Raw genomic sequence first — 230,686 nt, 5'->3', positions numbered from 1 at the left:
GCGTACAGCAGCGGCGCGGCAAGCTTCATCGACGTACTGCACGCCGATGAAACGCTCCTGCAGGCCGCGGACTCGAGAGCGCAAGCCCAAACGGAATCGGCTCGCGCGGCGATTGCGACGTTCAAGGCGCTCGGCGGCGGATGGAACCCGGAACTGCCCGAGGCGCACGCGTCTGCCGCGAGCGACGAAAACAAGATAGCGGCGGGGGATCGCTGACCGCTTTTTGGAGGCGGCTGGCGTCAACCGCCGACCGGCCACACGCTGCGCCTGTTGACGCTGCCTTCGGCCTGGAACGAGTTCATCTCGTCGTCGACGGGAGGCGCCTCGTGCCTCGGGTCGCTCGCCCGACTGAAGAGGCAGAATCAGAAAGGAGATGATCCGGGCAACCGGAGTCGCACATGACTTTTCCTCCGGCTTCGTGAGGCGCGACATCTAAGCAGACGATGTCGCGTTTCGCGGCAGAATCCGTGGGACCAGATCACCAGTTCTGTTATTGCACGGCTATCGGACCTCACGCGTGCCGTCGCGCGCGTAGCGCCCTCCAACTCGCGCTTGTTGAAGCCTTCAGGCGCGTCGCTCCTCGACGCATACTCGAAAAAGGAATTGAAAAACGCGGGACCGATCGATCGCCCGCACGCAGGTTGAATTGCCGTCTGGCTCCAGCTTCCAGGCGGGCTAAAGCGTCTCCTCATACCGGCAATTGACGAGCAGTTCCGCGACGCTCGCGGTGTTCGGCAGTTCGATCGTATTGACCACGAGCAGCGCCAGATCCTGCGGTTGCGTCATCGCCTCGGGCGCAAGATCGGCGATACCCGACGCCATATCGGTATTCACGAAGCCGGGACACACGGCCGTTGCGCGCACGCCGTCGTCCCAACCCGCGCGGCGCACCGCGTGCGTCAACGCGACCATCGCGTGCTTCGACATCTGGTAGCCGACGTTCAGGTTCTTGACGCGCTTGCCCGACAACGACGCAAGCTGTACGAAGCGCCCACGTCCCGAACGCCGCAGATGCGGCAACGCGGCCTGCACAAGACGAAAGGGTGCGTGCACGTTGATGTCGAATGTCTCCGCGAGCAGCGCATCGTCGCCGTTGTCGAAGTCGATCATCTTGCAGATGCCGGCATTGCTGACGAGCACGTCGAGCCGGCCGTATCGATGGATCGTCGCATCCACCCAGTTGCGTGCCGCCTGCGGGTCACGCGCTTCATAGGCGTGAATGAATGTATCGGCCATGCCTTCGAACGCGCGCGGCTCGCGCATGCCAAGCGAAAGCGCATAGCCTCGCCGCGCCAGTTCGTTTGCAATCTCGCTGCCGATACCGCGCGAAGCGCCTGACACCATCGCTACCTTTTGCATGCTCGAATCCTTGCGAAGCGTCTCGTTCATGCGTGCGCATCAAAAGCCCGCATCGATCGTGATTTTCGAACCATCGCTGAAGCGGATCAGCCTGAACGCGTGCGTATCGACGAGCGGTTTGTCGTTGTGCACGATATCTGCCATCAGCCTGCCCGCGCCCGGCCCGATACCGAAGCCATGCCCCGAAAAACCCGTGCCGATGAATAGTCCCGGCACCTTCGCGACCTCCGAGATGACGGGAATCGCATCCGGCGTGACGTCGATATAGCCGGCCCAACGCTGCGCGATACGCGCGCCGGCCAGTTGCGGAAACACGGCGACGAACGCCTGCAAACCCTTGTCGACATACGGAACGACAGGATCGGGATCGAGCGTGCGGATGGATTCGAACACCGTCGGCGCGTCCAGCGACCAGCGGCGCGGACGTTTCAGTTCGTCGAAGAAGCGCTTGCCGACGCTGATCTGCAATGCGCCCATCTGGCTTTTCAGCGCCTCGATGTATTTGAAGAACAGCCGGAACGAATCGGGCGTGAGGTCCGCATGGGTGCGCAGCCCATAGGCGACCGTATAGCCGCCGTCCAGACGCTTTCGAAACGCGAACTCCTCATTGTTGGCGCTGCACGTCGGGCCGCCTTCCAGCGGCTCGGTACGCAGCACCGAGGCACGCGTGAGCAGTTGCGGCAGATCGACGCCGAGATTGCCGCAGAAATAGCGCGTCCATGCGCCGCCCGCGACAACGGCGGCATCGCAGCGGATCGTGCCGTGCTCGGTGACGACAGCGCTGACGCGTCCGCGGCTCGTTTCGATGCCGCGCACCGCACAGGGCGTGAGGATGCTGACACCGCGCTTTCTCAGCGCGTTCGCGATGGCGGGCGCGGCCTTTTGCGGTTCGGCGCGCGCGTCGCCAGGCGTGAATATGCCGCCTTTGAACGAACGCGTCGCGCCCGGCAACAACGCGGCGATGTCGCGGGTATCGACCTCGCGCGTATCGAACGCATCGCCGCCAATCTCGCGCGCACGCCGCAGCCAGTCGCGATGACGTTCCAGCGTTGCGTCATCGTTCGATACGTAGAGAATGCCGCACTCGTTGAAGCCGGTTTGTATGCCGAGCTTCTCGTCGAGCGTGCGCCAGATCTTCAGGCTTTCGATGCTCAGCAGCAATTCGCGCGGATCGCGCCGCGTGACGCGCACCCAACCCCAGTTGCGGCTCGACTGCTCGCCGGCGATGTGGCCTTTCTCGCACAACGCGACGCTCAATCCCTTTTCGCTCAGCGCGAGCGCCGTGGACACGCCCATGATGCCGCCGCCTATCACGACGACGTCGGCGCGTTCCGGCAGCTTGATATCGTCGGCGACGATGTCGACTTTCGGTCCCATGTTCTGATTAATGTGTGTGAGGGTTCGTTATCAGTAGCGATGTTCAGCGGCGGGCGCCTGCGATTGCAACGCCTCTTCGCGGCGCAGGCTGCGCAGTACGCGCGCGGATCGACGGCCGCGACGCGCGCCGGGATTGCTGAAGCGATTGGTCCAACGGTCGATGTGATTGATCGCATGCGTGAGCGGCACGGTGATCAGCAGATACACGAAACCCGCTGCCACCAGCGGCGACAGGTTGGCCGTATTGACGGCTGCGTTCTGGCCGATCGTGAACAGATCACGCTGCGACGTCAGCAGACCCAGGAAATACACGAGGCTCGAGTCCTTGACGATGGCGATGAACTGGTTGGCGAGCGCGGGCAGAATGCGTCGCACGCCTTGCGGCACGATGACGTGACGCATGCCGCTCCAGTACGTCATGCCGAGCGCCTGGCACGCGTACATCTGGCCGCGCCCCACGCTCTGGATGCCAGAGCGGAAAATCTCCGCGATATACGCCGACGAGATCAGCGCGAGCGCGACGATTGCGAGTGGATACGGATTCGGCCCGAACAGCGACAGCCCGATGGGCGCGAGGCCCTGGCCGACCACGAGAATCACCAGCGCGGCGGGCAGGCCGCGAAACACATCGATGAATACCTGGGCAGGCCAGGTCAGCCAGCGCGTATTCGACACGGTCATCAGTGCCAGCACCATGCCCGCCAGAATGCCGAGCACCGTGGAAAACAGCGACAGGATCAGCGTGTTCACGAGGCCCGTGCCAAGCAGGCCAGGCAGCGAATCGAGCAAAAGCGGCCAGTCGAGAAAGTTTTGCAAGAAGGCATCCATCTGCGCTCTCCTGAAGCGTGTCCGACGTTGAAAAGCGACCGCACTCTCCCGCGCGCCCGTTGCTTACAGCGTTGGCGTGAAGGGTTGCCTACTTCATCGCGTACGGCGGAAGATCGGTAGGCTTCGGATAACCCGGATGGAACTGCAGATATAACTTCATCCACGTGCCGTCGGCAACGAGTTCGCCGATCGTCTTGTTGAGCGCAGCTTCGAGCTTCGTGTTGCCCTTGCGCACGGGAAAGCCGGCGGGCAGATTGACGGCGGAGATATCGAGCTTGTCGGCGATATTCGCTTGCGGATACTTGCTTTGCAGACCTTCGACGAGCGTCTTGTCGACGAAATAGCCGTCGATGTACTTGTTGCGCAATGCAAGGAACCCCGCGTTCAGGTTAGGGAAGCGCACGATCTGTGCGCCGGGCAGATAGCTGGCCGAGTAAGTGTCTTCGATCGTGCCTTGCACGACGCCGATGCGCTTGTCTTTCACGGAAGCTACATCCGCGCTGATCGTGCTGCCCGGCAGCGTGGCGACGGAAAGCAGGCCCGTCAGATAGCCGTCGGAGAAATCCACCATCTTCAGGCGGTCCTTCGTGATCGAGATCGAGCCCGCTGCGAGATCGATCTGCTGGTTCGCGACGCTCGGCAACAGGCCGGCGAAATCCTGCGCGCGAAAATCGGCGGAGAGCCCGAGCTTCGCGGCAATCGCGCGAATCAGTTCGACGTCGAAGCCTGTCATCTTGCCGTTGTCGACGTACGAATACGGTTTGTTGTTCGCATCGACGCCCGCAACGATCTTGCCTGGCGTCAGCGTGCCGACATCTTCGGCATGAGCCGCCGTTGCAGCGACGAGGCACAGCGATGTGGCGACAGCAAAGCTACGTGCAAATTGAAGGAATCGCATCTGACACTCCCCAGGTAGAAACCTCGATAAACGAAACTCGCGCGCGACTTGGTACGACTCGCAAGCCGGCTAGTGAAGAATGCGCGACAGAAATTCTCTTGCGCGCTCGGAGCACGGCCTGTCGAAAAACGCTTCCCGCGTGTCGTCTTCGACGATCGCACCGCGGTCCATGAACAGGATGCGGTCGGCCACGCGCTTCGCAAAACCCATTTCGTGCGTGACGCACAGCATCGTCATGCCGTCCTGCGCAAGCGTGCTCATCACGTCGAGCACTTCGTTGACCATTTCGGGGTCGAGCGCCGAAGTCGGTTCGTCGAACAGCATCGCAACCGGATCCATCGACAGCGCGCGTGCGATCGCCACACGCTGCTGCTGGCCGCCCGAGAGTTGCGACGGATACTTGTCCTCATGCTCGCCAAGACCGACGCGTCGCAGCAAGGCGCGCGCCTTGTCGGCCGCTTCGTCGCGGCTGCGGCCCAGCACGTTCCGTTGCGCGAGCATCAGATTGCGTTGCACGGTGAGATGGGGAAACAGTTCGAAGTGCTGGAACACCATGCCGACTTTCGCACGCAACCGGCTAAGATTCGCCACTTTGGCCGTGACGTCCATGCCGTTCACGACAATCTGTCCGCTTTGCACGGGCTCGAGCCCGTTGACGGTTTTGATCAGCGTCGACTTGCCGGAGCCCGATGGTCCGCAGATCACTACGACTTCACCGCGCGAAATGGTTGCCGAACAATCGGACAGCACCCGATGGCCGCCATACCATTTCGAGACCTTGTGCAATTCGATCATCGTGTTCCTCCCAATCCATCAAACAGGGGTTGCCCGTGCCGTACGCTCACGACAACGCGTTGCGCACCCGGCCGCGCCACATGTCGTCGGCCTTGTAGAGCGCCGTGCCGAGCGGCACGGCAAGTCGGCTCACCATGCCAGCGCCATTCAGTGGGAACGTGCCTTCGCCGAAAGCGCCCGCATCGCGCTCGATGTCGAGCATGTGTTTCGCGATGCGATGTCCCAGATAACTCATCAGCGCGACGCCGTTGCCGTTGCAGCCGAGCGCGTAGTGGATGCCGTCGTGTGCGCCGACGTGCGCGAGCTTGTCGTGTGTCATCGCGACATAGCCTTTCCATGCGTGTGTGATCCGCATGTCGCGCAACGCGGGCCATAGCTGCACCAGCTTCGCGTAAAGCCGTCGCGCGGCTTCGCGTTCGTTCAGTTCACGAATAGAGGGGCGCGAGCCGAAGATCATGCGCGTGCCATCGGGCGATGGGCGCGTATAGAACAGATTGCGCTTCGAATCGCTGATCATGCGGCGGCCGGGATTGAGCGCATCCATCAGGCCTTCGGGCAGCGTTTCGGTGGCGATCTGATAGCTCGCAACGGGCAGCACGCGCCGCGCAAAGAATGGCAGCAGCGCGCCCGTGTAGCCGTTGGTCGCCACCAGTACGCGCCGTGCCTCCAGCGTGCCTCGCACGGTATGCACGCGAAACTGCGCGCCGTCCCTTTCGATGCGCTGCACCGCCGCATGCGAATGCAGTGTCGCGCCGCGCCGCCGTGCGAGGTCGCGGAGCGCGCGATGATATTTCGCGGTGTGCAGCCCACCATATTCGTCGACGAGAATGCCGCCGTAGTAGTAGTCCGAACCGATGATTGCGCGTTGCGCATCGCGTTCGATCACATGCACGGTCACACCCGTCTTGTCGTGCAGCAGTTGGCCCTGGCGGCGCAAGACGTTGAAATGCGCAGGCGTGTACGCGCCGAAAAAGCGGCCTGTGATGTTCAGATCGGCGTCGAGCGATTCATCCGCGACGAGCCGCTTCAGATAATCGAAGCTCGCCATCGATTCCTGCATCAACCGCGTGAGCCGGTCGGCGGACACGCCGCGAATCGCGTTGGTCAACGCAAGTTTCTGTCCGCTCGACACCATGCCGCCGCTGCGCGTGCTGCCGCCTGCGCCGATTTCGGCCGCATCCAGCACGGCGACGCGTGCGCCATGAAGCGCCGCTTCAGCCGCCGCCGACAGTCCGCAATAACCGCTGCCTACGATCGCGACATCGACGTTCGCCGGCAAGGGCGCGGCCGACGTTTCGGGCGGCGCGGCTTCCCACCAGTAAGGCGTGCAGCTGAACGTCTGGTGAAACAGCAAGGCATCGGGGCGCATGGATGAAGATCTGTAAGCTCGACGTGAGGCCAGTCTAGGTCGCTGCAAATCATCCGGTCAAATAGCGACAAAAACGTCTTCTATTCATTTCTGATATGGCAAGCTGTCGCCTTGTGCATGCTGCGTCGCATCGGAGAGTGCATGAATCTCAGGCAAATTGAAGCGTTTCGGCTCGTCATGCTGCGTGGCTCGATGACGGCGGCAGCGGAAGAACTCGGCACGTCGCAACCGAGCATCAGCAGGCTGATTGGAGAACTGGAGGCCTCGACGGGATTGACGCTGTTCGTGCGCAACGGCGGGCGCATCCGCGCGACAGATGCGGGCAGTGCCTTCTATCGCGAGGTGGATCGCAGCTTCGTCGGGCTCGAAAAACTCGGGCATTCGGCTCGTGAGATCCGTCAGCTCGGCAGCGGGCGCTTACGTATCGTCGCGGCACCCGTGCTGGCGCTGTCGTTCCTGCCGACGGTGATCGAGCGTTTCCTCGAGGTGTATCCGCACGTAGCGGTGTCGCTGGAAATGCGCAGCGAAGGCACGATCCAGCGCTGGGTGTCGTCGGGACATTGCGACGTGGGCTTTGCGACGGCGACGCCCGATGCGTTCGGCGTGACGAGCGCCGAACTGTATCGTCTGCCTGGGCTATGCGCGTTGCCGGCGCGTCATCCGCTAGCGGCGCGGGAACGTATTCAGGCCGCGGACCTGCGCGGCGAACGGCTGATCCTGCCGTCCTATGCAGACGATACCCGCACGCCGCTCGATCGCGCGTTGCGGCCCGCAGGAGCCGATCAGGTGCCTGCCGTCGAAACGCCGTACGGCGCGACAATCTGCGCGCTGGTCTCGCGCGGCGTGGGCGTCGGCATCGTCAATCCGTTGGCGGCGCTCGAAGCGGACCGTCGGCGTATCGTGTTTCGTCCATTCGTGCCGGAGATTCTTTTTCGCGGCTTCATTCTGTGTCCGCAATTGCAGCAGGCCAATCCCGTCGTCGAGAATTTTCTGCAGCTCGTCCACACCACGATGAAGCGCGAAATGGCCACGCTGGGCGTGAAGGCTGGCTGAACACGTCCACGTTGCCCTGTTTTTCAGTACCGTTCGAATACCGCCTGCAACGTCGCTACGCCGTCAGTTTGCGTCAGTGCGAGCGTGAGAGCGTGTAGGCACTATTCGTAAGGTTTGCGCAATGGACCAGCATCAGTACGGAGAAGGCTAAAAGGTGGGCTGCCCCGGAGGGGTGATCCGGTCCAATGTTCCCGGTCGGACGAAAGCGGCGTCGATCATCATATGGAGACCATCCGTTTTTCGCCAATGTCGACTCGCAGATGCGCAGCCACCGGATGAATGTTTTGGCATTGTCCATTGCCGGATCGCCGCCATCGGGTTGGCTTCCGCTTCAGCAGGAATATGTCACGCTAATTTGGACCGCGTTCGCTTGGGTCGCGCTGGGGGAAATTTGAACGCATGGAGAGTGGGCATGCAGACGAATTCGAAGAAAGCTGAACAGGTCGGCCTGCCGGCGACCTCACGGCTGAGCCGGTCGTACGGCAAGGCTGATTTTGCCGACGCATTCTCGGTGGACTTGCCGGCGACGGCCTGCAACGACGCAGAGTCTCTCGCTCGACACATCTTTGGCGGGCAACCCGGGTGGATCGCGATTCTGCAGGGAGTTCGTGACGTTGCCGTATGGCCATTCGGACTTAAAAAAACGGTCGATCTGAAAATCGCGAAGGACGACCGGCTAAGCATTTTCCGCGTGTTCGAACGGCATAAAGACGAGATCATTCTGGGCGAGGACGACAGGCATCTTGATTTCCGTGTGTCGGTTCTCGTGCAGCCCGCATCTGAGGACCGCCCCCAGCGCCTGATAGTCACTACGCTTGTCTTCTACAATCGTCTGCTGGGCCGTGCCTATCTTGGCCTTATCGCTCCTTTCCATCGCCTCGTCGTGCGAGCCTCGCTCGACCGGGCACAGCAACTCGGATGGCCCGGCCGGTAGCGACGATTCATTAACCCGCCTTCCAGCGGGCCGTAGATCGCCAGACCTCAAAGTGGGGGGTTCCTGAGAGCAGTCAGGACCAGAGGTAGCTGTCCATTCGCGAAGAAGCCACCCCATCGCGGGAGTCACGCCATGAAAGACCCCGCTGCCGATCACGGCAGCCCAGATGGTCCAGTTCGCGTCGAACAGGCCGCTCATCGCGCACTCGGCACGTTCACAGCGGTTCAGGGGTAGCAGTACGAATCGGACGAACAGTTACCGCCCTCCAGCCGGATCTGGTGCGGCCGGTGCGACTTCGGCCACTTGAGCACGAAGCGGTCGTCGAGCGAAAGGGCGATATCCGTGACGAGAGGCGGCACGGCCGCAAAACTCTTGAGCATGGGCGGAAGCCATTCAGGGTCGGCGGGCTCGGCGGGAATCTCGATGATCTTGCGCGCCGCCCAGCGATCGCCGTCCAGATACCACTGCCAGATCGATGCAGAGAGGTCCTTCAAACTGATGACGGAGTTCACGAAGCCATAGGGCCGCGTGGGGTTGTGCGCGGGACGCAGTTCGCACACAAGCTGGTTTTCCGCGCCGAAATCGAGCACCGGCTTGTGCTGCCGCGTATGCAGATCCCAGAAATGCAGGCGGTGGCCGTACTGGCCGTCGAGCAGCACCTCGGGAACAAGACCGTTTTCGACGCCCGCCTTCAGACGCGCCCCTTCCACGGCACGAGGCGCCGCTCCAGCGCCCGCATTCCAAGATCGAAGAGCCACGCAATGGCGCCGATCAGCACGATGCCCATCACCACCACGTCCGTGCGCAGGAAGCTCGACGCATTGAGCACCATCTGGCCGAGGCCCGCCGTGGCCGCCACCATTTCTGCGGCGACCAGCGTGGTCCAGCCGAAGCCTGCCGCAATGCGCAGGCCGGTCAGTATCTCCGGCAGCGCCGCGGGCAACACGACGTGGCGCACGATCTGCGCGAAGCTGCCGCCCAGCGAGTACGCCGCACCGATCTGCTCGGCCGTCGCGCTGCGCACGCCGGCGCGCGCGGCCAATGCGATCGGCGCGAAGCAGGCGAGATAGATGACGATGATCTTGGCCGTCTCGTCGATACCGAACCAGATCACCACGAGCGGCAGATAAGCGAGCGGCGGCAGCGGCCGGTAGAACTCCAGCGGCGGATCGAGCAGCCCGCGCGCGACGCGGCTCACGCCCATCAAGATGCCGATGGGCACGGCCGTGACCGCGGCAAGCGCGAACGCGCCGAACACGCGCACCGTGCTCCACGCGAGATGCGTCGAGAGCGGCAGGCCGCCTTGAATGCGGCCGTGCCACGCGTCCGCAAAAGCGCGCAGTACGGCTTCGGGCGTGGGCAGAAAGAGAGGCGGCAGCCAGCCGAGATGAGTGGCGAGCCACCATGCGAGCGCGAGTGTTGCAACGGAGGCAGCGCTCAACGCCAGCGTCGGACCTTCGCCGGGCAAACGCCATGCGGTCGAGCGTCGCCGTGCGGGCCGCAAGCGCCAGAAGTTCGCCGCGCGCCGCGCCGGCACGGCGCGGTCCCGCACGTGCTCGGCATGCGCCCAACCTGCCTGCCCGTGCGTCGCGAGCGTCACGTCGCCCGCGCGTTCGTTCGAAGCACTCACCACGCGCCCTCCTCCTGCTTCACGCCGGCATGCAGTTCGCGCACCAGCCGCTCGCGCCACGCGATGAATTCGGCCGACGACTTCACCGCCCGCGCATCGCGCGTTTCCAGATAGCGGCGTGCGAACGGAAGCGTGTAGCTGTGCGCGATACGCCCGGGCCCCGCCGTCATCACGACGAGGCGCGTTGCGAGAAAGAGCGCTTCTTCGACGCTGTGCGTGATGAAGAACACCGTCTTGTGCGTGCGGTCCCAGACGTCGAGCACCAGTTCCTGCATCGACTCGCGCGTCATGGCGTCGAGCGCGCCCATGGGCTCGTCCATCAACAGCACGCGCGGATTGCTTGCAAGCGCGCGCGCAATGCCCACGCGCTGCTGCATCCCGCCCGAGAGCGTATAGACGCGGGCATGGGCCTGTCGCTCGAGTCCGACGAGCGCGAGCATCTCGCGCGCCCTGCGTTCGCGTTCCGCCTTCGGCACGCCCTGAAAACGCAGGCCCAACGCCACGTTGTCGAGTACGTCGAGCCACGGCATCAGCGCGTATTTCTGGAACACCACGCCGCGATCCGCGCCGGGCCCGTTCACCGGCTGGCCGTCGATCAGCACCTCGCCCTCGGTCGGCGTAACGAAGCCCGCGATGCAGTTGAGCAGCGTGGTCTTCCCGCACCCCGACGCGCCCAGTGCCACGACGAATTCGCCGGCCTCGATACGCAGATCGACGTTCGCCAGCGCCATCGCCCCCTCGCCTTTGCGCGGGTCGCCATAGGCCACGGCGAGGCCGCGAATCTCCAGCATGCTCACGGTGTGCTCCATGAAGACGCGTTCAATGCGCCACCGCCCGTTGCACGAACTGCGGATCGACGCCGATCGAGTAATCGGGCAACACGTTCTGGATAGTGCCTTGCGTCTTCAGGAATGCCGCCGTCGCGGCCAGCGACTTCGCCGCACCCGACTGTGCGCCGCCGCCCAGCCACGCATTCGAAGCCTGCTCCGCGGGCGACGGAAACGCGTAGAGCGCAAGGCTTGCGGGCACTTCGTCGGCATTGGCGCCCGACTCCTTCGCCACCGCGGCAACCTGCGGCGAGGCCGCATCCCACGTGTTGCGATGGGCGCGATAGTTCTCGTCCGCGGCGGCCAGTACCTTCACGAAACGCGTCATGAATTCGGCGTTGCCCTTCGCGAAGCGCCGGTCGACGACGAAGCCGTCGAAGGTCGCCTTGCCCGTGGACTGCGCCACCTGGCCCGACGTAATCAGCACCTTGCCGCTCTTCTTCACCTTGGCGAGCACCGGGTCCCAGATGTACGTGGCGTCGATGTCGCCGCGCTCCCACGCCGCGGCCACTTCGGGCGGACGCAGGTTGACGATCTTCACGTCGGCGGGATTCACGCCTGCGTTTTGCAGCGCGACCAGCGTATGGAAGTGCGAGGTCGAAACGAACGGCACGCCGATCTTCTTGCCCTTCAACTGCGCGAGACTCGTTACGCCCGAGCCGTTGCGCACCACCAGCGCTTCGGCGTCGTTGATGTTGTCGAGAATCCAGAAGAGCGAAATGTCCACGCCTTGCGAGAGGCCCGCCGCAACCGGACTCGAACCCGCCTCGCCCAGTTGCACGGAGCCCGACGCGAGCGCGCGAATCACGTCGGCACCGCTCGCGAGCTTGCGGTACGTGACCTTGTAGCCGGTCGCCTTCTCCACTTCGCCGGTGGCCTGTGCATAGCGCCACGGCACCACCATGTCCTGGTAGGCAATCACCACTTCGCGCGTGTCGGCTTGCGCCGCGGTACTCAGGAAAGCCGGCAAGACAACCAGCGAAGCGAGCGCACCCGCACGCAGCAGGGCACGGACAATACGGTTCATCAATTCACTCCGGAAAATAGGTACAGGCGTGCAGGCCGTCGATTATGGACGGCTGCACGCGCAGTGCTTCTAACTTATTGTCAGTTGCTAATCAGCCCGCGAGGCGCCGCTCGCGGTGCCTCGTCAGGAAGCCGAGGCCGCACGCACGTCGAACGCGCCCCCGGTCTGAACGCCGCCGGATGTCGTCACGGGCTTCTTGCCCGGCAGCAGCGGAAACACGAGTTCTGCGAAACGCCAGGCTTCTTCCAGATGCGGATAGCCGGAGAGCACGAAACGCGTCGCGCCGAGCGCCGCATATTCTTCGAGCCGTGCGGCCACGGTAGCGGGGTCGCCCACCAGCGCGGTGCCTGCGCCGCCGCGCACGAGGCCCACGCCCGCCCACAGGTTCGGGCTGATCTCCAGCCGGTCGCGGCGCCCGCCGTGCAGTTGTGCCATGCGCCGCTGGCCCACCGAATCCATGCGCGCGAAATTCTGCTGCGCGCGCTGGATGTCTTCGTCGCTCAGCTTGCTGATGAGTGCGTCGGCTGCGGCCCATGCTTCCTCGTTCGTCTCTCTCACGATCACGTGCAGCCGCACGCCGAAGCGCACTTCCCTTCCGTGTCGCGCAGCACGTGCGCGCACGTCCGCAAACTTCTGCGCCACGGCGTGAGGCGGCTCGCCCCAGGTCAGGTAGGTATCGACGTGTTCCGCGGCAATCTCGTGCGCAGCCGGCGACGAGCCGCCAAAGAAGAGCGGCGGACGCGACTGCTCCGCGAGCGAGAGGTGATTCTTCGCCTTCTCCACGCGGATGTATTTGCCCTCGAAATCCACCTGCTCGCCCGCGAACAGCCGTCGCCACACCGTGAGGAATTCGTCCGCGTGGGCATAGCGTTCGTCGTGGTCCAGAAAGATGCCGTCCGCGGCAAGCTCCGTCGCGTCGCCGCCGGGCACGACATTGAGCAGCAGACGTCCGCCCAGCGCCTCGTCGAGCGTGGCGGCCTGCCGCGCGGAAGCCGTGACGTTGCCGAGCGAAGTGCGCAACGCGACGAGCAGCTTGATGCGCCGCGTGACGGGCGCAAGGCTCGCCGCCGTCACCCATGGATCGAGGCAACTGCTGCCGGTTGGAATCAGCAGGCCGTCGTAGCCGAGTTCCTCGGCGGCCACTGCGATCTGCCGCATGTAGGCGTTCGAAGGCGCGCGCCCCGAATCCGATTGACCCAGATAGCGCGTGTCGCCTGACGTCGGCAAAAACCAGAATATGTCGAGACTCATGAGGGGCTCCCCGAAAGAGGTTGGGCGCCTCCCACACGAGGAGGCGGTTCGGAGGCCATTAGATCAGCGGCAGGTAATGCGCCCTACTAACGATGTGGAAAATGCATATTCCGTGGGGCACGTGGGGCCGTCATACGGGGCTCGGCGGCCTCGTGCGGCGTATCGTCGCGCACTGACGGCCCGTTGCGTTCGTCGTCTTGTCGCGAACGGCGCCGTCAGTCGCGTCCTGCCTTGCCGATCCACGCCGCTGTCGCCGCGTCGCTCGCGCGGAACGCGGGGAACCTGGCACCCAGTTCGGCAATGGTATGGATGTCGTTCTTCACGAGGTCGTCGCGTGTGATCAAGGTCGGCTTCACCACGATGCGATGGCCGGGGTCCTCGCCTGCGACCAGCAGCGCCGCGGCCCGCACCGACACGGCGCCCACCACGGCCGGGTTGGTGGCGGCGGTGGCCACCCACGGGCTGTTCGGCGCGCGGATCGCTTCGATGTCCGCCGTCGAGATGTCGGCGCTGTAGATGCGCAGCTTGGTGCCGAGACTGGCTTCGTCGGCGGCCAGCTTCGCGCCGCGTGCGAACTCGTCGTAAGGTGCGAACACGACGCGAATCTCCGGATGCGCCCGATAGGCCGCGGCCGCCTGGTTCGCGACCGACTGCGCGATCGGGTTGTCCACCGTGCCCCAACGCGCCTTTTCCTGCACGCCGGGATGCGCGCTCTTGAACGCGCGCCATACGGCATCCCGCCGGTCGAGCGGCGCGAAGCCCGCCACGTACACGTAGCCCGCGGAAAACGTCGCGCCATTGTCCCTTACGGCCTGGTCGAGCAGCAGCGTGGCCAGATCGTGGTCGCTCTGTTCGATCTGCGGCACCTTCGGGTTGGCCAGATCGACATCGAACGCGACGACCTTGATGCCCTTGTCGAGCGCGCGCTGCACCACGTCCTTGAGCGATTCTGGCAAGCCATGATTCACGATGATCGCCGACACGCCGAGACTGATGGCCTGCTGGATCTGCTCGCGTTGCTCCGCCGCGTCCTGGCGCCCTTCGTAAATGCGCAGATCGATACCGAGCGCCTTCGCCTGCTTTTGCGCGCCCGCTTCATACGCCTGGAAGAAATCGCCCGTCGAGAGATAGTTGACGAGCGCGATCTTCACGCCGCCCTTGTCGAACGGCGGCGGTGCCCCGGGAATGCCGGCGGCACGCGCGCCGGGGGTCCATCCGAGTGCCGCGGCCACCACCATCAACCCTGCTGCCGCACGCCATGTCTTGCGCACCACGCGCTCACCAAACCCGCTTGCCATGATCGGAACCCCCTTGTTGTTCGTCGTATTTCGTTCGATCCATTCGACTGCTCAGACCACGGGCGCCACCGGCGCCGAGCGATAGCGGGCCCCCGGATGCGGCTCGGCGAGGCGTGCGCCGCCGCCGTGCAGCTTCTCGCGCAACGTGCCGCGCGCATATTCGGTCTTGTAGGCGCCGCGGCGCTGCAACTCGGGTACGACGAGTTCGACGAAGTCGCTAAACGTCTCGTGTGTGAGGGCATAGGCCAGGTTGAAACCGTCCACGTCGGTTTCCTCCACCCACGATTGCAGTTCGTCTGCCACCTGCGCCGGGTCGCCCACCGTAAGCGGCCCGAGGCCGCCAATGCCGCCCCACTTCGCGATCTCGCGCACGGTCCACACGCGCGTGGGGTCCGCGCTCGACAGCGCTTCCACCGCCGACTGCACGGCGTTGCTCTCCACGTAGCGCAGCGGCTCGTCGAGGTCGTACTTCGAGAGATCGATGCCGGTCCATCCCGACATCAGCGCAAGCGCCCCTTCGTCGCTCGCATAGCGGCGATAGTCGGCATGCTTCGCATGCGCCTCGGCTTCGGTGCGGCCTGTAATCACGGTATGGAGGTTGAAGATCAGCACGTCGTGCGGATCGCGCCCGAAGCGCTTCACGCGCTCGCGAATGTCTGCGACGAATTCCTTGAGCACCACGCGCGACGGCGCCGCAATGAAGATGCATTCGGCGTGCTGCGCGGCGAAGTCTTTGCCGCGCTTCGACGCGCCAGCCTGATAGAGCACCGGCGTACGCTGCGGCGAGGGCTCGCACAGATGAATGCCCGGCACGTCGAAAAAACGCCCGCGATGCGCGATGGGATGGACCTTCGAGGGCTCCGTAAATACGTGCCGCGCGGCATCGCGCACCACGGCATCGTCATCCCAGGAAGACTCCCAGAGCTTGTAGCAGACCTCGAGGTATTCGTCGGCCAGCGCATAGCGTTCGTCGTGATTCGCCTGCGACGGCAGACCGACATTGCGCGCCGCGCTGTCGAGGTACGACGTGACGATGTTCCAGCCTACGCGTCCGTTGGTGAGGTGGTCGAGCGTGGACATGCGACGCGCGAACGGATACGGGTGTTCGTACGAGAGCGAACACGTCACGCCGAAGCCGAGATGCTGCGTGACGTGTGCCATCGCGGAGACAAGCAGGATGGGGTCGTTCACCGGCACCTGCGTGGCCTGGCGAATCGCAGCCTCGCCGCTGCCCTGATAGACGTCGTAGAGGCCCAGCACGTCGGCAATGAAAAGGCCATCGAACAGGCCGCGTTCGAGCAGTTGCGCAAGCTCTGTCCAGTAGCCGAGTTCGCGGTAGCGCCACGAAGCGTCGCGCGGATGCGCCCAGAGGCCGGGCGACTGATGCCCGATGCAGTTCATGTCGAAGGCGTTAAGGCGAATCTGTCTGGTCATGTCTTGTCCATGCACGCGGATGCGACGGCTCGCATCAATTCCATGGATGCCGTGCGGGCTTCACGCCGTTGAGGTAGTAGTTGCCGACGAGGTGGTATTTCCAGCGCACCGGATCGTGCAGCGTGTGCGTGCGCGCGTTGCGCCAGTGGCGATCGAGGTTGTGCTCTTCGAGCGTGGATTGCGTGCCGGCCAGTTCGAACAGCTTTTCGCTCGCGAGCAGCGCGATTTCGGTGGTAAGCACTTTGGCCTCGCCAACCGCAACCGAGGCACGCGCGACGTCGTCTTCCGTCGTGACGGGTTGCGCCGCGATCTCGTCGAGCGTGCGCGCGGCGCGGTCGAGCAGCGCGTCGGCTGCATGCAGATCGATATGGAGCCGGCCGACCTCGCGCACTGTCAACGGGTCTTCGCTCGCGCGCTCTACGTTGCTGTCGATCCACGGGCGCGAGCGTTCGCGCACGAAGCGCAGCGTGTCGGCAAGCGCGGCGTGCGCTATGCCCGCATCGATGGCGGCCTGAATGATCTGCGAGAGCGGACCGTTCAGCGTCGGCTCGTCCGACACGCGATGCGCGGGAAACACGTGCGACGCCGGCACGCGTACGTTATCGAGCACCACCGTGCCGCTTGCGGTGGTGCGCTGACCGAAGCCCGACCAGTCGTCGATCACCGTGAGGCCCGGCGTGCCCTTCGGGATATACGCAAGCCATCCCTTGCGGTCCTCGTCGAGCCCCAGCACGGGCACGTAGTGCGCGAACAGCGCGCCGGTCGAATAAAACTTCGTGCCGTTCACGACGTAATCGCCGTCGTCGCCGTTCCTGTCGCGCGTCACGCGCGTCTTCAGGTCGAGCACGTTTTTCGTGCCCTTTTCGGAGAAACCGTTGCCGAAGCGCTTGCCCCTGAGAATGTCCCCGAAGAAGTGGCGCTTCTGTTCATCGGTACCCGTGAGTGCAATCACGTCGACAAGGCCGAAATGATTCTGCGGCAGCTGCCCCAGCGACGGATCCGCCGCTGCAACGATCTTCACAACCTCGACCAGCGTCTGGTACGCCGCCCCGGCGCCGCCGTACGCTTTCGGTACCGTAATGGCCCACAGGCCCGACTGCGAGAACCATTCGATTTCCTCATGCGGCAAGCGCCGCTCGCGGTCCCGTTGCGCGGCCTCTTGCGCAAGACGCTCCGCAAGCGCGTGCGCAACGGCGAGCGCTTCCTCGTCGCTGCCGATCACGTGTGCGCCGTTTGCCGCTTCAGTCCCGGTGCCCACGCGCAAGAACTTCGTTTCGTCGATCGTTACCATTCGCCGGCTCCGCTGCAATGAGTATCGGCAGAATTTATCAGCGCGCCGCTCGTGGCCCAAACGAAGGTTTGGAACATCGTTATTCCTTCGGATGACCCATGATCGTTTTCGCCGCAGCCGATTTGCAAATCGTCGGAGTTTGCATATCGATAGCGTCAATCGTTGGTTTCAATCGCGGCATATCGTTGCGTAGAGTCGGTCCGGATTGCGCATTCCTTTTCTGCGGCCCTTCACTCTCGCATCCGACATCACGACATGATCCACCGCACACTGCCCTCGCCCCATTCCCGTTCTTCTTCGCGCCGCACACGTGGCGCCCTCGTGCCACTTGTGCGTCTCGTCACCGCCGCCGCGCTGAGCTTGATGGTCATCGCACTACCCGCCCATTCCGAGGGCAACGCAAGCGCCGCGAGCAACGACAGCGCGATACCGTCGCTCAAAGGCAAGCGCATCGGCATCACTGCAATCGGCACGGACCACTACTGGGATCTGAAGGCCTACCAGGGCGCGATCGACGAGGTGAAACGGCTGGGCGGCACGCCCATCGCGCTCGACGCCGGCCGCAACGACAACCGCCAGATTGCGCAGATTCAGACGCTGATCGCGCAAAAGCCCGACGCCATCATCGAGCAACTGGGCACCGCTTCGGTGCTGGAGCCGTGGCTGCAGAAAATCCGCCAGGCCAACATACCGCTCTTCACGATCGACACCGCGTCGCCCGCCAGCCTGAACGACACCACCTCGGACAACTTCTTCATCGGCGAGCAACTCGCGCTGAAGCTCGTCAACGACATCCACGGCGAAGGCAACATCCTCGTGTTCAACGGCTTCTACGGCGTTCCGGTTTGCGCGATCCGCTACGACCAGTTGAAAGCGGTGCTCAAGTACTACCCGAAGGTCCACATCATCGAGCCCGAGTTGCGCGACGTGATTCCGAATACGGTACAGAGCGCGTATGCGCAGGTCAGCCAGTTGCTCACGAAATACCCCAAGGGGCAAATTGCGGCGATCTGGGCCGCGTGGGACGTGCCGCAGGTGGGCGCCACGCAGGCCGTGGACGCTGCGCATCGCAACGAGATCAAAACCTACGCGGTGGACGGCAGCCCCGACGTCGTTTCGCTCGTGAAAGACCCGAAGTCGAGCGCGGCGGCCGTCGTCGCGCAGCAGCCCGCACTGATCGGCAAGACCGCGGTGGACAACGTCGCGCGCTACCTTGCCGGCGATCGCAGCCTGCCGCCGTACACCTACGTGCCGTCCATTCTCGTCACGAAGGACAACGCCGCGCAGTTGCAGCAGGCGCTCGGCCAGATTGCCGCGAAATGAACGCCGCGAAAGCGAGCGCCGCAGAATGGGCACTGCGGTGAGCACGCCGAAGGACACGCCCGCTCATGCGCCCGCCCTCGCGCTGCGCGGCATCGTCAAGCACTTCGACGGCGTACCGGCGCTGCGCGGCGCATCGCTCGACGCGGCCCCGGGCACCGTGCATGGCCTGATCGGCCAGAACGGTGCGGGCAAGTCGACGCTCATCAAGATCCTTGCGGGCATCCACACGGCAGACGCCGGCACCGTCACCGTGCACGGCGAGCCGCAGCCCCCCGGCGTTGCCCCCAGGGGCATCGCATTCATTCACCAGGAGCGCCTGCTGCCGCCCACCTCGACCGTGGCCGAAGCGCTCGCGCTCGGTCACGAGCCCGCGTTCGGCCCACGCGGCGCGGGCGTGCTGCGCGTGCTCGATACGCGCCGGCTGAAACGGCAGGCACGCGAGGCATTGCATACGCACTTCGGCATCGACCTGCATCCCGACCGCCTGATTGGCGAGCTCACCGTAGCCGAGCAGCAGATCGTGCAGATCACGCGGGCACTCGCGGGCGAGCCGCGCGTGCTCGTATTCGACGAACCCACTGCGGCACTCGTGGCACGCGAAGTGGACCGTCTTCTGCACACCATCGACACGCTGCGCGCGAGCGGCCTCACCATCCTCTACGTATCGCATTATCTGGACGAAATTGCGTCGATCTGCGATACGGTCAGCGTGCTGCGCGACGGCATCGACGTCGCCCACGTCGATGCGCGTACGACGCCCACGGAATCGCTCGTCGAGGCGATGATCGGCGCGCAGCAGATCGCACCGGCGGCAGTCTCGGCGCGTACGCCGGGCGACGTCGCGCTCGACGTGCGCGGGCTCGGCGCGCCCGGCCGTTTCGAAGACGTGTCGTTCGAGGTGCGGCGCGGGCAGATCGTCGGCGTGACGGGGTTGCTCGGCTCGGGCGGCAAAGCGGTGCTGCGCGCGCTATTCGGCCTCGAGCGCGGCACGACGGGCACCGTGAGCGTGGCGGGACGCACCGTGCGACTACGCCGCCCACCCGACGCGGTACGCAGCGGCATCGCGTTCGTGCCCGAAGACAGGCGCGCGCACGGCGTGGCGGGCTCGCTCTCCGTGCGCGAAAACACGACACTCGCCAGCCTCTCGCGCATCAGCCGCTTCGGGCTGCTCGCGAGACAGCGCGAAACGCAGCTCGTGCAACGACTCATCGCCGCGCTCGCCATCCGCACGCGCAGCGCGGAAACGCCGGTACGGCAGCTATCCGGCGGCAACCAGCAGAAGGTGGCGCTGGCACGCTGGCTCAGCCGCGAATCGACGGTCTATCTGCTCGACGAACCGACGGTCGGCGTCGACGTGGGCGCGAAGGCGGAAATCTACCGGCTGCTCGACGAACTCGTGCGCAACGGCGCCTGCGTACTGCTGTTTTCGAGCGACCTGATCGAACTTGTGGGCGTGACCGATCGCATCCTCGTCATGAAGCGCGGCCGCATCGTGCAGGAACTCGTCTCGCACGAAACGGACACGCAAACCGTGCTCGCCTGGGCGAGCGGTGCGCGCGAGACGGCCATGCAGGAACGGGAGGCGGCATGAACGTCCCGTCGTCCCCTACCCGTTCGCTGGCCGACGGGCGCACGTTGCCCGGCATCGGCCCCGGACGGGCACATCGCCTTCGCGCGAGGCTGCGTGACCCGCAGTTCTGGCTGCGCGGCAGCGCGCTGCTCGCGTTCGCCATCGTGGTTACGGCATTCGCGCTCACGTCGCCGCTGTTTCTCACGGTTGCCAATCTCGCCAACGTGTTGCAGCAGTCGGTGGTGATCGGGCTGCTCGGCTTCGGTCTCACGATCGTGTTGATTGCAGGCGGCCCGGACCCGATTCGCGGCGGGCTCGACCTTTCGGTCGCGGCCAACCTCGGATTGTGCGCAGCCGTCTTCGCCGTCACGCAGCGCGACGGGTATCCGGCCCTGCTGTCGATCGCGTTGACGCTCGCCACAGGCGCGACGGCGGGCGCGTTGAACGCGGTCGCCGTCATCGCGCTACGCATCGTTCCGCTGCTTGCGACGCTGACCACGATGAACATCGCGGCGGGCTTCGAACTCGTACTGACGCAGAACACGCCGGTCCAGGCAAACGGCGCTCTGCTTGCATACCTGCTGCGCGACGGACCCTTCGGCGTGCCGCATCTCGCCTACGCACTGCTGCTTGCCTGCGCGGCATTCACGGTACTCGTTCACGAAACGCCGTTCGGCTTGCGTCTTGCGGCCGTGGGCGCCCATCGCGACGCTGCACGGGCGGCCGGCATCCACGGCGCGCGTTATGTCGCCGCCAGCTACGTGCTGTGCGGTATCGCTGCGGCGCTGGCCGCGCTCGCGTCGGCGGCGCTTTTGAGCGGCAGTTCGCCCGGCGCCGGCGACAACCTGCTCGCAGTCGTGGCCGCTGCGTTGCTCGGCGTGGTGTTCTCGCGCCGGCTCGTGCCCACCATTCCGGGCACGCTCTGCGCGGTGCTGTTCATCGGCGTGATCGTCAACGGGTTCCAGCTCGACAACCTGTCGAGCTATTACGTCAACGGTGTGGAAGGCGTACTGATCCTGTTCGTCGTTGCGACGACGGCAATCGTGCGCCGCCGACATGGCAGGAGCAGTGCATATGATTGAGCGCCTCTCGCTCGCGTCGCGGCTCACTGGCCTGCGGCGCTTCGCGCTCGTTGGGGCGCTCGTCGTCGTGATTGCCTTTTTTGCCGTGTTCGCACCGGGCTTTGCGCGTGTGGGCAACCTCGCGGACGTGCTGCTGAACAACTTCGCGCTGCTCGCCATCGCGGCGCTCGGCATGACGCTCGCGGTCTCGCTGGGCGCGGTCGATCTGTCGCTCGGCACATCGATCGACGTAGCCAGCCTCGTTTTCGTGTTGCTGTGTGCGCACCACGTCGATCTGTTTGCCGCGGCGCTCGGCGGCCTGGCCGCTGCGCTCGCGACCGGCGCTTTGAACGCCGTGCTGGTCGCGCGCATCGGCATCGCGCCGTTCCTCGCCACGCTCGGTACGCTGTTCATCGGGCAGACCGTTCAGCAACTGGCAACGGACGGCGGACAGCCGGTCTATCTGCTCAACGTGGCCCTGCCGCCGCTCTTCGGCGCGCTCGCGCACGGCAGCATCGCGGGCGTACCGGTGCCGCTGGGCATCGTCGTCGTGCTGGCCCTCGCGTTGCATGTTGCGCTCGCGCATTCCGTGTTCGGCCGCCAGCTCGCTGCGCTCGGCGCGCAGCCTGGTGTAGCGCGTCACGCGGGTCTGCCGGTACCGGCCATCGTGAGTGCGGCGTTCGTTGCGAGCGCGTTGCTCTATGGCGTGGTCGGCCTGCTCCTGTCTTCGACGGTGAAGGCGTACGTGCCGCTCGCGGGCAATGGCTATCTGATGAACGCCATTGGCGCCACGTTCATCGGCACCACGCTCTCCACGACGCATCGCCCGAGCGTGGCGAGCACGTTGTTGGGCGTGTTGCTGCTGAGCCTCGTGGCGAACGGGCTGCTCTTGATCGGCTGGAACTTCTACTGGCAACAGGTGGCCACCGGCGCCGTGATTCTTGCCGTGCTGGCGATCAGCTTTGCGCAACGAGGCGCGCGGTACGCATGAAGTGCAAACGCGACGGGGCGCTGCTTACTGCGTCCCTTGCGCCGCTTGCGCACCTTGCGCCCGTCATGCATGCGCGTCGTCGCGCTTGCCCACACCGAACGTGAACGCCAGCGCGCCGACGAGCAAGGCGCCCTTGATGAAGTCCTGCATGTAGTACGGCGCATTGAGCATGGTGAGTCCGTTGAGCAGCACGCCGACGAACACGGCGCCGATCACCGTGCCGAACACATTCGGCCGCTTCGCGGCGCCCACTGCATAACCCACAAGCGCGGCCGCGACGGCATCGAGCAGCAGCGAGTGCCCGGCGCTCACGTCACCGCGCCCCACGCGGGCCGCAATCAGCACGCCGCCCAGCGCCGCGATGGCCCCCGATGCCACATAGGCCGCCACGCGGTAGCGGGCGGTGGGCGCACCGGCGAGCCGGGCCGCGGTCTCGTTGCCGCCGATCGCGTAAAGCACGCGGCCCCAGCGAGTCGTCTCCATCACCACGCAGGCGAACACCGTCAACACCGCGAGCACGATCACGGGCAGCGGCACGACGTCGAGCACACGCAAGCGGCCGAGCGCGAGAAACGCGGCCGGAAACACCCCGCTCGTTTCGGTGCCGTCCGGCAAGATCGTGCCGGTCGAAAGCGAACGTCCGCCGGTCGGAATGAGTTGCAGCCCCGCGAGCAGAAACAGCGTGCCGAGTGTGGCGAGCTGATCCGGCACGCGCAGCCGCGTAATCAACAGCGCATTGAACAGCCCCGCCGCCATACCGAGCGCAATACAGGCCGCCACTGCCCACCACGCGCTACCGTGCCAGACGACGAGCACGTAGCTCGCGGCCATCTGCGCCGACGCCGCGATGCTGCCCACCGACAGATCGAAGCCGCCCACGGCCAGCGTGATCGTGACGCCGATGCCGAGCAGGGCGGTGATCGAAATCGCCTGCAGAATGCTGAAGAGATTGTCGACGTTGAGAAATGCGGGTTGTGCAATCGCGAACACGACGACAAGCGCCGCGAGTGCGAACAGCATGCCGCTTTTTTCGAGCTGTCTGCGCCATGTCTGCATGCGCGACACGTGCGCGATGGCAGCGGACGGCGGGGTCGTCGGGGCAGTAGCGGCAGGGTCGCTGGCAGGCAAAGGGGTCTTCATGGGCTCACAGAGCGTGGACAGGAACTGAGGGCTCGGCGTGCACGACAGGCGAGCCGCGATCGAAATGCACGATGCGGTCGGCCACCTGAAGCGCTTCATCGAGGTCGCTGACGAACACAAGCGTCGCGCGCGAGGCAGCTTCGCCGCGCAGCAGACGAACGATGTCGGCACGCGCGCCGGCATCGATACCCTGGAACGGTTCGTCGAGCAGCAGCAGACGCGCGGGCTCGGCATGCCAGCGCGCAAGCGCGACCTTCTGCTGATTGCCGCCGGACAGGCGCGAGGGACGGTCGTCCGCGCCACGACAGCGAATGCCGAAACGTTCGATCGCCTCCACGGCCGCCTGCCGCTCGCGCCGTGCGCGTACGAAGCCGTTGAGAAACCAGCGCGACATGAACGGAAAGCCGATCGTGCCGGCGATCGTGGCAAACGGAACGCTGTCGGGAAAGAGCGTGGTGCGGCGCCGATCTTCGCCGAGCATGAAAACGCCTGCGCGGATGGCCTGCGCAGGCGAACGCGGCTGCCAGCGCAGGCCGTCGAGCGTCATCTCGCCGTCGCTCGCACGCGCTGCACCGAACAGCATGCGCGCAAGGCGCGACTTGCCACTGCCAACCGGTCCGACGACGGCGACGATCTCCCCGCGTCGTACGTCGAGATCGAACGGCGCACTCGCGGGCGTGAGACGCAGACTGCGCAGGCTCAATACCGTGCGCGTGTCGGTGCTGTCGGGCGTCTCGTACGTTTCATGCAAGCGTTGCAGCGGCCGCCCGAGCATCGTTTCGAGTGCCGCGCGAAAGTCGATGGGGCCTCGCGCGTCGCCTACGACGCGACCATCGCGCAGCACCACCACGCGATCGGCGATACGCCGCAGGTCGCGTTCGCGATGCGAGACGAGCAGCGTCGCGACGCCCTCGTCACGCAGCCGTGCGATCAGCTCGAACAGGCGATCCGCTTCCGCAGCGGAAAGACTCGCGGTCGGCTCGTCGAGAATCAGCAACGCAGGATGCGTCGCCATTGCGCGCGCGATCGTCACCTGCTGCTGGGCCGCAAGCGGCAGTGTTCCGAGCGGCGCATCGAGATCGACGGCGAGCCCGATACGCGCGGCCCGGCGCGCGGCCTCGGCACGCCGGACGCGCGCGGGCACATACCAGGCGGACGAGCCGCCGCAAAGCCGGTCGAGCAGCAGATTGTCCGCGACCGGCAGGTTCGGCACGACCGCATCCGCGATGGACTGATGCACGGTGGCGACGCCGCGCCGCGCCGCATCCTGCGGCGACGACGGATCAAACGGTGTGCCACGCAGTGCAAGCGTGCCGCGATCCGGCAGATAGACACCGCTGAGAATCTTGACGAGCGTCGACTTGCCCGCACCGTTCGCGCCCATCAAAGCGACGACTTCGCCGGCGCCGATAGAAACATCGACGTGGTCCAACGCGATGCTGGCGCCGAAGCGCTTGCCTATACCGAGGACTTGCAGAACGGGAGATGGCATCACGCGGCGCGAAGGGCGGACAAAAGAGAACATCGTGGCACTGCAGCTGCGGGCGCAGGCTGCGGCGATATCCGCGCACACTATCGTGCTTCGCGGCCGGCGGACAACGAACGAATGCTTATAAAGATGTGATGGGCGGTGCGGTGCAGGCGCCGTCAAGACGCTTGCTCGCGGCCGGGAAAAATGAAAAAAAGCCCCCGACGGTCTATCGACCATGAATTGCCCACAAAGGTTGGGTCGGGGTTCAACTTCTGGGGGCAGTTCGTTTCGGCGGCTTTGGTGTGCTGATCTGCAAGAATAAAGTCCGTCACGCAGCCTTTTCGAAGGCGAAGATGGGCGCAGGGGGCACTGTGCGGCTCCATCGAGCTGATGGATGGACAGAGGTGTGCATGATAGCGACTTCGAAATGACCCGCCCCCTCTTCTACGGGTGCGCGCGATTCCTGATGTACGGAAGTGCCGACTTTTTTGTGTGTCGACAGGACACAACCCCCACCCGCAGTAGTGCCATTGCCAATATCGTCATTTTACGATATACAATTCGTCCCGTAGCGATGCTAATTTCGTGTGTCACCGGTACGCTCTTCATGAGTTCAAGAAAACCCGCAGCAGCAGCCATCGATATCGACGCCGTTCTGAAGGCGCTCGCCAATCCCGTTCGGCGGGAGATTCTGGGCTGGCTGCGCGATCCGTATGCGCATTTCGCGGATCAGGAATTGCCGCTCGATCACGGCGTATGCGCCGGCAAGATCGACGCCCGTTGCGGCCTGTCGCAATCCACGGTGTCGGCCCATCTCGCTGCCTTGCAGCGCGCGGGGCTCGTGACGTCGAAACGCGTGGGCCAATGGGTGTTCTTCAAGCGCAATGACGCGGTTATCAAGGCCTTTATCGAACGCATGAATACGGAACTCTGAACGCACGCGCACGCATCGCCGCGTGGCCTGCATGGCGGCGCCGTATCGCCGGGGGCCTCTCGTCGCACTCGTTATCAAGCTCGTCACCGCGCCAAACACTGCGCTAATCCCCTAATCACTTTACCCAGCCGCGGGCCGCGTGCCCGCCTCCACAGGTGAACACAACATGGCAACTCTTTTCGACCCGATCCAGATTGGCGATCTCACCCTGCCCAACCGCATCATCATGGCGCCGCTCACGCGTCAGCGTGCGGGCGAAGAACGCGTGCCGAACGCGCTCATGGCGCGGTACTACGCCGAGCGCGCAACGGCAGGCCTCATCATCAGCGAGGCCACGTCCGTCACGCCGCAAGGCCTGGGTTATGCGGATACGCCGGGCATCTGGTCGCAGGAACAGGTGGAAGGCTGGAAGCTCGTGACCGAAGCCGTGCATGCCGCCGGCGGCAAGATCTTCCTGCAGCTGTGGCACGTGGGCCGCGTCTCGGATCCGATCTTCCTCAACGGCGAATTGCCCGTTGCACCGAGCGCGATCGCGCCGCAAGGTCACGTCAGCCTCGTGCGCCCCATCCGCGAATACGTGACGCCGCGAGCACTCTCGCTCGACGAGATTCCGGGCATCGTGGCCGCCTATCGCAAGGGCGCGGAAAACGCCAGGGCCGCAGGCTTCGACGGTGTCGAAGTGCACGGGGCCAACGGCTATCTGCTGGACCAGTTCCTGCAAGACAGCACGAACCACCGCACGGACGCCTATGGCGGCTCGATCGAAAACCGCGCGCGACTGCTGCTCGAAGTCACGGACGCATGCATCGACGTCTGGGGTGCCTCGCGCGTGGGCGTGCACCTTGCGCCGCGTGGCGACAGCCATACGATGGGCGATTCGAATCCGCCGGCAACGTTCGGTTATGTGGCGCGTGAACTGGGTAAGCGCAAGATCGCCTTCATCTGCGCCCGCGAATCGTTGGGTGACAACCGGCTCGGCCCCATGCTCAAGGAAGCGTTCGGCGGCCCGTACATCGCCAACGAGAAATTCACGAAGGAAACCGCGCAACAGGTGCTCGACGCGGGCGAGGCCGATGCCGTGGCATGGGGTCAACTCTTCATCGCGAACCCGGATCTGCCGCGACGCTTTGCCCAGAACGCCCCGCTCAATGCGCCGAATCCGGCGACCTACTACGCGCGCGGCGAGACGGGCTACACGGATTACCCGTCGCTGGACGAACAGGCGGCATAAGCGCAGCGCGGCCGCACTATCGTGCGGATCCGTCTGGATGTGAAGGCTGTTGTTGTGGAAGAAAGGCGTGGCTCGATGTATTCGGGCCACGCTTCTTTTCGCACGTTGCGTGGTGAACCGCCGTTTGCACGGCCCGCCGCAGGCAGCTGTGACGGGCCTGTGCGCGGCAGCGCGGTGAAAACGGCGCTCTTCGGTTACAATGTGGATTCAAGTTGCTTCGAACAGCACATAACAAGACATGTGCGGTTCGTTGTGAATGTCCCCTTGAACGATCGTGCAGTGAGGCCGGCAGCAGCCTCTCAAAACTGTACGTCCTGACTTCCATTGGCCCGGCATTAAGGGCCACCGCGGCTTCCCATTCCCTCGCGCACGCGCTTCGCCGCCTGGACGGGCGGCGCCCGTGAGATCCATTCCGGACGCTGGGCACCAGCAGACCGCAGGCTTTCCATTCCCGCGCGAGCGCTTGTTGTACAACGCTCGTGGCTTCTTCCCCGTGCGGCATCTCGACCGGTGCCGCGCCCATTGACCAGGAACCTTGAATGGCTAAAGAAGAATTGCTTGAACTCGACGGTATCGTTGACGAAGTGCTGCCGGACAGCCGCTACCGCGTCACGCTGGACAATGGCGTCGTGGTGGGCGCCTACGCATCGGGCCGTATGCGCAAGAACCACATCCGCATTCTTGCGGGCGACCGCGTCACGCTGGAACTGTCGGTGTATGACCTGACGAAAGGCCGGATCAATTTCCGGCACAAAGACGAGCGCAGCGGCGGCACAGCGCAACGCGCAGCCTTTCGCCGCCGCTGAGACGCGAAGGCACGAGAGCGCCGGCTGCAACCTCGTCTGCGCGCGTGATGCAGCGTAGACGCCGGCGGTCGATGCTCTTCTCCCGCTTCGCGACCGCCGCGATAGCTCCAGAATTTCCGCTGTACAAATCGGGCAATGGGCGTAGCATGAGGCGGTCGATTGCCCCTCGTCCGTTCCCGGCGCCCCGCCCGTCTCCTGTCGAATGGGAATCGGCCACGCGCCTTCCTTGCGGGCCGAACAAACCGGCCGATCGTGTGAACACTGAATCCGGCCGCTCACACACCCTCCCCTCCGCCGCGTGGTGATGCGGCCTCAAAGGTATCCCATGACAACAGGTTTGCGTCTTTATCGCGGTCTGGAAATTTATCCGCTGGTCTATCCGCATCGCGCAACCGAGCCCGGGTTGGGGCATAACTACGACGAAGGGTTCGACGCTGCTGTACGAATCCAGGAACCAGGAAGCTCGAACGGGATATCGCGCAGCCGCGTATTCAGGCTGTCGAGCGCAACGCCCTTCCGGAACGCCGGCGACGCGAGGCGTGCATCGACCGCGTACGCGGAACACCTCATCGATACCTGCCCTCTGAACACGAACGTTCTCGATCTGCAGGCGTGAACAGGGGCCAGGGGCGATCTTCGCACCCGCGGCCGCGACCGCGGCAGTCAGGCAAGGAAAGCACATGCACTTCAATTCGACGCGATTCACCATTGACCCCACACCACGTCGGGCCGACGGCGAATACATCGCGCACGCCCGCATCAGCACTAGCCGCGCGGACGGTAGCGCATGCGACATTCATACGAGCGGCGATCTGGCGGGGTTCGACGTACGCGAAGACGCTGTTGCGTACGCAAAAATCTGGGCACAGGAGTGGCTGGACGCGCGTTTCGGCTAAGCGACGCGCGATCGGCGATCTGTGTGTCGACAGCGAGGCGTCAGCCGCGCGTATCGATCCAGTCGCGCGCCCATCGGTCAGAGTAGCCGATGGCGTCTTCTTCGGAACTGAAATATCCGATCGAATAAAACTCGTAAACCGCTGATCCGGAATGGACGTCGGACCGCGAGAGCAATACGTTTGAGGAAAAACAGCCGTCAGGCAAACAGTGCGCAGACGGCGAAACCGCATAACCGCGGTATTGTCTGGTGGAAGAAATTTGCATTATTGGTGATGAAATTAAACATGGGTGTGCGACCGCGCCTTTCCGTAAAGGAACGCAGATCTATTCAGATCGGAGAACCAGCCTTGGGGGATGCAACCTGAGGTGTATTCCCCGCCGAAAAACGGTCGAGGAATACGATGAGAAAGCGTTCGCGGCGAGTGCGGCGAACGCTCGAAAGACTTACAGCGGCTTGATGTTGGACGCCTGAAGGCCCTTCGGGCCACGCTTCGTTTCGAAGCTGACCTTCTGGTTTTCAGCCAACGTCTTGAAACCGTCGCCGGAGATTTCCGAGAAATGCGCAAACAGGTCGGGGCCGCCTTCATCCGGCGTGATGAAACCAAAACCCTTACCTTCGTTAAACCATTTGACCGTACCGGTATTCATGATGAATCCCTCAAAAAATAAATTGATCATTCCCGTGCCACGGGGCAGCGGGGAAGCACCAAGAGGGAGAAAGAGGAAAACGAACTCCGCGCAAATGGCGGACAAGAGACGACACCAATTGAACTTCCTGAATACTTCAGCGGCGTACGATACGCGGATCGCGCAACCGGGTCAACTCATTTCACGTCGCCAAACGTAACAGCACGAAAGATGCGGAATTGCCGGTAATTTGAGCAGGAAATAGCGTTACACACTCAGGCATCATGCGTATAGTGCGCTTCAGCAGCAGCGCCGCACTCCGCACTGCATTCGATCGGAATCCGAATCGTATCCCTCGGCTCGGGTGAATATCGTGCGGCCGGGGAGCAAAAACGCCGGGCACAGGAGGCGCCGTACAGACAGTGGCCTCCCGTCGAATGTCGTTCAATGTCGATGGCGCAATGCATTGCCGCCGCGGATGCCCAGATGATTCACCACGCCAACTCATATCCAGGAAAGAATTGACTACCGTAACCCCCAAGCTGAACGAGCCCGTAGAGGTTGCACTGCGTCGCTTCCGACGTTCCATCGAGAACACGGGTCTTCTCAAGGAATTGCGCGCCAGAATGGCCTATGAAACGCCCACGGCGAAGCGCAAACGGAAGAAGGACGCGGCGGTCGCCCGGCTGCGAAAACAGATCAAGCGATCGTTGCCGCCAAAGAAACTGTACTGAGTAGAAGTTAATCGTAGACAGGCGAACGCGGCGCTGCGGCGCGCTAAACGTCGCCAGCCGCCCCTCGCCGTCAACACCTTGCCGGCCGCCCCATCACAACAATAACGGCGAAACGCCCACGCGCGGGCTGTATTACCATTTCGCCACGGCCTCGAAGCGGACCTCCACGTCCGCTCGCCTTCAGGCACCGAGGCCACCCCGCAACCACGCGGCCACCGCAGGCAGCGTCCGGCATGGAGACACGTCAATGACACTCTCAGGTCTGTCCGTATTCGCACTCGCGCTGATCGTGGCCGCCGGCTCGCCCGGCCCCAGCATCGCTGCGCTCGTCGCACGCGTGCTCACCAATGGCGTGCGCGACGTGTTGCCCTTTCTGGCCGCCATGTGGATTGGCGAAGCGCTGTGGCTGACCTGCGCGGTGACGGGGCTCGCCGTGCTCGCCCATACGTTCGCCCTTGCATTCATGGCCGTGAAATTCGCGGGCGTCGCCTATCTGCTCTATCTCGCGTGGAAGATGTGGCACGCGCCCGCCGACGTGCGCGAAAGCGCGCTGCCGCGTGGCCAGTCGCCATGGCGCATGTTCGTGGCGGGACTCATGGTGACGCTTGGCAATCCGAAGATCATGGTCTTCTATCTCGCGCTGCTGCCCACCATCGTGGACCTCTCACGCGTGGGCACGGTAGCGTGGCTCGAACTGACGGCAACCATGCTGATCGTCCTGATAATGGTGGACTTCGGGTGGACCGTGGTGGCGGCTCGCGCGCGCAAGTTGCTGACGAACCGCCGCGCCGTGAAGATCGCCAACCGCGTGAGCGCGACGATGATGGCGGGCGCAGCCGCCGCCATCGCCACCCGATAGCTGTCGCACTACCCTGCACGCGTGCGTTCAAGCTTCGCACGCTGCGCCTGAGCGCGCTCGCGCGGGTCTTGCTGCGCTCTCACGAAGCGCTGTCCGCCTTTGCGCCGATATTCGCAAGTTGCGCGCGCAAGAACTCCAGAAACAACTGCACCACCTTGGGCAGCGTGCGTCCCACGAGCGTCTGCAGTTCGATGCTGCGCGCGTCCATGCCGCGATCGCTGATGCGTACGAGCGCCATCTCGCCCCGCACCTGTCGCGAGCGGACGGTGACTTCGCCTGAGATCGAGACCGCGTCCGAGGCCAGCGCAAAGTTGTGCAGCGACACGATGTAGTTGCTGACCATCACGGGTTCGATAGCGAGCCGCTGCTGGCTCGACACCACGTCGAAGAGCTGGCGGATGGTCGTGCTCGTGTCCGGCAACGCCAGCGGCCACGCGCAAAGCTGCGCGAGCGACACCTGCGGAAAACGCGCGAGCGGATGGTCGCGCCGCATGACGGCCATCACTGGCGCAGGCTCGCGGTGCTCGATCTTGATGTCGCTTTGCGGGGTGCGGCTGAACGTAACGCCGATGTCGGTCTCGCCCTCGCGCACGCGCCGCGAGACTGTGGCGGGCGCGCACACAGCCGTGTGAAAGACGATGCCCGGATACTTCTTGCGAAACTCGGCAATGGTCTGCGGCAGAAACTCGATGGCGAATCCTTCCGACGTCGCGACCCGCACCTGTCCGCGCCGCAACCCCTGCAATGCGTCGATGTCCTGAACGAGCCGGTCCGCCTCCAGTGCTGTGCGCAACGCGTAGACCGCGAGCATTTCGCCGGCCGCGCTTGCCACCATGCCGCGCGAGCGTCGCTCGAAGAGCGGCGTGCCCAGTACGTCCTCGAGATGTGCGATCTGCCGGCTGATCGCGGAACCGGCAACGTTCAGGCGAGTGGAAGCCTCGCTGATCGAGCCGGCCCGCACGACTTCGAGAAAGTAACGAAGCGCCGTTTCCTGAAGGTGGTGATGTTTCATCGTGTCCCTTTTGCCGGTGGCTCGCTTGTGCTTCGAACGCGGTCGCCGCTGGGCAATACGCTGCCGTGCCCTGCCGTGCCATTTCGGCAACGCAGATTTATTGTTTCCATAATAGTCGCAACAAAATTCACCGATTAGTCTTGGTGCACGGTCGTATGACGCGCCGGCACACCGGTGGGTCATTGCAACGCTTTGGACATTCACCGCGTTCACAGGAGTCTCGCCATGACCCGTCGTACCCGGGCGTTCGCACTCGCCGCCGGCGCATGTCTCTCGCTGTCTCTTGCGCTCTTTGCGCCTGTTAGTGCGTACGCCGGCAAGGCGAACGACACGCTCGTCTACGCGTCCGACAGCGAACCCGAGAACATCTCGCCGTATCACAACAACCTGCGCGAAGGCGTAATCGTCGCGCACATGGTGTGGGACACGCTGATCTACCGCGACCCCACCACGGGCGCCTACAAGCCCGAACTCGCTACGACGTGGAAGTGGGAGTCGCCCACCTCGCTCGTGCTCGACCTGCGCCACGACGTGAACTTTCAGAACGGCGACCACTTCACCGCGGACGACGTCGTGTTCACCTTCAACTACGTCGTCTCGCCCGACTCGAAGGTCGTGACGCGGCAAAACACCGACTGGATCAAGAACGCAGAGAAGATCAGCGACTATCAGGTGCGCGTCAACCTGAAGGCGCCCTTCCCGGCCGCGCTCGAATATCTTTCGGGCCCCACGCCCATCTATCCGGCCGCGTACTTCAAGAAGGTCGGGCTCGAAGGGTTCAGCAAGGCGCCTGTCGGCACGGGTCCTTATCGCATTACCGCAGTCACGCCCGGTGTCGGCGTAACGATGGTCAAGAATCCGAACTATTTCAAAAACAGCCCGCTCGGCGCACCGAAAATCGGCACGATCAAGTTCGTCGTGATTCCCGATCCGGAAACGCGCTCGGCGCAACTCATGACAGGCGCGGTGGACTGGATCTGGCGCGTGCCCGCGGACCAGGCCGACTCGCTGAAGTCGATGCCCAATCTCACGGTGGTGGGCGGCGAGACGATGCGCGTCGGCTACCTCTCCATGGATGCGCAAGGCACTTCCGCATCCAATTCGCCGTTCAAGGACGTGCGCGTGCGCCAGGCCGTGAACTACGCCATCGATCGTGCCTCGCTCACCCGGAACCTGGTTCGCGGCGGTAGTCAGCCCGTCTACTCCGCCTGCTTTCGCACCCAGTTCGGCTGTGACACGACAGGCGTCGTGAAATACGAGTACAACCCGGCCAAGGCGCGCGAGCTGCTCAAGGCTGCGGGCTATCCGAACGGCTTCGATACCGACCTCTACGCGTATCGCGAACGCGAGTATGCCGAAGCGATGATCGGCGATCTGCGCAAGGTGGGCATCAACGCGCGGCTTCACTACCTGCAATACGCGGCGCTGCGCACGGCGCAACGCGCGGGCAAGACGCCCATGACGTTCCAGGCCTGGGGCTCGTTCTCGGTGAACGACGTCTCCGCGTTCACGAGCGTCTACTTCAAGGGCGGCCCAGACGACAGCGCCAAAGACCCGACCGTGGAGAAGTGGCTCGATACCGCGGACTCCTCGAACGATGCGGGCATCCGCAAGGTCAATTACTCGAAGGCGCTCACACGCATCAGCGAACAGGCCTACTGGGCGCCGCTCTTCTCGTATTCGACCAACTACGCGTTCACCTCGTCGCTTAACTTCAAGGCGTACCCGGACGAGTTGCCGCGTTTCTACGAAGCCTCCTGGAAGTAGGCGCACGACCACAAGCCGCAGCGACTACCCATTCGTCACTCACTGGTCCAGCCATGTTCGCCTACACGCTTCGCCGCCTCGCGCTCGCCATCGCGGTCGCGCTGACTGTGTCGATCATCAGCTTCGCGCTGCTGCACCTGTCCGGCGATCTCGCCACGGCCATCGCCGGACCGGAAGCCACCGCCGCGCAGGTGGAAACGCTGCGCCACCAGTTCGGACTGGACCGCCCCGTCACCTCGCAGTATCTGGACTGGCTCTGGCACGCGGTTCATCTGGATTTCGGGCGTTCGTTCTTCTTCCAGTCGTCGGTGGTCGATCTGGTTGCGGAACGGCTGCCCGTCACGCTGAAACTGGGCGGCATCGCACTTGCCATCGCGGTACTCGTCGCGATTCCGCTCGGTGTGGCTGCCGCGCTGTATCGGGACACCTGGGTGGACCGCCTCGCACTTTTCGTCGCGGTGATCGGCCAGGCGATGCCGAGCTTCTGGTTCGGCCTCACGCTGATCCTCGTCTTCGCGGTGGGACTCAAGTGGCTGCCGGTGGCGGGCAACAGCAGCTGGCAGCATTTCGTACTCCCGGCCATTGCGCTGGGCTACTACGCCACGCCAGCCATGATGCGGCTCACGCGCACCGGCATGCTCGACGTGCTCGGCGCCGACTACATCCGCACCGCGCGCGCCAAAGGTCTCACGCCGGCACGCGTCGTGATCCGCCATGCGCTACGCAACGCGCTGATTCCCGTGGTCGCGCTCGCCGCCGTCGAACTCGGCTTCATGCTGGGCGGGTCCGTGGTGATCGAATCGGTGTTCTCGCTGCAAGGGCTCGGCCAGCTGGCCTGGGACGCCATTTCGCGCAATGACTTTCCCGTCGTTCAGGCAGTCGTACTGATCATCGCGATGTTCTACATCGGCCTCACGTTTCTTGCCGATATCGCCAACGCCGCGCTCGACCCTCGCCTTCGTACGCGCTAGGAGCCGCCCATGTCATCGCCTCCGCCGCACTATCCCGCGCTCACCCTCGCCTTGCCGCCGCGCCGGCATGTTCTGCGGCGCGTATTCGGCCGCGCACTCGATCATCGCAGTCTCGTGGTCGGTGCGGTGCTGCTTGCGCTCATCGTCATCGCCGCGACGCTGGCGCCGGTCCTCGCGCCACACGACCCCTATGCCCAGGATCTTGCAAGCCGGCTCCTGCCGCCCGTCTGGAATCCGCGCGGCAGCTGGCTCCACGTGCTCGGCACCGACAAGCTGGGCCGCGACTATCTGAGCCGGCTGCTCTACGGCGCCCGCGTGTCGCTTGTGATCGGCGTATGCGCGGCGTCGCTTTCCGCGCTGATCGGCACCACGCTCGGCGTGCTGGCGGGTTACTTCGGCGGACGCGTCGACGCGGTGATCAGCTACCTCATCACCACGCGGCTCGCCATGCCGGTGGTGCTCGTGGCGCTCGCCATGTCGTCGCTGATCGGCGGGTCGCTGAAGACGGTGATCCTGCTGCTGGGCCTGTTGCTGTGGGACCGCTTCGCGGTGGTATCCCGCTCCGTGGCACAGCAGTTGCGCGACGCCGAGTTCATCGCGGCCGCCCGCGCCGTGGGCGCCTCCACGCCGTACATTCTGCTGCGCGAATTGCTGCCGAACATCGCGGGTGCGTTGATCGTCGTGGCGACGCTCGAAATGGCTCACGCCATCCTGCTCGAAGCCACGCTCTCGTTCCTCGGTCTCGGCGTGCCGCCGCCCATGCCCTCGTGGGGGCTCATGATTTCAGAAGGCAAGACGTATATGTTCTTCCAGCCCTGGGTGATCCTTATTCCCGGCGCGGCGCTGGCGCTCACCGTGCTCGCCATCAACCTGGTGGGCGACGGCATGCGCGATCTCACCACGCCCGACGGCCGCTAGACGATCACTCAACAAGGAGCGAGCCATGAGCCTGTTGCTCGACGTCGAAAACCTGCGGGTCGATCTGCCCACACCGAACGGCACGCTGCACGCCGTGCGCGGCATCGACTTTCAAATTGCGCACGGCGAGACGCTTTGCATCGTGGGCGAATCGGGTTGCGGTAAATCGATGACGTCGCTCGCGCTGATGGGTTTGCTGCCGCGCCGCGCAACGCGGCACGCTACACGTCTCGCCTTCGACGGCACCAACCTGCTCGCGCTCGGCGACCGTGCCATGGGCCGTCTGCGCGGCAACCGCATTGCGATGATTTTTCAGGAGCCCATGACGTCGCTGAACCCGTCGTACACGCTCGGCAACCAGCTGTGCGAAGCGTTGCAGCAACACCGCAAGGTGACGCACCGGGCGGCACGCGATCGCGCGGTCTACCTGCTCGAGCGAACAGGCGTGACGAATGCTGCTGAGCGGCTCGGCCAGTATCCGCATCAGCTGTCGGGTGGCCTGCGCCAGCGCGTGCTGATCGCCATGGCGTTGATGTGCGAGCCCGACCTGATCGTGGCCGACGAACCCACCACCGCGCTCGACGTCACGATTCAGGCGCAAATCCTGCACATGCTGCGCGAGTTGCAGCAGGAAATGGGCGCGGCCGTGCTGTTCATTACGCACGACCTCGGTGTGGTCTCGCGCATCGCGGATCGCGTCGCCGTGATGTACGCGGGGCAGATCGTCGAAACAGCCTCTGCGCCGCATCTCTTCGCGCAGCCCAGCCATCCCTATACGCGCGGGCTCCTCAACTGCATTCCGGTGCGCGGCAAGACGCGGCCCGGCAGCAAGCTCGAAGCCATTCCGGGCGTCGTGCCGTCGCTCGTGGGCGAGTTCTCGGGCTGCGCATTCCGCAACCGCTGTTCGCTGGCACACGATGCATGCCTGCAAACGCCCGCACTTGCCGAAGTGGACGCCCGGCATCTTTCCCGTTGTGTGCTCTCCACCGGCGCGACTGCCGAGGTGACGTCATGAACGCCATTGCGCATTCGTTGCCTGCCATCCCGGCTCAAGCCGAGCTGCCGCCGCGCATGGGCGGGGTCAACACGGCGACCGCCCAGACCCGCGACATCGCGCTCGAACTCTGCGCACTCACCCGCACGTTCGAACTGGACCGTGGGCTCTTTCGCAAGCCGCGTCCATTGAAGGCCGTGGACGACGTCTCGCTGCGGCTCTATCGCGGCGAAACACTCGGCCTCGTCGGCGAATCAGGTTGCGGCAAGAGCACGCTCGCGAAGATGCTGCTGGGTCTCGTCACCCCCACCTCGGGCAGCATTCTCGTGGACGGCCGCCAGATCGATCCGCGTGGCGCGCGACAGTTGGCGCAGCGAATCCAGCCCGTTTTTCAGGATCCCTACTCGTGCCTGAACCCACGAAAAACGGTGGCGCAGATCGTCGGGTTGCCGCTGTGGCTGCACAAACGCGGCACTGCCGCAGAGCAGGCCGCCGAAGTCAAACGCATGCTCGACCTCGTCGGCATGCCGGAGCGCACGCACGGGCAATATCCGAATCAGCTTTCGGGCGGCCAGCGGCAGCGCGTGGCGATTGCCCGCGCGCTGATCCTGCGGCCCGCCATCCTGATCTGCGACGAACCGACGTCGGCGCTCGACGTCTCCGTGCAGGCGCAAATTCTCAATCTGCTGCTCGATCTGAAAGCGGAGTTCGGGCTCAGCTATCTGTTCATCAGCCACGACCTCGGCGTGGTGGAGCATCTCGCGGACCGCGTCGCCGTGATGTATCGCGGCAGCATCGTCGAGCAGAACCGTTGCGAGCAGATTTTCTCGAACCCCGAGCATCCCTACACACAGACGCTGCTTTCCTCGGTCTTGACGCCCGCGCCGGGGCTCGGCCTGCCCGGCCCCGACGCGCTTCATGCATCGCCCCCATCTGGAGACTGACACGATGAGCCGTAGCCGCGCCATCGACATGGCCACTTCCTACTTCGACGACGGCCGCTTCATGCACGTGCTCGACGAGCGCGTCGCCATGCGCACCGAGAGCCAGTTGCCCGACTCGCAGCCCGCGCTCTATGCGTATCTGCGCGAGCACATGGTGCCCGCGCTCGCGGCGCTCGGCTTCACGTCGCGCATCGTCGACAACCCCGTGCCCGGCAAGAGCCCGTTCCTGCTCGCTGAGCGCATCGAAGATCCGGCAGCGCTCACTGTGCTGACCTACGGGCACGGCGACGTGGTACCCGGACACGACGCGCAGTGGCGCGAAGGACTCGCGCCCTGGCGCGTCGTCGTGGACGGCGACCGCTGGTACGGGCGCGGCACCGCCGACAACAAGGGCCAGCACACCATCAACCTCGCGGCGCTCGAACAGGTGATCGAAGCGCGCGGCGGACGCCTCGGCTACAACGTGAAGGCGATCATCGAGATGGGCGAGGAAACCGGCTCGCCCGGCCTCGCCGAGGTGTGCGCGCAGCACCGCGAAGCGCTCGGCGCCGACGTCTTCATCGCCTCGGACGGCCCGCGCGTGGCGGCCACGCGCCCCACGCTCTTTCTCGGCTCGCGCGGCAACTTCAACTTCACGCTGCAAATCAAGCTGCGCGAGGGCGCGCATCATTCGGGCAATTGGGGCGGCCTGCTGCGCAGCCCCGGCATTCGCCTCGCCAACGCGCTCTCTACGATGGTCGATGCGCACGGCCGCATTCTCGTGAAAGGGCTCCTGCCCGAGACACTGCCGGAAAGCGTGCGCGAGGCGCTGCACTCCATCGAAGTGGGCGGCGGCCCCAACGATCCCGAGATCGATCCCGCCTGGGGCGAGCCGGACCTCACGCCCGTGGAACGCGTGTTCGCGTGGAATGCGCTGGAAATACTGGCGTTTCGTACCGGCAATCCCGATGCGCCCGTGAACGCGATTCCAGGCCACGCCGTCGCGCATTGCCAGTTGCGCTACGTCGTGGGCACGGACACGGAGAACCTCGTGCGTCACCTTCGCGAGCATCTGGACGCCTACGGCTTCACTGACATCGAAGTGAGCGAACGCGGCACGCGCATGGCGGCAACGCGGCTGGATCCCGACGATCCCTGGGTGCGCTGGTGCCTCGCGTCGATACAGCACACCACCGGCGAAACGCCGGCGCTGTTGCCGAACCTGGGCGGGTCGCTACCCAACGACGTTTTCGCGCACATTCTCGGCTTGCCCACGCTGTGGGTACCGCACTCGTACGCGGCCTGTTCCCAGCACGCGCCGAACGAGCATCTGCTTGGCAGCATCGCGCGCCAGTCGCTGCAGATCATGGCGGGATTGTTCTGGGACCTCGCCGAAGAAGGACCGGCCATTCGAGAACAGAAGCGCGCGGTGTGAGCCGCGCGGCCGCGTGCACACCGCGTTTCATCCGCAAAACGAAAGGCCCGAGAGCAGTGAAACGAGCGCGGCGGGTGTGAGGTAGCCCGCGAAGCACCACGCAATGAAGACCGCGAAGGCAGCGAGGCCGATTATCGCCAGCGCCGCGGGGCCGCTCGGCACGATGCGCGCGGCTACTTTCATCACGCCGCCGGCACAAGAGGCCGCGCGCGTTGCGCGACGCGTGCGTCGTCGATGGGCAGGTGCAGCATGCCGGCCACCACGCCCAGCGCCGCGGCGCCATACCAGAGCAGATCGTACGAGTGCGTCGCGTCATACACCACGCCGCCCAGCCACACGCCGAAGAAGCTGCCCAGCTGGTGGCCCAGAAAAACAAAGCCGAATAGCGTCGTGATGTACCTCACGCCGAACACCTGCGAGACGATGCCGTTCGTAAGCGGCACCGTGCCGAGCCAGATCAGTCCCATGACGAACGAGAACACATAGAGGCTCACAGGCGTGAGCGGCAGCAGGACGAACAGCAGCATCGTGGCCGCGCGCACGAAGTAGATCGCACTGAGCAGATATTTGCGGCGCAGGAAGCCGCCTGCGTATCCGCACAGGAACGTGCCGGCGGTATTGGCGAGCGCGATGATGGCAAGCGCCGTGCTCGCATGACGCGCGGTGAGACCGTGATCGAGCAGATACGCCGGCATGTGCGAAGCGATGAAGGCGAGTTGGAAGCCGCACGCGAAGAAGCCGACGTTGAGAAGCCAGTAGCCGCGATGCGTAAGCGCCTCGCGCACGGCGGCCGCGATGGTTTGCGCCGCCACGCCAGCGGTCGTTCCATCGGCATTCGCGTTGTGAGCGGCAACGGGGCGGTCGCGCAGGAACACCGCGAGCGGCGCCGTGGTGAGCATGACGATCGCGAGCACGACCGTCGCATTGCGCCAGCCGATGCCCGTCAGCATGTCCTGGGCAAGCGGCACCATGCAAAACTGACCGAGGCCGCCAATCGTGCCGGCCACGCCAAGTGCCCAGCCGCGACGGTCCGCGGGAAAAAGCCGGCTCAGGGCGCCGTACACCGCACCGAACGCGCAGCCCGACAGCGCCACGCCCACCAGCAGACCCGTGCCGAGGGTATAGAAGCCGGCCGTCGCGGAATGCGCCATCACAACCAGTCCCACGGCATAGAGCACGGCGCCTGCGGCAATCACACGCGCCGAACCGAAGCGGTCGGCCACCATGCCGGTGAGAGGCTGCGACACGCCCCAAAGCAGGTTCTGCAGCGCCAGCGCGAAGCCGAAGACTTCGCGCGGCCAGCCATGGTCCAGTGTCACAGGCATCAGGAAAAGGCCCTGCACGTTGCGCACGCCGAGGGCGGCGCCCATGACAATGCCGCCCGCCAGCACGAGCAGCCAGCGCCGCCGCCAGGCGGCTTCGGGTTCGATCACGGTGGTCTCCTTCAGGGTTCGTTCAAGCGTCCTTACGCGTTCGCGTGTTGGCGCATTAGAGCCCTGGAAGCCCCACGTCTCAATCGATTCTTTGGCATGCGTCGCATGCGCCGAACGCATGCGAACCGGGCAAACCCGGGCGCAGGTTTACAGCCCCGACGTGCCAGAGGCCTCGCCAGACTCCGCTTCGCTCACGATCCACGCTGCGACGGCGCGCACGTCGTCGCGCGGATGCTCGTCGGCCTGATGGAGCCAGTAGCCGTAGTCGGTGGAGCGCCCGTTCGTGTCCGGGCCAATCGCGGCGAGGCGGCCTTCGGCGAGCAACGGCCTCACGAGCGGCACGCGGCCCAGCGCGATGCCCTGCCCCGCGAGCGCGGCTTGAATGACCTGATCGTATTGGTTGAATCGCACGATGCTGCGAACCGGCGCGTCGGCCAGTCCGATGGAAACCAGGTGGTCGCGCCATTGCAGGAATGGCCGGCGCGCACCGTCGAATTCGAGCAGCACGTGCTGCTCGAGCGTGTCGGCATCGAGCTGCGTCACCGCGAGCGACGGGTGCGCCACGGGCACGATCGCTTCCTCGAAAAGACGTTGCGCGCTCGCCGGCGCCCTCGCCGCCGGCGCGTAACGAATGCCGAGATCGACGCCCTCTGCCTGGAGATCGAGCGGTTTGTCCGTGGCGGCGAAGCGCACGTCGATGCCGGGAAGGCGCTGCTGCAGGCGCCCGAGCCGCGGCAACAGCCAGAGCGACGCCACGCCGATGCTCGCCGTGATGGTGACGGGGCGCCGCTGCTTCGACTGGCTCAGCAGTTCGAAGACGTCCTGGAGTTGCTGCACGGCGCTGTCCGCCGCGCGAAAGAGCCGCTCGCCTTCGGGCGTGAACGAAACCGTTCGATGACCGCGCTTGAGCAACGCGACGCCCAGCATCTGCTCGAGCGCCTGCACCTGGCGGCTCACAGCCGATTGCGTGAGGCAAAGATCCTGTGCCGCGAGCGTGATGCTCATGCGCCGGCCGACCGCAACGAAGCCGCGGACCGGATCAAGGGAAGCCAGCCGAACGAGGGGAAGTGCCATGCGTGAACCTCATGCGAACGATGCGACGAGGTTGGTCGACGACGGCGTATGAGTCAAGCCCCGACGCTCCGTTTAGCGAGGTTGCACTCCCCGGAGCAAGACGAGATGAAGCGCGAATTCGGTATGCCCGGTCATTCCCGATTTCGACCCCTAATTTACATTAAGTTACACTTAATTGCTTTAATCGTACAAATAAAAGCAGAAAACGCAAAAGGGACGTTATTTCTCCGCCGCACAAAAAAGTGCCAGGTAAAAAAGAACACGCATCAATATTTTTGTCTTTTCATATCAATCGCTTATCAAGCCTTTCAAACAGCGCCAAGCAACTTGTACCGAAGAAATAACATTTCGCGAAGCCACCTGATCCGAGACTTCTATTACTAATTTTATTTGATTTATTAACACGGTAATAAATGGAAAGAGGATGACCCTATACTGCGCGCCTTCGGTAATTTCTCGACAGGCGCGGAAAGTGGGTAAGACGACAGAGACAGCACATTCGGTAGAACACGCAGTGGGAAGCGCGACGCTTCCGGTAGTCCCGGCCATTCCGGGTTTCGCCATCGACGGCAACCGGCCGGCCACGCGCCGCCGCTTCCTCGCCGGGCTCTTTGCCGGCGCCGGCAGCCTCGCGCTGGCCGCATGCGGGGGCGGCAGCGGAACGTCGTCGGGCAGCAGTGCTGCGGCCACCAACGCCTCGATGTCCCAGCGTATCGCGGCTGCCACGCCGAGCGAATCGTCGTCGGGCACCACGGTGCCGCCCGCGGCCTCGATCATCGACGGCAACGGTGTGGCCTGGACGCTCTCGAACGGCGCCGTGCTGCGCGCCGGCGCCAACACCGGTTGCCCGGTGTCGGCCACCGTGGTGCTCTATTACAACCGCACGATCTACGCAGCCAATGCTTCGGGCGCGTGGTACATCAACGTCAACAACGTCTGGAAAGCGTCGAACGATCCGCGCGAATCCGCCTCGGGCACCGTCGTGCCGACAAACGCCGCCTCGATCACGGACGGCAACGGCGTGAGCTGGACCTGGAGCGGCGGCGCGGTGCTGCGCGCCGGCGTGAACACGGGCTGCCCGGTACTCGCCTCGTGGATTCTGTACTGGAACCACACCATCTACGCCTGGGACGCCTCGGGCCTCTGGTACGTGAACCGCAACAGCGCGTGGGTCGCCTCCTACGATCCGCGCGAATCCGCCTCGGGCTCGACCGTTCCGCCGCAGCGTGAAATCACGGACGGCAACAGCATGCCCTGGACCCTCGCCAACGGCGCGGTGCTGCGCAACGGCGCGAATACCGGGTGCCCCGTTGCGGCGTCGCTGCTGCTGTACTGGAATCACACCATCTACGCCGCCGACGCGAGCGGCCACTGGTACATCACCCAGAACAACGTCTGGAATGCGACCACGGACCCGCGCAATGCCTCGACCGTCGCGGCTGCCGCCGTGGCTCCCGGGCCGATCTTCTTCGGCATGAACGGCCACGTCGCGTGGACCTCGGGCGTGTATGCATCGATGACCGCCGCGCAGCAGGTGTCCATCCTCAAGGACCTGGGCGTGACCAACTATCGCGCGGACGTCGCGGACGCGGGCATGGCACAAACGGTGGCCAACGCGCTGAACGGTGCGTTCAAAGGCAGCGGCATCTCGATCCTGCCGTGCATCAACCCGATGAACTACAGCCTCACCGCGTCGGAGAGCACGGCATACAGCTACGGCTACCAGCTCGCGCAATCCATTGCGCAGGTGTTGAAGGGGCTTGTCAGCTACATCGAGTGCGGCAACGAACTCGACGCCACGGGCCTCATCAGCAACGGCGCGGGCAACTCGCCGTCCAACTACAACCCGTCGTACTGGCCGGCGTTCCGCGGCATCATTCGCGGCATGATCGACGGCGTGAAGTCTGTGGACCCGAACATCAAGTGCGGCGTGAACGTGGGCGTGCCGCTCGCCTACACCGCGCTGCAGATGCTGTGGAATGGCCAGACGCCCAACGGCACCACCACGCCGACCTCGGGCGCCACGCCCGTGCGCTGGGACATCACGATGTACCACTGGTACGAAACCTCGGGCGACATCGTGCGCGCGGGCTCGCAGGGCCTCACGAACGTGCTGCAGATCCTGCAGACCTCGTTCGGCGTGCCGATCTGGATCACGGAATGGGGCTACTACACGGGCGACACGTCGACCAACCAGGCGGCCTACGTGACCAACACGCTGCAGGAGTACTACTCGCTGCGCACCACGTACAACCTGCAGTGCGTGATGATGTACGAGCTTATCGACATGGGCGGCGGCGACGACTTCGGCGTGCTGCTGTCGGACGGCGTGACGAAGAAGTCGTCGTACGCGGCGTACAAGAACTTCACGGCAGCCAACGCGGTTTGACCTGATTCAATGTGACTTGACGCGCCTGCCTGTTGCCGCTGGAGCGCCAGCACAGGGGGCTGGTAGTCCGGTAGTGCGGTAGCCGCCGCATATTCGTTTCGGTTTTACGCGGTTGATCAGGCGCGGTCCGCGATTCATCGGCGGCCCCATGGGTGACTCGATTCGCGCCCGCGCTCTGCTTCGGGGCGAGGTTGACCCTCGCTCCCCTCGCTCTCATCTCTCCTGCCTCTCCCTCTCCTCCCGCCGGCTACCGCTTTCCGTGCGCCTCGGCCGGGCATGAGCGGCCGGTTTGTTCTCGCCACCGCAAAATGGCGGGAATAACCGCCGCGAATCCTGTGTTCACAGTTGCATGAGCGCCCGTTGAACCGCGCTTCATGCCCGACGCCACGCCACCCGCGCAGGCGTCACACAGGAAAACCTGAAAACGCGACGCGGGAATAAAGCCCGCTTCGCCTGTGTTCTCCCGAGTACCGCAACACAGACTCTGGTCACCCCATCCATTACTTAAGGATACCGAAATGAAAACGCGTTCACTCATCGCCCTTGCCGTTGCCCTCTTCGCGACCGCCGGTGTCGCAACGACCGCGTCCGCGGCGGAAAAGACGCGCGCGGAAGTACGTACGGAACTGGTCCAGGCCGAGCAAAACGGCCTGCGCTTCGTCACCGACGCCTCGTACCCCGACGTCGCGCCGATCTATCAGCAACAGGTCGCGCAGGCGAACAGCCATGGCCATGCGGATGCCGCGAGCAGCATGGGCGGCACGGTATCGGGATCGAGCGCCGCAGGCCTGCCCGACACGTTCATGAAAGCGAAGACGCCGATGTCTTCGTGTGTGGGTCCGGTCAGCTTCTGCCAGCTCTACTTTGGAAGCTGAGCGGACCAATGTGTGCGACAGCGCTGCAACGCGAGCGGCGGCCGGCCGCGCCTTATGCCGGCACGCCGCGCCGCACGCGGCAACGCAAACCGCTGTGCGCCGCGTTGAACCGCATCCCGAACCCGCCTGTTACGACGACGCCAGCGTCGCCGCTCTCGTCTCGCGCCAGCGCGCGAACGTCATGACGCCGGGCTCCACCGCCGCGGCATCCAGCCGTGTCCAGCCGTAAAAAGCGCCTTCCCAGTCGGCAATGGCCGTGGGCGCGACAAAGCGCGGCTCGGCAAGCCCTGGCCGATACGCCTGCGATGGCCAGAACACGGGCATGCGCCGGCGCGCCTCCATGGCTTCGCGCAACGCTTGAGGACCGCCTTCGTCCGTGACGACTTCACACTGGAACTGCCATTCGGCCGCGTCCCAGGCCAGAAAGACGCTCGGCGCGCCCTCAGCGTCGAACATCAGCACGGCGTTCTGATCCGGCCGCCAGTAATACTCGACAACGCCCTCGCGCGCGGCGATCTCGTTCAGCGCGGCCTGCGTGCGCGCATCGCGATAGGCTGCGCCGACGTCGTGCACGCTGATGTACCCGCGCTGCGCGCAGTGCTTGCGCTTCGCCTGCCCGATGGCCGACGTGAGCTTGCGCGACATGCCGGCGTCGGACTTCTTCAGGTAGAAGTCGATCAGACCGTCGTTGAATGCATCCACGGCTCGCGGCTCGTCCGCCGTACCAGTAAGCAGCACCTTGGCGCACGCCATGCCGGAAAGTGCCGACAGCAGCTCGATGCCGTCCATGCCCGGCATCTGGTAATCCACCACGATGGCCGCGATCTCTTCGAAGCGCCCTTCGTTATGCAGCGCGTCCTGGCCGAACGCGTTGCCCCCTTTCTTTTCGAACTCGGAATAGGCGGCTCCCGAGAACCGTTCCTGCGGCACGTCATGCGCACGTGAGGAAAGGAAGTCCAGCGCCGCCGCAGGGTCGGTGAAAAAGCGGTTCAGGTGCCGGTCGGCGAAGATGCCCTGCAACGCATGCAGGAAGTCGGTGCTGTCGTCCACGAAGACGACAGACGTGGGATAGAACAACGGTTGTCTGGTGAAGAAATTCATGCATGCCCCGGTTGACGTGAATGCCCGTGCGGCGTGCCTGTGAGCGCATGCAGAACCGCACGCATTGCCCCCGCCGGACGGACGTCACGGGACGCGCAGGCCGGCGATCGTTGTTTTAGTACGCCGTTGCCGCCCAATGACGGATAAACCGCCACGATTATCCGGCGGCATCCTCGCCCGGCGCAACTCCCCGTTTGGCCGAGGTGTGGGCCATGCCGCGTTCGACGCTGCTCCCGCTCCGTTCGCGCCGCCCTCAAAAATTTTGACGGAGCTTTCGGAAGCCAGAATGGGGCGTTCCTCCCTATGGAAGGAACGCGCGGCTGCCGCCTGCAGCCTTTCGTTTCAGGAGTTTCCCCATGCTGGTTCGAGACACGATTCCCCCGGCCCTCACGCGCGGTATCGCGATGCTTTCGCCGGAAATGATGGAGTCCGGTCCCTGCAAGACCTTCCATCACGTTATCGACATCTACCTCAAGGACTCGAATGCCTTCCAGAACACCTACTTCGCACGCTATTTCGAGTGGCAAGGCGTGTGCCGCGAGCGCTGGTTCCACGAGTGCGTGCACAACAACCTGCTCGCCGCGGGCGGCGCATTTGTCACCAAGCGCGCGCACCAGGAATACGTCGAAGAGACGTTCCCGTTCCAGCGGGTGGACTGCTACCTCAACACGTTCCAGGTGCGGCAGTGCTCGGCGTATCTGCTGTTTCGCTTCTGCGTGGACGGACGCCCCGTCTCGCTCGGCTATCAGCAGATTCTTTTCTCGGACACGAACAAGCGGATCCGGCGGTTCCCCGCGGGCATCATCGAACGCGTCAAGGAATATGAGCTGATCCTGCCGCCGCTCGCGAACTGAGCGGACCACCCGCCATCGCCTGCCCAAGCCCGCTACGGGCTTCAAGGCATCACGGCATCACGGCGTGACGGCACAAGGGCATGAGGACGCGAGGCTGTGAAGGCAGGCGGGCATGAAGTCCTGAAGCCGGCCTAGCCGGCATACCCCTGCCCCGTGCCCCAGCGCCGAGACCGTCCCGGCGGATCGTGCAGCGCGCGGTCCGCCGAGGACCCGGGCTCGGGCAGCCGCAGCGTGAACGTGGTGTGCTCGCCGGGCACCGATTCGCACTCGATGTCGCCGCCGAACACCTCGCAGACGCGCCGGCAGAACGCGAGCCCCATGCCAGCCCCGTTGCCGTGACCCTTGGTGGAGAAGAACGGGTCGAAGATATGCGGCAGCACCTCGGGGGCGATGCCCGGCCCCGTGTCGCTGAAGCGCAGCACGCAATAGCCGCCCTCGAGCACGGCGCTGATCTCGATCTTGCCCTTGCCCGCATGCTGGATCGCATGCAAGGCATTCTTGAGCAGATTGAAGATCACGAAAATGATCAGCGAATCCGAACCGGAAAAACGCAGCGACGGATCGATGGGCGCCACCAGGACGCGCTCGCGGTCCGAGGCCGCAAACGGAAAGCGGTCGAGCGCGGCCTGGATGCACTCGTGAATGGCATGCGGCACGAAGCTGCGGCGGTCCAGCCGGTCGAGCGTGAACGAGGCAAGCGACATCTCCACGACCGTGCTCGTGCTGTCCACCTGACGCTGGATCGCCGAGGCGAGCGTGGGCAGCCGCTCCGACTGCCCCGGGTACAGCCCGTTCACGAGCAACTGGTGCTGCACCGCGAGCTGGTAGCCGCGCAGCAGTTCGGGCAAGGCGGTGCCGAGTTCCTCGGCGTGCATGCCGATGGCGGCAAGCGGCGTCGCCACCTCGTGAGCGACGGTGGCCGCAATCAGATACGGCCGCATCAACCCGTGCCGCACGATGGTGACGGCCAGAATGCCGAGGCTTACCGCGATGAACAACACCCCTGGCGGATAGAACGGCCAGCCGTAGTTGACGGCGTAATCGACGGCGGCAATCGAATAGAAACCCAGACTCACGAGGCTCAGGTCGAGCAGCCGCTGCCGCGCGCGCGCCCGCGACTGGCTGCGCGCCGAAATCAGCAGCCATGCACTGCGCATGGCAAGCAGCACCGTCTGCACGACGTGCACGGGATGCAGGCGCCCCGCGCGCGGGTAATCGCCGAAGAAAAACGTGCCGTAGCCCGAGATCACCTCGTCGGTGACCAGCAGCAGGATGGCGAGCACCACCGAAACGCCGTACGACGCGACGAGAAGCGGCTGCTCCCCACGCCGCGCCGCTACTTCCGTCACGAAGTGGTAGTACGTGGTGGGCAGGAACAGGATGAAGAAGTAACCACACTTGACGAGTACGCCGGCCACTTCGGGGTTCGACGTCTGGAACAGGAACGCCCACGTGCCCTGCCAGGCGAACGTGGTCAGGCACATCAATGCAAATGGCACCGAGAGGCGCGTCACGCCTTCAGTGAGCAGCACATAAAGCCCAAACCCCAGAAATAGAGCGGATACGAACGCAGGCAGGATGGAATACATGTGTACCGTCGCGTTTTGCTTCTCGTAGGTGACGCAGTTTTGATGCCGGTGCGCCCGCGTGCTGGCGGCAATGATCTGGCCCAGGACATCCGCCCGCAGCATGCTGGAAACATGAACGACCGGTTCTGGCGCAGGCCATTGTAAGTGAGCCGCGCGCCCGCCGTCGCGCCTTTTTGTGGTGTTCGGCGGCCTTTTGTGCAGAGGCGGCATGCGGCTTGCTCGCCTTGTCCCTATCATGAATCCGTCATTTCCCCCGCGACGCGAGAACGCCCGCGTGCGGCCGCCCGAGGTGCCCGGCCTGCGCACGCTGACCTCGATGGTGGCGGGCGTCATCGCGATCTGCGCGCTCTACTTCGGTCGCGCCGTGCTCATGCCCATCACGCTGGCCGTGCTGCTGAGCTTCCTGCTGGCGCCCTTCGCCACGGCGCTCAAGCGGGTGGGCTTTCGCCACGTTCCGTCGGTGATCGCCGCGGTGCTCGTGGCGCTCTCGGTGATCGCCGCGACGGGCGTACTGATCGGCGCCCAGGTGGCGCAGCTTGCCGGCGACCTGCCCCGCTATCAGGCGGCGTTCGAACACAAGGCGCAAGTGCTGCACGAAGAGACGATTGGCCGCGCGGACGCGTTGCTGCGCCGCGCCTCCGGGGCGCTCAATCACGTCGCGCCGCCGCGCGGCGACGAAGCGAACCGCGAGCGCTCGGCGAGTCCTTCAGACCGCCCGCCGATGCCCGTGGAAGTCCACGAACCCACGCCTTCGCCGCTCCAGCTGATGCAGCGCTTCGCCTCGCCGGTGGTGAGTCCGCTGGAGACGGCCGGCATCGTCGCCGTGGTGGCGATCTTCATTCTGTTGCAGCGGGAAGACCTGCGCGACCGGCTGATCCGCCTGTTCGGCGCACGCGACCTGCATCGCACGACCACCGCCATGGACGAAGCCGCTCGCCGTCTGAGCCGCTATTTCCTCGCGCAGGTGGCGATCAACACGGGCGTGGGCGCGCTGGCGTGCATCGGCCTCGCGATCATCGGCGTGCCGGGCGCGCTGCTGTTCGGCGTGGTAACGGCGCTTGCGCGCTTCCTGCCTTACGTGGGCGCATGGATCGCGGGATTGCTCGCGGTGCTGCTGGCCGCGGCCATCGGGCCCGGATGGTGGATGGCCGCGTGGACGGCGATTCTCTTCGTGACGGTGGAACTCGCCGCCGGGCAGTTCGTCGAGCCGCTGCTCTACGGCAACAGCACGGGACTCTCGCCGTTTGCCGTGATCGTTTCCGCGCTGTTCTGGAGCTGGATCTGGGGGCCTGTGGGGCTCGTTCTGTCCACACCGCTCACGCTTTGCCTCGTCACGCTGGGGCGACACGTGGAGCGTGTGGAATTTCTCGACGTGCTGTTCGGCGACCACCCCGTGCTCACGCCCGGCGAAAACCTCTATCACCGTTTGCTGGCCGGCGACGCCGCCGACGCCCTCGCCCAGGCCGATACGGTGCTCGCGGGCCGGCCGCTGGAAGCGTGGTACGACGAGGTGCTGCTGGATTGCCTGCGGCTGGCTTACGACGACGTCGAGCGCGGCGTCGTGCCGCCTGAGCAGATCACGCGCGTGCGCCGCACGGCGTTCGCGGTGATGGACGGGCTGGGGTCGAATGCGGCCGGCACCGGGGACGCAGTCAGCGATGCGGCCGGGATGGCGGCCTCTGCGTCGGCTTCGGCCTCCTTGTCCGAACACGGTGAGCGCCGAAAAGGCCGGCAGGCGCGGCCGGGCAGTGCTGCGCGCGGCGCGCCGATGAATGACCGCACGTGCAGGCCGGTGCTCTGCGTTCGCGGCCGCGGCGAGTACGACGGCATCGTGGCCGCCGCCACGGCCCAGCTCTTGAACCGGCGCGGCGTCGAAGCCACCGTGACGGGCTCGGACCGCTTCTCCCGCACGCGCATGGACGACGCCCGGCCGCCTCGCGACACCGTGATCTGTATCGCGACGCTGCACGCGCGCGAAGCCCCGCCCTGGCTGCGCAATCTCATACGGCGATTGCAGCCGCGCGCGACGAATCTGGTACTCGGCATCGCATTGCCGAACGACACCGAAGGCGTACCCGATGTGTCCGATCTCGCGCCATCGGCCCGCGAGAACGATGCCTCCGCTCACGACGAGCTGCCACGCCCCGCCGCTTCGTTCGCCGCGCTGACCGAGGCGTGCGTGGACGCCGCGCGCGGCGCGTCCGGCGGTCTTCAGCCCGAATATCGCGCCCGAAACGACCACACCGAATTGACGACGAAGCCGGACAGCAGCACCACGCCGGTCGCCACGCACTGCGCGAGCAGGTAATAGACGTGCAGGCGCTCGACGAGTGCGTGCATCACCCACGCATTGACCGCCATGCCGGCCGCCGCAACCACGAAAAAACGCGGCGCCGCGTGTGCGTGCTTCGCGCTGCTTTGAAACGTGATGCGGTAATTGAGGAGGTAGTTGACCACCGCTCCCGCCGCCGCACCGGCTGTGGAAGCGATGACGGCACTCGCGGCATGCGTCGCGGTGAGCGCCACGAGCAGCGCGTACTGCACGGCGGTCCCCATGAGGCCCATCAGCGCGTAGCGCGCAAAGCGCAGTACGCGGGCTTTGAAGCGGCGCTTCCCGCCATCGTCGATGGGATGGCGGGCGGACTCGTCGCGCACGGCCCTTTCCTGTGTGCTCATTGGGTGGGTCCGTTGCCGGTGTTGCCCACCTTGCCTGCATTGCCCACATTGCCTGCGCTCCCCGACATCGTCGCGCTGCGCGTGTTCCAGGCGTAGACAGCAATGCAAGGCGGCGGCTTCACGCCATGCAGCGGCACCACGTTGCAGGTAGATTCCACGCGACGCACGGGCGCCGGCACCTGGTCCATCAGCAACGGCATGAAGCGCGCGTCCGGCGACGCCGAAACGAGTACGACCGGCTTGCCCGCGCGAATATCGTTGACCACCTCTTGCACGTCGCGCCGCGCGATGCCGAGCTTCTCGATCATCTCTTCGTTCTCGATGCCCGTCACCGCGGGGTCGTGCCACTTGACCAGTTGGCGCAGCGGCGGCCCGTAATAGGCAAGCAGCACCGCCGACGTATAAGGCGCGAGCACAACTTCGTCGGCCTGCATCAGCTCGGTGCGCGTGTCGCCGAACACGGTGCGCAGCGGTGCCTTCGCGCCGTCGGCGAGCGCGATCTGCCAGTAGAGGCCCACACCGAATGCGATGAGCGTGGCCACACGTGCCGCGAGGCGCAGCTTAGACGGCACCACGACGGCCCAGGCCAGCGCCACCGAGAGCGGCAGCGTGATCCAGCACAGAATGCGCGGCAACAGAATGGGCTGCTTGATGCTCGCGACAGTCGCAAGCACGACGAACAGCATGGGGATGGCGACCAGCACCGCCATCGCGCGCCGCGGCATGCGCGTGGTCCTTAGCGTCACGGCAAGGACCGCAAGCAACAGCGCAGCCACTTCGATGCCGGGAAAACGCATTCTCGCGATAGGGCCTGCCACGAGCCCGCTCGCCACCACGAGCAGATCTCGAAACGACAGCGGTGGAATCCACGAGAGCCCGGTGCCGTGTCGTCCGATGGAAAGCATCGCCATGAGAAGCGGCAGCCACAGCATGCCGACGACGACGTTCGCCGCCAGCCAGCGAACGATCGCGCTCACGCGGGCGTGTTGCGTGGCGCGCGCTTCCCTATCCGTCGCAGCGGCCCGTGGCAGCGCGCCGAACGCAAGTGACACGAGTACCACCACGTTGCACGCGGCCACCACGAGCGTGAACGTCGCGTGACTGTAGAGCGAGATCACGGCGCCTGCCGCGTAGAGCAGCAAGTCGCCGTTACGCTGTTGTCGCAGATATCGCGCAATGCCCAGCAACATCATGCCCGCGGGAATCAGCGTGAACATATACACGCGCGCTTCCTGAGAGAAATACACGGCCATGGGCGAGACGGCGAACAGCGCGGCCGCGGCGAGCGCAATCGACGTGCGCCCGAACAGCTCGCGCGCCACCGCATAGACGAGCGGCAAGGCCACGAGCGATGCCACCACCGAAAGCGAACGCAACGCCGCTTCGCTGTGCCCGAACAACGTCATCCACGGTTCGAGCATGAAGTAGTAGAGCGGCGGCGTGGGTTCGAGCGTGAGCCCCGTGGTGACGAGAAATTTCGCGCCGAACAGGTCGTAGTAGTAGCGCGAAAAAAGTTCGTCGTTCCACAACGGCAGATAGTCGAGGTGGTACACGCGAAGCATCACCGCGAGCCCGAAGATGGCGAGCGCGATGGGTACGAAAAGCGTATCGGCGGCGGAGCGCTGTACGCGCGACGTGCGCGCGGTGTCCTGCGCGGTGGTCTCATAGGCTGCAGGGTCGGGTGCCGTGCCCGGGTTCGTCGTGTTCATCGATGGGGTCCCTGTGCGCGCGAGGCGCGATCCATGGTCTGCCGACGACTGGCGAGAAGATTGCCGCAAGCATGTGCAGAGGTCACCGTAAAGGCGCGCCACCCGGGCGTATGTGTGCTTTCGCACCGAAGGCCCGGCGCACGAGGCGCACGGTTATACGCAATTCGCGGTGCCCGCCATGCGCGCCGATCATCCGAACCTGCAGCCCGAACTTCCAGGTAGAACCATGCTCCTCTCGTTGGTGGTGCCCTTTTACAACGAAGAAGATACCGTCGACCATCTGTTCGCGCGCGTCGTGCCCGTGCTCGCCTCGCTCGAAGGACTCGACTACGAGATTGTCTGCGTGGACGACGGCAGCCGCGACGCCACGCTCGCCAAACTGCAGACCGTGCGGCGCCGCTACGGCAAAGTCAAGCTGGTCGAGCTGTCGCGCAATTTCGGCAAGGAGTCCGCACTGACGGCAGGCCTCGACGAGTCGAACGGCGACGTCATCGTTCCCTTCGATGCCGATCTGCAAGACCCGCCCGAAGTGATTCCACGGCTCGTCGAAAAATGGCGGCAAGGCTATGACGTGGTGCTCGCGCAACGCGTGGATCGCAATACGGACACCTTCGCGAAGCGCAAGACGGCGGCGATGTTCTATCGCGTGCACAACGCACTCGCGCCGCAGCACATACCGGAAAACGTGGGCGACTTCCGGCTCTTCACGCGTGAAGTGCTGGAAGCGCTCAAGCTCCTGCCCGAGCGGCAGCGCTTCATGAAGGGGCTCTTCGCGTGGGTCGGATTTCGCTCCACGGTGGTCGAGTACGTGCGCGATGCGCGCGTGGCGGGCCGCACCAAGTTTTCGGGATGGAAGCTGTGGAATTTCGCGCTGGAAGGCTTCACGAGTTTCAGCACGCTGCCGCTGCGCGTGTGGACCTACGTGGGCTCCACGGTGGCGGCATTCGCGGTGCTGTACGGCGCGTTCATCGTCGTGCGCACGCTGTTCAAGGGCAACGCGGTGCCGGGCTATGCGTCGCTTGCGAGCATCATCCTGTTTCTCGGCGGCATTCAGCTCATCGGCATCGGCGTAATCGGCGAGTATCTGGGCCGCGTGTACTTCGAGACCAAGCACCGCCCCATCTATCTCGTGCGCAGGCGCTACGATCCGATCGAAGTGCTCGCCCAGCAGAGCTACGCGACGACGCCCGAAACAGCCGGCGCGTCCGCACGCTGGGCCGGCAAGCCGCGGCCCGCGACCACCTGAGCGGCAGGGAACGGCAAATCAGCAGGTGAGCCGGATGGCGGTCTGTTTTACGCTTCGTTCCCGCTTCATTTCCGCTTCATTTCCGTTCCATTCCCGCTTCACGCGCCGCACAAACCAACGGGCGGCTCGCGCGACGGCGGATCGACCTCCGGCAAACGGTCCGGGTCGGGCGGAAGATCCGCGTCGTCATCGTCGCCGGGCGGCGGCATACGATCCGGATCGATTTCAGGCAACGGGTCGGGCGGCGGCTTGCGGCCGGGACCGGAGGGCGGCGGTACGCGCGTATGCGCCGCGATGGCGTGCGCGCCTCGCCACTGCACCCACGAAGCGAAACGGAAAAGCGAGCCGGGACGCCGGTTCGCGTGGAAAGGGGATATGGGTTGTGCTGGCTCCATGCCCAAAGACGAGCAACGCCCGTACCCGCACGCGCCCGGCGGCATGGGCGAATGCGGTTAGACTGTTCGTCATGAACAAGTGCCGTTACTGCGGAAAGATCCGTGACGAATGGGACTGCCACGGATACGAGTGCCGGAGGGCCATTGCAAAGGCGCTGCGGCGGCAGCGCTCGGGCCTGCCTATGGTGCCCGACGTGATCCGTAACGAGATTCCTGCGGGCGCCAGCACCGGCGAGGTGATCGTCCAGCTCTCGCGTCAGCGGCTGCGCGCAAGGCGCGGCAACGAAGAACGACGCGAGCGCAAAGCCATCGAAGACGGCGACGACGAGTGAGCGGCACGCGCCCCACTCCGGCCATTCAAGCCTGGCCGCCGCGCAGGGTTTGCAGCAGATCGGCGAACGGCATGGGCCGTCCAATCGCGTAGCCCTGCGCGTAGTCGATACCGATCTCGTTGAGCACGCCCAGAATGGCCGGCGACTCGACGAACTCCGCGATGGTCCGCGCACCGAGCTTGCCGCTGATCTCGTGAATCGACTCCACGATCGCGCGGTCCACATTGCTGTTCACGATGTCGCGTACGAAGTGGCCGTCGATCTTGATGTAGTCCACCGGGAACTGCTTCAGGTATCCGAACGAACTTACGCCCGCGCCGAAGTCGTCCAGCATGACCGAGCAACCCCGCGAGCGCAGGAACTCGATCAACTCCATCGCCTGCTTGAGATTGGTGACGAAGGCGGTCTCCGTCACTTCGAAGCAGAGCCGCTCGGGCGGCAGCGCCGACCCATCCAGCAGATCCTGCATGAACGAAACCATGGACGGGTCGCTCAGCGAATTCGCCGACAGATTGATGGAGAGCATCACGTTAGGCAGATCCGCCACCGTGGGCCCGATGTCGCGAATCACCGCACCGATTACCCACTGGTCGATGTCGACCATCAGGTTGTTGCGTTCGGCGGCCGGAATGAAGGCGCCCGGCATCACCAGTTGCCCCGCCTCGTCCACCATGCGCACCAGCACTTCGACGTGGGGCCGCGCATCGCCCGATGCCGGCAGGGCGCGAATCTCCTGCCCATAGAGCCGAAAGCGGTTCGCCTTCACCGCCGACTTGATGCTCGACGCGATGCGCAGCGCCGAATGCTGGCGCGCTGCGTCGCCCACGCCGGGCGTGTAGGTGAAGATGAGGTTGCGCCCCGCAGCCTTCGCAGACGAACGCGCGATGCCCGCCTCGCTCATCAGGTCGCTGACCGAACGTGTGCGGTCCGCGAATTCGGTCAGCCCGAAGCTCGCGCCCAGATCGTAGACGTGGTCGCCCCAGGCGAATTCCAGCGCGCGAATTTCCTGCAGCAGCCGTGCGCAGATCTTTTGCGCCTGATGCAGGCGGCAGTCGTAGAGCAAGACGCCGAACTCGTCGGCTCCGAGGCGCGCGAGCTGATCGGTATCGCGCAGTTCGTGGACGAGCAGCCGCGACACCTGGCGCAACAGCGTATCGCCCGCAAGGCTGCCGTCGGCTTCGTTGATCATGCCGAAGCCGTGCAGATCGATCATGCAGAGCGTGTGCACACGACCATGGTCCACATGCTGATGCAGCGCCTGGTCGAGCCGTGCCTCGAACGCGGCGCGATTCGGCAGGCCGGTGAGCCGATCGTGCATCTCGGCTCGTACGAGTTCGCGATGAAAGCGCCGATGCTTCGTGCGGTCCGAGTACACGACGAGTGCTTCGCCGTGACGCCCCGTTGTGTCGGGCATCGCGAACACGGACACGTCGACGTCGTAGCTCTTGCCGTGACGGCTCACCAGCATGCTGTTGAATTCGCGCCGCTCCGCGGCCGCGCCGCGCGAACTCCACTGGCGCGGGTCGAAATTGCAGGGGCGCCCGTGCCGGTCGACGATGCGCAGCACTTCCTTGAGCGGCTTGCCGATGGCGCGCTCCGAAGACCAGTCCGTGGTGCGCTCCGCGGCGGTGTTCATGAAGGTCACGCACTGATGGGCGTCGGTGCGGATCACGGCCTGCTCGTCGCTATCCAGCGTGAACCGCACCGTTTCCTCGCGGCGCCGCAAATCGGTGAGATCGTGCGTGATGACGAGATAGCCGGCAGCGCGACGCATGCTGTGCGAAAGCCGCGTCACGACCATGCGCGCCCAGAACTGCGTGCCGTCCTTGCGGCGCAGCCATAGCTCGCCGCTGAAGCGGCCTTCGGCCGTGGCGCTCGAGAGGCTGCGCTCGGCCTCGCTTACCCGCCCCTCTTCGGCGCAAAACAGCTGGCCGAAATGGCGTCCCATGACTTCGCTCGCGCGATACCCCATCTGGCTCTCGGCGCCGCTGTTCCAGGTGGCGATGCGGCCGCGGGCGTCGAGTTCGTAAATCGAATATTCCTCGACCGAGCGCATGGCTTCCCGGACCGACCTGCGTGCCACGGCGCGCCAGGCCGCGTGATCCGGCGTTTTCCGACGTCCGCTGTACAGCCTGAATCCACTGAATGACATTGCTTTGTTCATCTCTTGTCTAGGCGCCGAGTAACGACTGGAAAGCCGCAAACCGAAAAAGAGCGATGCGCACAATCCATTCAGAACGCGGACGCCGCCCGGGGTGCATGCGCGCGGTGCACTCTGGCGATGCACTCGCATAGCCGGCCGATCCAGCCTGGACTGACAGCCAGTGTCCGTTTATCGGCAGTTCTTTAGATTACTTGAGGCGACTCCCTCGCCTGGCCGCCCTCGCCATGAAGCAACGGAGACGAGGAATCCGGCTGCGGGGTCCGGCTCGGTGGGCCCGACGAGGCTGCGCCCGGATGGGGCACCGCTGGCGCCGCTACCGCAACAGGGGGCTGCGCGACCAAACCGGAAACGGCAAGCCGGATGCATATATGCAAACTGGATATGCCATTTTTTGCGAGTGCCGCAATAAAAAATTTTGCGAGCGCCTAATTCACCGCAAGTATTCCCTTTTCGGGACCCGCAAGTCGGCGATGATAAATCAGTTCGCGCTGCGCGAACTTTCCGGGAGATCAGAATCGGCCGGGCTGAGCCGGCCTCCACACCTTTTTGGCGCGTGGAGCACAGACGCGCGCTTATCCGCCCTTCTTGAGGACGGCCCTTTCGCGACGCCTCACGCTTGACCCAAATCAACGTCGCAGCAACACCCGGCGGCACGATGGAACGCACTCGCGTTCGCATCCGTTGCCCGGGGAAATGTCCATGTCCGTTGTTCGAAGTCCCTTGTTCAAGGCCGCGCTGCTGGTTGCCGCGCTCCTTGCCGTTTCGTCTGCCAGCATCGCCCAGGGGCCGGGCAAGCCGCCCGTCGTCGAACCGCGCGAACTGGTTTCGCCCCAGGAGCGGCTCGATTACTGCAATGAAATGCACAACGCCTCGACGCTCGACGAGCGCCTCGCCATCGCGCGTCGCATGCGCGACACGCTGGTGGCCCGCGCGAAGGAAAAAGGCGTGGCGTTACCCTCGCCGACGCGCCGCGGCATGCGCGGCGCGCAAGGTGGCGCGCGGAGCGGCGCGGACAGCGGCATGCACGGCGGCAAATCTGGCGTGGGTCCGAACGGCGAGGCGACGATGCGCAGCTACGGTATGGACTGCGGCAAGGTGGGGCTGATGGTGGACAGCGGCGAGCCTGGGGCCGTGGCGGCTCAGGCGCCTGGCCTCGACGTGCACTACGCGAATGGCATTGCCTACGTCTCGGGCGGCGTAGGTCAGGACGAGGTCGACGCCATGCGCGCCGTGCGCGCGGACTACAGCATGCGGGCCACGTTCGCGACGTCCGCCGGAACGTATCTCTCCGACGTTGCCGTGCGCGTGGAAAACGCGGACGGCTCGACGCTCTTCACCACGCGCTCGGACGGTCCGTTCCTGTACGCGAAGCTGCCTGCGGGCCACTATCGGCTGATCGCCACGTCGGACCGGGTCGAACGCGCCCGCACCATCGACATACCTCGCCACGGCAGCGTGACCGTCACGCTGACGTGGCCTGCTCCCACATTGAAGCAGCCCGCGAAACAGTCAGGCTGAGGCAGATCGCGCCGAGGCACTGGCGACCCAGGCCGCAATGCCGGGCCACGCTTCGCGCAGCGTGCGCGACCCCATGAAAAGCCCGATGTGCCCGCCGGGCACGAGCTTCTTCACGATGTCCGCGGGCGGCGTGCCGAGGTATTTGTCCGCATCGAAGACCTGCTCGCGCGTGGTGATGTCGTCGGATTCGCCCGCCAGCAGATAGACCGGGCACGTCACCGTGCGCAGGTCGAGGCGCTTGCCGAGTGCCACGAACTCGCCCTTCGCGAACCGGTTCTCCTTGAAAATCTGGCCGATGGCCTGGAGATACCAGCGCCCCGGCAGATCGACGGGATTCTCGTACCAGCTTTCGAACGCCTCTTCCTTCTTCAGATACGCCGGGTCGTCGATGTGCTCGTAGAGGTCGACGTGGTCGGTGATGTAGTGCTGGTCCGGATGCATGTTCTTCCAGCCCCGCAGCATGAACCGCCCGCGCATCAGGCCGTCGCCCAGGCGCACCAGGTCTTCGTAGAACGACAGGGGCAAGGTGTGGGCCATCCGCTTGATGGGACCGTCGCCCGCGTCGGTATCGATGGGCGAGCCGGCCAGCACGAGGCTCGCCACCTTGTGGGGAAAGCGCGCCGCGAACATCGCCGCCATCCAGCCGCCCTGGCACAGGCCGATCAGGTTCACGCGGCCGCCCAACTCGTCCACGCACACGTTCAGTTCGGCGAGATACTGGTCGATCTCGAGATCCTTCATGTCGAGCGTTGCCGTTTTCCAGTCGGTTAGATAAAGCCGTTTGAGGCCATGCTTGCGCAGCGTTTCCATGAGACTCTGACCGGGCTGGAAGTCCGCGATCATCGCGCTGTGGCCCGCGTAGGGCGCGTCCACGATGGTCGGTAGAACCGTGTCGGACGACGCAGCGTGAGATGCCGCGGCGCTGTGGTTCGCGTGCGGCGTCGAGGAGTAGTCGCGCAGCACCATGGTGCGCAGATCGAGCAGCGGGCGGCTCGGTGTCGCGAGGGCCGGATGCAAACCGAAGTGGATCTTCTCCTCTTCGGCGAGAAAGGCCAGATTCTTCGCGGACAGTTGGATGCCGGTTTGAACCATGGCGGCCGCGGCGGCGATCGGCCAGAAGAACGGCAGCGCCGGCGCGCGGTCCTTGCGGTGTGAGCGGGAAGCGGATCCAGACGCGGGAGTAGGCGTGTTCATGGGATTCCTGTCGACGTCAGAAGGTGATCGGGAGCGTGGAGTCGGGTGGAGTCGGGCTCGAAGCACGAGACACGAGGAAGTCTGTATGACGTGCTCCCGAAATAATTGATCGCCGTCAGACGTTGCAGAAGAATGACGACGCGGCGGGCCGGCCTTATCCGGTGAACTTTTCATGACAAGGAGACAGCAATGGACCTGAAACTGCGCGGCAAGGTGGCGGTGCTGACGGGCGCAAGCGTGGGCATCGGACTCGCGGTGGCGGAAGGCCTGGCGGCCGAAGGGGTGAACCTCGTACTCGCCGCGCGGCAGGAGGCGCGCCTTGCGTCCACTGCACGCGAGATCGCCGCGAAACACGGCGTCAAGGCCGTGCCGGTGGCCTGCGACGTCGCCACATCCGCGGGCGTGGAGGCGCTCATGCGCGGCGCACTCGAAAGCTTCGGCGGCGCGGACATCCTCTTCAACAACGCGGGCACGGGCAGCAACGAGACCATCATGGCCGCGCCCGACGAGAAATGGCAGGCGTATTGGGACTTGCACGTGATGGCCGCGGTCAGGCTCGCACGCGGGCTCGCGCCGGGCATGAAAGCGCGCGGCGGTGGCGTGATCCTGCACAACGCGTCGATCTGTGCGGTGCAGCCGCTCGGCTACGAGCCCATCTATAACGTCACGAAGGCCGCCCTCATGATGTTCTCGAAGAACCTCGCGAACGAACTCGTCGGCGACAACATCCGCGTGAATACCATCAATCCCGGGCTCGTGCTGACGCCGGACTGGATCAAGACGGCGAAACAGCTGAGCGCTCAGGACGGTGGAGACTGGGAAGCCTATCTACAGCGCGTGGCCGACGAGCACGCGCCGATCAGGCGCTTCGCGACGCCGGAGGAACTCGCGGACTTTATCGTGTTCCTCTGCTCGCCGCGGGCCAGTTACAGCGTAGGCGCGACCTACTTCGTGGATGGCGGGATGCTGCGGACGGTCTGAAACGCCGTACCGTGAATCGACCGTGCGCGGCGCACCTGTAGCGGTGCGCCGCCGTGAAGCGTCATGCCTTATCGCGATTCACCAGCTGCTCGAGACGATAGCCGTAGCCGTAGATGGGCGAGAGCCGGTAGCCGTTTTCCGGCCTGAGCCCGAGCTTGGTACGCACCACGGAAATGTGCGTGTCCATGGTGCGCGACGGCGCGCCAGCCGAGGACGGCCACACCGCTTCGAAGATCTGCTCGCGCGACAGCGACGCGTCGATGCACTGAAAGAGCAGCAGGGCAAGGCTGAATTCTTTCTGGGTCAGCGTGACGGCTCGCCCTTTCACGAACACTGCGCGTGTGCCGAAATCGAATTCGAAGTCGCCGAACACAGCCTTGCCCGTACTCTGGTCAATTCTGTGATCGATCTTCCGGTCGATGGCCTGGCCGTTCCTGTAGCCATTCGCATGGCCGTTCATGCCCGCGTATCCGTGCGCGCCGTGTGTAGCAAGCGCGACCGAGCGCTCGGCAAGCGCCCGGGCCAGCATGGCATCGACCTCACCGAGCAGTGCCGATGCGGACAGCGGCCCGATCACGCAACGGTCCACGGGGACATCGCCGATTACGCCAGGCGGTGCTGCGCCCCCGGCCTGCACAATGCACAGCACCGGCGTTCTGGCCGGGCTGCGTTGCCGCGCCCAGCCCAGCGGCATGTCGCCGCGCATGCGGGACATGTCCCAGTCGATTACCACGAGATCCAGTGCTTGCTGTTCGAGCGCGTGCGCGAGCGACACGCCGTCGAAAAATGCCCGGCAGGTATGGCCGCCGCGCAACAGCGCCTGAGCGGCAAAGTCGGCGCGCGTCACGTCCGCGGCCAGAATCGCTATCCTCATGCTCCCCCCGCAATGCTGCAACATGGCGGCTTTGTTCCCGGTGCACCCGGCACTCCGTCACTGTGAACGCGACAACCATGCGAGCCGGTGCGGCCCTGTCGCGTTGGCGAAACATCCGGGCGCTGCCGCGGCGGCGCGACTGAAGACGGCAAACGGCGCGCAACGATGACGCACATGCCGCGTGCAAACCAAACGGACGCTATCGCGTCTGATCCGTTTGCATTGGGTTTTGCCCTTCTTTTTGCCGTTCTTTCAGCCGGCCGCGCCGAGCAGGCGCACGAGCGCAAGGCACTGACGTTCGGGAATAAAGTCGATAATCGAAACGGCCAATCGGTTTCGCGACCGAAAAAATTTCGGCGAGATTTAACACTTACGATGACGGCCAGTTTCTCCTGCGAATCGATTCTATTGGAACGTCACGAGGGCGAATGTCAAAGATCGTCAGATTAGGAATGACGCGCCCATGTCGGCTGCGCGGCAAGGCCGCCGCGCGTGCATAGCGACGTGCATGGCGAAAAGAGAAAAAACAGCGGCTATTAGCGGGACGAGATAACGGCGGACGCCGGCGTATCGGTACTCTGTGCCACCACACTGCTGTCGGACGGGCCTTGCATGTGGATCTGCCGGTTAATGACGCTGTCGCGCAGAATAGCGCTGAGGCTCACGAGTAATGCGACCACCACGACACCGAGCGCGCAATACCCGGCGATTTTTAGCGTTTTCATCGTCACGCTCCGTCAAAAGCGAGTGACTGATATAGCGGACAGTTGCCGTCCACCAGAATGTGGGAACGTCGCCATATATACCACGGCCGTACGAAGCGAATATGGCAAAAAGATGGGTAGCGCACTGCGCCGTCATGCCGCATGGCCATACCGGATTCACGGCGCGCATCTTGCATACACGGCACGGGTGTAGTGGAACCCGGTCTACTTCTTTTACCCGGCGCCGGACCGATAGTGCGATTCAATTTGCATCGGGCCATCCGGTGTTCTCTAATCAGACCTGCGCGTCTTTCTTCCCTCGTCCTGTCGCCCCCGGAGAGCAACATGGCTCAGCCCAACAAAGCGGAAGTCGTCCACGCCATTGCAGCTGAAACCAATACGCCCGAAGAAACGGTGGCAAGAATGTACGAAGAAACATGGGACGACTACCGGGCCGACGCCCGCATCCTCGACTATGTGCCGCTGTTCGTCGCGAAAAAGGTTCGCGAAACGCTACGGCATAGCCACACGCGCGGCGCGAAGTAAGCCCGCCGCTTCTCCTTTTCCCTGCTTTTGAAGTCGACGCTGCGCCAGCGGCGTCGCATGCTCGGGCACACCCCTGGTCAGCGGCACTCACTGACAACGTGCAGGTTTTTGCACGCACCTCGCTCGTATGCCCTGCTCCGCCTGCTCCGCCGATATGCGGCGCGACTCCATCACGCACCCTGCGCACACCGTCCGGCGCTGTCCGCGCATCCGCTCGCGAAATGAACTGATACAACCTCACCGCGTGCTTTAAGGCTCGTTTAATTCTTCGCTGCAACCATACGACCATCCCCTGTTCGGCCGCCAAAGCATCGGCGGCATTTTTTTGGGCTGTTGCAGCCTCACAGGGCGTGCCAGGGTCGCTGACACGTGGGGAGAAACCACAATGACCAGAAAAACAGTGCTGGACGAGAGCGCGGTGCTTCAACTGCTTCACACCATGCAGCGCGATACCGCAGTCAAGCCCGTGCAAAGCTGCAGGATATCGGCGCCGCAGCGTCATCCGTTCGGACGTTCGTACCGGCTTGTCGAATGGACACTGCCTGACGACGAAGACGCGAGGCGCCAGGTCGTGCCCGCCGAAAGCAGCGCGCTGGATATCGCGCGCGTGGTCGCATCCCATGTCCCGGGGCGGCGGGTTCTTCAGAACGGCGAAGCGTAACGTGGCGAACGTGGTCGCTGCCTGAATCCCGTCACGCCGCCGTACGGCGAGCCGACGCGCCAACGCCGAACTTTCTGCGATATTGCGCCGGACTCGTCAGCGCAATGCGCCTGAAGTGACGGCGTAGCGACTCCTCCGAACCAAAGCCTGCGAGCTGCGCCACCTGCGCGATCGGCATCTCGCCGGACGCTTCGAGCAGTTCGCGCGCAATCGCCACTCGCTCGCGAATCAGCCACTCCACAGGCGCCTGGCCCGTGGCCTCGCGAAACTGGCGCTGCAGCGTGCGCGGGCTCATCGCGGCTCGCTCCGCGAGCGAGGCGAGCGTATGGGTCTGCGCCGCGTTCGTGCGCATCCAGTCCATCAGCTTCGCAAGACGACCGCCGTTGTCGGGCGGCATCGGTCTCGGCACGAACTGCGCCTGCCCGCCGTCGCGATGCGGCGGCACGACGAGGCGCTGCGCCACGCGATTCGCCACCGCCGGCCCGTAATCGCGGCGCACGAGATGCAGCAGCATGTCGAGCCCGGCCGCCGACCCGGCCGACGTCATCACGTCCCCTTCATCGACATACAGCGCGTCGGGTTTCACACGCAGCTGCGGGTAGCGCTGCTGTAACTGCTGCGCGTAGCGCCAGTGCGTCGTGACGGTTTTGCCGTCCAGCACGCCGGCGGCCGCAAGCACGAACACGCCCGAGCAGATCGAGCACAGACGCGCGCCGCGCCGCCAGGCGGCGTATAGCTTCTTCAGCAACGCGGGCGGCGGCAGTTCGGCGGCATCGCGCCAACCCGGCACGACGATGGTTTGCGCACGGTCGAGCAACGCCAACGTGTGAGGCGCAGCGAGCGTGATGCCGCCTGCCGCGCGTATCGGTCCACGCTCCACGGCACACACCGCAAAGCGGTACCAGTCCACACCGAGTTCCGGGCGCTCGAGCGCGAACACCTCGGTGACGCAGCCGAATTCGAAGGTGCAGAGCCGGTCGTAGACCAGCGCGACGACGAGATGATCTGGCATGGCGCGATGTTACCGGAGATTGTCGATTGCGCCACTTACCGGCGCGGCGTCGCCATCGCACCATGTGGACTCCATCCCGATCAAAGAGGAGCCCCGCCATGCCGCCCGAGTTTTCGCGCAGCGAAACCACCGCCCACGCAATCGATGCCACGCCGGACGCGGCACCGAACGCCGTCACCGCCGTACCCGCGGCCCCGAGTGCCGCGGCCCTCGCGCACTTCGAATCGTCGCTGGGTTTCGAGACCGATTGCTGGGACGTCCACGATGCGCTCGCTTCCGGCACGCCCGACTTCGTGTTGCTCGACGTGCGCAGCCCTGCTCTCTACACACGCGGCCATGTGCCCGGCGCAGTCAATCTGCCGCACGGCAAGATCGTGGCGTCGAAGCTCGCGGGTTACGCCTCGGACACGCTCTTCGTCACCTACTGCGCCGGCCCGCATTGCAACGGCGCCGCGCGTGGCGCCATCCGTCTCGCCCGACTCGGCCGGCCGGTGAAGGTCATGATCGGTGGCATCACCGGCTGGCTCGACGAGGGCTTCGCGCTCGACACTACGCCGCCAGCAGCGTCTCCAGCTGACGCTGCAACGCCGGGCTGACCGGCGTCATCGGCGCGCGCAGTTCGTTGCGCATGACACCGAGCGCGGCGAGCGCCGCCTTCACGGGCGCCGGGTTGGGTTCTGCGAAGAGCGCGCGCACGAGCGGCACGAGCGCGTGCCACAGCGCGCGTCCTTCGTCGAGGCGCCCCTCGGCAAGCGCGCGATACATCGCCACGAAACGCTCCGGCTGCACGTGCGCAGACGCCGTAATGCCGCCGCTACCGCCCATGCACAGCGTGCCGAACAGATTCAGGTCCTCGCCGCACAGCACCTGGAGCCGGCCATCCAGAATCAGCGCCAGCGTCGTTTCGAGCGACCCGGAGCAATCCTTCACGCCTACGATGCGCGGATGTTCCGCGAGCGTAAGCAGCGTCGGCAGATCGATACGCACGCCCGTGCGCTGTGGAATGTCGTAGAGCAGGATCGGCTTCGCGCTCGCCTCGGCGAGTGTGGAGAAATAACCGATGAGCCCGGCCTGCGACGGCCGCACGTAGTACGGCGCGCTGATGAGCAGCCCCGCAATGGGCTTCTCGTTGAGCATCGCAATCTGCTCGCGCACGCTTGCCACCTGATTGCCGCTCACGCCGGCCACCACGGGCAGTGGGCCTGCGGCACGCAGGATCGTGGCGAGCACGGCGGCCTGCTCGGCTGCATCGAGCGCAGCCGGCTCGCCCGTCGTGCCCAGCGCGACAAATCCCGCTACCCCGGCCTGCGCCTGGCGGCGAACCATCGCGGCAAGTGCCTCGTGATCCACGGCCCCATGGGCGAACGGCGTGACGACAGGAATCCAGATACCCGAAAAAATCGACATGACATACCTCGAATGCGACCGTATGGAAGATCCGCAGAGCGGTGCGCGGCGAGGCTGGTGAAGACCCGGGGACTACAGAAACGGCGGGGGATATTGCGGGGCCGGGGGTTGCCAACTGTTCCGTCGCACATCTGACGGAACAGCAAGCTCCGGTCAGATGAGCAGCTGTTTTTTGGCTTTCGAGCCGGCGAACATGCACGCCACCGCGGCCCGCGCGGCGAGACCGGCGGACTGGAACACACGATGTTGGAAAAAGGCGGCGGAATGCATGGGCGGCAGTTTAACCGGTTTTGGACGGCGGTGGCGCCCGCGGCGGAAAGACAAAGCCGTGCGCAGGCGCAAGCTCGGGCCAAATCCGCTTGACTTCCACAGGCGACGAACTAATATACGCACCGCGTATAGATTCCTTTCGCCGACCAACCGCACGGTGCCACCATGAGCGTCCCCCAACAAGCCTTCCTTCGCGACGCCATGCGGCGTCTGAACATGACCCGCGACTCCTTCGCAAGCCGCATCGGCGTGTCCCGCCGGGCGCTTGACACATGGCTTCTGCCCGACGATTCGCAGGAATCGCGCGGCATGCCCGAAATCGTGGAGCGCTTCGTTTCCGAGATCGTGGTCAATGCCGAGCCCGGCGAAGGCTATACGCAAAGCGTAGATTCACAGTCGCTTGCCAGCCAGATGCTGTTCGAAGGCAAGCCCCAACTGCTTTCCGTCGACCAGTTCTCGCGCGACGCCGTAGAAGCGCTCTTTCGCGTCGCCGACATCATGCAACCCATCGCCCAGCGCCGGAAAATCTCGCGCGTGCTGGAAGGCGCCGTGCTGGGCAATCTGTTCTTCGAGGCCAGCACGCGCACGCGCGTGAGCTTCGGCGCGGCGTTCTGCCGGCTCGGGGGATCGGTATGCGACACGACGGGCTTCACGTTCTCGTCGATGGCGAAAGGCGAATCCATCTACGATACGAGCCGCGTGATGAGCGGCTACGTCGACGCGATGGTGATTCGTCATCCTGAACAAGGCTCCGTGGCCGAATTCGCGCGCGCCACCAACATTCCCGTCATCAACGGCGGCGACGGTCCCGGCGAGCATCCGAGCCAGGCCCTGCTCGACCTCTACACCATCCAGCGCGAATTCTCGCGCCTCGGCAAGATCGTGGACGGTGCGCACATCGCACTCGTAGGCGATCTCAAGTACGGCCGCACGGTACATTCGCTCGTGAAACTGCTTGCGCTGTATCGCGGCATCAAGTTCACGCTGATCTCGCCGCCCACGCTCGAAATGCCCAGCTACATCATCGAGCAGATCTCGCGTAACGATCATGTGGTGGAACAGACGCACGCGCTCGCGGAAGGCCTGCGCGGCGCCGATGTGGTGTACGCCACGCGCATCCAGAAAGAACGCTTCGCGGACGAATCGTTCGAGGGCTACACGCCCGAATTCCAGATCAACCAGGCGCTCGTCGATGCCGTGTGCGGACCGGACACGCTGATCATGCACCCGCTGCCGCGCGACAGCCGGCCGGGCGCCAACGATCTCTCAACCGACCTCAACCACGACTCGCGTCTCGCCATCTTCCGGCAAACGGACAACGGCATTCCGGTGCGCATGGCGATCTTCGCAGTGCTGCTTGGCGTCGAGAAACTCGTCCAGCATTCGATGCGCGATGCCACATGGAAACGGCCCGCATGGCTCGGGCCGGACGACGCGATCTTTCACGGCATCGACTGATGCGTGCCGCGGGGCGCATCGACGCGCCCCGCGCGCGCTTTTAGTGATGCAGGAAGATAGGCGCCGAGTACGACGACACTTGCCGCTCAGCGGGCTGACCCGATTGCGACGAACCCGCCACCGTGCCGCCATAGGCCTGCGCGTCACCGTTTTGCGCGGCTACACGTGCCTGCGCAGCCTGCAATTCCGACGGGTAATTGGTACGGTCGCCGGACGGGTTGTAGCCGGCCTTCTCCAGTTGCACCAGTTCGGCGCGAACCTGCGCACGCGTCACAGGCGCATTCGACTGCGCGAACGAAGCCACCGGCGCAGCGATAGCAAGGGCGATAACCACAGACTTGACGAGCGATTTCATGATGGACCTCCTAAGTTTGTTTGTCCGGCAAGCCCCAGACCACTGTTTGTCTGAAGCTGTTAGAGAGCAGTGTAGGAGTTGAGCCGCCCGAGTTAAACGGGCCGCGCCCGAAATCACTGTTTTGTCTGGCGAGATAATCGCGTCGCGCCTGCAAAACGACCGCCAAATAACTCCCCAAACGAAACAAGCCCGCCACTCCCCATTAACGGGAGTGGCGGGCTAGCGCCTTCAAAGCCAGAACCTTCAAATACCGCTCAAATCACGCGCCAGCCCATTCATCCGGCCGGCGCTGATTCCATCAATGACGCACGAAGATGGGCGCCGAGTACGACGACACTTGCACGTCGGTGCGCTGGCCCGATTGCGACGAACCCGCTACCGTGCCGCCATAAGCCTGCGCGTCACCGTTCTGCGCGGCCACGCGCGCTTGCGCTGCCTGCAGTCGCGCCGGATAGTCGACGCGGTCCGAAACCGGGTTGTAGCCGGCCTTTTCCAGTTGCACCAGTTCGGCGCGCAGCTGAGCGCGTGTCACGGGCGCATTCGACTGCGCAAACGAAGCCACCGGTGCAGCGACGGCAAGCGCGATAACCACGGACTTGATAAGCGATTTCATGATGAACCTCCAAAAGTTGTTTATCGGATAAGCCGCAGACCGTTGTTTGTCTGAAGCTGTTGGATGCCAGTGTAGGAGTTGCGCGGGCCGCGTTAAACGGGCCGCGCCTGAAATCACTGTTTTGGCGAGCCATACAATCGGCGTTCGCGTGCCGACACACCGACCTTATGCAACGTCACGCAACGTTATGCGACAGCCGGAAAATCGATGTCCGTGTCATTCACGCGGTTAACCAGATTCGTGAACGTGATCGACGCGATCGCGAGATTGATCTCGATGACCTGGCGCTCCGTGTAGCCGGCGGCGCGAATCGCGTCCACCGCATCAGCCGGCACCGTACCGCGCGTGCCGACGAGCGTGCGTACGTACGTGACGAGCGCGTCGCGCTTCGCGTCGCCGGTTGCCGCGCCCGACCTCGCCTGCTTCATCTGTTCGGCCGAGAGCCCCGCGAGCTTGCCCATCAGCGTGTGCGCAGCGACACAGTAATCACAGCCCACGTGCTCGCTCACCACGAGCTTGATGACTTCGATATCGGACTTGCCGAGCGTGCTGGCGGCCACCGCGGCGTCGAACGCGAGCACAGCCGAAAGCGCCTCGGGGCTGTGCGTGCCGACCGTGGCGTAAGCGTTCGGCACCTTGCCGACGGCCTTCTTGATCTTCGCGAACACTTCGGCGGCGGCACCGGTGGCGGCTTCGGGGCGGATGCTGGTGAGACGGGTCATGATGTGCTCCTGAGTTGAGAGGTTAGCCATGTCGTATGGCATGGACGTCAGTGTAGGCACACACCGCGAGCCGTTTAATGCCACAATTGCGCAAATTCATGCTCAAACGTCTCACATGGAACTACTCGACCGACTCCTTTCGCTGATGCCCGTCGCCGGGCGACTCGACGTGCGCTGCCACTTCGGCTCCCCGTGGCGGCTCGACGAGCCACGCGCCGGCGAGTGGGAAATCCGCTATCACGTGCTGTTGCGTGGCGAAGCCGTCGTGGAAATACCCGGCGCGCCACGCGGCGAATCCGCGGTGCGCATGAAGGCGGGCGACATCGTGCTGTTCCCGTCCGGCAGCGCGCACACCGTACACGACGGCAGCGGCAGACGGGCACGCGCCGTGCGCGAGGAACAGGTTGACGGGTTGACCATCGCGACCAACGGCGGCACGCGTGGTGGCGCCGACCTGCTCTGCGGATGGTTCGTGTTGCCGGTCGTGCCGCAGCAGTTGCTACGCGATCATCTGCCGCAACGCCTCATCGTCAGCAGCATGACCGCGAGTGTCGAGCAGGACGAACGCGATACCGCCTTCGCGGCCAGTCGTCTTGCGCGTCTCGTCGAACTCATGCGCGAAGAAGCGTTCGAGCAGCGCCCCGGTTATGGAACGATCGTGAATCAACTCTCCGGTGCGCTGTTCGCGTTGACACTGCGCTGCGCGAGCGAATCTGCCGACGCCCCGCGTGGCCTGCTTGCACTCGCGCAGAGGCCGCGTCTGCAACCGGCCATTGCCGCGATGTTCGACGAGCCCGCCCAACCGTGGACCCTCCCCGCACTCGCCGCGCGCTGCCACATATCGCGTGCGACGTTCGTGCGCCACTTCGAAGAAGCGTTGGGCCGTTCGCCCGTCGACGTGCTGACCGAAATCCGCATGACGCTGGCCGGCCGCAAGCTGGCGCAAACGCGGCTTTCCGTGGCGGAGATCGGTGAAGCGGTGGGGTATCAGTCCGACGCCGCATTCCAGCGCGTATTCAAACGACACGTGGGCGTGACCCCGGCGCAATGGCGCGCGCAGGCGAAACGCGATGCGGTGAACGAAGGGGCGTAGCAGCGCAACAGCGCAAGCCGTCGATCGATCGCACACGCCACCCATCGACCCATCGCGTTCGAGCGTGCCGTAGCGAAATCCCGTAGCGAAATCGCAAGCCTTCGGTGCAACGTCGTTCACGCCCCTCCAAGCCCTTTTCTGTCGATCACGACAGCATGCCGACACCTGCGTGACAGCCTCGCGCCAGACCGCTGTCATATCGAACGAAAGTCGCGACATCTGCTTTACTTTGCCGCGTGTTGCGTGCAACGTGCGACGTTGATGCGCGGGCCTGCACCCCCGCGCGCGGCACTGAAATTGCTGCCTCTGCACCCACCTTCATGGAGTGAGCAGAACGTCATGTCCAGCGATCGATTCACGACGACACCCACCCATGCCGAGACGCCTGATGACGAGGCGACGGCATCGACTCATCGGCCCCACGCTTCCGATGCCGACAGCGCGCCGCCCCCGGCCAATACGGCCCGACGCCGCTTCCTGCAGTCCGCGGCGGCGGCCGCAACGATAGGCGCGGCGCCGCATCTGCGCGCGCAGGCGCCTCAGGTGGCGGCGCCCTCTGCCGTGCCGCCATCGGTCTCGCCCACGCCGCCGCGCGCAGCCGTCCCGCCGCAGCCTGTGCGGCTCGACATCAACGGCCGCGAGTACACCTTGCAACTCGAACCGCGCGTCACGCTGCTCGATGCGCTGCGCGAATACGCCGGTCTCATGGGCACCAAGAAGGGCTGCGACCGCGGTCAATGCGGCGCTTGTACCGTGCTCGCCAACGGACGCCGCATCAACGCGTGTCTCACGCTTGCCGTCATGCACGAGGGCGAGCGCATCACCACCGTGGAAGGCCTCGCGAACAACGGTGTGCTGAGTCCCATGCAGCAGGCGTTCATCGAACATGACGCGTTTCAGTGCGGCTATTGCACGCCAGGCCAACTGTGCTCGGCCACGGCCCTCTTGAACGAGTTTTCCGCAGGCACCGCGAGCGCCGCCACCGACGACGTTCGCACGCGTCCCGCACAGCTTTCCGACGACGAGATCCGTGAGCGCATGAGCGGCAACCTGTGCCGCTGCGGCGCGTATCCGAACATCGTGGCCGCCGTGCGCGCTGTGCATACGGCGAAGGCATAACCCACGCATCGATCCACTGATCCACGCAACAGACAACAGACAGGAGCGAGCCCACATGGAAGCGATCTCCTATGAACGCGCAACCGACGTCGCAAGCGCGGTGCGTGCCGCGCAGCAACCGGGCGCGGTGTTCATCGGCGGCGGCACGAATCTGCTGGACCTCATGAAGGGCGGCGTGGCGCATCCCGTCAAGCTCATCGACATCACGCGCATCAGCGGCCTCGATTCGATCGATACACGACCGGGCGGCGCGCTACGCATCGGCGCACTCGTACGTAACAGCGACGCCGCGAATCACGCGCTCGTTCGCACGCGCTATCCGTTGCTCTCGCAGGCGCTGCTCGCCGGTGCCTCGGCACAGTTGCGCAACATGGCGACGGTGGGCGGCAACCTCATGCAGCGCACGCGCTGCGCGTATTTCTACGATCCCGCGTTCGCCCAGTGCAACAAACGCAACCCGGGCAGCGGCTGCGCCGCGATGGGTGGCCACAACCGCATGCACGCCATACTCGGCGCGAGCCCGCAATGCGTGGCCGTAAATCCGTCGGACATGAGCGTGGCGCTCGCGGCGCTCGATGCCGTCGTGCTCGTGAGCGGCCCGAGCGGCGAGCGGCAGATCCCGTTCGCCTCGTTTCATCGTCTGCCCGGCGACCGTCCCGATCTCGACACCACGCTCGAACCCGGCGAACTCATCACCGCGGTCGATCTGCCGCCGCCGCGCTTCGCCGACCACGCGCATTACCTCAAGGTGCGCGACCGCGCGAGCTACGCGTTCGCGCTCGTTTCGGTCGCGGCTGCGTTGCAGATGGACGGCCACACCGTGAAGGAAGCGCGCATCGCGCTGGGCGGCGTGGCGCACAAGCCGCTGCGCGCCACGGCGGCGGAACAGCGGCTCGCGGGCCAGCGCCTCACCGATGCCACGTTGCGCGACGCCGCCGCCCTCGCCCTGCGCGACGCCCGGCCGCTCGAGGACAACGCCTTCAAGGTGCCGCTCGCGCAACGCGCCATCGTGCGCTGCGTGAAGCGCGCCGCAGGACAGATTGGAGACTTCGCATGAACAACCTGACCGGCCAGCCGCTCGATCGTATCGACGGCGTGCTCAAGGTGACGGGCGAGGCACGCTACGCCGCCGAGTTTCCCGAAGCGCGCCTCGCGCATGCGGTGCTCGTCACGAGCACGATTGCGTGCGGCAGCATCGCATCCATCGATGCGAGCCGAGCGCAGTCCATGCCCGGCGTGCTGCTCGTCATGACGCACGAAAACGCCATGCGTCTGCCCAACAGCGGGCGCTCGCCGTTGTCGCCGCCCGCGGGGCGCCGGCTCACGCTGCTGCAGGACGACCAGGTGCGCTACAGCAACGAGCCTGTCGCCGTAGTGGTGGCCGACACGCTCGAACGCGCAACGGACGCCGCGAACGCGCTACGCATCCAGTACCGCGCGAGCAACGCCGCACTCGACTTCGATCGCGCCAAGGCTGCGGCTCACACTCCGCCTGACCAGCAGAACCGCCCGATGGCCACGCAGCGCGGCAACGTGGAGGCCGGTTTGCACGAAGGCGCCGCCGTGCTCGACGTGACCTACACCACGCCGATGCAGCACCACAATCCCATGGAGCCGCACGCCACGATGGCCCACTGGGACGGCCCGCAACTCACGCTCTACGACTCGACGCAAGGCGTGTCGGGCGCGCGCACGGCGGTGGCCGCCGTGTTCGGCATCGCGCCCGACAACGTGCGCGTGATCTCGCCGTTCCTCGGCGGCGGCTTCGGCTGCAAGGGCTCGTCGTGGTCGCACGTTTCGTTGTGCGCGATGGCTGCAAAGCAGACGGGCCGCCCCGTGCGCCTTGCGCTCACGCGTCCGCAGATGTTCGGGCCCGTGGGCGGCCGTCCGCACACCGAGCAGCGCCTCGTGCTCGCCGCGCGCCACGACGGCACGCTCACCGGCATGCGCCACGACACGCTCGCCAACACCTCGACCTTCGAAGACTGGACCGAGATGTGCGGCCTCGCCACGCGCATTCTCTACGCCGTGCCGAACCAGGCCACCACGCACCGGCTCGTGCCGCTCAACGTCGGCACGCCCACCTTCATGCGCGCGCCGGGCGAAACGCCGGGCTCGTTCGCGCTCGAATCCGCCATGGACGAACTCGCGTGGCGCCTGCGTATGGACCCCGTCGCGCTGCGGCTCGCCAACTACGCCGAGGTCGATCCTCAGGATGGCAAACCATGGTCGAGCAAGGCGCTGCGCGAGTGCTATCGCGTGGGCGCGCAGCGCTTCGGCTGGTCGCGCCGCAGCAGCACGCCGCGCTCCATGCGCCGCGGCGACACGCTGGTCGGGCTCGGCATGGCGACGGCGACGTATCCCGCGAATCGCAGCGAAGCATCGGCCATCGCGCGCATCCTGCCCGACGGCACGGCCATGGTGGCCTCGGGCACGCAGGACATCGGCACGGGCACCTATACGGTGATGACGCAGGTGGCCGCCGACGCGCTCGGCTTTCCCCCGCAGAACATCCGCTTCGCGCTGGGCGATTCGACCTTGCCGCGCGCGCCAGGGTCGGGCGGCTCCCAGTCGGCGGCCAGCGTCGCGCCCGCGGTGCGCGAAGCAGCATTGCAGGCGCGCGCGAAGCTGATCGCCGCGGCCATTGCCGACAAGGGCTCGCCGCTCTTCGGCGCCGCAGCCGAAGACGTCACCGTGGAAGACGGCCGGGTGACGAGCCGCCGCGACAACTCGCGGCGCGATCCGGCCGCGGCCATCATCGCGCGGGCGGGCGGCCAGCCCATCGAGGCGCAGAGCACCACGAAGCCTGGCGAAGAGAAAGCGCGCTACTCGTTCCACTCGTTCGGCGCCGTGTTTGCCGAAGTGCACGTGGATGCGGAACTCGGCACCATTCGCGTGGCGCGGATCGTGGGCGTCTACAGCGTGGGGCGGCTGCTCAACGCGAAGACCGCGCGCAGCCAGTTGATGGGCGGCATCGTGTGGGGCGTGGGCACCGCGCTCGAAGAAGGCACGCAACTCGACCTGCGCCATGGCCGCTTCACGAACGCGAACCTTGCGGAGTATCACGTGCCCGTGAACGCGGACATCCACGACATCGACGTCACGTTCGTGGACGAGAACGACCAGCATTTCAATCCGCTCGGCATTCGCGGCATTGGCGAGATCGGCATTACGGGCGTGCCCGCTGCGATTGCCAATGCCGTCTATCACGCAACGGGTGTGCGGGTGCGCGATCTGCCGATCACGCTCGACAAGGTGATGGGTCCCGCGCAGGCGTGAGCAGCGCCGTCCACCGCAGCGGCACGCCGAACGCCGCCGCGCACGTCAAGGCTTGCGCGCCCAATGCGCAAGCCCCGCGCAGAGCATGAGCAGCGAGCCCGTGACGAAGAACACCGCGTGCAATCCGAACAGCACGCCAATCTGCCCGCCAATCAGCGGGCCCGCCACCTGCCCGCTGAACTGCGCCGATTGCAGATAACCGAGCATCTGGCCGGTGCTGCGTTCGTCCACGGCGTGCCGCGCGAGCTTGGCGATGGCGGGTAGCAGCCCCGCGAGCGTCATGCCCATCAGCACGCGCAGTCCCGCAAGCTGCCACCACTCCGTGACGAACGCCTGCGGAATCATGACGAGCGCTGTCGCCACGAGACAACCGACGATCACGTTCCAGCTGCCGATGCGATCCGCGAGCGCGCCGAGGCGCGCCGCCGTCAACATGCTGCCGAGTGCCGAGCACGCCATGACGACGCCCGCCACGCGCGTCAGCCGATCCGCCGCGACGCCGAGCCCGCCGATATAGACCGTGATGATGGGCTCGAGCGACATGTTCGCGAGCAACACCATCATCGCCGTGACGAGCAGCGCGGCGATCACCGCGTAGTTGGCGCGATGCGGCAAGCGTGTGCCGTTGCGCCCGTCAACGGCCGGGCGCGATGCCGCCCGTGATGCCCGCGCCATCCCGTCGCCGCGCTGAAAATCTTCCTTCACGACAAAGATCGTAAGCAAAGCAGCCACGGCGATCATCGCGCCGCCCGCGAAGAAGGTGCCGCGAATGCCGATCCAGCCCGGCAGCAGCCCGCCCACGAGCGGCCCGATCAGATTGCCCGCGAGCGCGCCGGTCGACAGCACACCGAGCGCCCAGCCTGCGCGTTCGCGCGGCGCCTGGGTGCCCACCATCACCGTGGACGCCGATGCATAACCGCCCACCAGCCCCGCGACGAGGCGCAGCGCCACGAGTTGATGCACCGTGTGAGCCACGCCGATCAGCGACATCACCACCGCCATGCCGATAGCGGCGCGCACCAGCATCGGCTTGCGTCCGTAGCGGTCGGCCAGCCGGCCCCACAGCGGCGACGTCACCGCCGTGCCCAGAAACGTGGCGCCAAACGCCACGCCGGACCACTGAATCACCGCAGCCTGCGAGCTCACGCCGAGTTGCCGCACATAGAGCGGCAGGAACGGCAGCAACATGCTGAGGCTCACGAGCGTGGTGAACGAGCCGAACACGCAGACAGTCAGGTTGCGCCGCCAGTAGCGCTCGTTGCGCCCGGCATAGCTGCGAGGGGCTGACGCCTGCACGTGCGCTGCTACGTCGGCTACGGCGGTGACATCATCAGCCGTCGCGGCCGCTTCCACCGTTCCGTCCACGTCGGCGGGCCGGCTCATTTCGCCTTCTCTGTCACGATCAGATCAAGTGCCAGCGCGAGCACCAGAGCGACCGCGCCGATGGCGAACAGCATCGCGTAACCGCCGCCCGTGCGGGAAAACAGGAACGACAGTCCATACGCGGCCACCGCCTGCATCACGGCGAAGCTCGTGGTCGCCTTGCTCCATGCGCCTTTCTGCGCCGCGGGGTGATGCGCGAGCATTTCGTTCACGCGGCCCAGCACGATCGGCACGATGCCGGGCGCGAAGGCGCCCATCACCACGCTCGAGATCATCAACGGCACGGGGCCGAGCCCCAGCAGCGGCAGCGCCACCGCGATCATCTGCACCCCGTATGCGATGCGCAGCGCCCGCGCAAAGCCCGCCCGGTCGGCAAGATGACCGCTCACCAGCGGACCCACCATCGCGCCAAGGCCATACAGCACCCAGTACTGCGCGCCGCCGTCCACGCCCTTGCCGAGACCGCGCGCCACGTAGTCCACGAGGAAGATCATGTGCGGCACGAGACCCACCGCATTCAAGCCGTAACCCGCGTACAGCGCGCGCAGTCCGCGAACCGGTGGGGCCTTGTGCGCGGCGTGGGGGTTGTGCGTGGCGGTGGACGCGTGCACCGTCGGCTCCTCATGCGGCCAGCCGTTCCACGCGACAACGGTAAGCACGAGCGAGACCGCGGCGAGCCCGAGCCAGGTCTGCGTCAGACCTTGATGCAGCAACAGCGGCACGATGGTCCCCGAGGCTGCAATGCCAAGCCCGATGCCCGTGAAGATCGCCCCGCTCGTGAAGCCGCGCCGCGAAGGCGGTACGTGCGCGAGGATGGTGGGCGCGGCCATCACCATCAGCACGCCGCCCGACACACCCGACGCGAGCCGCCACAAGAAGAACCAGAGGAACGACACCGGCAGCGCACACGCGACGAACGCCACCGTGACGAGCGCCATCATCGCGCGCAGCACCCACGCGGCGGGAAACTGCTTCGCGAGAGCACGCGCCGCGAGTGCGCCCGCGAGATAACCGCCCAGGTTGGCCGCACCCAGATACGCGGCCGTCGAAGCGTCGAACCAATGCGCGCCGATGATGGCGGGCAACAGCGGCGTGTACGCGAAACGCGCGAGGCCAATGCCGACGAGACTCGCACTCGCTCCCGCCACGGTGCCGCGCCAGAGATTGAAGGAGGCCGCGCCTGCGGCCCTGCCCTTGGTTGCTGCGTAATCCATCGTCGACTCCTTCCGGCCGGGGAGGGAGAAAAGGTCCCGGCCTTCGCTGAAAGGCAGTCTAGATTGAATCGTTTTGCAACTGAATGGGCTCGCCACGGAAGACATTCTTCCGCGCAGCGATCGAATCATCGCCCTCGCGCAAGGCCCATGCAAGGCCCACGCGAGGCAGGCCGCAACGTTACCGGCGGTCGGTAATCCGCTGCCGCTGGGCGAACTGTTCGCGCAAACGGGGCGCCGCGAAGTCGACGAACGCACGCACCTTCGGCACCGAAAGCCGCCCTTGCGGCGTGATCAGATGCACCGGCAGCGGCGCATGCTCGTTGTCTTCGAGCACGATCTTCAGCGCACCGCCGCGCACCGCGTCCGCCACGTGATACGAGAACACGCGCGTCACGCCGTGCCCCGCGCAGGCCGAGGCCACCGCCGCGCGCACCGTGTTGACGGTGAAGCACGGCGTGAACTGCACGACGAAAGGCACCGTGGAGCGCCCCGCAGGCGGGAAGCTCCACGAGTCGAGGCCGAAATGCGTCATGGCGATGATGCGATGGCCCGCAAGATCGGCGGGCTGCATGATGGGCGGATGCCCGCCCAGATAGTGCGGTGCGGCGGCCACCACGCGCCGCACTTCGCCCACGGGAATGGCGATCAGCGACGAGTCCGGCAGATGCGCGATGCGCAGCGCCACGTCCACGCCTTCGTCGATGAGACTCACGGGACGGTCCAGCAACTGCAGGCGCACGGTGACGTCGGGATGGAGCGCCATGAACGCTTCGAGCACGGGCTGCAATAGCTCCTCGCCCGCGGCCACGGGCGCCGTGACCGTGAGCAGGCCGCGCGGGGCCGCGGCCTCGCCGGCAACGAGCAGGTCGGCCTCTTCGAGATCCGTGAGAATGCGTCGGCACGCACCCGCATAGCGTTCGCCGGCTTCGCTCAGCCGCAGCGTGCGCGTCGTGCGGTGCAGCAGCGCCGTGCCCGTGTGCTCTTCGAGGAATGCGACGGCACGACTCACGGCGGCGGGCGAGCGTCCGAGGCGCCGGCCCGCGCCCGCGAGGCTGCCTTCGTCCACCGCCGCAACGAACACCCGCATGGCGTCGATTCTGTCCATTTAGCCTGTCGCTTTAGTCCGTCGGTTGGTCCGTCGTTTGGTCCATCGTTTGGCCTGTCAGTTGGCCCATAAAAGCCTCACATCGAAGTTGCCGCAGTCTACCGCGCCATGCCCGAAGGCATCGGCCAGCCGGGCATGAGCACGCGCGTGCCGCCGGCAAGCGGCGTGCGACACGCGCGTGTCGCGTCCGCTTGCTGGCCGGCTCCTTTAAAATGCCGTCATTTTTTGCGTCCGCGGCCACGGCCCGCATCTCGACAAGGGGAGTACATGATCATCAAACCGCGCGTGCGCGGCTTCATCTGCGTCACGGCCCATCCCGCCGGCTGCGAAGCCAACGTCAAGGAGCAGATCGATTACGTGACGGCGCAAAGCCGTGACGGCGCTGCAGACGAGGTGGCGAACGGGCCGAAGAAAGTGCTCGTGATCGGCGCCTCCACGGGCTACGGACTCGCCGCGCGCATCACGGCCGCGTTCGCGTACGGGGCCGATACGCTCGGCGTGTTTTTCGAACGCCCCGGCAGCGCAAGCAAACCGGCCACGGCCGGCTGGTACAACAGCGCCGCGTTCGAAAAATTCGCGCGGCAAGCGGGCCGCTACGCGAAAAGCATCAACGGCGACGCGTTCTCCCACGCCGTGCGTGAGCAAACCATCGACGCCATTCGCCGCGATCTGGGCCAGGTCGATCTCGTCGTGTACAGCCTCGCGGCACCGCGGCGCACGCACCCAATCACCGGCGAGACCTTCGTCTCCACGCTCAAGCCCATCGGCAAGACCGTCACGCTGCGCGGCCTCGACACCGACAAGGAAACCATCGGCGAAACGGTGATCCAGCCCGCCACGCAGGCCGAGATCGACAACACGGTGGCCGTGATGGGCGGCGAAGACTGGCAGATGTGGATCGATGCACTGAGCGAAGCCGGCGTGCTCGCCGACGGCGCGAAGACCACGGCGTTCACCTACCTCGGCGACACGCTCACGCACGACATCTACTGGAACGGCACCATCGGCGCCGCGAAGAAGGACCTGGACCGCAAGGTGCTCGACATCCGCGCGAAGCTCGCCGCGCACGGCGGCGACGCGCGCGTGGCCGTGCTCAAGGCCGTGGTCACGCAGGCGAGTTCGGCCATTCCCGTGATGCCGCTGTATCTCGCGCTGCTGCTCAAGGTCATGAAGGAAAACGGCACGCACGAAGGCTGCATCGAGCAGGTGTATGGGCTCTATCGCGAGAGCCTCTACGGCGCCGCGCCGCATCGGGACGACGAAGGCCGCCTGCGGGCCGACTACAGGGAACTGGCGCCCGAGGTGCAGACGCGCATCGGCGACCTCTGGAATCACGTAACGAAAGAGAACCTCTACGAACTCACGGACTTCGCCGGCTACAAGCAGGAATTCCTGCGGCTCTTCGGCTTCGGCCTCGCGTCGGTGAACTACGACGCCGACGTGAATCCGGACGTCGCCATTCCGGATCTCGTCGATCTGACCGCGCAGGGATAAGGTCTTCGCACATTGCATCGCATGGCATTGCATCGCGTCACAGCTTCCCGCTCGCAAAAAGCCGTGACGCGATGCGAACCCGCGGAAGAAATTACAAACGGGCGCCTTCCATCAACGCCCGCTGCGCGCTCGACCAGCGCTGCCGCTACGGCTTCGAAACCGTCAGCGTGACGCGCGAAGCGCCCGCTGCCGCCGCCGTGATTTCCGTACGATCGCCCCCTGCGCCCAGGTAGAAGTGCTGGCGCGCGGGCGAGTTCTGGTCGTGCGTGGCATCGGGCAGACACGAGGCGATGTCGGCGCCCACGCCCTGCAACGCAGCCGCCGACGATCCCGCGTCGTGCGGCGTCCATTCGCATCGATACGCCGCGCGTGACGGCGTGCAGCGCGCGTCGTCGCCATAGGGTTGGGCGACGGCGCGTCCGTCGTCGGGACCGAGCGACTGGAAGCCCTGGGGCGCTGCCGCGACGATGCGTTTGAGCGCCGCGCAGGGGCTCGGCGTATCGTCTGCCCGCGCGCTCGCGAGGGGAAGCGCGAGCCCCGCTGTCATCGTTGCCGCCAAGGTGGCGATGGCGGGCAAGAGGCGAAAACGTGTCATGACCGTTCCTCCATTGCATGCACGCAATGCTGCAAGCCGCGTGCCGGGCACGCTTCGTGCGAAGCGGCCAGTGGGTGCATCGCATGCGTGGCAACCCGCTATTGCAACTGCGCAGCCCCAGCAATCCAACACTCAGCCACAGCAAGGACGCCCGGGAGGAACCATGACGACTCGCGTCTCGACAAGCTCGGTACTCGCCTGCGCGCTGCTCGCCACAGGGCTCGCGCTCAGCGTGTCGTCCCCTGCCCAGTCGCGCAAGCAGGAAGAAAGTGCCTGCAAGGGCGACGCATTTCACTTCTGTGCAGAGGACATTCCCAACAAGCAGAAGATCGCCCACTGCCTGCAATCGCACTACGACGAGTTGAAGCCCGCGTGCCAGGCCATGTTTTCGAAGCCTTCGCAACGGTCGCAACCGGCGCAGCCCGGGCCGAAGGGCGCCGATACGCAGTCCAGTTGAGCACGCATGTGCCGCAGGCACATCCGCACTCGGCCTATAAGCCATCGGGCCTCGCAGCAAGCCTCGCACCAGGCCTATAAGCGCCCGCCATTCCCGACGCTTGCCTCACGACCGGTTGCGCCGCACAATCGGCCTCATTCCCCACCTGGCCGTTCTCATGCCTTCCTACGAATCGTTCGCGACCGGCGTGCTGCTTGCCGCCGGTACGGGCTCACGCTTCGATCCCGACGGTCTGCGCAACAAGCTGCTCGCGCCGCTGCCTGATGGCACGACGGTCGCGCACGCGGCGGCGCATCGTCTGCTGCTCGTCGTGCCTCAGGTCGTAGCGGTGGTTCGTCCTGGCGCAGACGCGCTCGCGCGCGTGCTCAACGAAGCGGGCTGCGACGTGATCTTCTCCCCCGCGGCCGAGCGCGGCATGGGCGCAAGCCTCGCCGCCGCTGTCGAGGCGACGGACGATGCGCAAGGCTGGGTCGTTGCCCTTGCCGACATGCCGTGGATCGCGGTCTCCACCGTTGAAGCCGTGGCGCGCGCCGTCGATCAGGGCGCGCCGCTCGCCGCGCCGTACTATCGCGGGCAGCGGGGCCACCCGGTGGGCTTCGGTGCCGCGCATCGCGAAGCGCTCGTGGCATTGGACGGCGACACCGGCGCACGCGCGCTCTTCTCGTCACAGGCCGTGACCCGCATCGAGGTGGACGACCCCGGCATCCTGCGCGACGTCGATACGCCGGCCGACCTCAAGGGCGAATGAGACGACAGACGACGCGTCGATGCGCCACGCTCGCGCGCAGGCACATCGCTTGCCCCACGTCGTTCAAGTCCCGCGAAAATGTCCTACGAAAGCAGCGTGCCATTGTCTAAGCTGATGTGACCGCCGCTCTCACCGGTCTTGCCGCTAGTCGTCGTTGTTGCGACGATGGTGACCCGCTGTCGCGCGCCACTGCCCGCTACCCTTCCCACGCCCATGAGCGAAACCAACCCGCGCCTCTTTGTCGTCTCCCCTCATTTCGACGATGCCGTGTTCGGATGCGGCGCCCTGCTCGCCACGCATCCCGATGCCGCCGTCTGCACCGTGTTCGCCGGTGCTCCCGAGCACGACCTGTCCACGCCCTGGGACAAGCAGTCCGGTTTCAGCGGCGCGCACGAAGCCATTCGCATGCGCGCGGCAGAAGACGACCGCGCGCTCGACTTGCTCGATGCGATTCCGGTCCGCATGCCGTTTCTCGATGCGCAGTACCTCGACTCGCCCACCGTGAGCACGCTCGCGGCCGCGCTGGAAGAGGTCATTTATGGGTCCACGGCCAATACGCTGCTGATGCCGCTCGGGCTTTTTCACAGCGACCACGCGCTCGTGTTCGCGGCGTGCTGCGAAGTGCTGCCGCGGCTCGCGCATCTCTCGTGGTTCGCCTATGAAGAAGCGATTTACCGGCGCCTGCCGGGCCTCGTGCAGGAACGCCTCGCAGATCTGCTCGAACGCGGCATTACCGCCACGCCCGCGCATCCCGCGCACGATCACACGCTCGACGAATCGCGTCAGGCGTTCGCCAAACGCGAAGCGGTACTCGCCTACGAAAGCCAGTTGCGCGCGCTGCCCAACGGTTACGACGACGTGTTCGCGCCCGAACGCTACTGGCAGCTCGATGCCATCCGGGCGCACGGCAAACGTGCGAGGAAGCCGGTGTGGTGAGCGACGCGCGGCGCACCGAAGTCCCTGCATCGCCGCGCGGTATCGCCTACGCTATGAAAGACGACGACCGGCGAGCGCCGGCTGCTTCACCTGTACTTTACGTGTACTTTCGAAGCACGCCGGCCTCGCTCCTTCCCGCGAGGTGAGTTGATGATCCGCATGCATACCGCCCCCCTACCCGATCCGCTGGCGGACCCCACGCGCGACCCCGACAGCGAGCGCACATCGCCGCCCACGCCGGGCCATCACAACGACGAACCTCAGCGCCCCGAAGGGCCGCCCGAGAAAGATCCGGTCACGCGTCCGGGCGCACATCATGCACACGACAGATACGACGAATACGACGAATGTGCAGAACACGTCGCAGTGTCGTGCGACGCCCTCTCGCTCTGCGAATAGCAACGACACATCGCAAGGAATAGCAGGCGCTGCAAACAACGAGGGAGCGCATTCGCATCGCAGGCAAGCGTGCGACAAACAGCCTGAGCATGAGGCTCGAAATTACGGGTTTCCCCTGCTGCGCTGCGGCATCCGCAGTGCCGTTATGGCAAGTAACCCCGCCAGGGACGCGCGTTGCCCGAGAGCGGCCTTACAAAGAATGAGCCCCCATCATGCACAAGCTAACCCTCAACCAGAAACTGGGTTCGATGATCGTCGTTCTGTGGATCGGTCTGATCCTGATCGGTGCGTCCGGCGCGTGGCAAAACCGCACGTCGATGATCGCCGAACGACGCACCCAACTCGTCGCGCTCATCCAGCAAGCCAACGGCGTCATCAAACACTATTACGACCTCTCGCAGCAGCACGTGCTGAGCGAAGACGACGCGAAGAAACAGGCGCTCGCCGACATCGCCGCCATGCGCTACGGCGCGGACGGCTACATCTCCATCAACAATTCGCAGTCCGTCATGTTGATGCATCCCATCAAGCCTGAACTGGTCGGCAAGCAGATGGCGAACTTCACCGATCCGGCCGGCAATCACATGTTCACGGACATCGTGAATGCGGCCAGCAACGAAGGCGGCGGCTTCGTCGATTACCTGTGGTCGAAGCCGGGCAGCCAGGAACCCGTGCCCAAGACGAGTTACGCGCTGCGCTTCGCGCCGTGGGACTGGATCGCCGTCACGGGCATGTACATGGACGACGTGCGCACGGCGTTCCTCGAAAGCCTCGCGCGCTGGCTCGCCATCACGGTGACGCTCGGCGCGGTGGCCACGGCCGTGATGGTGCTGGTGCTGCGCAGCGTGCGGCGCAGCCTGGGCGGCGAACTGGAAACCGCGCTGGAAACGGCGCACCGCATCGCGCAGGGCGACCTCACGGCGCACGTCACCGTGCAAGGCCGCGACGAGCGCAGCCTGCTGTTCGCACTGCGCGCCATGCAGGAGTCGCTCGTGAACACCGTGGGACGCGTGCGCAGCGGCGCCGAGAACATCAACGTGGGCGCCAACGAAATTGCGGCGGGCAACACCGACCTCTCGCAGCGCACCGAGGAACAGGCCGCCGCGCTCGTGCAGACCGCCTCGAGCATGGACCAGATGACCTCGAACGTGAAGCAGAACGCGGACAGCGCCACGCAGGCGGCAACGCTTGCGAGCGAAGCGGCGGAAATCGCCACGCGCGGCAGCCGCGTGGTGGACGACGTGGTGCGCACCATGGGCGAGATCACGCACAGCGCGCAGCAGATCGGCGACATCATCGGCGTGATCGACGGCATCGCATTCCAGACCAACATCCTCGCGTTGAACGCTGCGGTGGAAGCGGCACGCGCAGGCGAACAGGGCCGCGGCTTCGCGGTGGTCGCAGCGGAAGTGCGCAGCCTCGCGCAGCGCTCGGCCACGGCGGCGAAGGAAATCAAGGCGCTCATCGAGAAATCGACAGACACCGTGGAAGGCGGCGCGGCGCTCGTTTCGAACGCGGGCTCGACGATGACGGAGATCGTGCAGTCGGTGAAGCGCGTGAACGAGATTCTCGAAGAGATCAGCCATGCCTCGCGCGAGCAGAGCGCGGGCATCGAGCAGGTGAACCGCGCCGTGGGCGAGATGGACCAGGTGACGCAGCAGAACGCGGCGCTCGTGGAACAGGCTGCCGCAGCGGCCCATTCGCTCAAGGACCAGGCAAGCGCGCTGCGCGACGCTATTGCGAGCTTCCAGTTGCCGGCTTGATCGCCACCATGCAGAGGCCGGCTTCGCTGGTCTCTGCAAAAAATGAAGACGCCGGCGCGTGCGCCGGGCGTCTTCGAAACCACGCCATGCCGGAATGGCGCACTCACTAGACGAGTGAGCGGCGCGGAATTTGAAAGGGTCGCGACACGGCCCGGTCGCGGTCTTTGTGCCTTCTCTGCGTGCTTTCTCTGCGCGCCTTCTCTGCGCGCATTGGTCCTTCCCCTGCAAACGCCGGCGCCGCGCTCATCGCGAGGGCAAATCATGTCGCGACGCCACGCTCCGGCCGTCACTTCACACGTTCATTACATTATGATTACGGCCTACCCACCCGCTTCGTGACGGCGACCGCTGTCCGCTCTCGTTCATGACCTACACGAAGAACCGGCAACGGCCTGCCGGCTATGCCCGCAACAGTGTTCATCCCGCGCTTGCGGCGCGCCTGCCCTCGTGGCGTTCGAAGTTCGTCGTGCTGCTCGCCTCCGCAGCCTTCGCCACACTCGCGGGCCGCGCGCTGTGGGTCCAGGTCGCCAATCGCGAGTTCTACGTCGTGCAGGGCGAAAAGCGCTATCAACGCACGGTGGAACTGGATGCCACGCGCGGGCGCATCGTGGACCGCAACGGCGGTCTGCTCGCAGTGAGCCTTGCCACCTACGAAATCTGGGCCACGCCCAAGCTCGTGGACGAAGCGGCGTACGGTCCGCTCGCGGAATTGCTCGACATGCAGCTCGACGAGTTGAGCCGCCGCTTGCGCAGCGACCGCTCGTTCGTGCTGCTCAAACGTCAGGTGGATGCGCAGACGGCACAGCACATCGAGCGGCTCGCGCTCGCCGGCATCACGCAGATTGCGGATACGAAGCGCTTCTATCCCGAGGGCGAATCCGCGGCGCACGTGGTGGGCTTCACCGACATCGAAGACAAGGGACAAGAAGGCGTGGAGCTGGCGGCAAATGCGCAGCTTTCCGGCACGCCGGGGCACCGCGAAGTGATTCGCGACCGCCTGGGGCGCGTGGTCTTGGAAACGCGTCCGCCCGTGCCCGCACGCAACGGCGAGACCGTTCGTCTCACGGTCGACCGGCGCATTCAGCAACTGGCCTACGCGCAGCTGAAGACCGCGGTGGCGAAGCACAACGCGCATGCGGGCAGCGTGGTCGTGCTCGACGCGCACAACGGCGAGATTCTCGCGCTCGCCAACTGGCCGTCGTTCGATCCCAACGACCGCGCCCGGCTCACGGGCAGCCAGTTGCGCAACCGCGCGGTGGTGGACACGTTCGAGCCCGGCTCCACGATCAAGCCGCTCGTCGTCGCGCTCTCGCTGGACGAGCGCAAGGTGCGTGCGCAGACCATCGTGGATACGTCGCCGGGCACCTGGCGCATCGGCCCCGCCGTGATTCACGACACGTCGAATCATGGCCGCGTGACGGTGGCCGAGGCGCTGCAGAAATCGAGCAATGTCGCGCTCGCGAAGCTCGCGCTGAACCTGCCGGCCGAAACCCTCTGGCGCAAGTATCAGGACTACGGCATCGGCCACCAGCCGGCGCTCGCGTTCCCGGGCGCCGCGTCGGGGCAGTTGCGGCCATACGCACGCTGGCGGCCCATCGAGCAGGCCACGATGGCCTACGGTTACGGCCTGTCGATGTCGCTGCTGCAGATCGCGCAGGTCTACACCGCGTATGCAGGCGACGGCACGCTGCACCCTGTGCGTCTCACGCAAAGCGCCCCGGCCACCGACGCAAACGGCGCACCCAACATCAGCGCACCCGCGCAGCCGCGCCGCGTGACGACACCCGCCACCGCGGCTGCGATCCGTTCAATGCTGGAGATGGCCACGGGCGACGGCGGCACCGGCCGCGCCGCGAACGTGCCGGGCTACCGCGTGGGCGGCAAGACCGGCACGGCGAGAAAGCACGTGGGCCAGGGCTATGCGAAGAACCGCTACCGCTCGCTCTTCGTCGGCATGGCGCCGATGAGCCGCCCGCGCGTGATCGTCGCCGTGATGATCGACGATCCCGCTGCCGGCCAGGGCTTCTACGGCGGCACGGTGGCGGGTCCCGTCTTCGCGGGCGTGACCGAAGGCACGCTCAAGCTACTGGGCGTGCCGCCCGACGCCTGAAAACGGCGCCTGAAAACAACGCGGAAGGACCCGAGCCGAACCTGAGCGCTATCCGGCGTGCCGGCTTCGGCACGCCGGAAAAGCCGTCAGCTTTCCTGGTGTTCGATCAGCATCCAGCCTTTTTTCGCATGGCCATCCACGGAACGGTCGAAGCCTGCGTTGAGCTTCCATTCCCACGTGGGCGCCGGCATTTCGCTGCCGTGCGCGGCAAGCGCCTCGATCTGCCGCATCACCTGCTCGCGATTCGCCATGAAACGCGAGCCGGCATACACGACGTTGTAGAGCGGGACGAGCGAGTCGACCAGAAACACCCGAACGACTTTGCCGGGCGCGACCACGATTTCAGTGGTCGATCCGACCGAGATGGGAAAGCGGATGGAAAGAGAAGACGTCTGCATTTCAGGGTTCGTTTTTATGCCTCGGCCAGCGCATGGCGCATGGCATCGGCCAGTTCCGCGGCGGCAAACTTGGCGACGTAGCCGTTTGCGCCTACCTTCTTCACATGCTGTTCGTTCGCGCTGCCCGACAGCGACGAGTGGATGACCACGGGAATGGCGCGCAGCTCGTCGTCGGACTTGATCATGCGCGTGAGCGTGAAGCCGTCCATCTCGGGCATTTCGAGGTCCGTGAGCACGAGCGCGATCTCGTCGGAAACGCGGCTGCCCTGATCGCGCGCACGCTGCACGGCGCCCTGCAGGAACTCCCACGCCTCGCGGCCGCTCTTGGTCGTGACGTAGGACACGCCCATTTCATCAAGGCTTTGCTCGATCAGCTTGCGTGCCAGGCCCGAATCGTCCGCGGCCAGCACCTTCGAGCCGGGACGCAGCGTGATGCGGCCTGTCTCCTGCTCGGGCTGGGCGCCGTGGTCGGGCATTACGTCGCGCAGAATCTGCTCGACGTCGATCACCTGCGCGAGGCGGCTATCGGGCGTGTTGCCGTCCAGTCGCGCGAAGCCGGTCACGGCGCCCTTGCCAAGCGACGCATCGGCGGGAATGACGTGATTCCACTCCAACCGCACGATGTCATCCACCTCTTCCACCGCGAAGCCCTGCGTGGTGCGGGCAAATTCGGTGACGAGGAGAATGCGCGGGCCACCCGCCGTGCGACAGCCGATGGTCTGCGCCAGGTCGATGACCGGCATGACCTGGCCGCGAATATCCACCACCCCCATCACTTCGGGACGCGAGCCCGCGAGGGCGGTAATGGGCGGCATCTCCACGATTTCCCGGACCTTGAACACGTTGATGCCGTACAGCTCGCGCTGGTCCGAGCCGGGCGCGCTGCCCAACCTGAACAGCAGCAGTTCGAACATGTTGTTGCCGGCCAATCTGACACGCTGCTCAATGTCCTGCTGGGCTTTGTCGATCATGCAGAACTCCTCTCTGTCTCTTTCCTCATAGGGGGCAAGAGGCATAACGGCAGACGGGCGCATTACTTGAGAGCGGTCTTTTAGGGACGGTTGATCGAAAACAGGCCGGATTGATATGAGCAAAACCGCGGCAAACGAAAAGCAAGGGATAGCCCTTATCGCGTCCTGAACAGGGCATGTTCAACGACGCATATTCAACGACGCATGTTCCAGGACGCATGTTCCAGGAACAAAGCGCCGATGAACGCGCGCGCCAGGACCTCGAAACGAAGCTCGCTCTCCACCCCGCTGACGGAACCCGTCTGTACCCTCTCGCACCTGTGCGCAGACCGTTCGGCGAACCGATGCAAACGCAACGCAACGCGCCCCCCCGTGGTGGAAAGCGTGCATTCGCTGCTCTGTGGTCAAGCATCTATGCCTTCAGACTTCATGTCCTGAAACATACCCATAAACGTCATTTACGCCACCCTCCGCGACGCCTACGATTTGCCTTGCCGAATCCACACCACTCAACCGCAAGGAGCAAATCATGACTCAGGCACATCAAGGCACGGCGCTGGTAACGGGCGCATCGTCGGGCATCGGCGCCATTTACGCCGATCGCCTCGCGCGGCGCGGCTACGACCTCGTGCTCGTGGCGCGCAATCGCGAACGCCTCGTCACGCTCGCCGACCGCATCACCACCGAAACGCGCCGCAACGTGGAGGTGATCGAAGCCGATCTCGGCGACCGCGCCGCGCTGGCTGCCGTGGAAGCGAAACTCAAGGAAGACGCGAGCATCGGTCTGCTCGTGAACAACGCGGGCATCGGCACGCACACGCCGCTGCTGGAGAGCAACGTCGAACGCATGACAGACATGATCGAGCTGAACGTGACGGCGTTGACGCGCCTCGCCTACGCCGCGGTGCCCGGCTTCGTTGCGCGCGGCAAGGGCGCCATCGTCAACATCGCGTCGATCGTCGCCATTGCGCCCGAAATGCTCAACGGCGTGTATGGCGGCACCAAGGCGTTCGTGCTGGCGTTCAGCCAGTCGCTGCACCACGAGTTGGCGAGCAAGGGCGTACAGGTGCAGGCCGTGCTGCCCGGCGCCACCGCCACGGACTTCTGGCAGACGGGCGGCCTGCCGCTCGAACACCTGGACAGCAACATCGTGATGCCCGCACCGGACATGGTGGACGCGGCGCTGGTGGGCTTCGACCGCGGCGAGCTGGTCACCATTCCGTCCCTGCACGCGGGCGAAAAGTGGGACGCCTACAACGCGGCGCGTCTCGCCATGTTCAACGAGTTGTCGCGCAACGTGCCGGCGCCGCGGTACACCGCTGCGCGCTAGTTGTCGAACGTGCCTTGATATTCGGGGGCGGCGTCTGTGCGGGTGTTCAGTTCGAACATCACGCCGCCCGGCGCGCGGCAGAAGAAACGCGAGCCGCGGCCGTTGTTGAAGACCTCGGTCTCCATCTGCACGCCGTCTGCCTTGAAGCGTTCGTACAAGGCGCGCACGGCCGCGAGGCTCGGTAGCTCGAAGCCCGCGTGGAAGGCTTTCGGCCAGGCGGGCACGTCGTCGCGCGCGTGATCGATCACCACGTCGAAGCCGGGGCGCTTCAGGATGTACGACTGCTCCCACGTGCCGGCAATCGTGAAGCCGAGATACTGCTCGAAGAAGCGGGCGGTGGCGGCGGTGTCGGCCGACGGGAAACTCAGATGATTGAGCTTCATGGTTTGCGCCGTGGCGCGTGTCGTGGTTTGTGTCGTGGTTTCTGAGGTGCGTTGAATCGTATCGGTCATCGTGAGTCTCTCGAAGCGTGGCGATGGCCCCATGCCATCTCGCCCAACGACGCCAGAATAGAAGCCCGACCACCCTTGCCACAACTCGCATTCCCTGCACGCTGCAGCACGCCGGGAAACGCTGACGGCACGGCGTGTTTCGACGATGAGCTGGAGCCCAGCGCGTGCCTGTTGCTCACATTTGCGCGTTTGCCGCCGTGCCCCGCGTTTGAGTCGGCGTGCGCCGGCACGATACCGTGCGGCTCGATCAAGCCCCATGCCACAGCTTCACGAGCGGACCTTGCGCGCCGTAGAGCGGGTCCGACTTCGGATACCCCACGCGCTCCAGTGCTGCGAGGCGCTCGGCGTCCAGCGCCGTGCGGCTGATGCCGGTGTCCTGATCCGGCGGATACGCGCCCACGACGAGAAAGTCCCGGCTCGCGTCGATGCGGCAATGCCCGGTGCCCGCGGGCAGCACGACCACGTCGCCCGCACGCAGCGTGACCTCGTGCCCACCGGGCAGCGGCCCGCCCAGCATCACGCGCGCCGTGCCCGCCGCAATGCCGAGCACCTCGTGCGTGGACGGATGGAAGTGGTGGAAGTCATACACGCCGTTGCGCCATTGCGGCGGCCAGCCGTTCTGCGCGAAGCGCGCTTCGAAGCGCGCGGCGGGGTCGCGGCCGGACGGTGCAATCGCGTCTCGATAAACGAGCACGGGCAGCCGCGGATGATTCGGGATCCAGCCGTTCGGCGCAAGGCGCAGCGTTTCGGGTTGAACGACGGCGGCAGCGGTGCTCTCCATCACAGGCAGCACGCAAAGCGCCGGCACGAGGCGCGCGAGCACGCGCGTCCCGATGAGGTCGAATGGCATTCGGTGAGCGTTCGTCATCGGTTCCCTCCTTTCGCGACGAGGCCTGGCTCAGGGGACATACAAAGTCATACCCCGGCTACACCCAGGCCACACCCAGGCCACGCAGCAGTTTTCAGGCCCGCCGCAGCGCGCGCGCCGCGGCACGATACGTTAACATCGGTGGCTTCCCCGCTCCTTCCGTAGAGGTTCGCCGATGCCCTATCTTGCCCAACTTGCTGCCGTAGCCGGCGTGATGCTGCTGGCCTGCATCAGCCCCGGTCCCGACCTGATCGCCGTCACGTCGCACGCGCTCTCGCGCCGGCGTGCCGGGCTCTGCGCCGCGGCCGGCATCGCCACCTCGCACGCACTGTGGGCCACGCTCGCCGTGTTCGGGCTCGGTCTGATCCTCGCGAAGCTCGCGTGGCTTTACGAAGGCATCCGCATTGCGGGCGCCCTCTATCTGCTGTACCTCGGCGTGAAAACGCTTGCGGGCCTGCGCCAGCCGTCCGAGCCGCAACCCGCAGCCACCGCCGCGTACACGGGCAGCGGCTGGCATTCGTACCGTCGCGGCGTGCTGGTCGGGCTCACGAATCCGAAGGCCGCCGCGTTCTTCGGCAGTCTGTTCGTCACGCTGCTGCCCGTGCACGCGCCCATGTGGGTGCACGGTGCAACGGTGGCGACCGTCGCTGCGGTCTCCATCGGCTGGTTCAGCACGGTCGCGGTACTGCTCTCCACGGCGAGCGTGCAGCGTGGCTACGCGAAGATCCGCAAGCCCATCGATGCCGTCATGGGAACGGTGCTGCTGGGGCTCGGCGCGAAGCTTGCCATCGATCGTTGATTGAACCGTTGATTTAGCCGACTACCTTGCCGCCCGGCGCATTCGCGCCGGGCAACCAGCGGCGTCGCATCAAGCCGCCGTGGTGCGGCCATAGAGCGGCCACTGAGGCCGCTACAGAGCCACATCAAAGCACCACCTCAAAGCGCCACCTCAAAGCGCCGCATCAACCCCCATGCCGGCCGCCGCCTTGCGGTGATATCCGCCCGTCGCGAGCAGCAGACTGCGCGTGTAATCGTGCTCCACCTGCTGCGCACGCACGGCTTCCACCGAAAGCTGCTCCACGATCTCGCCGTTGCGCATCACGGCCACGCGCGCGCACAGAAAGCCCACCACCGCGAGGTTGTGACTCACGAGAATCATCGTGAGCCCGCGCTCGCGATGCAGCCTTCGCAACAGGTTGAGAATCTCGGCCTGCACGGAAACGTCGAGCGCCGATGTCGGCTCGTCGAGCAGCAACACACGCGGCTCCACGATCAACGCCCGTGCAATCGCCACGCGCTGCCGCTGTCCGCCCGAAAGCTGATGCGGGTAGCGAAACCGGAACGACGGCCCCAGCCCCACTTCGCGCAACGCATCGACAATGCGTTCGTCCTCGCGGTCAAGCCCGTTGATGGCGAGCGGCTCACGCAGCGTCTGGTCCACCGTGAAGCGCGGATGCAGCGACCCATACGGGTCCTGAAACACCATCTGCACGTTGCGCCGGAAAGCGCGATCGGGCTTCGCGCCTACGGCGTGGCCTGCGATCTGCGCACGGCCTTCGACGATGGGCGCAAGACCCGTCAACGCCCGCAGAATGGTCGACTTTCCCGAGCCCGATTCGCCAACGAGCCCGAACACCTCGCCCTCGTCCACATGAAAGCTCGCGCCGCGCACGGCATCGAACGGACCGGTTTGCGTGCGAAAGCGCACCGTGATGGCATCGACGTCGATCATGGTCGCACTCCTTCGCCGGTCCCGGCTTGATGGGCGCGGTCATTCAGCCACGCGGGGTCGCGTTCGAGCACCGGCAAGATATCCGGCGGGTTCGTGAGCGGCGGATTGGCCGCCAGCAGTCCGCGCGTATAAGGATGCTGCGCGTGCACCAGGTCGCGCGCCGCACAGGTTTCCACCACCCGTCCCGCGTACATCACGACGACGCGGTCGCAGAACGACATCACGAGCGGCAGGTCGTGGCTGATGAACACGAGGCCCGTGTCGTGCCGCTCGATCATCTCGTCGAGAATCGCGAGCACCTGCATGGAGACGAGCACGTCGAGCGCGCTGGTGGGCTCGTCGGCCACCAGCAGCTTCGGCCCCGCGGACACCATCATCGCGATCATCACGCGCTGCCCCATGCCGCCCGAGAGTTCGTGCGGATACGCCGTGGCCACGCGTTGCGGATCGCGAATATGCACCGCGGCGAGCGCCGCGAGAATCTTCTCGCGCATGGCGCGGCGGCCCAGCTTCGGTTCGTGCAGCGCGAACGCCTCGCGCATCTGCGCGCCCACGGTCATGACCGGATTCAGCGAGTACTTCGGATCCTGCAGGATCATGCCCATCTCGCGGCCGCAGAGTTTGCGCCGTTCGCGCGCGGGCATGCCGATGAGGTCCGCGCCGTCGAAGCGCAGCGTCTTCGCGCTCAGTTGCGCGGCGGGCGGTAAAAGACCCAGCAGCGCGCGGCCCGTGAGCGACTTGCCCGAGCCCGATTCGCCCACAATGCCAAGCCGCTCGCCACGCTTCACGGTGAGCGAGAGGCCCCGCACCGCTTCAGTGAGCGCGCCGTCGTGGCCGCGAAAAGCGATACGAAGATCTTCTATTTCGGCGAGCGGCGCGCTGCCAGAGCGTTCGGTTGCCATCATTCAGTCTCCATGCCGCGGGTCGAACACGTCGCGCAAGCCGTCGCCCAGCAGGTTGAACGCAAGGCTGACGGCGAGAATCGCGCAGCCCGGAATGGTTGCGACCCACCACGCTTCCAGCAGCACGTTGCGGCCCGATGCCACCATGAAGCCCCATTCGGGGCTGGGCGGTTGCGCGCCCAGGCCCAGAAACCCCAAACCCGCGACGGTCAGGATGATGCCGGCCATGTCGAGTGTGGCGCGCACGATCACCGACGACGAGCAGAGCGGCACGATATAGCGCAGCAGCAGCCGCGCGCGCGAGGCGCCTTGCAGCCGCGCCACGTGAATGAAGTCGGCCTGCACGAGGCGCAGCGTTTCGGCCCGCGCAAGGCGCGCATAGGCGGGCCACGCGGTAATCGAGATCGCGATCACCGCGTTCACGACGCCCGGGCCCAGCGCAGCCGCGAACGCCAATGCGAGCACGATCTTCGGAAACGCGAGCGCGATGTCGGTCACGCGCATCAGCACGTTGTCGATCCAGCCGCCGAAGAACCCCGCCGTCGTGCCGATCAGAAGACCGATGGGCACCACCACGAGCACGACGAGCACCGCGATGGAAAGCGTGATGCGCGCGCCGTAGATGAGCCGCGAGAGAATGTCGCGGCCCAGTTGATCGGTGCCGAGCCAGTGCGATGCGGAGCCCGGCGGCAGCAGCCGGTCGGAGAGCACCTGGCGCAGCGGATCGTGCGGCGCGACGAGCGGCCCGAACACCGCAAGCGCCACGAGCAGCGCCAGAATCGCGAGGCCGAAGAGCGAGAGCGGATTGCTCGCGAAACGCCGCCAGCGCCGGTACGCGCGGCCCAGCGCCGCCTGGCCGCGCGAGCGCGGCGCGTCGGTCAGAAGCCAGGCGCGCCAGTGCATGGCGGGCGTCGGCTCCATCACGGCCTGCGCGGCGCCCACGGGCTCATGAGGCGCCTCGTCCTGCGACGCCCGCGCGGCACCGTCCGGAAGCTTGACGAGGTCGGTCGAATCGGAACGCGGGTGCACGGAAAGGGTTCTCCAGAACATCAACGGGCACGCGGATCGAACACGCGGTAAAGCGCATCCGTCAGCAGGTTCAGTGCAATGAACGTGACGCCGATCACGAGCGTGCTGCCCAGCACGGCATTCATGTCGGCATTGAGCAGCGCGCCGGTCAGATAGGAACCGATGCCGGGCCAGGCGAACACGATCTCCGTAAGCACCGACCCTTCCAGCAGGAAGCTATACGAGAGCGCAATGACCGTGAGCAGCGGCACCATGATGTTGCCGAACGCGTGCACCCAGATCACGCGGCGCTCGGGCACGCCCTTCGCACGCGCGGTGGTGATGTACTCCTGGCTCAACTGGTCGAGCATGAACGAGCGCGTCATCCGGCTCAGATACGCGACCGAGTAGTAGCCCAGTATCGCGGCCGGCAGCACGATGTGCGAGAGCGCGTTGAAGAACACCTCCCATTCGCCCGCAATCAACGCGTCGATCAGCAGGCTGCCCGTGTGCGTATCCACCATGCCGTCGAACATGGGGTCGAGCCGGCCCGGCCCCGACACCCAATGCAGCCGCGCATAGAACAACAGCAACCCCATGAGCCCGAGCCAGAACACCGGCACCGAGCTGCCGATCAGCCCCACGAAACGCGCCACGTGATCGATCCAGCGGTTATGCCGCGCAGCGGCGATCACCCCCAGCGGCACGCCGATCAGCACGCCGATCAGCGTCGCGAGCGTGGCGAGTTCGAGCGTGGCCGGGAACACGCGTTTGATGTCGTCGATCACGGGGTTCGCCGTGAGTAGCGAGACGCCGAGATTGCCGTGCAGCACGTCGCGCGCATAGAGCCAGAACTGCACCGCGAGCGGCTGGTCGAGCCCGAGTTGCGCACGCGCCGCCGCATAGGCCGTGGCGGAGGCGCGGTCGCCCACCACCATCAGCACCGGGTCGATAGGCACCTTGCGGCCAATCACGAACGTGACGGCGAGCAGCCCCACGAACGTGATGGCGAGCGTGACGGCCCAGCGCAGCACGCGCAGTGTCCAGCGCACACTCGCGTGGCGCGCCGCGCCTTTGCGCAGAGTTTCGAGCGGCGTAGCCGGCATCGACAGGGACATGTTGATTTCCTCCAGCGAGAGGCGCGGGCGCGCCTCTCATGCCGCGCTTATTACCACGCTTATCGCCACACTTATTGCTTCTTGACGTGCAGGTACGACACGAGGTCGTTGATCGGGCCCACTTCGAGGCCGGTCACGCCGGGTCGCGCAGCCACCTGCGAAACCTGCTGGAACATGATGACGAACGGCGAGCGCGCGAGCAGTTGCTTCTGCATGGTCTGATACAGCTGCGCGCGCTTCGCGGACGACGACTCGGCCAGCGCCTCGTTGGTTTCCTTCGTGAGGTCGGGGATGTCCCACGAATTGCGCCACGCGAGCATCTTGTAGGCCGACTTCTCCGAGTTGTCCGGATTCCATGCGAAGCCCTGCGCGTTGCTGTGCGGATCGATGTAGTCCGCCGACCATTCGCCGATGTAGATATCGTGCTGGCGCGCGCGGTACTTCGCGAGCGTCTGCTTGTTGTCGCCGGGAATGATCTCCACCTTGATGCCGCCCTGCGCGAGATTGGCCTGAATGGCCTGCGCGATTTCGCTATAGGGGTAGCCGTTGCGCACGTCCATCGTCACGTTGAAGCCGTTCGGCAGGCCGGCTTTGGCGAGCAGCGCCTTGGCCTTCGCCACGTCCTGATGGTAGGGGTTCGTGTTCAGCGCGCCGAGGAACCCTTCGGGCAGGAACGTCTGGTGCACCTTGAAGGTGGTCTTCGCGATGTTGGTCTGAATGCCGTTGTAGTCGATCAGCCACTTCATCGCTTCCTGCACTTCGGGCTTCGCGAGATTCGCATTCTTCACGTTGAGGCCCAGATACAGCAGCGTAGCCTGCGGCACCGCCGTGATGTGCGCCTTGCCCGATTTTTCGAGCGCGGCGAGGTCGTCGGGGCTCAGGTTGCGGGCCACGTCGGCGTCGCCGTTTTCGAGCAGCAGCCGCTGGCTCGCCGCTTCGGGCACGTGACGCAGCACGATGCGCTTCATGGCGAGCGGCAGGCGGTAGCCGTCGAAGCGCTGCAAGACGATGCTCTCGTTCGCCGTCCACTTCACGAGCCGGTACGCGCCGGAGCCAGCTTCGTTCGTGCGCAGCCACTCGTTGCCGAAGTCATTGTTCTTCTGGTGCGTGAGCAGCAGCTGCTTGTCCACCACCGATGCCGGCCACGCGCCCAGCACGTTGAGCACGAAGGTCGGCGCGTACTTCTGGTCGGTGGTGATGCTGACCGTCGTGTCGTCTATCTTCTTCACGCGTTGCAGCACGTTGTCCTTCGTGAGGCCGATGCCTTGCAGCACCGCAGCCGCGCCCTTGTCGAGCAGCACCGTGCGCTGAATGGACCAGGCCACGTCGTCTGCCGTGAGCGGGTTGCCCGAGTGGAACTTGAGGCCGCTCTTGATCTTGAACGTGAAGGTGAGTCCGTCGGGGCTCACCGTCCATGACTGCGCCACGTCGCCATTGAATTTCGAGGGGTCTTTGAGATCCACCCGCACGAGCCGGTCGTAGGTGTTCGCAATGTATTCCTCGGGCACGAGTTCATAGACTTCGCCCGGATCGAGCGTGGAAAACTCGTCGAGCATCGTGGCCATCACGAGCATGTCTTTCGGCGTGGCGGCCAGCGCCGGCGCGCCGAATCCGAAGCCCAGAGCTGCCGCCATGCTGGCCGCGGCCAGCCCATTGCGCAAAACGCGATTCATGTTCGCTCCCGTAAGTGGTCGTGCAGTGGTAGTGAAAAGAGGTGTATCGGCACAACTAGTTATCCGCTATGCGCTGCGTCAGGACGCTATATCTGGGCGCTACATCAACCGCAACGGGCCGCTTTCTTCGTTGTCGATGAGAGGCAACGCCATTGCGCCGGGCAGTTCGTAATGCCACCACTCGCTCTTGATGTGCGTGAAACCCGCGGCGTGCATCACGCCGATCAGTTGCAGCCGGTTGCGCTGCACGTGCTCGGGCAGGCCGGGGTGAAAGTGCTCCGATTCGATGGTCATTGCGTCGAAGCCCGTGCCCATTTCGAGCGCGTTGCCTTCGGTGTCGAGCAGCGTCAGGTCGAGTGCCACGCCGCGGCTGTGGTGCGAGCCGCGCTTCACGTCCGCCACGTAAGTGGGGTCCGGCAGGAAGTCCCACAGCACCTGCTGCGCTTGCGGCGGGCGGTAGGCGTCGAAGATGCGCAGCGTGTAGCCGCTTGCACGCGCAATCTCCACGGCACGGCGCAGCGCGGCTTCCGCGGGTTCGAGCAACAGGCAGTGGGCCGCCTTGTAGATGGGCTTGCCCGTCAGGTTGCGGTCGGTCGCGTAGACGATGTCGAGATCCACGCCGTGGCTTTCGGGCGTGATGGGGACGAGGCGATGCGGTTGGGTCATGAATGGGGTCACGAAGAGGCAGACGTAGTGCGATGCGATTGACGGGACGCCGGCACGTCGAACTGTTCGAGTTCGCGCTGCAGCTCGCGGTTGCGGGCCACGCGCGCGTCGATGGCGGGGCCGAGCCGTTCGACCACCGACGTAATGAGCAGATTGAACAGGCACGTGAGCGGCGCGAGCGAATCCCAGAACTGTCCGACGTCGGTCTTCACCTGGATGAGGTCGCAGGCGAAGTCGCGCGCCCAGGGACAGTAGAGGTCCGTGACGAGCGCGAACGGCAGGCCGCGGCGCGCGGCGGCTTCGCAGTAGCGGCGCGCGATGCGCGAGTACGCGCGCGTGTCGGTCACGATCAGGTAGGGCTCGGCGAACTCGGCATTGAGCGAGTCCACGTACGAGCCCGACATGCCGTCCGAGTAGAACACGCGCGGCCGGATGTATTCGAGGTAACTGTAGAACGCGTTGCTAATGCCGCGCGTGGACTGGATGCCGAGAATGTAGACGGCCTCGGCATGCGCGATACGCTTCGAGACGTTGGCGAACGCCTCGCTCTGCGCGAGCGCGTAGACGTGGCGGATGGCGTCCAGTTCGAGTTCGAGTGCGTTCGGCGCGCCTGGCGAGGCAGGCGGCGAGGCGATCTGCGACGAGGCTGCCGCGGGTGCTCCTTCGCCGTTCGATGCGGTAGCCGCGTCGTCATGGCCGGCTCCATTCTGGCCTGCGGCAGCGCGCCGGCGGTACTCGTCGAGCCGGTCCGTAATCATCCAGGGCCGTTCGAGCGCGCCGCGCAGCTCGCGCTTGAGATCGTCGAGGTTGCGGTAGCCCACGCTGCGCAGGAAACGGCCCACCGAGATGCCGCTCGTGCCCGTGCGTTGCGCGATCTCGTCGGCGGTCTCGAGCCCGAGGCGGTCGAGGTTCGCCAGCATGTAGCTCGCAATACGCTTGGCGGTGGGCGTGAGCCCGGCAAAACTGGCTTCGACGGTCTGGGCGAAGGTGGGTCGCATCGCGCGGTGTGGTGAGTGGGTTGATTAGCGTGTTGGTTAGTTATCTGTCATTCGACAGCTGAATGACATACATCTAACAAAGCCAATAAACCCAGCGCCAGCTTAAAAATTCAATCGGCATAGATGGGCCGATAGCCGGGCCGATAGATGGGCCGACAGATGGGTCGATAAGCCGCCACGGTAAAATCGCGGGGTTTCCGGCAAACCGCTACATGACCTACACGCTCGCCCACACCGTCACCGCGGAACTCGACATCCGCAAAAGCCGCTTCCTCGCCTGTGCCGTGCCCGTTGCCGACCGCGACGCCGCAATGGAGGTGCTGCGCGGCCTGCGCCAGGAACATCCCACGGCCACGCACGTGTGCTGGGCGCTGCTGGCGGGCGGCCAGTCCGGCATGTCGGACGACGGCGAGCCGTCCGGCACCGCGGGGCGCCCCATTCTCGAAGTGCTGCGCCATCACGACCTGGACGGCGTGCTCGCCGCCGTGGTGCGCTACTACGGCGGCGTGAAGCTGGGCGCGGGCGGCCTCGTACGTGCTTACACGGACGCCATTGCCACCGCGCTGCAAGACGCGCCGCGCGTGGAGCGCATCGCTCAGGCCTTGCTGACCGTGGAGATCGGCTATGCCGACGAAACGCGCGTGCGGCGCTGGATGGAACAGGAAGGTTTCACGCTCGCGGATAGCCACTACGCGATGGGCGTTCAATTCACCATCAGCATGCCGGCCACGATGGTGGAACGCGCACGCGATGCGCTGCGGGATATGACGCAGGGCCGCGCGGTGTTCGTGGAATCAGAGGATTCGGCGGACTAGCCGACGCATCATCAGACGCATTGAGCGCGCCAAGCGCATTCAGCGTGCACGCCATGCCGACTCAGGCACAACAACGAACGAGGATCGCGACATGATGGACCGGTTTCTGGCGATGAAGGTATTCGCCCGCGTGGTCGAATCCGGCAGCTTCACGAAGGCAGCCGAAACGCTGCAACTCACGGCGCCGCAGGCCTCGCGCATCATCCAGGCGCTCGAAGCGCATCTGGGCGCGCGGCTCCTGAACCGCACCACGCGCAGCGCGAGCGTGACCGAAGACGGCGAGCGCTACTACCAGCGCTCGCTGCGCGTGCTCGCCGAAGTGGACGAGATGGAGTCGGAACTCACGCATGCCCGGCTGAGCCCGAAGGGCAAGATCAAGGTCAACATGCCGGCGCTGATCGCGAAAACCTCGATCATTCCGGCGCTGCCCGAATTCTTCGCGGCGTATCCCGACATCGAAATCGAAATGGGTCTCTCGGACCGGCAGGTGGACATCGTCGAAGAAGGCGTGGACTGCGTGATCCGCACCGGCGAGCTGGACGACTCGGGGCTCGTGGCACGGCGCATCGGCAACATGGGGCGCGTGACCTGCGCCGCGCCCGCCTACCTCGACAAATACGGCGAGCCGAAATCGCCCGAGGATCTGAGCGGCCACATCGGCGTCAATTACGTGTCGAGCAACACGGGGCGCGTGCGGGCCTGGGACTTCCAGGTGAACGGCAAGACCGAACTCTTCGACATGAAAAGCATGATCGCCGTGAACGAGGTGGGCGCCTACGTGGCTTGCGGACTGCAAGGGCTCGGCATCGTGAAGGGCACGCGCTTCATTCTGGAGCCCTATCTGGCAAGCGGCGCGCTGCGCGAGATCCTGAAGGACTACCCTTCCATCCCGCGCCCCATCTCGATTCTCTACTCGCCCAACCGGCAGCTGCCGCACCGCATCCGCGTGTTCGTCGACTGGGTGGCGGCCGTGTTCGCGCGCGAGCCGCTGCTGCAATGCACGGCGTGAACGCCGCGAGAGCGGCGGCAAGCGGCAAGCGGCAAGCGGCAAGCGGCAAGCGGCAGCGACGTTACACGCCCCAGGCGCGTCGCACGCGCTCGCGAATATCCGCTAGCCGCGCAACGGGCTCGTTCGAAAACACGAAGCGCAGATAACGGCCCGCGTCAGGCCCCCAGCCCGACATCGCGGTAGCCGCCACCTCGCCCTTCGCGAGCAGCAGCCGCGACGCTTCCTGCGGCGCGAGCCCCAACTGTTCCGTGTCGATCAGCAGCGACCAGCCGCCGTGCGGCGGCACCACCGGCAGGCCGCGCAAGGCATCGAGCAGACAGTCGCGGCGCGCCTGCCATTCGGCAACGGCCTGCGCGACACCGTCGTCGGCACAGGTGAGCGCGGCCGTCGCCCCCGGCATGCCGATGCCCACCTGGCACACCACGTTCGAGAGGCTCGTGAGCCGCACGTCGGCCATGATCGGCTCGGGGCCCACAATCCAGCCCACGCGCCAGCCGATCATGCGGTACTCCTTCGACACGGAACCCACCGTCATGGTCCGCTCGCGCATGCCGGGCAGCGCCGCGGGATGAATGACCTCGCGGCTATCGAACAGGATGCGTTCCATCGCGGCGTCGTAGACGAGCCATGCGTCGGCGCGGCGGCAATGATCGGCAATCGCGTTCCATTCCTCGGCATTCGCGACGAAACCGCCCGGCATGGAAGGCGACACCATGAGGAACGCCCGCGTGCGCGGCCCGACGGTTGCCGCGAGACTATCCAGATCGAGGCGCCAGCCCGCAGCGCCGGGCACGAGCCGCACAAACACGGGCACGCCGCCCGCCAGCCGCACGCGGTTGATGAGGCCCGCGTAGGTCGGATCGGTGAGCACCACTTCGTCGCCGGGCTCCAGGATGGAAAGCAACACGTTGAGGATGCCCGCGAGGCCGCCCGCGGAAACGATGCATTCGCTGGCGGGATCGTAGACGGCACCGGCCGTGCGCTGCATGCGCGCGACCACGGCCTCGCGCAGCGCCGTCTGGCCGGTGAACGGCAGGTAGCTGTTGGCGTCGTCGTCATCGATGGCCGCGTGCGTCGCGCGGATGGCTTCCGCGGGCGGGCGCAGGTCCGTGTCGAGATTTTCGAGCCGCAGGATGTTGCGGTTGTGTTGCGCGTCCGCGGCGTCGCCCATGCGGTCCACGCCAATGCCGGGAATCATCTTGAGACGGGAAACGGTCATGCCTTCCTCCCTCGGTTGATGCCCGCGCGCTCCTGCAGAACACGAGTCTGCGCGAGCGACGCCAGAGCGGTCTTCTACCAACGTCCGCGCAGCCGAAGACCGCTCGGAACTGCGCGCGCCAAACCAAACCCACCCCAAACCCACCCCAAACCCACCCCAACGCGGCTGCATCCATACAAAACCGTCATCAAGCCGACATTCGCATTCGCCACGATGGACGGGGACCCGCTTGTTGGTCCGCTGTTCGGTCGGCTTTCGGGTCAGCTTTCGGTGCGCTGTTCTGGCACGCGCTTGAGATCGTTCTGAGCCCGCTCTGAGCCTGCTTTCGAACCTGCTTCTGGCCCGTTTTGAGCCGGTTTCGGGCTTGCTTCAAGGCCCCTTCAGGGCCTGCTTCAAAACCCCTTCAAGGCCGCTTTCAGGCCCGATCCCGAGCGGCCCCGCCTCGGCCGCGTCCTGCCAGGGCCGCTCGCGATCTCGACACCCTAATGAGGAGAGACAAGGCAATGCCAGACCTTTCGTATCCCCAGCAGGCCACTGCCGGCGCCGCGCGCGGCCGCAACGCAAGCCTGGCCGCATTTCTCGCCGTGCTGCTGATCGGCGCCGTCTACGTTGCAACGCACCTGATCGGCGATCTCGCGCCCGTGCGCGAGGGCTCCATCCTGCCCTGGCTGCTGCTGGGCGTGGCCCTCGCCATCGCGCTCGGCTTCGAATTCGTGAACGGCTTCCACGATACGGCGAACGCCGTGGCCACCGTCATCTATACCCATTCGCTCACGCCGAATGCGGCCGTGATCTGGTCGGGCACGTGGAATTTTCTGGGCGTGCTCACGTCCACGGGCGCGGTCGCGTTCGGCATCCTGCAACTGCTGCCGGTGGAGCTGATCCTGCAGGTGGGCAGCAGCGCAGGCTTCGCGATGGTGTTCGCGCTGCTGATCGCGGCCATCATCTGGAACCTGGGGACGTGGTACTTCGGGCTGCCGTCGTCGAGTTCGCATACGCTGATCGGCTCCATCATCGGCGTGGGGCTCATGAACCAGCTGATGCACGGCGCCTCGCGCACGAGCGGCGTGGACTGGAGCCAGGCGCTGGGCGTCGGCAAGTCGCTGCTGTTTTCTCCGGTGGTCGGCTTCCTGCTTTCCGCGCTGTTGCTGCTCGTGCTCAAGGCGCTCGTGCGCGTGCCGGCGCTCTACGCCGAACCCAAGGGCAACGAAGCGCCGCCGTTCTGGATTCGCGCGCTGCTCGTGCTGACGTGCACGGGCGTGTCGTTCGCGCATGGCTCCAACGACGGCCAGAAGGGCATGGGGCTCATCATGCTGATCCTGATCGGCACGGTGCCTACGGCCTACGCGCTCAACCGCGCGGTCACGCCGGCCGAGACGCAGACCTTCATCGCCGTGGCGCACGAGGCCGCCGCCACCTTCGGCAAGTACACGAACGGCGTAGCGGCGCCCGCGCAGCCGCGCATCGAGGCGGAACGCTACATCGCGAGCCGGGAGCTGTCGCCCGCCACGGTGCCGGCCATTCAGGCGCTCACGCTACGCATTGCGGACCAGGTGGGCGCGTCGCCCTCCATGGCCGCCGTGCCGCAGAGTGAAGTGGGCAACGTGCGCAACGACATGTACGTGGTGTCCGAAGCCATCCGGCTCATGGAAAAGGCGAAGCAGCCGGTCTTCGCGGCTGCGGATGCGGGCGCCATCGACAACTTCCGCAAGCAGGTGGACCACGCCACCAAGTTCATCCCGACCTGGGTGAAGGTGGCCGTGGCGATCGCGCTCGGGCTGGGCACGATGGTGGGCTGGAAGCGCATCGTCGTGACGGTGGGCGAGCGCATCGGCAAGCAACATCTGACCTACGGGCAAGGCGCCTCGGCGGAACTCGTCGCCATGGCGACGATTGGCGCGGCCGACGTGTACGGGCTGCCGGTCTCCACGACGCACGTGCTCTCGTCGGGCGTGGCGGGCACGATGGCGGCCAACGGCTCGGGCCTGCAATGGGGCACGGTGCGCAGCCTCGTGCTGGCCTGGGTGCTGACACTGCCGGCCTCGATCGCACTGGCGGGCGCACTGTACTGGGTGTTCCGCCACGCGTTCTGACGGGCGGACGGACGTGGTGCGCGGTGCGCCGCCTCCATTCGGCGGGCGGGATGCGGCGCACTACGTTCCCGCGCGGCCGTCCGAAGGATGAGCCGGGATGCGCCACCTTTCCGCGTGGCCTTCCGAAGGAAAAGCCGCCACGCGCCGCCTTTCCGCACAACCCTCCGAGGGATGAGCCGCCACGCGCTGCCTTTCCGCGCGGCCTTCCGATGGGTAAGCCGCGCCTCGCACCTTCCGGTCGGCGGACGCGCCACACACGTCGCGGCCGCCCCATTTTCCGCGCTGCTGTTTTCTCCGTTCCGCCTTGTCAGCCTGAGGGTGTCGCACGCGCCAGGCGCTCCCGCGGCCATTCATTTCGGATCATTGATCGAACGCTGTTCCGCTACGATGGCGTTGCCGCGTCTTACCCGCTGCCGCGAACGCCAAGCCCAGCGGGGCTGCGACTGCTTACCGGCGTAATCGCCCTTAAGAATTCCCTTTAACTGCCGTCATTCCCCATTGGGTGACCCATGAATCACCTGTTGTCGCACCACTCACCCAATAAACATAAAACGTTGGATATTCGCGAATGAGAAGATTCGATACGAGGGTTTTGTCGCCCGTTGCTGTCGCGCTCGCCGCGGCCGCAATCGTTTCCGCCTCGCCGGCCTATGCCGAGCTGGGCGCCGCTCCGACCTGGCAGCCCGCCAGCACCACCAACACGCGGATGACGCAGCGCATCAACGCCGCTGCCGTGCTGTTCCGCGTCAACGAGACCACGCTGCCGAGCGGCACGGTGGTTCGCGAATACGTCGGAACGAACGGCACCGTGTTCGCCATTGCGTGGCAAGGCCCGCAGATGGCGCCGCTGAACACGCTGCTCGGCACCTACTTCCCTGCCTACGTACAGGGGCTCGCTACTGCGCATGCGGCGCAGCACAACGGATACGGACCCGCCACCGTCCAGCAGTCGAACCTCGTGGTTCAGACGGGCGGACACATGGGTTCCTTCACGGGCCGTGCATGGCTGCCGCTCGCGGTGCCGGCCGGTTTCAACACTGACGATATCCAGTAAGCGAGATAACCCTCATGTCCAGCAAATTCGCATGGTTTGGCGCGATCGCCGGCTTCTGTCTCGTTCTGGCCGCCTGTGGCGGCGGCGGTGGCGGCGGCTCCAGCACGACCACGACGACCAGTTCCGGCACGCCGTCGGGCAGCACCACGACGTCCGGCAGCACGAGCAGTTCGACCAATTCCACGAACACCACGCCGTGGGCCGATGCAACGGCTACGCCGACCGCGGTCAACAACACCAACGCGGTGGCGATCAGCGTGTCGAACCAGCCGTATGGGCTCGTGAATGCGCCGATGGTGGATGTAACGATCTGCCCCGGAGGCGGTGCGGCGACCAATACCAACTGTTCGACGATCCATAACGTCCTGCTCGATACGGGCTCGTACGGCTTGCGGCTGTTCGCGTCGGTCGTGCCCTCGGGCACGCTGAGCGCCATGGCGCCGCAGACGCAAGGGAGCAACAACGTCGCCGAATGCGGGTTGTTTGTCAGCGGTTACACCTGGGGCGGTGTGCGCACGGCCGATATCCAGCTCGGCACGGAAGTCGCCGCAAACGTGCCGGTGCAAATCATCGGGGATTCCAATATCTCGGCATCGGCTCCGAGCGAATGCCAGATCGGCACGGCCATGAACACGCCTAATGCGGCCTTTGCCAACGGCATTCTCGGCGTCGGCAGTAATCAATACGACTGCGGCACCGGGTGTGTGAGCGGCGCGCAGAGCGGCGCGTATTACACGTGCTCGGGTTCCCCGTCCACCTGCACGGCTACGACGCAGCCGCTCGCCTCGCAGGTGCAGAACCCGGTCGCCCTCTTCCCGACGGACAACAACGGCGTGATCGTGGAAATGGCGCAGGTGGCGGATCTGGGCGCGACAACCGCCTCAGGCACGCTCGTGTTCGGCATCGACACCGCAAGCAACAACACGCTGTCCGGCATGGGCGCCACGCTGCTCAAGACCAACAACGCGGGCAACTTCACGGCCACCTACAAGACGCAGACCTTCACCGACAACGCGTTCTTCGACTCCGGCTCCAACGGCCTGTTCTTCCCGGACTCGACCATTACGCGCAGCGGTTCGTGGTACGCGCCCAGCACGACGCTGCCGCTCACGGCCTCGCTCACCAATTCGAGCGGAAATGCCTCGGCGACCACCACGGCGCTGAACTTCAACGTGGCCAACGAAATCGTGCTCGCCAACACCGGCAACTTCGCGTTCAACGACATCGCGGGCACGGCCAGCGGCATGATGGACTTCGGCCTGCCGTTCTTCTACGGACGTCACGTGTACGTGGGCATCGTCGGCAAGACGTCGACCGGCGGCGGCACGGGGCCCTACGTCGCGTACGTGTCGCAGTAATGCCGCAGTAATGCCGCGGTGATGTCGCAGTGACCCGCTGACCGTGGCGGTCTGAAGAACGACACCGCGACGGTCAGCAGCAACCCCGCCTCGGCGGAGCCGGCAACAAAAAACGCGCGGCGCAGGCACTGGCAGAAACCAGTGTCCGCGCCGCGCGTTTCGTCTTTCAGGCTCTGAAACCGCTGCGGTTACAGTTGGCGCGCCGCTCCCGCAGCGCCACGGCTCAATACACCTCGGGCACCATCATCGCCCCCGGCACGGGCTGGCGGATGTAGTCCGGATGATGCACGCGCGCCGGCAACGCCACGGCCGGATGCTCGATCTCGTGGTACGGCACCTGGCTCAGCAGATGGTGGATGCAGTTGAGCCGCGCGCGCTTCTTGTCCACGGCGTGCACCACCCACCACGGCGCCTCGGGAATGTGCGAGCGCTGCAGCATCACTTCCTTCGCCTGCGTGTAGGCTTCCCAGCGGCGCCGGCTTTCCAGATCCATCGGGCTCAGCTTCCACTGCTTGAGCGGGTCGTTGATGCGGCTCTGGAAGCGGATTTCCTGTTCGTCGTCCGTGATCGAAAACCAGTACTTGACGATCTGGATGCCGCTGCGCACCAGCATCTTTTCGAACTCGGGCACGGAGCGGAAGAACTCCTCGTATTCATCGTCGGTGCAGAAGTTCATGACGCGCTCCACGCCCGCACGGTTGTACCAGCTGCGGTCGAACAGCACCATCTCGCCGCCTGCCGGCAGATGCGGCACGTAGCGCTGGAAATACCACTGCGTGCGCTCGCGGCTGTTCGGCGCGGGCAGCGCCGCGACGCGGCACACGCGCGGATTGAGCCGCTGCGTGATGCGCTTGATCGCGCCGCCCTTGCCGGCCGCATCCCGCCCCTCGAAGATCACGACGAGACGGTGGCCCGTGTGCACGATCCAGTCCTGCAGCTTCACGAGTTCGCCCTGCAGGCGGAATAGCTCCTTGAAGTAGAGCCGGCGCGTGCTGCGAGCCTCGTCGGTGAACGCGGCCTCGCCGTCGAGGATGCGGTCGTCCACCTCCATCTCGAGTTCTTCGTCGTATGCGTCGATCAGTTCTTCCTCGAGCCGCCGCTGCCGCTCGAGCGACATATCGGGCTTGCGGTCTTCGTCGTTCATCGGCTTCCTCCTCGCTACGAAAATGGGTCGCGTGCTGCTTGCGCGGATTGCACACATGGCGCGGCACAAAATGGCGCGCCCCATTATCTGATGCCACGGTGTCAACCGTATTACCCCGCGCATGACTCGCTGTCCAGCAGGGCGGCCGCGCGAAACGCGGCACCGCTTGCCCTCACCCTTGAAAAACAGGGCAATGACCCCGCATCTGCGGCCCTCTTCATCCGGAGCCCTAACATGGGAAGCCGTCCCCGTTTTATCGACGATCTTTCGCGCGGTGCGCCTGAGCCGGGCGCATCTCAGCCGGCCGCACCTCAGCCGGCCACGCCTCAGCCGGCCACGCCGGGTCCATTAAGCGACGACGCCCTGCTCGACGCCTACTCGCGCACCGTGATCGGCGCGCTGGCCCGCGTGCAGCAGGCCGTCGCCTTCATTGCCGTCGAACGCAGCCTGCCCGGCGACACCGGCCGCGCGCCGCGCGTGCGCGGCGGCACCGGTTCGGGATTCCTGTTCACGCCCGACGGGTATCTGCTCACCAACAGCCACGTCGTGCACGGCGCCACGCGCATCAGCGTGACGCTCGCCGACGGTTCGAAATACGACGCCGACCTCGTCGGCGACGACCCCGATAGCGACCTCGCCGTGCTGCGCATCGGCTGCGCGGAGCCGCTGCCGCACGTGGAACTAGGCGACTCGTCGTCGCTGCGCGTGGGGCAGATCGCCATCGCGGTGGGCAATCCGCTCGGCCTCGCGCAGACCGTCACGACCGGTGTCGTCTCGGCGCTCGGCCGCTCGCTGCGCTCCACCACGGGCCGCATGATCTACGACGTGATCCAGACCGACGCCGCGCTCAATCCCGGCAATTCGGGCGGTCCGCTGATCAATTCGGCAGGCCAGGTGATCGGCGTGAACACGGCGATCATTCAGGGCGCGCAGGCCATCAGTTTCGCCACCGCAATCGACACCGCGAAGTGGGTCATCATGCAGATCTTCGCGTATGGCCGCGTGCGACGCGCCTATATCGGCGTGGCGGGCACCGTGTCGCCCGTATCGCGGCGCGCACAGCGCTACTTCGGGCTCGATCAGGCCGCGGGCGTGCGCGTGCTCGAAGTGGTGAAAGGCAGCCCCGCCGCTCAGGGCGGCCTGCGCGTGGACGACACGATCGTCGCCATCGACGCGCTGCCCGTGGACAGCGTGGACGCGTTGCAGCGTTCGCTCGACGCATCGCGTATCGATCGCGCGGTGAAGATCACCGTGCTGCGCGGGGTGCAGCGGCTGGAACTGGACGTGACGCCTGTGGAGCAGAAGGGGTGAGCTGAGCGCTGCGGAAAGCATCCGTTCGTCGCAGTCCGGCAAAAACGAAAGAGGCATCGCACGGCTACCCGTGCGATGCCTCGTCACTCCAGCTTCCTGCTGACCTGCTACTTACTGAACCACCCGCGTCACCCCGCGCCCGCGCGGGTCCGCCGCGGGCAGCGGCGTGTCGCCGTCGATCTTGATGGCCTGGATGTCGCCGCTGAAGTTCTGCCCCTTCAGCACATAGCCCTTCGCCTCGACCGCCTTCGCAAGCTCGCCGTCCATGGGCTGATACGGCTCCCAGAAGATCGTATTGGGCGGCAGCAACTGGTGATGGAAGCGCATTGCCGCCACCGCGTCTTTCAGCGGCATGTGGAAGTCGTAGATGTTGTTGATCACCTGGAAGATCGACGTGAAGATGCGCGAGCCGCCAGGCGTGCCGATCACGAGCGACACCTTGCCGTCCTTCGTGAGGATGGTGGGCGTCATGGAGGAAAGCGGCCGCTTCTTCGGCGCGATCGCATTCGCGTCGCTGCCCACCACGCCGAACATGTTGGGCACGCCGGGCTTGGCCGAGAAGTCGTCCATCTCGTCGTTGAGCACGATGCCCGTGCCGTCCGCCACCACACCCGAGCCGAAATAGCCGTTGATGGTGTAGGTGTTCGACACCGCGTTGCCCCACTTGTCCACTACCGAGAAGTGCGTGGTCTCCGCCTTCTCCGGCATCGAGGTGCCAAGCCCTGGCTGCACGCTCTTCGTATCGGACGGCGTGTTCTCGTTGACCTCCGCCGCGCGCTTCGCGATGTAGGCATCGTCGGTCAGCTGCGCGATGGGTACCTTATAGAAGTCCGGGTCGCCGAGGTACTGGGCGCGGTCTGCGAACACGCGCTTCTCGATCTCGGCGATCAGGTGAACGTATTGAGCCGAGTTGAGCGAAACGCCCTTGAAATACGGCGCGAGATCGGCCTTCATCTTCAAGAGCTGCACGAGCCCGATGCCACCCGAGCTGGGCGGCGGCGCCGTGATGATGCGATAGCCGTTCCAGTTCGCTTCGATCGGTTGACGCCACACGGCCTTGTACTGCTGCAGGTCCTGCTTCGTGATGAGACCGTGGCCGCGCATGGAGGCGGCGATCAGGTCGGCGGTCTTGCCGCTGTAGAAATCTTTCGCGCCGTCGTTGGCGATGCGCGTCAACACGGACGCCAGCTGCGGCTGCTTGAAGTTGACGCCTTCGTTCATGCCGCCGAAGTACTGATCGAAATTCGTCTTGCCCGCGAATTCCTTCGATGCCGCGTCGCGACGCTGCGCGAGCTGGTCGCTCACTTCGAAGCCGTCGCGCGCGTAATGGATGGCGGGCGCAAGCACCTGCTTCCACTTGAGCTTGCCGAAGCGCCGCTGCGCTTCCCACATGCCCGACACGGTACCGGGCACGCCTACGGCGTCGTAGCCATAGAGGCTCTTGCCGGGAATCACGTTGCCCTGGTCGTCCAGGTACATGTTGCGCGTGGCGGCCAGCGGCGCACGTTCGCGATAGTCGATGAAGTACGGCTTGCCGTTCACGTAGAGCGTCATGAACCCGCCGCCGCCGATGTTGCCGGCTTCGGGATACGTGACCGCGAGCGTGAACGCGATGGCGACGGCGGCATCCACCGCATTGCCGCCTTCCTTGAAGACCTGTTCGGCGGCGTCGGCTGCATATTTGTCCGCTACGGCGACCGCCGAGCCGGTAAGGATGGCCGGCTGCTGCGGTACCTTCGCAACAGCGGGCGTGCTCTCGAGAAAGCCCGCGGATACCGATGCGAGCGAGACGAACGCGAATGCACTAGCAGCGACTTTGCTTCTTTCGATTAACTTCATTGGACGTCCCCCATGGCAACACTGCATGGCACTTGCGTGCGCAGTGAGTTGAGTGCGCAGCGAAAACTCTGCCTTGGGCTTATATCACGCCAATGATCGGTTTGCGAGCACGAGCGGGCGCAAACACCGCGCCCGCGCTGCCTCTGTCGCCTCTACTGCTTCTGCCCTTCGATTTACTTCTACGCGGCCGCCGACGCTTTCTGCGTGAGCACCCGCCCGGCCACCTCGTCCACTGCGGCCTTCGCCAGTTGCACGATCTCGTCAACGTCCGCACGCGATGCGATGAGCGGCGGCGCGAAGCCGAGAATGTCGCCGTTCGGCATCGCCCGCGCGATCAGACCGCGTTGCAGCGCAGCAGCCGACACGCGCGGGCCGACCTTCAGCGCGGCATCGAACGGAATGCGACCGTCCTTGTCGGCCATGAATTCGAGCGCGGCCAGCATGCCCTCGCCGCGCACTTCGCCCACGAGCGGGTGCGCATCGAACGCCGCGTGCAGTTGCTGTTGCAGGTACGCACCCGTTTCGGCCGCATTGCGCGTGATCGACTCGCGTTCGAGGATGTCGAGATTCGCGAGCGCCGCAGCCGCGCAAATCGGATGCCCCGAGTACGTCCAGCCGTGCCCCATGGCGCCAAGTTCCTGGGATGCCTGATCGATTACGTCCCACACGCGTTCGCTCACGATCACGCCCGAGAGCGGCGCATACGCACTCGTGAGGCCCTTGGCCACCGTGATGAGATCGGGCTCGATACCGTAGTGCTGCGCGCCCATCTTCGAGCCGAGCCGCCCGAAGCCGCACACCACTTCGTCGCAGATCAGCAGAATGTCGTGCTTTTTGAGCACTGGCTGGATGGCCGCCCAGTAGCCCTTCGGCGGCGGCAGGATGCCGCCCGTGCCCATCACCGGCTCGCCGATGAACGCGGCAATGGTGTCCGCGCCCTCGCGCGCAATGAGCTTTTCGAGTTCATCCACGCAGTACGCGACGAACTGCTCTTCGCTCATCCCCGCCGGCGCCTGGCGATACCAGTGCGGACACACCGTGTGCTTGACGCGCTCGACGGGCAGGTCGAAGCACTGGTGAAAGCCCGGCAGCCCCGTGAGGCTGCCCGTCACGATGCCCGAGCCGTGATAGCCGCGCTGGCGCGAGATGATCTTCTTCTTTTGCGGGCGTCCCTTCACGTTGTTGTAGTACCAGACGATCTTGATCTGCGTTTCGTTCGCGTCCGAACCGGACATGCCGTAGTACACCTTCTTCATGCCGGCCGGCGCCCAGTCGATGATGCGCGACGAGAGTTCGATGATGGTGTCCGTCGAGTGGCCGACATAGGTGTGGTAGTAGGCGAGCTTCTTCGCCTGCTCGTAAATGGCCTCGGCCACTTCGGTGCGGCCGTAGCCGATGTTCACGCAATAGAGACCCGCGAAGGCGTCGATGAACGACTTGCCCGTGTGGTCTTCAATGCGAATGCCCTTCGCGCCCGTGACGATGCGACCCGGCAGCGCGCCGCTCGCATGGTCGTGAGCGTGCGTGGAGGGGTGCATGAAGTGGGCGCGGTCGGCCGTGAGCAGGGAGTCGAATGAGGTCATGTGCTTCTCCGTGATGATGTCGTGATCGGTTGAATTGAGGGGCGGGCCTGCTCGCGCGTCATGCCGCAGCCGCATGCCGCATCGATGCGGCGTTCGCGTGAGGCAAGCCAAGTTGGCCCAGGCAGTAGTAGCGGGTTTCCACGAAGGGTTCGAAGCCTTCCATGCCGCCTTCGCGGCCAAGGCCCGAGGCCTTCATGCCGCCAAACGGAATGGGCGCGCCCGTGAACTTCGCGCCGTTCACGGAGACCATCGCGAATTCGAGTCGGCGAAGGGTCTGCCAGACGGTGTTCAGGTTCGTCGACATCAAGTAGGCGGCAAGGCCGTATTCGGTGTCGTTGGCGAGCGCGATGGCTTCGTCGAGCGTCTCGAACGGCGACACCGCCGAGATGGGCGCGAAGTTTTCTTCGTCGTAGACGCGCATGCCGGGCCGCGCGTCGGCGATCACGGTGGGTTCGAAGAACCAACCGCCCAGCGCGTGCGGCTCGCCGCCCACGGTGATGCGTGCGCCTTTCGCGCGGGCGTCGGCCACGCGTTCGCGCGTGGTGTCGAGCGCCGCCTGGTGCATGAGCGGACCCACGTCCACGCTGTCTTCGAATGCTCCGCCCACTTTCAACGCACGCACGGCGTCGCTGTAGCGGGCAACGAATGCTTCGTAGAGCGGCTTCGCCACGAGAATGCGGTTCGCTGCGCAGCAGTCTTGCCCCGAGGTCTGAAACTTCGCGGCCACGGCCACGCGCACGGCTTCTTCGAGGTCCGCATCTTCCGCGACGATGAAGGGCGCGTTGCCGCCCAGTTCCAGTGCGGTCTTCTTGATGTCCGCACTCGCCGCGGCCTGCATGACGAGCGTGCCCACGCGCGTGGAACCCGTGAAGCTGACCGAGCGCACGCGAGCGTCGCGCACGAGCGTTTCCATCGCGGTCTGCGGCTCGCCGAGCACGACGTTGAAGACGCCTGCGGGAAAGCCCGCTTCTTCCGCGAGTTGCGCGAGCGCGAGCGCCGAGAACGGCGTCTCGTGCGCGGGCTTCACGACTACGGTGCAGCCCGCCGCGATAGCCGCCGCGGCCTTGCGCGTGATCATCGCCGAGGGGAAATTCCACGGCGTGATGAGTGCGGCCACGCCTACCGGCTCCATCATCGTGCCGAGCTGCGCGCCGTCGATATGCGAGGCAATGGTGCGGCCGCCCAGCCGTTTCGCTTCGTGCGCGAACCATTCGATGAAGCTTGCGCCATAGGTGATCTCGCCGCGCGCCTCCGCGACCGGCTTGCCCTGCTCCAGCGCAAGCATGCTGGCCAGATCGTTGCGATGGCGCAGCACGAGTTCGTGCCAGCGCAGCAGCAGCGCGCTACGCTGCGCCACCGGCACCCAGCGCCACGCTTCGAACGCGCGCTGCGCCGCGGACACGGCTTCCTCGATCTGCGCGGCGCTCAACATCGGAACATGGCCGATCACGCTTTGATCGGCAGGGTTCTGCACCGCGACGGTGGATGCCGTGTCGCTGTGAACCCAGCGTCCGTCGACATAGCACAGCGACTTGAATAGAACGGGATGGCCCAGCAGCATGACTTCCTCCATGATTGGCCGGCAGAGTGGCGACGACATTGGCCAGAACCTGCCTCTGTCGCGTTGTTTCAATGCCTTCCACTGTAGGGCTGGCATGCCCTCTGCTCTTTCTGTGTTGCGGTCCGACGCTGTGCGTTCTTTCTGTTTTCGAGCTGGAATTTCAGGGGTTTTTTCTGTGGCGTGCTTTCGGGCGGGTGCGGCCCTCAGCCCGCCTCGCCTGAATCCGCAACCCAGTCCGGCACCGTATCCCCTGCCTGCTTCACCACCTTCGTCACGATGTAGGTGAAATAGCGCTCGATGCCGAGCTCGTCCGTGAGCAGCGAATCGATGAAACGCTGGTACTGGTCGATGTCGCGTGAGACGACGTGCATCACGTAGTCCACGCCGCCGCCTGTGGCGTGGCACTGCACGACTTCGGGAGCGCGAGCCACGCGCTCCTCGAAGCGGCGCATGTCGTGCGCCGTATGGCGCGCGAGCGTGACTTCCACGACGATGCGCGTGCCCTTGAACGCCGCGATCCAGTCGATGTCGGCGCGGTAGCCGCGAATCAGCCCGCTTTCTTCGAGACGCCGCACGCGCTCCCACGCCGGCGAGATCGACAGGTTGACCTCTTCGGCGAGGCGCGACTTCGTGATGCGTCCATCGCGCGCCAGCGTGCGCAGAATCGCGAGGTCGTAGCGGTCGAGTTTCATGGATGTATCGCGTGCCTGTGGCGGGCGGTGCTCAGGCCGCCACCGGAATGCCGCGCTCTACGACGTCGGCCACCACCGCGACGGTGTCGCCCACGCGCACGAGCCCCGGGAAATGGCGCGCCGCAAGCAGCCCGCTGCGCGCCGCGCGATATTCGAAGGGCCGCGCGCCCGAGCGCGTCGTGTCGTACACACGGGCGATCACCTCCCCGTGTTCCACCATCTCGCCCAGGTCTTTGCACGGCTCGATCAGGCCGTCGTGCTCGCTCGTCGTATAGCAGCTGCCGTCGGGCATATCGAGCAGCGTCGTGGTGCGCGATGCCTCGCCCCACGCGCGGCTCGCCGCCTCGAACAGTTCGCCCGCGGGCGGCGCGAGCACGCCGGCATGCTGCAGAAAGCCACGCACGCCGCGCATCGCCACGGCCACGCTCGCCGCGGTAGCCGTGCCGCCGCCGCCCAGTTCGGTCGAGACGAACACCTTGCCCGCCTCTTCCACCGCCGTATCGAAGAGCCCGACGCTGTCGAGTTCCAGCATGCGCATGGAGTACGGCGCGCCGAACGCACGCATTGCGGCCTCGCAGCGCGCCTGCTGCTTCGCGTCGTGCAGCACGTGAATGGCGGCGAACGGCACGAAGTCGAGCGTGCGTCCGCCTGCATGCAGGTCCAGCACGTAGTCGGCAAGCGGCAGCAGATAGCGCTGGAAGTAGTCCGCGATTTTTTCGGTAAGGGTGCCGTCGGGGCGGCCCGGAAAGCTGCGGTTCAGGTTGCCGCGATCGATGGGCGACGTGCGGCTTCCCGCCAGAAACGCGGGGTAATTCATGAACGGCACGATGATGACGCGACCCGCCACATCCTCGGCCTTCAGCGTGGAGGCGAGCCGCGAGAGCACGATGGGCCCTTCGTACTCGTCGCCGTGGTTGCCGCCTGTCAGCAGCACCGTGGGCCCGTGCCCGCGCTGCACGACGGTGACGGGGATCATCACCGCGCCCCACGCTGAACTGTCGTGCGAGTGCGGCAGTTTCAGAAAACCGTGCTGAACCCCTTGCCCGTCGAAGTCGACGGTCGGTGTAATCGGCGATGCGCGCATGCCCTACTCCTTCACGAACAGTTTGCGCGGCGTGTTGCAGAAGGTCTCGACGCCGGAATCGGTAATCAGGATGCTTTCCGTAATTTCGAGACCCCAGTCGTCGAGCCACAGGCCCGGCATGAAGTGGAACGTCATGCCGGGTTGCAGCACCGTGCGGTCGCCGGGCCGCAGGCTCATGGTGCGCTCGCCCCAGTCGGGCGGATAGCTCGCGCCGATGGGGTAGCCGCAGCGGCTGTTCTTTTCGATGCCCGATTTGCGCAGCACGGCGAAGAACGCGTTCGCAATGTCTTCGCAGGTGTTGCCCGGCTTCGCGGCGGCAAGCCCCGCTTCGATGCCTTCCACCACGGCACTTTCGGCATCGATGAAATGCTTCGGCGGTTTGCCGAGATAAACCGTGCGCGACTGCGGGCAGTGATAGCGGCGAAAGCAGCCGGCAATCTCGAAGAACGTGCCGGCACCGCGCGCGAACGGCGTGTCGTCCCAGGTAAGGTGCGGCGCGGCCGCGTCGGCGCCCGTGGGCAGCAGCGGCACGATGGCGGGATAGTCGCCGCCGTAGCCTTCGACGCCCGTGATGCCCGCGGCGTAAATATCTGCGACAAGGTCGTTCTTGCGCATGCCGGGCTCGATGCGCTCCACGATGCGCGCATGCATCTTTTCGACGATGCGCGCCGCAATGCGCATGTACTCGATCTCGCGCGGCGACTTCACCGCGCGCTGCCAGTTCACGAGCGCGGTCGCGTCGCGCCACTGCGCCTGCGGCAAGTTGCGCTTGAGCGCTTCCCATGCCGCGGCGCTGAAGTAATAGTTGTCGAGTTCCACGCCGATGCGGCCCCGGCCCCAGCCGCGCGCTTCGATCACCTCGTGCGAGAGGTAGTCCATGGGATGCCGCTCCGTGGACTGCACGTAATGATCTGGATACCCAACGATCTGGTCGTGCTTCATGAACACCGTGCGGCGCGCGCCGTTGGCATCCTGGCCGCGACCGAACCAGACGGGCTCGCCTTCCATGGCGAGCAGCACGCACTGGTGCACGTAGAACGACCAGCCGTCGTAGCCCGTGAGCCACGCCATGTTGGTCGGGTCCGTCACGATCAGCAGATCGATGCCGGCTTCCTGCATGGCACGGCGCGTGCGGGCAATGCGCGCGGCGTACTCCTCGCGCTCGAACGGCAGGCGCACGGCGGGCGCGGCGGGTGCGGCGGGCGCCACGCCGCTCGTCGCGTGCGGTTTCTGTTGCATGGTTTCTGGCATGGTGGTCCCTTCCTTGTCCTTCGGTTTGTTGCCCTTCGTGCTGCTTTGCCTGCGCGTCCTGGCCTTCTGAGCTCAGGTGGACGGCTTGTCACTCGCTTGCGTGTTTGAGGGCATCGTTGTGAAACGTCGTGCCTGCACCCGCGGCGCGCGCACGGGCCAGCGCGAGCGCGGCAATCGCCGTGTCCTGTGCGCCGGTGCCCGTGAGGTCGCAGATCGTGATGTCGTCGTCGCTCGTACGTCCAGGCACGCCGCCCGCAATCACTTCGCCCAGCTCCGCAAAGCGCGCGTTGCCGGCCACAGCGCCTGCTTCGATGGCGTGATGCAACTCGCCCAGCACGCGCGTCTGTTGCACACGGTCGCACACGTAACGTGCGGCGGCGAGCGCCGCGGGCGCGATCTCGTTCTTGTGTTCCGCGTCGGATCCCATCGCCGTGATGTGCAGACCCGAATGCAGGTCACGCGCCTGCACGAGCGGTGTCTCGCTCGGCGTGGTGGTGATCGCGATGTCGGCTTCGCACAGCGCGTCGTGCACGTCTTGCGCAACGCGGGCCTCGACGGCGAACTGCTTACCCATCTCGCGCGCGAACTGCGTTGCGCGTTCGCGGTCGCGCGCCCATACGGAGATGCGCTCCAACCGTCGCACGCACGCGAGCGCACGCAACTGAAGCCGCGCCTGCTCGCCCGCGCCGATCACCGCCACGTGCCGCGCGTTTTCACGCGCCAGCCAGCGCGCGGCAACCGCACCTGCCGCCGCGGTGCGCACGGCGGTGAGGTAGCCGTTGTCCAGCAGCACGGCTTCGGTCAGGCCCGTGCGCGCCGAAAGCACGAGCATGAGTCCGTTGAGGCTGGGCAGCCCGAGCTGCGGGTTGTTGAAGAAGCCGGGGCTCACCTTGATCGCAAAACTCTCGAAGCGCGGCAGATACGCGGTCTTCACATCCACCTCGCCGCGATACTCGGGCAGATCGAGCCGCAGAACAGGCGGCATCGCCACCGCTTCGGTCGCGAGCGCGAGGAACGCGGATTCCACCTGATCGATCGCGGCCAGATCGAGTGGCACGAGTTCGCGCAGTTCGCTTTCGCCCAGCAACGTGATGGATGACATATCGAGTGTCCTGTTCAGATGGCGCGTGGCCTTTCGCTCAGCCTGCCGCCACGCGGCGATGCAGACCCATATCGATGTTCGAGCCGCTCACCACGAGCACGACGGGGCCACGCCGCAACTGCGTCGCGTCGAGCACGCCATCGAGCACCGCTGCCATGCCCACCGCGCCAGCGCCTTCCACCACGAGCCGTTCCTCGCGATACGCGTGCGCGATGCCGCGCGCAATGGACGCCTCGTCGAGCAGCAACGCCTCGTCGATCAAGTCACGTGTGAGGGAGAACGTGTAGCGGTTGTCGAGACCGATGCCGCCGCCCAGCGAATCGGCAAGCGACTCGACCTCTTCCACGATCACAGGTCGCCCCGCTGCGAGACTCGCGTGCATCGCGGCGCCGCGCGCCATCGTGACGCCCGTCATGCGAATGGCGGGGTTCAAGGCTTTCGCCATGAGCGCGATGCCGGCAAAAAGGCCCCCGCCCGAAAGCGGCACGACGATGTTCGCGACATCGGGCAAGTCCTCGACGATCTCGAGCCCGATGGTGGCTTGCCCGGCAATGACGTGCGGGTCGTCGAACGGCGGCACGAACACGAAGCCTTCTTCCTGCGCGAGCCGCCGCGCTTCGTGCTGCGCATCGTCCTGGCTTGCGCCGGTAATGCGGACCTGCGCGCCCAGCTGGCGCACGGCTTCCACCTTGTTGGCCGGCACGAGCGACGACATGCACACGGTGGCCTGCATGCCGAGCGCCTGCGCTGCGTAAGCAACGGCGCGTCCGTGATTGCCCGTGGAGGCCGTGACCACGCGCGTGCAGCCTTGCTCCGCAAGCACGGCTAGCGCATGGGTCGCGCCGCGCACTTTGAAGCTGCCCGTGGGTTGAACCGTTTCGAGTTTCAGCAGCACGCGCGTACCGGCAAGCGCCGAAAGCGAAGGCGATTCGACGAGCGGCGTGCGCCGCACACGCGACCCGATTCGCTGACGCGCGCGGTAGACATCGGCAGGACAGACGACAGACATGAGGCAGGCCGCAGTGAGGGGTTCGGCGCCGCGCCGGATGGCGCAGCGTCCTTCAATGCGACCGAGTCTAATGTTCTAAAAATTGTTTTCGATTGTCCTGGTACATTTACGCGAAGTCGTGCACCTGCGGGTATTGCTCGAACACGTCGCGCATGGTTTCGAGCGCCGCGCGGAAGGTGTCTTCGCCCACTTCCGCGCCCACGCACAGGCGCACCGCATCGGGCCGCTCGCCGCCGCGCACGAGAAACGGGTCCGGCGACGTGACCGCGATATTGCGATTGCGCAGCTCGCGCACGAGCCGGTCGGTCTGCCAGTGCGAAGGCACGCGCAGCCATACCGAAAGCGCGTGCGGATGTGCGCCCAGCACGTAGCTGCCCAGAATCTGCTGCACGAGCGCCTGGCGGCGTGAGAGACATTCGCGCTGCACTTCGAGCAGGCGCGCCGCGGTGCCGTCGACGAGCCAGCGCGTGGCGACTTCGGCCATGGGCGGCGTCGCCATCCAGCTGTTCACGCGCAGCACGCTCTCGGCGCGCAGCGCGAGGCGCCGCGGCGTGGTGAGATAGCCGATGCGCAAGCCCGTCAGCACCGACTTCGTGAGGCTCGTGCAGTAAAACGAAAGCTCGGGAATCAGGCTCGAAATGGGCGGCACGCGCTTGGGCAGCAGCGGACCGTACACGTCGTCTTCGATCACATAGACGCCGTAGCGCTGCGCAATGCGCGCAATCGCGCGGCGGCGCGACTCGGGCATCAGCGAAACGGTGGGGTTGTTCAAGGTGGGCGTGCACACGAGCGCCGAAATGCGCTCGCTGTCGCACATCTCTTCGAAGTGCTCGGGGTGAATGCCGTACTCGTCTATTTCGAGTCCCTTCAGCGTAAACCCCAGCACGCTTGCGCTGCCGATCACGCCGTGGTCCGTCAGACTTTCGCAGAGCACGGTGTCGCCCGGCCCTACCAGCGACGCCAGTGCGAGAAAGATGCCGTGCGCCGCGCCGTTCGTGACGAGCAGCGTGTCCGCCGAGGCCGGCATGCCGAGCGTGGCGAGCCACGCCGCCGCAGCCTGGCGATGATGCTCGAAGCCCGCAATAGGGCGAAATGCGCGAATCCAAGGCTGATCGTCGAGGCCCGCGAGCGTCGCGCAGACCTTGCGCCACATCGCGTCGTGCTCGGCGGTGTGGATGATGCGTGCAATCGAGAAGTCCACCACGGAGCGCTCGGCCGTATCGAGCATGTAGTTCGACATGGTCTCCGTCACGCGGCCCGACACGAAACTGCCGCGCCCCACTTCGCAGCGGATCAGGCCCTGGCGCTCCAGTTCCTTGTAGGCGTTGGTCACCGTCTGCACGCTGATTTCCAGTTCCGCCGCCACATCGCGCTGCGGCGGCAAGCGTTCGCCCGCGCGCAACACCGTGCTTTCGATGTCGCCCGCAATGGCCTTCACCAGCCGCTTGTATTTCGATTCGGCGCCGTGCGCCGCGCGCACCGCTTCGCGCCACTGCTCTCTCACCGTCTTCTCCATGGCTCGGGTCTTCGTTGGGTCTTCGTCGGTGTTCGGATAGTGCGGGCAAAACCCGTTGGAAAATTATTGTCCTAGAGCAATCAGAAACAAAAATATGGCTTTGTATGCTGGGTTCCAATGGCGGTGTACCACGACACCACATCGGGTTTTCACGGACCCCCCGCCTGACTCCGCGGCGCATGACGCACCGCGCCATCCTTACCCCACGCAATGGGACCGACATGAACCCGAAGCGCCATTCCAGACTGCCCCAGGCTTTCAGCATCGCGTGCATCGCGGCGGCCGGCCTGCTCATGCACGTGCAGCACGCGGCGGCCGAAACCACGCTGCAGCGCATTCAACGCACCGGCGAGGTACGCATTGGCTACGCGAACGAAGCACCGTTTGCCTACACGACGCCCGACGGCAAGGTGACGGGCGAGTCGCCCGAAATCGCGCGCAAGATCTTCGCGAAGCTCGGCGTGAAGAAGGTGGATGGCGTGCTGACCGAATGGGGATCGCTGATTCCAGGCCTGCGTGCGGGCCGCTTCGACGTGATCGCGGCAGGCATGTACATCACGCCCGAGCGCTGCAAGCAGGTCGCGTTCGCCGATCCGCAATACCAGATTCAGGACACGCTGCTCGTGCTGAAAGGCAATCCGAAGAAACTGCACAGCTACGGCGACGTCGCAAAACAGTCCGACGTGAAGCTGGCGGTGATGGCGGGCGCGGTGGAACTGGGCAACTCGCGCGATGCGGGCGTGAAAGATGCTCAGTTGCTCCAGGTACCGGATACGACGGCGCAATTGCAGGCCGTGCGCGCGCGCCGCGCGGATGCCGCCGCAGGCACCGCACTCACGATGAAGGGTCTCGCCTCGAAAGACGCGGCCCAGGTGGAAACCGTCTCCGACTTCACCGATGATCCGAAGCACACGGGCTATGGCGCGCTCGCCTTCCGGCCCGAGGACACGGATCTGCGCGACGCCGTGAACAAGCAGCTGCACGCGTGGCTCGGCACGCCGGATCATCTGCAGACCGTCGCACCGTTCGGCTTCGACAAGTCGAACATCACGACGAAGACTGCCGCGGAAATCTGCAGCGGCAAGTAAGCCGCAAACAGGCGGTAAATACGCGGTAAATACGCCGCAAGTCAGTCGCAAGTCTGCCGGCCGGGTGTAGCCCCCCGGTATTCGCGCCGGCTCTGGCCGACCCCGTCGGCCCCTGTGAAGCCGGCAGGCGGACGCACCACCGTTGCGGCCCGCGCACAGCGCGGCGGGCCGCACGCCATCATGCAAGCGAGGACCGCCATGCGTGAATTGTTTCCCCTGCTCATGCAGGGCACTCTGGTGACCATCGGCATTACGATCGGCGCGACGTTGCTCGCCATCGTCATGGCGTTCGTGGCCACCGCCGCCAAACTCGCGCCGTGGGCACCGCTGCGTTGGGTGGGCAACGTCTATGTCGAAGTGTTCCGCGGCACGTCGCTGCTCGTGCAGCTCTTCTGGTTCTTCTTCGTGTTGCCGCTGCCGCCGTTTCGTATCGAACTCACGCCGCTCACGGTGGCGATCGTGGGGCTCGGGTTGCACTACGGCGCCTACGGCTCGGAGATTCTGCGCGGCGCGCTGCGTTCGGTGCCCGGTGGCCAGTTCGAGGCCGCGCTCGCGCTCAATCTCTCGCCCTTGACGCGCATGCGCCGCATCGTGCTGCCGCAAGCCATGATCAACGCGCTGCCGCCCGCCACGAACCTCATGATCGAATTGCTCAAGGGCACGTCGCTCGTTTCGCTGATCACGCTCTCCGACCTCACGTTCCGCGCGCGCCAGCTCGACGAAGCCACGTTCAAGACCGCGGAGATTTTCGGGCTCACGCTCGTCATCTACTTCGTGCTGGCCCAGTGCATTGCGACGTTGATGCGCTACTTCGAACGCCGCGTGAATCACGGCATCGCGAACAGCCGGCCACGCGCAGCGAGGGGCCTCGCCGCCGGCACCGCCATGAGCCGCTTCTTGCAGAGAGTCGCCCGATGAACAGCTTCTTCGATCTTCACTACGCCGCGCAGATTCTGCCGGCCCTGCTGCACGCCTCGCTCTACACGATCCTGATCACGCTCGTCGGCTTTGCCATTGCGCTCGTGCTGGGCCTCGTGTTCGCGATTCTGAGGCGCAGCACCTTCCGGCCGCTGGCGCTGACGGTGGGCTTCGTCGTCGAGTTCGTCCGCAGCACGCCGCTGCTGATCCAGATCTACGTGCTCTTCTATGTGCTGCCGGTCTACGGCATCACGATGAGTGCGCTCACGGCCGGCACCGCGGGCATCGCGCTGCATTACGCGTGCTATACGTCCGAGGTCTATCGCGCCGGCCTCAACGGCGTTGCGCGCGGCCAGTGGGAAGCGTGCTGCGCGCTGTCGCTCTCGCCGCGGCGCACCTACCTCGGCGTGATCCTGCCGCAAGCCATTCGCCCCGTGGTGCCCGCGCTCGGCAACTATCTCGTCGCCATGTTCAAGGACACGCCCGTGCTCTCCGCCATCACCGTCGTGGAGCTGATGCAGCAGGCGAAGAACATCGGCTCCGAAACGTTCCGCTATCTGGAGCCCATCACGCTCGCGGGGCTGTTCTTCCTCGTGCTCAGCGTGACGTTCGCCCACCTCGTGCGGCGGCTCGAATTCAGCCTGAGGTTGCCATGAACCTGCCCACCGCCATGCGTGACGGCGCGCCCAGCGCCTCGAATTCCGGATCCCCCGTAATGGAGCAAGCAATGAAACGTGACCCCGCCGCCGCGTACACGCCCGCCGCCACAAGCAACGGCGAAGCGCCCATGGTGCGCTTTCGCAACGTGACGAAGCGCTATGGCGCGCTGACCGTGCTCGACGGGCTCGACCTCGAAGTGGGCCGCAACGAGAAGGTGGCGATCATCGGGCCAAGCGGCTCCGGCAAATCGACGCTGCTACGCGTGCTGATGACGCTCGACCCGCTCACGGACGGCATGATCGAAGTGGACGGCGAACCGCTCACGCACATGGTGAAGAACGGCTCGCTCGTGCCCGCTTCGCTGCGCCACCTGCGGCGCGTGCGCAGCAAGATCGGCATGGTGTTTCAGAGCTTCAATCTCTTTCCGCACATGACGGCGCTCGCCAATACGATCGAAGCGCCCATGCAGGTACTCGGCCTCTCGCGCAAGGAAGCCACGGAGCGTGCGCACGAACTGCTCTGTCTTGTGGGCCTCGAAGACAAGTGCAACCACTACCCGTCGCAGCTTTCGGGCGGCCAGCAGCAGCGCGTGGCGATTGCGCGGGCGCTCGCCATGCGGCCCAAGGTGATGCTGTTCGACGAGGTGACCTCCGCGCTCGACCCCGAACTGTGCGGCGAAGTGCTCAACGTGATCCGCCGTCTGGGCAGCGAGCACAACCTCACGATGCTGATGGTCACGCACCAGATGGGTTTTGCGAAAGAGTTCGCGGACCGCGTGTGCTTTTTCTCGCAGGGCAAGATCATCGAGCAGGGACCGCCGCAGCAGTTCTTCTCGGCGCCCGAACACGAGCGCACGAAGCAGTTCCTGCGCGCGGTGAAAGAAGCGATGTAAGGGAAGCTCGGGCGGGTGGACGCGGGCTGTTATTCCGCTCGTGTTACCGCGCCGTTGCTGCGCGCTAAGCTGCCTTGCCGACCTTCCCGCGCACGCCGCGCGCGATCTCGTCGCCGGTGCCGTGTGGCAGCCGCGCGGTAACCGGAATCGACGCCACCGAAAACAGCGCGACCGCGAAAAACGCGGGCCAGAAGTCCGACCACACCACGTGGGCATGGCCTTGCAGGTCGCGCGAAATCTGCAACACGATGCCCGCGATGGTCACGCCGAGGCCCAGCGAAATCTGCTGGATCACGCTCGCCACGCTGGTTGCGCGGCCGATGTCGCGGCCCGCAATGTCCGCGTAGGCAAGCGAGTTGAGGCTCGTAAATTGCAGCGACGGGAACACGCCGCCCACCAGCACCACGCACCAGATCACCCAATGCGGCGTGCCGGGAAAGAAGAAGCCATACGCGGCAATCGACGCACCTGCGAGCGCGGCGTTCACCATGAGCACCTTGCGGAAGCCAAACTTCGCAAGCACGCGTGTCGCAATGGTCTTCATGAAAATGGAGCCGAACGCGGAGGCGCACGTAATGGAGCCCGACACGAACGCGGTCAGGCCCAGCCCTTCCTGGAATGCCAGCGGCAGCAGGAACGGCACGGCACCCAGCCCGATGCGAAACAGCGACCCGCCCACCACGCTTGCATGAAAGCTCGGAATGCGCAGAAAGCGCAGATCGAGCACGGGCCGCTCGGCGCGCTGCGCGTAGAACCAGTAGAGCGCGAGCAACAACGCGCCCGTCACGGTCATCACGAACGCCACGTTCGCCGACGCCAGTTCACCGCCCACGAGCGAAAGCCCGAGCATGAAGAGCGATGCGCCCGCAGCAGAAAGCACGAAGCCGATCCAGTCGAGCGGACCGGGATGCTCTTCGTGCATGTTGGCAATGTGGCGATTCGCGAGCCAGATACCGAAGAGACCGATGGGAATGTTGACGAAGAAGATCAGGCGCCAGTGCAAATAGGTGGTGATGAAGCCGCCCAGCGGCGGCCCCACGACAGGCCCTAGCAACGCGGGCACGGTGAGGTAGTTGACGGCGCGAATGAACTGGGACTTCGGCACCGAACGGAAGATGAGGATGCGCCCCACCGGCACCATCATCGCGCCGCCAATGCCCTGCACGAAGCGCGCAGCCACGAGCGCGGACAACGACGTGGCCGCCGCGCACAGCAGCGAGCCGGTCATGAAGATACCGATCGCCACGCGAAACACGGTGCGCGAGCCGAAGCGGTCGGCCACCCAGCCGCAGATGGGAATGAACACGCCGAGGCCGATCACATAGCTCGTGATGGCGAGTTTCAGCGAGATGGGGTCGTGTCCAAGGTCGCGTGCGAGGGCGGGAAGCGACGTCACGATGACCGTGGCGTCCACGTTTTCCATGAACATCGCGCACGCGACGATGAGCGGAACGATGAAGGGGCCGAGGGCGAGGGGCATGGAGACGGCGGCGCGGCAATCCGCGAGTCCGCGTAAAAGCGCCATTATGGCATCGGAGCGCAGCCTATGTTGTATGTGCAACATTCGCGAGTGGCCGCGCGCGCCGCGCAAACCCTCACCCCGCAAGGCTGTGACCGGCACGCAACGCGGCGAGCACAATTGTCAAAAGGCGGGTAAAGTGCGAAACCTGTCGCATGCCTATTAAATAAGCACGGCAAGCCTTTTGTTGCGGCCCTGAATATAGCGTCCCCTAAAAAAGCACGCGCCGCGAAACATTCCACCGATCCGATGAAACGTCGTCTTTTTGCCCTTTTGCTCGCGGCAACGCCATTGTTTTGCCAGGCGGCCGCGCTGGACGCGCCGCTCGCGTGCACGGTGTCCGCCCATCAGTTCGTCTCCGGCCTGATCGACCAGAACCTGATCCAGCCGCATGCCATGCGCGTGGAGAGCAACTCCATCAACGCGTTCTGGCCGATGCACGACGCCGATGTCACCGCGTTCGGCTTTCGCGTGTTCGCCATCGTGGGCTACGAAAAGGACGACCCCATCTTCCGCACGGGCAGCGGCGAACCCGTGGGCAAATCGGCCTACGGCGCGGTAGTGATCGGCAGCGACAGCAAAGTGCAGTCGGCCGTGGCGGCGGCGGGTAGCCCCGCCATCGTGCGGCACGTCGGACCGCTCATGACAGCGATCTTCTGTCCGCGCAGTTAAGTGGCGGCACGTTCCTTTCTCATTCGCACATTTCTATTCCCGCAATAAAGTTTTTCTGATTTTCCGGGAACTTAATACGACACGCCATATCGCGTGCATAAAAAAAGCGGCCCGAAGGCCGCCTGAAAAAGATGAAAAAGACTGCCCTTGGTCAAGGGGCAAAACGGATTTTATGACTTTCGGCGCCCGCGAATGAGGCAATAACCGGGAATAGTGCTTTGCCCGAAACGGGACCAATCGGCCACACAGCCCTGAGGCACAATAGGCGCGCCAGACCCGGCCGTCGCGCATAAGCAACATACCGCGGATCAACCAGGTTCGGTCACGCCGCGAAACGAACCGAAATAATCTTTTATTCGCACGCACTTACGTGCCGAATTGGCGGCATTACAAATCCCGGAAAGCACTGTTGTGCGATTTGGAATTAAAGTCCGCCGTCACCCGAATACACTTTCCCCCGAATCGTCAGACCACTCGCCTCTCGCGGTGAATACGCTGATGCGATTCTTCTGGATTGTCTCGGAGAGTTATAAATCATGAAAAAAACCCTTTTTGTCGCGGGCATCGTAGGTGCCTTCGCAGCCGCCTCGGCTCATGCGCAAAGCAGTGTGACCCTGTACGGCACGCTGGACGCCGGTCTCGTCTACTCGAACAACCAACTGGGCCATAGCAACTGGCAACAGGGCAGCGGTTCGGTGTCGAACACGTACTTCGGCCTGCGCGGCAGTGAAGACCTGGGTGGCGGCCTGCATGCCATCTTCAAGTTGGAGAACGGCTTCAATCTGAACAACGGCCAGTTCCGCGAAAGCAACACGTTGTTCAACCGTCAGGCGTACGTGGGCCTGCAAAGCAACCAGTTCGGTACGGTGACGCTGGGCCGCCAGTATGACTCCGTGGTGGACTACCTCGCGCCGATCTCGGCGGCGGGTTACGGCTACGGCAACAACCTTGCCGGACACCCGTTCGACAACGACAACCTCGACAACTCGTTCTCCATCAAGAACGCCGTTAAGTACGCCAGCCCGAATTTCGCCGGTGTGCAGTTCGGCGGCCTGTATGGCTTCAGCAATGCGGCAGGACAGTTCTCGAACAACCGCGCATGGAGCGTGGGCGCGTCGTATGCGAACGGTCCGCTGAACGTCGCGGCCGCCTACTTGCAGCTCAACAACTCGGGCAGCAACAACACGGGCGGCGCCGTGTCGGCGGGTGACGGCAGCGCGCAGGTCGCAGCCGCGCTGCAGCGCACGTATGGCGCAGGCGTGAATTACACGTACGGCCCGGCAACGGTCGGCTTTGTGTACACGCACACGCAGTTCGACAACATGCAGAGCACGAATGTGGGCGGCACGTTCGTCGGCGGCCTGTCGGGCACGAACCTGCACCTCGACAACTACGAGATCAACGGCCGCTATGCCCTGACGCCGGCATTGAGCCTCGCCGCTGCGTACACGTTCACCGACGGTCGCGTGACGGGCTCGAACGGTACGGGCGACCCGAAGTGGCACACCGTGTCGCTGCAAGGCGATTACTCGCTCAGCAAGCGTACCGACGTGTACCTGGAAGGCGTGTACCAGCACGCATCGGGCGAGTTCGGCAACCTGGGGGCGAACGTGGCGGCCATCAACACGCTGTCGCCGTCGTCGACGCAGAACCAGACGGCCGTGGCAGTGGGCCTGCGTCACCGGTTCTAAGGCTCAATGAAGTTTGGCAGGCGCGGAGTCGCGTCGGGAAGCTGCAGCACGCTCGCTGCACCTGACGCATCACTGCCTGCCTGAAGTCCCTGTGCAAAGTGCTGTGCGATACGCGCGCGTGGTGTGAACCATGCGCGCGTATTGCCATTGGCGTTGCCGCGTAGCGCCCCGAATACCGGCGCGCATATTGCCGAGTCGCGGCCTGCAAGTCCCCTCCACGCACCCCGCCTCGCTGCCCCTTCCTGTTGCATCTTCTTACGCACTCACGCGTGATGTCGTGCGTATACTGCTGCGCACCGCGTCGCCGCTCAGACGGCGCGCCAGGCCACGCATCCCCTCCACGTCGGCGCACAGGCGCCGGAGGCCGGGTGCGGATCGGTACAACGAACGCCCAGGTCAAGCCCGCCATGAAGAAATCGTTCCTTCTCGCCCCGAGCCTGCTGCTCGCCGCCTGCGGTTCGCCCAGCGGCCCTCAGCAGAACGCCGCCCTCGCCAACGGCCCGACGCCGATGATCTACGTGTCGTCGATGCATGCGCCCGCGTCGATTTCCCGTTGCCTCGAGAACCGTCTCGGTCGCGTGCACGAATCGCGTGCGAACGGCGCCACGGAACTCGAAGTGGGCTCCCGCTCGAACACGTCGTACTTCGTCACGTTGACGCCGTCGGCGAACGGGTCCGTGGTGCGCGTGGTGCATCCGGACAACGCGCCCAACGATCCGCCGGAAGAGGAAATGCGCTTTCACGTGGCGCGCTGCGCGGTTTGAAGTTTCGGGCTTGAGGCTTCGGGCTTGAGGCCTGGGGTTTGAGGGGCTTCGGGCTTGAGGCTCTGCCGTAAGGCTGAGTGCAGCCCGGCAGAAACGCGAGCGCGTCCGCCTGTCGCTATCGCCCGAAATTGTCGTCCGTAGTTATCAACAGAAAATGTGAGCAAGCCTGTGGATATCCTGGGCAAGCTGCGCGCAAGTGACTGACGCGCCAGCGAATCGGCGCGCTGCACTGCAAAGCGCGCGCCAGTCGGCGCTACACCACGTTCTTTTCCACGAAGGGCCGGTTCTCCAGCACACGGGCAAAGCCGAGCGCCGAAAGATCGAGCGTCGTATAGCGGCCGTGCAGGATCAGTTCGCTCACGCCACGCCCCGTCGCCGGTCCCTGTTGCAGACCGTGGCCGCTGAAGCCGTTCGCAAAGATGCAGTTATCGATATCGGGATGTGCGCCGATGATCGCGTTGTGGTCGAACACGTTGTACTCGTAGTAGCCCGACCAGCAGTTCTCCACGCGCAACGCTTCGAACTGCGGCACGCGGTGCGCGAGCGTGGGCCAGATCACCTCGTCGAAGAGCGCATGGTCCACTTCGTCAAGCGGCAGGTCGTCGGGATCGTTGTCGGGCGACGGCGACGTGCCGCAGATGTAGGTGCGCCCTTCGGGCCGGAAGTACACGCCTGTCGGGTCGACCAGCAGCGGACAACGTTCCAGCTGCGCCGGCGAACTCACGTTGAAGATGCTGCGGCGGCGCGCGAACACGGGAATCTCGATGCCGAGCATTGCCGCGATACGGCGACACCACGCGCCCGCGGCGTTCACCACCACGTCGCAGGCATACGACTCGCCGTTCGCGTCCACGACATGCGTGACGCGCCGGCCATCGCGCACGAGCCCTGTCACGTCGCTCGGCACATAACGCGCACCCAATGCCTGCGCTTTTTTGCGCAGCGCCTGCACGAGACCGTAGCCGTCGAACCAGCCCTCGCCGCTTTCGCCGAACGCGCCTGCCACGAGGTCTTCCGTGTTGAGCCACGCAAAGCGTTCGTCCAGTTGAGCGCGATCGAGCAGGCTGATGTCGGCGCCCAGGCGCTTTTGCAGCGCGTGATTCTCGCGCAGCGTATCGAGCCCCGCGGGCGTGGCGAGAAACAGATAGCCGCCCTCATGCAGATCGATGGACGGCTGCACGCCGTCCACTTCGAGCCGCTCGCCGATGGAGCGCAGAAACTCGATGCCGAACAGCGACATCTGAATGGAGAGCGGCGTCGAGAACTGCTGCCGGATAGACGCGGCCGACAACGCCGACGACGAGCGCGCATATGTCGGGTCGCGCTCGATGACGGTCACGCTAACCGTTGGGTCGGCAGCCCGCAGGAAATACGCAACCGAACTGCCGATTACCCCACCGCCGACAATGACGACTTTCGCACTCACCTGTCACTCCGTAAAGGAACGCTTCGACGCCCACGCGCCGAAGCGTTGACCACGCCGTTGTCCACGCCATTGAGCGAGCCGCGGAAACCCGCGCCCCTCAGCCGATATTGAAGTCGATGCCCTGCGCAAGCGGCAGCGCGGACGAGTAATTGACCGTGTTGGTCGCACGACGCATGTAGCCCTTCCACGCATCCGAGCCCGACTCGCGGCCGCCGCCGGTTTCCTTCTCGCCGCCGAACGCACCGCCAATTTCCGCGCCGCTCGGTCCGATGTTGACGTTGGCGATGCCGCAGTCGCTACCCGTGGCCGAAAGAAAGCGTTCGGCCTCGCGCAGGTCGGTTGTGAAGACGCACGACGACAGACCGTGCGACGCCGCGTTGTTGGCCGCAATGGCTTCGTCGAAGTCGCGATAGCGCATGACGTAGAGGATCGGCGCGAAGGTTTCCTTGAGCACGATCGCGCTTTGCGCCGGCATTTCGACGAGCGCCGGACGCACGTAATAGCCGCCTTCCAGGCCCTTCACGTCGACGCGCTCGCCGCCATGCACCTTGCCGCCTTCGGCCTGCGCCTGCTGCAACGCTTCCTGCATGCGCGCAAACGACTGGCGGTCGATCAGCGGTCCCATCAGCGTGCCCGTTTCGAGCGGGTTGCCGATAGGCACCTTGCCGTAGAGCTGCTTGAGACGATCCACGGTTGCGTCGTAGACGCTCTCGTGCACGAAGAGCCGCCGCAGCGAAGTGCAACGCTGGCCCGCCGTGCCGACTGCGGAGAACAGGATGGCGCGCAGCGTGAGGTCGCGGTCCGCGCTCGGTGTCACGATGCCGGCGTTGTTGCCGCCCAGCTCGAGAATGGAGCGGCCGAAGCGCTTCGCTACTTCCACACCCACGGCGCGGCCCATTTCGGTGCTGCCCGTCGCGCTGACGATCGCGGCCCGCGGGTCGGCAACCAGTTTCGCGCCCACTTCGCGGCCGCCGTGGATCAGGGCAACGAGCCCCTCGGGCGCATCGCCGAATTCCTTCAACACGTCCGTCATGATCTGCTGCACGGCGAGCGCGGTGAGCGGCGTCTTCTCCGAAGGCTTCCACACCACGGCGTTGCCGCAGACGAGTGCGAGCGCCGCGTTCCACGACCACACCGCGACCGGGAAATTGAACGCCGAGATGATGGCGCACACGCCCATGGGGTGCCACGTCTCGCCCATGCGGTGGCCGGGACGCTCGGACGCAATCGTGAGGCCGTACAACTGACGCGAAAGACCGACGGCAAAGTCGCAGATGTCGATCATTTCCTGCACTTCGCCCAGGCCTTCCTGAAGGATCTTGCCGGCTTCGAGCGACACGAGGCTGCCGAGCGCCTGCTTCTTCTCGCGCAGACGGTCGCCGAGCAGACGCACCAGCTCGCCGCGGCGCGGCGCGGGCACGCTGCGCCAGCGGCTGAAGGCGTCCTGGGCGCGCGCCAGCACGGCATCGACATCGGCCACGGTGTGGCTCGCGACGCGGCCGATGAGTTCGCCCGAGATCGGCGAGTGGACCTCGATGTCGCCGGACTGGACAGCCTGCGCAATGCCGAGATCGGCGAGGATGGTCGAAGCGTTCATGGCGTTTCCCTTATTTCCGATAAGAAACAAACTTGCGTCCGGCGACTATACACGCCGTGCCCGGCGACGGCAATGCCGAGATTGCTGCGCATTCATCATAGGCGTTGGGCAAAAGCCTTGCCAGCACGTCTGTCGCGGCCAATCGGGCAGGATCGGCGCGCCCTTCGCGCCCTTCCCGCCACTTCGCGAGACGCCCCAGCCCCCCGATTTCCGGTCCAGGCCTCGCGTTTCCTATAGGAACAAAATCCGATGTTATGATCGGCAACACCGCGCGCCCGGAGCGGCGCCTGCATCGATTGCGCTTATGGACACCAACCTCACCAAACCGGCCGAATCGTCCACGACGGACTTGGGCCGCCGCGTGCGCGCCGCCCGCGTGGCGCAAGACCTCACGCTCGAAGTGGCGAGCCGCCTGTGCGGCGTATCGCGCTCCACGCTCTCGAAGGTGGAAAACGGCCTGATGTCGCCCACCTTCGATGTGCTGCAAAAGATCGTGCTGGGGCTCAAGATCGATCTGGCCGAGCTATTCGGCTCCACGCCGAAGCTCAACGCAAGCGGCCGGCGCGCGATCACGCGCAAGAACGCGGGCCAACGCCACGCGTATCGCGGCTATCAGATGGAAGTGCTGGCCACGGACCTCGCGCACAAGGCCATGCTGCCGTTTCGCATCCGCATCACGGCGCATACGCTGGACGCGTTCGACGACTGGGGCCGCCACGAAGGCGAAGAGTTTCTGTATGTGATCAGCGGCAGCGTGTGCCTGTATTCGGAGCTGTACGCGCCCACGCAACTGGAAGCGGGCGACAGCATCTACTTCGACAGCCGCACGGGCCACGCGGCGGTTTCCACGAGCGAGGAAGACGCCGAAGTGTTGTGGCTGGCCACGGGCGCTGATGTGCCACAGTCCGCGCAGGTGGCACCGCCGGCACCCGCTGCGGGCGGGAAGCGCTGAGCTGAGCGGCCCCTTCAGGACTTTCTGTCAGGCCTTCCCTTTAGTTCCTTTCTTTAATTTCTCTCTTTAATTCTTCCCTTCAGGTCGCCTGTTCACGTCGTCCCTTTCATCGTCTCCTTCACACAGCCGCGTTCAGACAGCCTCTTTCACACGGCCGCTTTCAGGCGCCCGCTCCAGCCCGCGCCTTCAGCCCGCCTTTTTCAGCCCGCCTTTGTCAGCGCGCCGCCGCCAGCGCCGCGAGGTTGCCCTCGCCGAACCCGTGGTGTCCCTTGCGCTGCACGATCTCGAAGAAGATTTCGCCGGCGTTGCGCCGCACGAAGGTCTGGAAGAAGAGTTGCGGCGCACCTTTGCCCGTCTCGCCATCCACGAGAATGTGCGCGCGCCGCAGACGTTCGATGTCGAGGCCGTGCCCCGGCAGCCGTGCGTCGATTCCCTCGTAGTAGCGCGGCGGCGGCTCCACGAAGCGCACGCCGTTGGCCGTGAGCGCGTCGACGCACGCGAAGATGTCGTCGGTGGCGAGCGCGATGTGCTGCACGCCTTCGCCCGGATGATCGGGCAGATACTCGTGCATGAGACTCGTGCGCGGCGTGCCTTCCTCGTAGAGCGGAATGCGGATCGCCCCGCACGGCGACACCATCACGCGCGATTCCGCCGAAACGTGCCAGTTCGCGTGCAACTCGTGAATCTCGCGGAAATTGAGCAGGTCGCGATAGAAATCTACCCACTCCTGCATGCGGCCCACGCCCACCGTCTGCGTGAGGTGATCCACGGCGACGAGCCCGCTGCCCGCGTGGCTGAGGTCCGCGTGGGCGGTATCGATATGAATGGGACGGAAGTCGATGTCGAAGATCGAGATGTCGCCCACGCCGCCGCGCTGACCGCCACGGCCGCGCCAGCGGTCCACGAAGTAGATGTGCGAATTGCCGATGCCCTGAATGGCCGGAATATAGAGTTCGCCCTTGCCGATCTTCTCGCCCTCGAACTGCCAGGCGCCCAGTTCCACGGCGCGCTCGAAAGCGCGCTGGGCATCGTTCACACGAATGCCGATCGCGCAGATGCCCGTGCCGTACTCCTCCGCGTAGCGGGCAGCGAACGAATCCGGCTCCGCGTTGATGAGGAAGTTCATCTCGCCCTGGCGGTACAGCGTGACGTTCTTGCTGATGTGGCGCGCAATGGGCTTGAAGCCGAGGCGCGTAAAGGTTTGATCGAGCGCCTGCGGGTCGCGTGCGGCGAATTCGACGAACTCGAGGCCCGCGGTGCCGAGCGGATTGTGCTCGCGGTCCGCGGCGGCGTGCTGGGCGGCGGCGGGATCGGGCAGGTCGCTGGGCATGGTTTCTCCTTGTCGAGGCACTAGATACATCGAAGATGGCAATGCCGCTCGCCTCGCCGGATCGTGTTGCGCGGCGCGGCGCGCCTGCTGCGGTCCGCCGGCGCGCTGCGGCCTGATTTGAACCGTGTTTTTACACCGGCTTCGCGGTCTGCCGCAACTGCAATTTGTACTGTATGGTTCACCCCGACCGCGCTTCAGCGACGGCCGCGCGAACGCCCTGTTTCGGCCGCTGCGGCAGCCCCTGTCGAGGTACGGCGCGGCGCGGTTTTGCGTGCCGGTTTAGCGGCGCGTTTGGTGACGGGGTTGGCTGCGGGTTTGCCCACGGGTTTGCTCAATGAAGCGGCCCGCTCGCGCGCCACGGTGCGCACCGCGTCGATCAGCGCGCGGGCCACCGGCGAAGGCTCGGCATCCGTACGCTGAATGAGTCCGACGGGTTCCTCGGTGCCCGCGTGCGGCATCGGCAGACGCACGAGCGTGCCTTGCTGCAGATCGTGCTCGACGGCGCCGGCCGGTGCAAACCACACCGCGTCGTTCTGCAACGCAAGCAGCCGCGCCACGGAAACCGACAGCATCTCCACGAACGATGACAACGGCGGAACACCCCACGCCTTGAGCAGATTGTCCGCGGCCTGGCGGATGAGCGTGCCGTACGGCGGCAGCACGATCGTGAAGCGATCGAGCGCCGCGTGCAGATCGGCGTGCTCCACAAGCGGGTGGCCCGCACGAACCACGGCGAGCAATGGCTCGCTGTAAAGCTGCTCGAAGCTCAAGCCCACCATGCGCTCGGGGTCCGCCAGCCGCCCCACCGCGAATGCAATCGCGCCCGACTTCAACCGCTCCAGCAACTCCGCGTTCGCCGCCGTGGCGAGCCGCACGATGACATGCGGCCAGTGCGCCGCGAACACCCGCAGCGCGGCCGGCACCAGCGACGGCGCGACCGTGGGTAGCACGCCGATATCGAGCGTGGCCGTGGTCGTGTTGCCGTCGCGCGCGAGCAGATCCACGCCCTGGCGCAGCGCGCTCACGCAGGCGCTGGCGTGTGGCATGAATAGCAGCCCTTCGCGCGTGGGCACGGCGCCGCGCCGGCCGCGCTCGAATAGCCTCACGCCGAGCACCGCCTCCAGTTCGGCGACGGTCTTCGACACGGCCGGCTGCGTGATGGAAAGGCTCTCGGCAGCTTTCTGCACGCTGCCGAACTGCGCCACGGCGAGAAAGCACTGCAGATGGCGGAACTTGACCCGGCTGTCGGCGAGACGTCGTTGCATAACCGTCCGTTATACGAAACGCGAAAAAACGTCATTTTGCATAACTTTCCGGGTTCGATAAAGTCGCATCATCCCGCTGCACCTCATCACCCCCACTCCACAACGATATCAAGGAGACACCCGATGGACGATTCGATTCTGTCCGCGCGCGACTTCCCTTCTCATCCGGCCTACATCGATCCCGGCTATCGGTCGTCGGTGAAACGCGGTCCCACGCGTCCGCTCATTCCGCTGAAAGAAAAGCTGCGCGACCAGCACGCGCCCGTCTACGGCGCCGAAGACCTGGGGCCGCTCGACAACGACCTCACGCGCAATGCAGCCAGGAACGGCGCGCCGCTCGGCGAACGCATTATCGTGACGGGCCAGGTGCTCGACGAAGGCGGCAAGCCGGTGCGCAACACGCTCGTGGAAGTCTGGCAGGCCAACGCCGCGGGCCGCTACGTGCACAAGCAGGACCAGCACGACGCGCCGCTCGATCCGAACTTCCTCGGCGCGGGCCGCTGCCTCACCGACAACGAAGGCCGCTATCGCTTCCTCACCATCAAGCCGGGCGCGTATCCCTGGGGCAATCATCCGAACGCGTGGCGGCCGAACCACATCCACTTTTCGCTCTTCGGCGACTACTTCGGCCAGCGGCTCGTCACGCAGATGTACTTCCCCGGCGACCCGCTGCTCGCGTTCGACCCGATCTATCAGGGCGTGCCTGAAGGCGCGCGCGAGCGGCTGATTTCGCGCTTCTCGCTCGACACCACCGAAGAAGGCTTCTCGCTTGGCTACGAGTTCGACATCGTGCTGCGCGGCCGCAACGAAACCCCGATGGAGCGTTGAACCATGACTCTCAAGCAAACGCCTTCGCAAACGGTCGGCCCGTATTTCGCCTACGGCCTGTGTCCCGAGCAATACAACTTCGACCACAAGAGCCTGTTCACGCCGGCGCTCGTCACGCCCGAAGCGCGGGGCGAGCACATTACGATCATCGGTCGCGTGTTCGACGGCGACGGCGCGCCGATTCCCGACGCGATGCTCGAATTCACTCAGGTCGATAGCGATGGCCGCTATCCGCAGACGAGCCAGGAGGCGAACGAAACGGGCTTTCGCGGCTTTGCCCGCGTGGGCACGGGTACGGATGCGAAGCAGCGCTTCATTGTCGAAACCGTGAAGCCCGGTCGTGCGTCGGACAACGGCGCGCCGCACATCGACGTCACGGTGACGATGCGCGGCGTGCTGCTCCACGCCTTCACACGCATCTATTTCGACGATGAAGCCGCGGCGAACGGACAGGATGCGGTGCTGTCGGCCGTGCCGGCCGAACGCCGCACGACGCTGGTCGCGAAGCGCGAAGAACACGTGGGCCGCGTGATCTATCGCTTCGACATCCACATGCAAGGCGACCGGGAGACGGTGTTCTTCGACGTGTAACGACACGGCGAAAGCGCGGACGTGCACGCTTCGGCGACGCGTCACGCCGCTTTCACGAGGCTTTCACATATCGGGACTACGATGCAGTCCGCGATAACCTGATCGCAAAACTCCGAGACACATTCGGTGCCCGCCTCGCGCGGGCACTTTTTTTATGGGTCTTTCGATATTTTATGCGATGGGTCTCAACCGAACGGGCGCACGCCGATCAGCACGCCGTGCAGCCACAATGCGAAGATCGCCCACGCAACGAGGCCGGCGACCACGCATATCAGGTCCTTCGAGAACCGGCCCGGTGGATAAACGACGTTGGCCGCTGCATCGCGCCGCAGGGCCGCAATGAGGTCCACGACTGACCACACCAGAAACGCGCCGAACAGCACGAGCGCATTGAGCGTGCCGTTGGCCGCGAGGTGCGCGATGGCCCAGAGCATCACGCCCGTCACCATGGGGTGCTTCAGCAGCGACTTGAAATGCGTTTCGGGGACATGCGCCGCGGGAAACAGGATAAACGCAAGCGCCGTGAGCGGCGCAGCGAGATGCGGCGCCCACGGCGGCGGCGTCCACAACACCACGGGATTGTGCCGGGCGAGGCCATAGCCCCACACCAGCAGCACGAATCCGATCAACGACACCACGGAGTACGCGCTTTTCCAACCCTTCTCGCCGAGGCGGGCAATCTGCGCGCGCCGCCAGTCTTCGGCCACGATGCGAACCGAGTGAGCCCCGAGAAAGACCACCAACCCGATAATGAGCACCGACATGTCTAGCACCTCGCGCAGGCTGCATGAAGATGGCGGCGATTGTCGCCCGAATTCGAGCCGGCTGACAAACGGATTTCGGATTTCAGATTTCAGATTTCAGATTTCGGATTTCGATGCACCACTCGCATGCATTGTGGTCGTGCGATTTTGTCGTTGATACTGTTGCGCAGCCGTTCGTGCCATCGCGCCCTTCACCACATACCCAGCGAATGCAAGCGGCATATCCCGGAGCCCCCGCATGGAAACGAACTGGAATCTGATTCGCGAAGTCATCAACACCGCCATCGACAGCTGCGAGAAACTCGAACAGGCGGGTTACGCCGAACAACACCGAGGCATCACCATCGACGTGGGCGGACAGCGCGCCAGCGTACAGGACTTCCTCGTCAGCGCGTGGACGCTGGCGGAAAACGCCCGCTACGAAATCATTCGCGAGCGACACGACCACGGCCTTGATCTGCCGTATGTGCCCGAGACGTCGCGCATTCTGGTGGCCATCGCGACGGCCTGCGCGGAACTGGTCGGCGCAGGCAAGTCGCCGCCCGCCGAAGCGTTCATGCGCGGCATGATCGACTGGTATAGAAACCACTTCGACGCGCACGTCGGCAAGGCTATTTCGTCTTGATGTCGAGAACGCATGGACGACAACCCGAATAAACCACGGCGAATGGCGCCACGGCTAAGCGAAATCGAAATTGCATCGGCACGGCTTTCAATCAAACCGTTTTCCGCCGACGACGCAGACGCCGCGTTCAGCTGCATTACGCCTACCCTCACCCGGTTCATGGCGTGGGATCCACCCGCCAACAAAGAAGCCTTTAATCGCATCTGGCAGCAATGGCAGCTGGCTGCCGCAGAAGGATCGGAGTTTGTCTTCGCGATACGGGAACGCGAAAGTGCAGCGTTTCTTGGCTTGACGGGCTTGCACCGGCTGCACAGCGAACACCCGGAACTGGGCATCTGGATTCGCGAAGATCGCCACCACGAAGGTTTCGGCCGTGAAGCCGTGAGCCTTGTGGCTCGATGGGCAACGTGCATCCTCGGCATACAACGAGGCTTCACGTATCCCGTAGCAGAGGAAAATCGCGCAAGTCGCCGAATTGCCGAAGGGCTCGGCGGCGTCGTGGTCGAACAGCGAATCGAGCCTAAATATCGCGCTGTCGTGTATCACATACCACCGCAGTCCATTGCGCACACCGATCCGCAAGCTTGACGCGAGCGCCGCGTTACACGCGGCATCGCTTTCGTCTGCGCACCAACCACGAGCCCACTGCCACACCCCGACTGTCCGCCGCGAAGCCACGTACAAGAAACCGAACTACAGGCCCGTCACCCCGACTGCGCACACATGGGCGCCGCTTGACAAGGTCATGTGACCCCTCCTATTTTTCCCTTGTCGCGCGTCCTTACCAAATCTTTCTCAAGGCGGCGAAAGCCTCAAAACAGTAGGAGTTACTGACCATGCCTCACGGCATGTAGTTAGTACTCTTATTCATATCGGTCAGTTCAAGCTCAAGGCAGTTGTGAAAGTCGAACGTCAGCCGCAGGTGCCGGCGGGTTCTGCACGCGCTGTCTGTTTCTCATGTGCCCAACCGGCGAACGCGGTCTTGTGTAGTGGTATCTCACCAGTCACAGGGACAGAAATGAAACCAGACCGTAGTTCCAGCGGCAGCCGCGCCATCGCGCCGGCCCGCGCCGGCCGCGCGCGCCGTGGGCGCTGGCTCGCAGTGCCGGGCGCATTGCTCACGAGCGTACTGATTCTTGCGGGTTGCGGCGGCGGCGATAGCGGCTCGGGATCGTCTGCGGCAAGCGCCATGCGCCAGGTGGCCGCAAATCAGGCCGCCGCACAAACGCCTGCGGCCAATCAAGCCAATCAGCCCTACACCGACCCGGTGGCCTACTCGCTCAATGCCAATGACGGTCTGCCGCTTTCGCAGGTGAAGGAACGCGCGGCCGTCATGCATTACCAGTGGACGTCGGGCCAGAGCACCGTCAACTACACGACGACCACCGGCCATCTGACAGCTCTGGATGCGAACGGCAACCCCGAAGCGACCATGTCGTACGTCGCCTATACGGCCCCGAACGCGGACGGCTCGCCACGGCCCGTCACGTTCTTCTATAACGGCGGTCCCGGTTCGTCATCCATCTGGCTGCGGCTGGGCTCGTTCGCGCCCACGCGCGTCGCCACGCCTGACCCGCTGCTCACCAACTGGCCCAACTATCCGCTCGTCAACAACAGCGAGAGCCTGATCGACACCACCGACATGGTGTTCATCGATCCTCCGGGCACCGGTCTTTCCGAAGCGATCCTGCCGAACACGAACCAGAAATTCTGGGGCTGCGATCCCGACGTGAACGTGATGCGCGATTTCATCACGCGCTATCTGACGGTGAACAACCGCAGCAGCTCGCCCATTTATCTGTACGGCGAATCGTATGGCACGCCGCGCACCGACATGCTCGCGCTCGCGCTCGAGTCCTCGGGCGTGCACCTCACGGGCATCGTGCTGCAGTCGTCCATCCTCAACTACTTCGCCGACGCCATCGAGGCCACCGCGATCACGGCATCCACGGAAGGCTTGATGCTGGATACCGATACGCTCGCGGGCTACTACCCCGGCTATGCAGCCGTGGCGGCCTATTTCAATCAGGTCTCGCCACCGCCGCTCGACATGGGTCTCTATGCGCTGCAATCCGAAATATTCGCGACGGGCCAGTACAACCACTTCCAGAAGTATGCGCAGTCGTGGGTACTGAGCCAGCTCGGCATTCCGGACGCGCTCGGCACGCCGGTGTTTCCGGCCACGCGCACGCTGGAATCGTGGCGCTGGCCGTCGAGCCTGACCTTGCAGGCGCTGCAGGGTTACTTCAACGTGAATCCGTTCAATACGGCGCTGCTGCCCGGCACGACGATTGGCCGCTACGACGGACGCGTTTCGCTGCCCAATTCGGACCCGCGTCTGCAGAGCGATTCGGATCCGTCGGACATCCTGATCTCGCAGCCGTTCACCACCGCACTGCAGACGCAGATGCCGAACTACCTGGGCTACCGTGCGCCGAACGCGACATACATGCCGCTCAACGACGCCATCATCCAGGTGTGGGACTTCTCGCATGACGGCCAGCCGCTGCCGGACACGCTGCCCGATCTGCTCGGCGCCATCACGCTCAACCCGCAGTTGAAGGTACTTGCGGAGAACGGCTATCACGATCTCGCCACGCCGTTCTTCAATACGGAAAAGCAGCTCGCGCGGTTGCAAACGGTGCCGGGCATGAATCCGAACCTGCAGGTGAACTTCTTCCAGGGCGGCCACATGATTTATCTGGACGACGTGGCCCGTCCGCAGATGAAGACCGACCTCGTGGACTACTACCGCGGCCAGCCGATTCCGCTCGCACTCTCGCTGTGGACGCTGCCGGCGCCGTGGCCCGACGAGAGCCCGGCCGGCACACCCACGGCCGCCGCAGCACAGACCGCGGCCGCGCAGTAAGCTAAGGAGAAACGCGGGCATCCGTTCGCGCGGGCGCCCGCCCCATCATGCCCTTCTATTGCGAGTGATCATGTCTCCAATCGATATGCTGCGGCGCGTTCTGCCGCTAATCGTGCTCGGCGCCGTGGTCGGCAACGTTCAGGCGTCCGATCTTCAGTCCGTCGCGCCCGTCACGCTGCCCAAAGGCGGCCACGGCGTGGATGGTCCGTTCTTCCCGACCAACCGCCCCGTGCCTGTGGTGCCGTCCACCGGAACCCAGCTCCAGCAGCAGGCCCAGCAACGCATCGAAGCACGCCTCGGCGCCAATACGGTGCTGAGCAACGGCGCTGCCATCACCAAGGCGCAGGCCCAGACGAGCGGGCTCGGGTATATCGCCAAGCACTTCGACCAGATCGATACGTCGCATACGGGACGCGTGTCGATGAGCGACGTCCGGCAGTATCTGCAACAGCAACAGGCACAGTTGCAGCAGAAGCGTCAGTGATGTCGTGCAGGTCGTGAGTACTGTGCGGGTTATGTGATGTTCCGTTCAACGGCTGCACGAGTCGAAGGCAGCCGTTGAACGGACGACGCAGCCCGCGCTAGCTGCGATAGTCGGAAAGCGTGTTGTCGATGAGCCGCAACGCGGCTTCCCATGCGAGTTGCACGATGCCTTCGGCTTCGTCCCGCTGGAATTGACTGGCCGTGAGCTTGCAGACCGCCTCGGAAGGCATCGAGAGTTCCGCGCCGCCCGCCAGCGCCTGGACCTGAATCTGGCAAGCGCGCTCGAGGAAGTAGATCTCCTGAAAGGCAGCCGCCGCCGACGCGCCCCCCGCCAGCAAGCCATGATTGCGCAGGATCATCGCGTTGCATGATCCCAGATCGGCAATCAGCCGCTCGCGCTCGCCGAGATCGAGCGCAATGCCTTCGTAGTCGTGATACGCGAGGTGACCGTAAAACTTCAGCGCGTGCTGGCTGATCGGCAGGAGTCCGTGCTTTTGCGCCGACACCGCCGACCCCGCCGCCGTATGCGTGTGCACGACAAAGCGCAGGTCGGGACGCGCCATATGCACCGCGGAGTGAATCGTGAAGCCCGCGGCATTCACGCGGTAGCGTGCGGGGTCGTCGGATACGGCGGGCTCGACGACGCGTCCGTCGCGGTCGATCTTCACGAGATCGGAAGCACGCATCTCATCGAACAACACGCCGTAGCGATTGATCAGGAAATGGTGCTCGGGACCCGGCACGCGTGCGGTGATATGCGTGTCGATCAGGTCCGTCATGCGGAAATGCGCAACGAGCCGATAAAGCGCGGCGAGATCGCAGCGGGTGGCCCATTCGTCGTCGCTGTAACGCAAGGAAGCCGCAGCCGCTGCGGTCGTGGATGCTGATGAATTCGGGGTGGCCGCCATGCGGAAAGCTCCTGAATCGACTGAACAGCACGCGCGTGCCGTGGTGCAAAATCCCGCCGCGGAATATCCGTCTGCCAAATACTTTTTATTGCCGGGATTCAGCGGAATTGAGCGGCGGTCCTGATACGAAAATAACGGCGGCTGGAATAACGCGCATCACCTATTCGCGAAAACACAGCAATGCGCTTTACCGCTTCAGCAGCGGAAATGCTCCATGTTCTGGCCCGCATTGACCGCCCGGGTCAGCCATTCGGGCCGCTCGCCCTGGCCGTCCCAGGTGTTGCCATATGCATCGCGGTACATGGGGGACTTTTGCGCATCGGCCGCTATGGAGGCTTCAAGGTCTTCCAGCGTAATCCCGAATTCATCCATACGGCGTCGAATCCACACGATCAGCCGTTCGCGCGCCTCTCCGTCGAGGTCGAACATTCGTAAGTCCTCTCGCTCCGTCACGACGTGCCGCATTGTTCCGTGTCGGAAAATGCACGTCTCAAAAGGGTTTTGAATACTGAATAGGACAAAGGCTTCGCTGATGCCAGCGAAGCCTTACTGTTTGTTTTGACGAGGGCGGGGGCGAGACCGCGTTCGATTCGAACCCGCGGTGTGCGTTCCGGAGATGGACTGGATGGGCCGCTCCGCCCGCAAATCAATACCTTGCGCTGTGCCAGATACCGCAAACGGCGCCCATCATACCCTGCGTCAGGCCCGCTTATCAAGGGGTTGTCGCGACGCCCAGGGTCGTGCGCAAGCCCCGCCGGGCAAGGCTCTCACGGCATCAGAAATCGAGCCGTGCGGAGAGCAGAAACTCGCGGCTCTCGCCAATCGTGACGAACGGCAGCCCCGTACAGCAGCTCGACGTGTAGTACGCCGAGTTGAAGAGGTTTTTCGCGTTCAACTGCCACGCAATGGAGCGGCCATAAATGCGCGAATCCCACGCCACGAACGCATCCACCACGTGTCCCCACGGCAGGTGGTACACCTTGCCCGTGCCATCGCCCACTGGCAGGCTGCTGAACACGCGACCGCCCACGCCGGCGCGTACGCGGCCACTCACGGGCGCCTCGCCGACGTTGCCGAAATCGTGCGTGAGGTACAGCGCACCCGCGTGCTTCGGCGCATTGGGCAGCGGATTGCCGGCGAGCTTCGGGTCATCGGCATAACGCGCTTCGGTGTAGGTATAGCTGCCGATCACGCTCCACGTGCTGCTGAGCTTGCCGTTCGCCTCGAGTTCGAGCCCGCGCGAGCGCGCACGCCCTGCATTGCGCGTGTAGTTCACGCCGTTGATGGTTTCCGTGGTCTGGATGTTGCGCTTATGGATGTCGAACAGCGCGACCGACGCCGTGATCCGATCGGTCACCAGCTTCGAGCCCGCTTCCCACGCGTTCGCTTCTTCGGGCGGCAGATCGCCGATAGGCTGCGCAATCGACGTATTCGGCCGGAACGACTGGCTATAGCTCGCATAGACCGACCACGCCGGATCGATCTTGTAGACCACGCCCGCACGCGGCACCACCTTGTCGGCGTGCACGTTGGCGCCGGTCACGAAGGGCCGTCCCTTGCCCGTGAGTTCGCCGAACGACTCGTAACGCAGCCCGCCCATCACGATCCAGCGGTCGCCCAGATGCACCGCGTCCTGCACGAACGCGCCGCGCGAAATGAGCTTGTCGGTCTGGTCGCTGTCGGCCTTCGAGAGCGTACTGGTCTGCGAAAGCAGGCCGTACACCGGCGCATACAGGTTGAAGCTCGAGCTGTTCTTGCCGCGATAAAGGTCGCCCAGCACGCGATAGTTGCGCATGTAATCGACGCCCGCGAGCACGTCGTGCTGCAGCCCGAAAAGCTGCACCTTGCCTTCCAGGTTCAACGTGAGGTTGTGCACGTCCTGCACGCCGTTCTGCGTGCTGTCCACGCGGCGCGTGAGCACGCCCGTATTGAAGTTCGCCGAGAGCACGCGCGCCTGCCAGTCGTTGTAGTAGGTGCGGTTGTAGCCGTAGCCCGCATGCACGGTCCAGTTCGGGCTCAGCTTGTGATCGACGCGCAGGTTGACCGCATCGGAGCGGCCAGTCGAGACGTTGTAGCGCTCGTCGAGCCGTTCGTCGGCGGGAATCGCCACGGGGTTGCCCGTGCGCGTGTCGATCAGCGTGCCGCGGTCGAACGGCACGGAGTAATTCATGTGCTCGTATTGCAGCAGCACTGTCGTATCGCGCCCGTACCAGGCGAGCGACGGCGCGATGGTCTCCTGGCGCGTCTGCCCGAAGTTGCGCCAGTAATCGACGCGCTGATGATCGGCAATCAGCCGATACGCGAGGCCCGACGTGCCGACAGGCCCGGTCAGGTCGATCTGCGCGCCGCCTCCGCCGTACGAACTCGCGAAGCCCGACACCGAATTCTGTGCTTCGAGTTGCGGCTTCTTCGTCACGACGTTGATGATGCCGCCCGGGTCCTGAATGCCGTAGAGCATCGACGCCGGGCCTTTCAGCACTTCGATGCGCTCCGTGGTGGGCGTGAAGTTGCGCGGCTGCACGGACTGCATGCCGTCGCGCAGGATGGAGTTGTCGCGGTTGTCGCCGAAGCCGCGTTTCACGATGGCATCGAGCGTGCCGCCGAGCGTATTACCCATGCGCACGCCGGGCACGGTGGCGAGGGCGTCGGCAAGACTGTCGGGTGCGCGGTCTTCGATCTGCTGCTGGGTGACGACGTTGACCGCTTGGGGCACATCGATGAGCGGCGTGTCGGTTCGCGTGGCCACCGAGGCACGCCGCGGCTGGTAGCCCGTTTCGTCGAGCGGCTTCGATGCGCTGACTTTTACGGCCGGTAATGACGGCGTGGTGTCGGCCTGGGGCGTCCTGGTTTCCGTTTGGGCGTCGCTCACTGCGCCTGTTACGGCGCTACCCGTCACCGCGTCCGCGCGCACGGCCGTTGCCGCCCATCCCTGCGCGACCACGAGCGATGCCGCGCATGCCAATCCTCGGCGCCTCGTGCGCCGCTTGCTGCTTTCCATCCGGTACCCCGAATCCATTTGTAAGTTTTCTGGAAGACGGGGATAGTACCGTTATCGAGAATGATTCTCAATAATTTATTTTCGGGAAGCTGTCTCTGAGTTGAACGAAAGCCTTCGTTGCGGGGACGTGAGGCGTTTGCGGCCCGCAGCGCGGGGCATCAAGCCTCAAGCGTCAGGCCTCAAGCGTCCGGCGACGCCTTCGAAGCCGCTTTGCGCCTGTCCCGGAAGAAATGAACGAGCGCGGCAACGCCGAGCAAGAACATCAGAAAACTGCCGATCGGCAGCGTCATGAGGCCCATCCAGCCCAGCACGCCCATGGACCCCAGCAACTCGCCGAAGTCGTGACCCAGGATCACGCAGGGGTAAAAGCCCGCCTCGTCCAGCCGGCATCCGTTCGCGGTCGCCACGGCGCCGGCAATGAAGACCGAGATGAACGGCGACGCGGTAAATAGGGCAATGAGCCAGAAGGCCAGCACATAGCGTTTGCGGAGGGTCATGGGGCGGTCCTCGAGTTCTTGCGTACGTCTTCGCGCGATTTTTCCACGGCACGTGTCGATTCATCAAACCGCCCCGGCACCGAATAATGCCCGGCGTCCGGGGCGTACGAAGCGTCCAAATCGTTCAAGGCACCGCGATCCGCCTCACGCTTCGCCGCCCGCCGCTCTCGCCGCTCTCGCCGGCACGCCCTCGCCCCGCGCGAGCACCGGCCGCAGCGCCACGCCCGTGTGACTGCCGGCCACGCGCACGAGCCCTTCGGGGTCTGCAGCGGCCACAATGGCGCCGCCGCCCACGCCGCCTTCCGGACCGAGGTCGATGATCCAGTCGGCTTCCGCGATCACGTCGAGGTCGTGCTCGATCACGACGACGCTGTGCCCGCCGTCCACGAGCCGGTGCAGCACGCGGATCAGCTTCGCGACGTCGGCCATGTGCAGCCCCACCGTCGGTTCGTCGAGCACGTAGAGCGTGTGCGGCGCCTTCTGCCCGCGCCGCGTGATGTCGTCGCGCACCTTCGAGAGTTCGGTGACGAGCTTGATGCGCTGCGCCTCCCCGCCCGAAAGCGTCGGCGACGGCTGGCCGAGCGTCAGGTAGCCGAGCCCCACGTCCTTCATCAGCTGCAGCGGATGCGCGATGTTCGTGACTGCCGAGAAGAACTCGACCGCCTCGTCGATCTCCATCGTGAGCACTTCGCCGATGTTGCGTCCGCGCCAGCTCACCGCAAGCGTTTCGGGATTGAAGCGCTGGCCGTGGCACACGTCGCAGGGCACCTTCACGTCGGGCAGGAAGCTCATGCCGATGGTGCGCACGCCCTGGCCTTCGCAGGCCGGGCAACGCCCGTCGCCGGTGTTGAACGAGAAGCGCGAGGCCGTGTAGCCGCGCGCACGCGCTTCGAGCGTTTCCGCGAACAGCCGGCGAATCGCGTCCCACACGCCGATATACGTGGCCGGACACGAGCGCGGTGTCTTGCCAATGGGCGTCTGGTCCACTTCCAGTACGCGGTCGATGCTTTCCCAGCCTGAGATCGAATCGCACCCTTGCCAGGTGTGTGCGACATCCACCTTCGGCCGAACCGCCGACCGCGCGAGCACGCTGGAGCGCCTTGCGGCCATCGCGCTCCTGTTATCGCCCTGCGCCGCCTTGCGCGCCCGCCGCTCCGCAGGCGACGAGAGCACCGAGCGTCCCACCGCGTCGAGCATGTTGGCCATCAGCACGTCGCGCGCGAGCGTCGATTTGCCCGAACCGCTCACGCCCGTAATCGCCACGAGCCGCGCCAGCGGAATCGGCACCGTCACGTCGCGCAGGTTGTGCAGCTTCGCGCCGTGCACGGTGAGCCAGTTCAACGACGGCATCTCTGCGCCGTTGGCGCTTCCGTTCACGTTCGCCGTTGCCTGCTGCGCCTTTGCCTGCCGCGCCTTTGCTTTTGCCCCAGGCACCGCCACCGGCCGCCGCGCCTGCAACGGATGCACCATCGGCCGCGCCAGGAACTGCCCCGTCAGCGATTCGGGATGCGCGGCGAGATCCGCCACGCCGCCCTGCGCGATCACGCGCCCACCGCGTTTGCCCGCACCGGGCCCGATGTCGATGATGTGATCCGCGCGGCGAATCGTGTCCTCGTCGTGCTCCACCACGACGAGCGTGTTGCCCTTCTCGCCCAGGCTGCGCAGCGCGTCGAGCAGAATCTGGTTGTCGCGCGGATGCAGGCCGATGGTGGGTTCGTCGAGCACGTAGCACACGCCTTGCAGGTTGCTGCCCAGTTGCGCCGCAAGCCGGATGCGCTGCGCTTCGCCGCCCGAAAGGCTCGGCGCCGCGCGGTCGAGGCTCAGATAGCCGAGCCCCACTTCCTCCAGGAACTGCAGGCGGCTGCGGATTTCGCTGATCACGTCGCGCGCGATCTCCGCGTCGCGTCCCGAGAGTTCCAGCGTGTCGACCCAGCGGCGCGTGTCGGCCACCGTCCATTGCGCGACGTCCACGATGGCGTGCGCGTCGAAGGTCACCGCACGCGCCACCGTGTTGAGGCGCGTGCCGCCGCAGTCGGGGCACGGCTCCTCGCCCACGCCTTCGGGCTCCAGTTCCTCGGAAGGCAGCGTCTGTTCGCGGCCGCGGCCGTCGTCGGCGGTGATCGTGTCGTCGTAGGCCGCGCGCTGTTCACGCGTGAGCGAAAGGCCCGTGCCCACGCACGACGTGCACCAGCCGTGCTTGCTGTTGTACGAGAACATGCGCGGATCGAGTTCGGGATAGCTCGTGCCGCACACCGGGCAGGCGCGCTTCGTGGAGAGCACCTTCACGGTGCCGATGCGCGCCGTCGGCTTGCCGTTGCCCATCGCACGGTCCAGCCCGTCGAGCGGCGCAAGCAGATGCACCACGCCCTTGCCCGCTTCCAGCGCCGCATCCAGCGCGCGTCGCAGTTCGGCTTCGCGTTCGGGCGCGATCACGAGGTCCGCGACAGGCAGCTCGATGGTGTGTTCGCGGAAGCGGTCGAGCTTCGGCCACGGGTCCACCGGCACGAACTCGCCGTCCACGCGCAGATGGCTGTTGCCGCGCGCCTTCGCCCACTTCGCGAGGTCCGTATACACGCCCTTGCGATTCACCACGAGCGGCGCGAGCAGCCCCACGTGCTGCCCGCGATGGTCGCGCATCAACTGCGCGGCAATCGAATCCACACTCTGTGCCGTCACGGGCGTGCCGTCGTGGATGCAGTGCTGCACGCCGAGCTTCACGTACAGCAGCCGCAGGAAGTGCCACACCTCGGAAGTGGTGGCCACCGTGCTTTTGCGTCCGCCGCGCGAGAGCCGCTGTTCGATCGCGACCGTGGGCGGAATGCCGTAGACCGCATCCACTTCGGGACGGCCCGCCGGCTGCACGATGGAGCGCGCGTAAGCGTTCAGCGATTCGAGGTAACGGCGCTGCCCTTCGTGAAAGAGGATGTCGAACGCGAGCGTCGATTTGCCGGAGCCCGACACGCCCGTAATCACGTTGAAACGGCCGTGCGGAATGTCCACGTCGAGCGACTTCAGGTTGTGCTCGCGCGCATTGACGATGCGCACCACGTCTTCGCCTTCCACGGCACGGCGTGCGCGCGCCGCCTTCAGCGACCGCTGCAGCGGCACGCCCTGCTCGCGCGCTTCCAGCGTGCCGAGCGCCTCGTCGTATTGCAGCAGCGCGAGGCCCGTATGCGAGCGCGCGCAGGCCTTCACGTCTTCGGGCGTGCCCGCGCACACCAGTTCGCCGCCCGCGTCGCCGCCTTCGGGGCCCAGGTCGACGATCCAGTCCGCCGCGCGGATCACGTCCAGGTTGTGCTCGATCACGACGAGCGAATGGCCGCGCGCCAGCAGCTTGCCGAAGGCCTGCATGAGCTTCGCGATGTCATCGAAGTGCAGGCCCGTGGTGGGTTCGTCGAACATGAAGAGACGACCTTCTTCGCTCGAAGTCTGGCCGCTGCGCGTGGGCGCGGTTTCGGCGAGGAAGCCCGCGAGCTTGAGCCGCTGCGCCTCCCCGCCCGAAAGCGTGGGCACGGGCTGACCGAGCTTCACGTATTCGAGGCCGACGTCGACGATGGGCTGCAACACGCGCAGCACTTCGGCGTCGGCGGCGAAAAGCTGGGTGGCCTCGCTCACCGTGAGGTCGAGCACGTCGGCAATAGAAAGCGCACGGTCGCCGCGCGCGATCTTCACTTCGAGAATCTCGGCGCGGTAGCGGCTGCCGTCGCAGTCGGGGCAGCGCAGATACACGTCGCTCAGGAACTGCATCTCGACGTGCTCGAAGCCCGAGCCGCCGCAGGTCGGGCAGCGGCCCTCGCCCGAGTTGAAGCTGAACATGCCCGCGCCGTAGCCGCGCTCCAGCGCGAGCGGCGCCTTCGCGAACAGCTTGCGGATTTCGTCGAACGCGCCCACGTAGCTGGCCGGGTTCGAGCGCGCCGTCTTGCCGATGGGCGACTGATCGACGAACACGGCGTCGCTGATGGCTTCCACGCCCTTCAACGCGCGATAGGCGCCCGGCGATTCGGTCGCCTTGCCGAGATGGCGCGCAAGCGCCGGGTACAGCACGTCCTGCACGAGCGTCGATTTGCCCGAGCCCGACACGCCCGTCACGCAGACGAGCCGCTGCAACGGCAGCTCCACCGTCACGTCACGCAGGTTGTGCTCGCTTGCGCCTTCCAGCACGAGGCGCGGCGTGGTGCTTTCAACGGGCCGGCGCGCCCAGCGCGAGGCGTCGGCCACGTGCCGGCGGCCGCCCAGGTAGTCGCCCGTGAGCGTGGCCGCCTCGCGGATGTCGTCGGGCGTGCCGTCGTAGATGATCGTGCCGCCGCGCTCGCCGGGCCCCGGGCCCATGTCGATCAGGCGGTCCGCCGCGAGCATCACGGAAGGGTCGTGCTCCACCACCACGAGCGTGTTGCCCGCGTCGCGCAGCCGGTGCATGGCTTCCACGATGCGATTGAGGTCGCGCGGATGCAGCCCGATGCTGGGCTCGTCGAGGACGAACAGCGTCTTCGTAAGCGACGTGCCGAGCGCCGTGGTGAGGTTGATGCGCTGCACCTCGCCGCCCGAGAGCGTGCGGCTCTGGCGGTCCAGCGTCAGGTAGCCGAGCCCCACATCGCACAGATACTTGAGCCGCGTGCGCACTTCGGCGAGCAGCAGCTTGAGCGCGTCGTCGAGCAGCGCCGAAGGCAGCGTGAGGTCGTCGAAGAAACGCCGGATGCGCTCGATCGGCAAGAGCATCAGGTCGTGCACCGTGAGCCCCGGCAGCGCTTCGAGCTGCGCGCGCTGCCACTTCACGCCGTGCGGCAGGAAGCGCGCGTGCGGGTCCAGCACGGCGTCGGCGTTCGGCTTGCTGCCAAGGCGCCATTGCAGCGACTCGGTCTTGAGCCGCGCGCCGCCGCACACCTCGCAGGGCGTGTAGCTGCGGTACTTCGAGAGCAGCACGCGGATGTGCATCTTGTACGCCTTCGACTCGAGGTAGCCGAAGAAACGCTTCACGCCGTACCACTGCGTCTGCCACTTGCCGGTCCACTCGGGCGAGCCTTCGATCACCCAGTCGCGCTCGGCCTGCGTGAGCTGCGACCACGCCACGTCGCGGCGAATGCCGGCCTTCGCGGCGTAGCGCATCAGGTCGTCCTGGCATTCCTTCCAGGCGGGCGTTTGCAGCGGCTTGATGGCGCCGCCGCGCAGCGTCTTGCGCTCGTCGGGAATCACGAGACCCCAATCGACGCCGATCACGCGGCCAAAGCCGCGACACGTCTCGCAGGCGCCATAGGCCGAGTTGAACGAGAACAGCGCGGGCTGCGGGTCCGCGTAGCGCAGGTCGCTTTCGGGGCAATGCAGGCCGGTGGAGAAGCGCCAGATTTCCGGCTGCTGCGCCTCACCCGCGGTTACGGCCGCCTCGCCTTCACGCACGACATAGACGTTCACGCGGCCCGCGCCGCGCTTGAGTGACGCCTCGATGGCCTCCACCACACGGCTCTTCTCCGCGTTCTGCAGGCGAAAGCGGTCGGCCACGACGTCGAGCATCTTGCGCTTGCCCGCCGCCGTCACGACCTCGCGCTGCGCCTGCACGCGCGTGTAGCCGCTCGCGGAGAGCCACTGCGCGACTTCCTCTTCGGTAGCCGAGTCGGGCAACTCGACGGGAAACGTCACGACGAGGCGCGGGTCGTCCGTCGCGGTGCGCGCGCGCAGTTCGGCATAGATCGTTTCGGGCGTGTCGTGCCGCACCGGCAGCGCCGTCTCGCGATCGAACAGGCTCGCCGCACGCGCGTAGAGCAGCTTCAGGTGATCGTTGAGTTCCGTCATCGTGCCGACCGTGGAGCGCGAGCTGCGCACCGGATTGGTCTGATCGATGGCGATGGCGGGCGGCACGCCGTCCACGCGGTCCACCTGCGGGCGGTCCATGCGGTCCAGAAACTGGCGGGCGTAGGCGCTGAAGGTCTCGACGTAGCGGCGCTGGCCTTCGGCGTAGAGCGTGTCGAAGACGAGGCTCGACTTGCCCGATCCCGAAGGACCGGTCACCACCGTCATCTCGCCCGTGCGCAGGTCGAGGTCGAGGTTCTTGAGATTGTGCTGGCGGGCGCCGCGAATGCGGATGGTTCGGTTATCGCTCACTTGGGCAGATATTCCGGCTGGTCAAAATGTGGGACCGGGACGGCGGCCGGGGCATATGCGCTGGGGCGCGCCATGCGTGAGACCCGGAACGCCGTCCGCGGCGTAGGTGTCAAATTCTACTGTATGTTTATACAGCACATGCAATGCCGCGCCAGGCTTGGCTGCGGCGGGCGGCGACGGTGAAATCCCGCCTGGGCGCGCGTGGGTTCGCGTGATAGATTCAGCGCTCGCGTCGCTCGTCTGGCGGGCCGCCGCCAGCTTCTCTCCCCCTTTTCACCGACACGGAGCATCCCGATGGACTCACGCCCCGAGCGTGTCATCGTCATGGAGGTGGGCCTGCGCGACGGCCTGCAAAGCATTGCGCGCATCATGCCCACCGACGCCAAGAAACGCTGGATCGACGCCGCCTATGCCGCCGGCGTGCGGCACATGGAAGTCACGTCGTTCGTGCCGCCGAAGCTGCTGCCGCAACTGGCCGACGCCGCCGACGTGGTGGCCCACGCGCTCGGCTATGCGGACCTCGTGGTCACGGCGCTCGTGCCCAACGTGAAAGGCGCGGAACGGGCACTCGAAGCCGGCGTGCAGCGCATCGTGGTGCCCATTTCGGTCAGCACCGCGCACAGCCTCGCGAACGTGCGCAAGACGCCCGACGAGATGATCGCGGCCTTCGCCGACATGCGCAGGCTCTGCGAAGGCCGTGCCGAACTCGTGGCCGGGCTTTCCACGGTGTTCGGCTGCACGCTGCAAGGCGACGTGCCACGCGAAGAGGTGGCGCGCATCGCGCGGCTCGCGCTCGATGCGGGCGCCGACGTTCTCTCGCTTGCCGACACGACGGGCATGGCCACGCCGCGCCAGGTGGGCGAGATCATCGAGCTTGCGCGTGGCATTGCCGGCAGCAAGCTGCGCGCGCTGCATCTGCATGACACGCGCGGCCTTGCGCTCGCCAACGCGCTCGTCGGGCTTCAGCACGGCATTCGCGAATTCGATGCATCGCTCGCGGGCCTGGGCGGCTGTCCGCATGCGCCGGGCGCAACGGGCAACGTGAACACCGAAGACCTCGTGTTCATGCTGGAAAGCATGGGCTATGACACGGGCATCCACCTGCCCGCCCTGCTCGCCTCGCGCAGCGTGCTGGCCGACGCGCTGCCCGGCGAGCCGCTCTACGGCTATATCGCGCGGGCGGGTCTGCCCGCCACGTTCGACTCGCAACGCAGCACGTCATCGGTTACGCGCACCACGTCATGAATACCGCTTCCGCATCGCCTCCCATGCCGCTCGCCGGCATCCGCGTCGTCGAGCTCTCGCACATGGTGATGGGCCCCACGTGCGGCATGATCCTGGGCGACCTGGGCGCCGAAGTCATCAAGGTCGAGCCGCCGCGCGGCGACAGTACGCGGCGTCTGATCGGCACCGGCGCCGGCTTCTTTCGCACCTTCAATCGCAACAAGAAGAGCGTGACGCTCGACCTCGACACCGAGGCCGGTCTCGACGCGCTGCGCAAGCTCGCGGATACCGCCGACGTATTCGTCGAAAACTTCAAGCCCGGCCGCATGGCAAGCCTCGGGCTCGACTACGCCTCGCTCAAGGCGCGCAATCCGAAGCTCATCTACGTCTCGCACAAGGGCTTTCTCGCGGGCCCGTACGAACATCGCCTCGCGCTCGACGAAGTTGTGCAGATGATGGCGGGCCTCGCCTACATGACCGGTCCCGCAGGCCGCCCGCTGCGCGCGGGAAGCTCGGTCAACGACATCATGGGCGGCATGTTCGGCGCCATCGGCGTGCTGGCCGCGCTGCACGAACGCCACGCCACGGGCCACGGCAAGGAAGTCCAGAGCGCGCTCTTCGAAAACTGCGTGCTGCTTTCTGCGCAGCACATGCAGCAATACGCGGCGACAGGAGCCGCACCTTCGCCGATGCCCGAACGCATCAGCGCGTGGGCCGTCTACGACGTGTTCACGCTCGCGCACGGCGAGCAGATGTTCATTGCCGCCACGGGCGACGCCCAATGGCGCTCGCTGTGCGCGCTGCTTGACCGGCCGGACCTGCTGGCCGACGCGCGTCTTGCCAGCAACAACGACCGCGTTCGCGCGCGCAGCTGGCTGCTTGCCGAACTTGCGACCACGCTCGCCACGCGCGAAGCGGCAGAACTGGCGCCGCTGTTCGAGCGCCACCACGTGCCGTTCGCGGCCATCACGAAGCCGGAAGAGCTGTTCGACGACCCGCATCTGCTCGCAAGCGGCGGCCTCGCGCCGCTGCAACTCGACGACGGCGGCGAGACGCGCATGCCGCTGCTGCCGCTTTCGCTCGACGGTCAACGCCTGCCGCCGCGCCTGCCTATCGCGAAGGTCGGCGAGCACACGCATGACGTGCTGCGCGGGCTCGGTTACAGCGATGAAGAGATCGACGCGCTGAGCGGCACGGCGAATGGGGCGCAGCAAGCGACGTGAGTCGGGGGCCGTGCGCCTACATCAAGGCCGCCGCGCCCCGCCTAGCGGCGCCAGGCGCCGGCGCGCCACCACCGGCGCAATGCGGCGAAAGCGTTCGCGCTTGTGCTCTTCGTCGAAGAGCGCGAGCGACGGCTTGACGAGGTCGCTGCGCGAAACGATGCCCACCAGCTTGCGCGATTCGCGGTCCGTCACCACGGCGAGCCGCTCGAGACCATGCACCGCGAGCCGCGTGGCCACGAGCCGGCACGTTTCCTCGCGCAGCGCCGTCACGAGTTGGCGGTCGCGCAACGCCGCATGCAATGGCGCGTCGGCCCCGTACTTCACGGTGTCCGCCGCGAACGCTTCGAGCAGCGTGCGGTCCACCATGCCGACGAACACGCCGTCCTCTTCGACCACGGGATACGCGCGATGCGTCTGCATCGGGCCGAAGTACGACGCGAGTGTGGCGGCCACGGTCAGGCTCGCGTCGATGGTCTCGACCTGCTGCGTCATGACTTCGTCGACGTAGTGGCGCTCCAGCGGGTCCACGCTGTATTCGCGGTAGATGTGATAGCCGCGTCGAGCGATCTTCTCCGTCATGATGGAGCGCCGCATGACGACGGTCGCGAAGCCGTGCGCGATGAGCGTGGCCGCGAGCAGCGGCAGCAGCGCGTTGGCGTCGTGCGTCAGCCCGAACGCGAACACGATGGCCGTAAGCGGCGCGCCCAGCGTGGCGCCCAGTGTCGCGGCCATGCACACGAGCGGCCAGAGCGCGGCATCGTGGCCAGGCAGCACGTGGCCCAGCACGACGCCGAGCCCGGCGCCCAGCATCAGAAGCGGTGCGAGCACGCCGCCCGACGTGCCCGAGCCCAGCGCGATCACCCAGATCACGGCCTTCACCACGAGAATCGCGATGGCGGCCTGCAACGCAATGTGCTGATGAAGCAGGTCGCCGATCACGTCATAACCCACGCCGAGCGCGCGCGGCTCGAAGAATCCGCCAATGCCCACCACGAGACCGCCGATAGCGGGCCACCACATCCAGTGCACGGGCAGCTCGCCGAACAGATCTTCGATCTTGTAGAGCGCCGCCGAAAGGCTCGCCGCCAGCACGCCCGAAAGCAGTCCCGCGAGCAGGCACCAGAGCAGCGCCTGGCTGTCGGCGGGTGCGGTCTGCAACGCGAAGAGCGGACCGGTGCCGAAGAACACGGCACGCGCAAAGCCCGCTACGGCACAGGCCAGCGCCACGGGAATGAAGCTGCGCGGCCGCCATTCGAACAGCAGCAGTTCGACCGCGAGCAGCACCGCCGCGAGCGGCGTGCCGAACACGGCCGTCATGCCCGCCGAGGCGCCCGCGACCAGCAGCGTCTTGCGCTCCGCCGCCGTGAGCTTCACGCACTGCGCGATGAGCGAGCCGAGCGCGCCGCCCGTCATGATGATGGGACCTTCCGCGCCGAACGGCCCGCCGCTGCCGATCACGATGCCCGACGAAAGCGGCTTCAACACCGCCACCTTCGGCGACATGCGGCTCTTGCCGAACAGGATCGCCTCGATGGCTTCGGGAATGCCGTGGCCGCGAATCTTGTCGGACCCGAAGCGCGCCATGAGGCCCACCACGAGACCGCCCACGGTCGGCACGAGCACCACCCACAGGCCCAGCGTGTTGTGCGCGGGTGAGTGATCGGCAAAGGAAAAGCTGCCGAAGAAGAACAGGTTCGTGAACAGATGGATGAGACTCAGCAGCACGAACGCCGCCAGGGTGGCGAGCGCGCCGGTGCAGGCGGCGATCGCGCAGATCACCGGCAGTCTCGCGTTCGCGGAAAAGTCACGCTTGTGGGTGTGGATCAGGGCGGTGCTCATGCTCGTGCTCATGGTCCTGGAAAGGCAAGTTTTAGAGATCGATGTTCGGCACGCGGAACTGGCCTTCCAGCGACTTCAGTTCGGCGCGATGCAGTTGCGCGAGCTTCGCGAGCACGCGCTCGCCGGCTTTGAGCAGATGCACTTCCACCTGGCGCCGGTCCGTTTCGCTCGTTCTGCGCTCGACCAGTTCGAGCGCTTCGCAGCGCGACACGAGTGCGACCATGCCGTGATGCTGCGTCTGCAGGCGTTCGGCCAGCTCGCCGATGGTGGCCCACTCGCGGCCCGGGAAGCCTTTGATGTGCAACAGCAGCAGATACTGCAACGGTGTAATGCCCTCGCTCTGCGCGGCCTGTTCGGAGAAACGTTCGAACCGGCGCATCTGGTAGCGGAATTCCGAAAGCTGCTCGAAATCGGCCTTCGCGAGCGCTGGAAGCTTCTTGTTCATTAACAGCGATTTCCCGTGACTAAACGGTAAACATATCATTTCTTGATATATCTACCCGGCCCCTGTGAAGGGGAACCACCGCCCCACGCCAAAGCGTCAGAGGCGGCACTCAGATGGAATTCACGCGGCGAGACGCTGCTCGTGCGACGTCTGCCGATACAGCCCGGCAATCAGGTCCGCCTGCGTGATGATGCCGGCCAGCCGGCGTTCGTTGTCCAGCACGGGAATATGGTGGTGCCCGTAGTGGGCGAACACGGGCACGAGGTCCGCAATCGGCGTCGACACGTGGACGGTGTGCACGCTGCGGCTCATCAGCGAACCGGCCGTGACGGCGCGTTGTGCAGCCGGCGCGCGCCCAGCGAAACCAGGCACGAGCGCCATGCTTGTGCCCCACCATCCCGTCAACTTGCGCGGCCTCGCGCGGGCCAGGTCCGCGCGCGTGACGATACCCGCTACGTGACGGCGTTCGTCCACCACGGGCAGCGCTTTGATGTTGTATCGCTCGAGCCGTTTCAACGCGGCCCACGCGGACGTGCCGGACGATACCGTCACCACGTCGCGCGACATCACGTCGGCGCAGGTCAGTTCGTCGAACGAGCGGCTCCACGCCTGCAATTGCACGTCGCGCAGCAGCGCTTCGAGGTCGCCCGTGTCGATGTCAAGCAGTTCGCTGCGGCCGCGCAGCACGGCCTCCAGATCGGCGCGCGCGAAGGTCTGCGCGGGCGCGGGCACGCCGGGTGCGCGCACGGGGCGGTCCTGCTTCGGCGCCGCGTGCGGATAGCGGTGGCCCGTGAGGTTGTGATAGACGATCGCCGCGCCGAGCAGCACGGCCGACTGTGTCGCGATAGGCGCAAGCACGAATCCGTAGCCCAGCGCATGAATGGCGGGCCCGCCCAGCACCGCGGTAAGCGCCACCGCGCCCGACGGCGGATGCACGCAGCGCAGCGCGAACATCGCGCAGATGGCCAGCGCGACCGCCGTGGCCGCGGCGTACACCGGATTGGCGATGAGGGTTGCACACGTCACGCCCACCACGGCCGACACAAGGTTGCCGCCCATGATCGACCACGGTTGCGCAAGCGGACTGGCAGGCACGCCGAACAGCAGCACGGCGGACGCGCCCATGGGCGCCACGAGCAGCGGCACGTTGACGTCGGACGCGGGCAGCAGCAGCCGCATCGCCGTGCCCGTGAGCGCAATGCCGACGAGCGCGCCCACCGCGGAGCGCACGCGTTCAGACCAACGGATCGCAACAGTGGCGGGCATGAAGCTGGCGAACCAGCGGGTGACGACAGAACGAGACACGGCTTGAACCAGTGAGAACGAACGAAGCGATGGCGCCGGGAGGCCACCCGAAAGGCGGGACACTCATGCCACCCGGCAGGGCCGCGAATTATATCTCGTTGTGATATATCGCGTCGCTATGTCGCGCCGTTGCCGCATCCTGGTGCGTCTTCGTGTTGGACATCCGCGCTCGCACATGCTACGGCGCCGTTCCTCGGCCGAACGCTGTCCCCATTTCGTCAGACGGTTGAAGCCTCTTTGAAAGTGCAGTGCCCCGGGGCTTTCACAGGGCCGTGTTTCAATCTGGCGCGATTCTGGAAGGTTCTGCAAGGAACAAACACAACTGACCCCACCACGACTCGGGAGAATCGAATGTCTTTTCGCCAGGCCTGCGCGCTGAGCGCCGCAGCAGCCGCCGGGGCAACCGCCCTCGCCCTTGCCGCCTGCAGCAGCAGCGGCAACGACGTCAACCAGACCGTCTCGAACCAGGACGCGCTGACGACGGCCACGCCGATCAAGCACCTCGTCGTGATCTTCAACGAGAACGTCTCGTTCGATCACTACTTCGCGACTTACCCGAATGCCTCGAACCCGACGGGCGAGCCGGCATTCACGGCGGCAGCCGGCACGCCGTCGATCAACGGGCTCTCGGGTTCGCTGCTCACGGCAAACCCGAACTTCACGAACACGGCGAACGGCGCGGGCGCCTCGAACCCGTTCCGTCTGGACCGCACGCAGGCGGCCACGGCTGACCAGAACCACGCCTACACCGCGGAACAGGAAGCCTACGACAACGGCCTCGCCGACCTCTTCCCGAAGTTCACGGGCAAGGGCACGAGCGGCGGCGCCGGCGCGTTCGGCACCACGGGCCAGGTGATGGGCTACTACGACGGCAACACCGTGACGGGCCTCTGGAACTACGCCCAGCACTACGCGATGAGCGACAACGCCTATACGACGAGCTACGGCCCGTCCACGCCAGGCGCGCTCAACGTGATCGCCGGCCAGACCAACGGCATGCAGGTCGTCGTGGCGAACACCGGGCCGGTCTCCGCCACGGCCACGTCGTCGTATTACGTGGACGACGGCCAGGGCGGCTTCACGATGATCAACGACGTCGATCCGGGCTTCGACGTGTGCTCGAGCACGACCAACGCCGCGATGATGACGGGCAAGAACATCGGCGACCTGCTCAACAGCGCGAACATCACGTGGGGCGGCTTCATGGGCGGCTTCGACCTGTCGCAGACGAACTCGAACGGCACGACGGGCTGCAAGCGCAGCACGCTCTCGCCGGTCGTGAACGCCAGCACGGCCGACTACATTCCGCACCACAACTGGTTCCAGTACTACAAGTCCACCTCGAACCCGCAGCACACGCGGCCGAGCAGCACCGCCGCCATCGGTTCGAGCCTCGAGACGGACGGCAAGACGCCGGAGCCGGCGAACCACCAGTACGACGCGGACGACTTCTTCGCCGCGGTGAAGGCGGGCAATTTCCCGTCCGTGAGCTTCGTGAAGGCGCCGGCGTTCCAGGACGGCCACGCGGGCTACTCGGATCCGCTCGACGAACAGGCGTTCACGGCGAAGGTCGTCAACTTCCTGCAACAGCAGCCCGACTGGAAGAACACCGCGGTGGTCGTGACGTGGGACGACTCGGACGGCTGGTATGACCATGCCTACACGTCGCCGACGCTCGCTTCGTTCCACCCGCTCGCCGACCAGTTGAACGGCGCAGGCGTGTGCGGCAGCGGCACGGCGCCGAACGGCGTCAACGGCAAGCCCGTGAACGGCCGCTGCGGCCCTGGCACGCGCATTCCGTTCCTCGTCATCTCGCCGTGGGCGAAGACGAACTTCGTCGACCACACGCTGATCAACCAGTCGTCGGTAGTCCGCTTCATCGAAGACAACTGGTTGAACGGTCAGCGCCTGGGTGGCGGCTCCGCGGACGCAAGCGCGGGCAGCATGATGAACCTGTTCGACTTCACGGGCACGCCGAAGACGTCGCCGGTCTTTGTCGACCCGACGCAAGGCACGGTGGTCGCCACGCCGCCGGCAAGCTGATACGCCCGTTGTCTCGTTTGCTGACGTCTGAAACACAAACCGGCCGCGAGGCCGGTTTGTTGCTTGAAGCCAGGCTGGCAGCAACGCTTGCATCAACGTTTGTGTCGACGCCCGCGCCACTGCAGCCGCCGCGCTGCACGCGCGGCGTTCAACTCCTCCGAGTCATTTGCCGCATCGAATCGTGAACGCTCCTTCCCTGCCGCAACCCAACACCGGTTCCACGAATGGCCCGTCAGCGCGCCCGAAGGGCACGCTGCGCCGTCGTGCCGTGCACGCCCTGCTCTACGCGCTTGCTGTGCTCGCGCTCGCGTCCGTCTGGGCGCTCGTGTTCCCGCAGCAGATGCCCGCCGCGATCGGCGAGTACGTCGAAACGCTGACGGGCGCGAATCCGCATCCGGTCACGCTGATGCGACCCGCAACCGCGCCGCTCAGCGCCGTCGCGCTGCTCGGCAAGCAGATGTTCTTCGATCCGCGGCTCTCGGCCTCGGGCCAGCAGTCGTGCGCAACGTGCCATAGTCCCCAGCACGCGTACGGCCCGCCCAATGCGCTGCCCGTGCAGCCTGGCGGCGCGCACATGTCGCTGCAAGGCGACCGCGCCGTGCCCTTGCTGACCTACCTCTATCGGCAGCCGAACTTCAGCATCGGTCCCGACGATGGCGAAGCCGAAACCACCGCGAGCCTCGCCGACACCGCCGCGCAGGCTGCCAGCACGCCGCGCGCGCAAAAGGTGGCGGGCGCCGCGCCCGCGGCACCGGCCATGGTGCCGCAAGGCGGCCTGTTCTGGGACGGCCGCGCCGATACGCTGCAGGCGCAGGCCTACGGCCCGCTCTTCAATCCGGTGGAAATGGCGAACACGGATGTGAAGACCGTCGCGGCAAAGATCGCCGAAGCACCCTACGCCGCCACGTTGCGGCAGTTGTTCGGGCCGGCCATCTTCAACGATCCGGCGCGGGTCGTGTCCGAAGCGATGTTCGCCATTGCGCGCTACCAGGTGGAAGACCCGTCGTTCCACCCCTACACGAGCAAGTACGACTACTGGCTCGAAGGCAAGGTGAGGCTCACGCGCGCGGAGATACGCGGCCTGCATCTCTTCACCGACAAGAACCGCGCGAACTGCGCGGGGTGCCATCTCGCCACGCCGGGCAAAGACGGGCTGCCGCCCATGTTCACCGACTTCCAGTACGAAGCGCTGGGCGTGCCGCGCAATCGCACGCTCGCCGTGAACCGTGACCCCGCGTTTCACGACATGGGCGTGTGCGGCCCACATCGCACGGATCTGTCGACTCAGACGCAATACTGCGGCATGTTCCTCACGCCCTCGCTGCGCAATGCGGCCACGCGTCAGGCGTTTTTTCACAACGGCGTCTATCACTCGCTCGAAGACGTGATGAAGTTCTACAACCTGCGCGACACGGACCCCGGCAAAATCTATCCGCGCGGCCCCGACGGCAAGGTCATGAAGTACGACGATCTGCCCGAGCGCTTCCACGCGAACATCGACGTGACAGACGCGCCGTTCGACCGCCATTTCGGCGAGCCGCCCGCCATGAGCGACGCGGACATCAAAGACATCATCGCGTTTCTGAAGACGCTGGACGACGGATATCCGCTGCAGACGGCGCAGAAGTAAAACGGCGGGTGTTGCCTCGAATCGCGGACGGACCGCGCGGTCAGACGTGCGGCAGATCGTCGATGGATTTTTCTACCGTGCCGTTGGGCTCGTCGGTGTCGATGCCGTCGTGCCCGTCCGTATGCGAGACCGTCTTGATTTTCGGCCCCAGGTAGCGCGTGCCGCCCAGCGTGAAGAGCGACCACACGATGTTGCCGGCATGGATGGCGTTGACGACGTCGCCCACTTCCACGATCTGCGCTGAAGAAAGCGACGCATGCGATTTCGGATCGATGGCGGCCCAGCGCACGTGGGTCACGCGGTCCGTATGGGGATTGATGCGTATGCCGTCGATAGCAAACGTAGCCATATCCACCTCCGCTTACTGGTGAGGAAATCGCTCGAACAACGCGCCAGCGCAAAAGCCGGACGCAGCATCTCTCATGATATGCGTACTTTCACGGGCGTGCGGCAGTGTTTTCGGGTTCCGTCCCTTAGTTAGGTGCACTACGCGGAATGCGGTTCGACCAGATGCGAGCGGACGAAGCTCACGTGCTCGCGCAGCACGTAGAACGCGTCCGCATAGGCAAGCGGCACGCGCACGTTGTTGAGCGACGCCTCGATGCCGTCCAGTTCATCGAGCAGCGACTTGCGCTGCGCTTCTGTTGCGTGCCGCATGGCGCGCCGCTCAATGGCAATGAGGACGCCGTAATAGCGGTAGAGCCGCGACCTCACGCGCCAGCGAAATAGCGCCGGCACGACGCGAAGCGCGGGGAAGAGCAGCACTGCAACGGGCAGCAGCAGCACGAGCATGCGGTCTGCCACCGTCGCGAGCCAGAACGGCAAACTACGGTAGAGAAAGCTCTTGCCCGATTTGTAATAGCGCGCCGCATCTTCGCTGATGGGGTATTCGTGCGCGACCAGCTTCGGGAACTGGCCCGCGCCTTGCAGCAGCCCCGCGGTGCCGTTCACTTTCTGAGCCGCTTCGATGATGAGGTCCGAAATCGCCGGATGAAGGTTGCGGCGAGCCACGATCTCCACCATGGGGCTGATCATGTGCACGGTGTTCGGCGGCACCTTGCGGCGAAGGTCGAGCACGCCGGGCGGCAGGTCGAGTTCGTCGAGATAGGGAAAGAGGCGCGTATAGGCGCTCGCCTCCGCGAAATCCATCACGGAAACGCCGGGAATGGCGAGCAGCCGCAGCATGAGTCCGCGGTCTGCGGAATCGCCGCTCAGCAAGGCGGCGTCGATATTGCCGGCCACCAGTTGCTTCGCGGCGTCGAGGCCGTCGAGCGGCAGCAGCGTGGTTTCGCCGCCGGCATGAATGCCGTTCGCATCGAGCAGCTTCAGCGAGAGCATGCGCGTGCCGCTCCCCTCGCGCCCGATCGCGATGCGCTTGCCTTCGAGCTCGGAGAGCTGCGTCATGCCGCTGCCGCGATAGAAGACCACGATCGGCACGTAAAACACGCTGCCGAGCGACATGAGCGACTGTATCGGCAAGCCGTCCGACACGCCGCCCTGCACGAGCGCGAGATCCACATGCTGATGCGCATCGAGCAGACGTTTCAGGTTCTGCACCGAGCCGTCGGATTCGAGCACGCGCACCGTGATGCCGTTACGCGCGAGAATCCGTTTGTATTCGAGCGCGTTCTGCATGAACACGCTGTCGCGCGGACCGGCGCTGATGGTGATGCTGCCGGGCGGCGCCGGGTCCACGATCCAGACCAGCGCGGCGACGAGCAGGCCGAAGAACAGAACGAATGGTGCCGCGGTGAGCACCACGTCGCGCCACACGGGATACGCGTGGTCGCGCAGAAAGGTCTGACGGCGCAATCGATATGGCTTCATGGCCCCCGCCGGAAAAGCCCCGGCACGCACCGCTTTTCCCGGAGACGGCTTGCTCGGCGAAGGCGGAATGGTGCCTGGGCGCTGACGCGCCGACTGTCGGCGTGTGTGTAATGTAGGGACGAACCACGTGCCCTGTCAAAGCGCGCAGGCCGCGATGCCGGCGCGCAGCGCGCCGGGCGCACAGAAGGAGGACACGATGAACGACCACCCAGAACACGACGACGCCTACGATCTGCAGCGTTTCGTCGATGCCCAGGACCCCGTCTATGCCCGCGTATGCGAGGAATTGCGGGCGGGCCGCAAACGCAGCCACTGGATGTGGTTCGTATTTCCGCAGATCCAGGGCCTGGGCGACAGCGCCATGGCGCAGCGCTTCGCCATCTCGTCGCTCGCCGAGGCCGAGGCGTATCTGCGCCATCCCGTGCTCGGCCCGCGGCTGCGGCAGACCACCGGGATCGTGAACGCCGTGGAGGGTCGCGCCATCGAAGACATCTTCGGCTATCCGGATGACCTGAAATTCCGCTCGTCGATGAGCCTCTTTGCAAAGGCCGCCACGGACAACACGGTGTTTCTCGACGCGCTGCGCAAGTACTTCGAAGGCGAGCTCGACGCGCGCACGCTCGCCTTGATCGCGCAGCAAGGCGCATAACGGCAAACGGCCCGTTCCCGGCAAAGGGAACGGGCCGTTCGGGGCATGCCTGCAGCGGTTACCGTGGCAACCGCCGCCGCGTTACCTGGTTACCAGGTCATGCGCTGGAGCACGCGGTCCTTGAGCACGAAGCGGTGGAACAGCGCGGCGCCCACGTGCATGCCGATCAACACGAGCAGCACCCATGCGAGCGCGCTGTGGACGTCGCCCATGGCGTGGCCTACGCTCGAACCCGTTGCGGAAAGCGCGGGCAGCGGGATTGCGCCGAGCAGCTCAACAGCCCAGCCGCGCGACGACGCGTTGGCCCAACCCAGCAGCGGCACGGCCACGAGCGCAGCGTAGAGCAGAAAGTGCGTGGCGCCCGACACCGTATTCAGCAACGGCGAAAGATTGGCAGGCGGCGGACGGTGCGTGAGACGCCACACGATACGAAGCACCATGGCGGCCACGAGCGCGGCGCCCACGGCAAGGTGCAAGGCGATGAGGCCGACGGGTTGCGTGTCGCGATGCACTTCGGGCATCGTCCAGCCCAGTACGAACTGGGCGCAAACCAATGCCACGATGAGCCAGTGAAGCAGACGGGCCACCGGGTCGTACCGGCCCACGTCGTGTTGGGTGTTGGTCATGAGTCACTCCCTGACAAATTGACAGGGACGCATCTTGCCCGATTTTTCTTACCAGTTGCTTAAGAAAATAATGGCCGCGACATGCAAGGCTCAGACGTCTTTCTGGCTCTCGTCGAAATCAGAGGACAGATGCTCGCAAACGTGTTCGGTCATGTCGTCGATCACGCGCTTCACGTGCTCGTCGGCGGCCTCGTAGAAGATCTGTTTGCCGCGCCGTTCCGCCCGCAGCACGCGCGCCGCGCGCAGCAGCCGCAGATGATGGCTCACGAGCGGCTGCGAGAGGCCGTGCTTCGCGGCGATATCCGAGACGCACATCGGCGCGCTCAGGCACGACGCGATGATCTTCAACCGGCTCGGGTCGCCCATCAGCCGGAACATTTCCGCCAGTTCCACCACCTGGTCATCGCTCAACTCGAAGGGTTGCATCCACGCTCCTCAGCGATCACATCAATAGATGTTTATATGTGTATATAATCCCCAGACCTCCAGTTTAGCCACGCAACCCTCCCATGGCACATCCACACTCGCACGGCCACGATCATCCGCACAACCACGACCATCCGGATCATCACGACGATCACGATCACGGCCACGGCCATGGCGGCCACGACCACAGCCACGCGGGTCACAACCATCTGCACGGCGTCACGGACCAGCATCGCATCGGCTGGGCGTTCGTCGTCATCGCGTTGTTCATGGTGGTGGAGGTGGTGGGCGGCCTGATTTCCGGCTCGCTCGCGCTGCTCGCCGACGCCGGCCACATGGTCAGCGACGCCGCCGCGCTCGGCTTCAGCTGGGTCGCCATTCACTACGGCAAGCGCCCCGCCACCGCGCAACTTTCCTATGGCTACAAACGGCTCGAAATTCTCGCTGCGTTCGTGAATGGCTGCGCGCTCTTCGTCATTGCCGCGTGGATCGTGATCGAGGCCGTGCAGCGGTTCGCCTCGCCTGTGCCCGTTGCAGGCAAGACGATGATGATCGTGGCGATTGCGGGTCTCGCGTCGAACGTGGTTGCGTTTCTCGTTCTTCACGGCGGCAACCGCGAAAACCTCAATCTGCGTGGGGCATGGCTGCATGTGCTGGGCGACATGCTGGGCTCGGTGGCGGCCATCGTGGCCGCGGGCGTGATTCTGCTGACGGGCTGGACGCCGATCGACCCTATTCTCTCGATCTTCGTCGCCGTCGTGATTCTCAAGAGCGCGTGGGGCATCGTGCGGTCGTCGGCGCATATCCTGCTGGAGGGCTCGCCCGAAGGCACGGATCTCGCCGAGATCAAGTCAGACCTCGAACAAAACGTGCCCCAGGTGCGCAACGCGCATCACATCCACGCGTGGTCCATGACCGGCGAACAGCACATGGTCACGCTGCACGTGCATCCCGCGGAGGGTGCGCCGCATCGCGAAGTCGTGAGCGCCGTGCAGCGCCGGCTGGCTACGCGCTTCAACATCGATCACGTCACCGTGCAGATTGAAGAAGACGTGTGCATGGACGAACAGGCGCACGAGCACGGCGGCGCAGGCAGCAAGAACTGCCATTAACTGCCATCAGGCTTAGGCCTTCGGCGCGAGCGGCGCATTCTCCGTCCGCTCGCGCGCGGCTTCACTGCCAACCTACGACGCCGCTTCCCAGCGCGCCTGCGCAACGTCGAGCTTCTTCGGAATCAGCCTGAGATTCGTGAACGTATCGGCAATCTGCTGCTGATACGCAATCGTTGCCGCATCCACACGCTGCACGCCATACGTCGTGCGCTTCAGCGCGAGTTCCAGCGTGCCCGTGTCGAGCCCCACCTGCGGCGAGAGCTGCGCGGCCACGGCCGGGATGTTGTCGCGTGCCCACGTGTCGATACGGCTCACCTCCTCCAGCAACGCATGCACGAGTTGCGGCTGCGCACTCGCGAACTTGCGGCCCGCGAGGTAGTACTGCGTGTTGCGCACGAGCCCTTCGCCATCCACGAGCACACGCGCATTCGCCTGACGCTGCACGGCTGCAAGATAAGGATCCCAGATCACCCACGCGTCCACGCTGCCCTGCGTGAATGCCGCGCGAGCGTCCGCAGGCGGCAGATACGCGGGCACGATCTCCTGATAACCGACCTTCGCGCTTTCCAGCGCCTTCACGAGCAGGTAATGCACGTTGGAGCCGCGATTGAGCGCCACCTTCTTGCCGCGCAGATCGGCCACCGAGCGAATCGGTGAATCGTGCGGTACCACGATGGCTTCGGCCTTCGGCGCGGGCGGCTCGCTGCCGATGTAGACGAAATCCACGCCGCCCGCCTGCGCGAAGATGGGCGGCGTCTCGCCCACCGTCCCCACATCCACGGCGCCTGCGTTGAGCCCTTCGAGCAATTGCGGACCACCGGGAAACTCGGTCCACTGCACCGTGATGCCCAGCGGCGCCAGGCGCTTTTCGAGCGCACCGCTCGCCTTGAGCACGATGAAGTTGCCGTACTTCTGGTAGCCCACGCGCAACACCTTGCCGCTGCCTTGAGCACGTGCGTCGATGCTGGCCCCGAGCGCGCCCAGGCCGCCGGTAATGCCTGCAACGCGCACGGCGGCGAGTGCCGCCGTGCCTGCCACTGCATGCTTGAGTAGCGAGCGCCGTTGCCCGTTATGCGCGCGTGATTCGATGTCGTCGTGTGATGAATGGTTCGATGTCATGGTTTGTTCGCCTGGCCTTGTGTTTCGCAGGTGTTTTGTGCTTAGTGATGTCCGGATGTCCGAGTGTCCAGACAGGAAGTGCCATCATGCGTGGCTCATAAGCGCACGGTCAACGCGCTGCTTCCAGTTTTTTCTGCTATCCATTTCGCGGTCGCGCATATTCCCGTATATCGCGGACGTTCATCGCAAATGCGCAGATCGATATCGGAAATCCTTCGTTTGAGGTACACGCTGCGCTGGCTAGACTGCGAACTCGTCTTGTCATGACAAGTTCACCCAATGCCCCCGCTCACTGCCACACCGCCTCTCGCCGCTCTGCCGCCTCAACCGCGCTATGCCCAAATCAAGGACATATTGCGTGCGCGCATTCTGGACGGCACCTACGCGCCGCACGGCCGCATGCCTTCGGAATACGAACTGTGCGCGTCGTTCGGCGTGAGCCGCATCACCGTGCGGCAAGCGCTCGGCGATCTGCAGAAGGAAGGGTTGCTCTTCAGGCAGCACGGCAAGGGCACGTTCGTTTCGCGGCCCAAGGCGTTTCAGAACGTGACGTCGCTACAAGGCTTCGCCGAAGCGATGTCTTCGGTGGGTCACGAGGTGGTCAACCAGGTGCAGGGTGTACGTGCATTGACGGCAAACGGCACGGTCGCCGCGCGGCTCGCACTTGCCGAAGGCACGACCGTGATCGAGGTCAGGCGCGTGCGGCTGCTCGACCGCGAGCCGGTGTCCTACGAAATCACCTGGGTACCCGAATCAATCGGCAAGCGGCTCGCAAGGGCCGATCTCGCGACGCGCGACATCTTCCTCGTCATCGAGAACGATTGCGGCGTGACGCTGGGCCACGCCGACGTCGCAGTCGACGCCACGCTCGCCAGCGCCGAAGTGGCGAGCGCGTTGAATGTCGGGGAAGGAAGCGCCGTGTTGCGCATCGAGCGCCTCACGCACGACGCCAACGGCGTGCCCATCGACTACGAATATCTCTACTTCCGCGGCGACGCCTTCCAGTACCGGCTGCGGATAGACCGCGAACGCGCCGATAGCGAAAGCGCCCGCTCATTCACAAGGCAAGCGTCATGAACACCCACGTGCTCGAATACGACATCGTCGTGATTGGCGGCGGCACCGCCGGCCCAATGGCCGCCGTGAAGGCGAAGGAACGCGACCCGACGCTCAACGTGCTGCTGCTCGAAAAGGCCAACGTGAAGCGCAGCGGCGCGATCTCCATGGGCATGGACGGCCTCAACAACGCCGTGATTCCAGGCCATGCCACGCCGGAGCAGTACACGCGCGAGATCACCATTGCGAACGAGGGCATCGTCGACCAGTCCACGGTGTATGCCTACGCGAGGCACAGCTTCGCGACGATCGAACAGCTCGACCGCTGGGGCGTGCGATTCGAAAAGGACGCCACGGGCGACTACGCCGTGAAGAAAGTGCATCACATGGGCTCATACGTGTTGCCCATGCCCGAAGGCCACGACATCAAAAAGGTGCTGTACCGGCAGTTGAAACGCGCCCGCGTCGCGATCACGAACCGCATCGTCGCCACGCGGCTGCTCACCGATTCGCATGGCAACGTATGTGGCGTACTCGGTTTCGACTGCCGCACCGCGGACTTCTACGTGGTCCGCGCAAAGGCCGTGATTCTCTGTTGCGGCGCCGCTGGGCGCCTCGGCCTGCCCGCGTCGGGTTATCTGATGGGCACCTACGAGAACCCCACCAACGCCGGCGACGGTTACGCGATGGCATGGCACGCGGGCGCCGCACTCTCGAATCTGGAGTGCTTCCAGATCAATCCGCTCATCAAGGATTACAACGGACCGGCCTGCGCTTACGTCACCGGTCCGCTGGGCGGTTTCACCGCGAACAGCAAGGGCGAACGCTTCATCGAATGCGACTACTGGAGCGGCCAGATGATGTGGGAGTTCTACCAGGAGCTGCAAAGCGGCAACGGCCCCGTGTTCCTGAAGCTCGATCACCTTGCGGAAGAAACGATCCAGACCATCGAGCAGATTCTGCACACCAACGAACGCCCTAGCCGCGGTCGCTTCCACGCCGGACGCGGCACCGACTACCGGCAACAGATGGTGGAAATGCACATCTCCGAAATCGGCTTCTGCAGCGGCCACAGTGCGTCGGGCGTGCGTGTGAACGAACACGCGCAGACCTCGGTACCAGGGCTTTATGCGGCCGGCGACATGGCCGCGGTCCCGCACAACTACATGCTCGGCGCGTTCACCTACGGATGGTTCGCCGGCCAGCATGCGGCGGACTACGTGGCGGGCCGCTCGCACGCCCCGCTCGACGAGGCGCAAATCGCAGCGGAACGCGCGCGCATCTATGCGCCGCTCGAACGCGAAAGCGGACTCGCGCCCGCGCAGGTCGAATACAAACTGCGCCGCATGGTGAACGACTATCTTCAACCGCCGAAGGTGACGCGCAAGATGGAGATCGGCCTCGCGCGCTTTGCGGCCATCGTCGACGACATAGACGTCATCAAGGCGCAGAACGCGCACGAACTCATGCGTGCGGCGGAAGTGCGCGCCATTCGCGATTGTGCGGAAATGGCCGCACGGGCCTCGCTTTTTCGCACGGAAAGCCGCTGGGGCCTGTATCACCATCGCGTCGATTTTCCGCAGCGCAACGACCACGACTGGTTCTGCCACACGGAGTTGTACAAGAACGAGCGCGGCGAGATGGCTTGCAGAAAGCGCCCCGTGGAGCCGTATGTCGTGCCGTTGGCCGACAGCGAACGCGACGCTTATACGAAGCTGCGCATCGAAACGAAGCCTGCGGAAACGCAGTTCGCCTGAATACTCCCTTCACGTATTACGTTATGGAGCACGTCATGACGCTTGCACCGCACACCCCACGCGACATTCTTCATCGCAGTTCGGCGCCGGTCACGATTGACGAAGACAAGTGCATTGCCGACAAGGGCTGCACCGTGTGCGTCGATGTCTGCCCGCTTGATCTGCTTGCCATCGACCTCAGCAAAGGCAAGGCCTACATGCAGTTCGACGAATGCTGGTACTGCATGCCCTGCGAGCAGGACTGTCCGACCGGCGCAGTGAAGGTGGACATTCCTTATCTGTTGCGTTGATGCGCCTGAATGGAGACCTGCTTCTCATGACCGTTCAACCGTTCGCCATGCGCGAAGGCATGGTCGCCAGCGCTGCTTCGACCGAAACGTCGACGCTGCTCGCGAAACTCTCCGCGACGGATGCCGCCGTGCGTCGCGTCGCGCTCATCGAACTCGCGGACCTTGAAGACCCCGACCTCGTCGCGCCGGTTCGCAACGCTCTGCGCCATGACGCCGACGCGGCCGTGCGCGCTGAGGCCGCCCGCATCCTCGCTGCCTGGGAAGACGAAACAACGGTGGATGCACTGTGCAGCGCACTGCTCGATACGTCGGACGAAGTGCGCGAAACGGCGGCGCAAAGCCTTGCCGCGTTGAAGCAGGCAGCGTCGGCAACAACACTGTGTCGCTGGGCTGCGCGTCCTGAGCCTCACGTGCTGGCTGCGGTGCTACGCGCGTTGCGGGAATTGCGGGCGGCGGAATCGTTCACGCCCGCCCTCGACGCACTCGGCCATGCCGACGCGAACGTTCGCCTGGAAGCAGTCGGTGTGCTCGGCTGGCTGCGCGACGCACGCGCCCTCGCGCCGCTCGCAAGTCTCGTCACGCACGACGATCACGCCGACGTACGCCGGGCCGCTGCCGGCGCCCTGGGCTTCACCGCAGCAGACGACTTCGTCGCCACCCACGCCCTGCTCGCCGCACTACTCGATGAGGCGTGGCAGGTGCGCGAAGAAGCGGCCACGACGCTCGGCAAGCTGCGTCCCGCGATCGCGCGCGAACCTCTGATTGCCGCGCTCGACGACCCGTTCTGGCAGGTCCGTGTTCGCGCCGTACGCGCGCTAGGACGCCTTGGTGATATCGACGCGGCGCCCAACGTCGCGAGTCTGCTCACCCATGCCATCAGCAATCTGCGCAAGGAGGCCGCGCTCGCACTCGGCGAACTCTGCGACCCACGCACCGTACCTGCGTTGCAGGCCGCACGCGACGATCGCGACCCCGACGTGCGCAAGGCCGTGAGGATCGCGTTAATCCAGTTGGAAAGCGTGGCGCGATGAATCCGCCCGAAGAGGTCACGCTGAACAGCGCAGCAGGCATCCTGACCCTGCGCTGGAGCGCTACGCGAACAATCTCCCTTCGCTGTGCGGTGTTACGCGCCGCGTGCCCGTGCGCGGCGTGCCGCCAGGTGCGACTCAGCGGCCGGACAGTGGACGTGCCGCAAGACGTGACACTGCTCGACGTGCAACCTGTGGGCCGCTACGGTCTTCAACTCGCCTTCGCCGACGGCCACCGCCGGGGCATCTATCCGTGGTCCTATCTCGAAGGCCTCGGCGCCTGAACACAACGCCAGCGCCTCATTCGGTGTGTTCGTCGCACCACTGGATGGCCCACTTTTGTGCCGCCGCCACTGCGTCGGTGTCGAAATGATAGTCGCCCAGGTCGCCCGAATACTTCACTTCGACGGGCGCGTTGCCCTGCCCCGTGCGTCGGAAAATCTTCGCGCGCGCGTAGAAGTGGCCACCTTCGTCGAGCGGCGATGCGTCGATATGAAACTGCTTGTAGTCGAATTTCATCACAGCCTCCTGGCATCTTCGCGATGCGCGAAACGCTGCACGCGCGTCGGTAGTTAACGCGTTTGTACCCGAAGCGGCATTCTCACCAGCGCCTCCAGTCCGCCGCCATCGCGCGGCCGGAACTGCAACGAACCGCCATGCAGGCGCGCAATCCGTTCCACGATTGCGAGGCCCAGGCCCGTGCCGCCCGACAGCGTGCGTGCATTGCTGCCACGGCTGAACGGTGCCTTCAACTGTTCGAGTTCGTCCGCAGCGAGGCCCTTGCCCCGATCGCCCACGGCCACACAGGCCATACCGGCCTCCGTCCATGTTCGTACCGCAAGGCCGGTACGTCCATACGCCACTGCGTTCTGCATGAGGTTCATCAGCATTCGCATCGTGCCGACAGGGCGAAACGCGAACACAGGCACCTCGCCCAGCGAGAGTTCGAAGTCATGGCCGAGGCCCGCGAAATCCGCGGCCAGTTGACTGACGAGCGCGTTGAGGTCGCCCGGCTGTGCGATCTCTCGCTCGCCGCTGCCGGCATAGTCCATGAACTGCTGGAGGATCGTGTCGATCTGGTCGAGGTAGCGCTGCGCGGCGGCGGAGAGCGAATCGTCGGCCACTTCGCGGCTTCCGTCGGCAGATGGGCTCATTGCCAGCGCAAGACGCAGCTTCGTGAGCGGCGTACGAATGTCGTGCGACACACCGGCCAGCATCAGCGCGCGCGTTGCTTCTGCCTGGCGTAGCGCCTCCATCATCTGGTTGAACGCCCCGCTCATCTGGGCGATTTCGGTGGGGCCGTCCGTCGGCAACGGCGCGGGCGACTCGCCCGCGCTCAACTGCTGTGCCGCCTGCGCGAGTTCGCGCAAGGGCCGGTTGATATGCCGCTGGATCGCATAGCCCGTCAGCGCCGCAGCCAGCGCCAGCACGATGGAAAGCGCGAGCGCCGTGGTCACGCCGCTCACTTCCGCCTCTTCGTTCAGGGGCAACGTGATCCAGTACGGCGCACCGGCCACGTGCACGCGAATCCACAGCTTCTGTGTGCTGCCGATCTGCCAGATGACGGGCATATCGGCGGGCAGGTGACGCCTCAGTGCATCGAGGAACACCTTGCGCTGCATCATGCGGTAGAAGTGGACGGGATCGCGACGCGGCTCGTCGTCGATCGTGGACGGCAGCGCTTCCACAGCGCCCAGCCGCGCGGCCGCCGCACGGCCTTCGTCGGCCCGCAACGGCGCGAGCGTGCGGTCGATACGCTGCACGTAGTCGGCAAACGCGATCGCCGCGCGTTCTACACGCGGACGCTGCACGTAATGCAGCAGCACCGTGAGCGAGCAAATCTGGGTGAATGCCACGAGTGCGACCAGCAACACGATGTTGCGCGCAAGGAGCGAACGCGGCGACAGCGAGTGCGGCACGTTGCGCGCCGGTGTCTGATCCATCGCGGACGGCACGTGGCTCGTCATGATTCGATGTCGGCCACCAGCATGTAGCCGACGCCCCACACCGTTCGAATGAAACGCGGCTTCGACGGATCGCTCTCCACGATCTGGCGCAGCCGCAGAATCTGGACATCGATGCTGCGGTCCAGCGCCTCGTGATCGCGGCCGCGCGCGCGGGCCAGCAGATTCTCGCGGCTCACGGGCCGGTTCGGCGAGGCCCCCAGCGCCTGCAACAACAGCATCTGCGCCGAATGCACCTCCACCGGTTCCCCTCCTCGCGTGAGTGTCTGCCGGCCGACGTCGAAGCGAAACTCGCCGAAGCGCAGCGCCTGCGCGGCCACGACGGGGTCGCCGGCCGCCATCTTCCGCCCGCGCAGCAACGCGCGAATGCGGGCCACGAGTTCGCCGGGCAGGAAGGGTTTTGCAAGGTAATCGTCGGCGCCTGTCTCGAGGCCGACCACTCTGTCCACCGGGTCGCCCTTCGCCGTGAGCATGAGGATGGGCAGCGTGTACCCTTCGGCGCGCAAGCGGCGGCATACCGAGAGGCCGTCTTCCGGCTCCATCATGAGATCGAGCACGAGCAGGTCGAACGGCTCGCGCTGCAGATAACGGTCCAGGCGCCGGCTGTCCGCCACCACCCGCACGTGAAAGCCGTGCTGTGCGAGGAAGCGTTGCAGCATGTTGCGCAACTCCGCCTCGTCGTCGAGCACGATGATCTTCTCCGCCCGCTCCATGCCGCGTCTCCGGGTCTGTGCCTCGTCGCGATTGTGCATCAACTTCGACACGATGCGGGTCTGTTCCGCGTGTTCCCGGGTTTGCGCTCCAGTAGCGCAGCGAGCCGAATACGCTTGAGGGGTGGTGCCGCTCAACGTGAAGCCATACGTTGCTTCATGAAGTCTTCGATCTGCGCCAGCGTCACGAAGCCCATTTTTTGCGTATCGATCTCGTCGAAATGCTGCGCGACCCTGGGCATGCCGGCGGCTGCCTGTTCGCGCGTGAGCTTGCCGTCGTGGGTGGTGTTCGCGTTGGCAAAGCGGGTCTGGAGTTGCTGGAGCATGCGCTCCATACGCATGCCACCTGCGGGCGGCGTGGCGGTCTGTGCCATCGCGGCCGTGGAAAGGATGCAAAAGGCGAGCGTGACGAGTACGCGTTTCATGAATTCCTCCGTGTCGTTCTGCCCTCCGGCACGGCGCCGGCAACGTGCGGCATCTCGTGCAGTGGGCAGTGGCAGGCGAATCTTAGAGGCGTACGCAGACGAAGGCGACTACAGAATCATGTCGCGGTATGTCACTGCTGCCGGGTGCGTCGGCATCGCTCAGACCGGATGGGCGCTCGCAAAATTCTTGTACGCGGCGTAGCCCTGCTTCTTCGTCACACCGTCCGCATTGACCAGACCGAAGGTGCCCTCGGCCGCCACGTCGAACATCTCATAGAAACAGATGCCGGCGATATTGTAGGCGGAGCGGTCCGTGAAGTACTGGTTGAAAACCTGCGTAATGTAGGCCGCGCCCTGATCGGTGTCGCCGGTGTTGAAGCCCACTTCGGTGATCCACACCGGCACGCCGTACTGCTGCAGGTTCTGCAGGATGTTGAGCGGCGTCGCAGTACCGTCGTAGGCGGTGATGATATTGCCGCTCGTCTCGTACCAGTGCCAGCCCGTGTAGTCCCACGTGAGCCGCGGGTGGCCGCACGTGCCGTCGGGCTGGGTGCCGTTCCACAGCATGTTGTTGAAGCCGATGAGCGTCGTGACGCCGCCGCCGCGGATGATCTTCGCGCCCGGCTGTACGGACTTGATACCGTCCGCTGCGCCGCGCAGCAGGCCGCGCACGAGCTGAAAACGTGTGTTGTCGAACGAGGACGGCGTTTCGCCCACGCCGATACAGCAGTAGTCGTCAATCTCGTTGCCGATCTCATAGATCGAGCAATACGCCTGCAATGCGGTAGCGGTATTCACGCCGCACTGGAACGCCCAATCGTAGTTGTCCTGTTCGGTCGTGGTGAACATGGCTTGATGGAACGCGAGGCACGGCAGAATCGTGACGCTCGTGCCGGCAGCGGCCTGCGCGTAGCGCGCAAGCGTTTGCGCGTCACTCGTAGCGCCGTAGCAATCGAGCCGGTAAACCGTGGCGCCCAGGTCGGCGAGCATCGCGATCTGTTGCGCGGGTGTCTGCGTGGCATACGCGCCCGTGGTCTGCAGCGGATGACCGTTGAGCCCGTAGAAAATGGGCGCGCTGCGCGGGTCCGACGCAATGCTCCAGACGCCGTTCAGGTTCTTGTACCAGACGCCGGCAACGTTGCGCGCGTACACCGTGTGGTTCCAGTACAGCAACATGTTCGGCGTAATGGGGCACAGCGTGTTGGTGTGCCCGCAGATCACGCGGCCGTTCGAGATCGTCCAGTTCATGCCGGCCGCGTCGATGAGCTGCGTGGCAGGGGGCAATGTGGTGCCCGACGTGGATTCTGCGAGTTTCGTGGCGACATTGTTCGAGGTCGTGGACGTGCCCGCCGTGGCGGTCGTCGCGCCGGTCGCCGTCGTGCCTGCATTCGTCGTCGTGTTCGGTCCGCTCGTATTCGAGGTGGTGGTCGTCGTGGTGCTGCCTCCACCGCCGCCCCCGCCTCCGCACGCGGCGAGCGTCAGGCTCCCCGCCCCCGCCAGCAGCCCCGCGAGAAATTTCCGGCGCGACACGGGCGCGTCAATAGCAAGCCCGCGTGCTTCGCGCGGCGCCAAAACATTTCTGGACGACATGATACGGATACCTGAATACGTGTAATGAACCGGCTAGAAAGCCGCAAGCTTCAGAAAGGAAGAGTTCGGGAAGTGAGGACGCGAGAGCCGCGTGCCGCCCCAATGGGGACCGTTGGGGCCGACGGTTGCTGGAGGGAGAAATCCGGAGCGAACATTCCGACGCCGGCCTGTATAACGGCGGCGATGGGTGTGACTTTAGGAGGATTTGCCGTTCTTTTTTTGAGGAGCGTGCGGGCACTGGTAAGACGTACCTGTCGCCTGCGGCGGCGGAGCGTTCAGCGCAGGTCGAGCGGTACGAAACGACGCGTATTTTCGTGATGGATCAGTAAAGCGGCCCGCTTTTTCGCATCGGACGGCAGCCAGGCGATGCCGGTATTAGCACGAGCGCTTCAGAGTGACAGAACAACCTCGTCGGCGCGCTATCGCGCCGACGTGATGGTTTCCTCACGCGCCTGTCCATCCACCGCAGGCAATACGCCGGAGACCTGCACGCGATGCGGCTGCAACAGCAGCGCGACGAGCCCCGTCCATCCGGTCTGATGCGATGCGCCTACGCCGCGCCCGTTGTCGCCGTGAAAGTACTCGTGAAAAAGCACGAGGTCATGCGAGCGCGGATCGTCCTGCAATTGCGGATAAGCGGCCATGACGGGACGCCGCCCTTCCTTGTCGCGCAAAAAAAGCGTCGTCACGCGGCGTGTCAGTTCGTCGGCAATCTCGCGCAGCGAGAGCATCGTGTCCGAGCCCGTGGGGCACGCCACGCGGAAGTCGTCGCCGTAGTAGCGGTAGAACTCGTACAGCGACTCGATCAGCAGATAGTTGACGGGCATCCAGATGGGCCCGCGCCAGTTCGAGTTGCCGCCGAACACGCGCGTATCGGATTCGGCAGGCAGGTAGCGCACGCCAAAGCGCGCGCCATCGTGTTCGAACACGTAGGGCGCTTCGCAATGCGCGCGCGACAGTGCACGCACGCCGTGGCGCGAGAGAAATTCCGTTTCATCGAGCGTGCGCCGCAACAGCGCTTTCATGCGATGCCCGCGCAACAGCGAAAGCAGCGTGGTGTTGCCCTTGCCGGGTTCGGTCCAGCGCGACACGAGGCGCGCGAGATTCGGCCGATGATCGAGAAACCAGTCGAGCCGTTCGCGCAGCCCCGGCAGCTTGCCGTGCACGCGTTCCTCGAGCACGTGCACGGCAAAAAACGGAATCAGCCCGACGATGGAACGCACGCGCATCGGCATACGCCCGCCGTCGGGAAAGTGCAGCACGTCGTAGAAGAATTCGTCTTCGTCGTCCCACAGGCCGGTGCTGCACCCTTCGCTGCAGCAGATGGCTTCGGCGATGTACAGGAAGTGCTCGAAGAACTTCACCGAAATGTCCACGTAGGCCTTGTTCGTGACGGCGAGTTCGAGACCGATGCGCATGAGGTCCAGCGCATACGAGGCCATCCACGCAGTGCCGTCCGCCTGATCGATACGGTCACCCGCAGGCAGCCGCGAGGAGCGGTCGAATATGCCGACGTTGTCGAGGCCCAGAAAACCGCCCTGAAAAATGTTGCGGCCTTCGGCGTCCTTGCGGTTCACCCACCACGAGAAATTGAGCAGCAGCTTGTGGAAGATGAGTTCGAGAAACTCGCGGTCGCCCTCGCCTGTGACTTCGCGGTCCAGCTCGTACACGCGCCACGCGGCCCACGCGTGTACCGGCGGATTGGCATCGCCGAACGCCCATTCGTATGCGGGCAGTTGCCCGTTGGGATGCTGGTAGCGCTCTTTCACGAGCAGCAGCAATTGCTTCTTTGCGAAGTCCGGATCGACGAGCGCGAGCGCCGCCGCATGAAACGCGAGGTCCCACGACGCGTACCACGGGTACTCCCACTTGTCCGGCATCGATACGATGTCGCCATTACACATGTGACGCCAGTCCGCGTTGCGGCCGTGGCGGCGGGCGCGCGGCGGCTTCGGCTGGCCTGGGTCGCCATCGTGCCAGCGCGTCACGTCGAACTGGTAGTACTGCTTGGACCACAGCATGCCCGCCAGCGCCTGACGCTGCACGAGCCGCGCATCGGGGTCTTCGACATCGTGCTGAAGCGCCGCGTAGAATTCGTCGGCCTCGGCAAGCCGCTGCGCGAAAAGCGCGTCCAGATCGAGTGGATCCGTGCTGGCCGCCGCCTCCGGATGCCAGCGCAAATACAGCACCGCACGCCCATGCGGTTCGAGATGCAGGCACACGTGGGCCGCCGCGCGCGTGCCGCGATCGCGGCGAATGGCGTGCTCGTCGCCATGCACGATGTAGTCGTTAATGCCGTCCTTGAAAGGGCCTTCGCCTTCCATGCCGAAATGACGGCGCACGTTCGTCTCGTTCTCGCAGAAGATCCACTCGATGGGCTGCGGTGCCGTCGCCGTCACAACGAGCGGTTCGAGCGACGGGTATTGCGCAAGCACACCTGCGCCGCCGTCTTCGTAGCGGCTCAGCGTAAGCGCGGCCTTGCTGTGCTTCGTCGACCATGCCCAGCGGTTGCGCGCCCAGAAATGCGGCAGCACGTGCAGCGAGGCCGAGACGTCCGCGCGGTTCTCCACTGTTACGCGCATCGCCATGTCGTCGGGCGTGTGCTTCGCGTATTCGACGTAGACGTCGAAGTAACGGTCGTCGTCGAACACGCCTGTATCCAGAATCTCGTACTCGGGCTGGTCTGCGCCGCGCCTGCGGTTTTCATCCACGAGGTCCTGGTACGGATACGCCGCATGCGGGTACTTGTAGAGCATGCGCATGTACGAGTGCGTGGGCGTGCCGTCCAGGTAGAAGTACAGCTCCTTCACGTCCTCGCCGTGATTGCCCTCTTCGTTGTTGAGACCGAACAGGCGTTCCTTGATGATGGGATCGCGCCCGTTCCAGAGCGCGAGCGAGACGCACCAGTTCAGCGGGTCGTTGCCGAATCCCGCAAGGCCGTCTTCGCCCCAGCGGTACATGCGGCTGCGCGCATGATCGTGCGGAAAGTAGTCCCACGCGGTGCCGTTCTCGCTGTAGTCCTCGCGCACCGTGCCCCATTGCCGCTCACTCAGGTACGGCCCCCAACGGCGCCAGCCATCGAGCTCGGGGCCGTGCAGACGCAACCCTTCGGCTGTTTTCAACAGATTGGCACGTAACGCTGACATAGCACCTCCGATGCGAGCCCATGCGCCGCTGCGCATGCGCCCATCGTTCGTCATGTCCCCAGCAGCTTTTCGATACGCAGCAATTCGCCGAGCGACCACGCCTGGAATGGCGCGCCGCGCGGCGTATGCGGCGCGTCGCCGTCGGCAATTTCGCTCACATGGTCCAGCCCGGCCGCGTCGAGATGAGCATAGAGCGGCGTGAGAAATCGTGCGCGGGCCGCGGCAACGCTCGCCGAATCCGGCACGCCCCCTGCGCGCTGCACGCGCAGCCACGCTTGCACGAAAGGCCCGAGCAGCCACGGCCACACCGTTCCCTGATGATAGGCGCCATCGCGCTGCAACAGCGTGCCTTCGTAGCGGCCCACGTAGGCGGGATCGCACGGCGCGAGCGACCGCAGGCCGAGCGGCGTCAGCAATTGCGCTTCCACCTGGCTCACCACGGCTCGTGCCCGCACCACGTCGATCACGGCATGGGGCAAGCCGCCTGTCGCGAATATCTGGTTCGGCCGCACACTGGCATCAACCCGGCCGGGTTCGTGGTCCACGTCGATCACGTCGTAAAGCGCGCCTGTCGCGGGATTCACGAAGCGCTCGGCGAACGAGGTGCTCGCCAACGTTTCGAGTTCGCTCCAGTGCGTGTCCCAGGCGAGCGCGATACGCAATGCATTGATCCAGAGGGCCTGCACCTCGACGGGCTTGCCGATGCGTGGCGCCACCACCCAGTCGCCTACCTTCGCATCCATCCACGTCAGTTGCACGCCGGGCACACCTGCGCGCAAGAGACCGTCGTCGTCGGCTGCGATATTGAAGCGCGTGCCGTCGGCATAGCCCTGCACGATCGTGTTGACCGCCTGTTGCAGGCGCTCGCGTGTCGCACTGCTGGCGTGGGCCGTCTGTAGATAGTCGTGCACGGCCACCACGAACCAGAGCGACGCGTCCACCGCGTTGTAGACGGGCGCGCCGCCGTCGTCGGGAAAGCGGTTGGGCAACATGCCTTCGGAAATCGTCTCGGTCCAGCCAAGCAGGATGGACTCCGCTTCCGCGTAGCGCCCCGACGCAAGCAACAGGCCGCGCATTGCGATGAACGTGTCGCGGCCCCAGTCCGTGAACCATGGATAACCGGCGATGATCGTGCGGCCCGCGCCGCGCGCGACCACATATTCGTCGGCGCTGCGTTGCAGACGGCCGGCAAACGATGCGCGCCGCACGCGCTCCAGCGCATCGAGACGCAACGCGAGCGCGGCGGCGGAGACGACTTCCTCCGGTGCGGCTTCCTCTGGTGCGGCTGCCTCCGCGTTTGCCGCGGTTTGCGCGCTCAGGATCAATACCGCGTCGCCTTGTGCAAGGTCGAACGAGAAGAGGCCCGGCGTGGCGAGGTCCTCGTTGTAATCGAGCCCGCGCTCGCGTTCCTGCGTGTAGCAGAAGTTGCGATACCAGTCGGGTTCGTGCGTATAGGTGCCGTTGCTCTGCGCCGCGACAACCGGTTGATCCGGGTAAGGCTGCCAGCAAACACAGTCGCTCACGATGTGCGCCGTAAAGTCGAATGCCGGATTTTCGTGATGCAGTGCGTGATAGTCGCGGCCCGAAAGCAGCGGGCGCACCTTCAACGTGAGCGCTTCATGTCCGGCTTGGGTCTCATGTTGTACGTCGCTCGCACACACGCTTTCGAGTCGCCACCTCAGCACGGTTTGCCCGGCACCGTGCGCGACGAACACCTCGGCCGTGACCTGCCAACCGCCGCCGATGCAGAAGCGCCACGTGGGCCACGGCTCGGTGTTGAAGGACATCAGGTCGGCCGTAATGGGCGGATGCAGATGATCCGGCATGTAACGATGCCGCGTAAGGGGATAACGGCCGCCACGCGCCGACTCGATCCACGCTTCGATGCCATTGACGAGCACGACACGGCCCGCCGGCGGATGCGTGGCCGCAAGCAGCAGCGCGTGATAGCGGCGCGTCCGTTCGCCACCGGCCGTGCCCGAGGCGAAGCCGCCCCGCCCGTCGGCTTCGAGCCACTCGGCCTCGCTCGCTTCCGTGCTGCGGTGCGGGGAGTCGATGCGCGTCATGTCCGCCTGCCCACTATCGCTCGTACTTGACCACGCCTGCGCATCTTCACCTCCGATGAGCCGCCAAGCCGGTATTGTGTCACTGCGATGGCGCGGTGGGGATGTTGCGCCGCGAAGGGATCGACGCACGTACGAGCGGTGATCCTCTATCGTCGCCCCAGTTTCGCGAGTTCGAGCAGTTCGCGCCTGAGGCCCTGTGCGCGCTCACGGCCAAATTCGCGTTCCAGTTCCTGCTGCGCGGCGTCCCAGAGCGGACGCGCTGCACGATGCGCCGCCCTGCCCTCGTCGGTCAACGCGAAGTGGAGCGTGCGCGCGTCGTCACCGGTGGCTTCGGCTCGAACGAGTCGGGCCCGGCGCAATGCACTCGCGGCACGCACCAGTGTCGTGCGGTCGAGCAACAGCGTGTCCGCGAGTTCGCAGAACGTGAGCTTTTCGCCCCCACTCAGGCGGCCCAGAATGGCGAACTGCGTCGGCGTGAGTGCCGCCGCTTTCAGGTGTCGCTCGTAGAGCTTGCTGATATAGCGCGCGGCCCGACGCATCGCAAAGCCGTGGGATGCGTCGAAGCAATCTGCGTCGTTCATGATGAGTTGCGCGCTTATTGAGCGGCTCCGTGCGCGGCGGCAAGGGCCGCCGAATCCGTTCGCAGTGCGTTTGCCGCGACCGCGTCGCCGCCGGCTTCGACACGCCAGCCCCCACCCAGCGCGCGATACATCGCAACCGCCGCGAGCGCGTGATCCCGCTTCGCTTCGTTCAGCGACTCGTCGTCGCGCAGATAGCTCTCCTGCGCCGTCAACACGTCGAGAAAGCTCGACGCTCCGCCCTTGTAGAGTTCGTTCGAAAGACGCAGCGCATCGCCCGATGCACCGAGCGCGGCGCCCAGCCGCTCGACGGCACCAGATGCGCTCACGAGATCGCTACGCGTGTCTTCGATGTCTTTCAACGCGTTGAGCACCGCACCATTGAGACCCAACTGCGACTCGCGCATCTGGCTCTCGCGCTTCGCGATATCCGCGTTGATGCGGCCCGCGTTGAAGATCGGACTCGTCACGCCGAGCGCGGCACTGAACAGGTTGTCCGTGAGCGTGGGCAAGCCGAGATACGACGCCGCGAGCAAACCATCGCTCAGATTGAGCGAGAACTTCGGATACCGCTCGGCCTTCGCGGCACCCACCTGCGCCGCACGCTGCTCGACCGTCGCATAGGCGAGGCGCACGTCCGGACGACGCAGCAGCGCTTCGGAAGGCAGCGTGGAAGGCGCCGACGTGCGCGGTACCGGTATCTCGCCGTTGCCGAACGCGTTGGCGTTCAAGCTCTCGGGCGTGCGTCCCGTGTACACGGCGATCAGGCTCAACTGGTGCTGGATTCTCGATTGCACAGGCGGAATGCGCGCCTGCAGATCGCTCAGCTGGTTCTGCGCGCGCGCCACGTCGAGCCGGGTCGAAAGACCGTAGTGCAGACGCTCCTGCGTAAGCCGCAACGTGCGCTCGCGAATTCGTTCGTTATCTTCAAGAATGCGCAGCTCGCTTTGTGCCCAGCGTAGTTCGATGTACGCGTCCGCGGTATTGGCTGCAAGCGCGAGACGTAGTTCGTTCAGCGCCTCGCGCGTGCCCGTTGTCTGCGCCCTCGACGCGAGCAGAGCGAGACGCTCGCCACCAAACACGTCCGGGTTCCAGCTCGCGGACAAACCGAAACCCGCCTGCCGCACATAGCCGAGCGGCGGCGGCACGATGATGCGCGTATCGCTCGCGTTGGCGTTGGCGTTCAGCTCGGGCAGCAGCGCCGCGTGCTGCACGGTGGTCTGCGCCTCCGCCTGACGCACGCGCTCGGCGGCCGCCTTCAGGTCGAGGTTCTGATCGAGCACGGTGCTCACGAGGTCGTGCATGACCGGATCGCCGAACTGCTGCCACCAGGTCTCGGCGTCAGCGGTATCGGGCGGCACGGCCACGGTGAACTCGCGCGGCGCGACCTGCTGCGCCTGCTGCGAAAGGTCGGCGTGCGTGGCGGGCTGCACGGCACAGGCCGCGAGTGCGAGGCTCGCCGCAAGAGCAAACAGCGTGGTTCGGATGCGGGGTTTCATGAACGGAGACCTCAATGAGCATCGGGTGGCGGCATCGCCGTGTCCAGCCGCCGCACGAACAATGCGCAGAAGATGGCGACGACAAAGCAGCACGCCACGGCGAAGTAGGCATCGGAGAAAGTGAGTGTGAGTGCCTCCCGCATCACGACGTTGTGCAGCAGTGCGAGGCCGGCCTGGGGACCGCTGAGCACATTGCCTGCAACCATCCCGATCTGGTCCGACGTATGCGCAAGCAGTGCTTCGACGACAGGCCGGCCGTCCGTGACGTGCTCGCTGAGGCGCAGGTAATGAAAATTGAGCCGGTCGTTCAGCATGGTGTTGCTCACGGCTACGCCGATCGCGCCGCCCAGATTGCGCATCAGATTGAAGAGCCCGCTTGCCGAACGTAGACGCACAGGCGGCAGCGCACCCAGCGCCATCGTCACGATGGGCGGAATGCAGAACTGCTGACCAATGCCGCGCAGCACCTGCGGAAGCAGCAGTTCCCTCCAGCCCCACTCGCTCGTCACGGGCACGTAGAGATAGCAGCCGAGCCCGAACAGCACGAGGCCGAACAGGTTCAGCCAGCGCAGATCGATACGCGTGGAGAGCCGCGAATAGACCACGAGCGCCACGACCTGGGCACAGCCCACCGAAAGCAGCGCGAAGCCGGTTTGCATCGAGCTGAAGCCGCGCACGCGCGCGAGAAACACGGGAGTGAGAAACACCGTGCAAAAGATGCCGATGCCGGTGATGAACGAGAGTGTTGAGCCGAGTGCGAAGTTGCGGATGCGCAGCGCGCGCAGGTCCACGATCGTTTCGCGTGCGGTGAGTGCATGAACGATGAAGAGGAAGCCGCAGATCGCCGATATCCAGACGCAGACAAGAATGGTCGTATCGCCCAGCCAGTTTTTGCGCGGCCCTTCTTCCAGCACGTATTCGAGGCATCCCAGAAAGCCCGACATCAACAGAATGCCGAGGTAGTCGCCCTTCTTCAGCAGGCTCAGGTCCGCTTCATCGATACGCACGAACTTCGGCACGAGCACCGTCACGGCAATGCCGGGCACCACGTTGAGATAGAACAGCCAGTGCCACGACCACTGGTCGGTGATCCAGCCGCCTATCACGGGCCCAATGGCCGGTGCGAGCGTGGCCAGTGCCCCAATGGTGGTGGCCGCCAGCGCGCGCTGCTTGCCGGGAAACAGCACGAACGCGGTCGTGAAAACAGTGGGGATCATCGCGGCACCAAGCGCGCCTTGCAGCGCACGGAACAGGATCTCCGAGTTGATGTCCCACGCCATCCCGCACAGCATGCTGGCAATCGTGAAGCCCAATGCGGAAGCGGCAAACAGCCAGCGCGTGGAGAACACTCGCGTGAGCCAACCAGACATGGGGATCACGATGATCTCGGCAATCAGATACGCCGTCTGAATCCAGGAGAGTTCGTCCTGACTCGCGGACAGGCCACCGCCTATATCTCTCAGCGATGACGCGACGATCTGGATGTCGAGCGTCGCCATGAAGAAGCCGAGGCACATCAATGCGAACGCCGTGACTTTGGTGCGCAGCGGCAGGTCCATCGGATTGACGGGAACAGGTGAGGTCATGATGCTGTCTCCGCGCTCGTGGGCTTAGCCGTTGCGCTGACGCGCGCCTGCGAGATGCACGCGCACCGTCGCCGAGAGCCCCGGACGCAGGTAGTGGGCCTCTTTCGGCACGTCGAGCACGACGCGTACGGGCACGCGCTGCACGATCTTCGTAAAGTTGCCGGTGGCGTTCTCGGGCGGCAGCACGCTAAAGGTCGCGCCCGTAGCCGGCGCAATGCTTTGCACGGTGCCGCGTATCGTGCCCGCATGAGCGTCCAGCGTGACTTCGACCGGGTCGCCGTCGTGCATCCTCCTCAACTGGTCTTCCTTGAAATTGGCATCGACCCACAGGTCATGCGCGGGCACCACCGTGAGCATCGACGTACCTGCCGAAGCAAGCAGGCCGACTCGTGCGGTGCGGTTGCCCACGTAGCCGTCTACAGGCGAACGTATCGTCGTGTAGTCGATGTTGAGCTGCGCATAGCGCTGCTCGGCCTGCGCTTTCGCGACGCGCGCCTCGGCGTCGGCAATCTGCGCGTCGAGCACGGTGAGCTGCTGTTTCGCCGCGAGCAGCGATGCATCGCTACCTTCGACCGCGGCTTTGGCCTTGGCAAACGACGCATCGGCCTGCTCCACAAGCTGATTCGAAACCGCGTCGTCTTTCACGAGTTGCCGGTAACGCGCCTGATCTGCGTTCGTACGCACCAGTTCCGCATGGGCCGCCGTCACGCCGGCCGCCTGCTGGTTGATCACGGCAAGCTGAAGCGCGCGCTTCGCTTTCAGTTCGTTCACAGCCGCCTCGGCGCTGTTCACTTCCGCAACTGCCTGTGCAAGCTTCGCATCGTAGTCGCGCGAATCGAGGCGAATCAGCACCTGGTTGGCCCTCACGTACTGGTTGTCCTGCACCAGCACCTGGTCCACGAAGCCCGTCACCTTCGGTGCGATGACAGTGACGTTGCCGCCTACGTAGGCGTCGTCCGTGGACTCCACCCAGCGGCCCACGGCGAACCAGTAGGCAAGCGCGGCACATACCGCGAGCACCACGCCGGCTACGGCGAGCAGCATCCACGGAATGGTACGAACACGAGCCTCCGGCAGGGCGCCGGCGACTGCGGGAGTTTGAGCAGATGTCGTACTCATGGTATCTGTGCTTATGCACTCTAAAGGGTGAAGGAGAGCGGCAACCGGCCGATGGTGCGTAACGGCACGATGCAAGACGTAGCGCAAACCATCGCAACGTGGCCGCGGCGCCTACTGGAAACAGCAGCCACACGTTCCAGATCGGTCGCGACATATTGCCTGTGCGTATGCACTCGCACAAGCGAAGCAAGACGAAATTGATTGTTGCAATTCAGATAAGAAAGGGAGGCCGCCACGCGGCAAACCCTTCCTGACGAACGCCTTTCGTCGCTCTTCGCGGAATACTTAATGGATTCGTCACTGGACGACACCACGTTGCCGCGCGAAGATCATGTTCGCGACAATCGCCCTCTTCTCCAGCCGCTTACCCGCCGATCTCATTACGCCCAACATGGCTCACACGCTCACCACCTCGCCTTGCGCCGCAGCCTCGCGCCGCCAACGTCTCGACTCGGACGCCATCATGCAGGCCCGCATCGAACTCGCCGCGTGCTTCCGGCTTGCGGCACTCAACGGCTTCGAGGAAGGCGTCTGCAATCACTTCTCCGCTGTCGTGCCCGGCCACGACGACCTCTTCTTCGTCAACCCTTACGGCTACGCGTTCAGCGAGATCACGGCGTCGCGTCTGCTCGTCTGCGACTTCGACGGCAACGTCATAGCAGGCGAAGGCAAGCCCGAAGCCACGGCCTTCTACATCCACGCACGGCTGCACCGGCTGATGCCGCGCGTGAAAGCCGCGTTTCACACGCACATGCCGAACGCCACTGCGCTTTGCCTGCTGGAAGGCCCGCCTCTGCTGTGGCTGGGGCAAACGGCGCTCAAGTTCTACGGCCGCACCGCGGTGGACGAGCATTACAACGGCCTTGCTCTCGACGAATCGGAAGGCGACCGCATTGCCGCGGCGATGGGCGACGCGGACATCCTGTTCCTCAAGAACCACGGCGTGATGGTGGCCGCACCCGATATCGCACAAGCCTGGGACGATCTCTACTATCTGGAACGCGCCGCGGAGGTGCAACTCAAGGCCATGAGCACCAACCGGCCGCTCAAGACCATTCCCGAAGCAGTGGCACAACGTGCCTACGAGCAGATGCGCGCCGGCGACGCCGCGAGCGCGCGTGCGCATCTGGAAAGCGGCATGCGGCAGTTGCGCGAACGCGGCATCGCATTCGACCGATAACACCTGCCGGCCGGGCGAGCGCCAGGAAAGGAGAGTCGCTCGCCGTCACGAGGCGAGGCGAAGACGTTGACTACTCGGCTGCCGCGAGATACGCCGCCGGGGTGGTGCCCAACGTGCGCTTGAAATGACGCCCCAGGTGGCTCTGATCGAAGAAGCCGACCTCGGTTGCCACCACCGAAGGCGGCACGCCGCCGCGCAGCAGCTTCTGCGCATGACGCACGCGTACGAGGCACACGTACCGATGCGGCGAGATGCCCACCTGCGCGCGAAATAGCGCCGCAAAACGCGACACGCTGAGTTCCGCGGTAGCCGCGAGTGCAGCCAGCGTGACCGGCTGCGCGAACGAGCGCTCGATGAACTCGATCGCACGCTCGATAGGCTGCGTGGCGCCGTTCGCCCGCCCCGAGACGTCGGCATCGTCGAGAGCACCCATTCGTGCTCCTATGCAGCGTGCCGCGCAGCGCTGGATGCAACGGCCCCAGCGGGTACGGCAGCCTCGTGCTCGGGCGAAAGCGAGGCCGAAGCAAAGCGGCGAATGTCGAACGGCTCCAGCGGCGTCGTGGTCGCACCGGTATCGATCAGCTCGGCCATGGTGTCGCCCACGCCCGGTCCAAGCTGAAAGCCGTGGCCCGAAAAACCGAATGCATAGTAAAGGCCGCTTACCTTGCCGCTCGCACCCATCACCGGCAGATCGTCCGAGACATAGCCTTCGATACCGCTCCATACGCGAATGATGTTGAGCCGAGCGAGCGCGGGCGCGAGGCGCTGCAACTGACGAAACTGCAGCAGCGTGCTCTCCGGCAACACGTACGCGCGGCGCAGGTCGGGGTATGCGGGCCCGCGCGCGCAACCGCCGAACACGATGTTGCCGCGCTCGATCTGGCGGAAATACACCACCTCTTCGAGCAGCGGCGACGACACGCCCACCACGGGCCGAATGCCGTACTGCAAGGGCTCGGTCACGGCCATTTGCGGACCATGCACGGCAAGCGGTACCGGCTCGCCGAATTGCTCGCTGAGCGTGCTGCCCCATGCGCCCGCCGTGACCAGCAACACCGGCGCATGAAACGTGCGGCCGTCCACAGCCGTTGCCCGGAACTCGGCACCCTCTTTTTCGACGGTTGCGATCTCGGTGTTCTCTTCGATCTGCGCGCCGAGCCGTGCAGCCGCACGTCCGAATGCGGGCGCGGCGAGACGGGGATTCGCATGGCCGTCCGTCGCCGAATACGACGCCGCCAGCACTTCGGGTCCAAGGAAAGGAAAGCGCGAACGCATCTGCGCGCCCCGCATGACGTCGAGCATGAGGCCGTACTGGCTCGCGTCCCTGGCGTAGGTTTCGAGCGTATGCGCCTGTTCTTCGCGATAACAGACGCGAATATGTCCCGACGGCAAAAACTCCGCGTCGTGATTGATGAGCGCGGGCAGCTTGCCCCAGATTTCGCGGGAACGGTTCGCGAGCGGCAGTTGCGGCAGAAAGCGCCCTTGCCGACGCACGTTGCCGAAGTTCGTTCCGCTTGCCTGCTGTCCGATCAGACCGCGTTCGATCAGGATGACGGAATGCCCGCGGCGACGCAGGAAAAACGCGGTGGCCGCGCCCATGATGCCGCCGCCCACAATCACCACATCGGCTTCAGCGCGCTTCATTCGTGAACCTCCGTGACGCCCTTGGCGCGTGTCGCCGCAGACGCAGCGGGACTGTCGTCGTGAACGTCCGTCGTGATTTCCATCGTCGATATGGCAAGCGGCTTCACGGGTGCCTGGCCGCGCAGCCGTCCCACCTGTTCGAGCGGCACGCCTGCGGCAGCGGCAATGATCTCGGCTGCGGCGTGCCCGCAGTAGCGCCCCTGGCAGCGGCCCATGCCCACGCGGCTGAATGCCTTCGCACGGTTCGCTTCGCACGCGCCTTCGTTCTTGATGACGCGCCGCAGTTCGCCCACCGTGATGCCTTCGCAACGGCATGCAATGGTCTCGTCGGAAAGGCGCGCCGCCTGCGCGGCGGGCCACGGAAAGGCTTGAGCCAGGCCCTGGCGGAAGCGATCCATCTTGCGCTGTTGCGCCTTGAGCGGCGCCAGCGTTGCTTCGGATACCGTATGACCCAGATCGCTCAACACCGCGTATGCGGCGAGCCGCCCCGCCAGTTCCGCGCCGTCGGCGCCCAGAACGCGAACGCCGTCGCCCGCCAGATAGACGCCCGCCTGCGAGCTGCGCCCCAGTTCGTCGATCTGCGGTAGCCACTGGTGAGTGCTTTCATCGAAGCGGAACGCGCAACGTGCAAGGTCGGCCAACTGTGTTTCGGGACGCAGGTGGTAGCCGAGCGCCACGGCGTCGCACGCCATCTGGCGCACCTCGCCCTTCGCATCGCGATACTGAATGCCCTCCACGCCCCGGCTGTCGGTACCCAGAATTTCGAGCGGCTCGATGCCGTGTTCTACCTGCACGCCAGCCTTCTTCAGCCCGGACACGAGCGCCGCGCCCTTCTTCAGCACATCGGGTCGCGCGAGCAGTTTGGGCAGCGCCCGCAGCCGCGCGGCGGCGGGCGACGTGTCCAGCACCGCAGCCACGCGCGCGCCGGCCCGCACATACTGATTCGCGACCAGATACAGCAACGGTCCCGATCCCATGAACACGACGTTGTGTCCAATCGAACATGCCTGTGCCTTCAGGGCGATCTGCGATGCGCCAAGACTATAGGTGCCCGCGCGTTGCCAGCCTTTCACCGGCATCAGCCGGTCCGTCGCGCCGGGGCACAGCACGAGCACGTCATAAGGCAGCGCGTGCGACTGGCCGCGATGCAGCACGTACAGGCGCCCCTCGCTCACGTTCCACGCGAGTGTGTCGGACCGGTAATCGACCTGTGCGCGCACACGCTCGAAGGCCGCGTGCAGATTCGAAGCGCGGCTCGCCTCGGTGCCGTAGAGCTTTTCATAAGGACGCCCGAAGTTCTCGGGCTGCCGCCGATAGATCTGACCACCGTCGCGGCGGCCTTCGTCGATCACGATGGGGGCAATGCCCGCTGCGAGCAGTGTCTCGACGCAGCGCACACCGGCCGGGCCGGCGCCCACGACGATTACACGAGGTTGGCCCATTGCACCTCCGGTTGTGTGGTCACGATCTGCATGCCTTCGCGCACTTCCGTCGTGCAGGCACGCAGGCGTTCGCCGGTTTCCGTCCAAACCCAGCAATCCTGGCATGCGCCCATCAGGCAAAAACCCGCACGTGTCTCGTCGCCGAATTCGGACTGGCGCACGTGGTCCACGGTGCAGAGCATCGCCACGAGCAACGTGTCGCCGGCAAGCGCCTCCACGTCGGCACCATTGATGCGTAGCTTCACTTTTTCCCGGCCCGTTTCGCCAAGCCGGACAAATCGTCCGCCCATGCTGCTGCTCCTTTGCACAATGCCGCGCGGCTAGTGAATGATGTCCTGAAAGCGGTACCAGGCGCCGACGAACGGCAGAAACCACGCGTGGCCGAAGTGGCCTGGAATGGCGGGCCATGCGAGTTCGCCCCACGGATTGCGCGACGCTGCGCCGAACATCACGTCGGCCATTACGCGGCCCATGTGCACCGACATCTGCACGCCGTGGCCGCTATAGCCCATCGAGTAGAAAAGGCCTTCGTGCTGGCCCGCGCGCGGCAGGCGGTCCGCCGTCATATCGACGAGGCCGCCCCAGCAATAGTCGAGGCGCACGTCGGCGAGTTGCGGGAAATAATGCGCGAGGCTTGCGCGCAGAATGCGGCCGCTCTTTTCGTCCGAGCGCGGGTTCGACATCGCGAAGCGCGCGCGGCCGCCGAACAGCAGACGGGTGTCCGCCGTCGCACGAAAGTAGTTGCCGATGTTGAGCGTGGTGACGTACGCGCGCCGCGTGGGCAGCAACGCATCGAGCCGGTCCTTGCCGAGCGGCTCCGTCACGACGATGAAGCTGCCCACCGGCGCGATGCGGCGGCGAAACCACTGAAGCGGCCCGACGCGCGAAGCGCCCGTCGCCACCAGCACGCGTGCGGCGCGAATCGTGCCGCGCGGTGTCACGACGTCGTAACGCTCGCCGCCCAGCGGCTTGAGCGCCGTCACCGGCGCCTGTTCGAAGATGCGCGCGCCGCGCTTCACCGCCGCTTCGGCCAGCCCCACGCCGAACTTGCCCATATGCATCTGCGCGCCGTTGCGCTGTACGAGTCCGCCGAAGAAGCCGTTCGATCCCACTTCGTCGCGAATGCGTTCTGGCGCAATCAGTTCGATATCCCGATCAACGTCGCGCACCAGCGTTTCGTAGGTCTTCTCGAGCTTCGCGAAGTGCTGCGGCTTCGCGGCCAGCTTGATCTTGCCGCCGCCCACGAAGTCGCAATCGATCTGCTCTTCGGCAACGATCGTGCGCACCGATTGCACGGCGCTCTCATAGGCGCGATAGAAACCGAGCGCCCGCTCGCGGCCGATGCGTTCCGCGAGCGTCGCATAGTCGTGCGCGAGGCCCGTATTGCACTGCCCGCCGTTGCGCCCCGACGCCTCGCTCGCCACACTGCCCGCTTCCAGCACCGTCACGGGCACGCCCTTCTTCGCGAGCGCGAGCGCCGCCGACAAACCCGTGAACCCGCCGCCGATCACAACCGCCTCGGCCGATCCTTCCACGGGCCCCGGGTCGCCGTGCCGGAATGGCGGACGGGTATCGAGCCAGTACGATTCGAACTTCATCGCGGTCCTTCGCTCGCGCGGAGCGGGCAGTCGTTCACGAACTTCATGCTTGACGCTTGCGGCCGCACAACACGCGGCCGGCCGACACTTACAGACCGACGACGCCAGGCAGCCCGCCGATGTCCTTGATCTCGTGATAGTTGTAATACGGCGTGGAAGGCTCGTGACCGCGCGAGACGAACACCTTGTTCTTCACGCCGAGATCGTTCGCGGACATGAGGTCGTAGCGCAGGCTCGACGACACGTGCAGGATGTCTTCCGGCCCGCAGCCCAGGTTGTCCAGCATGTATTCGAACGCCTGCAGACGCGGTTTGTAGGCCTGCGCCTGCTGCGCCGTGAACACGCGATGGAACGGCGCGCCGAGTTTTTCGACGTTGCTGTGAATCTGGTCGTTCGAGGCGTTCGAAAGAATCACGAGCGGGAACTCCTTCGCCACCTTCGAGAGCCCTTCAGGCACATCGGCATGCGGGCCCCACGTCGGCACTGCGTCGTAGAAGCGCTGGGCCTCGGCGTCGTCATAAGCAAGGTTCCAGCGCTTGAGCGTGCGGCGCACCGCGTTCTTCACCACTTCCTGATACGGCTTCCACGCACCCAGCACTTCATCCAGACGATACGCGGCGAAGTCGCGCACGAACTGCTCCATCTGTTCCGGCGCCACGCGGCCGGCGAAGATCTCGCGCGCCATATCGCCCATGCGGAAGCGGGTCAGCGTACCGTAGCAGTCAAACGTGATGTATTTCGGTCGGAAGCGGGTCATGGCGGGTCCTGTGGTGGTCAAGGTGTGTCGATGGCGCGCCGGTGAAGGGCGACGGTCGTTCTTGCTGGAATGAATTACATCACCGCAAAAAATGCGGGTTGTCGTGTATTGGCCTTCCGCGAACACACAATCCGTCGTTTTTCTGCGGCTGTACAGCAGAGTATGCGGTGCGCTCCGGCGGCTCGCGGAAGCCTGCTATGCGAAGGTCGCACACGGCGTCGCGGCGTATGGAAGACGGCAGCGTTACGCCCGCTGGTGGCCTGCTGCGGGCGGCTCCGTCAGGGTTTTCACGGGTCGCTACAGACAAGGGAATGCCCCCCGCGAGAAGGGGCGTCGACGCAAAATGGCCGCGCCGGAAATCCGGCGCGGCCATTCGGAAGCACCGAAAAGGCGCAGACCGACAGCACAACATGCTGCGCCCTTTCTTCCTACGGTTTTGCAGCGCTGCGCAAGGAGGTTCAGGCGCCCTGATTCAGGTCGATCAGCACGCTCTTGAAGCGCAGGTTGGCCTCGAATGCCTGGCGTCCCAGGTCCTTGCCGAGGCCGGACTGCTTGTAGCCGCCCGTGGGAATCACGAAGTCGGCCGTGCGTCCGTAGCGGTTGATCCAGACGGTGCCGGCCTCGATGGCGCGCATCGCGCGCAGCGCGCGGCCAATGTCCGCGGTATGCACGCCCGCGGCCAACCCGTACTTCTCGTGGCTCGCGAGCGCCAGCGCTTCGGCCTCGTTCTCGAAGGTCTGAACCGTGAGCACGGGGCCGAAGACCTCTTCGCGCACGGCTTCGTTGCTCGCGCTCACGCCGGTCAGGATGGTGGGGGCGTAGAAGGCGCCGTCGCCCGCCATGGGAATGCGGCCGCCGCCCACGGCAATCTGTGCGCCCTGCTCCACGGAACGCTTCACGATGCCTTCGATGCGCTGCGCCTGAACCGCGGAGATGATGGGCGGCAGCGTGGTGCCCGGCGCCCACGTATGCCCCGGCTTGAGCGCGGCGAATGCGGAGGCGATGCCGTCCACGAGACGCGACACCACACGCTTTTCGACAATCAGCCGCGAACCGGCCACGCACACCTGCCCCGCGTTGCCCGCAATGGCGCCAGCCACGCGGCGCGCCACGAGGTCGAGGTCCGGCGCGTCGGCGAACACCACCTGCGGGCTCTTGCCGCCCAACTCCAGCGTGACGGGCTTCGTGCCGCTCTGCGCACAGGCGGCCATGATGGCGGCCCCGGTCTGGCTGGAGCCCGTGAACGTGACCTTCGCGATTCGCGGATGGCGCACGAGCGCATCGCCCGTCGTGCGTCCGTCGCCCTGGATCACATTCAAGATGCCAGCCGGCATGCCGGCCTCGACGGCGAGTTCGGCAAGCCGCAGCGCGGAAAACGGCGTGAGTTCGGAAGGCTTCAGCACCACGGCGTTGCCCGCGGCCAGCGCGGGCGCGATCTTCCACGACGCCATCACGAGCGGAAAATTCCACGGCGCAATGGCGCCGATCACGCCATACGGCTCCGCCACGATCATGCCGAGATGGTCCGGCCGCGTGGCCGCCACCTCGCCGCCAATCTTGTCAGCGAACTCCGAGTAGAAGCGGATACCCTCGGCGGTAAATGGAACGTCCCACGCCGCGGCATCGCGAATGGGCCGCGTGGAGCCTACGGATTCGATGCGCGCGAGCGTGTCGACGTCCGCTTCGATCAGCTCGGCCCAGCGTCGCAAGACGCGCGCGCGTTCGCGCGGGGCACGGCGTGCCCAGTCGCTCGTGCGAAACGCCTGCCAGGCGTTCTCCACGGCGCGGTCCACTTCGTCGGCGCTGGCAATGGGCAGGTCTGCATAGACAGCGCCGTCCGAGGGGCGCGCCACGTCGAGCGCGGCGGGACCGCTCACATAGCGGCCGCCGATGAAGTGCGCGCTGCGCACGGAAACGAGAGCGGGATCGAAGCTTTCCATGAGGTCGTTCCAGTGGGCCGTTTCGCGAGGCGCATTGCGGTTATGTTGTTGTGCCCTCGCGGATCGGCAAAAAAGAAGAAGGGACAACGAAGCATGCAATGCGGCTCATGGTACGGGCGATGCCGCAGCATTTGCTGCCGTGATATGCGGGTGCGACCGGAGAAACCACGCGTTGTGCAACGCCCGCGCAGTGCTCCGTGCGGCAGCGCCAGAAACGTGGGCTTGAGCCCCGCAGCAATAAGATCGTCCTAGCCACACGCGCCGGTTCGGTGCAACAGTAGGCAGGCATCGTAAAAAGGAGTGGAAAGTGACTGAACCGATCGCTCGTGCCAAAGTGCGGTTTCGCCCCATGACGGCGGCCGACCTGCCCGCTGCCCACGACCTGTCGCTTGCAGTGAAATGGCCGCACCGCCGCGAAGACTGGGAATTCGCGCTGAACCTTGGCACCGGCATTGCCGCCGAAGACGACACCGGCCTGCTCGGCACCGCGCTGCACTGGAAATATGGCGACGCGCACGCTTCGCTCGGCATGGTGATCGTGTCGCCCGACCAGCAGGGCCGCGGCATTGGCCGCGAGCTGATGGCGCGCACCATGGACGCGCTCGGCACCCGCACCACGTTCCTCAATGCAACGCAAGCGGGGCTGCCGCTCTACGAGAAATTCGGCTTTGCCGCCATCGGCAGCATCCATCAGCACCAGGGCATGGCGGGTGTTCATCCGCCTGCGGTACAGCTTGCGCCCGGCGAGCGCATCCGCCCGCTCGGCTCGCGCGACCCGGCACGGCTTGCGGCATTGCTCGCACGCGCAGCGGGCTACGATCGCACGCCGCTCATCGGCGCCCTGCTTTCCGTGGCCGACGGCGTCGTGCTGGACCGCGAAGGCGAGCCCGTCGGCTTTGCCTTGATGCGCCGCTTCGGACGCGGCCACGTGATCGGCCCGCTCATCGCGCCGCATCGCGAAGGCGCACAGGCGCTGATCAGCCATTGCGTCGGCTCGCAAGGCGGGCGCTTCGTGCGCATCGACGTGGGTGGCGACACGGGCCTCTCGTCATGGCTCGACGACCTGGGGCTCGCGTTCGTGGACTCCGTCGTCACCATGGCACGCGGCACGCCGCCCCGGCTCGAAGGCGAGGCGCGCGTGTACGCCGTCACCAACCAGGCGCTGGGCTGACGTGGGCCGCATGCGCAGCGCCGTGCAGAGATAAGCCACACCATGACGTTTCTCTACAAGGCCGACTCCGTGCGCGGGGCGCAATGGGCACGGCTATTCGCCGAAAAGGCGCCCGACGTTCCGTTCCATATCTGGCCCGAGGGCAGCGACGCCGCGAACGCACGCAACGTGCGTTACCTCGCGACATGGGAGCCGCCGGCCGATATCGCCACCACGTTTCCGAATCTCGAACTGGTGTTTTCGGTGGGCGCGGGTATCGATCAATTCGACCTTTCCGCCATTCCTGCGCACGTGCCGGTGGTCCGCATGATCGAGCCCGGCATCGTGGCCGGCATGGTGGAATACGCCACGCTTGCTGTGCTCGCGCTGCATCGCGACTGGCTCACGTATGCCACGCAGCAGCGCGAACAACGCTGGCAGCCGCTGCGCACGCGCACGGCGAACGAACGCCGCGTAGGCGTACTGGGGCTCGGCGTGCTCGGGCAAGCGGTGCTCGCCAAACTCGCGGGCTTTGGCTTTCGCTGCGCGGGCTGGAGTCGCTCCGCGCACGAAATCGAGGGCGTGGAATGCTTCGCGGGCACCGCTTCGCTGCCCGCGTTTCTCGCCCGCACCGAGATTCTCGTGTGCCTGTTGCCGCTCACCCCGGCCACGCGCCACATTCTGTGCCGCGAGTTGTTCGCGCAATTGCCGCGCGGCGCCGCGCTCGTCAACGTGGGGCGCGGTGGGCATCTGCAGCAGGACGATCTGCTCGATGCGCTCGACTCGGGCCAGCTCGACGCCGCCGTGCTCGACGTGGCGGACCCCGAACCGCTCACGCCGGGCCATCCGCTCTGGCGCCATCCGCGTGTGATGCTCACGCCGCACGTGGCCAGCATGACGCAGCCCGAAAGTGCCGTCGACGTGGTGCTCGACAACCTGCGCCGGCATCGGGAAGGCTTGCCGCTGGTCGGACGGGTGGATCGCACGCGCGGTTATTGACCGCCTTGCGCGCGGAAATGGCCCGCAGCACAAAATGCTGCGCGGCCCGCAAAAAAACCATTTCCCGCCTGTTGGCCACGGCGATTCTCAACGTCATCGTCGATTGTGTCCCGCTAACATCGTCTGCAAGCGGTACGTGCAGAACGCAATGAGCACGTGCCCCCAGCACGCGCCTCCAGCACGTTACGCTACGCCACCGAACGATTGAACGCTCACGCCATGTCGACTTCCGCACTCATCGAATCCGACCGCCAACATCTGATCCATCCTGTCGTCAGCCTGCGCGTGCATGAACAGCGCGGCGTCACCATCCTCGAATCGGGACGCGGCGCGTGGCTGCGCGACATCGAAGGCAACGAACTGCTCGACGCCTTCTCCGGGCTCTGGTGCGTCAATACGGGCTACGGTCACGAAAGCATCGTGCGCGTGGCCACGGAACAGATGAGCCGCCTGCCCTACGCCACCGGCTACTTTCATTTCGGCTGCGAGCCGGCCATACGGCTTGCCGAGCAGCTCGTGCAACTCGCGCCGGCTTCGCTTACGCGCGTCTATTTCACGCTGGGCGGGTCCGACGCCGTGGACGCCGCCATCCGCTACATCACGCACTACTACAACGCGACGGGACGGCCGCAGAAGAAGCAGTTCATCTCGCTCGAACGCGGATATCACGGTTCGTCGTCCGTCGGAGCCGGGCTTACCGCGCTGCCGGCGTTTCATCAGCACTTCGATTTGCCGCTGCCGAACCAGCACTACATTGCCTCGCCGTATCCGTATCGCAGCGAGCATGGCAACGACGCCGACGCGCTGATCGCGGCATCCGTGGCCGCATTGCGGGCCAAGGTGGAAGCGCTGGGCGGACCGGAACGGGTCGCTGCATTCTTCTGCGAGCCCGTGCAGGGCTCGGGCGGCGTGATCGTGCCGCCGAAGGGCTGGCTCAAGGCCATGCGCGAGGCGTGCCGCGAACTCGACATCCTGTTCGTGGCCGACGAGGTCATCACGGGCTTCGGCCGCACCGGCCCGCTCTTCGCCTGCGAAGCCGAAGGCGTGGAGCCCGACCTGATGACGGTCGCAAAGGGCCTTACCGCCGGGTACGCGCCGATGGGCGCGCTGCTGATGTCCGAACGCATCTACGCCGGCATCGCCGACGGCGCAGGCACCTCGGCCGTGGTGGGCCACGGTCAGACCTACTCCGCCCACCCCGTGAGCGCCGCCATCGGGCTCGAGGTGCTGCGCCTCTATCACGAAGGGGGGCTGCTCGCGAACGGCCTGGCCCAGGCACCGCGTTTCGAACGCGGCCTGCAGGCGCTGCTCGATCATCCGCTGGTGGGCGACGCGCGCAGCCGCGGTCTGCTCGGCGCGCTCGAACTTGTGGCGGACAAGGCGACGCGCCGCCGCTTCGACCCTGCGCTCAACCTCAGCGAGAAGATTGCGGCGTCGGCATGGCGCAATGGTCTGATCTTCCGCGCGTTCGCCGACAACATCCTCGGCTTCGCACCCGCGCTCTGCTACACAGCGGAAGAATTCGACACGATGTTCGTACGCCTGAAGACCACGCTCGACGACGTGCTGGCGCTTCCCGAAGTGCGCGCCGCCGTGGCGTGAAGGGGGCGAAAAGCTGAATGGAAGGCCCGCCGCGACGCCCGTGCCGGGCCGCTGAAAGGCTTGCTGGATAAGGGTTAGCCGCGTAATTTTCCGCTCGCGGGCCGTGCTACGATAGCCCCGTTCCATGTACCCGAGGTCAACGCGCGCCGTGTCAACTCAAGCAAGCAATTCGATGAAGCTGGACCGTATCGACCTTCGCATTCTGTCGCAACTGCAGAAGAAAGGCCGCATTACGAATGTCGACCTCGCGGACGCGGTGGGACTCTCGCCCAGCCCGTGCCTGATTCGCGTGAAGCGGCTCGAAAAAGCCGGCTACATCGCGGGCTACGGCGCGCATCTGCAACTCAACAAGTTGGGCGACGTGCAGCTCGTGTTCACCGAGGTCACGCTGCAGGACCATCGCCGCGAAGACTTCGCCAAGTTCGAGGCGAGCATTCGCACCGTGGACGAAATTGCCGAATGCCACCTGGTGAGCGGCGGCTACGACTACCTGCTCAAGTTCGTCACGCGCAGCGTGGTGCACTACCAGACCGTGATGGAAAACCTGCTGGAACGCAACATCGGCATCGAGAAGTACTTCAGCTATGTGGTGATCAAGTCGCCCTTCGTGAAGAACCATTACCCGATCGAAACCCTGTTTCCCCTGACCGACTGATCGCGTCGCGCTGCATGGCAGTGCCGCATCTGCGCCTGACGTTGGGTCGATACCGTTTATTTCGTCTTCCTTACCACGCCTTTCGAGCGCCGCCATGCCTCTTACCCTCGACCGCCCCGAACTCGCCCGCACCGGCAACTTCATCGCTGGACAATGGCGCGACGCGCTTTCCGGCGCACGCTACCCCGTCAGCGACCCGGCCACCGGCAACGCCTTCACGAGCGTTCCCGACAGCGGCCCCGAAGACGCCCAGGCCGCAGCCGACGCCGCGCACGCCGCCTTCGAAGGCTGGCGTGAACGCACGGCGCGCGAGCGCGCTCAATTACTGAAGCGCTGGCACGCCGCCATCATCGCCAACACCGAAGACCTGGCGCGCCTCATGTCGCGCGAACAGGGCAAGCCGCTTGCCGAAGCGCGCGGCGAAGTGGCCTACGGCGCCTCATATGTGGAGTGGTTTGCGGAAGAAGCCGTGCGCAGCTACGGCGACATGATTCCCGCCATGATGCCCGGCAAGCGGATGATGGCCGTGAAAGAACCGGTGGGCGTGGTCGCGGCCATCACGCCGTGGAACTTCCCGCTCGCGATGATCGCGCGCAAGATCGCGCCTGCGCTTGCGGCGGGCTGCACGGTGGTCGCCAAGCCCGCCGAAGACACGCCGCTCACCGCGCTGGCCCTCGCGCGTCTTGCCGAAGAAGCGGGCTTGCCGCCCGGCGTGCTCAATATCGTCACGGCGTCGCGCGAGCACACGCCCGCCACCGTTTCCAACTGGCTCGCAGACGCTCGCGTGCGCAAGATCACCTTCACCGGCTCCACGCCCGTGGGCAAACACCTCGCACGCGAATCGGCGGATACGCTCAAGAAGCTTTCGCTGGAACTGGGCGGCAACGCGCCGTTCATCGTGTTCGACGACGCCGACCTGGACGCCGCCGTGGACGGACTCATGGCATCGAAGTTCCGCAACGGCGGGCAGACCTGCGTGTGCCCCAACCGCGTCTACGTGCACGCCGGCGTCTACGATGCGTTCGCCCGCAAACTCGTGGCACGCGTCGCGGCGCTGCGCGTGGGGCCCGCCACGCGCGACGACTCGCAGATTGGCCCCATGATCAACGCGCGTGCCGTTGAAAAGATCGAGCGGCACGTGCAGGACGCCATCGCGCACGGCGCCGCGGTGCTGACAGGCGGCCGGCGCCTGCAAGGCGAGGGACTCGAAGGTCCGCACTATTACGCACCCACCGTGCTCGGCGAGGCCAGTCGCGAGATGGCGCTTTTTCGCGAAGAGACGTTCGGCCCCGTCGTCCCGCTCTTTCGCTTCGACAGCGACGCCGACGTCATTCGCGCTGCCAACGACACGCCGTTCGGGCTCGCCGCCTACTTCTATTCGCGCGACGTGCGGCGCATCTGGCGCGTCGCGGCAAAGCTGGAAAGCGGCGTGATCGGCATCAATGAAGGCGCGCTCGCGAGCGAGGCCGCGCCGTTCGGCGGCGTGAAGGAATCGGGCTATGGCCGCGAGGGTTCGCGCTATGGGCTCGACGACTATCAGCACATCAAGTATCTGTGCCAGGGCGGATTGAACTGAGCCGCCAACCAAGGTGCGAATCGATCAACGCATGACGGAATGCACGCTCTCATGACCACCCACGCCAACGATACCCACACGCACGCCACCGCCGAAGCCTATCCCGTCGATGTCGAATTTCCCGACCTCGCGCCCTACGCTGCGGGCAACACCGGTGTGCCGTACGTTCACACGTTCGACAGCGGCACAGCCGGCCCGCACGTCATGATCAACGCGCTCACGCACGGCAACGAAGTGTGCGGCGCGATTACGGTCAAGGCGCTGCTCGATGCCGGCGTGCGCCCGCGCAAGGGCCGGCTGACGCTGGCCTTCGCGAACGTGGACGCCTACCTTACGTTCGACCGACGCAGGCCGGACGCGTCGCGCTTCGTCGATCAGGACTTCAACCGCGTATGGAGTGCGGCAAAACTCGATGACCGGTCTGCGGACTCCACGGAGTTGCGCCGCGCCCGCGCCATGCAGCCCGTGATCGACACCGTGGACATGCTGCTCGACCTGCACTCCATGCATGAAAAAAGCGCGCCGCTCGCGCTTTCCGGCCCGCTCGACAAAGGCATCGCGCTCGCTCGCCAACTGGGCGCGCCGGCCACCGTGATCAGCGACGAAGGCCACCCCGAAGGCCGGCGCATGCGCGACTACGCGGACTTCAGCAACCCGCAGAGCCCCCGCAACGCGCTACTCGTGGAATGCGGGCAACACTGGGAGCCCTCGGCCGTCACCGTCGCGAAAGATTGCACCGCGCGTTTTCTGGCACTGACTGGCGTGCTGGAGGAATCGGATTTGCCCGAAGACTGGTTTGCACCGAAGCCCGAAGCCGTGCGCGTGATCCGCGTGACCGAGCCCGTCGTCGCAAAGAGCATGGACTTCCGCTTCGCGGCCAACTACACCGGGCTGGAAACGTTCGAGAAAGCGGGCACCGTCATCGCGTGGAACGGCGGCGAGCCCGTGGTCACGCCTTACGACAACTGCGTGCTCGTCATGCCGTCGCTGCGGCAATTGAGGCCGGGGGTGACGGTGGTGAGGTTGGGGAGGATCGTGGTGTAAGCGCGGTGTGCATGGCTCACGCCTGGGGCGCACTGCGCGCGCTCTGTAACTGATGCGCTGCCAGTTGCCGACGCACCGCCTTCTCGAAATGCTCGGTCGCTGCGACCGTGTCGCGCCGGGCAAGACCAACCGCATTTCGCACAATCTGGATCGGCGTGATGACGAATCCCCAAGGCAACCCCCACCACCCCAGCAAAGTCGAATAAATTATCGCCTCGAGCTGCTTGTTCCAACCACAGCGCCGACACGATATGTGGCGCCGCGTGTGCCACTGCGTGACGAAGATGAGCGAAATGACGCGGTGCTCGGCGTGCACGTCCACAGGCCCGTTTTGCCGCTTGCATACGGGACAGTCACCGTGCCGCCACTTCTCGACAAATTGCTGCACGGTTGCGGCGGGCAAGCTCTCCGCGGTGACGATAACCGGATGCAGCCGTGAGCACGTGGCGCTGCAATAACGGTAACCGTCTATAGACTGCCCGCCGATGAAGAAGGTCTTTCCACAATTGCAGCACTCAGCCATATTGCCCTCGTCGTTGGTCGTTGGTCGTTCTTCGTTCCGATCGAATAGCCTTCCAGTGGATTCAGTCAGTTCAATCCCGTGCTGCGCGCAGGAGCCAGCATGTCATGAACGCCGAACGTCATCATGGCGAGAAACGCCAGCAAGGCCAGGTAATAAAACGCGTAGGTGAGCTTCACCGAGAGTTCGATCCCGTAATAGCGCAGGTTTTCAGCGCTCGCCGGATCGTAGTGCCAGGCGCGCTTCAATTGCGGGAGCGCGAGAATTGCCATGACGATCAAAAGCGGACTGGGATGCCATGCGAACAGGGCAACCAGCACTGGCACACCGGCAAACCAGATGCGCGGCGAAAGCACCGCGGTAATGCGGCCGCCATCGAATGGCGAGAGCGGGATCATATTGAACAGGTTCAGGAAGAAGCCCGAATACGAAAGAGCCAGCAACCCGTTGCTGTCGAGGTGACGCGCGAGGAAGTAGCATGCCAGCGCGCCGAGCGTGCCGGCGAACGGTCCCGCGAGACCGACATACGCTTCCGTTTCGGCGTCGTGCGGAAGGTCCTTCAACTGAATCCATGCCCCCACGAACGGAACGAACGTCGGCGCGCCGACGTCGAGGCCCCGGCGGCGTGCGGCCAGATAATGACCACCTTCGTGGACGAGAAGCAGCAGCACGAATCCCGCGGCAAATCGCCAACCGTAGAACACCGCATAGACCGCGATTGAGAGCAGCATCGTGCCGGCCGTGGTCAGCACCTTGCCCAGCTTCAATCCACCCAGCAGAAGAATCAGCAGCTTTGTCATGGCAGCGCCGATCAGGGCCGCCCGTTGTCCCCGCCCCCGGGCGGGACCTCTCCGATTGCACGAGGTACCGCTTGCTGCCCGGGTTCGACGGCGGGATCTGTAGGCTCCGAATGGAAGGTAACCGGTGGCACGGTCTTCGGCTTGCGCCTGAAAAAGCGCTTGATGGACGCACCGAACGCCACCAGCGCGATGAGTCCGACCTTGAAGAACTTGGCAGCGAACGCGGCGATGATGGCCAGCAGCCCGAGTTTCTTGGCCGCCACGCCGGCAATCAGCGCCGCGAGTCCGTATTCGGCCACATGATCTGTGGAAGCGTTGAAGTCCGCATAGCGCTTCCCATCCTGGTAATCAATGTCGGCAAGCAACGTGTTGGCAGTCGGTTTGTCCGCTGCGAGCGAGGCAAGTGGCGTCACCATGGTCAACGAAAGGTAGCCGTTACGGCCCAACGCCAGCGTCCGATAGTTCACGGCGGGCTGCGCGTCGTCGCCGTCGCCCTTCTTGCGCACGATGGCGGACCATACGAGGCGATGCGTGCGGGCGTCATAGGCCGGCACCTCGGCCCAGCCGGTTACTTCGAGTTCGGGCAACCCGCGCTCCTTGCGGCCCGCATTGGACTGCTCTGTGCCTTCGCGCAGGCCCTTCAGCATGTCGTCCGGTTTCCAGTCGCGCGCGTCATCGTCGCGGATATACCCGGCCTTCACGAAGCTCACAATGGCGAACCAGTTCGCGTCGGTTTTCATCGGTACAACGAGGCCGATCAGCGACTGCTGATCGACGTTGTTGCCAAGCGCGCGCAGATACCGTGTCGCGGCGGCGGCCGGAACGAAGCCGCTGCCGGCGGGCAATGCGAATGTGGCCTCGTCGAAAATCTTGATGCTGCTCGGGCCATGAACCAGCGCAGCATTGGCTTCCTGCACCGCCGCTTTCAGTTCAGCCTGGGTTGCCGCATTTTGCGCAAAGACAGTCGCGCTCGCCGCCATGATGCACAGCGAAAGCAGGAGTCGGATCAGGTTTCGCACGCTTTTTCCTGGTGAGGGATGGTCTCTGGAGGGGCCTGCTTTTTGCCACTCCTTTTAACGGCAGATAAATGTGCGCTCTTGAGTCGAATCTGGAAATCGGCTCCGATATATGCCGATCGCATAAATTGTCGTGGATTAACGAAAAAGGCAGATACGCCACCACAGCGCATCTGCCTTCGATCAACAAAAACAGCAACTACAGAGGATCGCGAAGCTTAAGCCGCCACCTGCCGCTCCCCTTCCCGCTGCCGCGCCGGCGTGGCGAGCGACACCACGAACGTCACGACGATATTCGCGGCCAGCGCGATGAGCCCGATATAGAGCGGATACACCGCACCGCCCACGTGCAAGGCGAACACCGGCTTCAGCCCTTGCGAAGCCGCGAGCCCTGTGCCGATCACCACGCCCACCAGCCAGCCGCACAGCAGGCCCGTGGAACTGAAGCGACGCGTATAGAGCGTGAACACCACCGAGGGGAAGATCTGCAGAATCCACACGCCACCCAGCAGTTGCAGATCGATGGCGAATTGCGTGGGCAGCGCAACGATGAAGAGCAGCGCGCCGAACTTCACGACGAGCGACACGATCTTCGCCGTCGACGCTTCGCCTGCGGGCGACATCGACGGCGACACCAGCGGACGCCACAGGTTGCGCGTGAACAGGTTCGCGGCACCAATCGACATGATGGCCGCCGGCACGAGCGCGCTGATCGCGATGGCCGCCGCGGCGAAGCCGACGAACCACGACGGGAAGAGCGTGCCGAAGAGCGCCGGCACGACGTCGCTCGGCGACTTCACGTGAATGCCCGCGGCAATCGCCATGTAGCCGAGCAGCGCGATCAGGCCGAGCAGCAGCGTGTAGGCCGGCAGGAAGATGGCGTTCTTCTTTACGGTGTCCGCCGATGCCGACGAGAGCACGCCCGTCATCGTGTGCGGATACATGAACGCCGCGAGTGCCGAGCCCAGCGCGAGCGATGCGTACGCCGTGAACTGCGACGGCTTGAGCAGGATGCCCGTGGCACCGCCCTTCGCCTTGAAGTACGTATCGGCGGCGTCGAACACGTGACTGTAGCCGCCCAGCTTCACGGGAATCAGGCAGACGGCTGCGATCACGACGATGTAGATCATGATGTCTTTCACGAACGCGATCATGGCCGGTGCGCGCAGGCCGCTCGTGTACGTGTAGAACGCGAGAATCAGGAACGCGACGATCAACGGCAGTTCGCCCGATACGCCCAGCCCCTTGATGACCACCTGCATGCCCACCAGTTGCAGCGCGATGTACGGCATGGTCGCAACGATGCCCGTGATGGCGACGGCCGCGGGCAGCCATTTGCCGCCCAGCTCGCCGTGCACGTAGTCGGCTGCGGTGATGTGGCCTTTCGCGTGCGCCACTTTCCACAGCTTCGGCATCACGGCGAACACGAACGGGTAGACGATGATGGTGTACGGCAGCGCGAAGAAGCCGTACGCGCCCACCGCATACACGAGCGCCGGCACGGCGATCACGGTATAGGCGGTGTAGAAGTCGCCGCCCACGAGGAACCACGAAATGACGGTGCCGAACTGGCGGCCGCCCAGGCCCCACTCGTGCAGTTGCGTGAGATCGCCGCGTTTCCAGCGCGCGGCCAGAAAGCCGACGATGGTTACGAGCGCGAAGAAGGCGATGAAGACGGTCATCGATACCGGATTGACGGGATTCAGCTCGTTCATTTGGTGCCCCGGTAGACGGCGTATAGCAGCAGCGAAGTCAGCGGCACCCACAGCAGCTGATACCAGTAAAAGAACGGGAAACCCGCAAAGGAAGGCCGGCTGTCGTTATAGAACGGCAGCCACAGCAGCGCGGCATAAGGGAGCAGCAGGAGGATCCAGCGCCAGCTGCGGCCGGATCGCCCCTCGTCCGTACGAGGCATTTCAGTCATGGTCTCTTCTCCATGGTTCTGGTCGAAAGGGGACGCCATGCGCGGCGAAGACCACGCATGTCGCACGAACCGGGACTGCGAGAAATGGCTGGCAGGAAGGTGGGCGCACGCAAAGCGCGATGCGAGGCTGCCAGCATTGCCGAGGTCTCCGTCCTTGTTCTCGTTCGACGGGCTGCGGTGTTGTTGCCGCAAGCCGGATAGTCGAACTCTTTTGCGGGACGAGTATCCCCAAACTCAAAGGGCATCACAAGCGTGGAACCACGTAGGCAATCTACGTAGTTCTACATAGGTGGCTTGCAATCCTTTCGCGCGCGCGGGGCCAAGCGCGATACGCTGTCGGGAAAACGTAAGGGGCCGCGCGTGGGCAGATCATGAGCGCACGCCGCGGCCCTCCGATTCAGCCCACAGACGGCTCCCCTTCGCCGGGCTGCTTGCCGGGCTTGTCCGCGGGGCTCGAATTTTCTCCGGCGTCGCGCGACGGCGGCAGCTTGCTCTTTTCGTTGTCGCTGTGGCGTGGCGGTTTCGGATGCTGCGGGTCCGGCGTCGTGTCGGGTCCGGTGGTGACCATGGCATGCTCCAGAGCGTCGGCTGATACGGGGCAAGGTAGCAAGCGCTGGACCTGCCCCGCAGCATCTCCGTGCCACCATCCCGCTCGCTCAACCCGCCTTGCGCAGTTCCGGCAGCGATGCGGCCAGCTCCGCATAGAGCGCATCGATCAGACCGGCGTTGGCGAGCTCCGCGTCGTTCGTCGCGATGCGTTCGTCGAGCGCCTCGAAGAGGCGGTGCTTCACGAAGTAGCGCCATTGCACGGGCACGCCCGCAAGAATGCGCGTGAGCGCCGCATACCGCTCGCGCGTCCACTTCGCTTCGAACGCCGTGCGGTAAGGCCCGAAATCGAAGGCCGGCGGCTGCGTGCCCGCGAGGCGCCGGCGCGCGTCTTCGCGCAGCACCTGCGTTTGCGCCTCATCGACCTCGCCGTCCGTGAGCGCAACGGCATACATGTCGCGTGCCTGCTGTTCCGTGACGTAACCGCGCAGCACGTCGTCGCGCACGCGCTCGATCTCGCGCTCCTCGGGCCGGCCATAACCGCCCGCGCCGGCACCCACCAGCCGGATCACGTCGCCCGGGTTGCAGACCACCAGATCGTTGTTGCCCAACTGCTCCTCGTGCGGCGTGCCGGGGTTCTTCGTGAAGCGTGCGTTAGCGCCCGCGCTGCCGCCACGCAGGCCCCACGACGCGAAGTGCGTGCGATCGCGATTACGGGCCGTCACCAGCGTGTTGGGCGCGAACACCTTGAACTCCATGACGAGCCCCTGGCCGCCGCGGAATTGCCCCGCACCGCCCGAACCCGGCGCCACGCCGTAGCGCGTAATGCGGATGGGCACCTCGGCCTCGTTGATTTCAACCGGCGTGTTGCGCAGGAATGCGTTGTTGGCGCCTGACCCGTCTTCGCCATCGTCCAGCGACATGCCGCCCGCGCCGCCGCCAATGGGCCCGATCGACGCCATCACTGTGCCCCCCTCGCGGTCCAGCGTCTTTACGCTGAGAATCGAGAGCCCGCCTGCAGGACACGCGGGCATCCGCTCCGGCACGGCCTGTGCAAATGCACCGAACGTGAGCAGGTGCAGCAGCTTGCAGGTGAGGCTGCGCATGCCGACCGCCGCGGGCCGCTGCGCATTGACCACGGTACCAGGCGGCAGAATGCAGCGTGCTACACGCAAGAGCCCGCTGTTGAGCAGAATCGACGGATTCAGCGTGTAGAGCACGTAGACGAAGCCGACCAGCGCGAGCGCATGCCGTTCGCGTCCGCCCGTGGGCATGTTGAGCGACGACTGCAGTTGCGGGTCGCTGCCCGTGTAGTCGAATTCGACGGCGCCGCCGCGAATGCGCAGCGTAAGCGCTACGCGCATGGGCTTGCCGCGTACGGAGTCTTCGTCCGCGTACTCGGCGAAGAAATAGTCGCCGTCGGGGATGTCGCGAATGAGGGTCTGCGCCTGCTCTTCGGCGTAGTCGAGCAGCGCGTGCATGCCGGCCTTGAAGGCATCGACGCCGAAACGTTCGATGATTTCCAGCACGCGCCGCTCGCCCGTGTGCAGCGAAGCAAGCTGTGCGTGCAGATCGCCTACGTTCTGGGCCGGCACGCGCACGTTGGCCGCCATGATACGCAGCAGGTCTTCGTCCAGCACGCCCGCGCGCACAATCTTGGTGGGCGGAAAGCGGATGCCTTCCTGCTCGATCTCGGTGAGCGTGCGCGAAAGCGACGCCGGCACGGCGCCGCCCATGTCGGTGTTGTGAATGTGCCCGCCCACGAAGCAGACAATCTCGCCTTCGTAGAACACCGGCTTCCACAGCACGATATCGGGCGTGTGGGTGGCGACGAAACCGCTATACGTGTCGTTCGTCATGCCGATGTCGCCGGGCTCGTAATGGTCGATCATGCCGATCACGGGACCGTAGTCGAGCCCGACGTACCACGTGGCGCCAAGCGTCTTCGGCGACGCGAAGGTGTGGCCCTCGGGCGTCATGATTGCGCACGAGAAGTCTTCCGTTTCCTTCACGAACGTGGAATGTGCGGTGCGCACGAGCGTGTAGGCCATGCTCTCCGCGGCTGCCACACAGTAGTTTGCGAAGATTTGCAGCACTGCCTTGTCGAATTGCATTTGCGAGGCTCCGTATCAATGGCTCAGTGGCTTCATTGCAGACGCTGCAGCAGGATCAGGTTCCCGTAAGCATCCACTTCGCCCGAGAAGCCGGGCAGCACACACGTCGTGCAGTCGTCCTGAGCGATGACGGCCGGACCTTCGATACGGTGTCCCGCCAGCAACTTCGCACGCTGAAAGAGCGCGGCGTCGCGCCAGGCGCCGTCCATCCACACCTTCACGGTGGTGTCGGGCTGGGCAGGCGACGTAGCGACCCCGATCTGCCGCAGCGCAGGTTTCGGCGTGGCCGACGAGATCACGAGCCGCAGCGCCACCACTTGAATGCGCGCATCCAGGTCGCTATGGCCGTACAGCCGTGCGTGCTCGCGGTGGAACGCTTCGCTCAGCGCCGTGATGTTTTCCTCTTCGAGCCAGCGCAGTTCGAGCGGTGTGTCGATCTCGAACGATTGCCCCTTGTAGCGCATGTCGGCAGAGACGGCGAGACGCGCCTCGCCTTCCTGGCCCTGGGTCTGGCCCGCGAGCCACGCATGTGCCGCGTGGCTCAGCGCCTGCGCGTCGTCACGGAGTTGACGCAGCGAGGCGGCGTCGAGATCGTAGTAGGTGGTCTTCACGAAGTCGTTCTTCGTGTCCGCGATCAGGCCGCCCAAGGCGCTCAACACGCCAGGCGTAGTGGGCACCACGACCTGTTCCATGCCGAGCGCGCGGGCGAAGTGACAGGCCAGCATAGGCCCTGCGCCGCCGAACGGCAGCAGCGAGAACATGCGCGGGTCGATGCCGAAGCGCGACACGATACGGCTCACGCCCGCATACATGCCCGAGACGGCGACCTCGACAATGGCCTCTGCCGTGCGGTACGGGTCGCTGCCCAGCTTCGCGGCCAGCGCCTCGATGGCGCGGCAGGCGGCATCGCGATCCACCTTCACGGCGTTGTAGCCGAGGCTCGCGTTGCCGATCACGCCCATCACGGCGAAAGCATCCGTGATCGTCGCGCGCGTGCCGCCCCTGCCGTAGCAGACGGGGCCGGGGTTCGAGCCCGCGCTTTCGGGGCCTACCTTGAGCACACCGAACTCGTCCACCCATGCAATGGAGCCGCCGCCGTCGCCGATCGACGAAACGGACACCGAAGGAATATGAATCTGGAAGTCACCGATGTACTCGCCCGTCGCGTACTGCGGCTCGCCATCCACGATCAGCGCAACGTCTGCCGTGGTGCCGCCGATATCGAGGCTCATGCAGTGACGCAGTCCGCACAGTTGCGCAACGTATGCTGCGCCGATCACGCCGGAGGCCGTGCCCGAGAGAATCATCTGCACGCAGTTGCTCTTGCCGGCCTCGGCGCTCATCACGCCACCGTTCGACTTGGTCACCTTCATGTCCGCGCCGATACCGGTTTCCCGCAGCGCGCGTTGCAGCGAAGAAAGATAGTGCGAGACCTTCGGCTGCACGTAGCCGCCGATGACGGCCGTGGACGTGCGTTCGTATTCGCGGATGATGGGCCACACGTCGCTGGAACACGACACGAAGAAGCCCGGCATCTCGCGTTCCACAATGGCCTTGACCTCCTGCTCGTGCGCCGGGTTGCGATACGAATGCAGCAGCGAGATCACGACGCCTTCGCATCCCGCGCGCCGCAGCCCTTCCACGGCGGCGAGCACGCTCGCTTCGTCCACAGGCGTTTCTACCGTGCCGTCAGCCGCGAGCCGGCCTGTCACGCCGAACACGCGTTCGCGCGGCACGAGCGGTGCTGGACGCTTCGAGAGCAGGTCGTACATGTCCGGCCCCTTGAGGCGTGCGATATCCAGCACGTCTTCGAAGTGGCGCGTGGTGATGAGTCCGAGGCGCAGGCCTTTGCACTGCACCACCGCGTTCACGCCCACAGTGGTGCCGTGCGTGAAGTACACCACTTCGCGTGGATCCACGCCGTACCGCTCGGCCAGCCCTTCCATGCCGCGCAGCACTTCGGTGCCCGGGCTTTCGGGCCGCGAAAACACCTTCAGCGTTTTCAGCTCGCCCGTCTCGTCGTCCAGCACGGCGAAATCCGCGAACGATCCGCCAATGTCCACTCCGATTCTTGTTGCCATACGTTTTCCTTAATACAACGAAATAACGTGCCTGGCGGATCATCGGCTGCTTCGCCGTGCCCGCGTCGCGTCACACGATCGTGCCTTCGCCCAGGGCGGCGCCCTGTTGCAGGCGCATCAGGTCGTCCTCGGAACGGTGGCACAGCACGACGGCCCCGTTCGACAGTTGCCGCCGCGACGGCGCCGTCGTGTTGCACAGCCCGTCCACCCGCATCGGACACCGCGCGAGGAACGTGCACAGCTCCACGTCTTGTGTGGCGGCCGCCACGGGCGGCAGCTCGCCGTGACAACGCGCCGATGCCTCCTCGAGCCAGCCCGCGCGCAACTCCGGCGCCGATGAAATAAGCAGGTCCGCATACGGATGGAAAGGCGGCTCGCACAGCGCCGTGCGGTCGCCCGCTTCCACGCGATGCCCCGCGTAGAGCACGACGATGTCGTCGCTGATCGAACGCATCTTGCCGATGTCGTGCGTGATGAAGAGATACGAGACGCCGAGCTTGCGTTGCAGATCCGCGAGCAGATCGAGAATGGCCGCGCCTACTACCGTGTCGAGCGCGGACGTCACTTCGTCGCAGAGAATCAGGTCCGGTTCGGCCGCGAGCGCACGGGCCAGATTCACACGCTGCTTCTGCCCGCCCGAAAGCTCCGCCGGCCGTCGCGCGGCGAGCGCCGCGGGCAGTCGCACGAGTTCGAGCAGCTCGGCCACGCGCGCCTGGGCGCGCGCGCCCTTCATGCCGTGATAGAACGCGAGCGGCCGCGAAAGAATCTGGCCGATGGTGTGAGACGGGTTCAGCGCCGTGTCGGCGTTCTGGAACACGATCTGAATGCGCCGGAACTGCTCTTTCGTGCGCTGCTCCATGCGTGCCGGCATGGGCTTGCCGTCCAGCAACAGCTGCCCTCCGCCCACCGGCACGAGCCCGGCAATGACCTTCGCGAGCGTCGTCTTTCCCGAGCCCGATTCGCCGATCACGCCTACCGTCTTGCCGCGATGAATCACGAGGTCGACGTCGTCGAGAATGCGCGTGGCGGGCAGCCCTTTGGCGTCGGCGCGTCCGTAGCCGGCCACGAGGCGCCGCACTTCGAGCAGCGGCCGTTGCGGCGCGGCACTGGAAGCAACGCCGGCCGCGGATGCGGACGTACCCGCCACGCCGTCGCGCACGCCACGCGGCGTCGGCGTAATGGCCGCGATCAGGCTCTGCGTGTAGCGATGCGCGGGCGCATGCAGAATCTGCTCCGTGCTGCCCACTTCGCGTATCTCGCCGTCGCTCAGCACCACGATACGGTCGGCCATCTGCGCGACCACGGCGAGATCGTGCGAGACGTACACCGCCGTCGTGCCCAGTTCCTTCACGACCTTGCGGAATGCGATCAGCACGTCGATCTGCGTCGTGACGTCGAGCGCGGTGGTGGGCTCGTCGAGAATCACGAGTTCGGGGTCGGTGATCAACGCCATCGCAGCCAGCAGCCGCTGCAACTGCCCGCCCGAAACCTGATGCGGATAGCGTTTGCCGATGCGCTCAGGGTCGGGCAGCGCGAGCGCGCGAAACAGCTCGACGGCCTTGGCCTGCGCCGCGCTCTTGCTCAACGTGCCGTGAATCAAGGCACTTTCGATCACCTGATCGAGGATCGTGCGCGCCGGGTTGAACGCGGCCGCAGCGCTCTGCGCGATATACGAAACCTTGCGGCCGCGCAGGCCGGCAAGTTGATCGGGCGACAGCGAACGCACGTCGCAGCCGCCCACGCGAATCGAGCCGCCCGCAATGCGGCAGCCGCTGCGCGCGTGGCCCATCAGCGAAAGCGCGATAGTCGTCTTGCCCGAACCCGATTCGCCGATCAGCGCGAGCACCTCGCCGCGCGCCACGTCGAAATCGATGCCACGCACGATGGGTGTTTCGGCGCTGCCGTCTGCTGAGCCGACCACGCGCAGGCCGCGCACTTCCACGAGGTTGCCGGTGTTCGTGTTCATCTCAGGCTCCCCCTACCGGCCGGCGCGCACGCAGGCGGTTACCCGTGCTGCCGCGCAGACCATCGATCAGCAGGTTCACGCCCACGGTGAGCAGCGCAATGGCAATGGCCGGCATCAGCACCACAGGCGCGCCATCGCCCAGGCATGCAATGTTCTCGCGCACAAGCGAGCCCAGGTCCGCGTACGGCGGCTGCACGCCAAGGCCCAGGAAACTGAGGCCGCTTAGCAGCAGCACCACGAACACGAAGCGCAGCCCCAGATCCGCGAGCATGGGGTGAATCATGTTCGGCAGGATTTCGAAGCAACAGATGTAGATCGCGTTTTCGCCGCGCACGCGCGCCACCTGCACGTACTCGAGCGAGCTGATGTTCACCGCGAGCGCGCGTGCAATGCGATAGGCGCCGGGCGTATAGCTCACGGCGGCCGTGAGAATCAGGAGCGGCAGCGACGAGCCGAACGCCGCCACCACCATCAACGCAAACATCTTGGTGGGAATCGAGCTGACGGCGTCGAGCACGCGGCTCATCGTTTCGTCCACGGCCTTGCCCGCCACTGCAGCGAGCAACCCAAGACTCGTGCCGACGAAGGCCGCCATGGAAGCCGCCGCCAGCGCGAGCAGCACCGTGAGGCGCGTGCCGTGAATGATGCGGCTCAGCATGTCGCGGCCAATGTAGTCCGAGCCGAGCGGCAGCTTCGCGCTGAAGCCGGCGAACACGTCCGGCGACACAATGGCGCCTTCGGAATGCGGCGCGAGCCACGGGCCGATCACCGCGACGAACAGCATGAACGCCACCATCACGAGACCGATGCGTCCGCTCGTCGAAAGCCGGAGCTTGCGCCGCGCGCGGCGTGCAGGCGGTGCGGAACCCGCCGAACCGGTGGAACCACCGGCCCCGTTCGCGCCGCCGGATGCGGGTTCCGGAAAGGATGAAGACATGCTGGCGCTCCTTGTCAGCGCGACCGGCGAACGGCGCAGGAAAGTGAGGCGGTTCATGTGCGCAACCTCGGGTTGGACACGATCGCGCAGAGGTCCGCGAGCGTGACGAGTATCAGATACGCGAGACAGAACAGCATCGTGCACGCCTGCACGAGCGGAATGTCGCGATTGCTCACGGCATCCACCATGAGCCGCGCGAGCCCCGGATAGTTGAAGATGGTTTCCACGATGATCACGCCGCCCAGCAGATACGACAGGCTCAGCGCCACTGCATTCGCGATAGGCCCGATCGCGTTGGGCAACGCGTGACGCAGTACGACGCGCGCGGGCCGCGCCCCTTTGAGAATCGCCATTTCCACATACGACGCGCGCAATTGCTCGACCACGGCGGCACGCGTCATGCGCGCCATCTGCGCGACGATCACGCAGCACAGCGTGATGACGGGCATCGCGTAGGCACGCAGGAACTGGTTGAACGTTTCGATCTCGCCGCCGTACGACAGCGCGGAAAGCCAGCGCAGCTTCACGGCGAAGATCAGCACCGCGAACGTGGCGATCAGGAATTCGGGCGTGGCCACCAGCGACAGCGTGCCGAGGCTCACAATGCGATCGAGCAACGTGCCCTGCTTCACGGCGGCCAGAATGCCGAGCCCGATGGCGAACGGCACGGACACCACCGTCGTGATGGCAGCCAGCGACAACGACTTCGGCAGGCGGCCCGCAATGAGTTCGCTAACGGGCATGCTCGCCGAAAGCGACGTGCCGAAGTTGCCGTGCGAGATGCCCGCGAGCCAGTGGAGATAACGCAGCCAGGCGGGCTGGTCGAGCCCGAACTGCTGGCGCAACGCGGCCACAGTGTCGGCCGTGGCCGCCTGGCCCATCGCCTGCTGCGCCGCGTCGCCGGGCAGCAGGTTGGTGATCGTGAAAATGATGAGCGACACGATCAGCAGCATGAGCAGCGTCAGCGCGAGGCGCCGCACGATCAACGAAGCAACGGTCTGGTTCATGGTTCCTGCCCGGTAGAACGGCTAGACGCCCAACAGCACGGTTGCGATGACGCCGGCCGCGCGTGCCACCGCGCAGCCGGCCTGTCGTATGGGCCCCCACAACGTCGGGAGCACGGCGCGCGCCGCATCAACGCGCGCCTGCGCCTGCGAGCATCAGGCTTCCCACCACACGTGCTCGGCAAACGAGAAGCCCATCATCGCCCCGGTCGGGATGGAACCCAAGCCCTTCAGGCGCTTGTCGTAGCCATCCAGCAGGCTCAGGAAGGTGGGAATGCCGATGCCGCCTTCCTTGCTCACGAGCACCTGCATGTCGGCGTACATCTGCTTGCGCTTGGCGTCGTCGGTTTCGGCGCGCGCGGCGAGCAGTAGTTGATCGAACTTCGGGTTCTTCCACCCGGACTCGTTCCACGGCGCATCGGACTTGAAGAACTGCGTGAAGAGCACGTCGGCGCTGGGACGCGGATTGATGCTGCCGAAGCCGAGCGGATGCTTCATCCAGTGGTTCGACCAGTAACCGTCCGCGGGCACGCGGTTCACCTGCAGGTTCATGCCGATCTTCTGCGCGCTTTGTTGCATGAGCACGGCCATTTCGATCGAACCGTTGGCGTCCGAGGTGGCGAAGACGGGCGGAATCGCCGCGCCGATGGCGCCTGCCTTTTGCAGGTGGAACTTGGCGCGGTCCAGATCGTAGGGACGCTGCGGCAAGCCCGCGAAGTAGTAGCGGTGCCCAGGCGGAATCGGCTGGTCGTTGCCTACCACGGCAAAGCCGCGAAACACGGCCGTGCGGATCTGATCGCGATCGAACAGATACTTCATGCCTTCCACGAAGTCCGGGTTGCCGGTGAGCGGGTTGTCGCGCCGCATGATGAGGTCGGTGTAGAGGCCCGACTTCGTTTCCTGAATCGCGTAGCCCGGCGTGGACGCAATGCGTTGTGTGGCACGCGGATCGACGCCGTTGATCAGATGCACGTCGCCCGAGAGCAGCGCGTTCGCGCGGGCCGCGTCGTCGGAAATGCCGATCAGTTCCACCTCGTCGAGGTAGGGCTTGCCCTGGCGCCAGTAGTTGTCGTTACGCACGCCCACCGTGGTGACGCCGGGTTTGAAGGTCTTGAGCTTGTAGGGGCCCGTGCCCACTGCGGTGGAGAAATCCGTCGTACCGTCGCGGATGATGACGAGCTGCGGCGTGGCGAGAATAACGGGCAGATCGGCATTCGGCTGCGTGAGCGTGATGGTCACTTCGTTCGGGCCGGTGGCCTTCACGTCGGCGAACTGGTCGGCCAGCGACTTCACCTTCGACGCCGTGGCCGGGTTCTTGTGGCGCAGCAGCGAGTACGTCACGTCGGCGGGCGTGAGCGGCTTGCCGTCGTGAAAGGTCACGCCCTTGCGCAGCTTCACGACCCACGTCTTCGCGTCCGTCGTGTCCAGCGACTCGGCTAGCGCGGGCTGCGGCGTGAGGCTCGGGTCGAACTGCGTGAGCCCGCTGTAGATCATGAAAAAGCGGATGTAGTCCGAGCCCGAGGAGCCCTTCGCAGGATCGAGCGTATCGGATGTGGATATCGACTCGTAAGCCGCGCGTACCTTGCCGCCGCGTTTGGGCGCATCGGCCGCGAAGGCGCTCTTCGCCCCCGCAAGCAGGCCTCCCGCGCCCGAGGCCAGCATGCCGCCCAGAGCCAATACACGCATCATGTCGCGGCGGCTGAAACCACCCTGTTTGATTTCATCGTCGTTCATGGAACCTGCTCCTCGGACAAAGGGAAAGTGACCGCAGTGTTTTATGCTGCCGCTCCTGGTATCGCTCGCCGCGCCTTTTGCTGGTCGCCTGCAAGGTCTCCTGCGCCCGCCGGGGTCCGCGCCTGCCCTGTCTGGCAAAGCTCACCGCCCGCGTGCTGATTGAATTTAAGCATCGCCAAATTAATGGAATGTCCTGATTCGCGAAGGCGCGCAATCGAAAGTCGCCGTTTTGATAGGCTCTCGCAGCAGGAATTGCTACGGCCGCGGCAGCGCCCTCTGCACGAGGGCCGGAGGTTGGGGTTACACCTTAGAGCGCGCGGTCTGCCCGGGCAATGCGTGACGTGCGGCAATGATTTGCAAGGATTTCGTCCCGCCGCGCGGTTGCAGGTGCGGACAAACCCCCAAAATGCTCAAGCCGGGCCGCTCTGCTGCCGTTTACGGGAGTAGCAGCACGCGGCTTCGCGGGGCGCGGGCTTCCAGATTCCAGATCCGCGCCGCAGGCAGCAGCCGCAAGGAGACTGCACTCACATTGCTACATTGAAGTCGTTTCTGAATACGTCAGCGGGACATCATGACAAGTCGCCCGGTTCATCGCGCATGGATACTCCGCTGCAGACGCGCCGTCGAAAGATGCGCAAGGCTGTTCGCGGTTCCGGCGGAGAATCCCGAGCTCATCCGCTCGCAATCCGCTGCGCTTTCCACGCAGATTCCTCTGCTGTATTTCATCCTCGTCACCAACAGCGTGGCGCTTGCACTCACACATCTGCACTCGGCGCCCATGTGGATGACCGTCTGGGCGCCCGGCGCCTTGTGCGGCTTCTGCATCGTGCGGCTCTTCTGGTGGCGGCGCATTCGCAACGTCGAAGTGGATACGGCCACGCACCTGAGGCGGCTGCGGCTCACGCTGCGCCTCGTGCCCGTGCTCGGCGTGCTGTTCACTGGCTGGGGTTTTAACCTCTACCAGTACGGCGACGCCTATGCCCAGGCGCACGTGGCGTTCTACATGGCGATCACCGTGATCGGCTGCATTTTTTGCCTGATGCACCTGCGCGGCGCGGCGCTCATGCTGGCCGCCATCGTGATCCTGCCGTTCGTGGTGTTCTTTTCGTTCACGGGCAACCTGGTATTCATGCTGATGGCGGCGAACCTGCTGCTCGTATGGGTCGCGATGATCTTCGTGCTGCTCGTGCACTATCGCGACTTTGCGCGGCTCGTGGAATCCACCGTGACGCTCCGGTTGCGCCAGGCCGAAACGCAGCGCTTGAGCGACGAGAATTTCCGGCTCGCGAATCTCGATTCGCTCACGGGCCTGCCGAACCGGCGCGCGTTCCTCGCGCACATCGACAGCATGGCGTCAGCGGCGGACAGCAACAGCGCGATCCGGCAGAAAGGCGCGAGCCCTATTGTGATCGGGCTCATCGATCTGGACGACTTCAAGCTCGTCAACGACGCCTACGGCCACAGCACCGGTGACCGCGTGCTCGCCGAAGTGGGCCGCCGCCTGCTGGACGTCAGCACGAACCCCGTGTTTTTCGCGCGGCTGGGCGGCGACGAATTCGGCATGCTGCTGCGCGAAAACCTCTCTACAGACGAATTGATGGCCCGCGGCCGTGTACTCTGCCGGCTACTTCAACAGCCGTACGAATTGGGCGACCTCACGCTGCGGCTCACGGCATCGGTGGGTTTTGCGGCGTCGGACGGTCCGGTCGAGCGCCCCGAACTGCTCTTCGAGCAGGCCGACCACGCGCTCTACTACGCCAAGCAGAACGCGCGGGGCGAACCGGTCATCTTCTCGCACACGCATGAAAGCGAGCGGCGCCGCATGGGGCTCATCGAACAGGCGCTCGCACATGCGGACCTCGAGCACGAGCTAACGGTCGCGTTCCAGCCTATCGTCGAATTGCCGAACCACCGTATTCTGGGTTTCGAGGCGCTGGCGCGCTGGACGCATGAGCGGTTAGGCGAGGTGCCGCCTGCCGAATTCATCGCGTGTGCGGAGCGCTCCAACCGCATCCTGGTGGTGAGCGAAGTGCTGCTGAAAAAGGCGCTGGCCGAGGCGCGGCGTTGGCCCGACGACACGTGGGTGTCGTTCAACCTTTCGGCGCGCGACATCGGCTCGCCCGAAGCGACGCAACGCATCGCCGACATCGTGCTCGCGAGCGGCGTGCCGCCTCACCGCATCGAGATGGAGATCACCGAAACGGCGCTGGTGAGCGACTTCGATCTGGCAAGCGAATCGCTGCGGCTGCTCAAGCAACTGGGCGTGCGCATTGCACTCGACGACTTCGGTACGGGCTTTTCGAGCCTCACCTACGTGCACCGGCTGCCGCTCGACAAGATCAAGATCGACCGCAGCTTCGTGAGCGACATCGTGCACAACGCGACGGGGCAAAGCGTGGTGAAGTCCATCGTGGACCTGTGCCGCAACCTCGATCTGGACTGCGTGGTGGAAGGCGCCGAAGACGAGGAGCAGGTGCGCATTCTGCACGAGCTGGGGTGCCGCAAGATGCAGGGCTATCTGTTCGGCAAGCCGATGGCGGGTGACGCGGCCTGTGCGCTGCTCAGCCGGGAAACGATTCAGGCGGCTTGAGTTGCCGGCAGTCTGAATGGCGGGCGGCGGGCGCGGAAGATGCGGAAGGCCAACGCGGCCGACCGCACGGCTCGCACCCTTTAGCGATTCAAAGCACGTTGAGCATGGCCAGCGCCGTTTCCTGCATGTGCGGCAGCACGCGCTTGAGCGACGCGTCCGCCGTCTCGTCGCCCATCGGCATGTTGGTGCTCAGTGCCGCCACCACCTGGCCGTGCCGGTTTTTCAGCGGAATGGCGATGCCTCTTACCCCCACCTGCAATTGCTGCTCGATGATCGCGTAGCCCTTCGCGCGGGCGCGGCGAATGCTGGTCAACAGCTTCGCGGGGTCCGTAATGGTGTGCGGCGTGAAGGGGTGCAGCGGGGTCGAGTTGAGCCAGTCCACCACGGCGTGCTCGTCCGGCTCGAATGCGAGCAGCACGACGCCGGGCGACGTGAGCGGCGCCGGCACGCGCGCACCCAGCACGAAGCCCGTGGTCATCACGCGCGACGGGCTGTTGCGCGCGATGAAGACGAGTTCCCATTCGTCGAGCACGCTCACGTACACGCCCTCGCCTATCGCCGCGCTCAGTTGCTGCAGATACGGTTGCACCATGCGCGGCAGGCGCGCCGAATCGAAATACGACCAGCCGACGCGCAGCACGCGCGGCGTGAGTCCGAAGAGCTTGCCGTCCGTGTAGAGATAGCCCAGATGTTCGAGCGTGAGCAGATAGCGGCGCGCGGCGGTGCGCGTCAAGCCCGTACGCTCCGCAGCCTGGGTAGGCGTCATGCGGGGATGGGTGTCGTCGAAGGCTTCGAGGATCGCGAGGCCCTTTTCGAGGCCCGCGATCCAGTCGCGCCTTGCCAGCGGTGTCTTGCTCATGCGTGTGGCGGCCGTTGTGGTTCGATCGTTGCGCGCGCGGCTGGCGAGCCGCGGCGCAATGTGTTGCGGATCAGGCTTTTTTCAGGCCTTTTTCACGCCTTTTTCATGAAGGCGGCAACGATCAGCGAGATCGCGCAGCCGGCACAGAGATACGCGGCCACGAGGTGCCACGAGCCACCGGCAAAGCTGACGAGCGCCACCGCGATGAACGGCGTGAAGCCGCCGCCCACCACGCTCGCGAACTGGTAGCCCACGCCCGCGCCGCTGTAGCGGTACTCGGCGCCGAACAGTTCGGTGAAGAGCGGCTGCTGGACGCTTACCACCATGTCGTGCGCCATGTTGGCGAGCAGCACGGCGAAGACGGTGATCCAGACCACCGAGCGCGCCTCCATGGCCAGAAAGAACGGCACGGCACACGCAAGGCCGATCAGCGCGCCGATCATGTAGATGCGGCGCAGGCCGAAGCGGTCGGCCAGCCACGCAAAGCACGGAATCGTTACGCAGCTCACGGCGCCCACGAGCAGGCTCACGTTGAGGAAGAACTCGCGCGGCATGCCGAGGTTCGTCGTGGAGTAGCTGAGCGCGAACGCCGTCACGATGTACATGGAGAACAGCTCGGCCAGACGCAGCGCAACGATCAGCAAAAACGCCTTCGGATGCCGGGTCAGCGCCTCGATCACGGGCATGCGCAGCTTGCGGTGACCCTTCTCGACCTTTTCCACGAACTCCTGCGACTCCGCCATGCTGGAGCGCACCCACAGACCGATCAGCACGAGCACCACGCTGAACACGAACGGCAGGCGCCAGCCCCACGACTTGAACGCGGCGTTGTCGAGCAGATGGCTGAGCAGCGAGACGAGCCCCGTGGCCAGCACGAGCCCCACGCCATAGCCCACCTGCACGCCGCTGCTGTAGAACGCCTTCTTCTTCGCGGGCGCGGATTCCACGGCCATCAGCGCAGCCCCGCCCCACTCGCCGCCCACCGCGAAGCCCTGAATGGCGCGCAGCGTGACGAGCAACACGGGCGCCCACCAGCCGATGCTGGCGAAGGTGGGCAAGAAGCCGATCAACATGGTGGAGAGGCCCATCATCATGACCGTGAGCACGAGCATGCGCTTGCGGCCGAGGCGGTCGCCGAAGTGGCCAAATACGATGCCGCCGAGCGGCCGGAACAGGAAGCCGACGCCGAACGTCGCGAATGCGGCAAGCGTGCCCATCGTGGGGCTCACGTTCGGAAAGAAGGCGCTGTTGAACACGAGCGCCGCGACGATGCCGTACAACAGGAAGTCGTACCAGTCCACCACCGCGCCGACGAAGCTGCCGAGCGCCGCCCGCCGGGCTTCGCTGCGCGTGTTGTCCCCGTACGCGAGGCGCGATGAATCGACAGCTGAATGCATGATGTGTCTCCTGAACTTTCTATCTGGATATGTCTTCGGCGCGGCGGCGAGCGTTGCGCGGATCGCCGCTGCCATGCGCGCCACGGTGATATCGTCCGTGGCTTGCAGGATAGTGGCGGCAGCCGCACGAGAGCAATCGGGCCCGAAATGTCGACGTGCGATAATCGCACGCTCGCGTGCAATAGTCGAACGCTCCTCGGGTTAGCACCAGGCGCCGTCGCGCTTCGAAAAGGCAACGTCGCTCCGCCTGCGCCGTCCGTGTCCTTCCGGATGCATCGGTCAACGAAAGGTAAGTGCAAAAGTCATGGAAAAACCCACCTCGCTTTCAGACGCCGCGCAAGACCGGCTGATCTCCCACGGGCCCGGCGAAGAAGCAAGCTTTGAGGCCGTGCTGGAATCGGCCAGGTCGCGATTACGTGCGGCCCCGGCGCTGCCCGGCGTCACGCTCGACCAGCAGTTGGCGCTGCTCGACGAACTCTCCCGCTTCGAACTGGGCCGCTTTCTGTTGGTGAACCGCGGGCTCAACGCGTGGTGGACCCATCAACTCGTGACCTACGACCCCTCGGCGGCGCTCGCGAATTCCCTCACCGATCTGGAGCGACGCGTGTTCGAAGCATTGCCGGCCACGCTCGCCACGCGTCAGCGTTTCGGCATCTTTCGCGAGCAGTTGCAAAGGCGGCTCGCGCCCGGCATGGCGCTGGCATCGGTGCCGTGCGGGCTGATGGGCGAACTGTTGCTGCTCGACTACGCGGGGTTCGAGGACGTCACGCTGACGGGCATCGATCTCGATCAACAGGCACTCGATGCCGCGCGCAAACTCGCCGAAACGCGCGGGCTGAGCGAGCGCGTAACGCTGCGCCGCGAAGACGCCTGGTCGCTGTCGCTCGAAAACGCCGTGGACGTGCTGACCAGCAACGGCCTGAACATCTACGAGCCGGACGACGTGCGCGTCGTCGCGCTGTACCGCTCGTTTTTCAAGGCGCTCAAGCCGGGCGGCACGCTCATTACGAGTTTCCTCACGCCTGCGCCCACGATGTCGGCCGACTCGCCCTGGGATATGGCGAAGACGCAGCCCGCCCTGCTCCAGCTGCAATATCTGCTGTTCGTGCGCGTGATCGATGCGAAGTGGAGTGCGTATCGCACGCATGCCCAGACGGCGCAGCAACTCGAAGAAGCGGGTTTCACGGAAGTCGAATTCATCGACGACGATGCGCGGATGTTCCCCACCGTCATCGCGCGAAAACCGGCTTGAAACAAGGCACGAAACGCCAAGACTGCGATGGCGCGAAGGAGTGTGAGCGCCGCCGCCGAGCGGAAAAGCGGCAAGGTTAACACCGCTTGCGGAAAGTTAACAGCGGTACGTGCACGGTATATCGCCGATGCACACTTTGCGTGTGCCGTGAGCAACATTGTCCTGGTGTTTGTGCGCGCTTCCTGGCAAGCTATCTCTCTACGTTGGCTCGCGGTCCGAACACCGCGAAGACCATGAACAATGGAGAGTCCTATGGCAATGAGCTCGCATTCACGGGAAGCAAGCGCGGCGGAGCGATTCGTTTGGGCAACGCGCAAGGTCGATATGGCGTTTCGCGCGACGCGTGCCGAGCCGTCCGCAACGGACAGCGCGCAGCGCGATCACTCGCGCGCCGTGCTGGAACTCGAACAGGCGTTGGAAGAACTGGCCGCCGCGCAGGCGCTGTTCGACGCCACCGTGCGCAAGAGTTCGTCACGCCGCTCGTAGCAGGGTGCGCACGCGGCCCGTGCAATCCGCAGTCAGCGCTGAGGCGGCTGCGGATTGTTGGCCGGATTCGTATCGAACTTCGCCACGCGCTCGATACCGCTCCCCTCATTCACGAGTGCCAGTAGCTCACGCTCCAGCGCGTCCGCCACGTCCTTCCCGTACACCTCGTCGCCCTTCACGTACACCGTGAACGACTTCAGGTATTTCGCCTGTTTCGCGGGGTTTTCGATCGTGTCTTTCGTCCACTGATAAAGCGGATATTTTTCGACGCCTTCTTTCTCGGCCTCGCTGACATAGCCGGCAAAGGCGTCGTACTGACACACCAACTGCGCGCCATGCCGTTGCAGCACCTCATGCAACGGCGCATACGCGTGCCCGGAGGGATCGCTGCGCAGCTCGGGCGCCAACGCCTCCGAAGCCGTGAGTCTGAGCTGGAACTGCCACGCGTTGTCCATGTTCGCCTCTCTTCGATGGATTCGTGCAAGCGGGTGCCCCGGCTCGGCCCGCGCTCAAGTGGACTTCAGGTGGAAAGCGGAACGCGCTCGGGCTCGTCGGCCTCGAACCAGTCGGGGTTGCGCGCCGCAATGGGCCCGAGCGAGACGAGTATTTCACGCAGATGCGCGCGCATTGCTTCCTCGGCGGCGCCGGCATCGTGAGTGCGCAACGCCGCCAGAATCTTTGCGTGCTGACGGATCAGCAAATCGAGCGGCGACACCTCGGGCAAGCTGAGGTAGCGCACGCGGTCCATCTGCGCCTTGATGTCCTGAATGGTGTCCCAGGCGGCAGTGCAGTCGATGGACTGCGCGATGGAGCGGTGGAATGCTTCGTCGAGTGTGAGGAACGCTGCCGTGTCGTTGGCGCGCGCCGCGACTTTCTGTTCGCGGATATTGTCGGCAAGGTCCTGCAACTGGGTGTCGCTGATCGATGCAGCGGCCTTGCGCACCACTGCCGTTTCGATCGCTTCGCGGATGAACCGCCCTTCGCGAACCTGGCGCGGCGAAATGCGCTTCACGAAGGTGCCACGCTGCGGCAACACCTGAAGCACGCCTGCTTCCACCAGCTTGATGAACGCTTCACGCACGGGCTGCCGCGAAACATGGAACATCTCGGAAACTTCCTTCTCCGAGAGTGGCGTGCCGGGCGTCATGTGTCCCGCGAAAATGGCCTCACGCAGCACACGAAAAATCTGCTTGCCGATGGGTTCGTGCGAATCGTGCTGCACTTGATCGGTGAGGTCGGGCAGTGCGACGCGCGCCGCAGCCATGCTTGCGGCACGCCCCGCGCGCGTGACACGCGACACGCGTGGCGCCGCAGCGCGCGGAGCGACAGCCGGGTCAACACGCGCAGTGGCGGAGGTACGGTTCGAAGCGGATTTCATCTCGGTTGAGCGGAGCAGATGGGCAGAGCGTAGTCCAGTAAAACGCGGCAAGGCGTGAACGGCGTGGACCGGCTCGAACCGCGCCATCCTACCACGCGCGTTTCACGCTCAAAGCCCGTGCACGAGGCTCGCGAATCCAGATGGCCGAGCAGATCGATCCGAGTACGGCCACACCGCCTGCCAGCACGAACGCACTGCCGTACGCGCCATGCGTGGCTTCCACGATGAAGCCGGTAATCGCAGGGCCGATCACGCCGGCGAGGTTGGCGAGCAGGTGCACGAAACCGCCTGCACCGCCCACGTGTTCGCGCGGCACCGTGTCCTGAATCACGGCCCAGTACACGGAGCCGGTGACGTACAGGAAGAAGATGGCAAGCGACATCAACGTCACCGCGCCGCTCACGCTTGCCACACGGCCCGCAAGTGCGACGCACACGGCCGTGGCGCCAAGACAGACGGCCAGCACGATGCGGCGCGACAGCAAGGCCTTACCGGTCATGCGCAAAATGCCGTCCGACACGAAACCGCCCAGTGCGAGCCCGATGCTGCCGAGCAGCCACGGAATGACTGTGGCAAAGCTCATGTCGCGCAGGCTCAGATGATGTGCCTCGGTCAAGTAAGTGGGGAACCACGAGAGAAAGAAGAACAGCACGTAGTTGTACGAGAAAAACGCGAACGCCGTGGCGAGCACGAGCGGCTTGCGCAGGTAGTAGCCGAGCGGCGCGGCAGCGCCCTCCGGCGCGAGCGTGGCGGCTTCTCGCCCGGTCTGCCCGGCCTCGATCAGCGCGAGTTCCTCGCCGGAGATGCGCGGGTGGTCGTGAGGACGCTCGGTCGTCGTCGTGACCCACAGCGCGAGCCATGCGAGACCCAGCAGCATGATGCCGACGAATGCCCAGCGCCAGCCGAACTGCACCGCGAGATAACCGACCACAGGCCCAGCCAACGCGCCGCCCAGCGGCGTACCCGAACTGATCACGCCGATGGCGCTCGCCACTTCGCGGCGCGGAAACCAGTTGTTGACCATCTTGCTGTTCGTGGAGCTGAACGGCCCTTCACCCATGCCGAACAGCACGCGCAGCACGATGAGCGAAACGATTCCTGTGGCGAGCGCTGTGGCTCCGCAGAAGATCGACCACACGCCCATCGCGACGCCGAATACGAGCTTCGCACCCAACCGGTCAGACAGCACGCCGCCCACGAAGTTGAACAACGCGTAGCCGATGAAAAAGCTGCTGAAGACGATGCCGAGCTGCGCATGCGAGAAGTGCAGGTCCTGCTGGATCAGCGGCGCCGCGATGGAAAGCGCCGCGCGATCGAGATAGTTGATGATGCCCGCGAGAAAAAACAGGGCGACGACGAACCAGCGCTGACTCCTGATCATGAAGTGTCTCCTGATATTCGCCTCTTGACGGGCGTCTGGTGAAAAACATGGGACCACAGATGCGGCCAGGTCCGGCGGTCGTTAATCGAAACTCAAATGCACCTTCATCGACTGCGAACGGTCATGGGCAATCTCGAATGCCCGATTCGCTTCGGCAAGCGAAAACGAATGCGTCATCAAAGGGCTCAGGTCGATGCGGCCCGATGCGATTTCATCGGCTGCAACCGCGTATTCGTTGGCGAAGCGAAATGAGCCCATGTAGCGAATCTCTTTCGACATCACGAGGTTGGCCGCCACCGGCGATTGCCCTGCCGGCAGATTGCCCACCTGCGTCACCGTGCCGCCCGCACGCACCGAACGCAGCGCGGTATCGAGCCCGGCAGGGCTACCCGAGGCTTCGATCACGACGTCGAACGTGCCGCGCTGCGCTGACCAGCGGGCGATCTGGTCGGCATCGGCGGCGTTTACGGTTTCGTCTGCGCCGACCGAACGAGCCACTTGCAGCGCCTTGTCGGAAAGATCCACCGCCACCACGCGATGCGCCCCTGCACGCTGCGCCACGGCAAGCAACAGGCATCCGATAGGCCCGCAGCCGACGAGCAGCACGCGTGCGCCCACGAGCGAGCCGGCCTGCTTCACCGCATGCAACGCGACGGCAAGTGGCTCGGCCATCGATGCCTGCGCGAAGCCGAGGCTTTCCGGCACCGGCACGCACTGCGTCGCGCTCACCACGATGAACTGCCGGAACATGCCCTGGCTGTGCGGAAACGTGGACGCACTGCCCATGAAGCGCATGTTGAGGCAATGGTTCGGCATGCCCATGCGACAGAAGCGGCACGTGCCGCACGCGAGCCCAGGGTTCACGGCCACGCGCTGCCCTCGCACGAGGCCGGTCACGTCTGCGCCCACGCAGTCGATCTCGCCTGCCGCTTCGTGCCCGAGGATGAACGGCTCGCGCACCGCGAAGTCGCCGCTCTTGCCCTTGAAGTAATACGAGAGGTCCGATCCGCAGATGCCGCCCGCGCGTACGCGCACGCGGACCTGGCCTGCGGCGGGTTCGGGCGGATCGAGTTCGTCGATACAAATGCGTTGGGGCTCATGTAATACCGCAGCCAGCATGGTCAGCTCCTCACCAGTTCCACAGTGTGCCGTCTTCGAGCCGCGCGACGGGCAGCCACGCGGGATCGTAGGGATAACGTGCCGCCAGCGCTTCGTCGATATCGACGCCGTGCCCCGGCACTTCGCCCGGATGCATCACGCCGCGCTCGAAGCGCCACGCATGCGGGAAGACATCGAGCGCTGCTTCCGGATAGCCCATGTACTCCTGCACACCAAAGTTCGGCACCCACAGGTCGAAATGCAGCGCCGCGCCCATGCAGACGGGCGACAGGTCAGACGCGCCATGACAGCCCGTGCGCACCTGGTAGAGCGACGCGAGATCCGCCACGCGCCGAAGATGCGTGATGCCGCCCGCGTGCGTGAGCGTCGCGCGAATGTAGTCGACCAGTTGCTCTTCGATGAGCTGCTTGCAGTCCCAGATGCTGTTGAACACCTCGCCCACCGCAATGGGCGTTACCGTATGTTCCCGAATCAGATGAAACGCGGCCTGATTTTCGGCGGGCGTCGGGTCTTCGAGCCAGAAGAGCCGGTAGGGTTCAACGGCCTTGCCGAGGCGCGCCGCCTCGATGGGTGTCAACCGATGATGGACGTCGTGCAGCAGATGCGTGTCGAAGCCGAAGCGCTCGCGCACGGCCTCGAAGAGCTTCGGCACGAAATCGAGATACTTCTCCGTCGACCAGCTCTGCTCGTCCACCGCGCCCTTTGTCGCCGGCTCGTAGGCGCCCGCGCGTTTCGAGACGCCATATACCGAACCCATGTTCGGGATACCGCACTGAATGCGGATCGCCTTGTAACCGGCCTCGACGTGCTCAGCATAGCGCTCCAGCGCCTCGGGAAGGTCGCGGCCGGTGGCGTGGCCGTACACCATTACGCCGTCGCGCGAGGCACCGCCCAGCAGCCGGTACAGCGGCAGATTCGCGGCCTTGCCGAGAATGTCCCAGAGCGCCATGTCCACGGCGCCGATCGCCGTCATGGTGACGGGCCCACGGCGCCAGTAAGCACCCTTGTACAGGTACTGCCAGATATCTTCGATGCGGCCAGGGTCGCGCCCGATCAGTGTCGGGCACACATGGTCCTTGAGATACGAAGCGACCGCGAGTTCGCGGCCATTCAGCGTCGCGTCGCCAATGCCGTACAGCCCTTCGTCCGTCACGATCTTCAGCGTGACGAAGTTGCGGCCGGGGCACGTGACGATCACGTCCGCGCGAACGATCTTCATTCTTCGATCCTTGCAGCGAGGTGAGGGAATGACGCTTTCAGACGCACGGCGGCGAGGCTTGTGTCTGCTCGCACACGTTGCCTGCTCACGTCTTTCGATAAGGTTTGGTCATGCTACCATACAAGTATTCGCGCACAAGCCGGGATCGCCTTTTCGTCGCCCCAGGGATAACGCGGACGTCGCGCGGCATTGCGCTTGCGGCTCGTCCAGACCGCGAGGCTTGAGGCACACTCACGTGCGTCGCCCCGGCTTCTTCACTTCATTCACCCATTTCCCGCGCCGTCATGACCCTCGCTCACACATCACGTCTCACGCGGCATGCATTGCCCTCGCTCAGCCGTCATTTGCTTTCGGCCGCGTGGCACGAACCGCGCATTGGCATCGTGCACATCGGCATCGGCAACTTTCATCGCGCACATCAGGCGCTCTATACCGAAGAGGCGATGATTGCAGCGGGCGGGGAATGGGGTATTTGCGGTGTGACGCTGCAAGGCGACGTGACGAAGCGCGACGCGCTGACGGCACAAGACAGCCTTTATAGCGTGGTGGAACGCGGACCCGAAGGCGAGCGCGTCACGGTCGTGCGTGCGCTGAGCGAGGTGCTCGCCATGCCGCATGACCGGGCTGTGCTTTTTGCACGCCTCGCCGACCCGCACGTACGCATCGTCTCGCTCACCGTGACCGAGAAGGGTTATTGCCGCGATACGCGCACTGGCAACGTCGACTTCGCTCATCCCGACATCGCGCACGATCTCGCTCATCCCGCCACGCCGAAGACCGTGCCCGGCATTCTCGTGGCGGCACTGCGCGCGCGTCGCGGCAATCCGTTCACCGTGCTCTCGTGCGACAACCTTGCACACAACGGTGCGGCACTGCGGCAGGTGGTCGCTTCATTCGCGCGCGCACTCGACCCGGCACTCGCCGACTGGATCGCCGCCGAGGTCGCCTTTCCGTCCACGATGGTGGATCGCATCGTGCCGGCGACGACAGACGCCGACCGCGCATCCGCTGCGGCCGCCCACGGATACGGCGATGCTGCGCCCGTGCCCTGCGAGCCGTTTCGTCAGTGGGTGATCGAAGACCGCTTTCCGCTCGGACGTCCCGCATGGGAGTTAGCGGGCGCGCAGCTCGTGGACGACGTGACGCCGTTCGAAATGGCCAAGCTGCGCATGCTGAACGGCACGCATTCGACGATGGCCTATCTCTCGATGCTGGCGGGCATCGACACCGTGGACGCCGCGATTGCCGATCCGCAGTTGCACCGTCTGATTCACGCCATGATGACGCTGGACATTGCGCCCACGTTGCGTGTACCCGCCTCGTTCGACGTGCTCGCGTATCGCGATGCATTGCTCACACGCTACGCAAACCCTGCGCTCAAACATCGCTGCGCGCAGATCGCAATGGACGGTAGCCAGAAAATTCCGCCGCGCCTCGTCGCACCGATTGCCGAACGCATCGAGGCAAACCTGCCTTTCGATCGACTCGCACTCGCCGTCGCCGCCTGGATGCGTTTTCTGCGCGGGCGCCGCGACGATGGTACGTCGTACGAGATTCACGACCCGCTGGCCGAACGCTTACACGGGCTCGCGGTATCCGCAGGAGAGAACAATCGTGCCTTGATGGAGGCTCTGCTCGACGTGCGCGAGGTGTTTCCCGCTGCGCTGGCACAGAGCGAGCCGTTAAGACGCGCATTGCTCGACGCACTCACGGCGTTGCAGCGCGGCACGCGGGAAGCAATCGCGGCCTACGCGTGAGGTGCACGTGCCGGGAACGTCATCAGCCCGGCCGACGCGCAACGAAGTCGATCTCGACCAGCGCATCGCGCGCAAGACCTGTCACGCCGATGCAGGTTCGCGCCGGCAGTCGGCCCTTGGGAAAATAAGCGGCGTAAGTCGCGTTCATCGTGGCGTAGTCGCGCTTGAACTCGGTAAGGAAGATGCGCGTCGACACCACGTGTTCGAGGCCGAGACCCAGCCCTTCCAGCACGATGACGAGGTTGTCCATGACACGCCGCGTCTGCGCCACAACGCCTTCGGGCAATGGCGCGCTATCGTCGTCCGGCGAAGTGGGCATCTGGCCGGTGACGAAGATCCAGCCATCGCTCTCCGTGGCATGCGAGAAAGGACCCACGGGCGTCGGCGCGCCCTCCACCATCCAGAATCGCGTCGTGTTTTCCATGTCGCTGCGCTCCATTGCTCGATGCAGGTTTGCGTTACAGCCGCGAATAAGGCTCCGATAGAGCCTTTGCCGACTTGATCAGATCCTCGAGCATCAGCTCGCGCTTCTTCGGGTCCGTGTCGCGGCTCGTCATGAAGCACAGCGCCGCAACCGCAGTGCCCGCGCGGTCGCGAATCGGCGCGGCCATACAGAGCCGGAATGTATGCGAGAGGCCTTCCGTGCAGCAATACCCTTGTGCGTCGGCG

At 65.2% G+C, this 230,686-nt stretch carries 206 protein-coding genes and 1 pseudogene (2 of these 207 only partly in view); 87 read left to right on the top strand and 120 right to left on the bottom strand.

Annotation, left to right across the window (positions count from 1 at the left end):
• Positions 1-216, top strand: partial view of an efflux transporter outer membrane subunit gene (locus P2869_RS21835; RefSeq protein ID WP_277599526.1) — the 3' portion only. Its footprint begins 1,290 nt before the window's first position; only the last 216 of its 1,506 coding nucleotides appear in the window; its start codon lies off the left edge, out of view; it ends in the stop codon at positions 214-216.
• A 459-nt stretch (positions 217-675) separates the two neighbouring features.
• Here the strand turns inward: P2869_RS21835 and P2869_RS21830 are convergent, their stop codons facing one another.
• From P2869_RS21830 to P2869_RS21805, 6 genes are all read right to left on the bottom strand, one after another.
• Positions 676-1,359, bottom strand: coding sequence for an SDR family NAD(P)-dependent oxidoreductase (locus P2869_RS21830; protein WP_277599525.1), 684 nt, complete (start codon positions 1,357-1,359; stop codon positions 676-678).
• A gap of 39 nt (positions 1,360-1,398) precedes the next feature.
• The gene (locus P2869_RS21825) at positions 1,399-2,736 is read right to left on the bottom strand and encodes an FAD-binding oxidoreductase (RefSeq protein WP_277599524.1); all 1,338 of its coding nucleotides are present in this window, start codon (positions 2,734-2,736) and stop codon (positions 1,399-1,401) included.
• A 30-nt stretch (positions 2,737-2,766) separates the two neighbouring features.
• Positions 2,767-3,564 carry an amino acid ABC transporter permease gene (locus P2869_RS21820; protein WP_277599523.1) on the bottom strand — a complete coding sequence of 266 codons (798 nt, stop codon included), beginning with the start codon at positions 3,562-3,564 and terminating at the stop codon, positions 2,767-2,769.
• Positions 3,565-3,652: 88 nt separating this feature from the next.
• Positions 3,653-4,462 (bottom strand): transporter substrate-binding domain-containing protein, encoded by an 810-nt coding sequence (locus P2869_RS21815; RefSeq protein WP_126876392.1) that lies wholly within the window; start codon positions 4,460-4,462, stop codon positions 3,653-3,655.
• A gap of 69 nt (positions 4,463-4,531) precedes the next feature.
• A complete protein-coding gene (locus tag P2869_RS21810) occupies positions 4,532-5,257 on the bottom strand; it encodes an amino acid ABC transporter ATP-binding protein (RefSeq protein ID WP_277599522.1) in 726 nt (241 codons plus the stop codon).
• A gap of 46 nt (positions 5,258-5,303) precedes the next feature.
• On the bottom strand, positions 5,304-6,626 hold the full coding sequence (locus P2869_RS21805; protein ID WP_277599521.1) for an FAD-binding oxidoreductase: 1,323 nt from the start codon (positions 6,624-6,626) through the stop codon (positions 5,304-5,306).
• A gap of 141 nt (positions 6,627-6,767) precedes the next feature.
• Between P2869_RS21805 and P2869_RS21800 the strand changes: the two genes are divergently transcribed.
• Both P2869_RS21800 and P2869_RS21795 read left to right on the top strand, forming a co-directional pair.
• Positions 6,768-7,679, top strand: a complete 912-nt coding sequence (locus P2869_RS21800) for a LysR substrate-binding domain-containing protein (RefSeq protein ID WP_033351847.1) — start codon at positions 6,768-6,770, stop codon at positions 7,677-7,679.
• Between the two features lie 412 nt (positions 7,680-8,091).
• Positions 8,092-8,613, top strand: coding sequence for a DUF2867 domain-containing protein (locus P2869_RS21795; protein WP_017777541.1), 522 nt, complete (start codon positions 8,092-8,094; stop codon positions 8,611-8,613).
• 224 nt (positions 8,614-8,837) lie between these two features.
• On the opposite strand, the pseudogene P2869_RS21790 reads toward P2869_RS21795, so the two are convergent.
• The 8 genes and pseudogenes from P2869_RS21790 to P2869_RS21755 form a co-directional block, all read right to left on the bottom strand.
• Positions 8,838-9,293, bottom strand: a pseudogene (locus tag P2869_RS21790) (selenium-binding protein SBP56-related protein); the annotation flags it as partial.
• Between the two features lie 11 nt (positions 9,294-9,304).
• Entirely contained in the window at positions 9,305-10,117 is an 813-nt protein-coding gene (locus tag P2869_RS21785; RefSeq protein ID WP_277599926.1) for an ABC transporter permease subunit, read from the bottom strand.
• A 122-nt stretch (positions 10,118-10,239) separates the two neighbouring features.
• The gene (locus tag P2869_RS21780) at positions 10,240-11,040 is read right to left on the bottom strand and encodes an ABC transporter ATP-binding protein (RefSeq protein ID WP_277599925.1); all 801 of its coding nucleotides are present in this window, start codon (positions 11,038-11,040) and stop codon (positions 10,240-10,242) included.
• Between the two features lie 22 nt (positions 11,041-11,062).
• Positions 11,063-12,097: a taurine ABC transporter substrate-binding protein gene (gene tauA / locus P2869_RS21775; protein WP_126876398.1), complete on the bottom strand. Its 1,035-nt coding sequence runs from the start codon at positions 12,095-12,097 to the stop codon at positions 11,063-11,065.
• A gap of 123 nt (positions 12,098-12,220) precedes the next feature.
• Positions 12,221-13,348: an FMNH2-dependent alkanesulfonate monooxygenase gene (gene ssuD / locus P2869_RS21770; RefSeq protein WP_277599520.1), complete on the bottom strand. Its 1,128-nt coding sequence runs from the start codon at positions 13,346-13,348 to the stop codon at positions 12,221-12,223.
• Positions 13,349-13,563: 215 nt separating this feature from the next.
• Positions 13,564-14,586 (bottom strand): substrate-binding domain-containing protein, encoded by a 1,023-nt coding sequence (locus P2869_RS21765; protein ID WP_277599924.1) that lies wholly within the window; start codon positions 14,584-14,586, stop codon positions 13,564-13,566.
• Positions 14,587-14,697: 111 nt separating this feature from the next.
• Positions 14,698-16,080, bottom strand: coding sequence for an LLM class flavin-dependent oxidoreductase (locus P2869_RS21760; RefSeq protein ID WP_277599519.1), 1,383 nt, complete (start codon positions 16,078-16,080; stop codon positions 14,698-14,700).
• A gap of 34 nt (positions 16,081-16,114) precedes the next feature.
• Positions 16,115-17,371 (bottom strand): SfnB family sulfur acquisition oxidoreductase, encoded by a 1,257-nt coding sequence (locus P2869_RS21755; RefSeq protein ID WP_277599518.1) that lies wholly within the window; start codon positions 17,369-17,371, stop codon positions 16,115-16,117.
• Between the two features lie 363 nt (positions 17,372-17,734).
• Between P2869_RS21755 and P2869_RS21750 the strand changes: the two genes are divergently transcribed.
• Genes P2869_RS21750 through P2869_RS21735 form a run of 4 tightly spaced genes read left to right on the top strand, consistent with a single transcriptional unit; the run spans position 17,735 to position 22,316 of the window.
• Positions 17,735-18,694: a sugar ABC transporter substrate-binding protein gene (locus P2869_RS21750; RefSeq protein WP_277599923.1), complete on the top strand. Its 960-nt coding sequence runs from the start codon at positions 17,735-17,737 to the stop codon at positions 18,692-18,694.
• 25 nt (positions 18,695-18,719) lie between these two features.
• Positions 18,720-20,285 carry a sugar ABC transporter ATP-binding protein gene (locus P2869_RS21745; RefSeq protein WP_277599517.1) on the top strand — a complete coding sequence of 522 codons (1,566 nt, stop codon included), beginning with the start codon at positions 18,720-18,722 and terminating at the stop codon, positions 20,283-20,285.
• Positions 20,282-21,346, top strand: a complete 1,065-nt coding sequence (locus tag P2869_RS21740; RefSeq protein ID WP_277599516.1) for an ABC transporter permease — start codon at positions 20,282-20,284, stop codon at positions 21,344-21,346. The genes P2869_RS21745 and P2869_RS21740 overlap by 4 nt, the downstream gene beginning before the upstream one ends.
• Positions 21,339-22,316 carry an ABC transporter permease gene (locus tag P2869_RS21735; protein WP_277599515.1) on the top strand — a complete coding sequence of 326 codons (978 nt, stop codon included), beginning with the start codon at positions 21,339-21,341 and terminating at the stop codon, positions 22,314-22,316. The genes P2869_RS21740 and P2869_RS21735 overlap by 8 nt, the downstream gene beginning before the upstream one ends.
• Positions 22,317-22,379: 63 nt before the next feature.
• Here P2869_RS21735 and P2869_RS21730 read toward each other — a convergent pair whose 3' ends face one another.
• Positions 22,380-23,372: an ABC transporter permease gene (locus P2869_RS21730; RefSeq protein ID WP_017777526.1), complete on the bottom strand. Its 993-nt coding sequence runs from the start codon at positions 23,370-23,372 to the stop codon at positions 22,380-22,382.
• Between the two features lie 88 nt (positions 23,373-23,460).
• Complete coding sequence (locus P2869_RS21725; protein WP_277599514.1) at positions 23,461-24,948, bottom strand: sugar ABC transporter ATP-binding protein; 1,488 nt, start codon at positions 24,946-24,948, stop codon at positions 23,461-23,463.
• Positions 24,949-25,534: 586 nt separating this feature from the next.
• Here P2869_RS21725 and P2869_RS21720 point away from each other — a divergent pair.
• The 4 genes from P2869_RS21720 (at position 25,535) to P2869_RS21700 (ending at position 28,794) form a co-directional block, all read left to right on the top strand.
• Positions 25,535-25,861: a metalloregulator ArsR/SmtB family transcription factor gene (locus P2869_RS21720; RefSeq protein ID WP_017777524.1), complete on the top strand. Its 327-nt coding sequence runs from the start codon at positions 25,535-25,537 to the stop codon at positions 25,859-25,861.
• A 166-nt stretch (positions 25,862-26,027) separates the two neighbouring features.
• Positions 26,028-27,092, top strand: a complete 1,065-nt coding sequence (locus P2869_RS21715) for an alkene reductase (protein WP_126876409.1) — start codon at positions 26,028-26,030, stop codon at positions 27,090-27,092.
• A 539-nt stretch (positions 27,093-27,631) separates the two neighbouring features.
• Positions 27,632-27,898: a translation initiation factor IF-1 gene (gene infA / locus P2869_RS21710; RefSeq protein WP_017777522.1), complete on the top strand. Its 267-nt coding sequence runs from the start codon at positions 27,632-27,634 to the stop codon at positions 27,896-27,898.
• Positions 27,899-28,578: 680 nt separating this feature from the next.
• Entirely contained in the window at positions 28,579-28,794 is a 216-nt protein-coding gene (locus tag P2869_RS21700; protein WP_017777520.1) for a hypothetical protein, read from the top strand.
• Between the two features lie 40 nt (positions 28,795-28,834).
• Here P2869_RS21700 and P2869_RS21695 read toward each other — a convergent pair whose 3' ends face one another.
• On the bottom strand, positions 28,835-29,059 hold the full coding sequence (locus P2869_RS21695) for a hypothetical protein (RefSeq protein ID WP_081601925.1): 225 nt from the start codon (positions 29,057-29,059) through the stop codon (positions 28,835-28,837).
• Positions 29,060-29,239: 180 nt separating this feature from the next.
• The gene (locus tag P2869_RS21690) at positions 29,240-29,443 is read right to left on the bottom strand and encodes a cold-shock protein (RefSeq protein ID WP_017777519.1); all 204 of its coding nucleotides are present in this window, start codon (positions 29,441-29,443) and stop codon (positions 29,240-29,242) included.
• Between the two features lie 500 nt (positions 29,444-29,943).
• Here P2869_RS21690 and rpsU point away from each other — a divergent pair, with 500 nt between their 5' ends.
• Together rpsU and P2869_RS21680 are read left to right on the top strand one after the other, a co-directional pair.
• Positions 29,944-30,156 (top strand): 30S ribosomal protein S21, encoded by a 213-nt coding sequence (gene rpsU / locus P2869_RS21685; protein WP_026121993.1) that lies wholly within the window; start codon positions 29,944-29,946, stop codon positions 30,154-30,156.
• 247 nt (positions 30,157-30,403) lie between these two features.
• Positions 30,404-31,015, top strand: a complete 612-nt coding sequence (locus P2869_RS21680; protein ID WP_277599513.1) for a LysE family translocator — start codon at positions 30,404-30,406, stop codon at positions 31,013-31,015.
• A gap of 79 nt (positions 31,016-31,094) precedes the next feature.
• Here P2869_RS21680 and P2869_RS21675 read toward each other — a convergent pair whose 3' ends face one another.
• Positions 31,095-32,027 carry a LysR family transcriptional regulator gene (locus P2869_RS21675; RefSeq protein WP_017777516.1) on the bottom strand — a complete coding sequence of 311 codons (933 nt, stop codon included), beginning with the start codon at positions 32,025-32,027 and terminating at the stop codon, positions 31,095-31,097.
• A 225-nt stretch (positions 32,028-32,252) separates the two neighbouring features.
• Here P2869_RS21675 and P2869_RS21670 point away from each other — a divergent pair, with 225 nt between their 5' ends.
• From P2869_RS21670 to P2869_RS21645, 6 genes are read left to right on the top strand one after another with little or no spacing between them, the layout of a single operon-like run.
• Complete coding sequence (locus P2869_RS21670; protein WP_277599512.1) at positions 32,253-33,794, top strand: ABC transporter substrate-binding protein; 1,542 nt, start codon at positions 32,253-32,255, stop codon at positions 33,792-33,794.
• 53 nt (positions 33,795-33,847) lie between these two features.
• Positions 33,848-34,765 (top strand): ABC transporter permease, encoded by a 918-nt coding sequence (locus P2869_RS21665; protein ID WP_277599511.1) that lies wholly within the window; start codon positions 33,848-33,850, stop codon positions 34,763-34,765.
• 9 nt (positions 34,766-34,774) lie between these two features.
• Positions 34,775-35,683, top strand: a complete 909-nt coding sequence (locus tag P2869_RS21660; protein ID WP_277599510.1) for an ABC transporter permease — start codon at positions 34,775-34,777, stop codon at positions 35,681-35,683.
• Positions 35,684-35,708: 25 nt separating this feature from the next.
• Entirely contained in the window at positions 35,709-36,698 is a 990-nt protein-coding gene (locus P2869_RS21655; RefSeq protein WP_277599509.1) for an ABC transporter ATP-binding protein, read from the top strand.
• A 56-nt stretch (positions 36,699-36,754) separates the two neighbouring features.
• On the top strand, positions 36,755-37,621 hold the full coding sequence (locus P2869_RS21650) for an ATP-binding cassette domain-containing protein (protein ID WP_277599922.1): 867 nt from the start codon (positions 36,755-36,757) through the stop codon (positions 37,619-37,621).
• Positions 37,622-37,625: 4 nt separating this feature from the next.
• Positions 37,626-39,035, top strand: coding sequence for a M20 family metallopeptidase (locus P2869_RS21645; RefSeq protein WP_277599508.1), 1,410 nt, complete (start codon positions 37,626-37,628; stop codon positions 39,033-39,035).
• A 27-nt stretch (positions 39,036-39,062) separates the two neighbouring features.
• Here the strand turns inward: P2869_RS21645 and P2869_RS21640 are convergent, their stop codons facing one another.
• The 3 genes from P2869_RS21640 to P2869_RS21630 form a co-directional block, all read right to left on the bottom strand.
• Positions 39,063-39,218, bottom strand: coding sequence for a hypothetical protein (locus tag P2869_RS21640; protein ID WP_017777509.1), 156 nt, complete (start codon positions 39,216-39,218; stop codon positions 39,063-39,065).
• Positions 39,218-40,468: an MFS transporter gene (locus tag P2869_RS21635; RefSeq protein ID WP_277599507.1), complete on the bottom strand. Its 1,251-nt coding sequence runs from the start codon at positions 40,466-40,468 to the stop codon at positions 39,218-39,220. The genes P2869_RS21640 and P2869_RS21635 overlap by 1 nt, the downstream gene beginning before the upstream one ends.
• A 147-nt stretch (positions 40,469-40,615) precedes the next feature.
• Positions 40,616-41,542, bottom strand: a complete 927-nt coding sequence (locus P2869_RS21630; protein ID WP_277599506.1) for a LysR substrate-binding domain-containing protein — start codon at positions 41,540-41,542, stop codon at positions 40,616-40,618.
• A 472-nt stretch (positions 41,543-42,014) separates the two neighbouring features.
• Between P2869_RS21630 and P2869_RS21625 the strand changes: the two genes are divergently transcribed.
• Positions 42,015-43,931 carry a glycosyl hydrolase gene (locus P2869_RS21625; protein ID WP_277599505.1) on the top strand — a complete coding sequence of 639 codons (1,917 nt, stop codon included), beginning with the start codon at positions 42,015-42,017 and terminating at the stop codon, positions 43,929-43,931.
• A 518-nt stretch (positions 43,932-44,449) separates the two neighbouring features.
• Positions 44,450-44,806, top strand: coding sequence for a DUF4148 domain-containing protein (locus P2869_RS21620; RefSeq protein WP_277599504.1), 357 nt, complete (start codon positions 44,450-44,452; stop codon positions 44,804-44,806).
• 129 nt (positions 44,807-44,935) lie between these two features.
• Here P2869_RS21620 and P2869_RS21615 read toward each other — a convergent pair whose 3' ends face one another.
• Positions 44,936-45,907: a response regulator gene (locus P2869_RS21615; RefSeq protein ID WP_277599503.1), complete on the bottom strand. Its 972-nt coding sequence runs from the start codon at positions 45,905-45,907 to the stop codon at positions 44,936-44,938.
• Positions 45,908-46,263: 356 nt separating this feature from the next.
• Here P2869_RS21615 and P2869_RS21610 point away from each other — a divergent pair, with 356 nt between their 5' ends.
• Positions 46,264-46,761: a thioesterase family protein gene (locus tag P2869_RS21610; RefSeq protein WP_277599502.1), complete on the top strand. Its 498-nt coding sequence runs from the start codon at positions 46,264-46,266 to the stop codon at positions 46,759-46,761.
• Between the two features lie 131 nt (positions 46,762-46,892).
• Here the strand turns inward: P2869_RS21610 and P2869_RS21605 are convergent, their stop codons facing one another.
• The gene (locus tag P2869_RS21605) at positions 46,893-48,350 is read right to left on the bottom strand and encodes a sensor histidine kinase (protein WP_026121992.1); all 1,458 of its coding nucleotides are present in this window, start codon (positions 48,348-48,350) and stop codon (positions 46,893-46,895) included.
• Between the two features lie 235 nt (positions 48,351-48,585).
• Between P2869_RS21605 and P2869_RS21600 the strand changes: the two genes are divergently transcribed.
• Positions 48,586-50,658, top strand: a complete 2,073-nt coding sequence (locus P2869_RS21600) for an AI-2E family transporter (RefSeq protein ID WP_277599501.1) — start codon at positions 48,586-48,588, stop codon at positions 50,656-50,658.
• Here the strand turns inward: P2869_RS21600 and P2869_RS21595 are convergent.
• Together P2869_RS21595 and P2869_RS21590 are read right to left on the bottom strand one after the other, a co-directional pair.
• Complete coding sequence (locus P2869_RS21595) at positions 50,562-51,026, bottom strand: GtrA family protein (protein WP_277599500.1); 465 nt, start codon at positions 51,024-51,026, stop codon at positions 50,562-50,564. The genes P2869_RS21600 and P2869_RS21595 overlap by 97 nt on opposite strands.
• Complete coding sequence (locus P2869_RS21590) at positions 51,023-52,735, bottom strand: glycosyltransferase family 39 protein (protein WP_277599499.1); 1,713 nt, start codon at positions 52,733-52,735, stop codon at positions 51,023-51,025. The genes P2869_RS21595 and P2869_RS21590 overlap by 4 nt, the downstream gene beginning before the upstream one ends.
• A 226-nt stretch (positions 52,736-52,961) precedes the next feature.
• Here P2869_RS21590 and P2869_RS21585 point away from each other — a divergent pair, with 226 nt between their 5' ends.
• A complete protein-coding gene (locus P2869_RS21585; RefSeq protein WP_277599498.1) occupies positions 52,962-53,981 on the top strand; it encodes a glycosyltransferase family 2 protein in 1,020 nt (339 codons plus the stop codon).
• Between the two features lie 98 nt (positions 53,982-54,079).
• Here the strand turns inward: P2869_RS21585 and P2869_RS21580 are convergent, their stop codons facing one another.
• Positions 54,080-54,376, bottom strand: a complete 297-nt coding sequence (locus tag P2869_RS21580; RefSeq protein WP_277599497.1) for a hypothetical protein — start codon at positions 54,374-54,376, stop codon at positions 54,080-54,082.
• Between the two features lie 71 nt (positions 54,377-54,447).
• Here P2869_RS21580 and P2869_RS21575 point away from each other — a divergent pair, with 71 nt between their 5' ends.
• Positions 54,448-54,708 carry a hypothetical protein gene (locus P2869_RS21575; protein WP_026121988.1) on the top strand — a complete coding sequence of 87 codons (261 nt, stop codon included), beginning with the start codon at positions 54,448-54,450 and terminating at the stop codon, positions 54,706-54,708.
• Between the two features lie 25 nt (positions 54,709-54,733).
• On the opposite strand, the gene P2869_RS21570 is transcribed toward P2869_RS21575, so the two are convergent.
• The gene (locus P2869_RS21570) at positions 54,734-56,764 is read right to left on the bottom strand and encodes an EAL domain-containing protein (RefSeq protein WP_017777496.1); all 2,031 of its coding nucleotides are present in this window, start codon (positions 56,762-56,764) and stop codon (positions 54,734-54,736) included.
• An 807-nt stretch (positions 56,765-57,571) separates the two neighbouring features.
• On the opposite strand from P2869_RS21570, the gene P2869_RS21565 reads away from it, so the two are divergent.
• Entirely contained in the window at positions 57,572-58,390 is an 819-nt protein-coding gene (locus tag P2869_RS21565; protein WP_277599496.1) for a hypothetical protein, read from the top strand.
• Here P2869_RS21565 and P2869_RS21560 read toward each other — a convergent pair.
• Positions 58,382-59,482: an alpha/beta fold hydrolase gene (locus P2869_RS21560; protein WP_233411480.1), complete on the bottom strand. Its 1,101-nt coding sequence runs from the start codon at positions 59,480-59,482 to the stop codon at positions 58,382-58,384. The two genes, P2869_RS21565 and P2869_RS21560, sit on opposite strands and share 9 nt — an antisense overlap.
• Positions 59,483-59,773: 291 nt before the next feature.
• Between P2869_RS21560 and P2869_RS21555 the strand changes: the two genes are divergently transcribed.
• The gene (locus P2869_RS21555; RefSeq protein WP_277599495.1) at positions 59,774-60,565 is read left to right on the top strand and encodes an SDR family oxidoreductase; all 792 of its coding nucleotides are present in this window, start codon (positions 59,774-59,776) and stop codon (positions 60,563-60,565) included.
• A 61-nt stretch (positions 60,566-60,626) separates the two neighbouring features.
• On the opposite strand, the gene P2869_RS21550 is transcribed toward P2869_RS21555, so the two are convergent.
• Complete coding sequence (locus P2869_RS21550; RefSeq protein WP_277599494.1) at positions 60,627-61,439, bottom strand: response regulator transcription factor; 813 nt, start codon at positions 61,437-61,439, stop codon at positions 60,627-60,629.
• 165 nt (positions 61,440-61,604) lie between these two features.
• On the opposite strand from P2869_RS21550, the gene P2869_RS21545 reads away from it, so the two are divergent.
• Positions 61,605-61,889 carry a hypothetical protein gene (locus P2869_RS21545; RefSeq protein WP_152495143.1) on the top strand — a complete coding sequence of 95 codons (285 nt, stop codon included), beginning with the start codon at positions 61,605-61,607 and terminating at the stop codon, positions 61,887-61,889.
• Positions 61,890-61,975: 86 nt separating this feature from the next.
• On the opposite strand, the gene P2869_RS21540 is transcribed toward P2869_RS21545, so the two are convergent.
• Entirely contained in the window at positions 61,976-62,164 is a 189-nt protein-coding gene (locus tag P2869_RS21540; RefSeq protein WP_017777491.1) for a hypothetical protein, read from the bottom strand.
• 324 nt (positions 62,165-62,488) lie between these two features.
• On the opposite strand from P2869_RS21540, the gene P2869_RS21535 reads away from it, so the two are divergent.
• Together P2869_RS21535 and P2869_RS21530 are read left to right on the top strand one after the other, a co-directional pair.
• A complete protein-coding gene (locus P2869_RS21535; protein WP_017777490.1) occupies positions 62,489-62,689 on the top strand; it encodes a DUF3562 domain-containing protein in 201 nt (66 codons plus the stop codon).
• 439 nt (positions 62,690-63,128) lie between these two features.
• Positions 63,129-63,350 (top strand): DUF2866 domain-containing protein, encoded by a 222-nt coding sequence (locus P2869_RS21530; protein ID WP_042301419.1) that lies wholly within the window; start codon positions 63,129-63,131, stop codon positions 63,348-63,350.
• 31 nt (positions 63,351-63,381) lie between these two features.
• On the opposite strand, the gene ftrA is transcribed toward P2869_RS21530, so the two are convergent.
• On the bottom strand, positions 63,382-64,362 hold the full coding sequence (ftrA, locus tag P2869_RS21525) for a transcriptional regulator FtrA (RefSeq protein WP_277599493.1): 981 nt from the start codon (positions 64,360-64,362) through the stop codon (positions 63,382-63,384).
• Between the two features lie 98 nt (positions 64,363-64,460).
• Here ftrA and P2869_RS21520 point away from each other — a divergent pair, with 98 nt between their 5' ends.
• On the top strand, positions 64,461-64,958 hold the full coding sequence (locus P2869_RS21520; RefSeq protein ID WP_277599492.1) for a rhodanese-like domain-containing protein: 498 nt from the start codon (positions 64,461-64,463) through the stop codon (positions 64,956-64,958).
• Here P2869_RS21520 and dapA read toward each other — a convergent pair.
• Positions 64,912-65,769 carry a 4-hydroxy-tetrahydrodipicolinate synthase gene (gene dapA, locus P2869_RS21515; protein ID WP_277599491.1) on the bottom strand — a complete coding sequence of 286 codons (858 nt, stop codon included), beginning with the start codon at positions 65,767-65,769 and terminating at the stop codon, positions 64,912-64,914. The genes P2869_RS21520 and dapA overlap by 47 nt on opposite strands.
• A 435-nt stretch (positions 65,770-66,204) precedes the next feature.
• Here dapA and P2869_RS21510 point away from each other — a divergent pair, with 435 nt between their 5' ends.
• The gene (locus P2869_RS21510) at positions 66,205-67,497 is read left to right on the top strand and encodes an aspartate carbamoyltransferase (RefSeq protein WP_026121984.1); all 1,293 of its coding nucleotides are present in this window, start codon (positions 66,205-66,207) and stop codon (positions 67,495-67,497) included.
• 40 nt (positions 67,498-67,537) lie between these two features.
• On the opposite strand, the gene P2869_RS21505 is transcribed toward P2869_RS21510, so the two are convergent.
• The 3 genes from P2869_RS21505 to P2869_RS21495 form a co-directional block, all read right to left on the bottom strand.
• Positions 67,538-67,852 (bottom strand): DUF4148 domain-containing protein, encoded by a 315-nt coding sequence (locus tag P2869_RS21505; RefSeq protein ID WP_126876431.1) that lies wholly within the window; start codon positions 67,850-67,852, stop codon positions 67,538-67,540.
• Between the two features lie 298 nt (positions 67,853-68,150).
• Complete coding sequence (locus tag P2869_RS21500; protein WP_017777483.1) at positions 68,151-68,465, bottom strand: DUF4148 domain-containing protein; 315 nt, start codon at positions 68,463-68,465, stop codon at positions 68,151-68,153.
• 185 nt (positions 68,466-68,650) lie between these two features.
• The gene (locus P2869_RS21495) at positions 68,651-69,187 is read right to left on the bottom strand and encodes a carboxymuconolactone decarboxylase family protein (protein WP_017777482.1); all 537 of its coding nucleotides are present in this window, start codon (positions 69,185-69,187) and stop codon (positions 68,651-68,653) included.
• Between the two features lie 115 nt (positions 69,188-69,302).
• Between P2869_RS21495 and P2869_RS21490 the strand changes: the two genes are divergently transcribed.
• From P2869_RS21490 to P2869_RS21475, 4 genes are all read left to right on the top strand, one after another.
• A complete protein-coding gene (locus tag P2869_RS21490) occupies positions 69,303-70,280 on the top strand; it encodes an AraC family transcriptional regulator (RefSeq protein WP_277599490.1) in 978 nt (325 codons plus the stop codon).
• 339 nt (positions 70,281-70,619) lie between these two features.
• A complete protein-coding gene (locus P2869_RS21485; RefSeq protein WP_277599489.1) occupies positions 70,620-71,399 on the top strand; it encodes a 2Fe-2S iron-sulfur cluster-binding protein in 780 nt (259 codons plus the stop codon).
• 55 nt (positions 71,400-71,454) lie between these two features.
• On the top strand, positions 71,455-72,456 hold the full coding sequence (locus tag P2869_RS21480) for a xanthine dehydrogenase family protein subunit M (protein WP_277599488.1): 1,002 nt from the start codon (positions 71,455-71,457) through the stop codon (positions 72,454-72,456).
• Positions 72,453-74,678: a xanthine dehydrogenase family protein molybdopterin-binding subunit gene (locus P2869_RS21475; protein ID WP_277599487.1), complete on the top strand. Its 2,226-nt coding sequence runs from the start codon at positions 72,453-72,455 to the stop codon at positions 74,676-74,678. Before P2869_RS21480 ends, P2869_RS21475 begins: the two co-directional genes overlap by 4 nt.
• Before the next feature lie 45 nt (positions 74,679-74,723).
• On the opposite strand, the gene P2869_RS21470 is transcribed toward P2869_RS21475, so the two are convergent.
• The 3 genes from P2869_RS21470 to P2869_RS21460 form a co-directional block, all read right to left on the bottom strand.
• A complete protein-coding gene (locus P2869_RS21470; protein ID WP_277599486.1) occupies positions 74,724-76,061 on the bottom strand; it encodes an MFS transporter in 1,338 nt (445 codons plus the stop codon).
• Entirely contained in the window at positions 76,058-77,275 is a 1,218-nt protein-coding gene (locus P2869_RS21465; RefSeq protein WP_017777476.1) for a YbfB/YjiJ family MFS transporter, read from the bottom strand. The genes P2869_RS21470 and P2869_RS21465 overlap by 4 nt, the downstream gene beginning before the upstream one ends.
• A gap of 178 nt (positions 77,276-77,453) precedes the next feature.
• Entirely contained in the window at positions 77,454-78,380 is a 927-nt protein-coding gene (locus P2869_RS21460) for a LysR family transcriptional regulator (protein WP_277599485.1), read from the bottom strand.
• Between the two features lie 267 nt (positions 78,381-78,647).
• On the opposite strand from P2869_RS21460, the gene fabV reads away from it, so the two are divergent.
• A complete protein-coding gene (gene fabV / locus P2869_RS21455) occupies positions 78,648-79,874 on the top strand; it encodes an enoyl-ACP reductase FabV (RefSeq protein WP_277599484.1) in 1,227 nt (408 codons plus the stop codon).
• Positions 79,875-80,019: 145 nt separating this feature from the next.
• Here fabV and P2869_RS21450 read toward each other — a convergent pair whose 3' ends face one another.
• Complete coding sequence (locus P2869_RS21450) at positions 80,020-80,469, bottom strand: hypothetical protein (RefSeq protein ID WP_277599483.1); 450 nt, start codon at positions 80,467-80,469, stop codon at positions 80,020-80,022.
• Positions 80,470-80,632: 163 nt separating this feature from the next.
• On the opposite strand from P2869_RS21450, the gene P2869_RS21445 reads away from it, so the two are divergent.
• The 6 genes from P2869_RS21445 (at position 80,633) to P2869_RS21420 (ending at position 86,882) form a co-directional block, all read left to right on the top strand.
• The gene (locus tag P2869_RS21445) at positions 80,633-80,926 is read left to right on the top strand and encodes a hypothetical protein (RefSeq protein WP_199541158.1); all 294 of its coding nucleotides are present in this window, start codon (positions 80,633-80,635) and stop codon (positions 80,924-80,926) included.
• 157 nt (positions 80,927-81,083) lie between these two features.
• Positions 81,084-81,674, top strand: coding sequence for a nucleotidyltransferase family protein (locus P2869_RS21440; protein ID WP_277599482.1), 591 nt, complete (start codon positions 81,084-81,086; stop codon positions 81,672-81,674).
• Between the two features lie 213 nt (positions 81,675-81,887).
• The gene (locus tag P2869_RS21435; protein WP_277599481.1) at positions 81,888-82,610 is read left to right on the top strand and encodes a PIG-L family deacetylase; all 723 of its coding nucleotides are present in this window, start codon (positions 81,888-81,890) and stop codon (positions 82,608-82,610) included.
• A gap of 159 nt (positions 82,611-82,769) precedes the next feature.
• On the top strand, positions 82,770-83,009 hold the full coding sequence (locus tag P2869_RS21430) for a hypothetical protein (RefSeq protein ID WP_277599937.1): 240 nt from the start codon (positions 82,770-82,772) through the stop codon (positions 83,007-83,009).
• Between the two features lie 212 nt (positions 83,010-83,221).
• A complete protein-coding gene (locus tag P2869_RS21425; RefSeq protein WP_277599480.1) occupies positions 83,222-84,772 on the top strand; it encodes a methyl-accepting chemotaxis protein in 1,551 nt (516 codons plus the stop codon).
• A 364-nt stretch (positions 84,773-85,136) separates the two neighbouring features.
• Positions 85,137-86,882 carry a penicillin-binding protein 2 gene (locus tag P2869_RS21420; RefSeq protein ID WP_277599479.1) on the top strand — a complete coding sequence of 582 codons (1,746 nt, stop codon included), beginning with the start codon at positions 85,137-85,139 and terminating at the stop codon, positions 86,880-86,882.
• Between the two features lie 86 nt (positions 86,883-86,968).
• Here the strand turns inward: P2869_RS21420 and P2869_RS21415 are convergent, their stop codons facing one another.
• Together P2869_RS21415 and P2869_RS21410 are read right to left on the bottom strand one after the other, a co-directional pair.
• A complete protein-coding gene (locus P2869_RS21415; protein WP_199541155.1) occupies positions 86,969-87,280 on the bottom strand; it encodes a hypothetical protein in 312 nt (103 codons plus the stop codon).
• A 14-nt stretch (positions 87,281-87,294) separates the two neighbouring features.
• Positions 87,295-88,251 carry a chemotaxis protein gene (locus tag P2869_RS21410; protein WP_277599478.1) on the bottom strand — a complete coding sequence of 319 codons (957 nt, stop codon included), beginning with the start codon at positions 88,249-88,251 and terminating at the stop codon, positions 87,295-87,297.
• Between the two features lie 529 nt (positions 88,252-88,780).
• On the opposite strand from P2869_RS21410, the gene P2869_RS21405 reads away from it, so the two are divergent.
• On the top strand, positions 88,781-89,581 hold the full coding sequence (locus P2869_RS21405; protein ID WP_277599477.1) for an SDR family oxidoreductase: 801 nt from the start codon (positions 88,781-88,783) through the stop codon (positions 89,579-89,581).
• On the opposite strand, the gene P2869_RS21400 is transcribed toward P2869_RS21405, so the two are convergent.
• Together P2869_RS21400 and P2869_RS21395 are read right to left on the bottom strand one after the other, a co-directional pair.
• Complete coding sequence (locus P2869_RS21400; RefSeq protein ID WP_126876562.1) at positions 89,578-89,964, bottom strand: VOC family protein; 387 nt, start codon at positions 89,962-89,964, stop codon at positions 89,578-89,580. The two genes, P2869_RS21405 and P2869_RS21400, sit on opposite strands and share 4 nt — an antisense overlap.
• 316 nt (positions 89,965-90,280) lie before the next feature.
• A complete protein-coding gene (locus P2869_RS21395; protein ID WP_277599476.1) occupies positions 90,281-90,901 on the bottom strand; it encodes a cupin domain-containing protein in 621 nt (206 codons plus the stop codon).
• Positions 90,902-91,076: 175 nt separating this feature from the next.
• On the opposite strand from P2869_RS21395, the gene P2869_RS21390 reads away from it, so the two are divergent.
• Entirely contained in the window at positions 91,077-91,700 is a 624-nt protein-coding gene (locus P2869_RS21390) for a LysE family transporter (protein ID WP_277599475.1), read from the top strand.
• A gap of 150 nt (positions 91,701-91,850) precedes the next feature.
• Here P2869_RS21390 and P2869_RS21385 read toward each other — a convergent pair whose 3' ends face one another.
• From P2869_RS21385 to P2869_RS21355, 7 genes are all read right to left on the bottom strand, one after another.
• Complete coding sequence (locus P2869_RS21385; RefSeq protein WP_277599474.1) at positions 91,851-92,633, bottom strand: ABC transporter ATP-binding protein; 783 nt, start codon at positions 92,631-92,633, stop codon at positions 91,851-91,853.
• Positions 92,630-93,535, bottom strand: a complete 906-nt coding sequence (locus tag P2869_RS21380; RefSeq protein WP_277599921.1) for an ABC transporter ATP-binding protein — start codon at positions 93,533-93,535, stop codon at positions 92,630-92,632. The genes P2869_RS21385 and P2869_RS21380 overlap by 4 nt, the downstream gene beginning before the upstream one ends.
• Before the next feature lie 3 nt (positions 93,536-93,538).
• The gene (nikC, locus tag P2869_RS21375) at positions 93,539-94,456 is read right to left on the bottom strand and encodes a nickel transporter permease (protein ID WP_277599920.1); all 918 of its coding nucleotides are present in this window, start codon (positions 94,454-94,456) and stop codon (positions 93,539-93,541) included.
• A gap of 128 nt (positions 94,457-94,584) precedes the next feature.
• The gene (locus P2869_RS21370; RefSeq protein ID WP_277599919.1) at positions 94,585-95,655 is read right to left on the bottom strand and encodes an ABC transporter permease; all 1,071 of its coding nucleotides are present in this window, start codon (positions 95,653-95,655) and stop codon (positions 94,585-94,587) included.
• A 77-nt stretch (positions 95,656-95,732) separates the two neighbouring features.
• Entirely contained in the window at positions 95,733-97,334 is a 1,602-nt protein-coding gene (locus P2869_RS21365; RefSeq protein ID WP_026121977.1) for an ABC transporter substrate-binding protein, read from the bottom strand.
• A gap of 99 nt (positions 97,335-97,433) precedes the next feature.
• Complete coding sequence (gene ddpX, locus P2869_RS21360) at positions 97,434-98,000, bottom strand: D-alanyl-D-alanine dipeptidase (RefSeq protein WP_277599473.1); 567 nt, start codon at positions 97,998-98,000, stop codon at positions 97,434-97,436.
• Between the two features lie 8 nt (positions 98,001-98,008).
• Positions 98,009-98,998 (bottom strand): MurR/RpiR family transcriptional regulator, encoded by a 990-nt coding sequence (locus P2869_RS21355; RefSeq protein WP_277599472.1) that lies wholly within the window; start codon positions 98,996-98,998, stop codon positions 98,009-98,011.
• Between the two features lie 212 nt (positions 98,999-99,210).
• On the opposite strand from P2869_RS21355, the gene P2869_RS21350 reads away from it, so the two are divergent.
• Positions 99,211-99,813, top strand: a complete 603-nt coding sequence (locus tag P2869_RS21350; RefSeq protein ID WP_277599471.1) for a YigZ family protein — start codon at positions 99,211-99,213, stop codon at positions 99,811-99,813.
• Positions 99,814-99,907: 94 nt separating this feature from the next.
• On the top strand, positions 99,908-100,822 hold the full coding sequence (locus tag P2869_RS21345; RefSeq protein WP_277599918.1) for a LysR family transcriptional regulator: 915 nt from the start codon (positions 99,908-99,910) through the stop codon (positions 100,820-100,822).
• A gap of 61 nt (positions 100,823-100,883) precedes the next feature.
• Here the strand turns inward: P2869_RS21345 and P2869_RS21340 are convergent, their stop codons facing one another.
• The gene (locus P2869_RS21340; protein ID WP_277599470.1) at positions 100,884-102,041 is read right to left on the bottom strand and encodes a pyridoxal phosphate-dependent aminotransferase; all 1,158 of its coding nucleotides are present in this window, start codon (positions 102,039-102,041) and stop codon (positions 100,884-100,886) included.
• A 503-nt stretch (positions 102,042-102,544) separates the two neighbouring features.
• On the opposite strand from P2869_RS21340, the gene P2869_RS21335 reads away from it, so the two are divergent.
• The 3 genes from P2869_RS21335 (at position 102,545) to P2869_RS21325 (ending at position 106,546) form a co-directional block, all read left to right on the top strand.
• Positions 102,545-104,134, top strand: coding sequence for an inorganic phosphate transporter (locus tag P2869_RS21335; RefSeq protein WP_277599469.1), 1,590 nt, complete (start codon positions 102,545-102,547; stop codon positions 104,132-104,134).
• Positions 104,135-104,702: 568 nt separating this feature from the next.
• A complete protein-coding gene (locus tag P2869_RS21330) occupies positions 104,703-105,188 on the top strand; it encodes a DUF2844 domain-containing protein (RefSeq protein WP_026121975.1) in 486 nt (161 codons plus the stop codon).
• Between the two features lie 14 nt (positions 105,189-105,202).
• Positions 105,203-106,546 carry a DUF3443 family protein gene (locus P2869_RS21325; protein WP_277599468.1) on the top strand — a complete coding sequence of 448 codons (1,344 nt, stop codon included), beginning with the start codon at positions 105,203-105,205 and terminating at the stop codon, positions 106,544-106,546.
• A gap of 223 nt (positions 106,547-106,769) precedes the next feature.
• On the opposite strand, the gene ppk2 is transcribed toward P2869_RS21325, so the two are convergent.
• A complete protein-coding gene (ppk2, locus tag P2869_RS21320) occupies positions 106,770-107,690 on the bottom strand; it encodes a polyphosphate kinase 2 (protein ID WP_126876453.1) in 921 nt (306 codons plus the stop codon).
• Between the two features lie 234 nt (positions 107,691-107,924).
• On the opposite strand from ppk2, the gene P2869_RS21315 reads away from it, so the two are divergent.
• Positions 107,925-109,001, top strand: a complete 1,077-nt coding sequence (locus P2869_RS21315; RefSeq protein ID WP_277599467.1) for a trypsin-like peptidase domain-containing protein — start codon at positions 107,925-107,927, stop codon at positions 108,999-109,001.
• Positions 109,002-109,112: 111 nt separating this feature from the next.
• Here P2869_RS21315 and ggt read toward each other — a convergent pair whose 3' ends face one another.
• From ggt to P2869_RS21270, 9 genes are all read right to left on the bottom strand, one after another.
• Positions 109,113-110,840 carry a gamma-glutamyltransferase gene (gene ggt, locus P2869_RS21310; protein ID WP_017777444.1) on the bottom strand — a complete coding sequence of 576 codons (1,728 nt, stop codon included), beginning with the start codon at positions 110,838-110,840 and terminating at the stop codon, positions 109,113-109,115.
• Between the two features lie 179 nt (positions 110,841-111,019).
• Positions 111,020-112,423 (bottom strand): aspartate aminotransferase family protein, encoded by a 1,404-nt coding sequence (locus P2869_RS21305; RefSeq protein WP_277599466.1) that lies wholly within the window; start codon positions 112,421-112,423, stop codon positions 111,020-111,022.
• A 58-nt stretch (positions 112,424-112,481) separates the two neighbouring features.
• Positions 112,482-113,984 (bottom strand): NAD-dependent succinate-semialdehyde dehydrogenase, encoded by a 1,503-nt coding sequence (locus P2869_RS21300; RefSeq protein WP_277599917.1) that lies wholly within the window; start codon positions 113,982-113,984, stop codon positions 112,482-112,484.
• Between the two features lie 203 nt (positions 113,985-114,187).
• A complete protein-coding gene (locus tag P2869_RS21295; protein WP_277599465.1) occupies positions 114,188-114,676 on the bottom strand; it encodes an Lrp/AsnC family transcriptional regulator in 489 nt (162 codons plus the stop codon).
• Between the two features lie 31 nt (positions 114,677-114,707).
• Entirely contained in the window at positions 114,708-115,760 is a 1,053-nt protein-coding gene (doeB, locus tag P2869_RS21290; protein WP_017777440.1) for a N(2)-acetyl-L-2,4-diaminobutanoate deacetylase DoeB, read from the bottom strand.
• Positions 115,761-115,763: 3 nt separating this feature from the next.
• Positions 115,764-117,011, bottom strand: coding sequence for an ectoine hydrolase DoeA (gene doeA / locus P2869_RS21285; RefSeq protein ID WP_277599464.1), 1,248 nt, complete (start codon positions 117,009-117,011; stop codon positions 115,764-115,766).
• A gap of 88 nt (positions 117,012-117,099) precedes the next feature.
• Positions 117,100-118,113, bottom strand: a complete 1,014-nt coding sequence (locus P2869_RS21280) for a cyclodeaminase (protein WP_277599463.1) — start codon at positions 118,111-118,113, stop codon at positions 117,100-117,102.
• A 37-nt stretch (positions 118,114-118,150) separates the two neighbouring features.
• Entirely contained in the window at positions 118,151-119,122 is a 972-nt protein-coding gene (gene eutB / locus P2869_RS21275; RefSeq protein WP_277599462.1) for a hydroxyectoine utilization dehydratase EutB, read from the bottom strand.
• A gap of 106 nt (positions 119,123-119,228) precedes the next feature.
• Positions 119,229-120,638, bottom strand: coding sequence for a PLP-dependent aminotransferase family protein (locus P2869_RS21270; RefSeq protein ID WP_277599461.1), 1,410 nt, complete (start codon positions 120,636-120,638; stop codon positions 119,229-119,231).
• A 221-nt stretch (positions 120,639-120,859) separates the two neighbouring features.
• Here P2869_RS21270 and ehuB point away from each other — a divergent pair, with 221 nt between their 5' ends.
• The 4 genes from ehuB (at position 120,860) to ehuA (ending at position 124,196) form a co-directional block, all read left to right on the top strand.
• Positions 120,860-121,726, top strand: a complete 867-nt coding sequence (gene ehuB / locus P2869_RS21265) for an ectoine/hydroxyectoine ABC transporter substrate-binding protein EhuB (RefSeq protein WP_017777435.1) — start codon at positions 120,860-120,862, stop codon at positions 121,724-121,726.
• 198 nt (positions 121,727-121,924) lie between these two features.
• Positions 121,925-122,644: an ectoine/hydroxyectoine ABC transporter permease subunit EhuC gene (gene ehuC / locus P2869_RS21260; protein ID WP_017777434.1), complete on the top strand. Its 720-nt coding sequence runs from the start codon at positions 121,925-121,927 to the stop codon at positions 122,642-122,644.
• A complete protein-coding gene (gene ehuD / locus P2869_RS21255) occupies positions 122,641-123,300 on the top strand; it encodes an ectoine/hydroxyectoine ABC transporter permease subunit EhuD (RefSeq protein ID WP_017777433.1) in 660 nt (219 codons plus the stop codon). Before ehuC ends, ehuD begins: the two co-directional genes overlap by 4 nt.
• A gap of 71 nt (positions 123,301-123,371) precedes the next feature.
• Entirely contained in the window at positions 123,372-124,196 is an 825-nt protein-coding gene (gene ehuA, locus P2869_RS21250) for an ectoine/hydroxyectoine ABC transporter ATP-binding protein EhuA (protein WP_017777432.1), read from the top strand.
• Between the two features lie 64 nt (positions 124,197-124,260).
• Here ehuA and P2869_RS21245 read toward each other — a convergent pair whose 3' ends face one another.
• Positions 124,261-125,676 carry an MFS transporter gene (locus P2869_RS21245; RefSeq protein WP_277599460.1) on the bottom strand — a complete coding sequence of 472 codons (1,416 nt, stop codon included), beginning with the start codon at positions 125,674-125,676 and terminating at the stop codon, positions 124,261-124,263.
• 288 nt (positions 125,677-125,964) lie between these two features.
• Between P2869_RS21245 and P2869_RS21240 the strand changes: the two genes are divergently transcribed.
• From P2869_RS21240 to P2869_RS21230, 3 genes are all read left to right on the top strand, one after another.
• Positions 125,965-126,387, top strand: coding sequence for a hypothetical protein (locus P2869_RS21240; RefSeq protein ID WP_026121972.1), 423 nt, complete (start codon positions 125,965-125,967; stop codon positions 126,385-126,387).
• A 536-nt stretch (positions 126,388-126,923) separates the two neighbouring features.
• Entirely contained in the window at positions 126,924-128,078 is a 1,155-nt protein-coding gene (locus P2869_RS21235) for a porin (RefSeq protein WP_126876465.1), read from the top strand.
• A gap of 407 nt (positions 128,079-128,485) precedes the next feature.
• Positions 128,486-128,842 carry a sugar ABC transporter ATPase gene (locus P2869_RS21230; RefSeq protein ID WP_277599459.1) on the top strand — a complete coding sequence of 119 codons (357 nt, stop codon included), beginning with the start codon at positions 128,486-128,488 and terminating at the stop codon, positions 128,840-128,842.
• A gap of 253 nt (positions 128,843-129,095) precedes the next feature.
• Here the strand turns inward: P2869_RS21230 and P2869_RS21225 are convergent, their stop codons facing one another.
• Together P2869_RS21225 and P2869_RS21220 are read right to left on the bottom strand one after the other, a co-directional pair.
• Positions 129,096-130,268 carry an FAD-binding oxidoreductase gene (locus P2869_RS21225; RefSeq protein WP_126876467.1) on the bottom strand — a complete coding sequence of 391 codons (1,173 nt, stop codon included), beginning with the start codon at positions 130,266-130,268 and terminating at the stop codon, positions 129,096-129,098.
• Between the two features lie 97 nt (positions 130,269-130,365).
• Positions 130,366-131,865: an aldehyde dehydrogenase family protein gene (locus P2869_RS21220; RefSeq protein ID WP_126876468.1), complete on the bottom strand. Its 1,500-nt coding sequence runs from the start codon at positions 131,863-131,865 to the stop codon at positions 130,366-130,368.
• Between the two features lie 304 nt (positions 131,866-132,169).
• On the opposite strand from P2869_RS21220, the gene P2869_RS21215 reads away from it, so the two are divergent.
• On the top strand, positions 132,170-132,817 hold the full coding sequence (locus tag P2869_RS21215) for an XRE family transcriptional regulator (RefSeq protein WP_126876469.1): 648 nt from the start codon (positions 132,170-132,172) through the stop codon (positions 132,815-132,817).
• A 214-nt stretch (positions 132,818-133,031) separates the two neighbouring features.
• On the opposite strand, the gene P2869_RS21210 is transcribed toward P2869_RS21215, so the two are convergent.
• Positions 133,032-134,147 (bottom strand): VOC family protein, encoded by a 1,116-nt coding sequence (locus P2869_RS21210; RefSeq protein WP_017777424.1) that lies wholly within the window; start codon positions 134,145-134,147, stop codon positions 133,032-133,034.
• 194 nt (positions 134,148-134,341) lie between these two features.
• Positions 134,342-135,412 carry a pca operon transcription factor PcaQ gene (gene pcaQ / locus P2869_RS21205; RefSeq protein WP_277599458.1) on the bottom strand — a complete coding sequence of 357 codons (1,071 nt, stop codon included), beginning with the start codon at positions 135,410-135,412 and terminating at the stop codon, positions 134,342-134,344.
• A gap of 123 nt (positions 135,413-135,535) precedes the next feature.
• Here pcaQ and pcaH point away from each other — a divergent pair, with 123 nt between their 5' ends.
• Both pcaH and pcaG read left to right on the top strand, forming a co-directional pair.
• Positions 135,536-136,240 (top strand): protocatechuate 3,4-dioxygenase subunit beta, encoded by a 705-nt coding sequence (gene pcaH / locus P2869_RS21200; protein WP_017777422.1) that lies wholly within the window; start codon positions 135,536-135,538, stop codon positions 136,238-136,240.
• Between the two features lie 3 nt (positions 136,241-136,243).
• Positions 136,244-136,831, top strand: coding sequence for a protocatechuate 3,4-dioxygenase subunit alpha (pcaG, locus tag P2869_RS21195; protein ID WP_277599457.1), 588 nt, complete (start codon positions 136,244-136,246; stop codon positions 136,829-136,831).
• A gap of 185 nt (positions 136,832-137,016) precedes the next feature.
• On the opposite strand, the gene P2869_RS21190 is transcribed toward pcaG, so the two are convergent.
• Entirely contained in the window at positions 137,017-137,595 is a 579-nt protein-coding gene (locus P2869_RS21190) for an NnrU family protein (protein ID WP_017777420.1), read from the bottom strand.
• 238 nt (positions 137,596-137,833) lie between these two features.
• On the opposite strand from P2869_RS21190, the gene P2869_RS21185 reads away from it, so the two are divergent.
• The 4 genes from P2869_RS21185 (at position 137,834) to P2869_RS21170 (ending at position 141,573) form a co-directional block, all read left to right on the top strand.
• Positions 137,834-138,220: a hypothetical protein gene (locus tag P2869_RS21185; protein ID WP_277599456.1), complete on the top strand. Its 387-nt coding sequence runs from the start codon at positions 137,834-137,836 to the stop codon at positions 138,218-138,220.
• Between the two features lie 42 nt (positions 138,221-138,262).
• The gene (locus tag P2869_RS21180; protein WP_277599916.1) at positions 138,263-138,808 is read left to right on the top strand and encodes a GNAT family N-acetyltransferase; all 546 of its coding nucleotides are present in this window, start codon (positions 138,263-138,265) and stop codon (positions 138,806-138,808) included.
• A gap of 430 nt (positions 138,809-139,238) precedes the next feature.
• The gene (locus tag P2869_RS21175; RefSeq protein WP_277599455.1) at positions 139,239-141,089 is read left to right on the top strand and encodes a peptidase S10; all 1,851 of its coding nucleotides are present in this window, start codon (positions 139,239-139,241) and stop codon (positions 141,087-141,089) included.
• 70 nt (positions 141,090-141,159) lie between these two features.
• Positions 141,160-141,573 (top strand): hypothetical protein, encoded by a 414-nt coding sequence (locus P2869_RS21170; protein WP_026121971.1) that lies wholly within the window; start codon positions 141,160-141,162, stop codon positions 141,571-141,573.
• A gap of 97 nt (positions 141,574-141,670) precedes the next feature.
• On the opposite strand, the gene P2869_RS21165 is transcribed toward P2869_RS21170, so the two are convergent.
• The 5 genes from P2869_RS21165 to uvrA form a co-directional block, all read right to left on the bottom strand.
• Positions 141,671-142,480, bottom strand: a complete 810-nt coding sequence (locus tag P2869_RS21165) for a class II aldolase/adducin family protein (protein ID WP_277599454.1) — start codon at positions 142,478-142,480, stop codon at positions 141,671-141,673.
• 195 nt (positions 142,481-142,675) lie between these two features.
• Entirely contained in the window at positions 142,676-142,933 is a 258-nt protein-coding gene (locus P2869_RS21160) for an H-NS histone family protein (RefSeq protein ID WP_026121970.1), read from the bottom strand.
• A gap of 322 nt (positions 142,934-143,255) precedes the next feature.
• Positions 143,256-145,442 (bottom strand): TonB-dependent siderophore receptor, encoded by a 2,187-nt coding sequence (locus P2869_RS21155; protein WP_277599453.1) that lies wholly within the window; start codon positions 145,440-145,442, stop codon positions 143,256-143,258.
• Between the two features lie 215 nt (positions 145,443-145,657).
• Complete coding sequence (locus tag P2869_RS21150; RefSeq protein ID WP_017777412.1) at positions 145,658-145,975, bottom strand: hypothetical protein; 318 nt, start codon at positions 145,973-145,975, stop codon at positions 145,658-145,660.
• Between the two features lie 144 nt (positions 145,976-146,119).
• Complete coding sequence (gene uvrA / locus P2869_RS21145; protein ID WP_277599452.1) at positions 146,120-152,068, bottom strand: excinuclease ABC subunit UvrA; 5,949 nt, start codon at positions 152,066-152,068, stop codon at positions 146,120-146,122.
• 294 nt (positions 152,069-152,362) lie between these two features.
• Here uvrA and P2869_RS21140 point away from each other — a divergent pair, with 294 nt between their 5' ends.
• Positions 152,363-153,313 (top strand): hydroxymethylglutaryl-CoA lyase, encoded by a 951-nt coding sequence (locus P2869_RS21140; RefSeq protein WP_277599451.1) that lies wholly within the window; start codon positions 152,363-152,365, stop codon positions 153,311-153,313.
• Positions 153,310-154,515, top strand: coding sequence for a CaiB/BaiF CoA-transferase family protein (locus tag P2869_RS21135; protein ID WP_033351720.1), 1,206 nt, complete (start codon positions 153,310-153,312; stop codon positions 154,513-154,515). Before P2869_RS21140 ends, P2869_RS21135 begins: the two co-directional genes overlap by 4 nt.
• A gap of 21 nt (positions 154,516-154,536) precedes the next feature.
• Here P2869_RS21135 and P2869_RS21130 read toward each other — a convergent pair whose 3' ends face one another.
• From P2869_RS21130 to P2869_RS21120, 3 genes are all read right to left on the bottom strand, one after another.
• Positions 154,537-156,354, bottom strand: coding sequence for a chloride channel protein (locus P2869_RS21130; RefSeq protein ID WP_277599450.1), 1,818 nt, complete (start codon positions 156,352-156,354; stop codon positions 154,537-154,539).
• Between the two features lie 31 nt (positions 156,355-156,385).
• Positions 156,386-156,799, bottom strand: a complete 414-nt coding sequence (locus P2869_RS21125; protein WP_126876480.1) for a helix-turn-helix domain-containing protein — start codon at positions 156,797-156,799, stop codon at positions 156,386-156,388.
• 120 nt (positions 156,800-156,919) lie between these two features.
• Complete coding sequence (locus tag P2869_RS21120) at positions 156,920-158,104, bottom strand: HPP family protein (protein ID WP_277599449.1); 1,185 nt, start codon at positions 158,102-158,104, stop codon at positions 156,920-156,922.
• Between the two features lie 351 nt (positions 158,105-158,455).
• Here P2869_RS21120 and P2869_RS21115 point away from each other — a divergent pair, with 351 nt between their 5' ends.
• Both P2869_RS21115 and P2869_RS21110 read left to right on the top strand, forming a co-directional pair.
• Positions 158,456-160,147, top strand: a complete 1,692-nt coding sequence (locus P2869_RS21115; protein ID WP_277599448.1) for an alkaline phosphatase family protein — start codon at positions 158,456-158,458, stop codon at positions 160,145-160,147.
• 268 nt (positions 160,148-160,415) lie between these two features.
• Positions 160,416-161,777: a cytochrome c peroxidase gene (locus P2869_RS21110; protein ID WP_277599915.1), complete on the top strand. Its 1,362-nt coding sequence runs from the start codon at positions 160,416-160,418 to the stop codon at positions 161,775-161,777.
• A 40-nt stretch (positions 161,778-161,817) separates the two neighbouring features.
• On the opposite strand, the gene P2869_RS21105 is transcribed toward P2869_RS21110, so the two are convergent.
• A complete protein-coding gene (locus P2869_RS21105) occupies positions 161,818-162,126 on the bottom strand; it encodes a hypothetical protein (protein ID WP_017777403.1) in 309 nt (102 codons plus the stop codon).
• Between the two features lie 137 nt (positions 162,127-162,263).
• Positions 162,264-163,604, bottom strand: a complete 1,341-nt coding sequence (locus P2869_RS21100) for a TAXI family TRAP transporter solute-binding subunit (RefSeq protein ID WP_277599447.1) — start codon at positions 163,602-163,604, stop codon at positions 162,264-162,266.
• A gap of 196 nt (positions 163,605-163,800) precedes the next feature.
• Between P2869_RS21100 and P2869_RS21095 the strand changes: the two genes are divergently transcribed.
• Positions 163,801-164,253, top strand: coding sequence for a DUF1810 domain-containing protein (locus tag P2869_RS21095; RefSeq protein WP_277599446.1), 453 nt, complete (start codon positions 163,801-163,803; stop codon positions 164,251-164,253).
• An 89-nt stretch (positions 164,254-164,342) separates the two neighbouring features.
• Here P2869_RS21095 and P2869_RS21090 read toward each other — a convergent pair whose 3' ends face one another.
• Together P2869_RS21090 and P2869_RS21085 are read right to left on the bottom strand one after the other, a co-directional pair.
• On the bottom strand, positions 164,343-164,879 hold the full coding sequence (locus P2869_RS21090; RefSeq protein WP_017777400.1) for a cytochrome b: 537 nt from the start codon (positions 164,877-164,879) through the stop codon (positions 164,343-164,345).
• A gap of 90 nt (positions 164,880-164,969) precedes the next feature.
• A complete protein-coding gene (locus tag P2869_RS21085; protein WP_017777399.1) occupies positions 164,970-165,305 on the bottom strand; it encodes a metalloregulator ArsR/SmtB family transcription factor in 336 nt (111 codons plus the stop codon).
• 83 nt (positions 165,306-165,388) lie between these two features.
• On the opposite strand from P2869_RS21085, the gene P2869_RS21080 reads away from it, so the two are divergent.
• Positions 165,389-166,417 carry a cation diffusion facilitator family transporter gene (locus P2869_RS21080; protein WP_277599445.1) on the top strand — a complete coding sequence of 343 codons (1,029 nt, stop codon included), beginning with the start codon at positions 165,389-165,391 and terminating at the stop codon, positions 166,415-166,417.
• 72 nt (positions 166,418-166,489) lie between these two features.
• Here the strand turns inward: P2869_RS21080 and P2869_RS21075 are convergent, their stop codons facing one another.
• Positions 166,490-167,536, bottom strand: coding sequence for a sulfonate ABC transporter substrate-binding protein (locus tag P2869_RS21075; protein ID WP_277599444.1), 1,047 nt, complete (start codon positions 167,534-167,536; stop codon positions 166,490-166,492).
• 279 nt (positions 167,537-167,815) lie between these two features.
• On the opposite strand from P2869_RS21075, the gene P2869_RS21070 reads away from it, so the two are divergent.
• From P2869_RS21070 to P2869_RS21050, 5 genes are read left to right on the top strand one after another with little or no spacing between them, the layout of a single operon-like run.
• Entirely contained in the window at positions 167,816-168,613 is a 798-nt protein-coding gene (locus P2869_RS21070) for a GntR family transcriptional regulator (RefSeq protein ID WP_277599443.1), read from the top strand.
• Complete coding sequence (locus P2869_RS21065) at positions 168,610-170,349, top strand: fumarate reductase/succinate dehydrogenase flavoprotein subunit (protein ID WP_277599442.1); 1,740 nt, start codon at positions 168,610-168,612, stop codon at positions 170,347-170,349. Before P2869_RS21070 ends, P2869_RS21065 begins: the two co-directional genes overlap by 4 nt.
• A gap of 35 nt (positions 170,350-170,384) precedes the next feature.
• Positions 170,385-170,639, top strand: coding sequence for a ferredoxin family protein (locus tag P2869_RS21060; protein ID WP_277599441.1), 255 nt, complete (start codon positions 170,385-170,387; stop codon positions 170,637-170,639).
• A 26-nt stretch (positions 170,640-170,665) separates the two neighbouring features.
• Positions 170,666-171,670, top strand: coding sequence for a HEAT repeat domain-containing protein (locus P2869_RS21055; protein ID WP_277599440.1), 1,005 nt, complete (start codon positions 170,666-170,668; stop codon positions 171,668-171,670).
• Positions 171,667-171,951, top strand: a complete 285-nt coding sequence (locus tag P2869_RS21050) for a gamma-butyrobetaine hydroxylase-like domain-containing protein (RefSeq protein WP_277599439.1) — start codon at positions 171,667-171,669, stop codon at positions 171,949-171,951. The genes P2869_RS21055 and P2869_RS21050 overlap by 4 nt, the downstream gene beginning before the upstream one ends.
• A gap of 16 nt (positions 171,952-171,967) precedes the next feature.
• Here the strand turns inward: P2869_RS21050 and P2869_RS21045 are convergent, their stop codons facing one another.
• From P2869_RS21045 to P2869_RS20995, 11 genes are all read right to left on the bottom strand, one after another.
• Positions 171,968-172,186 carry a hypothetical protein gene (locus P2869_RS21045; protein WP_017777391.1) on the bottom strand — a complete coding sequence of 73 codons (219 nt, stop codon included), beginning with the start codon at positions 172,184-172,186 and terminating at the stop codon, positions 171,968-171,970.
• 53 nt (positions 172,187-172,239) lie between these two features.
• Positions 172,240-173,610: an ATP-binding protein gene (locus tag P2869_RS21040; protein ID WP_277599914.1), complete on the bottom strand. Its 1,371-nt coding sequence runs from the start codon at positions 173,608-173,610 to the stop codon at positions 172,240-172,242.
• Between the two features lie 20 nt (positions 173,611-173,630).
• On the bottom strand, positions 173,631-174,344 hold the full coding sequence (locus tag P2869_RS21035; protein WP_277599438.1) for a response regulator: 714 nt from the start codon (positions 174,342-174,344) through the stop codon (positions 173,631-173,633).
• A gap of 131 nt (positions 174,345-174,475) precedes the next feature.
• Entirely contained in the window at positions 174,476-174,766 is a 291-nt protein-coding gene (locus P2869_RS21030) for an EF-hand domain-containing protein (RefSeq protein ID WP_277599437.1), read from the bottom strand.
• 159 nt (positions 174,767-174,925) lie between these two features.
• Entirely contained in the window at positions 174,926-176,356 is a 1,431-nt protein-coding gene (locus P2869_RS21025) for a hypothetical protein (RefSeq protein WP_277599436.1), read from the bottom strand.
• A gap of 419 nt (positions 176,357-176,775) precedes the next feature.
• Positions 176,776-179,502, bottom strand: coding sequence for a glucosidase (locus tag P2869_RS21020; protein ID WP_277599435.1), 2,727 nt, complete (start codon positions 179,500-179,502; stop codon positions 176,776-176,778).
• A 50-nt stretch (positions 179,503-179,552) separates the two neighbouring features.
• Positions 179,553-181,568, bottom strand: coding sequence for an amylo-alpha-1,6-glucosidase (locus P2869_RS21015; protein WP_277599434.1), 2,016 nt, complete (start codon positions 181,566-181,568; stop codon positions 179,553-179,555).
• A 146-nt stretch (positions 181,569-181,714) separates the two neighbouring features.
• A complete protein-coding gene (locus P2869_RS21010) occupies positions 181,715-182,149 on the bottom strand; it encodes a MarR family winged helix-turn-helix transcriptional regulator (protein ID WP_277599433.1) in 435 nt (144 codons plus the stop codon).
• A gap of 14 nt (positions 182,150-182,163) precedes the next feature.
• Positions 182,164-183,645, bottom strand: coding sequence for an efflux transporter outer membrane subunit (locus P2869_RS21005; RefSeq protein WP_277599432.1), 1,482 nt, complete (start codon positions 183,643-183,645; stop codon positions 182,164-182,166).
• Positions 183,646-183,656: 11 nt separating this feature from the next.
• Positions 183,657-185,231 (bottom strand): DHA2 family efflux MFS transporter permease subunit, encoded by a 1,575-nt coding sequence (locus P2869_RS21000; protein WP_277599431.1) that lies wholly within the window; start codon positions 185,229-185,231, stop codon positions 183,657-183,659.
• Positions 185,232-185,255: 24 nt separating this feature from the next.
• The gene (locus tag P2869_RS20995; protein ID WP_277599430.1) at positions 185,256-186,350 is read right to left on the bottom strand and encodes an HlyD family secretion protein; all 1,095 of its coding nucleotides are present in this window, start codon (positions 186,348-186,350) and stop codon (positions 185,256-185,258) included.
• Between the two features lie 391 nt (positions 186,351-186,741).
• On the opposite strand from P2869_RS20995, the gene P2869_RS20990 reads away from it, so the two are divergent.
• The gene (locus tag P2869_RS20990; RefSeq protein WP_277599913.1) at positions 186,742-187,530 is read left to right on the top strand and encodes an aldolase; all 789 of its coding nucleotides are present in this window, start codon (positions 186,742-186,744) and stop codon (positions 187,528-187,530) included.
• A 70-nt stretch (positions 187,531-187,600) separates the two neighbouring features.
• Here P2869_RS20990 and P2869_RS20985 read toward each other — a convergent pair whose 3' ends face one another.
• From P2869_RS20985 to P2869_RS20955, 7 genes are all read right to left on the bottom strand, one after another.
• A complete protein-coding gene (locus P2869_RS20985; RefSeq protein WP_017777378.1) occupies positions 187,601-187,963 on the bottom strand; it encodes an AraC family transcriptional regulator in 363 nt (120 codons plus the stop codon).
• Between the two features lie 8 nt (positions 187,964-187,971).
• Complete coding sequence (locus P2869_RS20980) at positions 187,972-189,174, bottom strand: FAD-binding oxidoreductase (RefSeq protein WP_277599429.1); 1,203 nt, start codon at positions 189,172-189,174, stop codon at positions 187,972-187,974.
• Positions 189,171-190,616, bottom strand: coding sequence for an FAD/NAD(P)-binding oxidoreductase (locus P2869_RS20975; protein ID WP_277599428.1), 1,446 nt, complete (start codon positions 190,614-190,616; stop codon positions 189,171-189,173). The genes P2869_RS20980 and P2869_RS20975 overlap by 4 nt, the downstream gene beginning before the upstream one ends.
• Positions 190,598-190,906, bottom strand: coding sequence for a (2Fe-2S)-binding protein (locus P2869_RS20970; protein ID WP_017777375.1), 309 nt, complete (start codon positions 190,904-190,906; stop codon positions 190,598-190,600). The genes P2869_RS20975 and P2869_RS20970 overlap by 19 nt, the downstream gene beginning before the upstream one ends.
• A gap of 30 nt (positions 190,907-190,936) precedes the next feature.
• Complete coding sequence (locus P2869_RS20965; protein WP_277599427.1) at positions 190,937-192,214, bottom strand: FAD-binding oxidoreductase; 1,278 nt, start codon at positions 192,212-192,214, stop codon at positions 190,937-190,939.
• Positions 192,215-192,302: 88 nt separating this feature from the next.
• The gene (locus P2869_RS20960; protein WP_017777373.1) at positions 192,303-192,971 is read right to left on the bottom strand and encodes a haloacid dehalogenase type II; all 669 of its coding nucleotides are present in this window, start codon (positions 192,969-192,971) and stop codon (positions 192,303-192,305) included.
• A 458-nt stretch (positions 192,972-193,429) separates the two neighbouring features.
• Positions 193,430-194,911, bottom strand: a complete 1,482-nt coding sequence (locus P2869_RS20955; RefSeq protein ID WP_277599426.1) for an aldehyde dehydrogenase family protein — start codon at positions 194,909-194,911, stop codon at positions 193,430-193,432.
• A 349-nt stretch (positions 194,912-195,260) separates the two neighbouring features.
• Here P2869_RS20955 and P2869_RS20950 point away from each other — a divergent pair, with 349 nt between their 5' ends.
• The 6 genes from P2869_RS20950 (at position 195,261) to P2869_RS20925 (ending at position 201,937) form a co-directional block, all read left to right on the top strand.
• On the top strand, positions 195,261-196,082 hold the full coding sequence (locus tag P2869_RS20950; protein WP_277599912.1) for a GNAT family N-acetyltransferase: 822 nt from the start codon (positions 195,261-195,263) through the stop codon (positions 196,080-196,082).
• Between the two features lie 42 nt (positions 196,083-196,124).
• Positions 196,125-197,060, top strand: a complete 936-nt coding sequence (locus P2869_RS20945) for a glyoxylate/hydroxypyruvate reductase A (RefSeq protein WP_277599425.1) — start codon at positions 196,125-196,127, stop codon at positions 197,058-197,060.
• A 219-nt stretch (positions 197,061-197,279) separates the two neighbouring features.
• Entirely contained in the window at positions 197,280-198,662 is a 1,383-nt protein-coding gene (locus tag P2869_RS20940) for an aspartate aminotransferase family protein (RefSeq protein ID WP_277599424.1), read from the top strand.
• A gap of 172 nt (positions 198,663-198,834) precedes the next feature.
• On the top strand, positions 198,835-199,317 hold the full coding sequence (locus P2869_RS20935) for a winged helix-turn-helix transcriptional regulator (protein ID WP_017777368.1): 483 nt from the start codon (positions 198,835-198,837) through the stop codon (positions 199,315-199,317).
• A gap of 94 nt (positions 199,318-199,411) precedes the next feature.
• On the top strand, positions 199,412-200,893 hold the full coding sequence (locus P2869_RS20930) for an NAD-dependent succinate-semialdehyde dehydrogenase (protein WP_277599423.1): 1,482 nt from the start codon (positions 199,412-199,414) through the stop codon (positions 200,891-200,893).
• Between the two features lie 51 nt (positions 200,894-200,944).
• Positions 200,945-201,937 carry a M14 family metallopeptidase gene (locus tag P2869_RS20925; protein ID WP_277599422.1) on the top strand — a complete coding sequence of 331 codons (993 nt, stop codon included), beginning with the start codon at positions 200,945-200,947 and terminating at the stop codon, positions 201,935-201,937.
• Between the two features lie 16 nt (positions 201,938-201,953).
• On the opposite strand, the gene P2869_RS20920 is transcribed toward P2869_RS20925, so the two are convergent.
• From P2869_RS20920 to P2869_RS20865, 12 genes are all read right to left on the bottom strand, one after another.
• Positions 201,954-202,460, bottom strand: coding sequence for a hypothetical protein (locus P2869_RS20920; protein ID WP_277599420.1), 507 nt, complete (start codon positions 202,458-202,460; stop codon positions 201,954-201,956).
• 65 nt (positions 202,461-202,525) lie between these two features.
• A complete protein-coding gene (locus P2869_RS20915) occupies positions 202,526-203,257 on the bottom strand; it encodes a site-2 protease family protein (protein ID WP_277599419.1) in 732 nt (243 codons plus the stop codon).
• 11 nt (positions 203,258-203,268) lie between these two features.
• Positions 203,269-204,237, bottom strand: a complete 969-nt coding sequence (locus P2869_RS20910) for a DUF2167 domain-containing protein (RefSeq protein ID WP_277599911.1) — start codon at positions 204,235-204,237, stop codon at positions 203,269-203,271.
• 254 nt (positions 204,238-204,491) lie between these two features.
• Complete coding sequence (locus P2869_RS20905) at positions 204,492-205,988, bottom strand: sodium:solute symporter family protein (RefSeq protein WP_017777365.1); 1,497 nt, start codon at positions 205,986-205,988, stop codon at positions 204,492-204,494.
• Positions 205,985-206,197, bottom strand: coding sequence for a DUF3311 domain-containing protein (locus tag P2869_RS20900; RefSeq protein ID WP_017777364.1), 213 nt, complete (start codon positions 206,195-206,197; stop codon positions 205,985-205,987). The genes P2869_RS20905 and P2869_RS20900 overlap by 4 nt, the downstream gene beginning before the upstream one ends.
• A gap of 397 nt (positions 206,198-206,594) precedes the next feature.
• Positions 206,595-206,765, bottom strand: a complete 171-nt coding sequence (locus P2869_RS20895; RefSeq protein ID WP_168724543.1) for a hypothetical protein — start codon at positions 206,763-206,765, stop codon at positions 206,595-206,597.
• An 88-nt stretch (positions 206,766-206,853) separates the two neighbouring features.
• Positions 206,854-208,857, bottom strand: a complete 2,004-nt coding sequence (locus P2869_RS20890) for a hydantoinase B/oxoprolinase family protein (protein ID WP_277599418.1) — start codon at positions 208,855-208,857, stop codon at positions 206,854-206,856.
• 32 nt (positions 208,858-208,889) lie between these two features.
• The gene (locus tag P2869_RS20885) at positions 208,890-210,938 is read right to left on the bottom strand and encodes a hydantoinase/oxoprolinase family protein (protein WP_277599417.1); all 2,049 of its coding nucleotides are present in this window, start codon (positions 210,936-210,938) and stop codon (positions 208,890-208,892) included.
• Between the two features lie 70 nt (positions 210,939-211,008).
• Positions 211,009-212,904 (bottom strand): ABC transporter ATP-binding protein, encoded by a 1,896-nt coding sequence (locus P2869_RS20880; RefSeq protein WP_277599416.1) that lies wholly within the window; start codon positions 212,902-212,904, stop codon positions 211,009-211,011.
• Between the two features lies 1 nt (position 212,905).
• Positions 212,906-213,841, bottom strand: coding sequence for an ABC transporter permease (locus tag P2869_RS20875; protein WP_277599415.1), 936 nt, complete (start codon positions 213,839-213,841; stop codon positions 212,906-212,908).
• A 53-nt stretch (positions 213,842-213,894) separates the two neighbouring features.
• Positions 213,895-214,848, bottom strand: coding sequence for an ABC transporter permease (locus P2869_RS20870; RefSeq protein WP_017777358.1), 954 nt, complete (start codon positions 214,846-214,848; stop codon positions 213,895-213,897).
• 153 nt (positions 214,849-215,001) lie between these two features.
• Positions 215,002-216,579, bottom strand: coding sequence for an ABC transporter substrate-binding protein (locus P2869_RS20865; protein ID WP_017777357.1), 1,578 nt, complete (start codon positions 216,577-216,579; stop codon positions 215,002-215,004).
• 571 nt (positions 216,580-217,150) lie between these two features.
• Between P2869_RS20865 and P2869_RS20860 the strand changes: the two genes are divergently transcribed.
• A complete protein-coding gene (locus P2869_RS20860) occupies positions 217,151-219,169 on the top strand; it encodes an EAL domain-containing protein (protein WP_277599414.1) in 2,019 nt (672 codons plus the stop codon).
• 88 nt (positions 219,170-219,257) lie between these two features.
• Here the strand turns inward: P2869_RS20860 and P2869_RS20855 are convergent, their stop codons facing one another.
• Complete coding sequence (locus P2869_RS20855; protein ID WP_277599413.1) at positions 219,258-220,028, bottom strand: IclR family transcriptional regulator C-terminal domain-containing protein; 771 nt, start codon at positions 220,026-220,028, stop codon at positions 219,258-219,260.
• Positions 220,029-220,120: 92 nt separating this feature from the next.
• Positions 220,121-221,425, bottom strand: coding sequence for a shikimate transporter (gene shiA / locus P2869_RS20850; protein WP_017777354.1), 1,305 nt, complete (start codon positions 221,423-221,425; stop codon positions 220,121-220,123).
• Between the two features lie 304 nt (positions 221,426-221,729).
• On the opposite strand from shiA, the gene P2869_RS20845 reads away from it, so the two are divergent.
• Both P2869_RS20845 and P2869_RS20840 read left to right on the top strand, forming a co-directional pair.
• On the top strand, positions 221,730-222,677 hold the full coding sequence (locus P2869_RS20845; protein ID WP_277599412.1) for a class I SAM-dependent methyltransferase: 948 nt from the start codon (positions 221,730-221,732) through the stop codon (positions 222,675-222,677).
• A 258-nt stretch (positions 222,678-222,935) separates the two neighbouring features.
• Positions 222,936-223,163: a hypothetical protein gene (locus P2869_RS20840; protein WP_277599411.1), complete on the top strand. Its 228-nt coding sequence runs from the start codon at positions 222,936-222,938 to the stop codon at positions 223,161-223,163.
• Positions 223,164-223,195: 32 nt separating this feature from the next.
• Here P2869_RS20840 and P2869_RS20835 read toward each other — a convergent pair whose 3' ends face one another.
• The 5 genes from P2869_RS20835 to manD form a co-directional block, all read right to left on the bottom strand.
• On the bottom strand, positions 223,196-223,618 hold the full coding sequence (locus tag P2869_RS20835) for a hypothetical protein (protein ID WP_017777351.1): 423 nt from the start codon (positions 223,616-223,618) through the stop codon (positions 223,196-223,198).
• Between the two features lie 65 nt (positions 223,619-223,683).
• Entirely contained in the window at positions 223,684-224,427 is a 744-nt protein-coding gene (locus P2869_RS20830) for a GntR family transcriptional regulator (protein WP_277599910.1), read from the bottom strand.
• Positions 224,428-224,629: 202 nt separating this feature from the next.
• Positions 224,630-225,922, bottom strand: a complete 1,293-nt coding sequence (locus tag P2869_RS20825) for an MFS transporter (protein ID WP_277599410.1) — start codon at positions 225,920-225,922, stop codon at positions 224,630-224,632.
• A gap of 81 nt (positions 225,923-226,003) precedes the next feature.
• Positions 226,004-227,041 (bottom strand): L-idonate 5-dehydrogenase, encoded by a 1,038-nt coding sequence (locus P2869_RS20820; protein ID WP_277599409.1) that lies wholly within the window; start codon positions 227,039-227,041, stop codon positions 226,004-226,006.
• 10 nt (positions 227,042-227,051) lie between these two features.
• Entirely contained in the window at positions 227,052-228,260 is a 1,209-nt protein-coding gene (gene manD, locus P2869_RS20815; RefSeq protein WP_277599408.1) for a D-mannonate dehydratase ManD, read from the bottom strand.
• A 284-nt stretch (positions 228,261-228,544) separates the two neighbouring features.
• Here manD and P2869_RS20810 point away from each other — a divergent pair, with 284 nt between their 5' ends.
• Positions 228,545-230,017 (top strand): mannitol dehydrogenase family protein, encoded by a 1,473-nt coding sequence (locus tag P2869_RS20810; RefSeq protein ID WP_277599407.1) that lies wholly within the window; start codon positions 228,545-228,547, stop codon positions 230,015-230,017.
• A 22-nt stretch (positions 230,018-230,039) separates the two neighbouring features.
• Here the strand turns inward: P2869_RS20810 and P2869_RS20805 are convergent, their stop codons facing one another.
• Both P2869_RS20805 and P2869_RS20800 read right to left on the bottom strand, forming a co-directional pair.
• The gene (locus P2869_RS20805; RefSeq protein WP_277599406.1) at positions 230,040-230,441 is read right to left on the bottom strand and encodes a RidA family protein; all 402 of its coding nucleotides are present in this window, start codon (positions 230,439-230,441) and stop codon (positions 230,040-230,042) included.
• A gap of 34 nt (positions 230,442-230,475) precedes the next feature.
• On the bottom strand, positions 230,476-230,686 hold the end of the coding sequence (locus tag P2869_RS20800; RefSeq protein ID WP_277599909.1) for an IclR family transcriptional regulator. It continues 551 nt past the right edge of the window; only the last 211 of its 762 coding nucleotides appear in the window; the start codon falls outside the window, past its right edge; its stop codon occupies positions 230,476-230,478.

It is taken from the genome of Paraburkholderia sp. SUR17, assembly GCF_029536165.1.
Lineage (GTDB): Bacteria > Pseudomonadota > Gammaproteobacteria > Burkholderiales > Burkholderiaceae > Paraburkholderia > Paraburkholderia kururiensis.
Note: the sequence above shows the minus strand (reverse complement) of the source record. Positions and strands in the feature narration are given on the sequence as shown.

Coding starts and splice junctions, on each gene's coding strand:
- P2869_RS21830 (WP_277599525.1), bottom strand. CDS start 1,359: ATGCAAAAGGTAGCGATGGTGTCAGGCGCTTCGCGCGGTATCGGCAGC.
- P2869_RS21825 (WP_277599524.1), bottom strand. CDS start 2,736: ATGGGACCGAAAGTCGACATCGTCGCCGACGATATCAAGCTGCCGGAA.
- P2869_RS21820 (WP_277599523.1), bottom strand. CDS start 3,564: ATGGATGCCTTCTTGCAAAACTTTCTCGACTGGCCGCTTTTGCTCGAT.
- P2869_RS21815 (WP_126876392.1), bottom strand. CDS start 4,462: ATGCGATTCCTTCAATTTGCACGTAGCTTTGCTGTCGCCACATCGCTG.
- P2869_RS21810 (WP_277599522.1), bottom strand. CDS start 5,257: ATGATCGAATTGCACAAGGTCTCGAAATGGTATGGCGGCCATCGGGTG.
- P2869_RS21805 (WP_277599521.1), bottom strand. CDS start 6,626: ATGCGCCCCGATGCCTTGCTGTTTCACCAGACGTTCAGCTGCACGCCT.
- P2869_RS21800 (WP_033351847.1), top strand. CDS start 6,768: ATGAATCTCAGGCAAATTGAAGCGTTTCGGCTCGTCATGCTGCGTGGC.
- P2869_RS21795 (WP_017777541.1), top strand. CDS start 8,092: ATGCAGACGAATTCGAAGAAAGCTGAACAGGTCGGCCTGCCGGCGACC.
- tauA (WP_126876398.1), bottom strand. CDS start 12,097: ATGAACCGTATTGTCCGTGCCCTGCTGCGTGCGGGTGCGCTCGCTTCG.
- ssuD (WP_277599520.1), bottom strand. CDS start 13,348: ATGAGTCTCGACATATTCTGGTTTTTGCCGACGTCAGGCGACACGCGC.
- P2869_RS21765 (WP_277599924.1), bottom strand. CDS start 14,586: ATGGTGGTGGCCGCGGCACTCGGATGGACCCCCGGCGCGCGTGCCGCC.
- P2869_RS21760 (WP_277599519.1), bottom strand. CDS start 16,080: ATGACCAGACAGATTCGCCTTAACGCCTTCGACATGAACTGCATCGGG.
- P2869_RS21755 (WP_277599518.1), bottom strand. CDS start 17,371: ATGGTAACGATCGACGAAACGAAGTTCTTGCGCGTGGGCACCGGGACT.
- P2869_RS21750 (WP_277599923.1), top strand. CDS start 17,735: ATGGTCATCGCACTACCCGCCCATTCCGAGGGCAACGCAAGCGCCGCG.
- P2869_RS21745 (WP_277599517.1), top strand. CDS start 18,720: ATGGGCACTGCGGTGAGCACGCCGAAGGACACGCCCGCTCATGCGCCC.
- P2869_RS21740 (WP_277599516.1), top strand. CDS start 20,282: ATGAACGTCCCGTCGTCCCCTACCCGTTCGCTGGCCGACGGGCGCACG.
- P2869_RS21735 (WP_277599515.1), top strand. CDS start 21,339: ATGATTGAGCGCCTCTCGCTCGCGTCGCGGCTCACTGGCCTGCGGCGC.
- P2869_RS21730 (WP_017777526.1), bottom strand. CDS start 23,372: ATGCAGACATGGCGCAGACAGCTCGAAAAAAGCGGCATGCTGTTCGCA.
- P2869_RS21725 (WP_277599514.1), bottom strand. CDS start 24,948: ATGCCATCTCCCGTTCTGCAAGTCCTCGGTATAGGCAAGCGCTTCGGC.
- P2869_RS21720 (WP_017777524.1), top strand. CDS start 25,535: ATGAGTTCAAGAAAACCCGCAGCAGCAGCCATCGATATCGACGCCGTT.
- P2869_RS21715 (WP_126876409.1), top strand. CDS start 26,028: ATGGCAACTCTTTTCGACCCGATCCAGATTGGCGATCTCACCCTGCCC.
- infA (WP_017777522.1), top strand. CDS start 27,632: ATGGCTAAAGAAGAATTGCTTGAACTCGACGGTATCGTTGACGAAGTG.
- P2869_RS21700 (WP_017777520.1), top strand. CDS start 28,579: ATGCACTTCAATTCGACGCGATTCACCATTGACCCCACACCACGTCGG.
- P2869_RS21695 (WP_081601925.1), bottom strand. CDS start 29,059: ATGCAAATTTCTTCCACCAGACAATACCGCGGTTATGCGGTTTCGCCG.
- P2869_RS21690 (WP_017777519.1), bottom strand. CDS start 29,443: ATGAATACCGGTACGGTCAAATGGTTTAACGAAGGTAAGGGTTTTGGT.
- P2869_RS21680 (WP_277599513.1), top strand. CDS start 30,404: ATGACACTCTCAGGTCTGTCCGTATTCGCACTCGCGCTGATCGTGGCC.
- P2869_RS21675 (WP_017777516.1), bottom strand. CDS start 32,027: ATGAAACATCACCACCTTCAGGAAACGGCGCTTCGTTACTTTCTCGAA.
- P2869_RS21670 (WP_277599512.1), top strand. CDS start 32,253: ATGACCCGTCGTACCCGGGCGTTCGCACTCGCCGCCGGCGCATGTCTC.
- P2869_RS21665 (WP_277599511.1), top strand. CDS start 33,848: ATGTTCGCCTACACGCTTCGCCGCCTCGCGCTCGCCATCGCGGTCGCG.
- P2869_RS21660 (WP_277599510.1), top strand. CDS start 34,775: ATGTCATCGCCTCCGCCGCACTATCCCGCGCTCACCCTCGCCTTGCCG.
- P2869_RS21655 (WP_277599509.1), top strand. CDS start 35,709: ATGAGCCTGTTGCTCGACGTCGAAAACCTGCGGGTCGATCTGCCCACA.
- P2869_RS21650 (WP_277599922.1), top strand. CDS start 36,755: ATGGGCGGGGTCAACACGGCGACCGCCCAGACCCGCGACATCGCGCTC.
- P2869_RS21645 (WP_277599508.1), top strand. CDS start 37,626: ATGAGCCGTAGCCGCGCCATCGACATGGCCACTTCCTACTTCGACGAC.
- P2869_RS21640 (WP_017777509.1), bottom strand. CDS start 39,218: ATGAAAGTAGCCGCGCGCATCGTGCCGAGCGGCCCCGCGGCGCTGGCG.
- P2869_RS21630 (WP_277599506.1), bottom strand. CDS start 41,542: ATGGCACTTCCCCTCGTTCGGCTGGCTTCCCTTGATCCGGTCCGCGGC.
- P2869_RS21620 (WP_277599504.1), top strand. CDS start 44,450: ATGAAAACGCGTTCACTCATCGCCCTTGCCGTTGCCCTCTTCGCGACC.
- P2869_RS21615 (WP_277599503.1), bottom strand. CDS start 45,907: ATGAATTTCTTCACCAGACAACCGTTGTTCTATCCCACGTCTGTCGTC.
- P2869_RS21610 (WP_277599502.1), top strand. CDS start 46,264: ATGCTGGTTCGAGACACGATTCCCCCGGCCCTCACGCGCGGTATCGCG.
- P2869_RS21605 (WP_026121992.1), bottom strand. CDS start 48,350: ATGTATTCCATCCTGCCTGCGTTCGTATCCGCTCTATTTCTGGGGTTT.
- P2869_RS21600 (WP_277599501.1), top strand. CDS start 48,586: ATGAATCCGTCATTTCCCCCGCGACGCGAGAACGCCCGCGTGCGGCCG.
- P2869_RS21595 (WP_277599500.1), bottom strand. CDS start 51,026: ATGAGCACACAGGAAAGGGCCGTGCGCGACGAGTCCGCCCGCCATCCC.
- P2869_RS21590 (WP_277599499.1), bottom strand. CDS start 52,735: ATGAACACGACGAACCCGGGCACGGCACCCGACCCTGCAGCCTATGAG.
- P2869_RS21585 (WP_277599498.1), top strand. CDS start 52,962: ATGCTCCTCTCGTTGGTGGTGCCCTTTTACAACGAAGAAGATACCGTC.
- P2869_RS21580 (WP_277599497.1), bottom strand. CDS start 54,376: ATGGAGCCAGCACAACCCATATCCCCTTTCCACGCGAACCGGCGTCCC.
- P2869_RS21575 (WP_026121988.1), top strand. CDS start 54,448: ATGAACAAGTGCCGTTACTGCGGAAAGATCCGTGACGAATGGGACTGC.
- P2869_RS21570 (WP_017777496.1), bottom strand. CDS start 56,764: ATGCGCTCGGTCGAGGAATATTCGATTTACGAACTCGACGCCCGCGGC.
- P2869_RS21565 (WP_277599496.1), top strand. CDS start 57,572: ATGTCCGTTGTTCGAAGTCCCTTGTTCAAGGCCGCGCTGCTGGTTGCC.
- P2869_RS21560 (WP_233411480.1), bottom strand. CDS start 59,482: ATGGTTCAAACCGGCATCCAACTGTCCGCGAAGAATCTGGCCTTTCTC.
- P2869_RS21555 (WP_277599495.1), top strand. CDS start 59,774: ATGGACCTGAAACTGCGCGGCAAGGTGGCGGTGCTGACGGGCGCAAGC.
- P2869_RS21550 (WP_277599494.1), bottom strand. CDS start 61,439: ATGAGGATAGCGATTCTGGCCGCGGACGTGACGCGCGCCGACTTTGCC.
- P2869_RS21545 (WP_152495143.1), top strand. CDS start 61,605: ATGACGCACATGCCGCGTGCAAACCAAACGGACGCTATCGCGTCTGAT.
- P2869_RS21540 (WP_017777491.1), bottom strand. CDS start 62,164: ATGAAAACGCTAAAAATCGCCGGGTATTGCGCGCTCGGTGTCGTGGTG.
- P2869_RS21535 (WP_017777490.1), top strand. CDS start 62,489: ATGGCTCAGCCCAACAAAGCGGAAGTCGTCCACGCCATTGCAGCTGAA.
- P2869_RS21530 (WP_042301419.1), top strand. CDS start 63,129: ATGCAGCGCGATACCGCAGTCAAGCCCGTGCAAAGCTGCAGGATATCG.
- ftrA (WP_277599493.1), bottom strand. CDS start 64,362: ATGCCAGATCATCTCGTCGTCGCGCTGGTCTACGACCGGCTCTGCACC.
- P2869_RS21520 (WP_277599492.1), top strand. CDS start 64,461: ATGCCGCCCGAGTTTTCGCGCAGCGAAACCACCGCCCACGCAATCGAT.
- dapA (WP_277599491.1), bottom strand. CDS start 65,769: ATGTCGATTTTTTCGGGTATCTGGATTCCTGTCGTCACGCCGTTCGCC.
- P2869_RS21510 (WP_026121984.1), top strand. CDS start 66,205: ATGAGCGTCCCCCAACAAGCCTTCCTTCGCGACGCCATGCGGCGTCTG.
- P2869_RS21505 (WP_126876431.1), bottom strand. CDS start 67,852: ATGAAATCGCTCGTCAAGTCTGTGGTTATCGCCCTTGCTATCGCTGCG.
- P2869_RS21500 (WP_017777483.1), bottom strand. CDS start 68,465: ATGAAATCGCTTATCAAGTCCGTGGTTATCGCGCTTGCCGTCGCTGCA.
- P2869_RS21495 (WP_017777482.1), bottom strand. CDS start 69,187: ATGACCCGTCTCACCAGCATCCGCCCCGAAGCCGCCACCGGTGCCGCC.
- P2869_RS21490 (WP_277599490.1), top strand. CDS start 69,303: ATGGAACTACTCGACCGACTCCTTTCGCTGATGCCCGTCGCCGGGCGA.
- P2869_RS21485 (WP_277599489.1), top strand. CDS start 70,620: ATGTCCAGCGATCGATTCACGACGACACCCACCCATGCCGAGACGCCT.
- P2869_RS21480 (WP_277599488.1), top strand. CDS start 71,455: ATGGAAGCGATCTCCTATGAACGCGCAACCGACGTCGCAAGCGCGGTG.
- P2869_RS21475 (WP_277599487.1), top strand. CDS start 72,453: ATGAACAACCTGACCGGCCAGCCGCTCGATCGTATCGACGGCGTGCTC.
- P2869_RS21470 (WP_277599486.1), bottom strand. CDS start 76,061: ATGAGCCGGCCCGCCGACGTGGACGGAACGGTGGAAGCGGCCGCGACG.
- P2869_RS21465 (WP_017777476.1), bottom strand. CDS start 77,275: ATGGATTACGCAGCAACCAAGGGCAGGGCCGCAGGCGCGGCCTCCTTC.
- P2869_RS21460 (WP_277599485.1), bottom strand. CDS start 78,380: ATGGACAGAATCGACGCCATGCGGGTGTTCGTTGCGGCGGTGGACGAA.
- fabV (WP_277599484.1), top strand. CDS start 78,648: ATGATCATCAAACCGCGCGTGCGCGGCTTCATCTGCGTCACGGCCCAT.
- P2869_RS21450 (WP_277599483.1), bottom strand. CDS start 80,469: ATGACACGTTTTCGCCTCTTGCCCGCCATCGCCACCTTGGCGGCAACG.
- P2869_RS21445 (WP_199541158.1), top strand. CDS start 80,633: ATGACGACTCGCGTCTCGACAAGCTCGGTACTCGCCTGCGCGCTGCTC.
- P2869_RS21440 (WP_277599482.1), top strand. CDS start 81,084: ATGCCTTCCTACGAATCGTTCGCGACCGGCGTGCTGCTTGCCGCCGGT.
- P2869_RS21435 (WP_277599481.1), top strand. CDS start 81,888: ATGAGCGAAACCAACCCGCGCCTCTTTGTCGTCTCCCCTCATTTCGAC.
- P2869_RS21430 (WP_277599937.1), top strand. CDS start 82,770: ATGCATACCGCCCCCCTACCCGATCCGCTGGCGGACCCCACGCGCGAC.
- P2869_RS21425 (WP_277599480.1), top strand. CDS start 83,222: ATGCACAAGCTAACCCTCAACCAGAAACTGGGTTCGATGATCGTCGTT.
- P2869_RS21420 (WP_277599479.1), top strand. CDS start 85,137: ATGACCTACACGAAGAACCGGCAACGGCCTGCCGGCTATGCCCGCAAC.
- P2869_RS21415 (WP_199541155.1), bottom strand. CDS start 87,280: ATGCAGACGTCTTCTCTTTCCATCCGCTTTCCCATCTCGGTCGGATCG.
- P2869_RS21410 (WP_277599478.1), bottom strand. CDS start 88,251: ATGATCGACAAAGCCCAGCAGGACATTGAGCAGCGTGTCAGATTGGCC.
- P2869_RS21405 (WP_277599477.1), top strand. CDS start 88,781: ATGACTCAGGCACATCAAGGCACGGCGCTGGTAACGGGCGCATCGTCG.
- P2869_RS21400 (WP_126876562.1), bottom strand. CDS start 89,964: ATGAAGCTCAATCATCTGAGTTTCCCGTCGGCCGACACCGCCGCCACC.
- P2869_RS21395 (WP_277599476.1), bottom strand. CDS start 90,901: ATGACGAACGCTCACCGAATGCCATTCGACCTCATCGGGACGCGCGTG.
- P2869_RS21390 (WP_277599475.1), top strand. CDS start 91,077: ATGCCCTATCTTGCCCAACTTGCTGCCGTAGCCGGCGTGATGCTGCTG.
- P2869_RS21385 (WP_277599474.1), bottom strand. CDS start 92,633: ATGATCGACGTCGATGCCATCACGGTGCGCTTTCGCACGCAAACCGGT.
- P2869_RS21380 (WP_277599921.1), bottom strand. CDS start 93,535: ATGGCAACCGAACGCTCTGGCAGCGCGCCGCTCGCCGAAATAGAAGAT.
- nikC (WP_277599920.1), bottom strand. CDS start 94,456: ATGGAGCCGACGCCCGCCATGCACTGGCGCGCCTGGCTTCTGACCGAC.
- P2869_RS21365 (WP_026121977.1), bottom strand. CDS start 97,334: ATGAATCGCGTTTTGCGCAATGGGCTGGCCGCGGCCAGCATGGCGGCA.
- ddpX (WP_277599473.1), bottom strand. CDS start 98,000: ATGACCCAACCGCATCGCCTCGTCCCCATCACGCCCGAAAGCCACGGC.
- P2869_RS21355 (WP_277599472.1), bottom strand. CDS start 98,998: ATGCGACCCACCTTCGCCCAGACCGTCGAAGCCAGTTTTGCCGGGCTC.
- P2869_RS21350 (WP_277599471.1), top strand. CDS start 99,211: ATGACCTACACGCTCGCCCACACCGTCACCGCGGAACTCGACATCCGC.
- P2869_RS21345 (WP_277599918.1), top strand. CDS start 99,908: ATGGACCGGTTTCTGGCGATGAAGGTATTCGCCCGCGTGGTCGAATCC.
- P2869_RS21340 (WP_277599470.1), bottom strand. CDS start 102,041: ATGACCGTTTCCCGTCTCAAGATGATTCCCGGCATTGGCGTGGACCGC.
- P2869_RS21335 (WP_277599469.1), top strand. CDS start 102,545: ATGCCAGACCTTTCGTATCCCCAGCAGGCCACTGCCGGCGCCGCGCGC.
- P2869_RS21330 (WP_026121975.1), top strand. CDS start 104,703: ATGAGAAGATTCGATACGAGGGTTTTGTCGCCCGTTGCTGTCGCGCTC.
- P2869_RS21325 (WP_277599468.1), top strand. CDS start 105,203: ATGTCCAGCAAATTCGCATGGTTTGGCGCGATCGCCGGCTTCTGTCTC.
- ppk2 (WP_126876453.1), bottom strand. CDS start 107,690: ATGAACGACGAAGACCGCAAGCCCGATATGTCGCTCGAGCGGCAGCGG.
- P2869_RS21315 (WP_277599467.1), top strand. CDS start 107,925: ATGGGAAGCCGTCCCCGTTTTATCGACGATCTTTCGCGCGGTGCGCCT.
- ggt (WP_017777444.1), bottom strand. CDS start 110,840: ATGAAGTTAATCGAAAGAAGCAAAGTCGCTGCTAGTGCATTCGCGTTC.
- P2869_RS21305 (WP_277599466.1), bottom strand. CDS start 112,423: ATGACCTCATTCGACTCCCTGCTCACGGCCGACCGCGCCCACTTCATG.
- P2869_RS21300 (WP_277599917.1), bottom strand. CDS start 113,984: ATGCTGCTGGGCCATCCCGTTCTATTCAAGTCGCTGTGCTATGTCGAC.
- P2869_RS21295 (WP_277599465.1), bottom strand. CDS start 114,676: ATGAAACTCGACCGCTACGACCTCGCGATTCTGCGCACGCTGGCGCGC.
- doeB (WP_017777440.1), bottom strand. CDS start 115,760: ATGCGCGCATCGCCGATTACACCGACCGTCGACTTCGACGGGCAAGGG.
- doeA (WP_277599464.1), bottom strand. CDS start 117,011: ATGCCAGAAACCATGCAACAGAAACCGCACGCGACGAGCGGCGTGGCG.
- P2869_RS21280 (WP_277599463.1), bottom strand. CDS start 118,113: ATGTCATCCATCACGTTGCTGGGCGAAAGCGAACTGCGCGAACTCGTG.
- eutB (WP_277599462.1), bottom strand. CDS start 119,122: ATGTCTGTCGTCTGTCCTGCCGATGTCTACCGCGCGCGTCAGCGAATC.
- P2869_RS21270 (WP_277599461.1), bottom strand. CDS start 120,638: ATGGAGAAGACGGTGAGAGAGCAGTGGCGCGAAGCGGTGCGCGCGGCG.
- ehuB (WP_017777435.1), top strand. CDS start 120,860: ATGAACCCGAAGCGCCATTCCAGACTGCCCCAGGCTTTCAGCATCGCG.
- ehuC (WP_017777434.1), top strand. CDS start 121,925: ATGCGTGAATTGTTTCCCCTGCTCATGCAGGGCACTCTGGTGACCATC.
- ehuD (WP_017777433.1), top strand. CDS start 122,641: ATGAACAGCTTCTTCGATCTTCACTACGCCGCGCAGATTCTGCCGGCC.
- ehuA (WP_017777432.1), top strand. CDS start 123,372: ATGAAACGTGACCCCGCCGCCGCGTACACGCCCGCCGCCACAAGCAAC.
- P2869_RS21245 (WP_277599460.1), bottom strand. CDS start 125,676: ATGCCCCTCGCCCTCGGCCCCTTCATCGTTCCGCTCATCGTCGCGTGC.
- P2869_RS21240 (WP_026121972.1), top strand. CDS start 125,965: ATGAAACGTCGTCTTTTTGCCCTTTTGCTCGCGGCAACGCCATTGTTT.
- P2869_RS21235 (WP_126876465.1), top strand. CDS start 126,924: ATGAAAAAAACCCTTTTTGTCGCGGGCATCGTAGGTGCCTTCGCAGCC.
- P2869_RS21230 (WP_277599459.1), top strand. CDS start 128,486: ATGAAGAAATCGTTCCTTCTCGCCCCGAGCCTGCTGCTCGCCGCCTGC.
- P2869_RS21220 (WP_126876468.1), bottom strand. CDS start 131,865: ATGAACGCTTCGACCATCCTCGCCGATCTCGGCATTGCGCAGGCTGTC.
- P2869_RS21215 (WP_126876469.1), top strand. CDS start 132,170: ATGGACACCAACCTCACCAAACCGGCCGAATCGTCCACGACGGACTTG.
- P2869_RS21210 (WP_017777424.1), bottom strand. CDS start 134,147: ATGCCCAGCGACCTGCCCGATCCCGCCGCCGCCCAGCACGCCGCCGCG.
- pcaQ (WP_277599458.1), bottom strand. CDS start 135,412: ATGCAACGACGTCTCGCCGACAGCCGGGTCAAGTTCCGCCATCTGCAG.
- pcaH (WP_017777422.1), top strand. CDS start 135,536: ATGGACGATTCGATTCTGTCCGCGCGCGACTTCCCTTCTCATCCGGCC.
- pcaG (WP_277599457.1), top strand. CDS start 136,244: ATGACTCTCAAGCAAACGCCTTCGCAAACGGTCGGCCCGTATTTCGCC.
- P2869_RS21190 (WP_017777420.1), bottom strand. CDS start 137,595: ATGTCGGTGCTCATTATCGGGTTGGTGGTCTTTCTCGGGGCTCACTCG.
- P2869_RS21185 (WP_277599456.1), top strand. CDS start 137,834: ATGGAAACGAACTGGAATCTGATTCGCGAAGTCATCAACACCGCCATC.
- P2869_RS21180 (WP_277599916.1), top strand. CDS start 138,263: ATGGCGCCACGGCTAAGCGAAATCGAAATTGCATCGGCACGGCTTTCA.
- P2869_RS21175 (WP_277599455.1), top strand. CDS start 139,239: ATGAAACCAGACCGTAGTTCCAGCGGCAGCCGCGCCATCGCGCCGGCC.
- P2869_RS21170 (WP_026121971.1), top strand. CDS start 141,160: ATGTCTCCAATCGATATGCTGCGGCGCGTTCTGCCGCTAATCGTGCTC.
- P2869_RS21165 (WP_277599454.1), bottom strand. CDS start 142,480: ATGGCGGCCACCCCGAATTCATCAGCATCCACGACCGCAGCGGCTGCG.
- P2869_RS21150 (WP_017777412.1), bottom strand. CDS start 145,975: ATGACCCTCCGCAAACGCTATGTGCTGGCCTTCTGGCTCATTGCCCTA.
- P2869_RS21140 (WP_277599451.1), top strand. CDS start 152,363: ATGGACTCACGCCCCGAGCGTGTCATCGTCATGGAGGTGGGCCTGCGC.
- P2869_RS21135 (WP_033351720.1), top strand. CDS start 153,310: ATGAATACCGCTTCCGCATCGCCTCCCATGCCGCTCGCCGGCATCCGC.
- P2869_RS21130 (WP_277599450.1), bottom strand. CDS start 156,354: ATGAGCACCGCCCTGATCCACACCCACAAGCGTGACTTTTCCGCGAAC.
- P2869_RS21125 (WP_126876480.1), bottom strand. CDS start 156,799: ATGAACAAGAAGCTTCCAGCGCTCGCGAAGGCCGATTTCGAGCAGCTT.
- P2869_RS21115 (WP_277599448.1), top strand. CDS start 158,456: ATGTCTTTTCGCCAGGCCTGCGCGCTGAGCGCCGCAGCAGCCGCCGGG.
- P2869_RS21105 (WP_017777403.1), bottom strand. CDS start 162,126: ATGGCTACGTTTGCTATCGACGGCATACGCATCAATCCCCATACGGAC.
- P2869_RS21100 (WP_277599447.1), bottom strand. CDS start 163,604: ATGAAGCCATATCGATTGCGCCGTCAGACCTTTCTGCGCGACCACGCG.
- P2869_RS21095 (WP_277599446.1), top strand. CDS start 163,801: ATGAACGACCACCCAGAACACGACGACGCCTACGATCTGCAGCGTTTC.
- P2869_RS21090 (WP_017777400.1), bottom strand. CDS start 164,879: ATGACCAACACCCAACACGACGTGGGCCGGTACGACCCGGTGGCCCGT.
- P2869_RS21085 (WP_017777399.1), bottom strand. CDS start 165,305: ATGCAACCCTTCGAGTTGAGCGATGACCAGGTGGTGGAACTGGCGGAA.
- P2869_RS21080 (WP_277599445.1), top strand. CDS start 165,389: ATGGCACATCCACACTCGCACGGCCACGATCATCCGCACAACCACGAC.
- P2869_RS21075 (WP_277599444.1), bottom strand. CDS start 167,536: ATGACATCGAACCATTCATCACACGACGACATCGAATCACGCGCGCAT.
- P2869_RS21070 (WP_277599443.1), top strand. CDS start 167,816: ATGCCCCCGCTCACTGCCACACCGCCTCTCGCCGCTCTGCCGCCTCAA.
- P2869_RS21065 (WP_277599442.1), top strand. CDS start 168,610: ATGAACACCCACGTGCTCGAATACGACATCGTCGTGATTGGCGGCGGC.
- P2869_RS21060 (WP_277599441.1), top strand. CDS start 170,385: ATGACGCTTGCACCGCACACCCCACGCGACATTCTTCATCGCAGTTCG.
- P2869_RS21055 (WP_277599440.1), top strand. CDS start 170,666: ATGACCGTTCAACCGTTCGCCATGCGCGAAGGCATGGTCGCCAGCGCT.
- P2869_RS21050 (WP_277599439.1), top strand. CDS start 171,667: ATGAATCCGCCCGAAGAGGTCACGCTGAACAGCGCAGCAGGCATCCTG.
- P2869_RS21045 (WP_017777391.1), bottom strand. CDS start 172,186: ATGAAATTCGACTACAAGCAGTTTCATATCGACGCATCGCCGCTCGAC.
- P2869_RS21040 (WP_277599914.1), bottom strand. CDS start 173,610: ATGGATCAGACACCGGCGCGCAACGTGCCGCACTCGCTGTCGCCGCGT.
- P2869_RS21035 (WP_277599438.1), bottom strand. CDS start 174,344: ATGGAGCGGGCGGAGAAGATCATCGTGCTCGACGACGAGGCGGAGTTG.
- P2869_RS21030 (WP_277599437.1), bottom strand. CDS start 174,766: ATGAAACGCGTACTCGTCACGCTCGCCTTTTGCATCCTTTCCACGGCC.
- P2869_RS21025 (WP_277599436.1), bottom strand. CDS start 176,356: ATGTCGTCCAGAAATGTTTTGGCGCCGCGCGAAGCACGCGGGCTTGCT.
- P2869_RS21020 (WP_277599435.1), bottom strand. CDS start 179,502: ATGTCAGCGTTACGTGCCAATCTGTTGAAAACAGCCGAAGGGTTGCGT.
- P2869_RS21015 (WP_277599434.1), bottom strand. CDS start 181,568: ATGACGCGCATCGACTCCCCGCACCGCAGCACGGAAGCGAGCGAGGCC.
- P2869_RS21010 (WP_277599433.1), bottom strand. CDS start 182,149: ATGAACGACGCAGATTGCTTCGACGCATCCCACGGCTTTGCGATGCGT.
- P2869_RS21005 (WP_277599432.1), bottom strand. CDS start 183,645: ATGAAACCCCGCATCCGAACCACGCTGTTTGCTCTTGCGGCGAGCCTC.
- P2869_RS21000 (WP_277599431.1), bottom strand. CDS start 185,231: ATGACCTCACCTGTTCCCGTCAATCCGATGGACCTGCCGCTGCGCACC.
- P2869_RS20995 (WP_277599430.1), bottom strand. CDS start 186,350: ATGAGTACGACATCTGCTCAAACTCCCGCAGTCGCCGGCGCCCTGCCG.
- P2869_RS20990 (WP_277599913.1), top strand. CDS start 186,742: ATGGCTCACACGCTCACCACCTCGCCTTGCGCCGCAGCCTCGCGCCGC.
- P2869_RS20985 (WP_017777378.1), bottom strand. CDS start 187,963: ATGGGTGCTCTCGACGATGCCGACGTCTCGGGGCGGGCGAACGGCGCC.
- P2869_RS20980 (WP_277599429.1), bottom strand. CDS start 189,174: ATGAAGCGCGCTGAAGCCGATGTGGTGATTGTGGGCGGCGGCATCATG.
- P2869_RS20975 (WP_277599428.1), bottom strand. CDS start 190,616: ATGGGCCAACCTCGTGTAATCGTCGTGGGCGCCGGCCCGGCCGGTGTG.
- P2869_RS20970 (WP_017777375.1), bottom strand. CDS start 190,906: ATGGGCGGACGATTTGTCCGGCTTGGCGAAACGGGCCGGGAAAAAGTG.
- P2869_RS20965 (WP_277599427.1), bottom strand. CDS start 192,214: ATGAAGTTCGAATCGTACTGGCTCGATACCCGTCCGCCATTCCGGCAC.
- P2869_RS20960 (WP_017777373.1), bottom strand. CDS start 192,971: ATGACCCGCTTCCGACCGAAATACATCACGTTTGACTGCTACGGTACG.
- P2869_RS20955 (WP_277599426.1), bottom strand. CDS start 194,911: ATGGAAAGCTTCGATCCCGCTCTCGTTTCCGTGCGCAGCGCGCACTTC.
- P2869_RS20950 (WP_277599912.1), top strand. CDS start 195,261: ATGACGGCGGCCGACCTGCCCGCTGCCCACGACCTGTCGCTTGCAGTG.
- P2869_RS20945 (WP_277599425.1), top strand. CDS start 196,125: ATGACGTTTCTCTACAAGGCCGACTCCGTGCGCGGGGCGCAATGGGCA.
- P2869_RS20940 (WP_277599424.1), top strand. CDS start 197,280: ATGTCGACTTCCGCACTCATCGAATCCGACCGCCAACATCTGATCCAT.
- P2869_RS20935 (WP_017777368.1), top strand. CDS start 198,835: ATGAAGCTGGACCGTATCGACCTTCGCATTCTGTCGCAACTGCAGAAG.
- P2869_RS20930 (WP_277599423.1), top strand. CDS start 199,412: ATGCCTCTTACCCTCGACCGCCCCGAACTCGCCCGCACCGGCAACTTC.
- P2869_RS20925 (WP_277599422.1), top strand. CDS start 200,945: ATGACCACCCACGCCAACGATACCCACACGCACGCCACCGCCGAAGCC.
- P2869_RS20920 (WP_277599420.1), bottom strand. CDS start 202,460: ATGGCTGAGTGCTGCAATTGTGGAAAGACCTTCTTCATCGGCGGGCAG.
- P2869_RS20915 (WP_277599419.1), bottom strand. CDS start 203,257: ATGACAAAGCTGCTGATTCTTCTGCTGGGTGGATTGAAGCTGGGCAAG.
- P2869_RS20910 (WP_277599911.1), bottom strand. CDS start 204,237: ATGGCGGCGAGCGCGACTGTCTTTGCGCAAAATGCGGCAACCCAGGCT.
- P2869_RS20905 (WP_017777365.1), bottom strand. CDS start 205,988: ATGAACGAGCTGAATCCCGTCAATCCGGTATCGATGACCGTCTTCATC.
- P2869_RS20900 (WP_017777364.1), bottom strand. CDS start 206,197: ATGACTGAAATGCCTCGTACGGACGAGGGGCGATCCGGCCGCAGCTGG.
- P2869_RS20895 (WP_168724543.1), bottom strand. CDS start 206,765: ATGGTCACCACCGGACCCGACACGACGCCGGACCCGCAGCATCCGAAA.
- P2869_RS20890 (WP_277599418.1), bottom strand. CDS start 208,857: ATGCAATTCGACAAGGCAGTGCTGCAAATCTTCGCAAACTACTGTGTG.
- P2869_RS20885 (WP_277599417.1), bottom strand. CDS start 210,938: ATGGCAACAAGAATCGGAGTGGACATTGGCGGATCGTTCGCGGATTTC.
- P2869_RS20880 (WP_277599416.1), bottom strand. CDS start 212,904: ATGAACACGAACACCGGCAACCTCGTGGAAGTGCGCGGCCTGCGCGTG.
- P2869_RS20875 (WP_277599415.1), bottom strand. CDS start 213,841: ATGTCTTCATCCTTTCCGGAACCCGCATCCGGCGGCGCGAACGGGGCC.
- P2869_RS20870 (WP_017777358.1), bottom strand. CDS start 214,848: ATGAACCAGACCGTTGCTTCGTTGATCGTGCGGCGCCTCGCGCTGACG.
- P2869_RS20865 (WP_017777357.1), bottom strand. CDS start 216,579: ATGAACGACGATGAAATCAAACAGGGTGGTTTCAGCCGCCGCGACATG.
- P2869_RS20860 (WP_277599414.1), top strand. CDS start 217,151: ATGACAAGTCGCCCGGTTCATCGCGCATGGATACTCCGCTGCAGACGC.
- P2869_RS20855 (WP_277599413.1), bottom strand. CDS start 220,028: ATGAGCAAGACACCGCTGGCAAGGCGCGACTGGATCGCGGGCCTCGAA.
- shiA (WP_017777354.1), bottom strand. CDS start 221,425: ATGCATTCAGCTGTCGATTCATCGCGCCTCGCGTACGGGGACAACACG.
- P2869_RS20845 (WP_277599412.1), top strand. CDS start 221,730: ATGGAAAAACCCACCTCGCTTTCAGACGCCGCGCAAGACCGGCTGATC.
- P2869_RS20840 (WP_277599411.1), top strand. CDS start 222,936: ATGAGCTCGCATTCACGGGAAGCAAGCGCGGCGGAGCGATTCGTTTGG.
- P2869_RS20835 (WP_017777351.1), bottom strand. CDS start 223,618: ATGGACAACGCGTGGCAGTTCCAGCTCAGACTCACGGCTTCGGAGGCG.
- P2869_RS20830 (WP_277599910.1), bottom strand. CDS start 224,427: ATGGCTGCGGCGCGCGTCGCACTGCCCGACCTCACCGATCAAGTGCAG.
- P2869_RS20825 (WP_277599410.1), bottom strand. CDS start 225,922: ATGATCAGGAGTCAGCGCTGGTTCGTCGTCGCCCTGTTTTTTCTCGCG.
- P2869_RS20820 (WP_277599409.1), bottom strand. CDS start 227,041: ATGCTGGCTGCGGTATTACATGAGCCCCAACGCATTTGTATCGACGAA.
- manD (WP_277599408.1), bottom strand. CDS start 228,260: ATGAAGATCGTTCGCGCGGACGTGATCGTCACGTGCCCCGGCCGCAAC.
- P2869_RS20810 (WP_277599407.1), top strand. CDS start 228,545: ATGACCCTCGCTCACACATCACGTCTCACGCGGCATGCATTGCCCTCG.
- P2869_RS20805 (WP_277599406.1), bottom strand. CDS start 230,441: ATGGAAAACACGACGCGATTCTGGATGGTGGAGGGCGCGCCGACGCCC.